The following is a 224,421-nucleotide window of genomic DNA, read 5'->3' as shown; positions in this document are numbered from 1 at the left end:
GTCGAACTTGTGCGGTGACTGCTGCGACTGCGGTGCCGCGTCCTCGGCGCCGCCCTCGATGGCCTGCTGCTGCCCGGCGGATCCGCCGGCCAGCTCGGCCTTCATGCGCTGCAGTTCCAGTTCTACATCCGTACCACCGGAGATCCGGTCCAGCTCGGCGGCGATGTCGTCCTTCGCCGTACCGGACGGGTCGTCGAGAGCACCGGAGGCCAGCAGCTCGTCGATGGCCCCCGCGCGGGCCTGCAGCTGCTGGGTCTTGTCCTCGGCCCGCTGGATGGCGAGGCCGACGTCGCCCATCTCCTCGGAGATGCCGGAGAACGCCTCACCGATCCGGGTCTGGGCCTGGGCCGCCGTGTAGGTGGCCTTGATGGTCTCCTTCTTCGTGCGGAAGGCGTCCACCTTGGCCTGCAGCCGCTGGGCCGCGAGGGTGAGCTTCTCCTCCTCGCCCTGCAGCGTCCGGTGCTGCGTCTCCAGGTCGCTGACCTGCTGCTGGAGGGCGGCACGCCTGGACAGCGCCTCACGGGCCAGGTCCTCACGGCCGAGGGCGAGCGCCTTGCGGCCCTGGTCCTCCAGCTTGGACGACTGCCCCTGCAGCTGGTTCAGCTGCAGCTCCAGCCGCTTGCGCGAGGTCGCCACATCGGCGACACCGCGGCGCACCTTCTGGAGCAGCTCGAGCTGCTTCTGGTACGAGTAATCGAGGGTCTCGCGCGGATCCTCGGCCCGGTCAAGGGCCTTGTTTGCCTTCGCGCGGAAGATCATCCCCATACGCTTCATGACACCGCTCATGGGCTTCGCGCGCCCCCTTCTGACTCAACTGAGCTCCAGCACTCCAACAGAACCCACAGTACGGGCCCTGTCTCCATTACCGCACTGTTCGAGCGCGGATGTGCTCCTCCGCAAGGACGACTGCCGTGGGCGACCGCTCCCGCCCAGGGAGTAGAGGAACCTCGGGGATCACGTCGGCAACGTCCGTTCTGCCCCTGTCGGGACACTTTTCAGGACGCAGGCCGTTGCCGGATCGTTCCCGGCCGGTCCCCGGTACTCCCGGGCGACCCCGTACCCTTGGGTTTTGTGTTCCGTAGCCGTTCCAAGGAAGAGAAGGCCCCCACCGGCAAGGTGACGGCGGACCTCTCCAAGCAGCCCCGCGACCCTCAGGCTCCCAAAGGTCGCCCCACCCCCAAGCGCAGCGATGCCCAGACGCAGCGCCGGCGAGCCTCCAGCGGCACGCCGACCGATCGCAAGGAGGCCGCGAAGCGCCAGCGCGAAGCCCGCCGGGCGGACATGGCCCGGCAGCGGGAGGCGCTCGCGTCGGGCGACGAGCGCTATCTGCCGGCACGTGACAAGGGGCCCGTACGGCGCTTCGTCCGTGACTTCGTGGACTCGCGCTTCTGCATCGCGGAGTACTTCCTTCCGCTCGCGGTGGTCATCCTGATCCTCAGCGTGATCCAGGTCCAGAACATCCAGAACATCTCGCTGCTGCTCTGGCTCGGGGTGATCGTGCTGATCGTCGTCGACTCCATCGGCCTCGCGTTCCGTCTCAAGAAGCAGCTGGCACAGCGCTTCCCGGACACCCCGAAGCGCGGCGCCGTGGCCTACGGCCTGATGCGTACGCTCCAGATGCGGCGTCTGCGTCTGCCCAAGCCTCAGGTCAAGCGGGGAGAGCGGCCCTGAGCACGGAGACCTCCGGCTTCACGGGGGTGTCCTCCCAGTGGCTGGGCGGGCTCGGCGGACTGCGCAACACGGTCCGCCAGGAGCTCGTCGCCCGGCAGCTCGACGAGCAGATAGCCGGGCGCTTCCCCGTGGGGCAGCGGCTGCGGGTCCTCGACGTCGGCATGGGCCAGGGCACGCAGGCACTGCGCCTGGCCCGGGCCGGCCACTCCGTGACGGGCCTGGAGTCCGACGCCGAGATGCTCCGGTCGGCCAGGGAGTCCCTGGCGGGCGAGCCCGAGGGCATCCGGGAGCGGGTGCGGCTCATCGAGGGCGACGGCCGTGACACCGGGGTGCACTTCCTGCCGGGCAGCTTCGACGTGGTCCTCTGCCACGGCGTGCTGATGTACGTCTCCGAGCCTGATCCCCTGCTGGCCGGCCTGGCCCGGATGCTGGCGCCGGGCGGGCTGCTCTCGCTGCTCGTGCGGAACGCGGACGCCCTGGCGATGCGCCCGGGAGCGGCGGGCGACTTCGCCGGCGCCCTCGCGGCCTTCGACACGGACACGTACACGAACAGGCTCGGCCTCGACGTCCGGGCGGACCGGCTCGAGGTACTGCGGGCCACCCTCGCCGGGATCGCCGCCCCGCTGCACGCCTGGTACGGCGTGCGGGTCTTCACGGACAACGTGGGCAACGAGGCGGAACTCCCCGGTCCCGAGGAGCTGGCGCGGGTGTTCGCCGCCGAGGACCGCGCGGGGCGGACCGATCCGTACCGCGGGGTGGCGGCGCTGCTGCACCTGTGCGGGGTACGCGGCTGACCGGGCCTGCGCCGTACGCCTGATCGGCCCAGCAGCACAGGCCGCCCACGGCGGGCCCTGGCGATACTCCGGGAATGGACGCAACCCCTTCCCGCAGCCGGGTACGACGCTCCCTCACGCCCCTGGCCGCCGGCGCCTGCGCGATCGCGCTGGCGGGCGGCTGCACCGGCCCCGGGCCGGCCCCCGCCGCCGCCCCGGCCCAGGAGGCCGCGGCGGTCCGGGACGTGGGCGATCTCGAGGATCAGTACCGGAGCGTCATCAAGGACGTCCTGCCCTCCGTCGTGCAGATCGGCGCCGGGGACGGGCTCGGCTCGGGCATCGTCTACGACGGCAAGGGCCACATCGTGACGAACGCCCACGTCGTGGGCGACACGAAGACCTTCGACGTCACCGTCGCCACCGGCGAGAAGGTGCTCAAGGCATCCCTGGTCTCCGCCTATCCGGAGCAGGACCTCGCCGTCATCAAGCTCGACGACGCCCCCGACGGGCTGCGGGCCGCGGAGTTCGGGGACACCGACGAGGTCGAGGTGGGGCAGATCGTCCTGGCCATGGGCTCCCCCCTCGGCCTGTCCAGCAGCGTCACCCAGGGCATCGTCTCGGCCGTGGGCAGGACCGTGAGCGAGAGCCGCTCGGGCGGCGGGACCGGGGCGACGCTCGCCGACATGGTGCAGACATCGGCGGCGATCAACCCCGGAAACAGCGGCGGTGCCCTGGTGAATCTCGACAGCGAGGTGATCGGCATCCCGACGCTCGCGGCGACGGACCCCCAGCTGGGGGACAGCGCGGCACCGGGGATCGGGTTCGCCATCCCCGTCTCGATGGTGCGGACGGTCGCCGACCAGATCATCGAGTCCGGGAAGGTCACCGACTCGGGCCGGGCGGCGCTGGACATCACGGGCCGCACCGTCGTCGACGACGCCTACAAGCCGGCCGGGGTCGCCGTCGTCACCACCCTGAAGGGCGGCGCCGCCGAGAAGGCGGGCCTGCGCGCCGGGGACATCATCACCCGCATCGGTGACACCCGGGTCACGACGATCACCTCGCTCTCGGAGGCACTGGCGGGCGACAGGCCGGGCGAGAAGGTCTCGGTGACGTACACACGGGGGAAGGCGTCGAGGACCGCCGAAGTCACCCTGGGCGAGATCTGAGAGCGGGCCGGCACCGCCGCCGCGCGGCCCGCCCGGACGCCTGGGTCCGGGCGGGCGCGCCGGCCTCAGTCGGCCTGGAGGCTCATCGGACCGTAGATCTTCGTCGCGTCCTCGAAGAGCGTCACCTGGTCCGCGCCGCCCTCGAGGAGCTCCTTCCAGAACTCACCGATCCAGGACTCAGCGTCGCCCTGAGTCGTGAACTCCTCCGGCTGCAGCGCCGGCTCCGTCTCCGTACCGTCGGACTTCTCGAACCGCCACGTCCACGCCATGTCCGCCTCCTGGGTCACGTTGCTCCCCGAAGACTAGTGGGTGTCCCGGGCGCGCAGGTGGTTCATGGACACGGGAGGATCGGCACGTGGAACTGACACTGCTCGGCACCGGAGCCCCCGACGGGCTGCCGCGGCCCGAATGCCCCTGCGCCGCCTGCGCGGCCTCCCGCGGTACGGGGGCCCGGGCGGCGACCGCGCTGCTCGTGGACGACGCCCTGCTCCTGGACCTGACCCCGGGCGCCGTGTTCGCCGCCGCCCGCGCGGGCCGCTCGCTCGCCGCCGTCCGGCAGGTGCTGCTGACCCATCCTCACGACGGGCCCGCCATGGAGCTGCCCGCCTCGCTCCCGGCGGCGAGCCGCGTCCCCGACGGCCAGGAGCTGACGCTGATCAGCGGACACCGGATCCGGGCCCTGGCCATGGACGCGCCGGGCACCGGCTACGAGGTGACCTCGCCGGAGGGCGAGCGCCTGCTCTACCTGCCGCCCGGGGCCTCCCCCGCGGGTCTCGCCGACCCGGTGGCGGAGCCGTACGACATGGTCGTGGGCGATGTCGTCGCGCGGCCGGACGCGGTGGCCAGACTGCGTGCGGCCGGGGCCGTAGGGCCCACCACCGAGGTGATCGCCGTCCATCTGGACCACGACGCCCCGACGGGCGCCGAGCTGGACCGCCGGCTCGCGGCCGGTGGCGCGCGGGCCGTGCCGGACGGGACGACCCTGCCGGTGGGCGCCTACCACGCCGTCCCGGAGGCGCCCCGGCGCACGCTGGTCACGGGCGGCGCGCGGTCGGGGAAGTCGGTGGAGGCCGAACGGCGTCTGGAGACCTTTCCCGAGGTGGTGTACGTGGCGACGGGCGGCCGCCGTGAGGGTGACGCGGAGTGGGACGCCCGGATCGGGGCGCACCGGGAGCGCAGACCTGCCGCCTGGCGCACCGAGGAGACCTGCGAGCTGGCGGGACTGCTGGAGCAGGACGGCCCGCCGCTGCTCATCGACTGCCTGTCCCTGTGGCTGACGGACGCGATGGACCGGGTCGACGCCTGGGACGACGGCCGGTGGGAGGACGGCGGGGAGGAGAAGCTGCGCGAACGGGTGTCCGAGCTGGTCCGAGCGGTGCGCGGGACACGGCGTACGGTCGTCGCCGTGACCAACGAGACGGGCTCGGGCGTGGTCCCGGCGACGGTGTCCGGGCGGCGCTTCCGGGACGAACTGGGACGTCTGAACGCGGCGTTCGCCGCCGAGTGCGAGCAGGTGCTGCTGGTGGTCGCGGGCCAGGCCCTGGTACTGCGGGGCTGAGGCCCGGTCACGTGCGGGGCCGGGGGTGCGGGAGGCGGTGCCGGGTACTGTTCCGCAGAGGAACCCCCCGGCGGGTTCCGGCCCACACAGCGCCGACCCGCGAGGCAGACCCCCGTGAATCTGGACGACTTCTCCGACCTGATCGAGCGCCCCGACGGGGGCGTACGGCGTGATGCCGAGGAACGCCGGGAGCGGCTCGCCGTCCCCGTCGGCGCGCTCGGCCGGCTCGACGAGCTGGGTGAATGGCTGTCGGCCGCCCAGCAGTCGGTCCCGGTCAAGGCGGTCGGCCAGCCGCGTGTGGTGCTGTTCGCGGGCGACCACGGGGTGGCGGAGCTGGAGGTCTCAGGCCGGGCCGCCGGGACCGCGCACGAGCTCGTCCGGGCGGTGCTGGACGGTGCGAGCCCCGTCGCCGTGCTGGCCCGCCGTTTCTCCGTCCCCGTACGGATCGTGGACGCCGGGCTGGACTGCGACCCCGGGCTGCTGCCCGAAGCGGTCGTACGCGACCGGGTGCGGCGCGGCAGCGGCCGGATCGACGTCGAGGACGCGCTGACGGCCGAGGAGGCCGAGCAGGCCGTGCGGCTCGGGATGCGCATCGCCGACGAGGAGGCCGACTCCGGCACGGACCTCGTGGTGCTGGGTGATCTGAGCGTCGGCGGCACGACGGCGGCCTCGACCCTGATCGCGGCCCTCTGCGGCACGGACGCCTCGGTGGTGACCGGGCGGGGCGGTGCCGGGATCGACGATCTGGCGTGGATGCGCAAGTGTGCGGCGATCCGGGACGCGCTGCGGCGGGCCCGGCCGGTCCTCGGCGACCAGCTGGAGCTGCTGGCCGCGGTGGGCGGTGCGGATCTGGCCGCGACGACCGGGTTCCTGCTGCAGAGCGCGGTGCGCCGGATGCCCGTGGTGCTGGACGGCGTGGTCTCGGCGGCGTGTGCGCTGGTGGCCCAGCGGGCGGCCTTCCGGGCGCCGGACTGGTGGCTGGCGGGACAGCTCAGCGGGGAGCCGGCACAGGTGAAGGCCCTGGACCGGATGGCACTGACGCCACTGCTGGACCACGGGGTGACGGTGGGTGAGGGAAGCGGCGCCCTGCTGGCGCTGCCGCTCGTCCAGGCCGCCGCGGCACTGGCGGCGGAGCTCCCGGAGCGTGTGCGGGAGCCGGCCGGCGAGGAGGCCGGAGAGGAGTCCTCGGGCACCGTGGAACCCGCGGAGTCGACCGCCTGAGCGTCTCAGGGCCCCCGGTCGGGCCCGGGCGGCAGCGGGGCCCTGTCAGGGGCCCCGCCGATCAGGTCCTGGAAGCGGCGCCGGGGCCCCACCCAGCGGACGTCGTGGTGATACGCCCTCAGCACCGCCCTGGCGCGGGCCCGGTGGCGCCGGCGGTAGAAGCGCCTCGCCCACAGCGACGCGGGACGGGCCAGCCGGACCGCGCCGATCAGCGCGACGAACGGGACGAGGGTCCCGAGGACCGCCATCCGGGCCTTGCCCTTGAACAGACTGATCAGCACCAGGCCGAAGTTGAAGACGTAGGTCAGCGTGACGCCCAGCCTGTTCTGCTGCTGCTCCCCGGTCAGCTCGTCCACGCCGAGCGGCGAGAAGCCCGCGAGCACGAGCAGGACGAGTGAGGCCGTGAGGACGACGACCTCGACGCTCTGGCGGCCCTCCTCCGTCCAGTACACGTCGTCGAGGTGGAGGATCAGCGCGAACTCGTCGAGGACCAGGCCGGCCCCCACCCCGAAGACCACCGCGAGGATCCCCGCGGCGACGCCCTGCTGGCCGCTCGCCACCGCACCGAACCCGCCGACCACCGAGAGCACGACGCCGGGCACGACGTGGTGGACGTGCACACCGCCCGGCGTGACGTTGCGGAACGGCCCCTTCCCCGCCCTGATCATCCGGGTGATCATCCGGGTGACGGCGAAGGTCAGCACGAAGGCGCTGAGGGCCAGCAGCAGCGGGAGCTTGCCCGGCTCGACGATGTTCTGCTGGAACCAGTGACCCATGCCACCTCCATCCGAGGACCCACCTATGCGGCTTTTGGGTAACTTTGCCCAATCTAGCGCGCCACCGCACCGGCTAGCGTGCGCGCGGTGACCTCCCTGAACAGCCACGGGCTGCGTTTCGCCTTCGGCACCCTGACCGCGCTCCCCGTTCGCGTCTCCCGCTGGGACCGCGGCGCCGCCCGCGCGGGCATGCTGTGCGCACCGGTCGCCGGACTGGCCGTGGGACTGCTCGCGGCCGTCCCCGGGGTGCTGCTCCTGCTGGCCGGGGCGGGTCCCCTGCTGTCCGCGGTGGCCTCCGCCGCGCTCCCCGCCGCACTGACCCGGGGGCTGCATCTGGACGGGCTCGCGGACACCGCCGACGGGCTCGGCAGCGCGAAGCCCGCCGAGGACGCGCTGCGGATCATGAAGCAGTCGGACATCGGCCCGTTCGGTGTGATCACCCTGGTGCTGGTCCTGCTGGCCCAGGTCGCGGCGCTCTTCGAGCTGTACGGCCAGGGCTGGGCCGAAGGGGCCCTGGGCACGGTCACCGCCGCCGTCACCGCCCGTCTCGCCCTCACCCTGGCCTCGCGCAGGGGCGTCCCGCCCGCCCGGCCGGAAGGGCTCGGCGCGGTGGTGGCGGGCACCGTCCCTCCCCTGGGAGCGGCGGCCACGGCCTGCGCGGCGGTCACGTGCTGCGCGGCGGCGGGCGCCCTGGCGGGCGGCCACGGCGCCGCCCTGCACCAGGCCGCCGCCGCGCTGGCAGGTGTCGTGGCCGCCCAGTTGATGCTCCGTCACTGCGTACGGCGCTTCGGCGGCGTCACCGGGGACGTCTTCGGGGCACTGGAGGAGACGGCGGCGACGGCGGCCCTGCTGGCCCTGTCGCTGGGCTGACTGCCCCGCCCCCGTGAGCGGGACGCATCGGCGCGCGTAGGCTCATTCCCGGCACAGAGCGGCGGGGCTACGATGCGCCGGGCGCGGTCGGCCCACCCCTCGACCGACACACAACTCAACGGAAGCGAGATTTCACCACCGTGACTGCTCTCACTCTCAGCACCTCAGGTGCGGCGACGCTGCGCGCCGACGCACTCGTCGTCGGCGTCGCCAAGGGCGCTGGGCCCAAGGCGGGGAACCTGGTCGTCGCACCGGGCGCCGAGGCCGTGGACAAGGCGTTCGACGGGAAGCTCGCCACCGTCCTGGAGACCCTGGGCGCCTCCGGTGCCGAGGGCGAAGTGACCAAGCTCCCCTCGCCGTCCGGCCTCAAGGCCCCGGTCGTCATCGCGGTCGGCCTCGGCCCGGTCCCGGCGAAGGACGACGCGTACGACGCCGAGGTGCTCCGCCGGGCCGCGGGCAGCGCCGCGCGTGCGCTGAAGGGTTCGAAGAAGGCCGGTTTCGCGCTGCCGACGGAGTCCGTCGAGGACGCCGGGGCCGTCGCGGAGGGCGCACTGCTCGGTGCGTACGCGTTCACCGCCTACCAGGGCGGCGAGAACAAGCTGGCCCCCAAGGGCGCCAAGAGCCCGGCGAAGCTTCCGCTCGGCGAGGTCGCCCTGCTCGGCGCCAAGCCGCGTGACAAGGCCTTCAAGGCGGCCGCCGAGCGCGCCGTCGCGGTCACCGAGGAGATCAACCGGGCCCGCGACCTGATCAACACCCCGCCGAACGACCTGTACCCCGAGTCCTTCGCCGCCGTGGCCACCGCCGCCGGCAAGGAGCACGGCATCAAGGTGCAGGTCCTGGACGAGAAGGCGCTCGTCAAGGGCGGCTTCGGCGGTCTGCTCGGTGTCGGCCAGGGCTCCACGCACGGCCCGCGCCTGGTCAAGCTCTCCTACACCCACCCCAAGGCGGAGAAGACGCTCGCCCTGGTCGGCAAGGGCATCACCTACGACTCGGGCGGCATCTCGCTCAAGCCGGCCGGGCACAACGAGACGATGAAGTGCGACATGAGCGGCGCCGCCGCCGTGTTCGCCGCCGTCGTCTCGGCCTCGCGCCTCGGCCTCCAGGTCAACGTGACCGGCTGGCTGGCCCTCGCCGAGAACATGCCGTCCGGCAACGCCACCCGCCCCGGCGACGTGCTGCGCATGTACAGCGGCAAGACCGTCGAGGTCCTCAACACCGACGCCGAGGGCCGTCTCGTCCTCGCCGACGCGCTGACCCGCGCCTCCGAGGAGAAGCCCGACGCGATCGTCGACGTGGCGACCCTGACGGGCGCCATGGTCCTCGCCCTCGGCAACCGCACCTTCGGTGTCATGGCCAACGACGACGCCTTCCGTACGTCGATCCACGAGATCGCCGAGGAGGTCGGTGAGGCGTCCTGGCCGATGCCGCTCCCCGCCGACCTGCGCAAGGGCATGGACTCCCCGACCGCCGACATCGCCAACATGGGCGAGCGGATGGGCGGCGGTCTGGTGGCCGGACTGTTCCTGCAGGAGTTCGTGGGCGAGGGCATCGCCTGGGCACACCTGGACATCGCGGGCCCGGCCTTCCACGAGGGCGCCCCGTACGGCTACACGCCCAAGGGCGGCACCGGATCCGCGGTCCGCACCCTGGTGCGGCTGGCGGAGCGCACCGCGGCGGGCGACCTCGGCTGAGTGCCGGAGCCGGCGTCCGCACACGGACCCCGCACACGGACCCGCGCGCGAGGTCCGCTCGCAGCGCCCACGGCCCCGGGCACGAGCCCGGGGCCGTGGGCGCTGCTCCGTGCGGCTCCGACCGGCATTTATCCTGAAATCTGCACGCATCGGTAACCGGCCGGTCCTGATCTTCGTCCGGCCCGGAGCAGGGGCCCGCGTCCCGCCCGCGCCCAACAAGTGCGAAGATGGGTTCTCGGCAGGACAGGGCCCCCACCACAGGGCCGAATAACGCAAGCGGCCGCACACCAGCCGACCGGCCGGTCACACCCCAGCGACGGGGCCCGGCATACGGCGCACATGCATGGAGGACGTGACGTGGCGAACGACGCCAGCACCGTTTTCGACCTAGTGATCCTCGGCGGTGGTAGCGGCGGTTACGCCGCGGCCCTGCGCGGAGCTCAGCTGGGCCTGGACGTCGCACTGATCGAGAAGGGCAAGGTCGGCGGCACCTGCCTGCACAACGGCTGCATCCCCACGAAGGCGCTGCTGCACGCCGGCGAGATCGCCGACCAGGCCCGCGAGGCCGGGCAGTTCGGCGTGAAGGCCACCTTCGAGGGCATCGACATGGCGGCCGTCCACAAGTACAAGGACGACGTGATCTCGGGGCTGTACAAGGGCCTGCAGGGTCTCATCGCCTCGCGCAAGGTGCACTACATCGAGGGTGAGGGCCGTCTCTCTTCGCCCACCTCGGTGGACGTGAACGGCCAGCGCGTCCAGGGCCGCCACGTGCTGCTGGCGACCGGCTCCGTGCCGAAGTCGCTGCCGGGCCTGGAGATCGACGGCAACCGCATCATCTCCTCGGACCACGCGCTGAAGCTGGACCGCGTGCCGACGTCCGCGATCGTCCTGGGCGGCGGCGTCATCGGCGTCGAGTTCGCCTCGGCGTGGAAGTCGTTCGGCACCGACGTCACCATCGTCGAGGGCCTGAAGCACCTGGTCCCGGTCGAGGACGAGAACAGCTCGAAGCTTCTTGAGCGCGCGTTCCGTAAGCGCGGCATCAAGTTCAACCTCGGCACCTTCTTCGACAAGGCCGAGTACACGCAGGACGGCGTGCGGGTGACCCTCGCCGACGGCAAGACCTTCGAGGCGGAGGTGCTGCTGGTCGCGATCGGCCGCGGCCCGGTCTCGCAGGGCCTGGGCTACGAGGAGGCCGGGGTCGCGATGGACCGCGGCTACGTCCTCGTCGACGAGTACATGCAGACCAACGTCCCGACCGTCTCGGCAGTCGGTGACCTGGTCCCGACGCTGCAGCTCGCGCACGTCGGCTTCGCCGAGGGCATCCTCGTGGCGGAGCGGCTCGCCGGCCTCAAGACCGTGCCGGTCGACTACGACGGTGTCCCGAAGGTGACGTACTGCCACCCCGAGGTCGCCTCCGTCGGCATCACCGAGGCCAAGGCCAAGGAGATCTACGGCGCGGACAAGGTCGTGGCCCTCAAGTACAACCTGGCGGGCAACGGCAAGAGCAAGATCCTCAAGACCGGCGGCGAGATCAAGCTCGTCCAGGTCAAGGACGGTGCCGTGGTCGGCGTCCACATGGTCGGTGACCGTATGGGCGAGCAGGTCGGCGAAGCCCAGCTGATCTACAACTGGGAGGCGCTGCCGGCCGAGGTCGCGCAGCTCGTCCACGCCCACCCGACGCAGAGCGAGGCGATGGGTGAGGCCCACATGGCCCTCGCCGGCAAGCCGCTCCACTCCCACGACTGATCCAGTCCCGGGGACGACCGACCACTTCCACGCACTTTCGTAAGGAGCAACTGAAACCATGTCGGTTTCCGTAACCCTTCCGGCGCTCGGCGAGAGCGTCACCGAGGGCACCGTCACCCGCTGGCTGAAGGCAGAGGGCGAGCACGTCGAGGCCGACGAGCCGCTGCTCGAGGTCTCGACCGACAAGGTCGACACCGAGATCCCCGCGCCCGCCTCGGGCGTACTCGCGTCCATCAAGGTCGCCGAGGACGAGACCGTCGAGGTCGGCGCCGAGCTGGCCGTCATCGACGACGGCTCGGGCGCGCCCGCCGAGGCCGCTCCGGCCGCCGAGCCGGAGGCCGCCCCGGCCGAGGAGGCCGCACCGGCCCCCGCAGCCGAGGCCCCCGCCGCCGAAGCCCCTGCCGCCGAGGCCCCCGCCGCCGCTCCGGCCGGTGGCGCCTCGGGCACCGACGTCACCCTCCCCGCGCTCGGCGAGAGCGTCACCGAGGGCACCGTCACCCGCTGGCTGAAGGAGGTCGGCGAGGAGGTCGCGGAGGACGAGCCCCTGCTCGAGGTCTCCACCGACAAGGTCGACACCGAGATCCCCGCCCCGGTCGCCGGTGTGCTGCTGGAGATCGTCGTCGGCGAGGACGAGACCGCCGAGGTGGGCGCCAAGCTCGCCGTCATCGGCGCTCCTGGCGCCGCTCCGGCCGCTGCTCCGGCCGAGGCCGCCCCGGCCCCCGCCGCCGCCCCGGCACCGGCCGCCCCCGCCGCTCCGGCTCCGGCACCGGCCGCCCCCGCGGCTCCGGCACCGGCTCCGGCCGCGCCCGCCGCTCCGGCACCGGCCCCCGCCGCCCAGGCTCCGGCCGCCCCGGCGCCGGCGCCCGCCGCCGCCGCTCCGGCTCCGGCCGCCCCCTCGGCGCCCTCCGGTGACGACGGCGCGTACGTCACACCGCTGGTCCGCAAGCTCGCCGCCGAGAACGGCGTCGACCTGGGCGCGGTCAAGGGCACCGGCGTCGGTGGCCGTATCCGCAAGCAGGACGTCGTCGCCGCCGCGGAGGCCGCCAAGGCCGCCGCGGCCGCTCCGGCTCCGGCCGCCGCCGCTCCCGCGGCCAAGGCCGCGCCGAAGGTGGAGGCGTCCCCGCTGCGCGGTCAGACGGTCAAGATGACCCGCATGCGCAAGGTCATCGGCGACAACATGATGAAGGCCCTGCACTCGCAGGCCCAGCTGACCTCGGTCCTCGAGGTCGACATCACCAAGCTGATGAAGCTGCGCAACCAGGCGAAGGAGTCCTTCGCCGCCCGTGAGGGCGTCAAGCTGTCCCCGATGCCGTTCTTCGTGAAGGCCGCGGCCCAGGCGCTGAAGGCCCACCCGGTCGTCAACGCCCGGATCAACGAGGACGAGGGCACCATCACGTACTTCGACTCGGAGAACATCGGCATCGCCGTGGACGCCGAGAAGGGTCTGATGACCCCGGTCATCAAGGGTGCGGGCGACCTGAACATCGCCGGTATCGCGAAGAAGACCGCCGAGCTGGCCGGCAAGGCCCGCGGTGGCGGCCTGACCCCGGACGACATGTCCGGTGCCACCTTCACGGTCAGCAACACCGGTTCGCGCGGTGCGCTGTTCGACACGGTCATCGTGCCGCCGAACCAGGCGGCCATCCTGGGCATCGGTGCCACGGTCAAGCGTCCGGCGGTCATCGAGACCGCCGAGGGCACCGTCATCGGCGTCCGTGACATGACCTACCTCTCGCTCTCCTACGACCACCGTCTGGTGGACGGCGCGGACGCCGCCCGTTACCTGACCACGGTCAAGGCGATCCTCGAGGCGGGCGAGTTCGAGGTCGAGCTCGGTCTCTGAGCCGCACAGCTGTAACGAGCCTCACCAGCGGCGCCCCCGTCCGGAACACATCCGGGCGGGGGCGCCGCCGTATTGTCTAGACACCACCGGTCGTCTCCGCCACCGTGTCGCGCAGGCAGCACCGGTTCGCCTCCGAAGGAGCTCCTCATGACCCCGCCCGTCGTCCACTCGCTGCGCGAACAGATCCGCGAGCACATCGTGGAGGGGATAGTCAGCGGGCGCTGGAAGCCGGGCGAACGGATCGTGGAGCGCCGTATCGCCACCGAGCTGGAGGTCAGCCAGACGCCGGTGCGCGAGGCGCTGCGGGAGCTGGAGACACTGCGGCTGATCGAGTCCGCGCCCAACAAGGGCGTCCGGGTACGGAATCTCACCGCGGCCGATCTGGAGGAGAGCTACCCGGTACGCGCCGGGCTCGAGCAGATCGCGGCGGAGCTGGCGGCGCCCGCGCTCGGCGAGGACTGCTCGGCACTCGCCCCGCACGTGGCGGCACTGTACGAGGCGGACCGGCTCGCCGACGGCGAGGGCCAGGTGCGGCACACGGTGGCCTTCCACCGGGAGATGGTGCGGGCCGCGGGGAACGCCGTCCTGCTCCACACCTGGGAAGGGCTGGGCATCGAGGTGTTCACGGCCCTGTCGATCCGCTGGCTGGGCACCGTGCAGAAGTCGTACGCCGAGGAGCACGAGGCGCTCATCGAGGCGTTCCTCCGGCGGGACCCCCGGATCGCCGTGCTGGTGAAGGAGCACGTCCTCGGGTGCGCGCCGCGCGCCTGAGGTCCGGCTGCGGACCAGCGCGCCCATCTGCGGCGCAGGGCGCTCCACCGTGCGGGTCGATGCCCGTTTCACCCCCTTGCTCCCGTCACTCCGTGCCCTGATTCGCGGCACCGCATGCCACTTTTCTTCATATCGAGAAGTTTTGCCCTTCACCCTTTGATCGATCATCGATCGGCGACTTACAGTTCATTCGCGGGCCCACCGGCCCGATCGCCCTGTCCTGCCAGTCAGGGCCTTCTCCACCCCCTCCCACTCCGGAAGGCGGCGATCATGACCGACCCCGTAGCAAAGCTTCCGAGCGAGCTCGACCAGCTCCCGGACCGCGACCCCGAGGAGACCGCCGAGTGGGCGGCCTCCCTGGACGCCGTCACCAAGGCCGCGGGCCCGCACCGCGCCGCGTACCTGATGCGGCGTTCGCTCCAGCACGCTGAGGGCGCCGGCATCGCGCTGCCCAAGCTGCTGGAGAGCGATTACGTCAACACCATCCCCACCTCCGCCGAGCCCGCGTTCGACGGCGACCTGGAGATGGAATCGAAGATCACCGCGTGGAACCGCTGGAACGCGGCCGCGATGGTCACCCGTGGCGCCCGGTACGGCGTCGGCGGTCACATCGCCACGTTCGCCTCGGCGGCCTGGCTGTACGAGACCGGCTTCAACCACTTCTTCCGCGGCAAGGAGGGTGACGGCTCCGGCGACCAGCTCTACATCCAGGGCCACGCCTCGCCCGGCATCTACGCCCGCGCCTTCCTCGACGGCCGCATCAGCGAGCAGCAGCTCGACAACTTCCGCCAGGAGTCGGGGGGCGACGGCCTGCCGTCCTACCCCCACCCGCGGCGGCTGCCCTGGCTGTGGGAGTTCCCCACCGTGTCGATGGGCCTCGGCCCGCTCTCGGCGATCTACCAGGCGCGCTTCAACCGCTACCTGACCAACCGCAAGATCAAGGACACGTCGAACTCGCACGTCTGGGCCTTCCTGGGCGACGGCGAGATGGACGAGCCCGAGTCGACCGCCGCCCTCGCCCTCGCGGCCCGCGAGCAGCTCGACAACCTGACCTTCGTCATCAACTGCAACCTGCAGCGCCTCGACGGCCCGGTCCGCGCCAACTTCCGCGTGGTCCAGGAGCTCGAGGGCGCGTTCCGCGGAGCCGGCTGGAACGTCATCAAGACGCTCTGGGGCAACGCCTGGGACGAGCTGTTCCAGCTGGACACCACGGGCGCGCTGATCCGCCGTCTCCGCGAGGTCCCGGACGCTCAGTTCCAGACGTACGCGACGCGCGACGTGGCCTACATCCGCGAGCACTTCTTCGGCGCCGAGCCCGCGCTCGCCGAGCTGGCGAAGCTGCTGAGCGACGCGAAGATCGCCGAGTGCTTCTACAGCTCCCGCGGTGGCCACGAGGCCCGCAAGGTGTACGCGGCCTACCGTGCGGCGGTCGAGCACAAGGGCGCGCCGACCGTGATCCTGGCCCAGACGGTCAAGGGCTACACGCTCGGCAAGGGCTTCGAGTCCAAGAACGCCAACCACCAGATGAAGAAGCTGTCGATCGACGAGTTCAAGGGCATGCGCGAGCTGCTCGGCCTCCCGATCCCGGACAGCGCCTTCGAGGACGGGCTGGTCCCCTACGGCCACCCGGGCGCCGACTCCCCCGAGGTCCGCTACCTCCAGGAGCGCCGTGCCGCCCTCGGTGGTCCGGCCCCCGCCCGCCGGGTGCACGCCGTCGCGCTGCCCCAGCCGGAGGAGCGCGCCTTCAAGGCCCTGTACAAGGGGTCCGGCAAGCAGGAGATGGCGACCACCATGGCGTTCGTCCGCCTGGTGAAGGACCTGATGCGGGACAAGGAGACCGGCAGGCGCTGGGTTCCGATCGTCCCGGACGAGGCCCGTACCTTCGGTATGGAGTCGCTGTTCCCGTCGGCCGGCATCTACTCGCCGCTGGGCCAGACGTACGAGCCGGTCGACCGCGACCAGCTGATGTACTACAAGGAAGCCAAGGACGGCCAGATCCTCAACGAGGGGATCACCGAGGCCGGTGCCATGGCCGACTTCATCGCCGCCGCCTCGTCGTACGCGACGCACGGCGAGACGATGATCCCGTTCTACATCTTCTACTCGATGTTCGGCTGGCAGCGGACCGGCGACCAGATGTGGCAGCTCGCCGACCAGCTCGGCAAGGGCTTCATCGTGGGCGCCACCGCCGGGCGTACGACCCTGACGGGTGAGGGTCTCCAGCACGCGGACGGCCACTCGCACCTGATCGCGTCCACGAACCCGGCGTCGCTCAACTACGACCCCGCGTTCGCGTACGAGATCGCGGTCATCGTCAAGGACGGTCTGCGGAGGATGTACGGCCCCGAGGCCGAGAACGTCTTCTACTACCTGACGGTCTACAACGAGCCGAAGCAGCAGCCCGCGATGCCCGAGGGCGTCGAGGAGGGCATCGTCAAGGGTCTGTACCGCTTCAAGGAGGGCACGCCCGCCGGAGCGGACGCCCCGCGCCTCCAGCTCATCGGCTCGGGCACGGCGATCCACTGGGCGCTGAAGGCCCAGGAGCTGCTCGCAGCCGACTGGGGTGTCACGGCCGACGTCTGGTCCGCCACCTCGTGGGGCGAGCTGCGCCGCGACGCGCTGGAGTCCGACGAGGCCCTGCTCCGCGGTGAGGAGCGCGTGCCGTACGTGACCCAGGCGCTCTCCGGCGCGCCGGGCCCGGTCCTCGCGGTGAGCGACTGGATGCGGGCGGTACCGGACTCGATCAGCCAGTGGGTGGAGCAGGACTGGTCCTCGCTGGGCACGGACGGCTTCGGCCTCTCCGACACCCGTGAGGGTGCCCGCCGCCACTTCGGTGTCGACGCCGAGTCGGTCACGGTCGCGGCGCTGGCCCAGCTGGCCCGCCGCGGCGAGATCCCGGTCTCCAAGGTCAAGGAGGCCCGGGAGAAGTACGGGATGTGAGTCCGCGCGGGGGCGGGTACCGGGTGTCCCCCGGTACCCGCCCCCGCCGTGCTCTCCGGGCCCGCCCCACAATGGGTCCATGCGTGCTGCCAGGCTGATCAAGATGGTGCTGCTCCTGCAGTCCCGGCCCTCCATGACCGGCGCCGAACTGGCCGGGGAGCTGGAGGTGTCGGAGCGCACCGTGACCCGGGACGCCCAGGCCCTCTCCGAGGCGGGTGTGCCCGTCTACGCCGACCGCGGCCGCGCCGGCGGCTATCGGCTCGTGGGCGGCTACCGGACCGGGCTCACCGGGCTGGCCCGCCATGAGGCCGAGGCGCTCTTCCTGTCCGGACTGCCCTCCGCACTGCGCGAGATGGGGCTCGGCGACGCCGCTTCGGTCGCCCGGCTGAAGGTCTCGGCCGCCCTGCTCCCCTCGCTCCGGGACGCCTCGCACAGCGCTGCCCGGCGCTTCCATCTGGATGCTCCCGGCTGGTACCACGATCCGGTCACCCCCGAACTGCTGCCCGACTTCGCGAAGGCCGTCTGGGACGACCGACTGGTCCTGGCCCGTTACCGGCGCCGGCCCTCGGGCGAGGTGGAGCGGGAACTGGCCCCGTACGGACTCGTCCTGAAGGCAGGTGTCTGGTACCTGTGCGCCCGGGCCGGTGACGACGTCCGGGTGTACCGGATCGACCGGTTCACCGCCGTCACCGTGTCCCCGGCCCGTTTCGTCCGGGACGAGGACTTCGACCTGCCGCGCTTCTGGGAGGAGCGGGCGGCGCAGTTCGCCCGGTCGCTCCTGCGTACGGAGGTGACCGTCCGGCTGCCCCAGGAGGGCCTGCGGCGGCTGCCGCACGCCGTGGACCGGGCCGCCGCCGACGAGGCGCTGGCCGGGGCGGCCGGTCCGGACGAGGACGGGCTGAGCACGGTGGTCCTGCCGGTGGAGTCCCTGGAGGTGGCGTACGGACAGCTGCTCGCCCTGGGACCGCTGGTGGAGGTCCTCGCACCCGCGGCCCTGCGCGAACGCATGGCCGATACCGCCGAACGACTGCGCGACCTCTACCACTGAAGTGGCCCGGAAGTGATGCCGAAGGCTTCATTTCGGTGTCTGGGCGTGCGTCGCCCGTCCTCGGGGCAGATGCTGGACCAGTGATGGACGAGACGGAGTTCTGGGAGATCATCGACAGCACCCGCGAGGCCGCCGAGGGCGACCCCGAGGAGCACGCCGACCTGCTCGTCGAACGGCTGGTGCGGCTCGACCCCGACTCCGTGCTCGACTTCGCCAGGCACTTCGAGGCCCGCTACAACCGCGCGTACCGCTGGGATCTCTGGGGCGCCGCCGCCGTTCTGCTGGGCGGGGCGAGCGACGACGCGTTCGACTACTTCCGCTGCTGGCTGATCGCGCAGGGCCGCGAGGTCTTCGAGGGCGCCGTGCACGACCCGGACGCCCTGGCCGAGTTGCTGGACGACTTCGACGAGGAGCTCGACGGGGACGGCGAGGACCTCGGCTACGCCGCCGACGAGGCCTACGAGCAGCTCACCGGCGTCGTCACCCCCGATCTGGGGCTGCCGCCGCAGGCCACGGAACCGGCCGGAACACCCTTCGGATTCGACGACGCCGCGGCCCTCGCGGAGCGCTACCCCGCACTCTGGGAACGCTTCGGCCCGGTCTGAGGCCCCGGCCCGAGGCCCGGCCCGGCACCGCGAGGCCCGCGGCGGGCCCCGGGCCCCAGCCCGGGCGCGCGGTCAGGCCGCCGTCGAACGCCCCATCAGGACGTCGTCGACGTACCGCCCGCCCAGGAAGAACTCCCCCGGCAGCACACCCTCCACGGTGAAGCCCTCCGCCTCGTACAGAGCCCGCGCGGCGGTGTTGTGCCCGAGCACGCGCAGGGTGAGCCGTCCGGCCCCCTGCCTCCGCGACTCGGCGTACGCGGCGCGGAGCAGCGCCCGTGCGACGCCCTGACGCCGTGCCCAGCCGGCGACGGCGAGGCCCTGGATCTGGCGCACGTGGGCGTTGCAGGCGAGCGGCGTCGGGTGGCCCAGCCGGAGGTAGCCGGCCGGACTCACCTCGCCCGCCTCACCGACCGCGTCGGCGACGAGGAACTCGCCGGGCGGGTGCCGGTCGTCGAAGAAGGGCGCGTACGGCGGCTGCGGCCTCGGCTGGACGGCGTGGAGGGGGGACCAGGCCGCCCGGTCGAGCTCCCCGAGCGCGGTCTCGTCCTCGGGCCGGGCGGGCCGAACGGAGCGGAGGGACCAGGTCTGTGACGCGGACATGTGCGCCACTGTGCCATGCCCTTCCCGTGTGACCGGAGGCACATGGGGCAGGATGGGCGTCATGCTGCGTTCCCGAATCGCCGTCACCGGATCGACCGGCCTCATCGGAGCGGCGCTCGTGCGCTCGCTGCGGGCAGACGGACACGAGGTGGTGCGCCTGGTGCGCCGCCCGGCCGCCACCGGCGACGAGGTGGAGTGGGACCCGAAGCGCCAGTACGTCGACGTGGCGGGCCTGGTCGGCTGCGACGCCGTGGTCCACCTCGCCGGTGCCGGGGTCGGGGACCACCGGTGGACCGAGGAGTACAAGCGGGAGATCCGCGACAGCCGGGTCCTGGGCACGGCGGCCGTCGCCGAGGCGGTGGCCTCCCTGGACACCCCGCCGAAGGTGCTGCTCTCCGGGTCCGCCATCGGCTTCTACGGCGACACCGGGGACCGCGCGGTCGACGAGGGCGCCCCGCCCGGCGAGGGCTTCCTGCCGTCCGTGTGCGTGGAGTGGGAAGAGGCCACGGCTCCCGCCGAGGAGGCGGGCGTGCGCACGGTCCACGCCAGGACCGGTCTGGTCGTCTCCCGGCGGGGCGGAGCCTGGGGGCGTCTCTTCCCGCTGTTCAAGGCGGGCCTCGGCGGCCGGATGGGCGACGGCCGCCAGTACTGGAGCTTCATCGCGCTCCACGACCACGTCGCGGCGATGCGGTACCTCCTGGACACGGAGACGCTCTCGGGCCCGGTGAATCTGACGAGCCCCTCCCCCGTCACCAACGGCGAGGTGACGGCCGCGATGGGGCGGGTACTGCACCGTCCGACCCTGTTCACCGCGCCGGCGCCCGCCCTGCGGATCGCGCTCGGGGACTTCGCCGGCGACGTCCTGGGCAGCCAGCGGGTACTGCCCGGCCAACTTCTGGACTCGGGATTCGCGTTCGCCTTCCCGGGGATCGACGACGCCGTGCGCGCCGCGCTGCGCTGACCACGGCCGGGCCGGCACCGGACCCCCCGGTCGGGCCGCCGTGCGACCCCGTGCACCGGTGCCCGGGGTGCGCGCGACTGCGCCTCTCTCGGCCATCCGCCTAGCCTCGATGCGAACTCGGGCTTTCCGAAGGCCTGTTGGGGGCAATAGCCCCCCACCAGTCGTATCGACTCGGGGAGGGGCACGTGCTCAGGGCACACACATCGGACCACGCGGATGTGGTCATCATCGGGGCCGGGATCGCCGGCCTTTCGGCGGCGCACCAGCTGATCGGCGCAGGGGTGGACGTCAGCGTCCTGGAGGCCGCACCGCAGGTGGGCGGCCGGATGGCCACCCATGACATGGACGGCTTCCGGCTCGACCATCTGAGTCCGCTGCTCAGTTCCGCGTATCCGGAGCTGAGCACCGCCCCGGGGCTCGAGGGGCTGGTCCTGCGGGACTTCGCCCCCGGGGTGCTCGTCCACAGCGGGGGGCGGCAGTACCGCGCCGGGGACGTACGGAGCGCGCGGGGCGCACTTCGCGCTGCGCGCTCCCGTTCGAGCGCCCCTCGCGCCCCCCTGGGCGGGGCGATCGAACAGGCGAGGCTGGGTGCCTGGCTGGCCCGGCTCGCCGCCACTCCGGAGTCCCGGCTCCTGACCCGGCCCGACCGGGCGGCGCGCGAGGCGCTGTCGGCGCGCGGCCTCTCGCCCCGCGTCGTGGGCGGATTCCTGCGTCCGCTGCTCTCGGCGCTGCTCGGCGACCCCGGGCTCACCACGTCGAGCCGGATGGCCGACCTCACCCTGCGGGAGTACGCCCGCGGCAGGCTCTGCGTCCCCTCGGGCGGTTCGGCGACGCTGCCCGAGTTGCTGGCGGCGGCCCTGCCGCCGGGGACCGTACGCACGGGCGTGCATGTGACGGCCGCCGACATCACCGCCGTGCGCACCAAGGATCACGGCGAGCTCAGCTGCCGGTCGCTCCTGCTGGCCACCGGGGCGGGTGCCGCGGCCGAGCTGCTGCCGGGCCTGCGGATGCCCCTGTTCCACCCGGTGACCGTGCTGCACCACACCGCCCCGGAGGCGCCGTCGACGGGCGCCGGGCTGCTGCTGGACGCGGACCGTTCGGGGCCGGTCGCGCACACCGCCGTGATGAGCGAGGTCGATCCCTCACGCGCTCCGGACGGCCGGGCCCTGATCACCTCCACGGTGCTCGGTCCCCCGCCGCCCGACCTCGACCGCTCGGTACGCGCGCATCTGGCCACGCTGTACGGCGTCCCCACCGACGGCTGGGAGCTGCTGGCCTCCCGTCACGACCCGGAGGCCGTGCCCGCCATGCCGCCACCCCACGATCCGCTCCGCCCGGTCCGGGTGCTCGCCGGGCTGTACGTCTGCGGCGACCACCGCGACACGAGCACGGTCCAGGGCGCCCTGCGCTCCGGCGTGCGCGCCGCCTCGGCGATCCTCGCGGACCTCGGGGTGGACAAGCGGCCCGCGGGCGGGACGGGTCTGCCCGCCGCCGCGTGAGCGGTCAGCCCAGCGCGGCGACGCGCTCGCGGTACCCGCGGACGGCGACGGCGTCCCGGTAAGGCTCCAGACGGCGTTCGAAGTCCCGCACGTACTCCGTGGCGCGCACGGACCGCATCTCCGCCGCCTGCTGGGCCGCCTCGGCGCCCAGCAGGCACGCCTGGTCCAGCTCGCCGAGGCCGAGTCGCGCGCAGGCGAGCACCACCCGGCAGAACAGCCTGCTCCGGGCGTACGCCGGCGCGCGCAGCTGAAGTGACCGCTCGGCGTGCTGGGCGGCCACGCGGTACTGCTGCAGATCGCGGTGGCAGTGGCCGAACTCGTCGGCGAGCTGCGCCTCGTCGAAGTAGCGGGCCCAGTGCGGCACGTCGTCCCCGGGCCGGGAACTCCCGAGGGCGCGCTCCGCCCGGACGAGCGCGGCGACACAGGCCCTGGACTCGCCGAGGACGCCGTGTCCCCGCGCCTCGACCGAGTGCAGCAGGGCCATGACGACGTGCGGCGCGGAGGAGCCGATGCCCTGCTGGGCGACGCGCGCCAGCTGGACGGCCTCTCTCCCGTGCCCGAGGTACACCGCCTGCCGGCTCATCGTGATCAGGACGAACGCGCCGTACGCCCGGTCCCCGGCGGCCTGGGCGAGCCGCAGCGCCTGGACGAAGTAGCGCTGGGCGAGTCCGTGCGCCGTGATGTCGTACGAGGTCCAGCCGGCCAGCCGGGTCAGATCGGCCGCGGCGGAGAACAGCCGGCGCCCCGTCGCCTCGCCGTAGCTCCCCCGGAGCATGGGCTCGGCCTCGTGTTCCAGATAGCGGACGAGGGCCTGCCTGGCGTGCCCGCCGCCGTAGGCGTTGTCCAGCGTCCGGAAGAGTTCTCCCACCGAGCGCAGGGCGGCGACGTCACCGCTGCCGACCCGCTGGCCGGTGCCGCGGTCGGTCTGCCGCTGGCGCGGGACTCCCAGGGCCGGCGGAGCCGGCGGACGGGAGGGGACGGGTCCACGGGTGCCGACGGGCCGGGTCCCGTGGTCACCCGGCCCGTGCGCCGGGCCGCCCGCACCGGGCACCTGCGGGGTGCCGGCCCCGTTGGCCTGGTGGAGCCCGTGCCCGTGCGGAGCCCGCGCCCCGTGGGCCTCGGCGGGCGTACGGGGCGCGGGCAGGCCGGCCGGTCCGGTCGCGCGGTCCGGCACGTCCCCCCGCCCGACCCATTCGTCGGCCCGTCCGATCAGCCAGTCCCGGCTGGGGACGACCAGCCCGGCGGGGGTGAACGCGATCTTGCGGAGTTCCGCGTGGCTGCCCGAGTCCTTGCGCCACAGCCCGCTGACGATGTCCACGGCCTCGGCGGGCGTGGCCGCGAACTCCAGACCGGCGTAGACGGGCGCACAGGCGTCCAGGCCCAGGTCCTGCGCGGAGAGCCGGCGTCCCAGCCGTCTGGTGAAGACCTCGGCGATCAGGGCGGGGGTGGTGCCACGGGGCTGCTGACCGCGCAGCCAGCGGGTCACCGAGGTCTTGTCGTATCGCAGGTCGAGCCCGTGTTCGAGGCCGAGCTGGTCCACCCGGCGGGCCAGGCCCGCATGGGAGAACCCGGCCTCCGCGATGAGGGCAGCGAGCCGCCGGTTCGGGGTGCGCTGCGGAGGTCGTTCCGACATCAGCTGTTAGGTCTCCTGCCTTCGGCTCCGGGGCGGGCAGCCCTCACGGGCCCCCACGACGGGGAGCGGGCGAGCCCGTTATGGAACGGCGCGAATTTAACCGCCCCGGCGGTGGCGCCGACGACCTTCGCTCCACGTTCATCCGATCGTGTGAGGATTTGCCCGATCGCTGACAGCGGCCTCCCTGCCCGCAACCTGCCGGACCCGGTGCTCCGGAGCAGTCGTACAGTGGCTGGGGGCGCACATCAGTGCATGGTGACGTGGCTCCGGGGATACCCCCCGGCCCTCCGGCACCGCTAGTAGGGAGGCACCCGAGTGAGTGAGCTGCGGTTCGTCCGTCTGGGATTCGGCGAGGAACGGGTCGAGTACCAGGAGGCCTGGCAGAAGCAGCGCGAGGTGCACGCCGCCCGGTTCGAGGACACCGTCCCCGACACCTGTCTGCTCCTCGAGCACCCGCCCGTCTACACGGCGGGGCGGCGTACCACGGAGAGCGAACGCCCGCTGGACGGCACCCCGGTCGTCGACGTCGACCGCGGCGGGAAGATCACCTGGCACGGTCCGGGGCAGCTCGTCGGCTATCCGATCCTGAAGCTTCCCCGCCCGGTGGACGTGGTCGCCCACGTGCGCCGCCTGGAGGACGCCCTGATCCTCACGGCCGCGGAGTTCGGCGTGGAGACCAGCCGGGTCGAGGGCCGCAGCGGCGTCTGGGTACTCGGCGACCCGGTCGAGGACCGTCCCGCGCTCGGGGGCCTGTCCCTGGACTTCGACCCCCGGCTGCACGACGAGGAGTTCGACCCCCGGCTGAACGGACCCGAGTACGCGCCGTCCAACGCGGGCCAGCGCCGCGAGGACCGCAAGCTGGCCGCGATCGGCATCCGGGTCGCCAAGGGCGTGACCATGCACGGCTTCGCCCTGAACGTGAACCCGGACAACACCTGGTTCGACCGGATCGTCCCCTGCGGGATCCGGGACGCCGGCGTGACGTCGCTCTCCGTCGAGGCGGGCCACGAGATCACGATCGCCGAGGTCCTCCCCGTCGTGGAGAAGCACCTGAGGGGCGTCCTCGAGAAGGCGGAGCCCGCACCCCGTGTCGTCGAGGCCGCACAGGCCTCCGCCTGAGGCGCCGGGCGGGTCCGCCGGAATAGGGCCTCTCGGCCACAGGTTGGCCATACGTAAGACCGTTCTAACCACGGGCGTACCCTGGTGTTCGCCGAAGAATCCAATGCAGCGAAAGCAAAGGGGTGCCGGAGTGTCCGGTGTCGCACCCGACGGGCGCAAGATGCTGCGCCTGGAGGTCCGAAACAGCCAGACCCCCATCGAGCGCAAGCCCGAGTGGATCAAAACCCGGGCGAAGATGGGCCCCGAGTACACGAAGATGCAGGCGCTCGTGAAGGGCGAAGGCCTGCACACCGTGTGCCAGGAGGCCGGCTGTCCGAACATCTACGAATGCTGGGAGGACCGCGAGGCGACCTTCCTCATCGGCGGCGACCAGTGCACCCGGCGCTGCGACTTCTGCCAGATCGACACGGGGAAGCCGCAGGCGCTGGACCGTGACGAGCCCCGCCGCGTGGGCGAGTCCGTCGTGACGATGGACCTGAACTACGCCACGATCACCGGCGTCGCACGCGACGACCTGGAGGACGGCGGCGCGTGGCTGTACGCGGAGACCGTGCGCCAGATCCACGCCCAGACCGCGGAGCGCGAGGCCGGCGCCACGAAGGTCGAGCTGCTCATCCCCGACTTCAACGCGGAGCCCGAGCAGCTGGCCGAGGTCTTCTCCTCACGCCCCCAGGTGCTCGCGCACAACGTCGAGACGGTCCCGCGCATCTTCAAGCGCATCCGCCCCGGCTTCCGCTACGAGCGCTCCCTCGAGGTCATCACGCGGGCCCGGGAAGCCGGCCTGGTGACGAAGTCCAACCTGATCCTCGGCATGGGCGAGACCCGCGAGGAAGTCAGTGAGGCGCTCCAGGACCTGCACGACGCGGGTTGCGAGCTCATCACGATCACGCAGTACCTCCGGCCGTCCGCACGGCACCACCCCGTCGAGCGCTGGGTGAAGCCGCACGAGTTCGTGGAGCTGAAGGACGAGGCCGACGCGATCGGTTACTCCGGCGTCATGTCGGGACCGCTGGTGCGTTCCTCGTACCGCGCGGGGCGTCTCTTCCAGCAGGCGATGGAGCGCCGCGGAGCGACCGCCGGGGCCCCGTCGGCCGTGTGAATCGGCGCACAAGGAATTACTGAACAGTAATAGCCGCGACGACGCGGCCCGTACGCCCCCGCAGGTGGGGAGCCCGTATGGGCCGCGTCGGCGTGCGCGGCGCCGAAATCAGAGTTTCATTGGTGTTTGACCGACCGGTCATGCACTGGTAACACCGAGCAGTGACCCTAGGTACACACGCGGCGGCTCCCGAAGCCCCCGTCGTCATTGCTGCCCGCTACCCAGTGCGCGCCGGGCGCGCGCATCCGTTCCGAAGGGGAACACCCACGATGCACGCAGCACCGGTACGAGCCAACGCCATCCCGACCGTCGCCACCGCGCTCCGCGCGGTCGAGTCGCTGCTGATGAGCGGCGGCCAGCGCACCGCCCGCCGGAACGCCTGGACGGCGGTCCTCGAAGACCGCCGCAGGGCCCAGGACCGGGTCGAGGCGGAGCATGTGCTGAAGGCTGTGGCCGACCACCGTTCCTAGGTCACCTCCGGGCCACGTAAACTTCTGTACATGGCGAGGAAGGCAAACACTGAAGGCGCGGACAGCGCCGAGAACGCGGGGCGGCTCAAGCAGATCGCCCTGACCTACAAGATGACCAGGCGGTCGGACCCCAAGGTGGGTCTTGTCGTCGCGGGTGTGGGAATCGTCACCTTCGGTGTCCTCCTCGCGATCGGTTTCCTGATCGGTCACCCGATCTACGCGGGCATCCTGGGCTTCGTACTGGCTCTCCTCGCAATGGCGATCATCTTCGGACGGCGTGCCGAGCGCGCGGCCTTCGGTCAGATGGAGGGGCAGCCGGGTGCTGCCGCGGCCGTGCTGGACCGGGTGGGCCGCGGATGGACCACGACCCCGGCCGTCGCGATGAACCGCAGCCAGGACGTCGTCCACCGCGCGGTCGGCAAGGCCGGCATCGTGCTGGTGGCCGAGGGCAACCCGAACCGGGTGAAGAGCCTCCTGGCGGCCGAGAAGAAGCGGATGGCGCGCATCGTCATCGACGTGCCGGTGCACGACATCATCGTCGGCGACGGCGAGGGCCAGGTGCCGTTGAAGAAGGTGCGCACCACGATGCTGAAGCTTCCGCGGGTCCTGACCGGCCCGCAGGTGACCACCGCCAACGACCGGCTCCGGGCGATGGGCGACCTGATGAGCAACATGCCGCTGCCCAAGGGCCCGATGCCTAAGGGCATGCGGATGCCGCGCGGCGGAAAGATGCGCTGACCGAGCACGTACGAGAAGAGCGGCCCCGGACGACGTCCGGGGCCGCTCTTCGCTGTGCTCACCGTTCCCTGGTCCCCGGGTCCCGTCCGGATCCGTCCGCCGGTCGGACGGCCTCAGACGCGGACCTGGACGGCGCGGGCCAGCCGGTCGTGGAGGCCGCGGCTGTCGCGGTCCCAGACGATGGCCGGGATCACCAGGAGGAGCAGCACGCTCCTCAGGACGACCCGGACGACGCCGAGCCGTCCACCGTCCTCGGCGATGACCCGCAGCCCCAGGATCCGCTTGCCCGGGGTGGAACCCACGGTTCCGACCGTCAGCAGGCTCATGACGAGGAAGACGCCGAGCGCCCAGTTGCCCGCCGCCTGCTGGTCACCGCCTGCGAGCAGCCCGTATGCGATCACCATGCACACGACCCAGTCGATGAAGAGGGCCCCGAAGCGTCGGCCGAGCGGGGCGATCGACCCCGGGCCTTCCTGGGGCAGACCGAGGCGCTCGCCCCGGTAACCGAAGTCGGCGCCCATCTCCTCGGCCGCCGCGCGCGGCCCCGAGAGCCACGATCCGATTGCTTGCCTGTTGTCCACCCGTCCACGGTACTGCGCCCACGTTTGCACCCGGCCGGGCGGGGCACGGAACACGTCGCTGAGGTCCGGCCCGCAACCGGGCTGGTTAACTTGTGCGAAACAAATGGGTCACGCCGGAGAAATCCCGTTTACCTAAGGTCGGGTCCAGCGTGTGCCACCGCACTGGCCACACAGACGAGCTGCAACCCCGCCCTTTCCCGGGTCGGGAGTAGGAGGAGTTGGATGTTCCAGAACGCCGACGAAGTCCAGAAGTACATCGCCGACAACGACGTCAAGTTCGTCGACGTCCGGTTCTGCGACCTGCCGGGTGTGATGCAGCACTTCACGATCCCCGCGGCGTCCTTCGACCCGGCCGAGGAACTGGCTTTCGACGGCTCGTCGATCCGCGGCTTCCAGGCGATCCACGAGTCGGACATGGCGCTCCGCGCGGACCTGTCCACGGCCCGTGTGGACCCCTTCCGCCGCGACAAGACGGTGAACGTCAACTTCTTCATCCACGACCCGATCACCGGCGAGCAGTACAGCCGTGACCCGCGGAACGTGGCCAAGAAGGCCGAGGCCTACCTCGCCTCGACCGGTATCGCCGACACCGCGTACTTCGGCCCGGAGGCCGAGTTCTACGTCTTCGACAACGTCCGCTTCCAGACGTCGGCGAACGAGAGCTTCTACCACATCGACTCCGAGGCAGGCGCCTGGAACACCGGTGCGGTCGAGAACAACCGTGGTTACAAGGTCCGCTACAAGGGCGGCTACTTCCCGACCCCTCCGGTCGACCACTTCGCCGACCTGCGCGCCGAGATCTCCATGGAGCTGGACAAGAACGGCCTCCAGGTCGAGCGTCAGCACCACGAGGTCGGCACCGCCGGCCAGGCCGAGATCAACTACAAGTTCAACACGCTGCTCGCCGCGGCCGACGACCTGATGCTCTTCAAGTACATCGTGAAGAACGTCGCCTGGCGCAACGGCAAGACCGCGACCTTCATGCCGAAGCCGATCTTCGGTGACAACGGCTCGGGCATGCACGTCCACCAGTCCCTGTGGTCCGGCGGCTCCCCGCTGTTCTACGACGAGCAGGGCTACGCGGGCCTCTCGGACATGGCGCGCTACTACATCGGCGGCATCCTGAAGCACGCCCCGTCGCTGCTGGCGTTCACCAACCCGACGGTGAACTCCTACCACCGCCTGGTCCCCGGCTTCGAGGCCCCGGTCAACATGGTGTACTCGCAGCGGAACCGTTCCGCCGCGATGCGCATCCCGATCACGGGCTCCAACCCGAAGGCCAAGCGCGTCGAGTTCCGCGCCCCGGACCCGTCCTCGAACCCGTACCTGGCGTTCTCGGCCCTCCTGATGGCCGGTCTGGACGGCGTCAAGAACAAGATCGAGCCCCCGGAGCCGATCGACAAGGACCTCTACGAGCTGGCCCCCGAGGAGCACGCGGGCGTCCAGCAGGTCCCGACCTCGCTCCCGGCGGTCCTCGACGCCCTCGAGGCCGACCACGAGTACCTCCAGGCCGGCGGCGTCTTCACGCCCGACCTGATCGAGACGTGGATCGACTACAAGCGCACCCACGAGATCGCCCCGATCCAGCTGCGCCCGCACCCGCACGAGTTCGAGCTGTACTTCGACCTCTAGAGATCAGGTCCGGGTGCCTTGGACGAAAAGCCCTGAACGCATGCGCTGACCCGCGGAACACCGCTCGACAGTGCTCGCCGTTCCTGCCGGCTCCCGTGCACCGCCCGACCCTCTGACGTAGCGTCAGCAACAGTGAGGCCGCCACTCCCGCCGAGTGGCGGCCTCACTCTCTGTGCACCGCTTCGACGTGTGAATCGCGGGGTCGGTGGAGCCCGGCGCCGCGTCAGCACGGACAGTGGGTCGTCCCCCGGATCGGGGAGGCGGCCCACTGTTCTGTCGGTACCGCGCCGACACCGACTAGTCTCCCTCTCGTCTCCCTGCCCCACGATCAATACCTGCCTAGGTGAGCACCCCACATGAGCGAAAAAGTGAGATTCCCGAGCGTCGTCGGCCCGGAGCTGGCCGGGGTGATCGACCTGCCGGAGGGCGAGATCCGAGGCTGGGGGCTCATCGCGCACGGATTCACCCTGGGCAAGGACTCACCGGCCGCCTCGCGCGTCAGCAAGCAGCTGGCACGCGAGGGAATCGGCATGCTGCGCTTCGACAATCTCGGGATCGGGGACTCCGAGGGCGACTGGGGGGACGGTTCCTTCACCGTCAAGGTGCAGGACACCGTCCGTGCCGCGGCCTTCATGGCGGAGCGGGGGACGCCGGTGGATCTGCTGGTGGGGCACTCGTGGGGAGGCGCGGCCGCGATCGCCGCCGCGCGCGAGATCGTCGGCCTCCGCGCGCTGGCCACGATCGCGGCACCCGTCGATCCCAGTCACGTCGAGCGGCAGTACGACTCGGTCCTGGATCGCGTCCTCAGTGACGGGGCGCACGAGTGGTTCGTCGGCGGGAGGACTCTGGTACTCAAGCGCGCCTTCGTCGAGGACGTGCGCCGGGCTCACCTGCGCGACCGGATCGGCGAGGTGGACCTTCCGCTCCTCGTGGCGCATTCGCCCACCGACTCCACCGTCGACATCTCCAATGCCGCGGAGATCTTCCAGGAGGCACGGCACCCGCGAAGCTTCATCTCGCTCGAAGGCGCGGACCATCTGTTGACCGCGCGAGGGCAGGCGCAGCGGGCCGCTCACATCATCAGCGCCTGGGCCGACCAGTACCTCGACGAACCACGGCCCCGATAGGCGGCCTCCCGGACGACCGAGAACTCGTCCGGCCAGGGTCCGTGTGCACGCCGGAGACACCGGCGGGGAGGGGCGGTACGTCGTCCCCTCCCCGCCGGCAGATCCGGTCAGTCCGCGAGCAGTTCGCGCAGTTCGGCGACCGCCTCGCGCAGGTGGTCCGCGAAGGCGTGCATCTGGTCGGCGACCGTGCGCGGGGTGCTGAGGTAGAGGTTGAAGCGGTCCGGCAGCAGGACGTAGGCGACTCCGATGCAGCGGCTGCTCGTGGAGCCGAAGCCGAAGTACTGGATGTTCTCCGACGGCGCCGAGCTCGTGCTCAGGTAGTCGTCGCGCATGACGGTCCAGCCCGGGGAGCGGTAGAGCGAGGGCTGTTCGTCCACGCCGAGCTCCTCGCCGCGGCGGCGCTGGATGAGCTCCAGTTCCCACAGGTGCTGCTCGGGGGCCTCCCCCGCCTGGCATTCCCTCGCCCGTGCGACGTGGGCCGCGGCGGCGGCCCGGAACGCGGCGCGGCGGGTGTCACGGCCGGCCGCCGGGTCGTCCATCGCGGCGACGAAGGCCGGCATCTCGGGGGTGACGACGCGCATCGCCTCGGTGCGGCCGTGGCGGAACTGCCGGGTGGCGATGGACTCGTACGTCGCTCCCAGGTGGCCCTTGGCCCGCTGGTGGGCGAGCTGGTAGGCGACCTGGACGAAGGCGTCCGGGGACACCTTGAGCGCCTTGGCGGCCGTGCTCCCGAAGTCGCCGAACGACACGGTGCGGGTGGCGGTGGCGCTGCCGTACGCCGCGAACGCCTCCGCCGCGGAGCGCACCTGCGAACGCAGGGACGCGTCCAGTTCGAAGGTGAGTGGGTGCGGGACCGGCTCGCCCTGGGCACGGGCCCCCGACCGGCGGGAGTGTTCGTCCGGCGAGGTGCCGAGCAGCGCGTCGGTGAAACCCAGGACGGTCGTCCCGTCCAGCTCGCAGTGCTCGACGTTGATGCCGGCCCGGCCGTCGGCGTAGACGACGAAGGAGACGGCCTTGTCGAACCAGCGGTTGCCTCGGTCTCCGTGCAGCAGTTCGTCGCAGGCGGCCTGGGTGCCGTCCGGCGCGAAGTCCTCCAGGCAGACGCAGAACAGCGCGGTCTCGATGTCTTCCAGCGTCCGGGCGTTGCCGGGGCGGCCGGCGACGAGGGCGGACCGGGTGGCCGCCCATTCCGCCCGGGCCATGGTGGTGAGGTGGCCGGCCCGGTCCTCCTCGGCGGTGTGCACGTCGGCCTTGGTGACGGCACGCAGACCGGCCTCGATCTCGTCGAGGGTGTGCGGGACGCCGTCGGGCCCGAGCACGTCCAGCCGGAACATGGTGCCCCGGAAGAACACCACGATGTGCCGGGCCGTGGACGGTCCGGGCTCCCGCTCGCTGTACGGGGCGCGCACGGTGTCCAGCGGCACGCCGGGGACGCGGGTCGTGGAGAAGAGGTACGAGTTCTGCACCATCGACTGGGGTACGCCGCGCTGTTCCGCCGGAGCGATCAGGCCCTCGTCGAGCTGCCGCTTGTAGTGCAGCGCACCCGCGACGAGCCCGGCCGCCCGGTCGAGCTGCCCCTGGCCGGTGTCCTGGAACAGGAAGAAGAAGTTGGCGTTGAGCGCGATCCGGTCGCGGCGGCCCAGGTAGCGGTACGGCCAGAAGGTGTCGAGCCAGCTGTGCACGCCCTCCGTGGCGTCGTACTCCTCCAGTGCCGCGTGCAGGGTCCGGCCGGGGCCGCCGGGCCTCAGGAAGGCGGTGACCTCGGCCTCGGTCTCCGCGCGCTCCTTCGCGGTCAGCAGTGGGGCGCACCAGGCGAGGAACCTCTCGCAGCTCGCCTCCAGTGTGGGCAGCGGCACGCGCGGAAGGGTGCCTTCACGGGTGAAGACCGCGTCCACTGCGGCTTCCTGACTGACGTTCAATGCGGCTCTCATCTCGTTGAGTGGGGTGTGTGGGCGGAACGGGGGCCAGGGTCCGCGAGGTGCGGTGCCGGGCGGGCCCGGCGTGATCCGAACGGGATGCCCTAGCGGTGCCTGGGTCTGGAGAGGTAGAGCTGAGCGTAGAGCCAGCCCTCGTCCTCCAGCCCGCTCGCGTCCACTCCGGCGGCGGCCATGCTGTCCAGGACGCCACGCTCTTCCTCCGGGCCGGCGAACCGCCGCTGCTTGAAGACCTCGTCGACCCGGACGGTCCGGTAGCCGAGCTCCGCCAGGGCGTCCTCGACGGGGCCGAAGGGGAACATCCGCAGCACGAAGTGCGCCATCCAGGGGAGACGGCCGTCCTGCGCCCGTACGACACGGGTGAGGGTGCGCTCGGTGACGTAGCCGATGCAGCCCGTCGAGATCACCAGGTCCGTCCCCCCGAGCAGGTCCCGCTGCCCGGGGGTGGGGTCGTTCGCCTCGAGGTCCGCGTGGACGGTGTCGTCGAGGAAGCCGGCTTCGTGCGCGTAGGCCAGGGCGCTGGTGGAGGCGTCCAGACCGGTGAAGCGGAGACCGTGCGCGGGTCTGCGGGAGCGGGCGAGGGCCCGGTCGCGTTCCAGGAGTTCGGCGCGGGACACCGGGCCGCTGCCGTCGTAGCGCGCGTAGAGCTCGTCCATGGTGGCGTCGTACTTGAGCAGGGCGGCGTTGATCCCGTACGAGCAGCCGATGTCCAGGACGCGGGGCACGGCCACCTGCTCCGTCTCCCGGTACTCCTTGATGAGCTTGTCGAAGTAGGGCTTGGCCAGCTGGGGGACGCAGTAGCCGAGCGGGCGCAGCTCCTGGAAGTAGGTGCGGGGGTCGGGTGCGGTGTAGATGTGGTCCAGCGAGACTTTTCCGGACGCGTCGAGACGCAAGGTGCTTCTCCTCGGTGGGGCGCGTGGGGTGCCTGGAACCGTTCACCGGTGACTAGTCCAGCAGTTGGTCGCCCCGCACGGCACGGCCTTCCGCGGCGAGGTGCCCGGGCAGTACGCGGCCGAAGAGCTGCCGGGTGCGGGCCACGCTCCCGATGACGCCGGGGCGCTCGCTGTAGGCGAAGATCGCGCTGTGGCGTGCGCGTCCGCCCCGGACGGGGCTGACGCGGTGCAGCGAGTAGCGGCCCTTGAACAGCTGGAGGTCGCCCGGCCTCAGGGGAAGGCGCTCGGGCGGCCGGGCGGCGCGGCCGTCCAGGACGTCCCGTACGTCGTCGAAGCGCTCGTCCTCGGCCGACCTGATGTTCGGGCAGTACTCGAAGGAGCCGCCCTCCTGCGCCTCCTGGGTCAGCATGCTGACCGTGTACTCGTTGGTGTCGAAGTGCCACGGGTGCTCCATGCCCGGCCGTACTACGTTGAGAACCAGCCCGGAGAGCGGGTCGGCGAGCTCGTACAGGCGGGGCAGGGCGAAGCAGTCGGCGACGAACCGCTGGAACGCCTCGTGGACGTAGAGCCTGCTGATCAGGGAGTCCCCGGGGATGCGGTCGCGGGCGACGAACGCGTTGCCGCGTTCGAAGGTGCGCCGGCCGGGGTGGTCCTCGGGCAGGTCCGCGTCCACGTCGATGTTGTAGACGTTGACCGTCTCGACGTCGAAGTACGCCTGCGGGGCGAGGGCGGCGCACTCCTGTCGCAGTACGCCGTGGAGCGAGGGCCGGACGAAGTCCGGCAGTACGGTGCAGCCGTCCTCGGCGAGTTCGCGCCTCGCCCGTGCCACCACGGCTCGGATCTCGGTGCCTTCGGGGTCCGACAGGGGGTAGCGGTCCGTGTCGACCACCTGGTCGAGCGTGATGGCTTGCAGAGTGCTCATTCGGCCCTTTCCACGCGCACGTCGTAACTCAACTGACGGGTAACAGAGTTGAAGTTCCCACAGCCCCGCTGTGTTGTCTGTGACACGTCGCACTTCCGGGCGGCGCGGGCAGGGGCGGCCGCCGTTCGAGCACGGGTGCGGGCCCGCACGCGGCGGACATGCCAGGGCCCGTGTCCCCGGAGATCCGGAGACACGGGCGGGCCGGATCAGCGGCCGTAGCGGATCAGGGCGCGGACCATGCGGCAGGTGGTGTCGGACGGCGGGTGCATGGCGAGGCGGTCGGCCGCCGCGCGGATGCGGTCGTTGGACGCGCTCGACGGCTGGTACACACCGGTGTCGAGCAGGGCGATGGTCAGGCGCATGGCCTTGAGCCGGCGGTTGTGGGAGACGTACCACTCGCGGGGGCGGCCCGCGGGGAGCCGCTTCTTCCTCGCCGGCGGGGTGAACGGTTCGGTTCCGGCGGTACGGGTCGTGACTGTGGCAACGGCCATCGGCAACCTCCTGAGCACGGTGGTGGAACCCTCACGAACTCCCTCCATTTTACTGCCTCCCACTGACAATCTCCCCTGGCCAGAGGCCTTTTCGAGGATCCCTCCCGTACCTTTGACCCCATGGAGATCTGGATCAATCCCGCCTGTTCCAAGTGCCGCGGCGCGCTGAGTCTGCTCGACGCGGAGGGGGCGGACTACACGGTCCGCCGCTATCTGGAGGACGTGCCGTCGCCCGAGGAGATCCGGGCGGTGCTGGGCCGTCTCGGGCTGGAGCCGTGGGACATCACCCGGACCCAGGAGGCGGAGGCCGTGGAGCTGGGGATCAAGGAGTGGGCGCGGGACGCCGGTGCGCGCGAGCGGTGGATCACGGCACTGTCCGAGCACCCGAAGCTGATCCAGCGCCCGATCATCACCGCGCAGGACGGCTCGGCGGTGGTGGCGCGGACGGACGCGGCGGTGCGGGACGCACTCGGCCGCTGAGGGGCGCGCTCGCTCGGAGCTCCTGCCGCCCTGCACTCAGGGGGTGCATCGCACGGCGCTTCAGGGTGCATCGCACAGCGCTTCAGGGGGCGCGCCGCGCCGCCTTCTTCTGGAGCGCCGTGCGCCGCTTGCGGAGACGGGCCTGGCGGTTGCGGCTCGCCTTGCCGGCGGCGGCTCGCTCCCGGGCCTCGGGGTCCTTCTTCCGCCGGGGGCCGATCCAGAGGAGCCCGCCGAAGAGGACGACCATCATCAGGATGCTGAGGATGCCCAGGACGAGTGCCGTGCCGTCCGGCAGTCCCGAGAAGTCGTAGGTGTCGTATCGCTGCGAGAGCACGCTGTACCCCTGGTTCGCCGGTTCGCTCTCAGGCGATGCTCCCACCCCGCGTCACCCGTGGACAGCCCGGGGGGCGAGGCGTCGCCGTTTCAGGCACGCACCAGCTGTGCCTCCGCCTCGGCGAGGACCTCGGTGAGGCGCAGCCCGAACCGTACGTCGCAGGGGTGCGGCACCCCCGTACGTGCCGCGTCGGTGAGCGCGTCCACGGCCGCCCGCAACGCGGTGATCGCCTCGCCGCCTCCCTCGGGCAGGCCCGACACCCCCTGCTCGCCCCGGAATTCGACCTCCGTGCCCGCGGCGCCCGGCGGTGCGTCCAGCGCGAGCGTCACCGTGCTCGACGCTCCGGAGGTGTGGCGCAGCAGCAGATGCGTGGCGTCGGCCGGGCCGCGGGCCGCGACCACCTCCGTGACCTCGCCGAGGACCGGGATCAGGACCGAGAGCGCGTGCGGCCCAACGTCCCACAGGGCGCCCTTCTCGCGGCGCCAGGGCGAGGCCGCGAACTCGTTGTCCGTGCCCGGTGCGAACAGCGCACCGATCCACTGGGCGCGCGCCGTGAACCAGCCGCCCTTCGCGCCCTGTTCGTCGATCCACCCTGCCGTGCCCTCGGCGAACCGCAGCGTGCAGAAGACCACGGAGGCGACCTGGGCGCGCTCGGCGGCGTCGGCGACCGCGCGGGCGCCCGCGACCGTGGTGGCGACCGGCTTGTCCAGCAGGAGATGGCATCCGGCGTCGGCGGCCCGGACGGCCAGGGGCGCCTGGACGTCCGGGGGCACGGCGAACGCCACCGCGTCGCTGGCGGCCAGCAGGGCGTCGATGCCCGCTCCGCCCGTGTACGCCTCGGTGCCGTGGGCGGCGGCCAGCGCCTCCGCCGCCTCGGGACGGCGGCCCCAGACGCCGCTCAGTACGGCGCCGGGGTGCGCGGCGAGAGCGGGGGCATGGGTCATGCGCGCCCAGGGGCCGGCCCCGACGAGGCCGATCCGGAGCGGACCGGCGGAGGCTGCGTGTGTCGTCATGCGGCCAGTCTGCCCTCACCGGCCGCCCGCCCGGACCGTATCCAGTGCGCCGCAGGGTGAGACGGCGCGGGGCGGCGGGGACCTGCCGTCCGACACCCTGGGGAAACGTCGGTAACACCGGGTTCACATTCGGGCAACGGTCGGGAAATCGCGCTTTGCGAAGCTGCGCACCATAGACCGCAGCACCCGCAAAGGATGGCGTCCGTGACGTTCAAGGCTGAGTACATCTGGATCGACGGCACCGAGCCGACCGCCAAGCTTCGCTCGAAGACGAAGATCATGGCCGGCAGCCCCTCGCAGGGCGTGGCGGACCTTCCCATCTGGGGCTTCGACGGTTCGAGCACCAACCAGGCCGAGGGCCACGCCTCCGACCGCGTCCTGAAGCCGGTCTTCGCGTGCCCGGACCCGATCCGCGGCGGGGACGACATCCTCGTCCTGTGCGAGGTCTTCAACATCGACATGACTCCGCACGAGTCCAACACCCGCGCCGAGCTGCGTCCGGTCGCCGAGCGGTTCGCGGGCCAGGAGCCGATCTTCGGCATCGAGCAGGAGTACACCTTCTTCGACGGTCACCGTCCGCTCGGCTTCCCCGAGGGCGGCTTCCCCGCCGCGCAGGGCGGCTACTACTGCGGTGTGGGCTCGGACGAGATCTTCGGCCGCGACATCGTCGAGAAGCACCTCGACAACTGCCTGAAGGCCGGCCTCGCGATCTCCGGCATCAACGCCGAGGTCATGCCCGGCCAGTGGGAGTTCCAGGTCGGACCGGTCTCCCCGCTGGACGTCTCGGACCACCTGTGGGTCGCGCGCTGGCTGCTGTACCGCACCGCCGAGGACTTCAACGTCTCCGCCACCCTCGACCCGAAGCCGGTCAAGGGCGACTGGAACGGCGCGGGCGCGCACACCAACTTCTCCACCAAGGCGATGCGCGAGGGCTACGAGGCGATCATCACGGCGGCCGAGTCGCTGGGTGAGGGCTCGAAGCCGATGGACCACGTCAAGAACTACGGCGCGGGCATCGACGACCGTCTGACGGGTCTGCACGAGACCGCCCCGTGGAACGAGTACAGCTACGGCGTCTCCAACCGCGGCGCCTCGGTGCGCATCCCGTGGCAGGTCGAGCAGGACCAGAAGGGCTACATCGAGGACCGTCGCCCGAACGCCAACGTCGACCCGTACGTCGTCACGCGGCTGATCGTCGACACCTGCTGCACCGCGCTGGAGAAGGCCGACCAGGTCTGATCCGCACGCGTACGTGACGAAGGGGCGCCCGTCCGACGGGCGCCCCTTCGCCGTACCCGAGCCGGGACGGCCGGTGAACGGACGGCGTGGAAGGGACTCGTGAGGAACGGGGCGCGAGAACCTGACACGGTTGTCCGTATCGACGGGTGAGAGGACCCTGCTGCGCAAGGGCGATGTCTGCTTCAATGGGGTCATGGCCAGCTTCCAGCACACCGCGTCGGGTCGCAGCGACCTCGAGCCGTTCTGGCCCTCCCGTCAGCACCATGACTTCGACCGGGTGTGTTGCCGCGCGTGGAACGCGCAGGCCCTCTAAAGCCGCCTCACCCCCGGCCTTCGGCCCGCGCGCACGACGTACGTCCTCGACGACTCCTCGCGCGAAAGAGCTGACTCCTCATGGCTGACACCCGTACCCTCTCCACCGCGTCCGCCGCCACCCCGGCAGGCGCGGTGTCCGCTGCGGCCACCACCGCCCGCAACACCCTGTCCCCCAACCGCCACCGGCTGCGCGCCGTCGACCGTGACGAGGTCGTCGAACTCCCCGACGTGGCCGGCTTCCTGCCGGCGGGTGCCACCTGGCTGCCCGCGCCCCAGCACACGCTGCCGGCCCTTCCGGGCCGGCCGCCGATGGTCGGCTACCTGGTGCTCGTCCCGGCCGATCAGCAGCCGGCCCTGGCCGGTGCCGTGGCCTCCGCCCGGCACCGGGAGTTCGCGCCGGTGCCGGAGGCCGGGGCCGCCCCGGCGGGCGGGCCGGTGCAGATCGACTCCACACGGCGCACGGCCTCCGTGGACGGCGCCGCTCTCGACCTCACGTATCTCGAATTCGAGCTGCTGGCCCACCTGGTGGCGCACCCGCACCGGGTGCACACCCGGGATCAGCTGGTGACGACGGTCTGGGGTTACGGGCATGTGGGCGACGGCCGTACCGTCGACGTCCATGTCGCCCGGCTGCGCCGCAAGCTGGGTGCGGAGCACCGCCGGTCGATCCAGACCGTGCGGCGTGTCGGCTACAAGTACGCGCCCTGACCGCGCACCGCTCGTACGGGAGGCCCCGGGTTCCGGCCCGGGGCCTCGCGCCGTTTCCAGGGTGGTGCCAGGTACACCCCCCGTCGGGTGGTGGAACGGCTGACGGCACCCCCCGCCGTCGGGCGAGACTGGGTGCCGAACGGGATCCGATGTGGGCCCGGCGAGGGGAGACACCATCATGGATGCGGCAAAGAGCCGGGTACGGACCGCGCTGCTGACCGGCCGGCGGGCGTTCGGCCTGTCCTTCGTGAGCATCGTGGGCTCCGCCACCCTCTTCGTCCTGTCGGTGCTCTCCCTCGCCTTCATCCTGCTGGGCGTCGGACTGGTCACCACGCCGCCGCTCATGGAGGCGGTGCGCAAGCACGCCAACCGGCGCCGGCTGCTCGCGGCGACCTGGTCGGACATCCGCATCCCGGTGCCCTACCGCCCGTTCCCCGAGGACCTGCGCACCGGCTTCACGGGACAGGTGGAGCGGACCACGCTGCTGCTGAAGGACCCGGCGACCTGGCGGGACCTGCGGTGGCTGCTGATCGACATGACGGCGGGCTACGTGCTGCTGGTCCTCGCCTTCGCCCTGCTGGTCTTCCCGGTGGAGGGGCTCGTCCTCGCGGCAGGGCTGTGGCGGGTTTTCGAGGACGACAGGTACTGGTACGGATTCGTGCCGGTCGACAGCCAGATGACGGGGCTGGCAGCGGCGGCGCTCGGCATCGCGGTCTTCCACGTCGGCCTGTGGGCGGCCGAGCCCCTGCTGCGGACCCACTTCGTGCTCGCCCGGTCCGCGCTGGCGCCCGCCCCCGGGGAGCTCGCGCAGCGCATCGACCGGCTCACCGAGACCCGGCACGAGGCGGTGGACACGGCGGCGTCCGAACTGCGGCGCATCGAGCGGGACCTGCACGACGGGGCTCAAGCCCGGCTGGTCGCCATGGGGATGAACCTCGGCACCATCGAGGCGCTGATCGAGAAGGATCCGGCTCAGGCGAAGAAGCTGCTGGCGATGGCCCGCACGTCTTCCGCCGAGGCCCTCACCGAGCTGCGCGACCTCGTACGGGGCATCCACCCGCCGGTCCTCGCCGAGCGCGGTCTCGGCGACGCGGTGCGGGCGCTGGCCCTGCGGATGCCGCTCGCCTCCGAGGTCACGGTGGAGCTCCCCGGCCGGGCCGGCGCACCGGTCGAGTCGGCGGCGTACTTCGCCGTCAGCGAGACCCTGACGAACGCGGTGAAGCACGCGGAGGCCGACCGCATATGGGTGGACGTGCACCACTCCGGCGGAATGCTGCGGATCTCCGTCACCGACAACGGGAGGGGCGGTGCGACCGTCGGAACGGGCTCGGGACTGAGCGGAATCGAACGCCGACTGGGTACATTCGACGGCGTACTGGCCGTCAGCAGCCCAGCGGGCGGCCCCACCATGGTGACCATGGAGATCCCTTGCGCGTTGTCCTAGCCGAAGATCTCTTCCTGCTCCGCGACGGCCTCGTGCGCATGCTCGAGGCCTATGACTTCGAGATCGCGGCAGCCGTGGAGACGGGACCCGAACTGGCCAGGGCCCTGGCCGAGCTGGAGCCGGACGTCGCCGTCGTCGACGTCCGGCTCCCGCCGTCCCACACGGACGAGGGCCTGCAGTGCGCGCTGGAGGCCCGGCGGCGAAGGCCGGGACTGCCGGTGCTCGTCCTGTCCCAGCACGTGGAGCAGTTGTACGCGCGTGAGTTGCTGGCCGACGGCAACGGCGGCATCGGCTATCTGCTGAAGGACCGGGTGTTCGACGCCGACCAGTTCATCGACGCGGTACGCCGGGTCGCCGCGGGCGGTACGGCGATGGACCCTCAGGTCATCTCGCAGCTGCTGTCCCGACGCTCGGCGGACGGGCCGATGGGCGGCCTGACACCGCGGGAGCGTGAGGTCATGGGGCTGATGGCACAGGGCCGTTCGAACGTGGCGATCGCCTCGCAGATGGTGGTCACGGAGCGGGCGGTGGCCAAGCACACCTCCAACATCTTCAGCAAGCTCGGCCTGCCGGTGTCGGACGACGACAACCGGCGCGTACTCGCGGTCCTCGCCTACCTCGACCACGGCTGACCGGGACGGCCGTGGCGGCGGGGACGACCGCCCGGCCCCCGGTGCTCAGCCCGTGAACCACCCCTCCGCGTCCAGCCGGTAGGCACTCGCGGGCGCCATCCGCCGCAGGTCCGCCTCCAGGGCCCGGACCCGCTCCGCGCCGAGCACCGCGACCCACTCGGCGCGGAGGCGGTCGAAGCCCTCGGCCGATCTGACCAGCACGTCGACGCCGCGTGCGGTGAGTCCGACCAGCTTGCGCCGGCCGTCGGCGGGGTCGTCGGTCCGTTCCACGTAACCGAGGCTCTCCAGCTTGTCGACCGTCTTGCCCGCCGCCTGCTTGGAGACTCCCAGCCGCCGGCCGATCTCGCTGGCGCTCGCCCCCTCCCGCCCGACCGCCTGGAGCGCGAACCCGTAGGCGGGGCGCATCTCCTGGTGGCCCTGGGCGACCAGGTCGTGGTGCAGGGCGTCGATGATCGACCGGAAGCCGGCGAACAGCAGCAGTGGCAGCTCGAAGCCCGCCTCTCCCCCACCGTCCCGCTCCTCACTCATTGCGCAACTCGACAACCTGGTTTACCTTTTCGACAATCATGTTGTCGAGTTTACCGCGAGGAGATCCGCTATGCCCATTCCGTACTTCCCCGATCACACCCTCGACTCCGCGCCGCCCGCCGCCCGCCGCACCATGGAGGCCATGGCCGCGAAGCAGGGCGGCCGTGTGCCGTCCGCCGTGGCACGGCTGGCCACGTCGCCGGAGACGCTCAACGGCTTCCTCGCGGCGAGCGCCGCCTTCGAGTCGAGCACCCTCGACCCACTGTCCCGCGAGGTCGTGATCATGACGATGGCCACCCGCAACGCATGCCACGTCTGCGTCGAGATGCACGCGGGGAGGCTGGTCTCGCTGGGCGCCGCACCGGAGCTGATCACCGCGCTGCGGACCCCCGGAGAGCAGCCCCTGCCGGACGAACGGCTCGAAGGGGTACGCCGGTTCACGCTCGCGGTGCTGGAGGCGTCAGGCGCGGTCGGGAGTGACTCCCTCCGGGACTTCGCCACTCTGGGCTACACCGCGCGCAACGCCCTGGAGGTCGTTCTCGGCATCGGCGCCTACACCGTCTCGACGCTGGCCAACCGGATGACGGGCGCTCCGGTGGGCACCGTCGCGGCGTAGTCCGCCTCCACGGATTCCGCCGCCGTCTGAACGGGCGGGTCTCCCGGTCCGTATGGGACGTCACGCTTCCGACTCGGAGCACTCGAAGCGGACTCGAAGCGGAGGAGTTTCATGGGACGCACATCGCGCAGGAAACGTTCGACCACGGCCAACCGGGCGATCGCCGCCGCGGCCGCGCTGATTCTGGGAGGAGGTGGGCTGGTCGCCGTCAACGTCTACGCGAGTGCCGGGGAAGGCAGGTCCGGACCGGTTCCCGGGCAGGACCGGGTCGCGGCTCGCCAGATGTCGACCATCGACTGCCCCGACGCGGGAATCGCCCTTCCCGACGTACCGGACCCGGCGCGGCCGGAGGTCGACCGTGAACTGGCCGCCATGGACACGCAGATCACCGACGCGTACCGGCAGTTCGCCGACCGCAGGGAGCGCATCGCCCGGGATCCGTCACTCGCCGAGAACTCGGTGCTCGGCCCGCTGCGGAGCAAGCGGTCGGCCAGTCTCGACCGGATCGGGATCGCCGTCGAACGGGCCGCGGGTGACCGGCCGCAGGGCTTGGAGGGACTCGCGGGGTGCAGCCTGCGCGCCGACGACGAGGACGGACAGGGCGGCGGATACGGGGGTGGCGGCGGCCAGGATCCCGCCGGGAGCGCGGACCCCGGCCAGGACGAGGGCGGCCAGGACGGCGGCGAGGGAGAGGGCGACGGCCAGGACGGCGGCCAGGGCCAGGGGGACGAGCCGGGTCAGGGGGACGAGCCGGGTCAGGGGGACGAGCCGGGTCAGGGGGACGAGCCGGGTCAGCAGGGCAACGGCCCCGAGGCCTCCGACTTCGTCGACATCCGGACCGTCCAGCCCGATACCGACCGGCCCCGCAACCGCCGGGGCGCCTCCCGCGGCACCTTCACCACCGACTGCGGACGCAACGAGAACGGGAAGTTCAACCCGGACAACGTCATCGCCGCTCCCGGAGTGAGCAACGGCGCCCACCACATGCACGACTACGTCGGCAATCAGGCGACCGACGCCTTCTCCAGTGACGACGACCTGGCAGGCGGCGAGTCGACCTGCCGCAACCAGGGCGACAGGTCGACGTACTACTGGCCCGTGCTGCGCCTGCAGAACGGGCAGGACGAGAACGACGTGGCAGCGGACGGCGGCGGCAAGGACCAGAACACCGGGGAGATCCAGACCCCCTCCCAGGTCACGCTGCGGTTCGTCGGCTCCCCCGCCGGGAAGGTCACCGCGATGCCGCGCTTCCTGCGGATCATCACCGGCGACGCGAAGTCCTTCACCAACGGTGACGCCAACGCCAACGCGTCCTGGAGCTGCACCGGATTCGAGGACAGGCAGCTCGCGGACAAGTACCCGATCTGCCCCGAAGGCAGCCAGGTGGTGCGGTCCTTCGCCTTCCAGAGCTGCTGGGACGGGCAGAACACCGACAGCGCGAACCACCGGACCCATGTGGCCTTCGCCCAGGACGACGGGCGTTGCCCGGCCGGCTTCCGGGCCGTCCCGCAGCTGGTCCAGCGCATCGTGTACGACGTCCCGCCGGGCCCCGGATTCGCCGTCGACTCCTTCCCGGAGCAGCTGCACAAGCCCGGCACCGATCACGGCGACTTCATCAACGTCTTCGACGACAAGCTGATGAGGAAGGTGGTGAGCTGCATCAACGGCGGCCGCAAGTGCCGCTGACGCGGCAGCCCCCGCGGTGACACCCGCCCCCCATACCTGCGCGGTCAGCTCCCGTGGTGACCGGAGTGCCCTGTCTCGTCCCCCCCACCACCACTGCCTCCCGAGTGGTGCGACGAGCCGGTCTCCACCGTCCCCCCGAGCCGGCCGCGCAGTGCCGCGACCACGTCCGCGTCACCGGCGGCGACCCACTTCCGGCCCACCAGGTACGAGCCGCCGTAGTCGTTGGCCTCGTTGAGCCACTCCCGCTGGCCGCGGTCGGTGGCGAAGGTGGCCAGGATCCAACGCCCTTCGTCGGTGGCGCAGTTGGCCTGGCGGATCTCCTCGGCATCGGTCTGCAGATTCGGCTCGCAGCGGGCCTTCGACGCGATCTGCTCCAGCGTGCCGCTCGCGGCCGGCGGGTCGGCGGGCTGGTCGTCGCCGTCCGCTCCCCCACCGCATGCGGTGAGCACGCCGCACATGGTGAGCAGGGCGGACCCCGCCAGCACGGCCGCTGATGCCCGGCGGGCCCGTCCTCGTCGCCACTCAAGCCGTTCCACCATGCGGCCATCGTGCCCGGTGCTCCCGGCTCGCGCGGGGAAACCGCACAACCCGCCCCGGAGCGCACGCGCCGGAGTGACCATCGCACCATTCGCTCGTTCAGCTGAACATGCCCCCACTGCGCGCAGTACCGCCGTCCGCCGGCCGCCCGTACGAGGAGCAGCCGGCCGGGGAGCGGGCCGAGGCCGCGGCGGCCGAGCACTACGCGCGCCTGGTGCGCATCGCGTATCTCGTGCTGGCGCCCTCGCTCGGCCGCAACCGGCGAGTCCTGTCGGCCCACTGGCTGACCCAGCGGGCTCTCGCCGGCGGGGAGGGCCCTGACCCGGGGGGCGCCTACGCGTACGTACGGCTCCGGGTGGTGCGGGCCGCGCTGGAGGCGGGGCTGCCGCTGCTCCGGTTCGCCCGGCCCCGGCGCGCGCAGTTCCCGCCTGTGGTGCCCCAGGTGTGGGGGCTGCGGCTGTTCCCGCACTCCTGCGGCGCCGACGAGCTGGCTCTGGAGCAGGCCCTGGCCTCGGTGTCGGGGCCCTGCCGGGCCGCCCACGTGCTGCGGGGGCTGGAAGGGCTCGACGACGCCGAGGTCTGCCGGGTCCTCGGCGCGGCGGGCGTCGCCGATCCCAGGGCCGCGCTGCTGGAGGCCGGCGTCCTCACGGCGCCCCACACCCTGCTGGCCTCACCGGAGTTCGACCCGTGCTCCCTGCAGGTCAGGCCGCCCGACCCGGTCCGCCGACGGCGGCGCACGCGTACGGTCCTGGCCGGCGTGGGCGCCCTGCTGGTCTGCGGGACGCTGCTGATGATGCCGGGGGACGGCCTGGGCGGTCCGCGTGCGGCCTCCGCACCTCTCTACGCACGCCACCGGACGGCGCAGCAGGCCCTGGACCCGGCCTCGCTGCACCGGGTGCCCGAGGGGCTCTGGCGGGGCTCGGAGCGCCGGGACTTCACGGTCTGGCCGACGCGCGGCGACCGGGCCGGGGACACCCGTCTGCTGGGCCGCGCCCTCGCCGCGTGGGCCAGGCCCGGCCCGGCGGTCGCCTCCTCGGTGACGCCCGGCACCCCGGACGGCCCGCCGATGGGGCCGCCCCAGCTGCTGTACGCGGGCGAGGTCGGCGAGGCCGCGGTGGTCCTGCTCCACGACGGCCTGCGCGTCGTGCGCTACGCCGAGCCGCGCAACGCCGATCCGTCCCGGGGCGCCGCGCTGGACTTCGCCCGGGTCGACGGTGCGGACGCGGTGGCGGCCGGCGCGCTGGTGGTCGAGCGCCGGGCCGGCCGGATCCGCTATCTGACCGCGCCCTGGGTGCGGGAGACCGGCGTACGGGACCTGCTCGCACCGCACTCCGCGGCCCGGCCGCTGCCCCGTGACCGCCACGGCGTGACGGCCCCGCTGGCGGGGCCGGAGACGGCGGCGGGGGGCCGGGCGGACTGCCGTTCCTGGCAGGCCCTGGAGGTGCGGGACGACGCCGCGGCACGGCTGATGACGGATCTCGGTGAGCTCACTCCCGTGCACCTCACCTCCGGCACGCCGTCCGCTCCCCACGATGTCGCCGGCCGTGCGGAGCGGGAGAGCTGGGCGCGCACCGCCTGTCTTCTGCCGGCGGTGCGGTCCAACGGCGTGCGGTCGGTGAACTCGTGGCCGTACGCGAGGCAGCGGCTGCCGGAGGGCGAGGGCGACGCGCTGTGGTTCTGCACCAGGGCCGACACCTGGCGGGGTTCGGGGAGCAGGGTCCTGGCGCAGTTCCAGGCGCCGCCGGAGCGGTCGGGGGGGACCGGTGCGCCGGGAGCGGTCGCCGCCCGCGCGGAGGACTCGCCGGACTGCGGGATACGCAGGCCCCGGGTACTGGCGGGCGTGCTGTGGAAGTCGGACGGCGGGCGGTGGTACGTACTGGCGGCGGGCTCACGGCAGTTCACGTCCCTGACCGCGACGGGCGGGGTGCGGGGGCGGGCGGACGGGCGGCTGCTGGCCCTGCCGACCAGAAAGGGTGACCGGCCCAGGCTCGACGGGCTGCTGGCGGACGGCAGCCGGGCTGGCTCCCTCCGCTGAGACCGGCGCCGGTGCCCCCTGGGCCGGCGGTCCCGTACAGGTGCGGCGGAGGGACGCGTTCCACACCCGGATAGGCTGTTCGGCATGACGACCGGGGTGCGGCGCAGGATGGGCGTCGACGAGCGCAGGGCCCAGTTGATCGGTGTCGCGCTGGAGTTGTTCAGCCACCGCTCGCCGGACGAGGTGTCGATCGACGAGATCGCGACGGCGGCCGGTATCTCGCGCCCGCTCGTCTATCACTACTTCCCGGGGAAGCGGAGCCTTTACGAGGCGGCGCTGAAGCGGGCCGCCGACGACCTGTCCGCCCGCTTCCTGGAGGCGCACGAAGGCCCTCTGGGTGCCCGGCTGATCCGGGTGATGCACCGGTTCTTCGACTTCGTCGAGGAGCACGGTCCGGGCTTCGCCGCACTGGTACGAGGTGGCCCGGTGGGCGGTTCGTCCACGGCCAACGCCCTGGTCGACGGGGTGCGGAGGACCGCGTACGACCAGATCGTCGCGCATCTCGGCGTCCCGTCCCCGCCCGCCCGGCTGGAGCTCGTCGTGCGGTCCTGGGTGTCGCTGGCTGAGTCGACGGCCCTGCTCTGGCTGGACGGGAAGCGCATCCCGCGCGCCGAGCTGGAGTTGCAGCTGGTGCACGACTTCGCGGCGCTCGCGTCGGTGAGCGCCGCGTACGACCAGGAGATGGCGGGCATCATGCTGCGCGTCTTCGCGCAGGAGCCGGCGGACGGCCCGTTCGGCGACCTGCTCGCCAGGCTCTCCGTCCTGGCACCCGCCGCACCGGCCGTCCCGCCTCAGCGCCTGCCTCAGTTCTTGCGGTAGGACGCGTCCAGGTCCCGGACCTCGGCCGACACATGGACGGCGAGGCCGTCGACGGGCTTCAGGTGCCCGGCCAGCAGCTCCAGCACGGCTTCCGTGAGCTGCGCCTTGATCTCGGGTGTACGGCCGGGCAGCATCGCGATCGAGACGTTCACGATGGAGTCGCCGGTCGCGGCGTCACCGACGACGGAGTCCTCGGCCCGCTGGAAGCGGGTCTTGCAGGCGGGGACCTTGGTGGACACCGTCTCGGCGACGAGCGGGTGCAGGGCCAGCGCGAAGCCGCGGCGGTCGAAGCTGTCGTCGAGCTCGGCGGAGTAGTCGACGGTGATCTGCGGCATCAAACGCTCCTGGTTGCGGGTCGGTGCTGTACGCATACGTGTACGGCGTGCATGGACGTGTACGCCTTCAGCTTCCCGCGATCGCACCGCCCGCACAAGGGAGTCACCCGGGAAAGGGAGCGGCCGGCCCCCCGCTCCGGCCCCGGAGGGGCACGGAGCCGGAGGCCGGCCGCGGAGGGACAGGGGGCGTCAGCGCTGGGAGAACACGGCGACCGTGCGTCCCGGCACGGTGAAGGTGCCCGACTTCCCTTCGTACGCGGACTTCTTGACCGCGGCGTCCGCGCCCGCGGACTGGACGGGGTGCAGGGCGTACGCCTTCCCGGCCAGCGCGGGGATGACCTGGCTCCGCGTGTCCGGGGTGGCGTTCATGACGACGACCAGGCCGCCCAGGCGCATCGTGATCACCCCCGGGGTCTCCTCCTTGCCGGAGAGCGGGAAGGACAGGGTGTCCTGGACCTGCCCCGTGGTCTTCAGTCCGAAGTCCTTCTCACTCGTGCGGATGGCCAGCAGGTCCTGGTACGCGGCGGACGCGCCCGTGATCTCCGCGCACCCGGGGGTGAGCCCGGCGGAGGCCAGCAGCGGCTTCCCGTAGGACCACTTGGCCTCGTTGTCGGTGGCGGGCGGCAGCCCCCGGCCGAAGCCGTTGCCCTTGCGGCAGTCCCAGTGCAGGGCGTTGAACCAGTCGCCGCTGTCGTAGGAGTTGCGGTCCAGCGACTTGGAGCGCAGCAGGTCGGTTCCGGCCTGGGAGAGCGCCGGCCCCTGCGAGAGCACGGCGGTCGCCATCGCCACGACCTGCATGCGGGCCCGCTCGGCGGCCGTGGTGTCCGCGGGGAGCTTGAACGCGAGGGCGTCGTAGAGGGTCTCGTTGTCGTGGGCGTCGGCGTAGGCGAGCGCGTCACCGGGCGCCGCCGCGTATCCGGCGGGGGCTCCGTTGTAGTCGACGGCCGAGCCCTTGACCGTGCGGCCCTGGGTGTCGGTGAAGGTGTAGTCGGCGAGGTTGCCGGTGAGACCGACCTTGATCAGGTCCTGGTAGTGGAGCAGCCGGGCCTTCTGCTCGGCCTCGGTGCCGTTGGCGGGCGAGGTGTTGGGGTCGGTGTAGAGACCGGAGGCGAAGCCCTGGACGCCGGGGTCCTCGTCGAAGGGGCCGCCGCCGCGCACGGCGTCGCGGGCCCGGTCGGAGAAGGTCGCGATGCCGGTGCCGGCCATGTTCTTCTGGGTGGCCTGCACGAACCGGGCGTCGTCGGCGATCTCGCCGAAGTTCCAGCCCTCGCCGTACAGGATGATCTTCTTGCCGTCGACACCGTCCCGGGCGACGGTCAGCTCGTCGAGCGCCTTGCGGACGGCCAGGATGTTCGCCTTGGGGTGGTGCCCCATGAGGTCGAAGCGGAAGCCGTCGACCTTGTACTCCTTGGCCCAGGTGACGACCGAGTCCACGACGAGCTTGCCCATCATGGTGTTCTCGGGCGCGGTGTTGGCGCAGCAGGTCGAGGTGGCGACGGTGCCGTCCTCCAGGAGCCGCTGGTAGTAGCCGGGCACGATCCTGTCGAGGACGGACTTGTCGTCCTGCCCGGAGGCGACGGTGTGGTTGTAGACGACGTCCATGACGGTCCGCAGGCCGGCGCCGTTGAGGCCCTGGACCATCTTCCGGAACTCGGCGGTGCGCTTCGTGCCGTCGGGGTCGGAGGCGTAGGAGCCCTCGGGGACCGTGTAGTGGAGCGGGTCGTAGCCCCAGTTGAAGGCGTCCTTCGCGGCGGCCTTCGTGACGCAGGCCTGCTGCTCCTCGGAGTCGGGGGCGTAGACGGACAGGTCGCAGGCGGGCTTCTGCTGGTCCTTCTTCTTCTCGGGGATCGTCCCGATGTCGAAGGCGGGCAGCAGGTGCACGTAGCCGGTGCCGGAGTCCGCGAGCTGCTTGAGGTGTTTCATCCCGTCGGAGCGGGTGTCGGTGAAGGCGAGGTACTCACCGGGGTGCTTCGAGGTCGGGTCCGTGACCGAGAAGTCGCGGATGTGCAGTTCCTGGATCTGCGCGTCCCGCAGCGGGACCGCCGCGGGCTTCTTCAGCGAGGACCAGCCGCGCGGGGCGAGCTCCGGGGCGTCGAGGTCGACGACGAGACTGCGGGCGGAGTCGGCGGTCAGGGCGGTGGAGTAGGGGTCGGTGACCTTGTTGGTGACCATCTTCCGGACGGTGGGCGCCCAGACGTTCACGGCGTACCGGTAGGGCTTGCCGTTCCAGGTCTTCTTCCCGGTCACGGACCAGACGCCGGTGCGGTCGTCGCGCCTCATCGGGACGGTCCTCCCGTCGAGTTCGAGCGCGACGGTCCGGGCGGTGGGTGCCCAGACGGAGAGCGTGGGGCGGCCCTCGCGGAAGACCGGGCCGAGGGAGGCGCCGCTCGCGGCCTTCCCGTACAGGCTGTCCAGGACACCCGCGGTCTGCACCCCGGTGGCGGCGAGCAGGGCGCCGTTGGCGGCGCGCTGGGTGGCGATCAGCTGGCCGCGCAGGGACTCACGGACGCGGTCCCGGTCCCGGGTGTCGACGGTGAACGCCGGATAGTCCTTGAGGTGCGGGTATTTCGCCTTCTGTGCGTCGGTGAGCTCCGTCGCGCCGAGCCGCAGCCACTGCCCCTCGTCGGAGAGCGCGCCGTCGACGACGGAGATCCCGCCGTCCTTCGCGTACACGAGCTGCTGGCTGGTCGCGTCGGTGGCCTTCACCTTCCAGACGACGGTGCCGGCGTCGATCCACTGGGCCTCGGCCTTGCCGAGGTCGGGCGTGGGCACCCCGCCGGCCTGCGGCAGCAGGTAGCCGGACTTCCCGCCGAGCATCCAGACCTCGTGCCCGTACGAGGCGATGTCCAGGGACTGGTCACTGGGGAGGTCCTTCTCGTCGCCCCTGTGGAGGATGTAACTGAGCGAGGTGGCGCCGTCGGTCAGCGGCACCTCGAAGGTCACGCCGTAGGCATCGGTCCTCACGGGCTCCAGCGGCTTGGCCCAGTCCGTGGGCGAGGCCGCCCCGGTCCAGGTGTGCAGGCCCCAGCCGTCGTAGTCGCCGTCGGCGCGGTGGTAGTGCAAGACGGCCTTGGTGGTGTCCCCGGGCGGGGTCTCGGGAGCCTCGGTGGCCTGGCCTTCCTTGCCCTGCTCGACCCAGACCTGGCCGGTCCTCGCGAGGTCGACGGTGCGCTCGGGGCCGTCGGCGGTGCCGGACTTCTCGACGGTGTACGGGACGGAGGAGGCGCCCTCGTCGAGGTCGATCCAGGCGAAGGCTCCGTAGGCGTCCCGGCCGATGAAGTCGGCCGTCTTCTCCCCGGACTTGAGCTGCCAGCCCTCGTAGTCGCCGTCCGCGCGCCTGTAGTGGACGATCGCCTGGTCCCGGTCCACCGCGACCGGCCTGGGCTTCGGCGGGGCCTGGCCCGCGGTCGTCGAGGCGGTGGCACCGGCGGTGCGCCCGGCCCGGTCGACGACGACGGCCTTGTAGCGCAGCGCGGTCCCGGCCTTCACCGAACCGTCCAGGTGCTGGGTGACCTTGTACGGCGCGTGGTCGGCGGAGCCGAGTGTGGTCCACTTCCCGTTGCCGGTCTGCGCGGCGAACACGACGCGGTTCAGGTCGCCGCCGTCCACGTCGGCGCTGATCTCGACGGTGCCGGTGGCTCCGGCGGCCGGGGCCTTCAGGGTGAGGGAGGGCTTGGCGGCGGGGCTGCCGAGCGGCTTGTCGGCGCGGAGCACGACGCTGGAGAGCGCGGGCACCGTCACCTTGACGGCCTTGTCCGCACCACTGCGGACGGTGCCGGAACCTCCGTACAGCGTACGGAAGTTCATTCCGGCCGATGCCGTGGGCAGCTCGACGGTCCTCGCCTCGGCGGAGTTGTTCGAGGCGACGACGTACTCGTACGGGCGCTTCACGTCGGTGCGCGAGAAGGCGTGGACCGAGTCCTTCGCGTAGCGCTCGGTCTGCGTGCCGTCGCGCAGGGCCGGGTGCTCCCGGGTGAGCTTCGACAGGGCCGCTATGAACCGGTAGAGCGGGTGGGCCGCGTCGTACGCGTCGGAGGCGTGCGTGCGGTCGGTGCCGATCTGGTCGTCGTCGAGGTAGTCCGCGGTCTTCGAGGCGAAGAGCGTCTGGCGGGCGTCCTTGTCGCCGCCCGCCCCGGTGTAGCCCTGCTCGTCGCCGTAGTAGACCACCGGGTTGCCGCGGCCGAGGAACATCAGCTCGTTGGCGAGGCGGGCCCGGTCCAGGAGCTCGGCGTCGGAGGCCTTCGGGTTGTCCTGCTTCAGGAAGGTGCCGATCCGGCCCATGTCGTGGTTGCCGAGGAAGGTCACCTGCTCGTAGGCGTTGGCCTTGTCGGTGGTGTAGCGGTAGTCGTCACCGTAGACCGCGGCGAGCTTCGAGGCCGGGGCTCCCTGGGAGGCGTACTGCCGGGCGGCCTCCTGGAAGGGGAAGTCGAGGGTGGCGTCGAGCCTGCCCCGGGTGACGTAGGGCGAGGTGATCGCGGTGTCGGCGGAGTAGACCTCGCCGAACATGAAGAAGTCGTCGCGGCCGCGCTTCGCCGCGTATCCGTCGAGCGCGGTCGCCCACCGGGTCCAGAAGTCGAGGTCGACGTGTTTGACGGTGTCGATGCGGAAGCCGTCGATGTCGAAGTCGCGGACCCACTTCTCGTAGATCTTCTCCATGCCGGAGACGACCTCGGGGCGCTCGGTCCACAGGTCGTCGAGACCGGAGAAGTCGCCGTACTCGGTGGACTCACCGGCATAGGTCGAGTCGCCCCGGTTGTGGTACATCGTGGTGTCGTTGAGCCAGGCGGGGACCTTCTTCCCGGTGTTCCGGGGGGTGTAGGGGAAGGAGTCCTCGTCCACCTCCCCGACGCCCTGGGTGTCGTCGAAGGGACGGCCGTCCTCGTCGAGGTAGGGGAAGGCGCCCTTGGGCTTGTAGCCGTACTTCTTCTCGGCGTAGTCGACGGTGTCGGCCGTGTGGTTGGTGATGACGTCGAAGAAGACCTTCATGCCCTTGCCGTGGGCCTTGTCGATCAGCTTCGTGAGGTCCGCGTTGGTCCCGAAGTGCGGGTCGACCTGGGTGAAGTCGGTGATCCAGTAGCCGTGGTATCCGGCCGAGGCGTTGTCGCCGGTGCCCTGCACGGGGCGGTTCTTGAAGATCGGGGCGAGCCAGATCGCGGTGGTGCCGAGGCCCTTGATGTAGTCGAGCCGCTGGGTGAGGCCCTTGAGGTCGCCGCCCTGGTAGAACCCCTTGTCCGTGGGGTCGTAGCCGGTCTCCAGCCGGGAGCCGGTCAGACCGCCCCGGTTGTTGGAGGTGTCGCCGTCGGCGAAGCGGTCGGGCAGCACGAAGTAGAACTGCTCGCGGGTCAGGTCGTGCCTGGCCGGCTCCTTGGCGAGGGACGCGTCCGAGGGCGGCGCGGGGGGTCTGGGCGCGGCGGACGCGGTGGCCGCCGGTACGACGGGCAGCAGCGCCGCGCACAGTGCGGCGACAGCCCCCCGCCGGAGGGTGGTTCGGGACACGGGCGGGTACTCCTCGGCTTTCGGGGATCGGGCGGGGTGGAGCGGTGCGGGCCGGGGACGCTCACCCTCGCGTCCCCGGCCCGCAGGGTGTGTGATCAGCTGCGCCAGGCGTCGGCGGTCAGCGTGACCTTGCCGGAGGCCGGCACGGTGGCGGTGCGGTTGGCACCGCTCTCCCAGGTGACGTTGCCGCTCGCGTCCTTGCGGAGGTACTTGTACTCGAACGAGGTGCCTGCGGGCAGGTCGACGTCGAGCTTCCACACGGGGTACGCCGCCGGGTCGAGCTTGAGGGCGCTCCCGGGGGCCCAGCTGCCGAGGGCCGACTGGTTGCCGGTGACGTAGATGTTCTGGCCGAGCTGGGTGGTGGCGTTGACGCCGAAGGAGGCGCCGGACCGGCCGGTGCCGGGGTCCGGGTCCGGGGTCGTGCCGCCGCCGGTGCAGGTGCGGGCGCCGACGTGCAGGGCGAGGGCGGTGTTCGCGCCGAGGGTGGCGGTGAACTGCCCTGAGCCGTTGACGGTGACGCCCTTGCCGGACTGGACGTCGCAGTAGTCACCGGCGGGCAGCGACGTCTGGAAGGTCCGGCTCAGCGAGGAGCCTTCGTGGTTGATGGCGACGTACGCCTTGGAGCCCCGGCCGAAGGCGATCTGGTCGCCGCCGTTGTCCCACCAGTTCGAGACGGCCTGGCCGCGGGCGGCGTTGCGGAAGCCGACCATGGAGGAGATCTCCCGCCAGGCGTGCTGGCACTTCCATCCGTCGCTGTAGCAGGCGTTCACCTGGCCGCCGTTGGGCGGGCCGGCGTCCTTGTCGGACCACTCGTAGCCGGAGTGGACGTCCGGGGAGCCGTAGGGGTAGGCCAGCATGAAGACGCTCGCGAGGGTGTACTTCGCGCCGTCCTTGTAGTTCAGGGTGTCGCCGCCGCGCTCGGTGTCGTGGTTGTCGACGAAGACCGCGGACTTCCCGGACTCCATGAAGCCCCAGCCCTCGCCGAAGTTCTTCAGGTTGGCGAGGTTCTCGTTGTTGAAGACCTGCTTGAGGCTGCGGCCGTAGCGGAACTCCTGGACGTCACCGCTGCCGAGGTACTCGGAGGGCGAGACGGCCTCGCCGCCCCCGTGGATCGCCTCGTGCTTCCAGTACACACCGGTGTTGCTCAGCCGGGACTTGATGTTCGCGAGGTCGGCGGCCGGCATGTGCTTGGCCGCGTCGATCCGGAAGCCGTCGACGCCGAGGGAGAGCAGGTCGTCGAGGTAGCCGGCGATCTTGCCGCGTACGTAGTCCTCACCGGTGTCGAGGTCGGCGAGGCCCACCAGTTCGCAGTTCTGGACGTTGGCCCGGTCGCCGTAGTTGCTGATCTGCGCCTGGCAGTCGTTCATGTCGCTGACCGAGTAGAGGCCCGGGTAGTCGTACTTGCTGTAGGCGGAGCCGCCCGTGCCGGTGCCGGACCCGGCCGACATGTGGTTGATGACCGAGTCGGCGACGACCTTGACGCCGGCCGTGTGACAGGTGCTGACCATGTTCGCGAAGGCCGTACGGTCACCGAGACGACCGGCGATCCTGTAGCTCACGGGCTGGTACGAGGTCCACCACTGGGCACCCTGGATGTGCTCCTGGGGCGGCGAGACCTGGACGAAGCCGTAACCGGCGGGGCCGAGGCTGTCCGTACAGGCCTTGGCCACGGACGCGAACTTCCACTCGAACATCACGGCGGTGACGTCCTTCTCGCCGGGTGGTGCGGCCTGGGCGGTCCCGGCGGCGCCGAGTCCTGCGGGGACGGCGAGGACAGCGGCGCCCAGGGAGAGGGCGAGCGCGCCGGACAAGGGTCTGCGTGCCATGACGTTCCTCCTGCGGTGGGGGAAGTGCGGGGACGGCGGAGCAGCCTCACCTGGCAACGCGCCGTGCCGTCAAGGCTCCTGAAGGTTCTTGCAGCAAGAATGCAAAAGCTGGGGTGCAGCAGACCGTACGAGCCTGACCTGCCCCGGTCAACCCCCTGGACACGTCACGATTACGCCCCGCTCACATCGACGAAATCTCGGAGATTTCTTCCTGCAAGGACTTACGCAAAATATTGCGGGCCTGTTAAGTTCATCCCGACTCCGGTCCGGCCGGCCGGGGGTCCGGTGCGCCGGACCCCACGCGCCCGGCCGGCCGGGCCGGTCACGCCAAGGAGAGGCCCCGACGTCGCTTCCCCGCCGGCCCAATCCCGGGCCGACCTCGGGGCCTCTTCTGCGCGTTGTGCCCGCTGGAATCACCGTCCCATGAGCACCGGACGGCCACTGCGCACCCGCGAGCGGGTGCTCGTCGGCCTGGGCGTCGCCTTCACCCTGCTCATCACCCTCGGCGGCGGACTGGGCCTGGCGGCGGAGGGATTCGAGGGCCGCACCGCACTGCGGGAGGGCCCCGTGGGAGCGCCGGCCCCGCCGATGGCAGTGCGGCAAGGAGTCCTGCGGCTGGATCGGCACCTTCAGCAGCACGGACGGCACAGTCATCGCGCGGGACGTCGAGCTGCGGGACGACGTCGAGGTCAGCCGCGACGAACCCCATGCCGGGTGCGATCGACGGCGTACGGCTCGCGCAGGACGCCGGAACCGCCTGCACCGCCGACTACGGCCGGCGCGCACCGGTCGCGAAGGGCGCGGCCCTCGGCGTCATGGGCCTGGCGGTCGCGGCCGGGCTGGTTCTGATGCCGGCGCGCCTCCGGGGCGCCGGGGTGTCGCCCCGGAGAACCGGACAGCCGCTCTCACAGCGTGGAAGGCCGTCAGGTCACCGGCCTGCGGGAGTGTCCGGCCTCTGAGCGTGGTCGTGTCGGTGAATCGTCGGCCCGACGTTGTGCTGGGCACGGATCCCAAGGGGGACCGGACCGAGTGGCGTGCGCCGCGCGAAGACCGTCATACGGGGACGCGCGGGTGGTTCTGGTCCCGCCAGGCACGGGGCGAGATGCCGTAGGCGTGTTTGAACACCTTGCTGAAGTGGGTCGCGTTCACGAAGCCCCAGCTACGTCCCGTGGCCGCGATCGTCCGAAGTCTCCCTCTCGGGCCGGCCAGCTCGCGCTTGCACGCGGCGAGGCGGAGTGCGCGGATCCAGTCGCCGAGGCTGATCCCCGACTCGGCCAGGACCACGTAGAGATGACGTACGGAGATGCCGTGCGCGAAGGCGATCTGCGCCGCCGAAAGGCCGGGATCGGCCAGGTGTTCCCGGATGTAGTGGGTGATGCGCAGGCTGAGCGTCGCCTCCAGCGGCGCCCTGGCCAGGCCGGAGTCGCCGTGCTGGGCGACCAGGACGGCGCGGAGCAGCTCCACGCCGGGTGCCACGACACCGCCGGCGTGCGCGCTCCGGTGCAGGTCCTTGCTGACCGCCAGCTGGGAGAAGTAGCTGTAGGCGAGAGGCGCGAGAGGATTGCCGGATCCCAGGGTGACTGTGGTGGTATCCCGTAGCAGCTGTTCAGGCAGTGCGAGTGCCCCGAGAGGCAGACGCAAGAAGTGGTGGTCGACCCCCTCGTCGAAGAGGAGCGTGTACGGGGCGTTCGACCGGAAGGCGGCGAACTCACCAGGCCGCAGAACGCATTCCCGGCCGCTCTGCGTCCCCATGCTGGTACCCGTCACCTGCAGGCTGAGGAAGAGAGAAGGCTCCTCGTCCTTCCTGACCAGCTGTTCCGTCCTCCGAAGGGTGGCCGCGGTCGCACGCGCCGAACTGATCCTGAGAGGACCGACGGTGCTGACCTCCATCTGGGCGGAGATCTCCGAGGCCGGCGGGCGGTGGTCGATGTCGACGACGACAATGGAATTCCAGACCGCGTGCCGGATCACCTCCTCCCGGTCCTTCGGCGGTACGAGCGCGGTGTCCAGAGCCGGACTCATGAGGCGTTCCTCGGTCCGGACCGGTCATGCGGATGGCTCGACGCCACCTCGGCTCGTTGTCCCACAGGCCCCCCCTAGGCACAGACGTCCCACCATTCGGCGGCGTCAGTCTGGGGGACGCCCACCCACGACGCAACCCCCTGAACTAGCGCTTGGAAGCGCGACGTTGAGGTCAGACAGAGCTTCTCGGTGGCGGTGCGCAACTGACAAGGATTCCTGCACGAACGACAAAGTTCCACGCTCACGATCACCCTAGATTCCCTCAACGAGGCCGCCACCGGCTTCGACCGCACAGGCGTGATCGACGACTTGCCGTCGGCGATCCGGCGCCTTCACACCGCACCGGGTCGCCGCCCGATGCGGGTTGGACGGGCCGGCGCAGCACAAGGCAAGCGTGGCGTCCCGGAACCCAACCTCTGCAGAAACGGAAGCTCAATGTCGCTGAAGACCAGACTCACCGCAACGCTGTTCGCCATGGGCGTCGCCGCTGCCGTGCTCCCCATGACCGCCACCCCGGCCCAGGCCGTCAGCAAGCACGGCTGTAGCTACCCGCACGTCTGTCTCTACCAGGGCTCCTACACCTCGGGCACCATCTGGGGCCGGTACAAGGACGCGGGCACCCAGTCCATGCCGGTTGCCTACCGCAACGTCACGGATGCCGTGGTCAACACGCGTAACGACGACTCCGTCTGGCTGATCGACTCGGGAGCGAACCCGGACCGGTACATCTGCATCCCGCGGAACACCTCCGTGAACCTGGGGAACTACGCCCACCCCAACGGTGGTACCTGGGCGAACGACGTCGATGTCATCAAGATCTGGCCGGCCTCCGACAACGGTCTGTGCAGTGGCACCACTCAGGTGCGGCAGGGGATTGTGTAAGGCGGTGCGGCGCGCTCCCCGGAGCTCTGACAGCAAGCCTGACGGCCGACGCCTCTGAGCTCGGCGGCGCGGGTGACTCGTGCTTCCGGAAGTCCCGGAGCGGCGAAGCGCCCGCGCCGCCGGCCCACCCTCGCCAGTCGCTGCGTCGGCTGCCGCCCGGCGCGCGAGGGTCGTCGATGAGGGCGGCGATGACCGCTCAACCGACAGCGGTCTCGTCGTCGTAGCCTTCGTCGAAGATCTCGTCGGCGGCGGCTACGGTCGCCGCGCGCACCAGCCACTGCAGGAGCACATCCGGGTCACCGCAGGTGATGATCCTCTCGCGGGTGGTGGGGGTGACCTCGATTCCACGTGCGGCGAGGACGATCAGGATGTTCTCGGCGCGGCCTTGGGTCCGACCCTCGGCGCGGCCTTGGGCGCGGCCTTGGGCGCGGCCCTCGGCGCGGCCTTGCTCCCGGATCTCCTCCGACAGGGGCGAGACGTAGAAGGAGAGATCGGCCACCGGGTTCCTCCTGGTTGTGCGGGTAACGCGAATGCCAGGGTGCACGCGCATCGGGACACGTGACCGACGGACGTCTCCTCAGTCGAAGATCTCGTCGGAGGCAGTGACGGACGCTGCGCGGATCAGCCACCGTAGGAGCACTTCCGGATCACCGCAGGCGGTGACCTTCTCGCGGGTGTCCTGGGTGATATCGATACCGCGCGCGCCCAGGACCACCAGGACGGCCTCGGCGTGCCCCCGTGCACGCCCCTCGTCCCGGATCTCTTCGGAGAGCGGCGAGGTGTAGAAGGAGAGATCCACGGCCACCAGGTTCCTCCACTGTTGGGCGGCTGGGCGATTGCCCAGGCCTTGTGCGATGAGCTCGACGAGGGGTTCGGCAAGTGCTTCCGGCGTCTCGCGCAGTGCGAGTGACATCGTCTTCAGTATCGCATCGACGTCCGGATTGTCAGCGTGTGTGATCGCCGCGAGCGTGGCGAGCGCGAGGTCCTTCCGGGCCTCGGCCACGTTCGTGATGACGGGCACGTTGTGGGGTCCTGCCACGAGGGGGCGGGCGGTCACCGCCGGCCACCGGGGCAGGCCGATGGTGATGGGCCGGGCGGCCCATGCGGCGGTCGCGTGGTCCTGGCAGATCACGAGGAGCAGGACGGGGAGCCGGTACTTGTTGTTGAGATACGTGACGTAGTAAGGCCAACTCGCCGTCTTGCCGGGGTCCTTCTTCCCCTGGGCCTCGACGATGAGGAGGAAGGGCCCGTCGTGCTGCGTCTCGATGCGCAGCAGGGTGTCGACGCGCCGTTCGAGCGGTTCGGTCTCGGTGAGATCGACGGTCACCGACTCCGCGGACGCGAGGGGCGGCAGGTCGATCCCGAGGACCTCGGAGAGCCTGAAGAAGAGGTCCGGGTGTTCCTGGAAGATGCGGTGCATCGCTTCGTGCGGTGCGCTGACCATGGGTTTCCGTTCGGGATCAGGCGGCTGTGGGCAGGTCGGTGCGGCAGTCGCCGCAGTGGCCGGGGTGGCGCGAGCGGAAGGCCCGGTCGCAGCGGTCGCAGTTCTGGAGCGGGATGACGATCACGCGCGGGCGAGTGGCCTCCAGCTCGCGCATGCCGGGCAGCGGGGGCGGCAGGAGCGTGGTGATCCGGTGCCGCAGGAGCTTGGCGGGGTGTCTCAGCGGTACGGGCAGGTCAGCGGTGAGAGCGTGTCGGAGGGCGTCCGGATGCGTATCGCGTTCGAGCCAGGCAGCGACGCCGGGCGTGAGGGTGCTGATGTCCGCCTTGGACAGACTGAGTTGGGGTGTGTGGCGGCGCAGGTCGGCGAGGATCGCGGCGGCGGCGCGCTGGAGCTCGGGGGTGAGCGCCTGAGGTTGCGGCAAAGGCGCAGGTGGTGCCGTACGGGCCGTGGGCGCCGGTACGAGGACTGCGGCGGGCTGCGGTGCGGGCACGGGCGTCGGTTGCGGAGGTGGCGGCGGCGGCGCGCAGTCCCGTGACGGAGGCGGCGGTACGGGCGATGGGGGCCTGGCCGTGGCGCGCGCGGGCCGAGGCGGCGGTGGCGTGGCAGTGGCGGCGTCCGCGCCCGGCTGGTTGCACGAGACCGTGCGTGTCACGATGCGCCCGTCGGCGAGGCGCATGCGACTGCGGTGCAGATAGCCCACCGCCTCCAGCTCCCGCAGGGCGGCGGCGATACGGGTCTCGCTCTCCGGGAAGCGTTCGGCGAGGCGTTTGATGCCGACCTTCGCTCCGGCCGGCAGCGACTGGATGTGCACGGCCAGGCCGACCGCGACGAGGGACAGGCCCCGGTGCTGGGCGAGGTGGTTGCCGATGACGGTGAAGCCTGCGGTGTGCCGGACGTTGTGGTGGATCACGCCGGATACAGCCGCCTGGGCGCACGGAGGCGCGGTAATCTGCTGGGTACCCATCGGGAAGGTCCTTGCTTCCTCGGTGGTCAGGCCCTCGATCGGGATTCCAGTCCCGTCGGGGGCCGTCGCATGTCTGCGGTGGTCGGGGCGAGCATATGCCCGACAACGCCTGCCAAATCCAGCTGAGTTGTCATTTGTCACCCGCGCGAGTGACGGAGCGTGCATGGGGGCGGGTTGGGTGGGGAAGGGTCATTTCCCTGGTTCTTTAAAGGCTTTCAGACGTCGCGGGGCACCGCGTCACGGCCCACCGGGTCGCGGGTGCCCGCGACCCGGTCGCGGTGGTCACGGGGCAAGATCGAGTTCGGCCCAGACCGTCTTGCGCGGGACCGGCCCGACATCGACACCCCAGCGGTCCGCGAACGCCCCGACGACCAGCAGGCCGCGCCCCGATTCCGCGTCACCGGCGGGCGGATCGACGGCCCCGGGCACGGGAGGCAGTCGTTCGCCCCGGGTATCCGTCACCTCGATCCGGAGGACCGCGTCACGGAGGACTGCGAGGCGCAGCCGGAAGTCCCGGCCCGGCACGCGACCGTGCAGGACGGCGTTCGCGGCCAGCTCGGCCACGATGTGCCCGGCCGGCCCCGTGGGCAGCCCCCAGTCCCCCAGGTGCGCGGCGGTGAGCAGGCGGGCGAGCCTGGCTCCACGGCGGGTGGACGAGAGCAGCACGGTGAACTGCCGGGTCAGAACGGAATGTTCGGTTCGGGTGATTTCTTGGGTCACGTCACTCAGCGTGGCCTTTTTTGCTTACCGTGAGGAGTGGCAGACCGGTTACGTACGGTGATTGTCCGGTCCTTGTCCAGTGCTGTCCCGGCTGTCCGGGGTGCCCCGGCGGGGACGACTGAGGTTGGTGCAGGAACGGCAGACGCGTCGGAAGTGGGGCACGGATGAGCGTGGATGAGGCCGGCGCGGTGCGCGGGCACGACGGTGCGGACGAGCCCGGCTGGGAGGTCGATCCGGACGACGAGTCGGGCGTCGCCATGGCCGCCGCGGTGGGCCGGCAGATCAAGGCCTGGCGGGAGGCGGCAGGCATGCGGGCCGGCGAGTTCGGAGCGGCGATCGGGTACGGGGAGGACCTGGTCTACAAGGTGGAGGGCGGTCGCCGCATCCCCCGGCCGGAGTTCCTGGACAGGGCGGACGAAGTCCTCGGGGCGGGCGGCAAGATCGCGATGCTGAAACGGGAGTTGGCCGAGGTCCGGTACCCGAAGAAGGTGCGGGATCTGGCGCGGATGGAAGCACGCGCCGTGGAGGTCAGCGTCTACTCCAGCCACGGCATTCACGGCCTTCTACAGACGGAGCAGCATGCACGCGTGTTGTTGGAGGCGCGCCAGCCTCCCTACTCACAAGACGAAGTGGAGCGAGGCGTGTCCGCGCGTATCGCTCGACGTTCGGTCTTCGAACGAGAGCCGTCGCCTTCGCTGAGTTTCATCCAGGAGGAGGCCTCGCTACGACGCCCCATCGGGGGCAGGATGGCGCTGCGGCACCAGCTTGAGCGCCTGCTGGACATCGGACGGTTGCGCACCATCTCGTTGCAGGTGATGCCGCTGGACTGTGAGACTCATCCGGGCATGGGGGGTGACATCGAGATTCTGAAATTCGACGACGGCACAGCTGTCGGCCGCTCCGGGGGAGCCTTCAACGGCCGCCCGGTATCCGACTCCAAGCAGCTCAGAATCCTTGAGCTTCGTTATGGGATGATCCGATCCCAGGCGCTCACGCCGCGAGAATCGCTCGCCTTCATCGAGCAACTGCTGGGAGAGACATGATCGACAAGCTCGCCGCCGAGGACTCCCGCGAACTGGAACTGGACTGGTTCAAGAGCAGCTACAGCGACAGCAGCAGCGGCAACGACTGCGTCGAAGTCGCGGCCGACCCCTGCGCGATCCGCGTCCGCGACTCCAAGCGCACCCCCGGCCCCCTCCTCGCCTTCGCTCCCGCCACATGGGCAGCCTTCGTGACGTACGCCTCCGGGAGCTGACCCGGCGCACGCCCCCCACAGTGGCTAAGGAGACGCCGCCTGCTCGCGGAGCGACTCGATGAACGTCGTCACGTGCGGGTGGTCGCGGCGGCCGAGCGTGGCGACGCCGATGTGCCGGGCGGGAGCCGGCGCTTCGACCGGGACGACGTGCAGGCCCGGCAGTGCCGGGACGAGCGCGATGGAAGGGATCAGCGAGATCCCGACTCCCGCGGCGACGAGTGACCGGGCGAAGAAGTAGTCGGTGGTGGTGCCGCGCACGTCCGGTGCGAAGCCCGCACGCTCGGCGTAACGGCGCAGGTACGCCTCGGTCTTGAGGCAGCCCAGCACCCAGGGCTCGGATGCCAGCTCGGCGATGTCGAGCGACCGGCGGTCGCCGAGCCGGTGGCCCTCCGGCATCACGACGTGCAGCGGATCTTCCACGATGGGGGTCCACCGCAGTTCGGCGCTCGTCCCCGGTCCCACCGGCAGCGGACCGTCGAAGTGGTAGGCGAGGGCGAGATCGACCGCACCTTGGCGTACGAGGGGCAGGGTGTCCTCCGGCTCGCCTTCCCTGACGTGGAGCTGCGTGTGCGGATGCCTGGCCATGAACCGTGGGAGGGCGCCGGGCAGCAGGTGCCTGCCCCCGCTGGTGAAGGTGGCGACGGTGAGTTGCGTGCGGCCCGTGCTGAGCCGCTCGACCTGCTGCTTCGCCTGTGCGAGCTCGGCGGCGACGGATTCGGCCGCCCCGACCATGATCTGGCCGGCCTGGGTGAGTGCGACCCCGCGCGTGCTGCGGGTCACGACCTGGGCGCCGAGGCTGCGTTCCAGCGCGGCCACATGCTGGGAGACGGCGGAAGGCGTGAGACGGAGGGCTACGGCCGCCTTACCGAAACTGCCGTGGTGCGCCACTGCCCGCAGGACACGGAGCCTCTGCACGTCTATCAACAGTTTTCCTTAACACGTCGTCAGTAAGTCATCACTTCTGCTGCTGACGATAGGTCTCCAGGATGGGGGCATGCAAAGCATCTGCGTCATCGGCGGAAGCCGGTACTTCGGAAAGCTCCTGGTCGAGCGCCTGCACGCTGCGGGCCATCAGGTCACCGTGATCAATCGGGGCTCCACTCTCCCGCCCGCCGGTGTCGAGCACCTCGTCGCCGACCGCGGTGACGAGGACGCTCTCGTCGCCGCGCTCGGCTCCCGCACCTTCGACGCGGTCGTCGATCAGGTCTGCTACACCCCGGTGCAGGCCGCGATCGCCGTCCGCGCCTTCGCAGGCCGTACCCGGCGATACGTCATGACGTCCACGATCGAGGTCTACGACCCGGCGACCGCGGCACTGGCGACTGTGCCGACGGGCACCCCGGTGCCGGAGGAGAACGTGGACCCGCGCGCCTGGCAGGTGGCCATGGACCTGCCCTGGCACGACGAGGGGTACCAGGAGGCGCACTACGCCGAGGGCAAGCGCCAGGCGGAGGCCGTCCTCATCCGGGACGGCGGCTTCCCGTTCGTCTCCGTGCGCAGCGCGCACGTGCTCGGCGGCGGCGCCCAGGAGTTCACCGGCCGGCTGGCGCACTACACCGAGCGCATCGGCCGGGGCGAAGAGATCACGGTCCACGCACAGGCCCTGCCGACGGTGTTCATCCACTACGAGGAGCTGGCGGACCTGCTGGTGTGGGCGACCACCGCCACCGGCTTCACAGGCCCGGTCAACGCCTGCTCCGACGGCCTGCTCGACGTGCGTGAGCTGGCCGCGGTCGTCGCCGCGCGGACCGGCCGCACGCCGGTCCACCGGACCGTCGCGGCAGGCGGACCTGCTTCGCCGTTCTCCTTCGACCGCCACTACGCCATGAGCAACACCCGGGCGAAGGAACTGGGCTTCGTCTTCTCCCACGTCACCGACTGGCTGCCCGGCGCCGTCGCCGAGACCGCGGCAGCCACCGCGTAAGGAGCCCCACCGCCATGGAGTACCGCAGCATCGCCGGGACCCCCGTCAGCGCCATCGGCCTGGGCGCCATGCCGCTGTCCATCGAGAACCGCCCGGACGAGACGCGAGCCGTCGCCACCGTCCACGCCGCCCTGGACGCGGGTGTCACGCTGATCGACACCGCGGACAGCTACCACTGGCACGCAGGCGAGGTGGGCCACAACGAGCTCCTCATCGCCCGCGCACTGAGCCGCTACGGCGGTGACACGTCCGGTGTCCTGATCGCCACCAAGGGCGGTCGCGGCCGGCCCGGCGACGGCAGCTGGACCGTCGACGCCGACCCGGCCCGCCTCAAGCGCGCCGCAGAGGCCTCCGCCAAGCGCCTGGGGGTCGAGGCCATCGGCCTCTACCAACTGCACAAGCCGGACGGGGCCATCCCCTGGGCGGAGTCCGTCGGCGCCCTGCGCGAGTTGCTCGACGCCGGCACGATCCGCGCCGCCGGCATCTCGAACGTCACCACCGGCCAGATCAGCCAGGCGCATCAGATCCTCGGCGAGGGACTCGTCTCGGTACAGAACGAGTACTCTCCGGCCGTCCGCGACAGCGAGCCGGCCCTGCGGCTGAGCACCCTGCTCGGACTGGCGTTCCTGCCGTGGAGCCCCCTGGGCGGAATCTCCCGCAGCTCCCTCGACGGGCCCTCGGGCCCGACCTCCGCCGGCACCGCCTTTCACCACATCGCGGCCGATCGCGAGGTGAGCCCGCAGCAGATCGCCCTGGCCTGGCTGCTGAGCCGCTCCCCCGCGGTGATCCCGGTGCCAGGAGCCAGCCGCCCGGCGTCCGTCCGGGACTCCGCCCGGGCTGCGGACCTTGAGCTGAGTCCGGCTGAGCTGGCGCGGCTCGACGACGTACCGCCGGGCTGAGAGACGGCGTGCGGCGGGTACGCGAGACGGGGCCGGGTCCCCCCTCCGGACCCGGCCCCGGTCACGCCCCGTTCAGATGCCGCGCACCGCCGCGGTCGACCCGCGTACCACCAGCTCCGGCTGGAACACGTACTCCGTGCGCTGCACGGGGCTGCCCGCGATCTCCTCCAGCAGGGCCCCCACCGCCGCCGAGGCCATGGCCTGCACCGGCTGGCGCACCGTGGTCAGGGGCGGGTCGGTGAAGGCGATGAGCTGGGAGTCGTCGAAGCCGACGACGGAGACGTCACGCGGGACGTCCAGGCCCCTCCCCCGTGCCGCCCGGACGACGCCGAGCGCCATCAGGTCGCTGCCGCAGACGATGCCGGTGCAGCCCGCGTCGAGCAGTGCACCGGCCGCGACCTGACCGCCCTCGACGCTGAACAGCGTGGAGCAGACCAGCAGTTCGGCTTCCTCACGGTCCATGTCCAGCAGCGAGACCGCGGCGTCGACGAAACCCTCGCGCTTGCGCCGGGAGGGCACGTAGCGCTGCGGCCCGATCGCCAGGCCTACTCGCCGGTGGCCCAGCTCCGCGAGGTGGCTGACGGCCATCCGTACGGCGGCCTGGTCGTCGGGCGAGACGAACGGGGCGCTGACGCGCTCGTTGTAGCCGTTGATCAGCACGAACGGCACGCCGCGCTCGGTGAGCGCGGCGTAGCGCGCCGGGTCCGCCGAGGTGTCGGCGTGCAGCCCGGAGAGGAAGACGATGCCGCCGACGCCGCGCTCGACGAGCTGTTCGACCAGCTCGTCCTCGGTGGCGCCGCCGGGCAGCTGGGTGCAGAGCACGGGCGTGTAGCCGTGTCCTGCGAGGACCTGCTCCACGGACTGCGCGAACGCCGGGAAGATCGGGTTGGTGAGCTCGGGAGTCACCAGTCCGATCAGTCCGGCGCTGCGCTGCCGCAGCCGTACGGGGCGTTCGTAGCCGAGGATGTCGAGCGCCGCGAGCACCCGCTGACGCGTGGTGTCCGCGACGCCCGGCTTCCCGTTCAGGACACGGCTGACGGTGGCCTCGCTGACCGCGGCCTGACCGGCGATGTCGGAGAGCCGCAGCGCCGGTCCGGTCCTGGGTGCGGGGACGGTCACACCGTCCACCACACCGTGGTGTCCGCGGGCAGCTCGACGGTGTCACCCTCGACGGTGACCGGGGCGCTGGCGAGCAGCAGGGCGCCGGGGACGGTGACGCGGACCGGTGCGCCCGTGGTGTTGACGGTGCAGACGAAGCCGGGGCGGCCGAGGGTGAGCACACCCTCGGGGGCGTCCAGCCACTCGACGTCCGTGCCGGCGCCGAGCCCCGGGTGCGCGCGCCGGGCCGCGATCGCGGCGCGGTACAGCTCCAGCGTGGAGCCCTCCGCCCCGGCCTGCGCCTCGACGGAGAGCGCGCCCCAGCTGTCCGGCTGCGGCAGCCAGCTGCCGCCACCGCCGAAGCCGTACGAGCTGCCGTCGCGGGTCCACGGGATCGGGACGCGGCAGCCGTCGCGGAAGCCGTCCTGGCCCTCGGCGCGGAAGAACGACGGGTCCTGGCGGGCCTCGTCGGGCAGGTCGGTGACGTCGGGCAGGCCGAGTTCCTCGCCCTGGTAGATGTAGGCGGAGCCGGGGAGTGCCAGCATCAGCAGGGTGGCCGCGCGTGCCCTGCGCAGGCCGAGCTCGCGGTCCCCGGGGGTGCGGATCTGGGTGCCCAGGCCCGGCGGGTTGGCGAAGCGGGTGGTGTGGCGGGTGACGTCGTGGTTGGAGAGCACCCAGGTGGTCGGGGCGCCGACCGGACGCATGGCGTCGAGCGAGGAGTCGACGACGGCGCGGAGCTCGGCGGCGTCCCAGGCGGTCGACAGGTACTGGAAGTTGAAGGCCTGGTGCATCTCGTCGGGGCGCACGTAGTTGGCGGTGCGCTCGACGGTCGGGGTCCACGCCTCGGCGACGAGAACGCGGTCGCCGGGGTACTCGTCGAGGATGGTGCGCCAGCTGCGGTAGATCTCGTGCACACCGTCCTGGTCGAAGAACGGCATGACATCGTTGCCCAGCAGCTTCAACTGGTCGTGCGACCCGAGGTCCGGCAGACCCTCCGCCTTGACGAGTCCGTGGGCGACGTCGACCCGGAAGCCGTCGACACCCATGTCGAGCCAGAAGCGCAGGATCGAGCGGAACTCGTCGGCGACGGCCGGGTGCTCCCAGTTGAAGTCGGGCTGCTCGGGTGCGAAGAGGTGCAGGTACCACTCGCCGGGGGTGCCGTCCGGGTCGGTGGTCCGGGTCCACGCGGGGCCGCCGAAGATGGACTCCCAGTCGTTGGGCGGGAGTTCGCCGTCGGTGCCCTTGCCGGGGCGGAAGTGGTAGCGCTCGCGCAGGGCGGATCCGGGGCCCTCGGCGAGGGCGCGCTTGAACCACTCGTGCTGGTCGGAGGAGTGGTTGGGCACCAGGTCGACGATGATGCGCAGACCCAGGCCGTGGGCCTCGCGGATCAGCTCGTCGGCGTCGAGGAGCGTGCCGAACATCGGGTCGATCGCCCGGTAGTCGGCGACGTCGTAGCCCGCGTCGGCCTGCGGGGAGGCGTAGAAGGGGCTGAGCCAGACGGCGTCGACGCCGAGGTCCCTGAGGTACGGGAGCCGGGCGGTGACGCCCGCGAGGTCGCCCATGCCGTCGCCGTTGCCGTCGGCGAAGCTTCGCGGATAGACCTGGTAGATCACCGCGTCCTGCCACCAGCCGGTGCGGTGGCCCGGGGCGCCGTCGGACGTGCCGGTGGAGGGGGCAGCGAGGTGCTGGGTCATGTCGTCCCTGGGGTGTCTGGGAGGGAGCGGCGCCGGTACCGGGTCGGGGTTCCGGCGCCGCCGTGATGGTGCGTGCGGGCGTAAGAGGTGAGGGGTGTCAGCCCTTGACGGCTCCGGCGGACATGCCGGTGACCAGGTGCTTCTGCGCGAAGAGGAAGACCAGTGCGGCCGGGATCGCGATGAGCACGGAGGCCGCGGTCATCGGGCCCCACTGGGCTCCGTACTGGTTGACGAACTTCTGCAGTCCGCCGGCGAGCGTGAGGTTCTCGTCGCCGACCATGAAGGCGGAGGCGTAGGCCACCTCGCCCCAGGCGGTGATGAAGGAGTAGAAGGCGGTGACGGCGAGGCCGGGCTTGGCCAGCGGCAGGATGAGCCGCCAGAACGTGCCGAAGGGTGTCAGCCCGTCGACCTGCCCCGACTCGTCGATCTCCATGGGGATCGTGTCGAAGAAGCCCTTCATCATCCAGGCGCAGAAGGGCACCGAGATGGTGAGGTAGGTGATGACGAGTCCGGCGGGCTGGTTGAGCAGCCCGATGCTCGACATGATGTTGTAGATCGGCACGATGAGGACGGCGACCGGGAACATCTGGGTGATCAGCAGCGTCCACATCAGCCCGCGCTTGCCGGGGAAGCGGAAGCGGCTGACGGCGTAGCCCGTGGTGGCGGAGACGAAGACGCCGATGACGGTGGAGAGTCCCGCGACGATCACGGAGTTGCCGAACCAGCTCAGGAACTCGGTGTCCTTGATGAGGTTCGTGTAGTTCTCGAACGTCGTCTCTTTGAAGAAGTCCGTCGTCGTCGCGAACTCGGCGGGCTTCAGCGAGGTCAGCAGGACCCACAGCACCGGGAAGACCGCGATCACCGACGCGATGATCAGGGTGAGGTGCAGGGCCGTGGAGGCCAGCGGCGAGCGGTCGCCGCGCTTGCGGGGCTTGCGGGTGCCGTGGCGGGCGTGGGTTGCGGTGGCGGTGGTCACCAGTTGTCTCCCTGCGTGCGGAGCACTCGCCGGTAGACCACGGCGAAGAGCATCAGGAGTACGAGGATCAGCACGCCCCAGGTGGACGACTGCGCGAAGTCGCGCGGGCTGATCTCGAAGGAGAATTTGTACGCCTGGGTGACCAGGATCTGGGTGGCCTCACCGGGTCCGCCGCGGGTCAGCAGGAAGATCACCGGGAACATGTTGAAGGTCCAGATGGTGGAGAGCAGGACCACCGTGGTGGACACCGGGCGCAGTCCGGGAAGCGTGATGTGGCGGAAGCGCTGCCAGGCGGTGGCGCCGTCCATCTCCGCCGCCTCGTACTGCTCCGAGGGGATCGACTGCAGTCCGCCGAGCAGGGCGACCATCATGAACGGGACGCCGAGCCAGACGTTGACGGCGATGACGGAGAACTTGGCCCAGGTGGGGTCGTTCAGCCAGGGTATGCCGTCGATCCCGGCACCGCCGAGGATCTTGTTGAGCAGCCCGCGGTCCTCGTTGTAGAGGAAGCGCCAGGCGAACACCGAGACGAAGCCGGGGATGGCCCAGGGCAGGATCAGGGCCATGCGGTAGGCGGAGCGTCCGGCGATGCGGCGGTTGAGGATGTTGGCCAGCCCCATGCCCAGGCAGAACGTGATGCCCACGCAGGAGACCGTCCACACCAGCGTCCAGCCGAGCGTGCCGAGGAACTGGGTACCCGTCAGCGCGTCGACGTAGTTGTCGACGCCCACGAACTCGTAGGTGGCGGGCAGTTCGTTGACACCGATGGACCGTGCGACGTTGCGCTCGTTGGCGTCGGTCAGCGACAGGTAGATGCCGCGGACCAGCGGATACCCGATGATCACGCCGATCACGATCACGACCGGGGCGACCATGGTCCAGGCGTACCAGTGGACCGACATGGCCCGCCGGAGCTTGCTCGGTGGTGCGGATTTGCCAGTACCGCGGCTCCGGCCGCGGGCGACGTCGTCGCCCGCGGCCTTCGCCACCGACTGGCTGGTGTGGACAGCCATCAGCCGGCCTGCCTTCCTGAGTTACTTCCAGCCCTCGAGGAGCTTGCGGTAGGAGTCGCCGGTCGCCGAGGCGGCCTTCTCCGGCGTGGTCTGGCCGGTGAGCACCTTGGTGTACTCCGTGACGAGCGGAGCGAAGAGGCTGCCGGTCTCGGGGATCCAGGGACGCTCGACGGCGGTCTCGACGACGGGCTTGAAGAACTGGACGATCTCGCTGTCCACGGCCTCCTGCTTGGCGTACGCCGAGGTGCGGGTCGGCAGGAGGTTCAGCTCACCGGCGGTCTGCGCCTGGGACTCCACCGAGGTCATGTACTCGACGAAGGCGTACGAGGCCTCCAGGTTCTTGGAGCCCGCGTAGACGGCGAGGTTGTGGCCGCCCTGCGGGGCGCCCTGGCCGGCCGTTCCGGCCGGCACCGGGGAGATGCCGAGGTTCGCCTTGTCGGTGAACTCCTTGCCGGTCAGGGTGTCGGCGACGGCCCAGGGGCCGTTGATCATCATCGCGACCTTGCCCTCCTTGAAGGCCGACTGCATGTTCTCCCAGCCGTCGGTGGCGTCGGTCTTGGCGGCGCCGGAGTCGACGAGGTCCTTGACCGTCTTGAAGGCCTTCACGCCCTCCGGCTTGTCCACCGTGACGGTCTTGGAGCCGGCGTCGACCAGGTCGCCGCCTTCGCCGTAGAGGAAGGAGAGGAACCAGTACGCGTCGTCGCCGCGGAGGTAGAGGCCGGTCTTGCCGGTCTTGTCCTTGATCGTCTTGGAGACGGTCTTCAGGTCGGCGATGTTCTCGGGGACCTCGACACCGGCCTCCTTGAAGATCTTCTTGTTGTAGAAGATGCCCATGGAGTCGATGACCTGCGGGACCGCGAAGGTCTTGTCCTTGTACTTGGTGGACGCGGCGGCCTGCTCCAGGAAGTCGCCCTGGTCCTTCAGCGCCGACGTGCCGTCCAGCGGGGCGAGGTAGCCGAGGTCGGCGAACTCGGGGGTCCAGGCCACCTCGGAACGGATGACGTCCGGGGCGCCGGAGCCGGCCTGCGCGGCGTTCTTGAACTTGTTCTGCGCCTCACCGAAGGGGACGTTGACGTACTTCACGTCGACCTTCGGGTGCTTCTTCTCGAAACCCTCGGCGATCTTCTTGAAGACCTTGTCCTCACTGCCGACCGTCGAGGTGTCCCACCACGTCACCGTGCCGGAGAGCTCGCCCGAGCTCTTGCTGCCGCCGGACTCGTCGTCGCTTCCGCAAGCGGTCGCCGCGAGCGCCAGGGTCGCGACCAGGGCGGTGGCCGTTATGCCACGTCGCATCTGAACTCCTTCAACTGCCGTACCGCTCCGTCGCGGCGCCGGGTCGACGTGAACGTAACAAGGATGAAAGACGACCGAAAGACTTTGCGGAAGATTTCTGCAAGCACCGCTGATCGTTACATTGGCGTGTCCTCAAGGTTGCCGTCAAGCCTCTTGACGGAAGCCCGTCCACCCTGCCCACGCCTGGCCAGAGCCGCTTTGACGGCGGTACGACGATCCGATCGCGAAGGCCTGACCGCCCTCGCAAGGCCTTGCAAGATGTTGCCGCGACCGGGCCGCCGGGCGCGGGCCACGGGGTCGGACTGCCCGAATCCCGTGCATGGTGGGCAATCCGACACGCGCCCGGTACAGTCCATTGCCATGACCGCACGGCTTGCCGATATCGCAACTCAGGCGGGGGTCAGCGAAGCGACGGTCAGCCGTGTACTGAACGGCAAGCCCGGTGTCGCGGCGGCCACCCGTGAATCCGTCCTCGCGGCGCTCGACGTCCTCGGCTACGAACGCCCCGTCCGGCTGCGCCGCCGCAGCGCCGGACTGGTCGGCCTGATCACGCCGGAGCTGGAGAACCCGATCTTCCCCGCGCTCGCCCAGGTCATCGGCCAGGCGCTCACCCGGCAGGGCTACACGCCGGTGCTGGCCACGCAGACGCCGGGCGGCTCCACCGAGGACGAGCTCACGGAGATGCTCGTCGACCGCGGGGTCTCGGGGATCATCTTCGTCTCCGGACTGCACGCCGACACCTCCGCCGACATGCAGCGTTACGAGCAACTGCGCGCCCAGGGCGTCCCCTTCGTCCTGGTGAACGGTTTCTCCCCCAAGGTGCAGGCCCCTTTCATCTCCCCCGACGACCGGGCCGCGATGCGGCTCGCGGTGACACACCTGGTGGCCCTCGGCCACCAGCGCATCGGCCTGGCGGTCGGGCCGAAGCGCTTCGTCCCGGTGCTCCGCAAGATCGAGGGCTTCCACGCCACGATGCGGGAGCAGCTGGACCTCACCGCCGACGAGGTGGAGGAGCTGATCCAGCACTCCCTGTACACGCTGGAGGGCGGTCAGGCGGCCGCCTCCGCACTGATGGACCGCGGCTGCACCGCCGTGGTGTGCGCGAGCGACATGATGGCGCTCGGCGCGATCCGGGCGGCCCGCCGGCTGTCGATGGACGTGCCGCGCGACCTCTCGGTGGTCGGGTACGACGACTCGCCCCTCATAGCGTTCACCGATCCCCCGCTGACCACGATCCGGCAGCCGGTGACGGCGATGGGCCAGGCGGCCGTCCGCACCCTGCTGGAGGAGATCGGCGGCACGCCCGCTCCGCACAGCGAATTCGTGTTCATGCCCGAACTGGTCGTACGCGGTTCAACGGCTTCGGGCCCCGGCCCCTCTCCGGCGGCCCGCGCACGGCGCTAGAGGACAGAATGTGCGACCGGAACCCGACCGGAGGATCATCGGGCTGAGGGGGACGTATCTGGCAGACTCTGCGCCTATGGGTGAATCGCACGTGACCACACAGGAAGACCGCACGGCGGCCACCCCGTCACCCGTCGCGGACGGATCGACGGTGTCCGGTTCGACGAGAGCGATCGTCTTGTCACGCATGCGCACCCACCGCTTCTCCCTCAGCTCGCTGCGCCGGCCGCGCCGGCCGCGTCTCTGGTTCGAGATCCTGCTCATCGCGGTCAGTTACTGGCTCTACTCGCTGGTGCGCAACGCCGTGCCCGAGCAGAAGGCCGCGGCCCTGCGCAACGCCGACTGGATCTGGTCCCTCGAGCACACCGTGGGGCTCGCCTTCGAGGAAACGGTCAACCAGGCCGTCAATTCGGTGACATGGCTGATCGTGTCGATGAACTACTACTACGCGACGCTGCACTTCATCGTGACCATCGGTGTGCTCGTCTGGCTGTTCCGCCGCCACCCGGGCCGCTACGCGGCCACCCGCCTGGTCCTCTTCGCCACCACGGCGGTGGCCCTGCTCGGCTACTACCTCTTCCCCCTGGCGCCGCCCCGGCTGATGAACGGCGGCGCCTTCATCGACACGGTGATGCTGCACCAGACGTGGGGGTCGATGGCCTCGGGCAACTTCAAGCACATGTCGAACCAGTACGCGGCGATGCCGTCCATGCACATCGGCTGGTCCCTGTGGTGCGGCCTGACCATCTGCGCCCTGGCCTCCGCCCCCTGGGCGCGGATCCTGGGGGCGCTGTACCCCGTGGCCACACTGGTCGTGATCGTGGCGACGGCGAACCACTTCTGGCTGGACGCGGTGGGCGGGATGGCCTGCCTGACGTTCGGCGTGGCGGTCTCCTACGCCTGGTACGGATCGCTGCCGCACCGCCTGCCGAAGCGGGTGCAGCTCCCCGGCGCGGGCCGTCTGCGTGCCCTTCGACGGCACCCCGCGAAGGTGCCCGGGCCGCCGGCTCGGGCAGGCAGCCCGAGCGCGTCCGGAGAGTGAGGGCGGGCCCGGGGAGTGAGGGCGTGCGGGGCCCGTCCCGGACGCCTCACGACCGCCGTCACCCCACCGCGCCGTAGAACCGCTCCTCCACGGCCGCCGTCACCCCACCGCGCCGTAGAACCGCTCCTCCACGGCCGCCGTCACCCCACCGCGCCGTAGAACCGCTCGTCCACGACCGCCCGGGCCCGCCGGGTGATCCGCCGGTAGTCGTCCAGCATGTCGCCCACGTGCCCCGGCTCGTAGCCCAGGTACCGCCCCACGGCCGTCAGCTCGCGCGGGTTCGAGGGGAACGTGTCGCCCGGCCGCCCCCGCACCAGCATGACCGCGTTACGCACCCGCGAGGCCAGCACCCACGCCTCGTCCAGCATCTGCGCCTCCTCCGCCGGGATCAGCCCCGCCGCGCACGCCGCCGCCAGCGCCTCCCGCGTGCGCGGGGTCCGAAGCCCGGGTTCGCACCAGCCGTGCTGCATCTGCATCAGCTGTACCGTCCACTCGACGTCGCTCAGCCCGCCGCGCCCCAGCTTGGTGTGGAGCGTGGGATCGGCGCCGCGCGGCATGCGTTCCGACTCCATCCGCGCCTTGAGCCGCCGGATCTCCCGCACCGCGTCGTCCCCCAGTCCCTCCACGGGGTACCGCAGCGGGTCGATCAGCTCGACGAAGGCGCGGCCGAGCTCCTCGTCCCCGGCCACCGGGTCGGCGCGCAGCAGGGCCTGGCTCTCCCAGACCAGCGACCAGCGCCGGTAGTACGCCTCGTACGACTTCAGGGTCCTGACCAGCGGCCCGGTCTTGCCCTCGGGCCGCAGGTCGACGTCGATGAGCAGGGGCGGATCCGCGGTCGGCAGCTCCAGCAGCCTGCGCATCTCCGTGACGACGGTGTTGGCGGCCCGGGCCGCCTCCTCGTCGCTGACCCCCTCGCGGGGCTCGTGCACGAACAGGACGTCGGCGTCGGAGCCGTAGCCCAGCTCGTGACCGCCGAACCGGCCCATGCCGATGACGGCGAACCGGGTGGGCAGGGTGGCGCCCCACCGCTCGCGGACGGCGGCGCGCAGCGCCCCGGAGAGCGTCGCGGCGTTCAGGTCGGTGACCGCGGAGCCGACCCGGTCGACGAGGGCGCCGGGGTCGGGATCGGCCGGGTTGTCCTCGGTGCCGTACGAGCCGATGATGTCGGCCGCGGTCGTCCGGAACAGCTCCCGCCGCCGCACCCCGCGCGCCACGGCGACCGCCGCTTCGGCGCCCGGCGCCCGGCCCACCGCGGCCAGGACCTCCTGCTCCAGATGGTCCCGGCTGCGCGGTGTCAGCCCTTCCGGGTCGCCGAGGATGGCGACGGCCTCGGGGGCCCGCATCAGCAGGTCCGGGGCGAGGCGTCCGGCGGACAGGACCCGGGCGAGGTTCTCGGCTGCGGCGCCCTCGTCGCGCAGGAGCCGGAGGTACCACGGGGTCTTGCCCAGGGCGTCGGACACCTGGCGGAAGCCGAGGAGCCCGGCGTCGGGATCGGCGGAGTCGGCGAACCAGCCGAGGAGGACCGGCAGGAGCGTGCGCTGGATCGCGGCCTTGCGGGAGACCCCCGACGACAGTGCCTCCAGGTGCCGCAGCGCGGCGGCGGGATCGGCGTATCCGAGGGCTTCCAGCCGGACGACGGCGGCCTTGGCGCTGAGCCTGCTCTCGCCGGGCGCGAGCTGGGCCACCGCGTCCAGGAGGGGCCGGTAGAAGAGCTTCTCGTGCAGCCGCCGCACCACGGAGGCGTGCCGCCGCCAGGCCCTGTTGAGCTCCGCCACCGGGTCCGTGCGCAGTCCCAGGGAGCGCCCGAGCCTGCGCAGGTCGGCCTCGTCCTCGGGGACCAGGTGCGTGCGGCGCAGCCGGTAGAGCTGGATGCGGTGCTCCATGGAGCGCAGGAAGCGGTAGGCCTCGTCCAGTTGCGCGGCGTCCGCCCGCCCGACGTAACCGCCGTCCGCGAGGGCGCGCAGGGCCTCCAGGGTGGAGCCGGAGTGCAGGCTGCTGTCGCTGCGGCCGTGGACGAGCTGGAGCAGCTGGACGGCGAACTCGACGTCCCGGAGGCCGCCGGGGCCGAGCTTGAGCTCACGGTCGACGCGGTCGACGGGGATGTTGTCCACGACGCGGCGGCGCATCTTCTGGACGTCGCCGACGAAGTTCTCCCGGTCGGCCGCCTGCCACACCAGCGGGGACACGGCCTCGACGTACTCCGCTCCGAGCTCGGGGTCGCCGGCGACGGGCCGCGCCTTGAGCAGGGCCTGGAACTCCCACGTCTTGGCCCAGCGCTGGTAGTAGGCGAGGTGGGAGGTGAGGGTGCGCACGAGCGGCCCGTTGCGGCCCTCGGGGCGGAGGTTGGCGTCGACGGGCCAGATGGTGCCCTCGACGGTGGTGTCGGAGCAGATCCGCATCATGTGGGCGGCGAGCCGGGTGGCGGCCTGCATCGCGCCGTTCTCCTCCGCGCCGTCGAGGGGCTCGCCCACGAAGATCACGTCGACGTCGGAGACGTAGTTCAGCTCGTGTCCACCGCACTTGCCCATCGCGATGACGGCGAGCCGGCACTGCGCGGCGTCGGAGGGCGCGTCGGCACGCGCTATGTCGAGCGCCGACCGCAGGGTGGCCGTGGCCAGGTCCGCCAGCTCGGCGGCGACCTGGGCGACGTCGGTCGTCCCGCACACGTCGCGGGCCGCTATCGACAGGAGTGACCTGCGGTAGGCGACCCGGAGCGAGTCCGGATCGTCCGCGTCGCCCAGCATGCGTTCGAACTCGGGGACACCGGGATGCAGGTCGGTGGCCTCGTACGTGACCAGGACCTGCCAGTCGTGCGGATGCCGGGCGAGATGGTCACCGAGGGCCTCGGAGGCGCCGAGGGCGCCCAGGAGCCGGTCCCGCAGCGGCTTGGCCGTGACGAGCGTGTCCAGCAGGCCCTGCCGCTCCTCGGCCTCCACCGCCTCCACGAGCCGTACGAGGCTGTGCAGGGCCAGGTCCGGGTCCGCGGTCCCGCCGAGGGCTTCCAGGAGGACGGGATCGGCGCGTACGGAGGTGAGCTCCGGCAGGTCCAGCAGTTGCTCGGCGGCGGACGGATCGGTGAAACCGTGCCGCAGCAGTCTCGTGAACGTACTGCTCCTGCGTCCCGGCACCGTCGTCATCCCGTGTCTCCTGCCCGCCGATCACACATGTCCGCCCTTCGAGCCTAGCCCCGTACCGATGAATCCGTGGCGGGAGCGGAGTCCACCCTGCAGAGGCACGATCGAGCAGAAGGCCATGGACACCGCCGAACCACCCGAGGAGACCCGCCATGCCCGCCGAGAACAGCACAGCCGCCGCCCCTGAGACCGCTCTCGACCCCCACTACAGCAGCGAGGACGCGACCGCCCGGCCGTGGGCGGAGGCGGTCGCCCTGCTGGAGGGCGCCGAACTGTACTGGCTGTCCACGGTCCGCCCGGACGGCCGCCCGCACGTCACCCCGCTGATCGGCCTCTGGTCGGCCGGCGCGCTGCACTTCTGCACGGGGCCTTCGGAACGCAAGGCGCGCAATCTGGCGGCCAACCCGGAGGTAGTCCTGACCACCGGCGCCAACACGCTGAACGAGGGGTTCGACGTGGTGGTCGAGGGCCGGGCGGCCCGGGTGACCCAGGAGCAGCGGCTGATCGCGCTGGCCGAGGCATGGGAGTCGAAGTACGGCGGCGACTGGCACTTCGGCGTCACGGACGGGATGTTCTCCAACGGAGCGGGAGGCCGTGCGGAGGTCTTCGCGGTGACCCCCCGCACGGTCTTCGGCTTCGCCAAGGGCGACCCGTTCGGCCAGACCCGTTGGCGCTTCGCCTGAGCCCCGCCGCACCCGGCCCCGCCGGCTACCGGGGCCGGGTGCCGATGACGACGGTGGCGTACAGCTCCTCGGAGACGACGACGCGCGCGGCCAGTCCGCCGCTCCCCACCACTCCTGCGGCCCGTGCGGCCTGCCGCTCGCTCGTCTCGACCAGCAGACTGCCGCCCGGTGCCAGCCAGTCGGCCGCCTCGGCGACGACGCGGCGCATCACGTCGAGTCCGTCGCCGCCCCCGTCGAGCGCGACGCGCGGCTCGTGGACGCGCGCCTCGGCGGGCAGCAGCCCGACGTCCCGGGTGGGCACGTACGGCACGTTGGCGAGCAGGACGTCGACGCGCCCGCGCAGGGAGCGGGGCAGGGGTGCGAAGAGGTCGCCCTGGTGGACCGTCCCGCGCTCCCCCACGTTGCGCCGGGCGCAGCGTACGGCGGCGGGCTCCACGTCGGCGGCGTGGAGTTCGGCCTCCCGCAGCGACGAGACCAGTGCCGTGCCGAGCGCCCCGGTACCGCAGCAGAGGTCGACCACGACCGCCCGGTCGGGCGCGAGCGCCGAGGCCTGGCGGACGAGGAACTCGGTACGCCGCCGGGGCACGAAGACCCCGGGGTCCACGGCGATCCGCAGCCCGCAGAACTCGGCCCAGCCGAGGACGTGTTCCAGTGGCAGACCGGCGACGCGGCGTTCGAGCATGGAGGCGAGTCCGGCGGGGTCCGGCGCTGTGGAGAGGAGGAGTTCCGCCTCGTCCTCGGCGAAGACGCAGCCGGCCGCGCGGAGCGCGGTGACGAGGGAGGCGAAGGTGAGCGGGGGAGCGGATTCCTGCATGGTGCGGAGCCTTTCGGGATGACCGATGGGCGCTCCGCGATCGCTCAGGCCCGGTCGGCCACGCGACGGCGAGGGGTGAGCGCCCAGCCTGCTGAAGCGGTAATGGGTCTCACCTCCTGGGTCCGTCCCGGTGTCGGGACGCGCCACACTACCGGAACCCGGCCGGACATGACGGCGCCCCGTACGGACGGCGTCAGGGGCTGCCGGTACGGGGCGGGTCTTCGGGCGCCCAGCTTGATCTTCGACCTAGAGATCGACGCTGTCGCGCAGCTTCGTCGGCGTCAGGAAGAGGGAGGCGACGACACCGATCACCGCGATCCCCGCGGAGATCAGGAAGATGTGACCGGTCGCGTCGCCGTACGCGGCACGCACCACTTCCTGGATCTCCGGCGGCATCGCGGCGATGTTCAGGGTCGAGCCGCCCGAGGCGGAGGCGGCCGGATCGATGCCCAGCTCCGCCAGGCCGTCGGCGATCCTCGTGGCGACCTGGTTGGCGAGAACGGCACCCAGGACGGAGACACCGACGGTGCCGCCGAGGGACCGGAAGAAGGTGATCGCCCCGCTGGCCGCGCCGAGTTCACTGAGCGGCACGGTGTTCTGGAGGACGAGCACGAGGTTCTGCATCGACATGCCGACACCGATCCCGACCGCGAGCATCCCCGCCGACACGATGACCAGGGAGGTCTCGTGGTCGATCGTGGACAGTCCCAGGAAACCGAGGGTGAGCACGACGACGCCGGTGATGATGTAGGGCTTGACCTTGCCGGACTTCGACACGAGCCGCCCCGCGACGGTGGACGAGACGAGCACGCCCAGCATCAGGGGGATGGTGAGCAGCCCGGCCTCGGTGGGCGAGTTGCCCCGGCCGATCTGGAAGTACTGGCCCAGGAAGACCGCTCCGCCGAACATCGCCATGCCGACCGCGAGGCTCGCGACGATGGCGAGAGCGGGGTCCCGGCGGCGTACGACGTGGAGCGGGACGACCGGCTCCTTGACGCGGGCCTCCACCAGGACGGCGGCACCGAGGATCAGGACGCTGCCGCCCACCATGGCGAGGCTCTGCCAGGACACCCAGGCGAAGTCGTTGTCGACGAAGGTGACCCAGAGGAGGAGCAGGCTGACGCCCGCGGCGATGAGGGCGGCTCCCAGGTAGTCCACCTTCACGCCCTCGCGGCGCACCTCGGCCAGGTGCAGGGTGCGGGTCAGCAGCACGAAGGCGACGAGGGTGAACGGGATGGCGATGAAGAAGCACCAGCGCCAGCCGAGCCAGGAGGTGTCGGTGATGAACCCGCCGAGCAGCGGTCCGCCGACGGTGGCGACCGCCATGACCCCGCCGAGGTAGCCGTTGTAGCGGCCACGCTCCTTGGGGCTGATCATCGCGGCGATGATCACCTGGACGAGCACCTGGAGCGCGCCCATGCCGAGGCCCTGGATGACGCGGAAGGCGATCAACTGCTCGGTGGACCGGGCGAATCCGCAGGCGATCGACGAGATGACGAAGAGCCCGATGGCTATCTGCAGGAGCAGCTTCTTGCTGAACAGGTCCGCGAGCTTGCCCCAGATCGGCGTGGAGGCCGTTGAGGCCAGCAGGGTCGCGGTGACGACCCAGGTGTACTGCGACTGGGTCCCGTCGAGCGAGCCGATGATCTGCGGGAGGGCCACCGAGACGATCGTGCTGCTGATCATCGCCACGAACAGCACGATGAGCAGGCCGCTCAGTGCTCGCAGCACGTGGCGGTGGTCCATCGGCGCGGCGTCGGCCGGCGCCGCCGTAACTGCGCTCACGCGCAACCTCCGAGAAGTTCAAGGTGAGGGGGAAACCTGGAGAAGCCTTCATCATACATGCACAATGAGCAATATTGCCCAATGCGCAAGTTTGCTGGGCGCGTTGATAATGGACCCATGGAGAGCCCAGTGGGACTGCGGGAACGCAAGAAGGCGGCCACCCGGCAGGCGGTGCACGAAGCGACGATGCGGCTGACCGTCGAGCACGGCTTCGACCATGTGACGGTCGAGGCGGTCGCCGACGCGGCCGGCATCTCCCGCAGAACGTTCTCCAACTACTTCACCAACAAGGAGGACGCCCTCCTCTACGGCGAGGAACAGCTGATCGGTTCGCTGGTCCGCACCGTGTGGGACCGCCCCGCCGAGGAGCCCGCCTGGCCGGCGCTGCGGGCAGCGGTGGCGGACTTCTCCGCGCGCGTGGTGACCCCGGAGCGCGAATGGGCCGTCCGCACGAGGCTGGCCATGCGCCACCCCTCCCTCCTCGCCCGCCAACTCGCCAACCACGCCGCGCTGGAGCGCGACCTGGCGGACGCGATAGCCGCACGCCGGGGCCCCGGGAGGGACCCGGTGCGCCCGGCGGTGCTGGCGGCGGCCTTCCTCTCCTCCTTGCGGATCGCGATGCGCATGTGGATCGAGGAGGACCTGACCCGGTCGCCCGGCGAAGTGATCGACGAGGTCCTCGACGAGATGGGCAGGAGCTTCGACTGACCGGCGGGGCCCGGGGGCGGCTGAGCGATAGATTGCCACCGTGTGCATATCAACAGACGAGGCGGCGTTCTCCGGCACGATCGTGTACCTCGGGCGGCAGCACCACCCCGCGCACGGACTCATCCACCTGATGGGGTACCAGAACACCGCCGTCAACATGGCCGACGGTCCGAACGCCATGCTGCTGCACATCCCGACCCGACGGCTCGACTCCCGGCAGTTCGTCTCCGCCGGACGGACCGGCGACCTCCTGCACCGCATGGTCGCCGCCGTCGGCCGGACCACGGCCGAGGACGCCGGCATCGCCTGGATGGGCGCGGAACCGGAGCCCGTCCAGGTCTTCGAGCACGATGTCTACACGGTGCTTCTCGCCACGGACCCCACACTCGTCCCGGCCGCGCTGGAGCGGGTGCCTCCGCACCGGCGCCCCGCTCTCGACGGAAGCCTCCTGCGCTTCTACGCCGAACACTTCCCCGACCACGCCATCGCCGTGTGCTGCTTCGCCAACGCCGACGCACAGCACGCGAAGCCCCTGCTGTGCTGGTACCAGCCCCTCGACCCGGACGTACTGGCCCTTCCCGCACTGGACAGCCACACCGGTGGGGCACCGGACCTCGACGCACCCGTGCCCGTGGACCACTGGGTCGTGTTCTCCACCGACCAGGCCCCCTCCGGCTGGGGGTCCCCCGTCGACTACCCGGGGCACATGCGCCACAGCCTGCGCGCGTTCCTCCCCGACCGCGTCATGGGCCGCCGGTACGACCGGGGAGAGACCCTGCCCAACGGGGACTTCGCCATCAGCCACCACGACCTCCTCGCGGGCCGCCTCGATCGCGTCACCCGCCTCCGGCCGGTCCGCCGCTGAGCCGCACGGCCCACCCACGGCAGGGGTCGGGATGCGTCCCGCGCGCCCCCTCCGTGGAACGGCTTCGGGCCGACGGTACGAGACCGCCGGCCCGAAGCCGGACGCGCACAGCGACCTGCGATTACAGCACCGGCAGCAGGTTCTTCAGCTCGAAGGCCGTGACCTCGCTGCGGTACTCCTCCCACTCCTGCTTCTTGTTGCGCAGGAAGAAGTCGAAGACGTGCTCGCCCAGCGTCTCGGCGACCAGCTCGCTCTTCTCCATCAGTGCGATCGCCTCGCCCAGGTTCTGCGGCAGCGGCTCGATGCCCATCGCGCGGCGCTCCGAGTCGGAGAGGGCCCAGACGTCGTCGTCGGCGCCGGCCGGGAGTTCGTAGCCCTCCTCGATGCCCTTGAGGCCCGCGGCGAGCAGCACCGCGTACGTCAGGTACGGGTTGGCGCCGGAGTCGATGGAGCGGACCTCGACGCGGGCCGAACCGGTCTTGCCGGGCTTGTACATGGGGACGCGGATCAGCGCGGAGCGGTTGTTGTGGCCCCAGCAGATGTACGAGGGGGCCTCGCCGCCGGCGCCCGCGGAGCGGCTGGAGCCGCCCCAGATGCGCTTGTACGAGTTGACCCACTGGTTCGTGACGGCGGAGATCTCCGCCGCGTGCTTGAGCAGGCCCGCGATGAAGGAGCGGCCCACCTTCGACAGCTGGTACTCGGCGCCCGACTCGTAGAAGGCGTTGCGGTCGCCCTCGAAGAGGGAGAGGTGGGTGTGCATGCCCGAGCCCGGGTACTCCGAGAACGGCTTCGGCATGAAGGTGGCCTGCACGCCCTGCTCCAGCGCGACCTGCTTCATGACCAGGCGGAAGGTCATGATGTTGTCGGCGGTGGACAGCGCGTCGGCGTAGCGGAGGTCGATCTCCTGCTGGCCGGGGGCGCCCTCGTGGTGGCTGAACTCGACCGAGATGCCCATCGATTCGAGCATGGTGATCGCCTGGCGGCGGAAGTCCATGCCGACGTTCTGCGGGGTGTGGTCGAAGTAGCCGGAGCTGTCGGCCGGGGTGGGCCGGCTGCCGTCGACCGGCTTGTTCTTCAGCAGGAAGAACTCGATCTCCGGGTGGGTGTAGAAGGTGAACCCGAGGTCGGAGGTCTTCGCGAGGATGCGCTTGAGGACGAAGCGCGGGTCCGCGAAGGAGGGCGAGCCGTCCGGCATCAGGATGTCGCAGAACATCCGCGCCGTCCCCGGGGCCTCCGCCCGCCACGGAAGGATCTGGAAGGTGCCGGGGTCCGGCTTGGCGATCATGTCCGATTCGTATACGCGGGCGAAGCCCTCGATGGCCGAGCCATCGAAGCCGATGCCCTCGTCAAAGGCCTGTTCGAGCTCGGCCGGGGCCACGGCGACGGACTTGAGGTAACCGAGAACATCGGTGAACCACAGCCGTACGAAGCGGATGTCTCGCTCCTCAAGCGTCCTGAGGACGAATTCCTGCTGCTTGTCCATAGCCACATCCTTGCAGTTCAGACGGTCCGTGCACCACCGCCCGGGGTAGGGGAGACACCTCAGTATCACGACCCGGGATTTCACCCACATTACGCACAGGGTGTGAGAGAGAGCACGTGGCCACCCACTACGATCGGCGCCCATGGTGTGCAAGGCCCGCGGCCGCTCCGCCGCGGCCCCTCGCACACGGGTTTCCCGCTCCGCTCCCGGCCCTCCCGACACCTGGCAGAAGGACCCGACGTCATGAGCTTCGACCGCAGGACCCGCATAGAGCAGATGCGCAGTGCCGACCGTGCGCGCGACCGCCGTACCCGGGTCGTCGCCATAGGCCTGAGTGCCGTGGTGGTCGCAGGCCTGCTGGGATTCGGCACCTTCATGCTCCTGGAGAAGTCCGAGGCGAAGGAGAAGAGCGAGGAGAGCCGGGCCCAGGACTCCAAGCAGACGGAGGCGGAGAAGGAGCAGCTCGCCACGGAGCCGATCGCCGGCGAGAAGACGTGGGACGCGAAGCAGCTGACCCGCGACCACGTGACGACCGCCGTGACGTATCCGATGAAGCCGCCCGTCGGCGGGAACCACAATCCGGCCTGGCTGAACTGCGACGGCGTCGTATACGAAAAGGCCGTCCCGGACGTCAACGCCGTGCACTCCCTGGAGCACGGCGCGGTCTGGGTGACGTACAACGGCAAGGCTGCGGACTCCGACGTCGGGACGCTCGCGTCCAGGGTGAAGAGCACCCCGTTCTCCCTGATGTCCCCGTACGAGGGGCAGGCGGGGGCGATCATGCTCAGCGCCTGGGGCAAGCAGGTCACGGTGGACAGCGCGGACGACCCCAGGGTGGCCCGGTTCTTCGCGAAGTACGTGCAGGGCGCGCAGACGCCCGAGCCCGGCGCGCCCTGCACGGGCGGGGTGGACGGGTGAGCCCGGTGCTCGACCGGCGTACGCGGTGGGTGACGGGCTCCGCCGTGGCGCTCGCCCTGCTGTTCGCGGGGGCGGCGACGGTCGCCTCGGCCCGGGGCGACGCTGCTCCGCCGGCTCCCCGCACGCCCTCCGCGGAGTCCGTGGACGCGGGCTTCGCCCGCGACATGGCCGTCCACCACCAGCAGGCCGTGGAGATGTCCTTCATCGTGCGGGACGTGACGCGGGACGAGGACGTGCGGCGTCTCGCGTACGACATCGCCAACACGCAGGCCAACCAGCGGGGCATGCTGCTCGGCTGGCTCGACCTGTGGGAGCTGCCGAAGACCGCCCCCGAGGGGCAGGGCCCGATGGCCTGGATGCCCGGCGCCCACGGCGGGCACGGCATGCGGGACATGGACGGCACGCAGGGCATGGATCACGACGGTGCGCTCATGCCGGGCATGGCGACGAGGGCCGAGCTCGACCGGCTCCGGAAGGCCCGCGGCAAGGACGCCGAGATCCTGTTCCTGCGGCTGATGACCCACCACCACAAGGCGGGCCTGGACATGGCCCATGGCTGCGCCCAGCAGTGCGCCGTGCCCGCCGAGAGGCGTCTGGCCGCTGGCATGGTCGCGGCCCAGCAGTCCGAGCTGGACCTGATGGCGGACATGCTCGCGGCGCGCGGCGCCCCGCCCCTCCCCTGAGCGCGGAACCTGCCCGGCGTACGCCCGAACGGGTGACAGCACTCGCGTACGCCGTGCAGGGCCCCGACGATGGAAGGACTCGGGGCCGTACAGCAGTGCCCACCGGCACGCAGGAGGCAACCCATGACGACGGCCAAGGACATCATGCACACCGGGGCCCAGTGGATCCCCGCGCACGAGACGCTCGACCGCGCCGCCCAGATGATGCGGGACCACAAGGTGGGGGCGCTCCCCGTCTCCGCCAACGGCGAGCAGGACCGGATGGTCGGGATCATCACCGACCGCGACATCGTGATCAGGTGCGTGGCGTCGGGGCACGATCCGTCGAAGGTGACGGCGGGCGAGCTCTGCGACGGCACTCCCCGCTGGATCGAGTCGACGGCGGACGTCGGCGCGGTGCTCGACGAGATGCAGAGCCACCGGATACGGCGGCTCCCCGTGGTCGAGGACAAGAAGCTGATCGGCATGATCAGCGAGGCCGACCTGGCCCGCCACCTCTCCGACGAGCAGGTCGCCGACTGGGCCGAGATGGTCTACGCCGGGACCTGACCGCCGCTCGCGCACCGGCCCGGCCTTCCCCGCCCCCGGGTGGTGTGCCGGGTCGGCCGGACGGACGCCGGGGCCGCGGCCCGCGCGGGTGTCGGGCCGCGGCGCGTATACCCGACAGGGGTACGGTGCGCAATATGTCTGAAATGCCCAGTCGTCGCACCGTGCTCTCCTCCGGCCTCGCCCTGGCGGGATCGGCGGCCCTGGCCTCCCGGGCCGACGCCGCACCGGCCCGCCCCGCCAACCCCTCCCCCTCCCGCGCACGGGCCGCCGACACCTACGTCGCGCCCGACGGTCCGGAGGTCATGGAGGCCGAGGCCGAGCGGGGCGCCGGACCCCTGCGGAAGGTCTCGCTCACCGCCGCCGCCTCCAGCCGGGAGCTGGGCGACGGACTCACCGTCCCCACCTGGACGTACGGCGACCACCTCCCCGGCCAGGCCGTGCGGGTCACGGCCGGCGACACTCTGGAGCTCGCGCTCACCAACAGCCTCACGCAGTCGACCTCCCTGCACTGGCACGGCCTCTCGCTGCGCAACGACATGGACGGCGTGCCAGGGCTCACGCAGCAGGCGGTCGCGCCGGGCGCCGCGTACACCTACCGCTTCGCGGTCTCGCACCCGGGGACGTACTGGATCCACCCGCACTCGGGCGTCCAGCTGGACCGCGGGCTGTACGCGCCGCTGATCGTCGACGACCCGAGGGAACCGCTCTCCTACGACAAGGAGTGGGTGGTCGTCCTCGACGACTGGCTCGACGGGGTGGAGGGCTCCACCCCCGACGCCGTCCTCGACGAACTCACCAAGGGCCGGGGCAGCAGCCACGACGCGGCCGGGCACAAGGCGGCCCGCCGCCGCGCGGCCCCGGCCGACGGAGACGCGCCCTCGCGTCTCCTGGCGGGCGCGAGCAGCGATCTGCTCGGTGGGCACGCCGGGGACGTCGCCTACCCGCACTACCTGGTCAACGGACGCCGGGCGAGCGACCCTTCGGTCTTCGAGGCGAGCCCGGGCGACCGCATCCGGCTGCGCGTCATCAACGCCGGCGGGGACACCGCCTTCCGGCTGGCGCTCGGCGGCCACCGCATGACCGTGACGCACACGGACGGCTTCCCCGTGCGGCACACCGAGACCGACACGCTGCTGCTGGCCATGGGCGAGCGGTACGACGTGCTGGTGACGGCCGGGGACGGGGTGTTCCCCCTGACCGCGCTCGCCGAGGGCAAGGAGGCGTCGGCGATGGCCGTCCTGCGGACGGCGTCGGGAGCGCTGCCGCCCGCCTCGGCGCGCCCCGGGGAGCTGGACGGCGAGCTGGTCACGGCCGACCGGCTGGCCCCGGACGAGTCGGTGGCACTGGCGGACCGCGAGCCCGACCGGACCGTGCGGATGACGCTCACGGGTTCCATGGACGCCTACGACTGGGCCTTCGACGGCAAGCGCTACGACCCGGCCGTGCGGCAGCCGGTCAGGGCCGGGGAGCGGGTGCGCCTGGCGTTCACCAACCGCACCTCGATGTGGCATCCGGTCCATCTGCACGGCCACACGTTCGCCCTGGCCGGCACGGCGCTCGGTGCCCGCAAGGACACCGCGGCGGTCCTGCCCGGGCGCTCACTGACCGTCGATCTGGACGCGGACAACCCGGGCCTGTGGATGCTGCACTGCCACAACGTCTACCACGCCGAGGCGGGCATGATGACGGTGCTCGGCTACCTCCGCTGAAGGAGGCGCCCGGCGGGTGCGCGGCCGGATCCGGGGCGCGGGAAGACGGCACGCCGGGACATCGCGTCAGTCAGACGATTACACTGGTTCCGTGCCTCAACTACGCCTCGCACTCAATCAGATCGACGCGACCGTCGGAGACCTCGCCGGCAACTCCGAGTCGATCGTCCACTGGACGCGGCACGCCGCCGAGCAGGGCGCCCATCTGGTGGCGTTCCCGGAGATGGTGCTGACCGGATACCCCGTCGAGGACCTGGCCCTGCGGTCGTCCTTCGTCGAGGCCTCACGGACGGCACTGCGCGCCCTCGCCTCGCGTCTCGCCGACGAGGGCTTCGGGGAACTGCCGGTCGTCGTGGGCTACCTCGACCGCTCGGAGCACGCGGCGGCACGCTACGGGCAGCCCGCGGGGTCCCCGCGCAACGCCGCCGCCGTGCTCCACCGCGGACAGGTCGCGCTGGACTTCGCCAAGCACCACCTGCCCAACTACGGCGTCTTCGACGAGTTCCGGTACTTCGTGCCGGGCGACTCGATGCCCGTCGTGCGGGTGCACGGCATCGACGTGGCGCTGGCGATCTGCGAGGACCTCTGGCAGGAGGGCGGCCGTGTCCCGGCCGCCCGCGCCGCCGGGGCCGGGCTGCTGCTCTCCATCAACGCCTCCCCGTACGAGCGCGACAAGGACGACACCCGCCTGGAGCTGGTCCGCAGGCGGGCGCGGGAGGCCGGCTGCACCACGGCGTACCTGGCGATGACGGGCGGCCAGGACGAGCTGGTCTTCGACGGGGACTCCATCGTCGTCGACAAGGCCGGAGAGGTCATCGCCCGCGCCCCCCAGTTCGCCGAGGGCAGCGTGATCCTGGACCTGGACCTGCCGGCCGCCGCGGCCGACGCACCCTCCGGGGTCGTCAACGACGGGCTCCGGATCGACCACGTGGTCCTGAGCCAGGAGCCGCTGCCCTCCTACGAGCCCGAGCTCGCAGGAGGGTACGCGGAGCGGCTCGACGACGACGAGGAGCTGTACTCGGCGCTGGTCGTGGGCCTGCGCGCGTACGTCGCGAAGAACGGTTTCAGCAGTGTGCTGATCGGGCTGTCGGGCGGCATCGACTCGGCGCTCGTCGCGGCGATCGCCTGTGACGCGCTGGGTGCCCGGCACGTCTACGGCGTCTCGATGCCGTCGAAGTACTCCTCGGACCACTCACGGGGCGACGCGGCCGAACTGGCCCGGCGTACCGGGCTGAACTTCCGCACCGTACCGATCGAGCCGATGTTCGACGCGTACATGGGCTCGCTGGGGCTCACCGGGCTGGCGGAGGAGAACCTCCAGTCGCGGCTTCGCGGCACGATGCTGATGGCCCTCTCCAACCAGGAGGGCCAGATCGTGCTCGCACCGGGCAACAAGTCGGAGCTGGCGGTGGGCTATTCCACGCTGTACGGGGACTCCGTCGGCGCGTACGGGCCGATCAAGGACGTGTACAAGACCTCGGTCTTCCGCCTCGCCAGGTGGCGTAACCGCGCCGCCGAGGAGCGCGGGCAGACCCCGCCGATCCCGGAGGCGTCCATCACCAAGCCGCCGAGCGCCGAACTCCGCCCGGGCCAGGTGGACACGGACTCCCTGCCGGACTACGACGTGCTGGACCGGATCCTGGAGATGTACGTCGACCGGGACCAGGGCCGGGACGCGATCGTGGCTGCCGGCTTCGACGACGCCCTGGTGACGAGGACGCTGCGGATGGTGGACACGGCCGAGTACAAGCGGCGGCAGTACCCGCCGGGCACGAAGATCTCACCGAAGGGATTCGGCAAGGACCGCCGGCTGCCGGTCACGAACCACTGGCGCGAGTCGAGCTGACACGGAGCCTCCGGCACGGCTCCCGTACGACCGGGCGCGGCTCCCGTACGACCGGCGCGGCTCCCGTACGACCGGGCATGGCTCCCGTACGTCCGGCACGGCTCCCGTACGACCGGGCATGGCTCCCGTACGACCGGGCGCGGCTCCCGTACGACCGGGCGCGGTCAGCGTGACAGTCCCAGCTCGCCCGCGCGCAGACCCGCCTGGAAACGGCTGTCGGCACCGAGCGCGGCCATCAGTTCGGCCACGCGCCGCCGGTAGGTGCGGAGCGAGAGCCCGAGGCGTCCGGCCGCCGTCGCGTCGGTGAGTCCCGAGCCGAGGGTCTCGAGGACGGCGCGGGCCTCGGTGTCCAGGTGAGGGGCGTCGCCGCGCAGACAGGTGTCGAGGCCGGGCGAGTCGTCCCAGACCGCCTGGCAGAGCGAGTGGACTCCGTCGACCAGGGTCCGCGACGTGGTCACGGTGTACTCGCGGCCCGCGGGGGTCTCCCGGCCCGCGAGGATCATGATCCGACGGTCGATGACGATCGTCTCGTGCGGCAGCGGTGAGCCGCTGATCCTGACGAGGGCGCCCTTGCCGCGCACCAGCCGAAGGTGCTCCCGGTCCTCCTCCTCGACGAGCGCGAGCGGGCTGAGCAGCTTGCGGACGGTCAGGCCGGGCGAATCCGGCGCCCGCATCCGGCGCAGGACCGCCGCCCTGGCCACCGGCTGCGACCACGTCCGCAGGTCACGGGCGACGCAGAGGAAGTCGGAGGACAGGGACGCGAAGAGGTGACCGGCGCGCGCGACCAGCTCCGCGTCCCCCTGGACCGAGAACACCTCTTCGTTCCGCATCCCGCCAGTCTGGCAGGGCGCCGCGGGCCTGGCAGCAAACTGCCACGCGCTCGCCGGGCGTCCCGGGGGCGGCCACGATGGGCCTCATGACGATCAAGACGTTCCCCCTCGGCGGGGACCTGACCATCAACCGGCTCGGCTTCGGCGCGATGCGCCTGGCGGCAGGGACGTTCACCGGCCCGCCGCGGGACCCGGAGACGGGCGTCGCCGTGCTCCGGCGGGCCGTGGAGCTGGGCGTGAACCACATCGACACCGCCGGCTTCTACGGCAGAGGAACGGTGTGGGCCAACGAACTGATCCGTACGGCGCTGGCCCCCTACCGCGACGGCCTGGTCATCGCCACGAAGGTCGGTCCGCTGCGCGACGCCACCGGTGTGCCGAGCGGAGAGGCGACAGCGGACCAGCTGCGCGGGCTGGTCGAGGAGGATCTGCGCGCGCTGGGGCTGGACCGGCTCGACCTGGTCTATCTGCGGGTGGGCGGGATGGACGAGCCGGGCGGCGCGTCGATCGCCGAACGGTTCGCGGTCCTGGCCGGACTCCGCGAGGAGGGCCTGATCCGTCATCTGGGCGTCAGCAATGTGGACGCCGCCCAGTTCGCCGAGGCCAGGGAGGTCGCGCCCGTCTCAGCCGTGCAGAACAAGCACACCGACGACATGGGCCTGCTCACCGCATGCGAGGAGTCGGGCATCGCCTACGTGCCCTACTTCCCGCTCGGCGGGGGCATCGGCCCGCTCGCCACGGAACGGCTCGGCGAGGTCTCGGCCCGCCTCGGCGCGGCCCCGGCGCAGGTCGCGCTCGCCGCGCTGCTGGCGGTGTCCCCGTCGGTGCTGGCGATTCCGGGCACCGGGTCCCTCGACCACCTGGAGGAGAACCTCGCGGCGGACACGCTCGTACTCGGCGACGAGGACCTGGCCGCCCTGCGCGGCTGACCGCCGGCACCGAACGAAGCCGGGCCGGCGGGGAGCGTGACGCCCCCGCCGGCCCGGCTCGGTGGTTCCCCGGCTCGCTCTACGAGCGGGCCTCCGCGTGCTCCCGGGTCTCCACGCGGGCGCCGGACGCCACCACACGCGAGGTGCCCGGGGTCCGGTCCAGCACACCGGCCGTGACCGCCACCGCGAGGCCGGCGACGGCCAGCACGGCACCGACCAGGGCCGGGGAGGTCCAGCCCCAGCCCGCCGAGATGGCCACCCCGCCGAGCCAGGCACCGCCCGCGTTGGCGAGGTTGAAGGCGGAGTGGTTGGAGGCGGACGCGAGGGTGGGGGCGTCCTTGGCCTTGTTCATCACGAGCATCTGCAGCGGCGTGGTGGTCATGAAGCCGATGCCGCCGAGCAGCACCACCATCACCAGGGCGGCCCACTGCACGTGGACGGTGAAGGGGAAGACGGCCAGGACGACGGCCAGGGCCGCAAGCGAGCCGTAGAGCGTGGGCCGCAGGGCGCGGTCGGTCAGGGGGCCGGCCGCCAGCGCGCCGAGCGTCATCCCGATGCCGAACAGCGCGAGGACGAGCGTCACCGAGGACTCGCCGAAGCCCATTGCCTCGGTCGTCATGGACGAGAGGTAGGAGTAGACGGCGAAGACACCGGCGAAGCCGAGGACGGCGGTGAGCAGGCCGAGCACCACCTGCCGGTTGCCGAGCGCGCTCAGCTCACGGCGTACGTTCTGGTGCGCCTCGACGGGGATCTGCGGCACGAGGCGGGCGAGCGCGGCCATCGCGCCCAGGCCGATCACGGCGACCACCATGAAGGTGGCGCGCCAGCCGAGGTGCTGCCCCAGCAGGGTGGCCGCGGGTACGCCGACGATGTTGGCCACGGTCAGGCCGAGGAACATCGTGGCGACCGCGCGGGCCTGGCGGCCCTCCGGCACGAGGCGGGCGGCGACGACCGCGCCGACGCCGAAGAAGGCCCCGTGCGGCAGTCCGGCCAGGACGCGGCCGGCCAGCAGCCAGCCGAAGTCGGGGGCGAAGGCGGAGGCGAGGTTGCCAACCGTGAAGACGGCCATCAGCAGCAGGAGCATCCGCTTGCGCGGGATCCTGGAGCCGAGACCGGTGAGCAGCGGGGCACCGAGGACGACGCCGATCGCGTACGCCGAGACGAGGTAACCGGCGGTGGGTACGGACGTTCCCAGATCGTCCGCGACGTTGGGCAGCAGTCCCATCATCACGAACTCGGTGGTGCCGATGCCGAAGGCGCTCACAGCGAGGGCGAGCAGGGCCAGGGGCATGGAAGTGACCTTTCGGGCGGGGGCCGCCCGGAACGTGGCGTCCGGGTGGCGGCGGTGTGTGTGCGGGAGCGTCGGCGTCGTTGCCGGGACGGGTTATGTATCCCGTCGGAACAAAGTCTCTCAGACGTTTTATGCCCGGACGTGAACAAGCCGTTGCGGCGGGGTGTGATGTCGGCGTCACTCTGCGGGTCCGCCTCCTCCCCGGGGCCCCGGCCGTGCGCCGCGGGCCCGGCCGGACCGGTCGGCCGGGCCCGCGCGGTCATCGCCCGGGCACCGGACTCCGTCGGGCGGTGAGCGTCCCGCGCACCCGCCCCGAGGACCCGGCCAGCACCCCCGCACCCGCGAGGGCCCCGCACATCAGCAGGGCGCTCACCCAGACCGGGGAGCGGAAGCCGAGACCCGCGCCGAGGGCCAGGCCGCCCAGCCAGGGGCCCGCCGCCGCGCCCACGTTGAACGCGGCCGTCGCGAAGGATCCGGCCATCGTGGGCGCGTCGGGGGCCTGGTGGAAGACCCGGGTGATCAGCGTCGTACCCGTACCGAAGGCGAGCGCACCCTGGAGCAGTACGAGGGCGAGCACGGCCACCGGGTGCGCGGCGGTCAGCGCGAGCGCCGCCCAGCCCGCCGCCAGTGCCACCATGCCGCACCCGACGACCGCGTCCGGGCGGGCGTCGGCCAGGCGTCCGGCCAGGGTGACACCCGCGAAGGAGCCGACACCGAACAGCGCGAGTACCAGGGGCATCCAGCCCGAGCCGAATCCGGTGACCCGGGTGGCCAGCGGTTCGAGGTAGGAGAAGGTGCAGAAGGTGGCCCCCTGCACGAGGGCCATCACCAGCAGGGTCAGCAGCAGCCGGGGCCGGGCCAGGGCCCGCAGTTCACCCCTCGCGCTTCCCGGCGCCACGCCGTCGGGCCGGCCGCCCGGCACGGCCGCCCACAGCGCGAGGGCCGCGGGTACGGAGACCAGGGCGACGGCCCAGAAGGCCGCACGCCAGCCCCAGACCTCACCGAGCGCCGCCCCCGCCGGAACGCCGACCACGCACGCCACGGTGACCCCGCCGACCACGACGGCGGTGGCGCGCGCCCTCTGGTGCGGGGCGACCATGGCCAGCGCGGTGACCAGCGCGACCGCCCAGAACCCGGCGTTGGCCAGCGCCCCGGCGACCCGGGTCACGAGCAGCACCGCGTAGCTGGAGGTCACCGCGCCGACGAGGTGCGCGGCGACGAAGACACCGAGGAAGAGCAGCAGCGCCCGGCGCCGGGGCCAGGTGCGGCCGGCCAGGGCGGTGATCGGCGCGCCGATCACCATCCCGATGGCGAAGGCGGTGGTCAGCAGCCCTGCGGCGCCGAGCGAGACGCGCAGGTCTTCGGCGATGCCCGAGAGCAGGCCGGAGAGCATGAATTCCGATGTGCCCTGGGCGAAGACCGCCAGCCCGAGCACGTATACGGCGAATGGCATGAGAGAGAAGCCCCTTGTACGGAACCGTCGGAGGAATCGAGCGGTGTGCAGGGGGTGCGGGCCGCGCCCGTCGTCAGGCGCCTGGGCGCGAGGACGGCAACGCGGTGGAATGTCCGGTTTTCCTACGGGACATGGAGGTCGGCCCACACCGCGCGGACGATCCGGCGGTGGTCGACGGCACGACGGGGAGAGTCCGCTGCCCGTCCGGGTCAGGGGCTTTCGGCGTCAGTGACAGGCCACCGGCGAACCGGCGGCCTGAGTCTGTCGGACTCGGGGCTGGACATGAGGGGAGCGTACAACGGCCCCGGGAACGGCGGGGCTCAGAGCTGCACGCGGGCCGCGATCGGGAGGTGGTCGCTGTCGGTGGCGGGAAGGGTCCAGGAGGCGAGGGGTTCGACGCCCCGGACCATGATCTGGTCGATCCGCGCCATCGGGAACGACGCGGGCCAGCTGAAGCCGAAGCCGTCGCCCGCGGCGCCCTGGGTGGAACGCATCTGGGCGGTGACCGCGTTCAGGGAGCGGTCGTTCATCGTGCCGTTGAGGTCGCCGAGCAGGACCACCCGCTCGATCGGCTCGTCGGCGATCGCCTCGCCCAGCGCGTCGGCGCTGTCGTCCCGCTGGTTGGCGGTGAAGCCCGCGTTCAGCTTGACCCGCACGGACGGGAGGTGGGCGACGTACACCTTGACCGGGCCCTCGGGGGTGGTGACGGTGGCACGCATCGCGCGGGTCCAGCCCAGCTTGATGTCGACGGGGCCGGAGTCCGTCACCGGGTACTTGCTCCACAGGCCGACGGTGCCCTGCACGGAGTGGTGCGGGTACGCGTCGGCCAGGGCGTCCTCGTACGCCGCGACCTTGCCGCCGGGCAGCTCCTGCAGGGCCACGATGTCGGCGCCGGAGCCCGCGACCTGCTGGGCGGTGCCCGCGGGGTCGGGGTTTCCCGCGTTGACGTTGTGCGTGGCGACGGTGAGGTCACCGCCGGTGCCCGACTTGTCGGCGAACAGCAGGCCGCCGAAGAGGTTGAGCCAGACCGCGACCGGCAGGATCAGGGCGATGAGCGCGGTCGCCGAGCGCCGGACCAGCCCGAGGAGCAGCAGCACGGGCACGAGGAGGCCGAACCAGGGCAGGAACGTCTCGATGAGGCTGCCCAGGTTGCCGATGGCGTTCGGGATGTCCGCGTGGAAGACCATCACGACGGTCAGGAGGACCGAGCAGAGCGCCAGGAGGATGCCGCGCCGCCAGATGCCCCGGTCCGAGGCCAGTCTGTGCCGCAGAGCCCTCAGACGGGAGCCGGGCTGCGGATCCGCGCCTGCGTCCTCGGTGTCCGTCCTGTACGCCTGCACCATTGCGCTCGTCCTCACTGCCTTGCCGTACACATCACCGCGCCTCCCGACCCTAGGCGATGGGTGACGCTGTTCCCGCCGTCGACGACGGCCGTACTGCCATCAGGACGACGGATGCGGTGCGACGGGTTCCGGCCGCCGTGGCCGTTTCGCGGCTTGTGACAGAACGATCACACGGGAGAGGCGGCCGGTTCCACGGGGTGCGGCCCGCGAGGTCGCCGAGCGTGGCGCGAGACGTCGGAGGAGGGTCCGGACGACGCGGTCGGCGAGATCCTCCGGCAGGGGGCGTCGGGACGGTGGACGGTGCGGGCGTGCACGGGCCCGGGAGGAGGCCGTCCACGGGCTCCGCTGCCGCCGCCCGGCCGCATACGTTCACCGGGCGCGGTGGGCCCACTTCCCGGGAACGGCCGGGAGATGCCACCATGGAAGGGATCCGGGGACGCCGTCAGGGCGCCTCGAGATGACGAAGGAGCCGTTGGCCATGTCGCTTCAGGCTGCGCAGAACCAGTCCGCCACACCCCCCGCGGGCCCCACCCCCGGTGCCGGCAAGGCCCTGTACGGGGGCAAGCACACCCGCCGCATCACCGTCCACGACATCGCCGCCGCCAGTGAGCGCGGCGAGAAGTGGCCCATGCTCACCGCCTACGACGCGATGACCGCGTCCGTCTTCGACGAGGCGGGGATCCCCGTCATGCTCGTCGGCGACTCGATGGGCAACTGCCACCTCGGCTACGAGACCACCGTGCCCGTCACGATGGACGAGATGACCATGCTCTCGGCCGCCGTCGTCCGGGGCACCGAGCGCGCCCTCATCGTGGCCGACCTGCCCTTCGGGGCGTACCAGGAGGGCCCCGTCCAGGCCCTGCGCAACGCCACCCGGCTGATCAAGGACGCCGGTGTCGGCGCGGTCAAGCTGGAGGGCGGCGAGCGCTCCCACGAGCAGATCCGGCTGCTGGTCGAGGCCGGGATCCCGGTCATGGGCCACATCGGTCTGACCCCGCAGTCCGTCAACGCCATGGGCTACCGCGTACAGGGCCGCGGCGAGGAAGCGGCGCAGCAGCTGCTGCGTGACGCGAAGGCGGTGCAGGACGCCGGCGCGTTCGCCGTCGTCCTGGAGCTCGTCCCGGCCGAGCTGGCCGCCGAGGTCACCCGCACCCTGCACATCCCCACGGTCGGCATCGGCGCCGGGCCCGACACGGACGCGCAGGTGCTGGTCTACACCGACATGGTCGGCCTCACCGGCGGCAAGGTGCCTCGCTTCACCAAGCAGTACGCGAATCTGCGCCAGGTGATGGGCGACGCCGCCAGGGCGTACGCCGAGGAAGTCGTCGGCGGCACCTTCCCGGCGGCGGAGCACACCTTCCACTGACACCCGGGGCCAGCGGCCCACCAAGACCACTGCCGCACCACCGACAGCCCGCCGACTTCCCCCATCGGCGGGCTGTCGCCCGTTCCCGCCCCGTATCGGAAAGCTGTCACCGACATGTCGGTGACTTGTCGGTGAGGGCTGGTCCGATGGTGTCCATGACGCGAAACGACAAGAACCTCAGGAGCGGCGGGAACGCCGTCGAGGTACGGGGGCTGGTCAAGCACTACGGCACGACCAAGGCACTCGACGGCGTGGACCTCGACGTGCGCGAGGGCACCGTCCTCGGTGTGCTCGGGCCCAACGGCGCCGGCAAGACCACCCTCGTACGCTGCCTGTCCACCCTGGTCCTTCCCGACGCCGGGCACGCGGTCGTGGCCGGCTACGACGTGGTGAAGCAGCCCCGGCAGCTCCGCCGCACCATAGGCCTCACCGGGCAGTACGCCTCGGTCGACGAGAAGCTGTCCGGCTGGGAGAACCTCTACATGATCGGGCGGCTGCTCGACCTGCCGCGCAGGAAGGCCCGGTCCCGCGCCGACGAGCTGCTGGAGCGCTTCTCGCTCACCGACGCCGCCAGGAAGGCCGCGATGGAGTACTCCGGCGGCATGCGGCGCCGGCTGGACCTCGCGGCATCCATGATCGGCAGCCCGGCCGTGCTCTACCTGGACGAGCCGACGACGGGGCTCGACCCCCGCACCCGCAACGAGGTCTGGGACGAGGTGCAGCGGATGGTCGCGGAAGGGGCGACCGTGCTGCTCACCACCCAGTACATGGAAGAGGCCGAGCAGCTCGCCAGCGAGCTCACGGTCATCGACCACGGCAGGATCATCGCCCGGGGCGGTGTCGACGAGCTGAAGGCCAAGGTCGGCGGACGCACCCTGCAGATCCGGCCCTCCGACCCGGCCGAACTGGCCGCGATGGCACAGGCGCTGCGGGAGGCCGGTCTCGACGGCGTCGCCGGCGCCCAGGCGGTCCCGGACGAGGGACTGCTCTACGTACCCATCCTCAGCGACGCGCAGCTGACCGCCGTGATCGGACTGCTCGGCACCCGGGGCTTCTCCCTTGCGCACGTCTCCACCGCCCTGCCCAGCCTGGACGAGGTGTTCCTGGCCATCACGGGCGACAAGGCCACCACCGTCACCGACACGATCCCCCAGGAGGTCGCGGCATGAGCACGACGACTCTGACGCCCGCCCCCACCGGCGCGGCCGCACCGGCCCCGGAACTCCAGGACGAGGGCCGGATCGGGCTGCGGAACAACCTGCGGCACATCGGGGCGCTGGTGAGGCGCAACCTGCTCCAGATCAAGAAGGATCCGGAGTCGATGTTCGACGCGCTCCTGATGCCGGTCATCTTCGTGCTGCTGTTCGTCTACGTCTTCGGCGGCTCGGTCGGCAGCAGCATGGGCGGCGACCGTCAGGACTACCTGAACTACCTGATCCCCGGGCTGATGGCGATGATGGGCATGAACATCGCCATGGCGGTCGGTTCCGGCGTCAACGACGACTTCCGCAAGGGGGTCATGGACCGCTTCCGCACCATGCCGATCGCCCGTTCCTCGGTGCTCATCGCCAAGATCGTGGTCGAGCTCGGCCGGATGACGGTCGCCACCCTGATCCTGCTGGGCATGGGCTTCGCGCTCGGCATGGAGCTCCACGGGTCCGTGCTCGGGCTGATCGGTTCGATCGCCCTGGCGGCCGCGTTCGGCGCCGCCATCATGTGGATCTTCATCCTGCTCGGGCTGACCCTGAAGACGGCCCAGGCCGTCCAGGGAATGGGGATGATCGTGATGATGCCGCTCCAGTTCGGTTCCTCGATCTTCGCCCCGACGCAGACGATGCCTGGCTGGCTCCAGACGTTCACCGACTACAACCCGCTGTCCAACCTGGCCGACGCGGCCCGTGGGCTGATGATGGGCGGTCCGCTCGGCAACTCGGTCTGGCTGACGCTCGGCTGGACCGTCGTCATCACCGTGGTGATGGCCCCGCTCGCGGTGTCCAAGTTCCGCAAGGCGTCCTGACGCCTACTCCGCCGCGTACTCCCGCACGAGGGCGGTGGCCTCCTCCGGAGTGAGGCCGCCGCCCTCGGCGTGGGCGGCCTCGTACAGCGCGGGATCCGCGACCGCAGCACGGGCCGCGTGCTCCGCCTCGGCCAGATTCTGACGCTCCACCGCGGTCAGCACGTGCCCCTTCGGCAACTGCTCCGTGTGGAGGCCGAGCAGCATCGCCGCGTCCCGGCCGCTCCGCTCACCGCCCAGTCCGACGACAGCCCGCGCGAGGGTGACCAGATGGATGGAGGTCATGTGCGGGGCCACCATCTGCGCCATCGCACTCCGGGACTTCTCCAGTGCGTACCGCGCCCCGCTCAGGGCCTCGGCGTACTTCCCCTCGGCGTTGTCCAGCCAGGCCAGCATGCCCACGACGAGCCCGTCGAAGACCGCAACCACCTCGGACCCGAACTCGGTGCGCAGTTCGAGGAGCTGCTCCCGGGCCTCCTCGGTGCGGCCGGTCCGGCCCAGCCACAGGGCGAGGAACATCCTGGCGGCCGGGCGCGCGTCGTTCCCCGCGGTCCGGTTCTCCGCCAGCACCCCGCGCAGGATCCGCTCGCCCTCCTCGCCCCGGTCCGTCTCGCAGAGCGCGGAGGCGTATCTCGACCGCAGCACGGCGACCTGTGACTGCGCCCCGAGCCGCTCCGCGTATCCGATCGCGGCGCGGAAGTCCTCGGCCGCCTCCGCGGTCCGCCCCGCTCGTTCGTTGGCCTCACCGCGTGAGGAGTAGGCCTCCGCGACGCCCCACGCGTCCCCGATCCGGAGGAAGATCTCCAGGCTCTCGTCCGCGTCCTCCCTGGCCTCGCCCACCCATTCGGCGCGGTTGGCCAGCACGTTGGCCCGCAGCTGCAGGCCCGCGGCGAGCTCCCAGCCGTAGCCGAGCTCCCGGCAGGTGCGCACCGTCTCGTTGGTGAGCTCACGCAGTTCGCCGGGCTCCCCGGTGAAGAGGACGGCGAACAGCCAGAGGGAACCCGGCATCCGGCAGGTCTGCGGCTGCCCCGCCCGGTAGGTGCGGGCGATCACCTCCATACGTGCCCGGCCGTCCTCGGTCATCCACTCGTCCGCGCCGTGGTCCATGTTGGCCATCTCGACCAGCCGCACTCCTCGGCGTGCCTCCTGGAGCTGTTCGGCGTCCATCGGAGGGGGCCGGTCGGTGCAGCGTTCCAGCAGGGACGGGGCCTGCCGGACGGGTTCGGCGAACGGGTCGGGGCCGAGGGCGCCCGCCGCCCCGGCCCAGTGCCGGGCATCGGCCCGGAGGTCGCGCATCTGCCAGTACCAGGCGAGGCACAGCACGAGGCAGAGCGCCTCGTGCTCGTCTCGGGCGGCCACCGCCCGGCGCAGTGCGGTGCGCAGATTCTCGTACTCGCGCTCGAACCGCTGGATGGCGGCCAGCTGTCCGGGGCCGCGGAGTTCGGGGTCGGTGGTGCGGGCCAGTTCCCTGTAGTGGACGAGATGGCGCCGTTCGGCGGCGGTCCGCTCCCCCGCCTCGTCGAGGCGGTCGGCGGCGTATTCGGCGACGGTCTCCAGGAGCCGGTAGCGCATGTCGCCGTCGTCGTCCGGGGCCGCGACCACCAGGGACTTGTCGACGAGGGAGCCGAGGAGGAGCGGGACGTCACCCGCGTCGGCCGGCGCCGCCCCAGGCGCGGAGCAGACCTCCTCGGCCGCGAGGAGGTCGCATCCGCCGGCGAAGACCGACAGCCTGCGCAGCGCGGCGCGTTCGTCCTCGTCGAGGAGATCCCACGACCAGTCGACGACCGCGCGCAGGGTCTGCTGGCGCGGCAGCACCGTGCGGCTCCCGCTGGTCAGCAGCCGGAAGCGGTCGTCGAGCCGGTCAGCGATCTGGCGCGGGCCGAGCATCCGCAGCCGGGCCGCGGCCAGTTCGATGGCGAGGGGGAGCCCGTCCAGGCGCCGGCAGATCTCGGCACAGGCCGCCGCGGTCTCCTCGTCGGCGTCGGCCCTGAAGCTGGGCCGGGCGGCGGCCCCCCGGTCGGCGAACAGGCGCAGGGCCATGGGGTCGGGCAACGGGTCCACGGGGCGCAGCTGTTCACCGGGGACACCGAGGGGCTCGCGGCTCGTCGCCAGCACGGTGAGGCCGGGGCAGTGGGCGAGCAGATGGTCGGCGAGCCGGGCCGCCGCCTCGATCACGTGCTCGCAGTTGTCGAGCAGCAGGAGCATGTGCCGCCCCGAGCAGTGCTCGGTCAGGCGGGCGGTGGCATCCCCCGAGCCACCGTCGGATCCCCTCTCGACAGCGCGGAGCCCTTCGGCGCCGGCGCCCCGCAGCACGGTCTCACGGGCACCGAGCGCGCTGAGCACGGCTTCGGGGACCGCGTCCGGGTCGTCGACCGGGGCGAGTTCCGCCAGCCAGACCCCGTCCGGCCAGGTCCCGGCGACCGACTCGGCGGTCTCCTGGGACAGCCTGGTCTTGCCCGCGCCGCCCGGACCGAGCAGGGTGGTCAGCCGGGAGCGTGTCAGATCGCCGCGCAGCGCGGCGATGTCCGCCTCGCGCCCGACGAAGCTCGTGAGCCGGGCCCTGAGGTTTCCCCGGCGCACGGGAGGGGCGGCGGGAGCGGGCTCCGGGGCGGGCGCGTCCTGCCGCAGCAACTCCGCGTGCAGCGCGCGCAGTGCCGGGCCGGGGTCGGTTCCGAGCCGGTCGGCGAGCAGGGTGCGCACCTCGTCGTAGGCCGAGAGGGCCTGCGCGGTGCGTCCGGCGTCCCGCAGCGCCCTGATGCGGAGGGCCTGGAGGGGCTCGTCCAGCGGGTGGTCGGCGCAGAGCCCGGCGAGTTCCGGCAGGATCTCGCCGGCGCGGCCCTGCGCGAGGACGGCCTCGGTCCGGGTCCGTCGGGCTTCCAGGCGTCTGGCCTCCCAGCGGGCCGCCGCCACGGCACGGTCCGGCAGGTCTGCGAGTGCGGGCCCGCGCCACAGGGCGAGCGCCTCGTCGAGGACGGCCGACGCCTTCACCGCGTCGCCGGACTCCAGGGCCCGCGTCCCCTCCCCCACCAGCCGGTCGAAGCGGTGCAGGTCCACGGCGTCCGGAACGGCGGCGAGACGGTAGCCGTCAGCCGCCGACTCGACGGCGTCCCGGCCCAGGGCACGCCTCAAGCGGCCCACGAGGGCCTGGAGGGCGCCCGGGGCGTCGGCGGGCGGATCGCCGTCCCACACCTCGTCGACGAGCACCCCTGCCGGGACCGTGCGCCCGGGGCGGAGGGCGAGCACGGTGAGCAGGGCACGCAGCCGCGCCCCGCCGAGGGCGACGGCCGTGCCGTCTGCGCGGAGGGCGCGGGTGGTACCGAGGATGCCGTAGTGCACGCGCCCATTCTCCGTGACGGCTCGGCCTGCCGGGGAACCACCACCCGGCTGTGAGACGTTCTCGCCGTGCCACCCTTACGCTCGGGGGCTCCAGCCGCCGTCCAGCCCCTCAGGAGTGCCGCCGATGACCACCGCGTTCCGCCGTCCCAGCGACCGGCGGGTGAGCCCGATCTTCCTCGGGATCGCCGCCGTCATGGCCGTCTCCGGCTGGGCGGTGTGGACGGACTTCGCCGAGCAGACCGGCTTCGCGGTCTTCCTCTTCGTCACCGCGGCGTGGATCGTCTCGCTCTGCCTCCACGAGTACGCGCACGCGCGCACCGCGCTGCACAGCGGCGACATCTCGATCGGGGCGAAGGGGTACCTGACGCTCAACCCGCTGAAGTACACCCATGCCCTGCTCAGCATCGTGCTGCCCGTGCTGTTCGTGATCATGGGCGGCATCGGCCTGCCGGGCGGCGCGGTCTACATCGAGCGCGGCCGCATCACCGGGCGCTGGAAGCACAGCCTGATCTCGGCGGCCGGTCCCCTGACGAACGTCCTGTTCGCCGTCGTGTGCACGGCCCCGTTCTGGCTGGGCGCCCTGGACGGCGTCCCGCTGACCTTCCGGCTCGCGCTGGCGTTCCTGGCGCTGCTCCAGGTGACGGCCGCCATCCTGAACTTCCTGCCGGTCCCCGGGCTCGACGGCTACGGCGTGATCGAGCCGTGGCTCTCGTACAAGGTCCGGCGCCAGGTGGAGCCGTTCGCGCCGTTCGGGCTGATCGCGGTCTTCGCGCTCCTGTGGATCCCGGAGGTCAACGGGGTCTTCTTCGACGCGGTGGACGCGCTGCTGCGGGGGCTGGGCGTCAGTGAGGTCGAGACGTACTGCGGGCTCGACACCTACCGCTTCTGGCAGGAGTGGTTCGGCGACCAGGACCCGGGCTGCGCGATGATCCGCTGAGCGGCGTCTCAGGCGGCCCCGGCGCGGGACTCCATGCGGTGCCTGCGCACGTAGAACCACGCCATGTTCGAGGAGAGGCCGACCAGCAGGACCCATACGACACCCAGCAGGATGCTGCCCTGGACGAAGGAGATCACGGCTGCGGCCACGGCAAGGACGCAGACGCCGATGGCGTAGAGAGCGAGGCGGGGCATGAGGGCTGGTGCTCCTGTTCCGGGGATGGTGCGCGGTCCCGTCCAGTGTCCCTCATGCCCGATTCGGCTCCGGGCACGGGCTCACACGTCGGTGGTGCGCAGCCCCGCGTGTGCCTTGTAACGGCGGTTGACGGAGATCAGGTTCGCCACCAGCGACTCGACCTGGTGGGCGTTGCGGAGCCGGCCGGCAAAAATGCCGCGCATGCCGGGGATACGGCTCGCGAGTGCCTGCACGGTGTCGGTGTCGGCGCGGGCCTCGCCCAGCACGAGGACATCGGTGTCGATCTCCTCGATCGCCTCGTCCTGGAGCAGCACCGCCGAGAGGTGGTGGAAGGCGGCGGTCACCCGGGAGTCGGGCAGCAGGGCGGCGGCCTGCTCGGCGGCGCTGCCCTCCTCGGGCTTCAGGGCGTAGGCGCCCTTCTTGTCGAATCCGAGCGGGTTGACGCAGTCGACGACGAGCTTTCCGGCGAGCTCCTCGCGCAGGGACTCCAGTGTCTTGGCATGGCCGTCCCACGGCACGGCGACGATCACGACGTCGCTGCGGCGCGCGCACTCGGCGTTGTCCGCGCCCTCGACGCCGTGGCCCAGCTCGGCGGCGGCGGCCTCGGCGCGGTCGGCGGCGCGCGAGCCGATGACGACCTTCTGTCCGGCGCGGGCGAAGCGGTAGGCGAGGCCGCGGCCCTGGGGACCTGTCCCGCCGAGTACGCCCACGGTCAGTCCGGACACGTCGGGGAGGTCCCAGGGGTCCTTGGCGGGGGGCTTGGGGGCGCTTCCACTGTCATTCGTAGTCATGGCGCCGACCCTAGTGCCAGTCCGGGAGGCGGGTCCCTCACCTCTCCGCTGTGGGACGCGCATCACGGGTGGGGCGCCGCACTGTTCCCGTTCGGGTGGATATCCGCGGTCCGGCAGCCAGGGGGCCGGGCGGACGGCATGATGCCGGGCCATGGATGCCGTACGTGTCGCGCTGCTGCGCGAGGTGCTCGCCGGTACCGAGTGGCCCGCGGCCGCCCGGGGGTTCGCCCGGACCCTGCGGTCGTCGGTCGTCCCGCGGGGCGGCGGGCTGCTGCTGGTGGGGACGGAGGTCTACGAGCCGTGGCACATGGCCGCGCACCTGGTGGACGAGTCGACCTGGTCGGGTCTGCCGCAACTGCGGCCCACGCTCGTACGCCACCGGGTCGAGCCGGACGACCCGGTGCACCTGGCCGTCGGCCTGGGCCGGATCGAGGCGGCGGGGCGCGGCGAGACGCTGCTCGTGGTGGCGCCGGAGCGGCCGGACGCCGGCCTGCTGGAACGGGTGTGCGACGCGCGCCGCGCGGGGGCGACGGTCCTCTCGCTGGACGGCGGCGATCCCGAGGTGCGGGGCCTCGCCCACGAGGCGCTGACCGTCTCCGACGAGGACGAGGTCGACCTGGACACGGTGCAGCACCTGGTCAGCGCGGCGGCCGGGGAGAACGGCGCACCCTCGCCGCGGGGGCGCCGCTCGTTCCGGGACCGGCTGTCACGGCTGGCCGACCAGCTGACCGCCCCGCCACCGGCCCGGTGGTGACGCCCTGGACGCGATCCACACGGGCTGACCAGGGAGGCGCCGGAGCCGGGGCGGTCGCCGGCCACCGGAGCGGGCGGCAGGCACCCGTCCCCCTCCGGCGCGACCCGCCGGACACCCCGGCCCGGGTCAGCCCGGGCCCGGCGTCCCGTCCTCCGGGCCCTCCGTGCGGTCGTGCCACTTCGGGTCGTTCTCCCACTCCAGGTTCCGCTCACGCGCCGTGTCCATCGCGCGCTGCGCCTCCCCCGGCGTGGTGTAGGGGCCGAAGCGGTCCTTCCCCGGGCACTCGGGGCCTTCCTCGACCTTCTTGTGTTCCAGGCAGTAGTACCATTCGCCCGGTTTGCCCACCGTGCGCTTCTTGAACAGGGCCATCGCGGGATCCTTTCCTCGTTGCCATGGTGCCCCGAGCACGCTGGTTAGACTCGCTGACATGTCTGGCCAGTCGCTTCTCGTACCAGGGGAGATCACTCCCGTCCGCTCCGTCCCCGGAAGGATCCGGCGCCCCGAGTACGTGGGGAAGCCCGCCCCGGCCCCGTACACCGGACCGGAGGTCCAGGACTCCGACACCCTGGAGCGCATGCGGATCGCGGGCCGTATCGCGGCGCAGGCGATGGAGGAGGCCGCCAAGCACATCACCCCGGGGGTCACGACCGACGAACTCGACCGGGTCGCGCACGAGTTCATGGTGGACCACGGGGCCTACCCGTCGACCCTGGGCTACCGGGGCTTCCCGAAGTCCCTCTGCACCTCGCTGAACGAGGTCATCTGCCACGGCATCCCGGACTCGACCGTGCTGCGCGACGGCGACATCGTGAACCTCGACGTCACGGCGTACATCGGCGGCGTGCACGGCGACAACAACGCCACCTACCTCTGCGGCGACGTCGACGAGGAGTCACGCCTGCTCGTGGAGCGCACCCGGGAGTCGCTGAACCGCGCCATCAAGGCGGTGCGCCCCGGGCGGCAGGTCAACGTGATCGGGCGCGTCATCGAGTCGCACGCGAAGCGGTTCGGTTACGGGGTGGTGCGGGACTTCACCGGGCACGGGATCAATTCCTCGTTCCACTCCGGCCTGATCATCCCGCACTACGACAGCCCGCACGCGACGACCGTGATGCAGCCCGGGATGACCTTCACCATCGAGCCGATGCTGACGCTCGGGACCCACGACTACGACATGTGGGACGACGGCTGGACCGTGGTGACGAAGGACCGGAAGCGGACCGCGCAGTTCGAGCACACACTGGTGGTGACCGAGACCGGGGCGGAGATCCTGACTCTTCCGTAGGACTCCCACGGGACGGCCACCGTTACCGACAGACAGTCGGGAACATGTTGACTTAGGTAAGCCTAAGCAGGAGGATCAGCATATCGGTGCGCGGCGGCGTGCACAGCTGCTGCCGGTATGCACGTTTCTGTCCGGACTTCCCGTCCCCCTCGGTCCCCGGAGGCCCGCCTTGGACTCGACCGCCACCACCACGCCCTTCTCGACTCTCATCCGCACCGCGTCGCACGAGCAGCACATGGAGGCGGAGTCCTCGTCCTTCATGAGCGACATGCTCGGCGGCCGGCTCGGAGTGGACGCGTACGCGCGCTACACCGAGCAGCTGTGGTTCGTCTACCGGGCGCTGGAGGACGGCGCGGAGGCCCTTGGCGAGGACCCGGTCGCCGGGCCCTTCATCCAGCCGGAGCTGATGCGCGCGGCCGAGCTGGAACGCGACCTCACCCACCTGCGGGGTGAGGGGTGGCGCGAAGGCCTGGAGCCGCTCCCCGCCACCGCCGCCTACGCCGCGCGGGTCGCCGAGTGCGCCCGCGAGTGGCCCGCCGGATACATCGCACACCACTACACCCGCTACCTCGGGGACCTCTCGGGCGGCCAGATCATCCGCGGCACCGCGGAGAAGACCTGGGGCTTCGAGCGCAAGGGTGACGGGGTCCGCTTCTACGTGTTCGAGCAGATCTCCAACCCGGCCGCCTTCAAGCGGGGGTACCGGGAACTGCTGGACGCGGTGAACGCCGACGATCTGGAGAAGCAGCGCGTCGTCGACGAGTGCAAGCGCGCCTTCGCGCTGAACACCGCCGTCTTCCGCGAGCTCGGCGAGGCCTTCCCGCTCAGCGCGTAGGCCCGCCCGTCCGGTTCAGGACGTGACCACCAGAAGGACGCGGCCCCCGACCTCCATCGTGCCGTCCGGCGCGGGTGCGGTGAGGATCTGGGAGCCGCGTCCTTGTCTGATGTTCAGGGCCCGGCCGAGCTCGGCGCTCAGCAGCATGGCCGCGGCGCCCGTGGCCTCGTCCTCGTCGATGCCGTCGTCGCGGCGCGGGAAGGCCCGCGCCCGCACCCGCCCCGCGGCCTCGTCCTCCCAGGCCCAGACGTAGAGCCAGCCCTCGCCGGGCGGCGGCCCGGTCAGCGCCTCGACCTCCGCGACCGACGCGTACCGCTTCAGCGTCCTCGGCGGCGCCCACTCCGGGCGGGCCGTGATCCAGGTGAACTCACCGTCCTGGCGGGCGGTCACGTCCCCGACGGGCAGCTCCAGGACCTCCAGGTCGAGCAGCCACGCGGTGCCCACGAGCGGGTGCCCGGCGAAGGGCAGCCGCAGTGTGGGCGTACGGATGTCGACCGTGCCGCGCTCCGGATCGTCGACGAAGACCGTCTCGCTGAAGCCGAGCTTGCGCGCGAGCGCCTGCCGGGACCCGTCGTCGGGGTACTCGCGCCCGTCGCGCACGACGCCGAGGGCGTTGCCGTGGCGGCCGTCCGGGCCGCAGAACACGTGCAGTACATCGATTCCGGCGGGTACGTCGTAGTCGTTCACCGGGTCATTGAAGCACTGCGGCGCCCGGTCACCCCGAAGGGCCGCACCGGCGAGGATCGCGCCGGTGCGGCCCGGTTTCCCGCGGGGACGGGGATCAGACGGTACGGCGGCGGCGCGCCACGGCCACCACTCCGGCACCCGCCGCGACGACGACCCCGGAGGCGGCGATCAGCGCACCGGCCGGGAGGCCCGCGCCGGTGGAGGCGAGGGAGCCGGCCCCGCCCACGGTGCCGCCGCCACCGACCGTGCCGCCGCCGGTCGTGGAGCCGGTGCCGGTCGTGGAGCCGGTGCCGCCCGTCCCGCCCGCGGTGCCCGATCCGCCGGTGGCACCCGGGAGTTCGGCGTCCTCGTCGAGCGCGACGGAGACGGTCAGGGCGTCGAGCGCGGTGCCTTCGGCGTACATGCCCCCGAAGGCCTTGGTGCCGTCGGCGGTCAGGGTGGCCGGTACGGCGGCGAGGCTCACCACGCCGTCCTTCGCGGAGAGTTCACCGCCGGGGAGCTTCAGCTGGGCGACGGCGAGATCGGTGTAGGTGGTGACCTTCCCGGTCTCGCGGTCCTTGCTGGAGACATCGGCGACGAGGGTTCCGGCACCGTCCTCCACCCGGACCTCCAGGCCGGCGAGGGAGAGGTCGAGCGTGTAGGCGTCGCCCTCCTTGTGGCCCAGGAAGCGGACCGTGCCGTCGAACTCGGCGTCCAGCGTCTGCTCGTCGGCGTCGAAGGTGCCCGTCGCGTCGGGGAAGCGGTAGCCGGAGGCCGCGGTGGTGGCGCCTCCCGACGTCTCGACCCTGCCGTTCGCTATCGGTCCGGTGACGTACGAGCGGAAGGACTCCTTGACGCCCCAGTCCAGGGTGCCGTCGACGAGTGCGCCCTGCTCGGCCGCGGGGGTGCCGGCCGACGCGGAAGGGTTCGGGGAGGCGGGGGTCGTGGGCTTGTCCGTCGGGGTGGCCGTCGGCTTCTCGGTGGGTTCCTTCGTCGGCTCCTCGGTGGGCTCCTCGGTGGGCTCCTTCGTCGGCTCCTCGGTCGGGGGCGCCGTGACCGCCTTGACCGACAGGGTCGCCGGGTCGAGTGCCTCGCCTTCCGCGTACATGCCGTTGAAGGCGGCCGAGCCGGCCTTCGTCAGCTTCGAGGGGATGTCCTTGAAGACCATCGCGCCGCCCTCGCCCTGGCCGGGCCGGACGGCCGACAGGTCGAGCTCGGCGAACGCCACGTCGTTCTCGGTGCCCTGCGGGGTCTTCAGGTCGACGGTGATCGCACCGCCCGTGCCGCTCGTGGTGACCTTCACGTCGGAGAGGGTGATGTCGAGGACGCCGCCGTGGGCGCTGAAGTTGACGCTTCCGTCGAAGGCGGTGTCGGTGCCGTGGGTGGTCGTGTCGTAGGAGCCCTTGCCGTTGCCGAAGGTGAAGACCCCGTTGCCGGCCGCCTGGGTGGCGCCGTCCTTGACGGTGATCGTGCCGGCTCCGCCGATGTATCTGCGGAAGGACTCCTTGAAGCCCCAGTCGAGGGTTCCGTCCGTCAGTTCCACGGCGGCGGAGGGTGCCGCCCCGTCCGCGGCGAGAGCGGGGAGGGCGAACGTGGCGCCGAGGGCGGCCGCGGTGGCGACGGCTGCGGCGAGGGCTACGGGGCGGCGGTTGGCTGCCATTGCGGTGACTCCTGGTGAACGTGTGGGAGAGGGAGAAGGGAGAGGTGGTCAGGTGTTCCGTGGCGCACGGCGGCGACGGGCCGCGTACAGCACGGCGGCGAGCGCCGCGATCAACGCGGCCCCACCCCCGACGAGGAGGGAGGTACGGGGGCCGGACTCCGCAGCCGCGGGCTGGGCGGCAGGAGTCCCGGCGGGCTGTGTCGCGGGCGCGTCGGACGGTTCCGCCTCGCTGCCCAGGTCGGGCAGCGGGGGCAGTTCCGCCTTCGGGTCGACGGCGACGGCGAGGGAGACGGGGTCCATCACGGTGCCGGCCTTGTAGAGGGAGCCGAAGGCCCTGGCTCCGTCGGCGGTCAGGGTCGCGGGGGCCTCGGTGAGGACGGCGAGCCCGTCCTCGGGGGTGAGGTCCCCGGCCGCGAACGTGACGAGGGGGACGGCCCTGTCGGTGGTGCCGTCACTGGTGACGTCCGCCAGGAGCGTGCCCCTGCCCGAGGCGACCCGTGCCGTGAACGCGGCGAGTTCGAGGTCGAGGCCGTCGGCCCCGGTGAAGCGGACGCTGCCGGTGAAGTCGGCGTCCAGCGTGTGCTTCACGGTGTCGTAGGTGCCTTCACCCTTCGGGAAGCGGAAGACCGCCCCGCCGTCCTGGGCCCCGTCGGCGAGAGCCCATTTCCCCCGGCTGATGGAGCCGGTGACGTACTCGCGGAAGGTGCGGCGCACACCCCAGTCGACAGCCGCGTCCTCGAAACGGCCCGCGGTCTCCTTCTTCTTCGGGGCGGAGGGCGAGGGGGAGGACGCGGGGGGCTTCGACGGCTCGGCGGCGGCAGGAACCTTCGCGTCGACGGAGAGGCTGACCGGGTCCAGCGGCGTCCCGGCCGCGTAGTAGCCGGCGAACGCGCTCGCGCCCTGCGAAGTGAGGGTCGCCGGGACACCGTTGAGGGCGATGGGCGTGGAGCCGCCCTTCATGTCGATCCCGGAGAGGCCGAGGGTGGCCAGGGGGACCTGGGCCGAGGTGGTGACCCTGCCGCTCCCCCGCGCCTTGCTGACCATGTCGGCGTAGAGGGTCCCGGTGCCGCCGGAGATCCTGACGGTGGGCCGGCTGATGGTGAGGTCGAGTTCGTTGCCGCCGCCCGCCTGCTTGTGCCCCACGAAGCGGACACCGCCGGAGAATCCCGCTCGGAGGTCGCCGCTCGCCGGATCGTAGGAGCCGGTGGCCGAGTGGAAGCGGAACTCGCTTCGGCCGACCGTCGCGGCTCCGCCGGTCAGACTCCAGCTGCCGCCCGCGACGGGCCCGGTGACGTAGCTCTGGAAGGAGGACTTGATACCCCAGTCCAGCCGGCCGCCCTGCACCGTGCGGCTCGCCGCCTGCGCGGCGGTGGCCGGGAGCAGCGCTCCGAGCAGCACCGCGAGAAGCGCGGCGGCGAGCGCGCGGGCGGATACGGACGACGTCATGGGACCCCCCGGGATCGGATTGAGTAAGGCCAGCCTAAGCTTAGTGAGGTGAGGCTAACCTAATATCACCTCGGCGCGCGCCGGAACCCCTCCGGCACCTCGCGTCCGTAAGACCCCAGGACGGTGCACCCGTGCGATCTCCCCAGTACTCCGCCGCGGCGGACCCGAGAGCCGTGCGGCGGCGCACGGGCCGGCTCGGGATCCTGGCCGCCGCCGTGACGCTCGCCGCGGCCGTGACCGGATGCGGCACGGGAACGCCCGCCGGGCGGACGGCCGCCACGCCGGCCGCCTCCGCCGCGGCGGACACCGTGGAGCCGCTGGCCGGATCTCCCGAGCCGCGACTGCCCGTCACCGTTCCCTCGGCGGACGGCAAGGACGTCACCGTCACCTCCACGGACCGGATCGTCCCGCTCACCGGCTCGCTCAGCGAGATCGTGTTCACGCTCGGCCTCGGCGAGCAGGTGGTGGCTCGCGACATCACCGCCACCTTCGAACAGGCCGGGAATCTGCCGGTGGTGACCCGCGCTCATGACGTGTCCGCCGAGAGCGTGCTCTCCCTGCGGCCGACGGTCGTCCTCGCGGACACCACGACCGGCCCCGCCGAGGCGATCTCACAGATCCGCGACGCGGGGATCCCGCTCCTCGTCATCGAACCCGCGAAGGAACTCGCCGACGTGGGCCGCCGGATCGACGCCGTGGCGGCCGCGCTGGGCGTGCCGTCCGCGGGCGACGAACTCCGGGCGCGCACGGAATCCCGTATCGCCGCCGTGCAGAAGGACGTTCCCGCACGGCGCGAGGGCGGCGGACCACGCGTCGCCTTCCTCTACCTGCGCGGCTCGGCCTCCGTCTACCTGCTGGGCGGCCAGGAGTCCGGGGCGAGTTCCCTGCTCGAAGCGGCCGGAGCGGTCGACGCGGGCAAGGCCTCCGGGCTGACGAAGGACTTCACGGCCATCACCAGCGAGGCACTCGCCGAGGCGGCCCCCGACGCGATCCTCGTCATGACCAAGGGCCTGGACTCGGTGGGCGGCGTAGAAGGTCTGGTGAAGATCCCCGGCGTCGCGGAGACGCCCGCGGGGATGGACCGCCGGATCGTCTCGATCGACGACGGGGTCCTGCTGAACTACGGACCGCGCACCGACCGGGTACTGGCCGGACTCGTGGAGCAGCTCTATCCGGAAGGCGGGGAGAGCAGGTGACGACCGCCTCGTACGACGGACCCGCCGCGAAGCCCGAGGCCGCCACCGGACGGCGCGGCAGGGCCTTCCCCCTGACCGTCGCCCTGTCCGCCGCGCTGCTCCTCGGCTGTCTGCTCTCCGCCGGGCTCGGCGCCTACGGCATCCCGCTCGGCGACGTCCTCTCCTCCGTCCAGCACCGTGCCGGCCTCGGCGGGCAGGCCCTGGACCGGGTCGGCGAGAGCGTCCTGTGGAACGTACGCCTGCCGAGGGTCGCGCTCGCCCTGCTCGTCGGCTCCTCCCTCGGCTGCGCGGGCGCGCTGATGCAGGGGGTGTTCGGCAATCCGCTGGCGGAGCCCGGCGTCATCGGGATCTCCTCGGGCGCGGCGGTCGGTGCCGTCGCCTCGATCGCGCTCGGGCTGACCTTCCTCGGCAACTGGACGATCACCGTCTGCGCGTTCGTCTCCGGTCTCGTCACGGTCCTGCTCGTGTACGCGCTCTCCCGCTCGGGCGGCCGGACCGAGGTGGTGACGCTGATCCTCACCGGGATCGCCGTCAACGCCTTCGCGGGCGCCCTGATCGGCCTGTTCATCTTCTTCGCCGACAACGCGCAGATCACCCAGATCACGTTCTGGCAGCTGGGTTCGCTCTCCCAGGCGACCTGGCCGAAGGTGCTCGCCGTGCTGCCGTGCGCGGCGCTGGGTCTGCTGGTCGCCCCGTTCTACGCCAGGAAGCTGGATCTGCTCGCACTCGGCGAGCGGCCCGCCCGGCACCTCGGCGTCGACGTCGAACGGCTGCGGATCGCGCTCGTCCTCGTCGTGGCGCTGCTGACCGCCGCCGCGGTCGCCGTCGCCGGGATCATCTCCTTCGTGGGGCTCCTCGTCCCGCACCTGCTGCGGATGGCCAACGGCCCCGGCCACCGCTTCCTCGTCCCGGGAAGCGCTCTGGGCGGTGCGCTGGTGCTGGTGGCGGGCGATCTCGCCGCGCGCACCGTCGCCGCTCCGGCCGAGCTCCCGCTCGGAGTGCTGACCGCACTGCTCGGCAGCCCGTTCTTCTTCTGGCTCCTCCGCAGGACCCGTCGCAGGCAAGGTGGTTGGGCATGAAGGCGTTCACCGGGCTCTTCGCCTCCCGCGCGAGGGAGCTGCCCTCCCCCGTGCCCCGTGGCTCCGCCGCCGCCGAGGCGGCCGGGGCGGGCGTCCGGCTGGGCGGACGGCGGGTCCTCGACTCCGTGGAGCTGACCGTCCGGGCGGGCGAGGTGCTCGCCCTCGTCGGACCGAACGGCGCCGGGAAGTCGACGCTGCTGGCGGCGCTGGCCGCCGACCTGCCCGTGGACGACGGTGGGATACGCGTCGACGGCAGGCCGGTCACGGCCTGGTCCGCCGCCGAACTGGCCCTGCGCCGGGCCGTCCTGCCGCAGTCCGCCTCGCTCGCCTTCCCGTTCCCGGTCGAGGACGTCGTACGGATGGGACGGGCGCCCTGGGCGGGGACGGCCCGTGAGGACGAGGTCGAGGAGGCGGTCGCGGCGGCGATGGCCGCGACGGAGGTCGCCGGGTTCGCCGACCGCCCCTTCTCCGCGCTGTCCGGAGGCGAGCGCGCCCGCGTCGCCCTGGCCCGGGTGCTGGCGCAGCGCGCCCCGCTGCTGCTCCTGGACGAACCCACGGCCGCGCTGGACCTGCGCCATCAGGAGCTGGTCCTGCGGATCTGCCGCGAACGGGCCGCCGCCGGGGACGCGGTCGTCGTGGTCCTGCACGACCTGGGCCTCGCGGCGGCGTACGCGGACCGCGCCGTGGTGCTGCACGGCGGACGCGTCGCGGCGGCCGGGCCGCCCGCCGAGGTGTTCACGGACGCGCTGCTCGGCGAGGTGTACCGGCAGCCCGTCGAGGTGTTCCCCCACCCGCGGACCGGAGTGCCGCTCGTCGTACCGAGAAGGCTTCCCTGACGCCCTTCCGGCCATCCTGCGGGAGGGCCGTGATCAGACCGCCTCCGAGGTCGCCCGATGAGACCGGATCCAGCGGTGAGCGCCGGCCCGGCCGCCCTTCAGGTCACGGTGTGGGCGCTGTATCTCATCCCCACGCTCACGCTGTTCCTCACCCCGGTAGGGTTCAGGCGGTCAGTGCGGACGACGGATCAGAAGGCGCAGAAGGCAACGGATGAGAAGGCTGGGTCGACTGGCGGCGGGGCTCGCGACGGCGACGGTACTGGTCGTGACGGCGAGCGGCTGCGTGACGGTACACGGTGAACTGGAAGTCGTTCCGGGAGCTACGGAGTCCGAGGCGGCGAAGGCCCTGGAGGACTTCACCGTCGCGTACAACAAGGCGGACAAGGCGTACGATCCGGACCTCGACGCCGACCGGGTGACCGGTTCGCTCGGCGCGATCAACCAGGCCGGTCTGGTCGCGCGGCGCAAGAACAGCCCGGAGGGCAACGCGGCCCACAAGCCGCTGGAGCTGACCGACGCCTCGTACACCATTCCCCGGAAGGCGGGCTGGCCGCGCTGGTTCCTCGCGGACACCGACTCCAACCGCGACCAGGACGACGGGAAGCTGGACACCCGCTGGCTGCTGACGTTCGTCCGGACCGGGCCGGACGCCCCGTGGAAGGTCTCCTACCTGGCGGTCGCCTCCCCGTCCGAGATCCCGAAGTTCCGCAAGGACGCCGACGGCTGGGCCCAGCCCGTGCCTTCGGCGGACACCGACGCGGTCCTGGCCACTCCGCCGGCGAAGCTGAGCACCACGTACACGGACTACCTCAGGGACGGCGCACCGGACGTGTTCGCCCCGGGGTCGATGACCTCGGGCTGGCGGGACGCACGGAAGAACACCCGCAGGGCGGGGTTCTCCTACCAGTACGACGACCAGGCGCTGGCCTCCGGGACGTTCGCGCCGCTGGGCCTGACGACGGAGGACGGCGGGGCGCTGGTCTTCTTCAGCAGCAAGCACTTCGAGCGGCAGACCGCGGCGCAGGGGCTGCGCCCGACGGTCACGGCCGACGTACGGGCGCTGCTGACCGGCGAGGTGAAGAGCACCCTCACCAAGGAGCGGGTCTCCAGCCAGCTGGTCTACGTGCCCAAGAAGGGCGCGGGCGACACCGACGGCAAGGTCCGTGTGCTGAACCGGCTGCCCGGTCTGGTCGCGGCACAGGGCTCCTGACCGCCGCGGGCGACAGGACCCTGCCGCCCTGGGGACCGGCAGCCGCGCCCGCTCAGCGGCTGAGGGGCCAGGCCACCGAGTCGTGGTCGAGGTCGCTCTGCTCGGCGGTGTCCGCGTACTGCGCGCAGGCGTCGGTGAGCGTCTCGAGGAGCGTCAGGGGGTCGGGCAGGGGATTCTCCGGACCGCGGATCCAGTGCACGTCCAGCTCACCGGGGAGGCGTGCGGGCGGCAGGAGGACGTAACTGCCGCGGCAGTGCCAGCGCATCCCCGGGTGCTCGTCCATGGTCTCGGGGTGGCAGTCCAGCTCGCACGGCCACCACTCGTCCTCGTCGTCGGGTGTGCCGCGGGTGGCGGTGAAGAAGAGCATCCGGTCGGCGCCGGAGCGGGCCACGGGGCCGACGTCGATCCCGGCGTCGATGAGCCGGTCGAGGGCCGCACGCCCTGCGGTGAAGGGGACGTCCAGGACGTCGTGGACCATGCCCGTCGCGGTGATGAAGTTGGCCAGGGGCTGGTCGGCCGCCCAGCGCTCGATCTGCGCGCGGTCCGTCGTCGACTGCGTCTGCCAGGCGAAGGAGACCGGGTGCCGTGCCGGGGTGGGACAGCCGATGCGTTCGCACGAACATCGGTATCCGGAGGGGTACGCGGCGGGCGAGATAGGCATTCCCGCCTCGGCGACGGCCAGGAGCAGCGCCAGCCGGGCCGCGTCGTCGGCCTCCGGCTGTGGTTTCGGCCGCCTGCGCAGCCACTGGGAAATCCTGCCCTCTGTGCCGCGATAGCGGCCGGAATCGGCGCCCATCTATCCCCTCACCTCAGCGGTTTCCTCTCCATGGTCCCACCATCCTGCTCCTCGGGTGGCCAGAGTCCCCAAGCGGGGTGCCCGATCTGTCACGCCGAGGCAGGCACACTCGTACGGAATGTCATGGATTGCGTGGCCGGGCTCACGGCCTGGCGGAGAGCCCTCGCAGGGCGTGGTCGACGACGGAGTCGGCGTACGCATGGGTCAGCGGAAGGGTTCTCAGCAGCCAGCGGTGGGCGAGCGGGGCGATCAGGAGCTCCAGGGCGACCCGGGGATCGATGTCCTCACGCACCTCTCCGGACTCCTGGGCCGCGCGCAGCCGTGTGACGTACAACGTGAGCTGGGGTTCGAGCAGATTCTCGACGAACTGCGCTCCGAGGGCCGGATCGATGACGCCCTCGGCGGTCAGCGCCCGGGTGGGCGCCTCGATCGCGGGGTCGTTCAGCTCGTCGACCGTGGCCCTCAGGACGGCCCTGAGGTCGGCCGCCAGGTCACCGGAGTCCGGGACGCCGCCCCCTTCGGCACCGTCCGCCTGCCGGGCTCCCATGTCGATGAACGCTTCCATGAGCACGGCCGCCTTCGACGGCCACCAGCGGTAGATCGTCTGCTTGCCGACGCCGGCCCGGGCGGCGATCCCCTCGATCGTCGTCCTCGCGTAGCCCACCTCGCCGACCAGGGAGAGCGCCGCGTCACAGATCGCGCGCCGGGAGCGGTCGCTGCGGCGGCTGGCGTCGGGGGCTCTGTGAGGAGGCATCGGGTCAGCGTAGAGGGTCACGGCCCGATACGTCTCGTCTTGCCGCCCGTCCCGCCACCGCGCGAGAACCACCCGAACGGATCACAGCGCGGCGGCCCGGCTCGGCGCACCATGAACACACGCACACACCCCGTGCGCATCCCACCGTTCCGCGGCACCGCCCGCCGTTCGTGAGGAGCCTGCATTGACCCGTGACGCCACCCCTCGTCGCTACCTGATGTGTGCCCCGGCCCACTTCGAGGTCACGTACTCCATCAACCCCTGGATGGACCCGTCCAAACCCGTCGACCTGGCCCTCGCCACCACCCAGTGGGAGGACTTGCGCGACCGCTACCGGGCCCTGGGCCACACCGTGGAGCTCCTCACCCCACGCCCCGACCTGCCCGACATGGTGTTCGCCGCCAACGGGGCCACCGTGGTCGACGGCCGTGTGCTCGGCGCCCTGTTCGCCTACCGGGAGCGGTACGCGGAGGCCGAGGCCCACCGGGAGTGGTTCCGGGCCAACGGCTTCACCGAGATCCACGAGCCGGCCCACGTCAACGAGGGCGAGGGCGACTTCGCCGTGACGTCCTCGTACCTGCTGGCCGGTCGCGGCTTCCGGTCCAGTCCGCTCTCCCACGACGAGGCCCAGGAGTTCTTCGGGCGCCCCGTCATCGGCCTCGATCTGATCGACCCGCGCTACTACCACCTGGACACGGCCCTGTGCGTGCTCGACGACGCGGCCGACGAGATCATGTACTACCCGGGGGCCTTCTCCCCGGGCAGCCGGTCCGTGCTGGCCCGGCTCTTCCCGGACGCACTGATCGCCGAGGAGGCGGACGCCGCGTCCCTGGGCCTCAACGCGGTCAGCGACGGGCGCCATGTGCTGCTCCCGCAGGCCGCCACGGGACTCTTCGACCCGCTGCGGGACCGGGGCTTCGAGCCGGTCCCGATGGACCTGGGCGAGCTGCTCAAGGGCGGCGGCAGCGTGAAGTGCTGCACCCAGGAGCTGCGGGCCGGCGCCTAGGGACCTTCGTCCGGAACAGGCCGGATCGGAAGCCCGGCAGGATCCGGACGAGAGGCCCTGATCAAGGCCCTAGTCCTCCTCCGCCGGCGGCCAGGCGTCGCCCCACGCGGTGTCCCGGGCGGCACGGTAGAGCGTGCCGTGCCGCTTGGTGACCGTGGCGCGCTTCAGGCCCTCGTCGCGGGTGCAGAGCTCCAGCAGCACCTGGCCCTTGCGGATCTGCGGCCTGCGGACGACCCGCTCACGCGCCGGTCCGGTGGGGAAGCGGGTCGCCACGACATAGCTGAACTTCTCGTCCTCGTGGCTGAGCGAGCCGCCCTTGACCTGGCGGTGCAGGGAGGAACGGCTGACCCGCGCCGAGAAGTGGCACCAGTCCGTGCCGCGCTCGATGGGGCACGCGTCGTCGTGCGGGCAGGGCGCGGCGACGGACAGACCGGCGGCGATCAGCCGCTCGCGGGCCTCGATGATCCGGTCGTAGCCGTCCGGGGTGCCGGGTTCCACGATCACCACGGCCTGCGCCGCCGCAGCGGCGTCCACGACCGCGGCCCGGTCCTTCGGCGTGAGCTCCTTGAGCACGTACGAGACGGTCACCAGGTCCGTGGGCGCGGGCGCCGGAGAGACGCCGATCCGCGCCCGTTCCCAGGTGGCGGCCCGCAGCCCGGGGAGGCCGGAGGACTCGGCCAGCTCACGTCCGAGCGCCAGAGCGGGCTCCGACCAGTCCAGGACCGCCGTCCGCGGTTCCTGCCCCTCCCAGGCACCGGCGACCGCCCAGCTCGCCGCGCCCGTGCCGCCCCCGATGTCGGTGTGGGTGGCGGGGCACCAGTCCGGCGCGGCCTCGCGGAGTGCGTCGAGGCAGGACCGTACGGCCTCGAACGTCGCGGGCATCCGGTACGCGGCGTACGCGGCGACGTCCGAGCGGTCCCGCAGGATCGGGGCGTCGGTGGGGGTGGTCCCGCGGTAGCTGGCGATCAGCCGGTCGACGGCCTGCGCGGCCTGCGTCGGGGGCAGCCCGTCGAGCAGGGCGGCCAGCGCCGCACGCAGGGCTTCCGCGGTGGGGAGGGAGGCGTTCACCGCCGAATTGTAGGCGCTGTGGTCCCTCCCCCCGCAGCCCACCGGTCGGCCGCGGAACGCGGACAGAGCTTCGCCGGGGCCCGGTCCGGTCCGGCCCGCCGGGGCGCTTCAGCCCTTGGCGGGCGACCGCGGCGCGCCGCCCGCGTTCTGCCAGGGCCGGCAGAGCAGCAGGAAGCAGGCCACCGAGGACAGGGCGCAGACCACCTGGACCACGGCCATCGGCACGGCGGTGTGTTCCCCCGCGATCCCGACCAGCGGTGACGCGATGGCGCCGATGAGGAACTGGGTGGTCCCCAGCAGCGCGGACGCGGAGCCCGCCGCGTGCTTCGTGCGCATCAGGGCCTGGGTGTTGGTGTTGGGCATCGCCAGGCCCATGGCGGACATGAGCACGAACAGTCCGGCGGCCACCGGCAGCAGGCCGACCTCGCCGAAGACGCCGGACGTCATCAGCAGCAGGGCGATCGCCGCGACGGAGATGACGGTGAGGCCGAAGCCGAGCGCCTTGTCCAGGCTGACCCGCCCGACGAGCAGCTTGCCGTTGATCTGGCCGACGGCGATCAGCCCGATGGAGTTGATTCCGAAGAGCAGGCTGAAGGTCTGCGGCGAGGCCCCGTAGATCTCCTGGACGACGAAGGGGGACGCGCTCACGTAGGCGAAGAGCGCGGCGAAGGCGAGGCTGCCCGCGATCATGTAGCCGGTGAACACCCGGTCGGCCAGCAGCCCGCGCATGGTGCGCAGCGCGTCACCCACCCCGCCGGTGTGGCGCTGTTCCGGGGGAAGCGTCTCGTGGAGCCACTTCCAGACGACGAGGGTCAGCAGCACGCCGACGAGGGTCAGGACGACGAAGATCCCACGCCAGTCGGTGAACTGCAGTACCTGGCCGCCGATCACGGGCGCGATGACGGGGGCGACGCCTGAGATCAGCATCAGCGTGGAGAAGAACCGGGCCATCTCGTCGCCGTCGTAGAGGTCACGGACGACGGCCCTGGAGATCACGATGCCGGCCGCGCCGGCCAGGCCCTGGAGGAGGCGGAAGCCGATGAGGAGTTCCGCGGTGGGGGCCACGGCGCAGATCGCGGTGGCGAGCACGTAGACGATCATGCCGAGGAGCAGCGGCGTGCGCCGGCCCCAGCGGTCGCTCATGGGTCCGACGACGAGCTGGCCGAGCGCCATGCCGGTGAGGCAGGCGGTCAGGGTGAGCTGGACCGTCGCGGCCGGCGCGTGCAGCGCGTCGGTGACCTCCGGAAGCGCCGGGAGGTACATGTCCATCGAGAGGGGCGGCAGTGCGGTGAGCCCGCCCAGCACCAGCGTGACCAGGATCCCGGCCCGCCGTGCGGTGGTCGTGGAGGCGGCCGGGAGGCCCGGCGCCATGGTGGTGGAAATGGCCGGGACACCCGCTGCGGTGGGGGTGGCGGTGGCCTGAGCGCTCGGTTCGGCGCTCCTGCTGCTCGTCGGTATGTGTGCGTCTTCTTGCTGGGCCCGGCTCACGCCGCTGTCCGGCATCCTCGTCTCCGCTTCGTTGAAACCACATCTATGCTCTCAGGTCAGCTGTAGTGGTCGATACCTTTTTGCGTGGGAGCGGGCTGGCATGAGCGGGACTGTGCGTTGGGGTGTACTGGCGACGGGCGGCATAGCCGCGACCTTCACGGGGGACCTCCTGGCGATGAAGGACTCCGGTGCGGAGGTCGTGGCGGTCGCCTCACGCACGGAGGCCTCCGCGAAGGCGTTCGCCGACCGGTTCGGGATCGAGCGGGCGTACGGCAGTTGGGCGGAGCTCGTCGCGGACGAGAGCGTCGACGTGGTCTACGTCGCCACCCCGCACTCCGCGCACCGGGAGGCGGCCGGGCTCGCGCTGGAGGCCGGCAAGCACGTGCTGTGCGAGAAGGCGTTCACGCTCAACGAGCGCGAGGCGCGGGAGCTGGTGGGACTGGCCCGGGAGCGCGGGCTGTTCCTGATGGAAGCCATGTGGACGTACTGCAACCCCGTCATCCGCCGGATGACCGAGCTGGTGCGGGACGGCGCGATCGGTGAGATCCGCACGGTGCAGGCCGACTTCGGCTTCGCGGGCAGCTTCGGGGCTGATCACCGGCTGCGCGACCCCGCGCTGGGCGGCGGCGCGCTGCTGGACCTCGGGGTCTACCCGGTGTCGTTCGCCCAGCTGCTGCTGGGCGAGCCGGACCGGGTGCAGGCGGACGCGCTGCTGTCCCCGGAGGGCGTCGACCTGAACACCGGGATGCTGCTGGGCTGGGAGTCCGGTGCCACGGCGCTGCTGAGCTGCTCGATCGTCGGCGATCTGCCGACCGTCGCCTCCGTCACCGGCACGGCCGGGCGGATCGACTTCCCGCAGGGCTTCTTCCACCCGGAGAGCCTCGTCCTGCACCGGCCGGGCCGCGAGCCCGAGAAGGTCGTGACGGGCCCGGGGCCGCAGGGCCTCTCGGGCATGCAGTACGAGGCCGCCGAGGTGACGCGAGCCCTGCTGGCGGGCGAGAAGGAGTCCCCGCTGGTGCCGCTGGAGGGCTCGCTCGCCGTGATGCGGACGCTCGACGCGGTCCGTGACCGCATCGGCGTCCGCTATCCGGCGGACGCCCGCGCCTGACCTCGCGAGGGGGGGGCCGGGTCACGCGGGGGTGAGCCCCGGGTTCCCGGCCTCCGTCACGAAGGACCCGGCCGTGGAGACGGGCGCACCGGGCGTGGTGACGCCGGAGACCGTACGGAAGTCGGCGCGGGCCTCGTCCCTGCCGAGGGTGACGAGCGCGTAGCCGCGGCGGCCGTTGTAGAACTTCATGTGCGGATTGGCCTGGGTCAGGTTGTCCCAGTTGGCGGGCTTCTCGGCACCGTCCTTGCCGCTGGTGACCGAGGTGGCGACGATCTCGGTGCCGACGGTCCGGGAGGCCGGGTCGTCGAAGTCCTTCTTGAGGTCGAAGCCGTAGCCGACGTGCACGTCGCCGGTGAGGACCATCAGGTTCCCGATGCCGGCGGCCTCCGCGCCGTCCATGATCCGCTGCCGGGAGGCGGGGTAGCCGTCCCACGAGTCCATGGACAGCTTGTAGGCGTCGGACGGCACGTCGCGGCGCTGGGCGAAGGTGACCTGCTGCGGCAGGACGTTCCACCGGGCGTCCGAGCTCTTCCAGCCGTCGAGCAGCCAGCGCTCCTGGGCGGCGCCCGTCATGGTGCGCGACGGGTCCTCGGACTCCGGTCCGGGGACCTTCCAGCCGTCGCCGTACGCCTGGTTGCTGCGGTACTGGCGGGTGTCGAGGATGTCGAACTGGGCGAGCCGGCCGAACTCCAGGCGGCGGTAGAGCCGCATGTCGGGGCCGGTGGGGCGCTGCGGGGTGCGCAGCGGCTGGTTCTCCCAGTACGCGCGGTAGGCGGCGGCCCTGCGCAGCAGGAACTCCTCCGGCGGGACGCTGTTCTCCGGGGTGTCGCCCGCGTAGTTGTTCTCGGTCTCGTGGTCGTCCCAGGTGACGACGAAGGGGTGCGCGGCGTGGGCGGCGCGCAGGTCGGGGTCGGACTTGTAGAGGCCGTACCGCATGCGGTAGTCCTCCAGCGTGAGCGTCTCCCGGTTGTAGTGGTCCGGCAGGACCCGGTCGGTGTAGTTGCGGGCGCCGCCGACGGCGGTGACCGCGTACTCGTAGAGGTAGTCGCCGAGGTGGAAGACCACGTCGACGTCCTCGTCCGCGAGGTGCCGGTAGGCCGTGAAGTAGCCGTCGTGGTACGCCTGGCAGGAGACGGCGGCCAGGGTCAGCGCGCTGTTGCGGGCACCGCGGGAGGGTGCGGTGCGGGTGCGTCCGGTGGGGCTGGTCCAGTTGCCGGCGCGGAAGCGGTAGTAGAAGCCGCGGTCGGAGTCGAGGCCGCCGACGTCCACGTGGACACTGTGGCCGAATTCGGGGTGGGCCGTGGTGGATCCGCGCCGGACGATGCGCCGGAAGCGCTCGTCGCGGGCGATCTCCCAGCGGACCTCGACACGCTCGGCGGGCAGCCCGCCGTCGGCCTCGTAGGGGCGGGGCGCGAGTCTCGTCCACAGCAGCACGGATTCCGGCAGCGGGTCCCCGGACGCGACACCGAGGGTGAAGGGGTCCTCGGTGATCTTGCGCGCGTCGAGCTCGGCGGCGGCCGCCGTGCCCGCGCCGGGCAGGCCGGCGCTGAAGGCCAGTGCGGCCGCGGCGCCGGTGACCGTGAGGAACCGGCGGCGCCCCACACCGGACCCGAACCGGCGCGCGGCGGCGCGCAGCTCCTCGGAATGGCCGCCCTGGCCGGGCGTCCTGCTGATCTGTGCGGGTGTCATATGCCCCTCCCCTGCCGGATGTTGTCAGAGGCATTGGAGTGCGGGGCCACGACCAACCGTTGGCGGGTACACAACATCCTTATGGCGGTGCGATGAGCACCGGGTGCCGGCCGCCCCGAAACCTCCCGTACGCTGCCGGGCCATGAACGCTGAGCAGAGAATCGCTGTCGTCACGGGTGCGGGATCGGGGATCGGCAGGGCGGTCGCTCTCACTCTCACGGGTGCGGGCTGGACGGTGGCCCTGGCGGGCCGCCGGGCCGCCGCCCTGGAGGAGACGGCCGCCGCGGCCGGTCCGGGCTCCGCGGTGTGCCTGCCCACCGATGTGAGCGACCCGGACGGGGTGGCCGCGCTCTTCGCCGCCGTACGGGACCGGTTCGGCCGGCTGGACCTGCTCTTCAACAACGCGGGGACGTTCGGGCCGGGCTCCACCCCCGTCGAGGACCTCGCGTACGAGGACTGGCGGAGGGTGGTCGACGTCAACCTCACGGGGACGTTCCTGTGCGCGCAGGCGGCGTACCGTCTGATGAAGGAGCAGGACCCGCAGGGCGGCCGGATCATCAACAACGGCTCGATCTCGGCCCACGCGCCCCGCCCGCACTCCCTCGCCTACACGGCGACGAAGCACGCGGTGACCGGCCTGACGAAGTCGCTGTCGCTGGACGGCCGGCCGTACCGGATCGCCTGCGGGCAGATCGACATCGGCAACGCGGCGACCGACATGACGGAGCGGATGAGCACGGGGATCCTCCAGGCCAACGGCGAGGTCGCCGTCGAGCCGGTGATGGCGGCGGCCGACGTGGCGCGGACGGTCCTGCACATGGCGGAGCTGCCGCTGGAGGCCAATGTCCAGTTCGCGACGGTGCTGGCCACGGCCATGCCGTACGTCGGCCGGGGCTGACCGTTCCGCGCTCGTCCATGACCCGCCCCGGCCGCCGCCACCGCCCTGGCCTGCCCGTCGGGCCGGGCGGTGCGTTCCTGGACTCCTGCGTCCTGGAGCCGTGGGGCCGGGGAGCGGCCAGGGGGTGGCCCGGGGAGCCAGGCCCCGGACCCACCCCGCGGGGGATGCGGCTGACGACCCCCTGGGAATGCCCGCCCGCCCGCCTCGGTTGACCGCGACATGAGTTCACGTCCCCGCCCCCAGGTCCTGCGCTACACCGCCTTCTCCGCCGACCCCGACGGGGGCAACCCGGCGGGAGTGGTCCTGGACGCCTCCGGGCTCGACGACGCGGCGATGCTCGCCGTCGCGGCGGAGCTCGGTTACAGCGAGTCCGTGTTCCTCACCGCGCCCGACGGCCACGGCGGGCACACCGTCCGCTACTTCAGCCCTGAGGCCGAGGTCCCCTTCTGCGGCCATGCCACGGTGGCCGCCGCCATCGCGCTCGCCGAGCGGGAGGGGCCGGGCGACCTGGTGTTCTCCACCCCCGCCGGTACGGTCCCGGTCACCGTCACCCGCGAGGGCGGTGAGCTCCGCGCCACCCTCACCAGCGTCGAGCCCCACACCACGGACGCGGCCCCGGAGACCGTGGCGGAGGCACTCGCCGCACTGGACTGGCCGTCCGCCGACCTGGACCCCGCGCTGCCTCCGCGCGTGGCCTACGCCGGGGCCCGCCACCTGGTGCTGGCCGCCGCGACGCGCGAACGGCTGGCGGACCTCTCGTACGACTTCGCCCGTCTGAAGGCCCTCATGCACGAGGTGGACCTCACGACGGTCCAGCTGGTCTGGCGGGAGTCCCCCACGGTCTTCCACGTCCGCGACCCGTTCCCGGTCGGCGGCGTGGTGGAGGATCCGGCGACGGGCGCCGCGGCGGCCGCCTTCGGTGCGTACGCGCGCGAGCAGGGCCTCGTCCCGCAGGACGCGGTCCTCACCCTGCACCAGGGCGCCGACATGGGCCGACCCGGCACGCTCACCGTCGAGCTGCGGCCCGGTGACGTGCGGGTCCGGGTGAGCGGGACGGGGACCCGGATCGGCTGACGGGCGAGGCGGGCAGCTGCCCCGGGCCGGCCGAGGCCGTCGCTCCGGCCCCCGCCCTCCCCGCCCGTGCCCCGAAGCCGGGCTCCGGGCTCCGGGTCACCGCCCGGCACGAGTCCGCGAGCCCTGACCCCGCTCACGCGAGCAGGCGAGCGATCTCCGTCATCTGCTCCGGCTTCAGCGGCCCGTGGGCGAGGGCTCCGGCGTTCTCCTCGGCCTGGGCCACCGTCCGGAAGCCGGGGATCGGCACGGTCCGCCCGCTGCGCGCCCACAGCCAGCCGATGGCGCCCTGGGCGAGGGTGCGGCCGTCCGCGGTGAGCACCTCGCGGAGCGCCTCGACGCGCGGTGCCCAGTGCGCCGAGGGCACCCCGCCCGCCTCGAACCAGTGCAGCCAGGCGGGCGGGGTGGACCGGATGTCGCCTGCCGCCGCCCGCCGGCCGGGATCACGCGCCCCGGTGAGGAGGCCCATGGCCAGCGGGCTCCGGATGACGCTGAGAAGGCCCCGCTCCTCGCTGAGGGCCAGCATCCCGGGGGCGTCCTCCAGCACGTTGCAGGCGTGCTGGACGGCCGCGCAGTGCTCACCTCCGGCGAACAGTGCCGCGCGCTCCGGGTCGTCGGTGCTCCAGCCGTAGGCCCGGATCAGCCCTTCGGCCACGAACCCCTCGCAGGCCTCGCGCAGTTCGGCCGCCTCCTCGAACGGGGTGTCGCCCAGGTGCAGCTGGTAGAGGTCGATCCGGTCGGTGCCCAGCCTGCGCAGCGAGGCGATCAGCGCCTGACGCGCGTACGCCGGCGACCTGTCGGCTCCGTCCATCGTGCGCGCCCGCTCGTCGAACAGGTTGCCCCACTTGGTGGCGATCACGGCCTCGTCCCGCCGGCCCGCGAGCGCCCTGCCCAGCACGCGTTCGCTGTGCCCGGCTCCGTACACGTCCGCCGTGTCGAAGAATCCCACCCCGAGGTCGAGCGCCCTGCGGATCGCCGCCACCGACTCCTCGTCGTCGACCGCGCCCCAGCCGAGCGGGCTGCCGTCGGGCGTCGACCACTCGCCTCCGATCGCCCAGCATCCGAAGCCGAGCGCGCCGACCTCGATCCCGGTGCGGCCCTGTGTCCTCTGCTGCCAGTCCGTCTGTGTCTGCATGCCGACGGACGCTACGAGTTGGAGTGCACGAGAGGTCAAGCGCCGGCCACCCCGATCACGCACGGACCGCGGCGCCGTGCCGGGGCCGCCCGTCCTTGCGTGCGCGTACGGGCCGCCGGGCGACGGGGAGCCCGGCCACGTCGATCCGTCCCGTCCCTCCGCGCGTACGGGCCTGCGTCAGCCCGCGTACACGCCCGCCCTCGCCGCCACGGCCGCCGCTTCGGCCGCCCGGTCGGCGACCTCCTCGTCGAGGGGGTCGCCACTGGCCAGGAAGCGGTAGTAGAGGGGCGCCGACACGGCCCTGATCACCTCGCGGGCATCGGTGCCCTGAGGCAGCTCGCCCCGCCCGACCGCCGCCTCGACGCAGCCGGCCCACTCCTCGATGCGGACCGCGTAGAAGCGGTGCAGGGCCTCGGCAGTGCGGGCGTCGCACGTCGCCGCCGCGACGACGGCGGAGAAGAGCGGGCCCTGGCGCACATCGGTCAGCGTCCGTACCACCAGCCGCGCGTTGGCCCTGAGGTCGTCGTCCAGGGAGCCCGTGTCCGTGCGCGGGACGGACTGCTCCGCCATGTCCGTCAGCAGGTCGGCGACCAGCCCCGCCGTGGTGGACCACCGCCGGTAGACCGTCGTCTTGCCGACCTCGGCGCGGCGGGCGACATCGGCGAGATCGAGCCGGTCGAAGCCCTGCTCGACCAGCGCCTCACCGGCTGCGCGCAGCACGGACTCGCGCACCCGGGCCGTACGCCCGCCGGGCCGGACCGTGCCCGGCTCCACATCCTCAGCACCCATAACGGTCCTCCAGTTCCATTAAAGCCTCATCCCCTGCTACGGTGACACCACTCTAACGGAACCGCAGGACCGTTAGAGATCCCGAGGCTCCAGGAAGGGGCACCCATGTCCACATCCAGCAGCACGGCACCCGCCACCACGCCTTCCCGGGCAGCCCCGTCCACCCGCATGACCGCCCGTCAGAAGCTCGTGCTCGTCCTGCTCCTCGGCGCACAGTTCATGATCGCCGTGGACTTCTCGATCCTCAACGTCGCCCTGCCCGCCGTCGGCGACGGTCTCGGATTCTCCCTCGCCGACCTGCAGTGGATCGCCACATCCTTCGCCCTCGCCGCCGCCGGGTTCACCCTGCTGTTCGGGCGCGTCGCCGACCTCGTCGGCCGCAAGCGGCTGTTCACCGGCGGGATGGCCGTGCTCGGCCTCTCCTCGGCGCTCGGCGGGTTCGCCACCTCGCCCGAGGTCCTTCTCACCGCTCGCGTCCTGCAGGGTCTGGCCACCGCGGCCGTCACCCCGGCCGGACTCGCGCTGCTCACCACGGCGTTCAGGGAGGGCCCGCTGCGCGAGCGCGCCCTCGGCCTCAACGGCGCCCTGATGTCCGCCGGGTTCACGGCCGGAGCGGTGCTCGGCGGGCTGCTCACCGACCTGCTCTCCTGGCGCTGGGCCTTCTTCGTCAACGTCCCCGTCGCCGCGCTGGTGGTCGCCCTCGCCCCGTCCGTGATCACCGACTCGCGGCCGGCCGGGCGCCCGAAGCTCGACCTGCCGGGCGCCGCGACCGTCACCGGCGGCCTGTTGCTGCTCGTGTACGGACTGACGCGGGCGGGCGAGTCCGGCTGGACCACGCCCACCACTCTGACCGCACTGCTCGTGGGCGCCGCGCTCCTCACCGCATTCTGGTTCGTCGAGAAGCGGGCCGTCGCGCCCCTGGTCCCCGTGCGCATCCTGCGGCGGCGCAGCGTCGTCTGGGGCAACGCCACCGGGCTGATCGCCTTCGTCACCGAGACGTCCCTGGTCTTCCTGCTCACCCTCTACCTCCAGGAGGTCCTCGGCTACTCCCCTCTCGCCACCGGTCTCGCCTTCGGCGTCCTGGGCATCGGCACCGTGATCGGCGGCATGGCCGGCGGGCGCGCGGTGGGCCGGTTCGGCAGCCGGCGCACCATCGTCACCGGCGGTGCCGTCCAGGCCGCGGCCACCCTCTCCCTCGTGGCGCTCGGCACCTCCGGCGGCTGGATCACACTCCTGCTGGCCGCGACCTTCGTCGGCGGGGTCGGCAACATGCTGATGATCGTGGGCTTCATGGTGACCGCCACCTCCGGACTCCCCGACGAGGAGCAGGGCCTGGCCACCGGCCTGGCCACGATGACCCAGCAGGTCGGGATCACCCTGGGGATCCCCGTGATGAGTGCGGTCGTCACCGCACGGTCGGGGACGGACACCGGTCCTGGCGCGGTCCTGTCCGGCGTCTCGGCGGCGGTCCTCGTCAACGCGGCACTGGTCCTCGCGGGCGCCCTGCTCGCCGGGGCGTTCCTCGGCCGGACCGGCAGCCGGACATCCTCCGGGTGAGTCGGGCCGGGCGGCGGGACACGGGCGCGGCAGGATGGCGGGCATGGCACAACCGCTGACCGTCCCCAGCATGACCGCCGGAGCCGATTTCGTCCTGCGCCCCTGGGAGATGAGCGACCTGCCCCTCATCCGCGAGGCGGCGGGGGACGACTACATCCCGCTCATCACCACGATCCCCTCGCCCTACTCCGACGAGGCGGCCGAGGCCTACGTCAGACGCCAGTGGCACCGGGCGGCCGCCGGGACCGGGTACCCGTTCACGATCGCCCGCACCCGGGACCGGCGGCCGGTCGGCTCCATCGGACTCTGGCTCGCGGACGCGGCCGAGGGCAGGGCGTCGCTCGGATACTGGATGACGGCGCCGGCCCGCCGCCAGGGGGTCACGGGGGCGGCACTGCGCTCGGTCACCACCTGGGCCCTGCACGAGCTGCGCATCCCCCGGGTCCAACTGCTCGTCGAGCCCTGGAACACGGCCTCCGTACGGACCGCCGAGAGCGCGGGCTACCGGCGCGAGGGACTGCTGCGCGGCTGGCAGGAGATCGGGGGGAGCCGCCGGGACATGCTCATGTACGCCCGGCTGAACAGCGACCGTCCTTCCGGTGACCGGGTGCCCACCGGAAGCTGAACACGGGACGTTACGATCGCGGGCACCGCGGCAGGACCGCGGTGCCGCAGCCGCCGAGAACCCGGGAGAGCCGAACCTTGTCCGTACCCCGCGTCGGTGTGTCCATCGTGACCATGGGGGACCGCCCGCAGCAGGTCGAAGCGCTCCTGGCGTCGGTGGCCATGCAGGAGGCGCGGCCCTTCCGCGTGGTCGTCGTGGGCAACGGCTCCCCCCTTCCGGACTACGGCGCGTTCCCCGGCCTGGAGGACCTCGGCGGCGGCGTGACGGTGCTCGAACTGGACGAGAACCTCGGCTGTCCCGGCGGCCGCAACGAGGCGCTGGACGTCCTCGCCCGCTTCGGCGACGTGGACGTGGTGATCGAACTGGACGACGACGGTCTCCTGGTGGACAAGGACGTGTTCGGTACCGTCCAGGAGCTGTACGCCGCCGACCCGCGCCTCGGCATCGTGGGCTTCCGCATCGCCGACGAACAGGGCGAGACCCAGCGCCGTCACGTCCCGCGGCTGCGGGCCGGGGATCCCATGCGCGGCGGGCAGGTCACGGCATTCCTCGGCGGCGGCCACGCGCTCTCCATGGAGATGCTCGCCACCACCGGCCCCTGGCCGGCCGAGTTCTTCTTCACCCACGAGGAGACCGACCTGTCCTGGCGGGCGCTCGACGCGGGCTGGACGATCCTCTACGAGCCGGGCCTCCTGCTCCAGCACCCCAGGACGTCCCCGGCGCGGCACGCGGTCTACTACCGCATGACGGCCCGCAACCGTGTCTGGCTGGCCCGCCGCAACCTGCCCCTCCCCCTGGTCCCCGCCTACCTGGGCACCTGGATCCTGCTCACCCTCGCGCGCACCCGCTCGGCCTCCGGCCTGCGCGCCTGGGCGGCGGGCTTCGCCGAGGGGGTGCGCACCGGGTGCGGAGAGCGCAGGCCGATGCGCTGGCGCACGGTGTGGCGGATGACGCGCCTGGGCCGGCCGCCGGTCGTCTGACCGCCCAGCGGCCCCCTCCGGTCACCTCGGGCCGGCGGGCGCGGTCCACCGGTAGAGCACGTCCGGCTCCCCCTCCTCGTTGCGGCTGCCGTCGTCCCAGGCCGCGGCGACGAAGCCGTGACGCTCGTAGAAGGCGCGCGCACCGGTGTTGCGCTGGAAGGTGTACAGGCTCAGCTCGCCGCGCGAGGCCTCCTTCACACGCTCCAGCAGCCGCGTCCCGATGCCCCTCCGCAGGGCGTCCGGGCGCAGATAGAGCTGATCGAGCTCGTCCCCGTCCAGGGCGGCGAAGCCCATCAGCTCCCCCGCCTCCCCCTCGGCCACCCACACCTCGGTGCCGGGCAGCAGGACATGGGTGATCCAGGCGAGTGTGTCCTCGTCGCTGTGCACCCGCGCCAGACCGGGCAGCGCCGCGGCCCGTGAGGCGAGGAAGACACGGGTGATCTCCCCCGCGTCCTCGGTGGTCGCCGCCCGCAGCCGAACGGACATGTCCTGAGCCATCCTGTTCGCTCCCCCTCGCCGGTGAACGCACAGGTATACCAGGGGCACCCCCGGGCGTGTCAGCGGTCCGCCGGGAGCGGCGTCCGGTGCGCCGGAGGGCCCTCGGCGCCGCGCTCCGGGCGCCCGCTCGCGGGTACGCCCGGCCGCCCCGGAACTCGTGGACCGGGATGGTGTGTGACTCCGCTTCCGGGCCGGGAGGGGCGTTGCATAATGCGGCCTGAGGCAATGCCGACCGCCAACTCGAGGAGTACAGCTGTGGCACTGACCCGCAACGAACGAGAGCAGTTTCTGGCCGAACCGCACGTCGCAGCGCTGGCCGTGACCGCGACGGAGGAGGGACGGGCCCCGATCACCGTGCCCATCTGGTACCAGTACGAGCCCGGTGGCGACCTGTGGATCATGACGGGCCGCGACTCCCGCAAGGGGACCTCCATCGCCGCGGCGGGACGCTTCAGCATCATGGTCGAGCGCGTCGCGCCCACCGTCCGCTACGTCTCCGTCGAGGGGCCCGTCGTCGCCACGCTCCCCGCCACCCGGGAACAGCTGGTGGAGATGTCGTCGCGCTACCTCCCGGCCGAGAAGGTCGAGGGCTACGTCGACTTCGCCTGGAGGGAGCACGGCGAGCAGGTCGTCATCCACATGCGTCCTCAGCGCTGGCTCAGCTCCGACCTGGGCGCGGTCTGAAAGCACCGGAGTCGCGTGCTCGCAGTTCTGACGGCCCGTCACTCCCCCGCGTCAGGGAGGGAGTGACGGGCCGGTCTTCCGGCCGCACACAGCCGGCCGGCGACGGCCGGAACCCGCTGGAACCCGCTGGAACCCGAGAGCCTTCGACGACCCGGAACAGACCAAGGCAAACCTGGCCCAATAGCGGCATCTCATACGCCCCGGCACCCGGGGAAGCGCTGATTCCGCTGTGAGATTCTTCGTACCGATCTTGTGGCATAGATCGTTTAGGCTCTGGGCAGCCTCAGGGCGCCCATGATGAGCCATCAAATTGCGTCTCAAAATGGGCACTTCGAGTCAATGGGCGTCAATTCCGATCGCCCTGTCGCAGGGCGGGGGGCCTGTGAATCGTCTCAAGAGAGGATGCCAATGCCGCAGGACGTCACATTCGACCTCCCCTTCAAGGCCCCGGTGAGCGAGCACCTCGCTCACGCCCGCGAGCGCCACCTGCGCTGGGTCTGGGAGATGGGCCTGGTGCGCAGCCAGGCGGGGTTCGAGGAGTACCAGTCCTGGGACCTCCCCCAGGCGGCGGCCCGGACGTACCCGTACGCGTCCGCCGACGACATGGTCGTCCTGATGAACTGGTTCTCCCTGGCCTTCCTCTTCGACGACCAGTTCGACTCCGGAAGCCCTGACCGCGCGGACCGCATAGCGGAGGTCGCACGGGAGCTGATCGCCACCCCGCTGCGGCCGGCCGGGACCCCACCGCGCGTGATCTGCCCGATCACCACCGCCTGGACCGAGGTGTGGGCCAAGCTCTCGGATGGCATGTCCCTGACATGGCGGACGCGGTTCGCCGCTTCCTGGGGCCGCTTCCTGGTGGCGCACACCGAGGAGGTGGACCTCGCGGCCAGGGGCCGTGCCGGGACACTCGGCATCGAGGAGTACGCGGAGTTCCGCCGCCGTACCGTGGGCATCCACCACAGCATCGACGCCGGCGAGCGCAGCCGGGGCTTCGAGGTGCCGGCGCAGGTCCAGGCGCACGACCTGATGGTCAGGATGCGGGACCTGGCCGCGGACACGATCGGGTTCATGAACGACATCCACTCCTTCGAGCGCGAGAAGCGCCGGGGTGACGGCCACAACCTCATAGCCGTACTGCACCGGGAGCGCGGCGGCACCTGGGAGCAGGCCGCGGACGAGGCGTACCGGATGACCACGGAATGCCTCGACGAGTACCTCCGGCTCGAGGCGCACGTACCGGTGATGTGCGAGGAGCTCGGCCTCGGCTCCGAGCAGCGCGACCAGGTGCGGATGGGCGTGGAGGCCATCCAGCACTGGATCAGCGGCAACTACGAGTGGGCGCTGACCTCGGGCCGTTACGCCGCCGCCAAGGAGGGCCCGGCAGCGACGGCGGAGCTGGCGGGACGCGGGTCGCTGGACGACCTGCTCGCCGTCTGACGCGCCCCCTCCCGCCCGGCCTGGGGACGCGGCCGGGCGGGAGGGGGCACGGCCGGACTCAGCCGGGCTGCGGGGCGAACACGACCGGGAGGGTGTCCAGACGCGCTTCCCAGGTGGAGGCGGTCGAGGTGAGCTCCTCTGCGGGCACGGCGAGCCGGAGTCCGGGCAGCCGGTGCAGCAGGACGTCGACGGCCGTCTCGATGATGGCCTGGCCGATGTTCTGTCCGGGACACTCGTGCGGTCCGCCGCTGAACGCCAGGTGCGACTGGTTGCCGTGCACGGATACCCCGGAGTCGGGCCGGATGTCCGGGTCGAGGTTGCCCGCCGCGAGCCCGAGCACCAGCAGGTCGCCCTCCTTGATCTGTGTACCGCCGAGCTCGAGGTCCGCCGTGGCGAAGCGGCCCGGGAGGACCGCCAGCGGCGGGGTGTTCCACATGACCTCCTCGACGACCTCGGAGACGGCCCGCTGCCCGCTGACGAGTCCCGCGAGGCGGGAGGAGTCGGTGAGGACCAGCTCCAGCACCCGGGCCAGCAGATTGCTGGTCGTGGTGTGCGCGGTGATCAGCACCAGCCGCAGATGGCTGAGGATCTCGCCCTCGTCGAGTCCCGCGTCGTGGCCGAGCAGCCCGGTGGTGAAGTCGGGGCCGGGCTCGGCGCGCTTGCGCTCGGCGAGCTCACCGAGGATCTCCATGATGCGGTCGTTGTGGGCCATGGCGTCCGGCCCGCCCTTGATGACCTGGGCACAGGAGACGGCGAGGCTGCGGCCCTCGGCGGCCGGGAGCCCGAAGAGCCGCGTCAGCACGAGCATCGGCAGGTACTCGGCGTACTCGCCCACCAGGTCCGCGCCGCCCTTCTCCGCGAACGCGTCGATCTGCTTGTTCGCGAAGTGCGTGACGTGGCGCCGGATGCCGCGCCCCGCGAGGGTGTCCAGGTTGTCGGTGACGGCCCTGCGCAGCCTGCGGTGCGGCTCACCGTCCTGGGACACGCAGTCGGGGCGCCAGCCGAGCATCTGGATCAGCGGAGAGGTCTCCTCGACGCCCCCTTCGTTCCAGTCCCGCCAGATGCGCGAGTCACGGCTGAACTGGAGGGGGTTGTCGAGCACCCGCCGGCTCTCGCGGTAGCCGAGGACCATCCAGGCGCGGACGTCCCCCTCGAGGAGGACGGGCGCCACGGCTCCGTGTTCCTTGCGCAGCCGCCCGTAGATGCCCTGCGGGTCGACCGCCGCGTCCGGGCCGTACAGCCGGGTGGGGCCGCCGGCGCCGCCGTGCATGACGGGGCAGCCGCGGGTGGTGTCCGCGTCGTTCGCCGGGTGGTCGTCGGTCATCGGGGCTCCAGTGCGACGGCCGAGCGTTCCTTGAGGTGGCGTATCAGTGCGATCAGCACGTCCCGGCTCGAGGTCCGGTCACGGGCGTCGCAGGTCACGACCGGGGTGTGCTCGGGAATGTCCAGGGCGTCACGGATCTCCTCGACCGGGTGCTCCTTGGAGTCGGGGAACACGTTCAGGGCGATGACGAACGGGACGTCCTGCCGCTCCATCTCCTCGATGGCCCGGAAGCTGGAGGCCAGCCGCCGGGTGTCCACCAGGACCACGGCCCCCAGGGCCCCCTTGAAGAGGCCGTTCCACAGGAACCAGAACCGCTCCTGCCCGGGTGTCCCGAACAGGTACAGCACCAGCTCCTCGTTGATGCCGATCTTGCCGAAGTCGAGGCTGACGGTGGTCTGCTGCTTGTCCGCCACCCCGATCAGGTCGTCGACGTCCACGCTGGCCTGGGTCAGCGTCTCCTCGGTGGTGAGGGGCTTGATGTCGCTCACCGAGCGCACCAGGGTGGTCTTCCCGGTGCCGAACCCTCCGGCGATCATCACCTTCACCGAGCGGGTGCCGCCGCCCGCCGCGTGCCGGCCGGGATGGTCAAAGCCTTTGAAGTCCACTGAGTACCTCCTCAAGGAGCGCGAGGTCGGGCGCGCGGCCGGCTCCTGACGCCGGGATGGGATCGCGGGCCTCGACCCGGCCCGCGTCCAGCAGGTCGGCCAGGAGCACCGCGAGAATGTTGAAGGGCAATCCGAGGTGGGCGCCCAGTTCGGCCACCGACAGCGGATCGCGGCAGCGCCGGAGGATCTCCTCGTGCTCATGCTGCAGGCCGGGCTCGGCTGCGGCACGGGAGATGATGAGGGTCGCCACGTCCAGGGTCGACGCCGAACCGCCCGGTCCGCTGCGCCCCCCGGTGAGGACGTAGTAGCGCTCGAGACCGGGCGGGTCCGTGGGCCGGCGGGGACCACTCATCCAGAGTGCTCCTCCAGGCGCGGGCTGGTGCCGAGGAGCTCACCCATCCTTCGCGCCAGGTCCCTCATCTGATGGCCGAGCAGGCCTTGGTCGAGCCCTTCCCTGGCGAGCACCCCGAGGTACGTCTCCACACCGGCCCGCACGACGAAGAGGTGACCGCCGTCGACCTCGATCATCGCCAGCCGGAGCTGCCCCGCGTACGTGGGGAACTGCTCGGCGACGGGCTGGGCGAGCGCCTGCAGCCCCGCGACCACGGCGGCGAAGCGGTCCACGTCGTCCGGGTCCTCGGCTCCGTAGGACGTGATGGCCTTTCCGTCGCTGGAGGCCACGAGGGCGAAACGGATCTCGCGGATGCTCTCCGTCAGATCCCGGAGCGCCCAGCTCACGTCGGTTGCCTGTTGCGTCATGTGGACTAGTCGCTCTCTTCAGTGCGGTGGTACGCGCGGCCGGCGGTCGTCTCGCGTGCGCCCGGGCCGGCGTCGGCGGTCGTCGCCTCCGGCGGGGCGCTCTCGCGTCCGGCCGTGGCGAAGGCGGCGAGGCCGGCGAACGACGCGTCCGGCGGCACGGGGGCCATGGACTGCGTGGTCCGGCCGGCGTCGGCCGGCCGGGCCGCCGGAGTGTCGGTCCGCCTGCTCCTGCGTCGCGGCAGGCCGCCGGGCGTGGTGTCCATGGAATCGCCGGCTTCGGTGCTGTCCGCCGGTACGGCGGTCACAGCCGGCGCGGGGGCGGGCTCCGCCCTCTCCACGACGGGCCGGACCGGTTCGGTGACGGGGGCGGGCAGGTGGCTGAAGTACTTGTGGGGAACCACCACGACCACGGACGTACCGAGCCACGGCGAATCGGCGAAGGTGACGCGGATGCCGTAGCGGCGGGCCAGGGCCCCCACCACGCGCAGTCCGAGGTTGGCGTCCTCGGAGATGCCGCCGAGACCGGGGCCCTTCGAGGTGCCGGCGATGGACTGCGCCGCCTCACGCTTCCGCTCGTCGCTGAGCCCCTTCCCCGCGTCCTGGATCTCGATGCCGACACCGTTGGGCACCTCCTTGCCGGAGACGACCACGGGCTCGGTGGGCGGCGAGTAGCGGGCCGCGTTGTCCAGGAGGTGGGCGAAGATCAGGGTGAGGTGGTCGACCAGGCCGCCGTCGACGCCGAGTTCGGGCAGGTGGCGCACCTGGACGCGGTTGAAGTCCTTGATGCGGCCGATGCCGCCCCGGACCACGCTGAGCAGCCGCTGCGGCTCCTGCCACTGGCGTCCGGGCCGGTCCGAACCTCCGAGTACGCCGATGCTGGCGGCGAGGCAGTCGGCGGGGCCGATCTCCTGGTCCAGCTCCATGAGGCCCTGGGCGACCGCGGGCAGCCGCCCGTGCTCGCCCTGCATCTCGTGCAGCCGCCCGCGGAGCCGACCGGTCAGGACATGGATCCGGCTGCCGATGCCGACCACGGCCTGTTCGGCCGAGGTGGAGCGGTTCAGCTCCTCTTCCACTCCGAGCAGCGCGGTCCTCAGGACCTTGCGCAGCGCGGCGCGCAGTTCCGGACTCGCGTCGGGCTCCTGGCCGACCTCCGCCAGGATGTCGTCGATGGCCTCGCCGTCCCGCAGTCTTGCGACCGCTTCGGGGAGGTGGCTCTCACCGAGCCTGGCGACGACCGCCTGCTGGAGTCCGAGCCGCTCCTCCGCCTCGCGGGACCGTGCGGCGATGCCCGTCTCGTAGGACCGGGCGTGTTCGGCCAGCTGGGCCTCGAAGTGGGCCGCCTGCTCGCCGAGTCGCGCTTCGAGCGCCGAGCGCTCGGCCGCGAATCTCTGTTCCCGGCCCCGCCCGTCCGCGTAGCGCTGCTGGGAGTGCTCCGCCTGGGCGGACTGGAAGGCGGCGTTCGCACGGCGGAGTTGGGACCGGCTCCGGATGAGGAGCCGCACACAGACCGAGCCGGCGACGGTGACCGCCGCTCCCGCGAACGTGGCGGGTATCTGGACCTCGTCAGGTCCCGCCACCGCGGTGACGACGGTTCCCGCTCCTAAGGCCAGCGGCATCAGCCACCAGCCGAACCAAGCGACCGGAGCGCGTGCCGCCGGGGGTGGAGTGGCAAGTTCCATCTGCATCCTTCGAAAGCAACACTGTCGAACTGGGGGGAGCGATGCAGCCGCCGCTTGTGGGGAGCGCGCGCAGCAACGCAGCGACCGAGTGACATCGCGTCAACTCGCCGCGCCGCAGAGGAGCCTATCGGGTCAATGATCGAATTGATCAACCGTCCTCCGCGGACCGGAAGATATTCGATCAAGCTCTGGCCAGATCCTTGCGGCCGCGGCGGTGTGCGCCCTTGCGCGGCACAGGTCCACGGCGCCCCCGGCCGCCACGGGCCGGACACACCTGGCCGGAAGGGGCGGAAGCAGGCGCTCCGCGAAGGCCGGACGCCTGCTCCCGCGCTCGTCCCCCTTCAGCTGCCGTCGAGTTCCGCGCCCGTCCCCCCTTCAGCTGCCGTCGAGTTCCGCGCCCGTCCCCCCTTCAGCTGCCGCCGAGTTCCGTGCCCGTCCCCCTCAGCTGCCGTCGGGCCGGGGAACGAGACCGTCCGCGACCAGACCGGCGAGCACCGACTCGCCCAGGGCGTGCACCGCGGACTGCGGGCGGACCATCACGGTGAACTCCTTGATCAGGCCCGCCTCGTCGAACTGGAGCAGGTCGATGCCGTGGATCTGCTTGCCGTTCACGGTCGCCCGGAAGACGAGGATCGCCGACGGGAGGTCCCCGCCGCCTGCGCCGGCCTCGGCCGTGCCCTCGAAGTTCCCGACGTAGCGGAAGTCCTCGAAGGTGCGCAGCAGGACCCCGAAGAGCCCCAGGACCATGGGCCTGCCCTCGAAGGGGGTGAACTTCACCGGGCTGTGGAGGCGGATGTCCTCGGTGAACAGCTCCTCCAGCGACGCGAGATCCCGCTTCTCCACTGCGGCGCGGAAGCGTTCGACGGTCTCCATGACCCCTCCATGTACTCAAGAATGTGACTACTCAGATTCATGAGTATGATGAGGGGGCGGACAAGAAAAGGGAAGGGGCCCCTTCGATGGCCTTGCGACATGCCGTGCTGGCGGCACTGCTGGACGGCGAGTACAGCGGCTACCAACTGGCCAAGGTGTTCGACATCGGGGTCGCGAACTTCTGGCACGCCCTGCCCCAGCAGCTCTACGCCGAGCTGGCCAGGCTGGAGAAGGACGGGCTGGTCGCCGGGCGGCAGGTGATCCAGGAGAACCGGCCCAACAAGCGGCTGTTCCAGGTCACCGACGCCGGCCTCGCCGAGCTGGAGACGTTCGCCGCCGCCCTGTCGAAGCCCTCCTTCATCCGCGACGACCTGCTCGTCAAGGTCCAGGCCTGCGACCACATCGACATCGCCCCGGTCATCGAACAGATCGAGGAACGGGCGTCCGCGGCCGCGGCCAGGATCGAGCTGTTCGACACCCTGCTGCGGCAGATGCGGGGCGATGCGGACGAAGAGGAGTTCCTGGTCAGGGGCGAGCGGATCGGGCCGTACCTGACCTGCCTGCGGGGCCTCTCACTCGAGCGGGACACCCGGGACTGGTGCCTGCGGATCTCAGCCGTACTCCGCGAAAGGCGGACCGTTCATGAGCAGCGGTGAATACCTGCGCTACGTCGCCCTGGGCGACAGCCAGACCGAGGGGGTCGGCGACGGGGACGACCTCATCGGCCTGCGGGGCTGGGCCGACCGGCTCGCCGAGCACCTCTCGGCCATCGACCCCTCGCTGGAGTACGCCAACCTGGCCGTACGAGGACGTGTCGCCCGCCAGGTCCGCTCCGAGCAGCTGGGGGCGGCCCTGGCCCTGCGCCCCGACCTGGCCACCGTCGTCGCCGGGGTCAACGACCTGCTGCGGCCGCGGTTCGACGCGGAGGAGACGGTCGGCCACCTGGAGGAGATGTTCTCGGCGCTCACCGGGGCCGGGGCCCACGTGCTGACCCTGACGTTCCCCGACGTCGGGAAGATCGCGCCCATCGCCCGGCCGGTCAGGGGCCGGGTGTTCGAGCTCAACGCCGGCATCCGCGCCGCTGCCGCCCGGCACGGGGTCACGGTCGCCGAGGGGGCCGGGCACGCCGTCACCACCGATCCACGCCTCTGGAGCACCGACCGGCTCCACTCGAGCCCGTTGGGCCACGAGCGGATCGCCGCGGCCGCCGCCCACGCCCTTGGGCTGCCCGGAAGCGACGACGCCTGGGCACGTCCGCTGCCGCCGCAGGCGGTACCCTCCGGCCTGCGGGCCGCGGCGGCCGAACTGCGCTGGACGGCCGCGTTCCTCGGCCCCTGGCTGGGACGCCGCCTGCGCGGCCGCTCCTCCGGCGACGGCCGTACCGCGAAGCGGCCCCTGCTGCTGCCCATGGGCGGCGCTCCCGCCCCTCCTTCACCGGCGGACACAGGCCCGTAGGAACCGCCGCCGCCGGCCGGGGTGTTGTCAGTGCGCCCTCGTAGGGTGATCACATGACGCCGACGACCTCGCCGACCGCCCCGCTGCCGTCCGTGGCGGACTCCTGGGCCCGCATCGACGCCTGGCTCTCGGAGCACGCCCCCCTGAGCCGGGCACGGTTGATGCCGCCCGCGTCCCCGGAGGCGATAGCCGAGGCCGAGGAGCGCCTCGATCTCAGGTTCCATCCCGAACTCGTGGCCTCGCTCCGCTGTCACGACGGGGTCGAGCTGGAAGACGGCGCGCCGGTGTTCGGGCACTTCGGCCCGCTCGCCGGAGTGTCGGGAATCGTGGAGAACACACTGTTCCTCCGGTCCGTCGGCGAGGACGTCGAGGACGAGTACGACAACGGGGACGAGCACGACGCCGAGGACAGGCATGAACTCGACGCGTACTGGCGCCATGAGTGGCTGCTGATCACCCATGGCATCTGCTGGGACGCCCAGGACGGCCTGTTCCTCACCTGCCGCGGTGGTGACGACCAGGGTCGCGTGGGCCGCTACTTCAACGAGGACGTCCCGTCGTTCAGCGCGTGGCCCTCGCTGCGCGCCGTGCTGTCGGCGTTCGCCGACTCACTGGAACGGCGGCTGCCCGTGGGCGGCCAGGTCCCGCTGGCCGTCGACGGGGCGCTGATCTGGGAGGACGCCACGCGCACGGTGAAGGCGGCACCCACCTCGCCCCTCACCCTCGCGGACGCCGAACCCGAGCCGGAGCCGGAGCCCGCACGCCCGCAGCCGGAGCCGCCCCGGAGCGGGTCGTACGTGACGATCACCTTCGGGTCCTCCCCGACGCCCGAGCCGCCCCAGCCCGACCTGGTCTTCGCCGAGGGCATGACGGCGGAGGAACTCCTGCGGCGGGCAGGCGTGGTGCGGTGGGAAACCGTCCGCGACCGCTCGCACGCGCACGCCGAGCGATCGGCGGCGAGCCCTTGGGCGGCGTCCCGGCCGTTGGTGCGCGCGGGACGGAGTGGGGACTGGGGGTTCCTGGCACAGAGCACCGGGTCCCCGCAGCTGACCCGCCCGGAGGTACTGCGCAGGCTGGCCCGGGACACCCGGGTCGTCGCCGTGACCAAGAAGGGCCCCGAGGTCCGCCTCACCGTGTACGACCACGGCCTTCCGCATGCCGAAGGCGCGCAGGACCGCCTGGTGTCGTCCCCGCGGGAGGACTATGTGAGGCTCCCCGACGGCACGGAGGCGCAGTCGCTCGGCGTCGACCCCTGGCCGGGCTCGACCGCCGCGTACAAGGACTTCCTGGCCGGTCTGCGGGACGGGTTCGGCATCGAGTTCGACCTCGACCGCGCGCTCACCGACCCCCTGCCCAGTGGCCTGGTCCTCCCTGTCCTGGACGACTTCCCCGAGTGGTCGTGCCGGCCCCACACGGAGATCCGGAACTTCCCCCTGGGCGAACTGGTCGAAGGCACCCCCGCGCCTCGGCTGCGCGCGGCGATCACCGCGCAACTGCGCAGACTGGCCGCCGAGACGGGGCTCGACGCCTTCCCGGAGGTCGCGACGGTCCTGGCGGCCCTCGGCCGCGGCGAGACCCCCGAGCCGGCGGAGGACAGTGCCCTGGACGTGCGTATGCGGACGATCGTCGCCGAGGCCGCAGCGGCCCGTCCCGCGACGGAACCGGCCTGGCGAAGGCCCCGGGGCGCCCCCGAACTGCCCTTCACCGAGGAGGACTTCCGGGCCTGGCAGCTCCGTGCGGACGCGTCGGACACGCTGCGCCGCTTCCTCGCACTGCCGCTGCCGATCGCCACGGCTTCGGTCCTGCACCGCAGGCTCAGCGAGGACTGGCGCAGCGAGCTGGCCGAGGATCTGGCGGCGCGGTGACCACCGCGTCCCCCTGAAGCCCCTTCCGGGGAAGAGCCGGAGGGGGCAGACGAGTCGGGCTGTACGCCGGGTTCTGTCGCCCGGTCGCCTCGCGGCGGCCGGGGAGACGGCCATCCATCTAGGACCGGCATTGCTGCCGGTCTCGTGCGGTCTACCCGCGAACTCGGGCGGGCAGCCCTCGGACGTTCGCGCAGGAGCACCGGGGTGCTCCCTCTTGACCTTGCTCCGGGTGGGGTTTACCTAGCCGCCTGAGTCGCCTCAGGCGCTGGTGGTCTCTTACACCACCGTTTCACCCTTACCGGGAATCGAGATCCCCGGCGGTCTGTTTTCTGTGGCACTGTCCCGCGGGTCACCCCGGGTGGCCGTTAGCCATCACCCTGCCCTGTGGAGCCCGGACGTTCCTCGGGAGGATCCGGGGATCCTCACGCGGCCGTCCGCCCGGCTCGTCTGCCGTGGTGACCATGCTACCCGTCGGGGCGGGCCGTTCCGTGCGCCCGCCGCCCGCCGCCCCGCACGCGGGTGAGGCCGTCAGGCCGTGAAGGCGGTGATGCCCGCTTCCCAGGCCGCCGAGAGGTCGGCACCAGGGGGGAACCGGCCGTTGAGTTCCAGGACCACCATGCCGTGGGCGAAGGCCCAGGCCGCCCGGGCCCGGTCCTCGTCGCCCCCTGCCGCCCGGACCAGCGGGGCGGCGGCCGCGTCCGCGGCCGCCCCGTCGGGGAGGGTGCGTCCCATGGTGAGGAGGTACAGATGCGGGTGCGCCAGGGCGTAGGCGCGATACGCGGTGGCGAGCGCGGAGAAGGACCCCGGTGCCGCCGCCTCGGCTGCCGCCAGGACCCCGGCCGTCTCCCCGAGCATCTCGGCGGCCAGCGCCGCCACCACGGACGACTTGTCCGGGAAGTGCTTGTAGAGGGACGGCGCCTTGACGCCCACCCGGTCGGCGAGCCGTCGCATGGTGAGCGCTTCGGGGCCTTCGGCCTCCAGCAGGGCGCGCGCGGCGGCGATGATCTGCCGGGGGCGGCCGGGGGCGGAGGCTGTGGCGAGGTCAGTCACGCATAGGACCTTCCCTGGTACGGAGTCGCTACGCGGTCCGTAGCCGAGGACGCGATCGTACGAGAAGGGGACAAGACGGCCGTCAGGGACCATGCGAAGGCCAGGCCTCCCGCGACGGTCCGGCTGGCGGTACCGAGCAGGCCGGACAGGAACGAGGGGTCGGGAGGGCACGCAGGAGGTGGTGGCGACTCCAGGGGCGGGGACCACAGCGGCACCCAGGAGAAGCGGCGCGGCCGGGTCCGCGTGGACGACCCCATCGCCCGGTTCTCCGACTGCTCGGCCCGGTCGTCGCCCGGGACCCGCACCCCGGAAGCGCGCCCCCGGCCCGGCGCCCCCGGCCCGTACCCTTACCCGGGGGCCTCGCATGCGCGGAGCCCTGTGCCGCGTGTGAAGGAGAACCCCCGTGCTCGTGCTGTTGCCGCCCTCCGAAGGTAAGGCCGCCTCGGGGCGCGGGGCACCGCTGAAGCCGGAGTCGCTCTCCCTGCCGGGTCTCTCCGACGCGCGGGCCGCGATCCTCGACGAACTGGTCGAGCTCTGCCTGGCGGACGAGGAGAAGGCCCGCGGGGTGCTCGGCCTGAGCGAGGGACTGCGCGGCGAGATCGCGAAGAACGCGGAGCTGCGCACGGCCGGGACCCGGCCGGCCGGGGAGATCTACACCGGGGTGCTCTACGACGCACTCGGCCTGGCCACGCTGGACGCGGCGGCCAAGCGGCGGGCGGCGAAGTCCCTGCTGGTCTTCTCCGGACTGTGGGGCGCGGTGCGGGTGGGCGACCGGATCCCGTCGTACCGCTGCTCGATGGGGGTCAAGCTGCCGGGGCTGGGCGCGCTGAACGCGTACTGGCGCACCCCGATGGCGTCGGTCATGCCCGAGGCGGCCGGGGAGGGGCTCGTGCTGGACCTGCGCTCGTCCGCCTACGCCGGGGCGTGGAAGCCCGCGGGTGAGGTCGCGGAGCGTACGGCGAGCGTGCGGGTGCTCCAGTCCCAGGTGGTGGACGGGGTGGAGAAGCGGTCCGTGGTCAGCCACTTCAACAAGGCGACGAAGGGCCGGATGGTCCGCGACCTGCTGCTGGCCGGGGTCCGCCCGAAGGGCCCGGCGGAGCTGGTGGAGGCGCTGCGCGACCTCGGCCACACGGTCGAGGCACAGGCACCGGGGCGGGCCGGGCGACCGTGGGCCCTCGACGTGGTCGTCACCGAGATCCACTGAACCACTCCCACATTGCAACATGCGCAACGCGCGTTGCGCAGTGTGCGGTCCACGCGGCAGGATGGGCACCATGACCTCCTCCGCGCCCGCCGCCGTGTCCTCCTCCGTACTGGACCTCGCCCCCGTCGTCCCCGTCGTCGTCCTGGAGGACGCGGCGGACGCGGTGCCGCTGGCCCGCGCGCTCGTCGCGGGCGGGCTGCCCGCGATCGAGGTCACGCTGCGGACGGCCGCCGCCCTCGACGCGATCCGCGCGATCGCCTCGGAGGTCCCCGACGCCGTGGTCGGCGCGGGCACGGTGATCTCTCCGGCACACGTGAGGGAGACCGTCACGGCCGGGGCACGCTTCCTGGTCAGCCCCGGCTGGACGGACGCCCTCCTGGAGGCGATGAAGGCCTCGGGCGTGCCCTTCCTGCCGGGTGTCTCGACGACCTCCGAAGTGGTCGCGCTGCTGGAGCGCGGGATCACGGAGATGAAGTTCTTCCCGGCCGAGGCCGCGGGCGGCACCGCCTATCTGAAGGCGCTGTCCTCGCCCCTCCCCCAGGCGCGGTTCTGCCCGACGGGCGGCATCTCGCTCGCCTCGGCACCGTCGTACCTGGCCCTGCCCAACGTCGGCTGCGTGGGCGGGAGCTGGATGGTGCCCGGTGACGCGGTGGCGGCCAAGGACTGGGCGCGGGTGGAGCGGCTGGCCGCCGAGGCGTCGGCCCTGGGCCGCGGCTGATCCCCGCGGGCACTCCCAAGCACCCCCGGGCCCCCCGCGCACCTGTGGGCCGCGCGGGGGCCGGCCGCGCTACCGCAGGTGCGAGGTGTCGTTGAGGACCCTCAGCGACGGGTTCCCGTCCGCGTAGTACGCCACCGTCGACACGGAGGCGGGCGAGAGCTCCATGCGGAAGAGCGACTCCGGCGGGGCACCCAGCGCGAGACGGACCAGCGTCTTGATCGGGGTGACGTGCGTGACCAGGAGCGCCGTGCGGCCCGCGCAGCGGGCGATCAGCCGGTCGCGGGCCACCGAGACCCGCTCGGCCACCTCGGCGAAGCTCTCACCACCGCCCGTGGGAGCCGCGTCGGGGGACGTCAGCCACGTGGTCAGGTCGGAGCCGTACCGCTCCCTCACCTCGGCGAAGGTGAGCCCCTCCCAGACGCCGAAGTCCGTCTCCCGCAGGCCGTCCTCGATGCGGACCTCCAGGCCGAGCCGGTCGGCCACGGCCTGTGCCGTCTCACGGCATCGGCGCAGCGGGGAACTGACGATCTCCTGGACCGTGCCCCGCGCGGCGAACGCCTCCGCCGCGCAGGCGGCCTGGTGACGCCCGGTCTCCGACAGCTCGGGGTCGCTTCCGCCGCTCCCCGAGAAGCGCTTCTCGGGGGTGAGGGCCGTCTCCCCGTGCCTGAGCAGGATGAACGTCGCCGGCTCGCCCAGATCGGGCGCGATCCCCCAGCCCACCTGTGGGGCCGCGGCCGGGTCCGCCCGCGGGGCGGCCGTCGCCGGGCGGGCGGCGGCCATCGCGGCGCGGACCTTCGCCGCGCCCGCCACCGCGTCGCCGGGCGGGCCGGCCGGAGGCGGCTCCGGGAGGGCCGGGGTGCGCGTCGTGTCCGTGTCGGCCGTCGAGGCCGACGGGTCCCACTGCTCGCCCCGCCTGCCCGCGTCCATCGCCTCGTTGGCGAGCCGGTCGGCGTGCTTGTTCTGCGCGCGCGGGATCCACTCGTACGTGACCGCCGAGGCAGGCAGGATCCCCGCGGCCTCAGCGGCGAGGGGCTTCATGTCGGGGTGCTTGATCTTCCAGCGGCCCGACATCTGCTCGACCACCAGCTTGGAGTCCATCCGGACACGCACCTCCACGGGTGTGTCCGGGAACAGCTCCTTCACCGCCTTGAGGCCGGCGATCAGACCCCTGTACTCCGCGACGTTGTTCGTCGCGACCCCGATGTACTCGGCGGCCTCGGCGAGCGTCCCCCCGTCGAGGGGGTCGATGACGCACGCGCCGTAGCCGGCGGGCCCCGGGTTGCCCCGGGAACCACCGTCGGCCTCGACGACCAGGCGGCGGGGACCGGTCATTACAGGCCCGACTCCGAGGTGCGGACCAGGATGCGGTGGCAGTTCTCGCAGCGCAGCACGGTGTCGGGGGACGCGGACTTCACGTCGTTGACCTCGGTGATGTTCAGCTCCAGGCGGCAGCCCTCGCAGCGACGCTGGTAGAGCCGGGCCGCGCCGACCCCGCCCTGCTGGGTGCGCAGCTTGTCGTACAGCTTGAGCAGATCGGCGGGAACGGCGCCCGCCACGACCTCGCGGTCCTTCTCCACGGTGGCGGACTCGGCCTCGAGCTCCTGGGTGGCGGCGTCGCGACGGGCCGTCGCGTCGTCGACCTTGGCCTGTACGGCGGCGACGCGCTCGGTCAGCTCGGCGACGCGCTCCTGCGCGGACTCACGGCGCTCCATGATCTCGAGGACGACGTCCTCCAGGTCTCCCTGGCGCTTGGCGAGCGAGGCGATCTCGCGCTGCAGGCTCTCCAGGTCCTTCGGCGAGGAGACCGCGCCGGAGTCGAGACGCTGCTGGTCGCGGACGGCGCGCTGGCGCACCTGGTCGACGTCCTGCTCCGCCTTGGTCTGCTCGCGGGTGGTGTCGCTCTCCTCGGTCTGCGAGGCGACGAGCAGGTCGCGCAGCTGCGCGAGGTCGCTGCCCAGCGCTTCGAGCTCGGCGTGCTCGGGGAGCGAGGTGCGCTTGTGGGAGAGCTGCGACAGACGTACGTCGAGTGCCTGGACTTCGAGGAGTCGGATCTGGTCGGCGGGCGCGGCGTTCAGTTGGGGGCTCCAGAAGAGTGGTGGGTGGTCCAGGGGTCGGTGACCTGCTTCGAGACATGGACCCGCAGGTCCCATCCGTGGCGGTCGGAAATCGTGTCGAGCTGCGCGGCGGCCTGCTCGCACCAGGGCCACTCGGTGGCCCAGTGTGCGGCATCGACGAGGCCGAGCGGCGAGTGCTGGACGGCCTCGGAGGCCGGGTGGTGGCGCAGGTCCGCGGTGAGGAAGGCGTCCACACCGGCGGCGCGTACGGCGTCGAAGAGGCCGTCGCCGGAGCCGCCGCTCACCGCGACCCTGCGCACGACCGCGTCCGGGTCGCCGGCCAGCCGGATGCCCTGCACGGTGGCGGGCAGCCGGGCGGCGGCGCGGGCGGCGAAGTCGCGGAGGGACTCGGGGTGGTCGAGCTCGCAGATCCGGCCGAGCCCCCGGCTGCCCCCGGCGTCGGTGGGATCCGGCACCAGCGGGCCGGTGACCCGCAGGTCCAGGGTGGCGGCCAGGGCGTCGGAGACGCCGGGGTCGGCGGTGTCGGCGTTGGTGTGCGCGACGTGCAGGGCGATGTCGTGCTTGATGAGCTCGTGCACGACCCGGCCCTTGAAGGTGGAGGCCGCGACCGTCGTCGTACCGCGCAGATAGAGCGGGTGGTGGGTGACGATCAGCTGGGCGCCGAGGGCCCGTGCCTCGTCGGCGACCGGCCGGACGGGGTCGACGGCGAAGAGGACCCGGTCGACCTCGGCTCCGGGGTCGCCGCAGACCGTGCCGACGGCGTCCCATCCTTCGGCCCGCTCGGGGGGCCAGAGCGCGTCGAGCTCGGCGATGACTTCAGACAGACGGGGCACGGGGAAAGGCTACCTGTCCCCCGGGCCCCTACGCCCCTGGCCGCCGGACCCCGTACAGCGGGAACGGAGGCCGGGGCCAATCGTTACGTCACGAGGCCCGTGCGGGGCCGTCCGGTTCGGCTCGCCGAGACGCCCCGGAGGCCGCTTCCGCGCCCCGCCTCCCCGGCAGGGGCGGCCGGCCCGCCCCTCGACACACCGGGGAAGGGCGACAGCACAGTCCTCCCTGCCTCCGCAGGCGAATCAGGACATCGGCACCCTTATGTGTGAAGTGCCGTGGCTCGTGTTGTCCGGTGGCGTGTCCGATACCTAGCTTCGGTTGCCGGAGGTGACCGGACCATGACCGCCTGTGCCATCGAGGACAAGACCCCCGGAGTCGCGAGGGCCGCGGCGACGCCCGAACCCGTGCCCGATCCTTCGGATCCGGACGGGACGGCCGAGCCCGGGAAACCCCGCACCGCGCGTGCGTCGGACGAGGGGGCGGATCCGGTCAGAGCCGGGGCGTCCGACCTGGGCGCCGGTCCGGCGGCGGAACCTGCGCACGGCGCGGAGGCGCCGGACGGCGCCGGCGATCCCGGTGGACGACCCGCGCCCGAAGGGACCGCCGCGCCCGGCCCGTACGACTCGTACGACGGGTCCGGCTCGCACGCCGCGCCCGGCCCGTACGACGGGTCCGGCTCGCACGACTGGGCCCGAGGAGCTGTGCCTCCCCTCCCCTCCGTCCCTCCGCGCCCGTCCTCACCCCCCGCCCCGGCCGTCCCGTCGGAGCCGCCCGCACCGCCCGTGTCCGGCTCGCAGCCGGACGACGCCCTCCCGGCGGAAGGGGCGGCCGGCTCCGGCGCACCGTCGCGTCGCGTGCCGCCCCCGCTGACCATCGCCGCCGGCCACGCGTACGCGGCACGGCTCACCGCGACCGGGGAGGACGCCGGTCCGGCCTGGTCCACCGAGCGCTGGACGCTGGACGGCCCCGAGCCCTACACCGTGCTCCTCCCCCTCGACCAGCCGGAGGAGGCCGGCTCCGACGTACTGCCTCTCTCGGACGGGCGGGTCCTGATCCGGCGGGCGGTGACGGCCGGCCGGCACACCTTCTCGCTGCTCTATCCGACCGGACCCGGCACGGGCGAACTCCCGCTCGGCTCCCTCGACTGCGCGGAGCTCACCCTCCTGCCCCCGTCCCCGGACGGCATGAGCGCCTACGCCCTGCTCCCCGGGGCCCGCTCCACCGGCGTCTGGCTGGTGGCGGGCGGCGCGTTCGGCCCCGAACACGTCGCCGATGTTCCCGGCCGCTGCTCGGGGGGCGCCTGGCTGGACCGCGAGGGCCGGCTGCTCGCCGTGGACCGGCAGATGCCGGGCGGCGGCCCCGTGAAGGCGGTCGTCGTGGACCTGGGACGCGGCGGCGAGGTGACACCTCTGCTGCAGATCTCGCCGGAGAGCAACGACCGCCTGCTGCTGGCCGACGCCGACAGCGGCCTGCTGCTGGTCCGCTCGGACGCGCCCGGCCAGGACCGGCTCGGCTGGGGCGTGCTCGGCAGCTGCCTCCCGGTGCGGTTCCCGGAGTGCCTGCGCGCACCGGACGAGACGTTGACGCCGTTCGCCGTGCAGCCGGGCCAGATGCTGATGCCGGAGAGCTGTGCTGTGGCCCTGCGGATCGACGGTGCGGCGGGCAGCTGGGTGGGGCTGTGGCGTCCGGCGGGGCGCCGGCTGCACCAGTTCGCGGCGCCCGACGGCTGGGCGGCCGGAGCCGGGTTCTGGAGCCGGGACGGAGTGCTGCACCTGCCGTACGCGCAGGAGGGCGCTCCCTGTGCCGTGGCGTTGCTCGAGACTCCCGCCGACGAGCCGCACCCGGCCGTCGCGAACGGAACGGACGCCTCCGGGGCCGCCCCGGCTCCTGCCGTGTGCAGACCCGTCCCACTGGGGCAGGCGCCCCTCACCGGGCGCCCGGCACCTGGATAAACTCGGGCCAGGGCTACGCAGCCGTTCCGCGCGGAAGCCGACGGTGACCGCGCCGGAGGGCGGCGGGGCTGCGACACACACGTAAGCGATTGCAACGGGGAGACTTCCCACATGTCTGAAGCCCGAACCGACACGACCCAGACGCGCCCGCCCCAGGCGGACACGGAACGGGCCGAAGCCGGCGGCTACGGAAAGCACCGAGGAGGCGCATCCACGGAGAGCGCGGCCGCGCAGCCGCACGGCCGTCACCGGCGCCCCTCCGAAGGGGGTGGCAGCGCGGCGGCCTGAACCGCTCCGCACGAACACGAGGGCCGTCGCAGCCACGGGCTGCGGCGGCCCTCCGCGTGCGGCACCCCGGGCGATGCGTCGGACGGCTTCCCCGGACTCGGCCCCGGGGCGGACGGCGGCCTCTTCGTCGCGGGGCGGACGGCGGCCTCTTCGTGGCGGCGCGGCCGCCGGCCGAGGCGTGGGGCGCTCCCCCGGCGCGAGACCGCGGCTGACGTGGGCGCGACCGGGTGAGACCGCGGCGTCGGGCCCTTCGCGACGGCCCCTGGCGACCTACGCTGAGCCGGTGAACGAGATGCCGCAGGATCATCGCCCCACGGCTTCGGTACGCATCCTGCTCGCCGAGGACCAGGGCACGGCGCACGGCGCGCTCGCCCTGCTGCTCGGCATGGAGCCCGACTTCGAGGTGGTCGCCCAGGTGGCCGCCGGCGAGGGGGTCGTGGACGAGGCGCTCCTCGCCGGCCCGGACGTGGCTCTGCTGGACATCGAACTCCCGGACCGCAGCGGCCTGGACGTGGCGGCCGATCTGCGCAGGGAGGTGCCGGACTGCCGGGTGCTGATCCTGACGACCTCGGGCAGGCCGGGCTATCTGCGCCGTGCCATGGAGGCCGGGGCCTCGGGCTTCCTGGTGAAGGACGGTCCGGTCGGGGAGCTGGCGAAGGCGATCCGGCAGGTGCTGGGCGGCGAGACCGTGATCGACCCGGCGCTCGCCGCCGTCGCGCTGGGCGCGGGCCCCAGCCCGCTGACCCCCCGGGAGCGGGACGCGCTGAACGCCTCCGCGCACGGGGCGACCGTCGCCGACGTCGCCGCGAAGCTGGGCCTGCCGGAGTCCACGGTCCGCGACTGCCTCTCCTCGGCGATCGGCAGGACGGGCACCCGCAACCGCATGGAGGCGATGCGCGCGGCCCGTCAGCAGGGCTGGCTCTGAGGTCCTCCCGCCGCCGAGGGAGCCGACCGCTCAGGCCTCCGGTGAGTGCAGCGCCGGCGCGGGCTCACCGGCGGACCGTCCGGCCCGGCCCCCCGCGCGGGCGGCGGGGCGTCCGCCCGTGCCCTTGGCACGGCTGCCCGGCAGCCAGAACAGCATCATCAGCGCTCCGGCCACCAGCACCACGGCGGACGTGCGGAAGGCGAGGGCGTATCCGGCCGTGATCTCCGCGGCCCCCGTGGAGCCCGCGGTGCGGGCCGCGGCGACCGTGGAGAGCACGGCGAGGCCCAGCGCGCCGCCCATCGTGCGGGAGGTGTTGACCAGTCCGGAGACGAGTCCGGCGTCGCCGGGCGCCGCACCGGAGGTGGCGAGCGTGGCCAGCGGGGTGGAGGCCAGTCCGGCCCCGGCCATCATCAGGACGCCGGGGAGGCAGACGGAGGTCAGGTAGGAGCCGTGGGCGCCCATGGTGGACTGCCAGCCGAAGCCCGCGGCGGCGACCAGGGCACCGGCGACCGCGAGGGGCTTGGCGCCGGTGCGCGCCATGATGGAGGGCGCGGCCTTCGCTCCGACGAACACGGCGGCGGAGCTCGGTACGAGCGCGAACCCGGCCTCCAGCGGCGTGTAGCCCAGCACGTTCTGGGCGTAGACGGTCATGAAGTACCACATGCAGAAGGTCGCCGAACCGAGCAGCAGCATCGACACGTTCGCCGCCGAGACGGCGCGCACGCCGAGCACCCGCAGCGGCATCAGCGGTGCGGCCGCCCGGGATTCCACCAGGACGAAGACGCCGAGCAGGGCCGGACCGCCCAGCAGGGGCACCAGGGTCGCGGCGGCGGTCCAGCCGGAGGCCTCGGTCTGGACGATTCCGTACGCCGTCGTCGCCAGGCCCGCCGTGACGAGCACCGCGCCCAGCAGGTCCACGCGGCGCCGGTCGCCCGCCCGGCCCTCGGCCAGCCACGCCGCGGCGCCGGCGAGGACGAGGACGCCGACCGGCACGTTGACGAGCAGGACCCACCGCCAGGAGAGGGTGTCGGTGAGCACTCCGCCGACGAGACCGCCGGCCGCGCCGCCGCCCGCGCCGACCGCCATCCAGGTGCCGATCGCCCTGGTCCGCGCGGCTCCCTCGGGGACGGCGGCGGTGAGGATGGTGAGCGTCGCCGGGGAGAGCACGGCGGCGCCGAGCCCCTGCCCGGCGCGGGCGGCGAGGAGCTGCCACCCCTCCTGGGCGAAGCCGCCGGCCAGCGAGGCGGCGGTGAAGAGGCCCAGACCCGTCAGGAACATGCGCTTGCGGCCGTATATGTCCGCGGCCCGCCCGCCGAGCAGCATGAAACCGGCGAAGGTGATCGAGTAGGCGTTGACGACCCACTGCAGTCCGGGGGCGCTCAGCCCCAGGTCGGTGCGCATGGACGGCAGCGCCACATTGACGACGGACACGTCGAGGACGACCAGGAACTGGCCGGTGCAGGCGGCGGCGACCACGGCCCAGGTGCGGGTCCGGGGCCGGACGGGGAGCTGTCCGGGCGGGGAGGCGTCAACCATGGGCGTCATCCTCGCAGCCCACCCGTGCCCCGTACATCGGTTTCCGGTCCTGCCGGCTCCGCACCCCATGGCGTAGGTCCTCCGCCGACTTCCCCGTTGTTACGCCGCGTTCACCGGAATATCGCGGGCGTACGGAAGCGTTCAGCATGCACACACTTGGCGGTCGGCGCTGCCCGCCGGCGTGCTGCCGCACGCTCCACCCCACACTTCGCGAACTTTCCCCTGCCCGGAGGCCACACGTATGCGACGGACGACGAACGAACAGCGAGCCGGGAAGCTCCCCGGCCCCCGCGGGGGCCGGGGAGGTGGCGTCGTTCCCGTACTCGCCTTCGCGGGGATCACCGTCGCGGTGATGCAGACCCTGCTCGTCCCCGTCATCAAGGACCTGCCGACGCTGCTCGGCACCGACCCCGCGAACGCGACCTGGGTGATGACGGCGACCCTGCTCGCCGGGGCCGTGGCGACCCCGATCATGGGGCGGCTGGGCGATCTGTACGGCAAGCGGCGGATGCTGCTGGCCAGCCTCGCCGTGATGGTGGTGGGCTCTCTGGTCTGCGCCTCCACCGACGACCTCGTGGTGATGATCGCCGGCCGGGCGCTCCAGGGCTTCGCCATGGGCGCGATCCCGCTGGGCATCGGGATCATGCGTGACGTGCTGCCGCGCGAGAAGCTCGGCTCGGCGATGGCCCTGATGAGCTCGTCCATAGGCGTGGGCGGCGGACTGGCGCTGCCCGCCGCCGCGCTCGTCGCGCAGCACGCCGACTGGCACGCGCTCTTCCTCGGTTCGGCCGCGCTGGGCGTGCTGGCCATGACACTGACCGTCCTCGTCGTGCCGGAGCCCCCGCTGCGCGCTCCGGGGCGTTTCGACCTCGTCGGGGCGCTGGGGCTCTCCCTCGGGCTGGTCTGCCTGCTGCTGCCCGTCACCAAGGGCGGCGACTGGGGCTGGACCTCTCCCCTGACGCTCGGTCTGATCGCCGCTTCCCTGGTGGTCCTGGTGCTGTGGGGCCTGTTCGAGCTGCGTTCCCCGGCGCCGCTGGTCGACCTGCGCACCAGCGCCCGGCGTGAGGTGCTGCTCACCAACCTCGTCTCGATCATGGTCGGGGTCGCCTTCTACGCCGTCTCGCTGGTCCTGCCGCAGCTGCTCCAGCTGCCCGCCGCGACGGGTTACGGCCTGGGGCAGTCGATGGTGGTGGCGGGGCTCTGCGTGGCGCCGCTGGGCCTGACCATGATGTTCGTGGCCCCGCTGTACGCGAGGATCTCCGCCCGCCGCGGCCCCAAGGTCTCCCTGATGCTCGGCATGTCGATCATCGCCGTCGGGTACGGCGCGGGCCTCGGCCTGATGAGCGCCGCCTGGCAGACCGTGGTGATCGCGGTGGTGCTCGGGGCGGGGATCGGGCTCGCGTACTCCTCGCTCCCCGCCCTGATCATCGGGGCGGTCGACGCCTCCGAGACCGGTGCGGCCAACGGCCTGAACACGCTGATGCGGTCGATCGGCACCTCGCTGTCGAGCGCGGTCATCGGCATGGTGCTGGCGAACACCTCGGTGCGGGCGGGCGCCGTGGACGTCCCCACCATGGAGGGCTTCCGGACCTCGTTCATGATCGCCACCGGAGCGGTGCTGATCGGCCTGGTGCTGGCCGCCTTCCTGCCCGCACAGCGGCCCGCGCGCCCGGTACTGCTGGCCAGCAGTGCGGGCGACGCGCGCGATGCCGCCGGGTCCGCCCCGGTGGAGGTACCGGTCAGCGCCGCCGGGCGTCGAACTCCGGCTCCGTAGCGAGCAGCCACGACACGTCGGACCCCGCCGCGAGCTCCCGCGGCGGGACACCGCGGCCGAACAGCCGGGCGGGGCGGGCTCCCTGGACGCTCGCCCCGCCGTCCCGCACCCGGAGCCAGGAGCCCTCGCGCAGCCCGAGCACGGGGACGTCGTTCTCCTCGAGGAATTCGGTGAGCCGCTCCTCACGGGTCTCACCCTTGTGGGTGCTGGCCGGGTCCGGGTCCAGGTAGTGCGGATTGATCTGGAACGGGACGAGGCCCAGCGCGTCGAAGGACGGGGGCTGCACGATGGGCATGTCGTTGGAGGTCCGGAGGGTCGGAGCGGCCATGTTGGTGCCCGCGCTGGCGCCCATGTACGGCAGTCCGTTTCGCGCGGCGTCGCCCACCGCCTCGCGCAGGCCGGTGCGGTAGAGGGCGTCCAACAGCCGGAAGGAGTTGCCCCCACCGATGAACACGGCGTTCGAGGCGGCGAGTTCGGCGACCGGGTCGGCGTTCTCGTGGACGCCGCGCACCCGGATCCCGGCCGGCTCCAGGGCGCCCCGGACCCGCGCGGTGTACGCGTCGTGGTCGGCCAGCGCGTACGGCACGAAGGCGAGCCGGGCGTCCGCCGGGAGGAAAGCGGTGACGGTGTCCAGGGCGTGCTCCAGGTAACCGCGGCCGAACTGGGTGGAGTTGGACAGAAGCAGCAGATTCACGGTGTTCCTCACGAGGTGGTGGCGGTGCGGGGGCGTCCCGCACGGGACTTCGGCCGCTGGGGCGGGTGGGTGAGCCGCTGCTCCAGCAGGCGCGCGGCGTCGCGCAGCACGTCGAGCCGTTCCCCGAGCTCTCCCCGGAAGCGGTCCTCGCCGCCGCCGAGGCTGAGACTGCCGTAGGGCTCACGCCCGAGGAAGACCGGCACGGCGACGGTCGCGATGCCGGTGTCGTACTCGCCGACGGTCCACGCGTACCCCTGGGCGCGGATCTTCAGGAACTCCTGCTCCAGCAGGTCCGGGTCGGTGACGGTCCGGTCGGTGAAGCGCGCCATGGGGCGGCCTCTGAAGAGCCGGTGCCGCTGGTCGTCGGGCAGGTACGCGTAGAACGACTTGCTGGTCGCCCCGGCGTGCGCGGGATAGAGCTCTCCGACCAGCGGGTAGTAGCGCAGCGGTCCGGTCTCGCCCTCCTCGGCCGCCACGCACCGCATGTGGAAGCTGTCCGGCAGGCAGAACAGGACGGTGTCGCCGGTGGTCCTGCGCAGTTCCTCCAGCACCGGTGCGGCGAGCAGCTCCAAGGACCCGGAGCGCTCCCAGAGCCTGCCCAGCCGCAGCACGGCGGGGCCGATGCGGTAGCGGCGGGTGACGGGGTCGGAGACCAGGAAGCCGCGGCCGGCGAGCGTGGCCAGCAGGCGCTGGGCGACGGAGGTGTCCCAGCCGAACTCCTCGGCGACCTCGGTGACGCCCCAGTCGGGACGGGTGCGCTCGAAGGCGAGCAGCACCAGGAGCGCCCGGTCGACGGTCTGCAGGGCACCGGTGGGGGTGCGGCGGTCCAGAGGGAACTCAGCCATCAGCATCTCACCATTCAGACCTGAATTGCAGATAACGGGAAACAGTTGCGTTCCACGGTAGCCGATCCCGAATGTTGCTCCAGCACCCCGCCCCGCGCTTCCCCGCAGGAGCGCCGGGCGGGTGTCCCGCTCCGAGAAAGGCCCCCCATGCTCAAGTACGTACTGGACATCGTCGAACTGCTGGACGACCCGCAGGTCAGCGGGAAGACGGTCGCCGAACACCTCGACTCCGTCGCCGGGGCCGAGGGCTCGTCCGCCCAGGTCACGACGGTCACCGGCGACCGGGGGTCGACCGACTTCGTACGCGTCCTCGTCCCGGGCTCCCGGGGACGCACGTCGGGTGGCAGCGCGCGGACCCTCGGCGTGGTCGGCCGGCTCGGCGGCGTCGGCGCCCGCCCCGAGGTGACCGGCCTGGTGTCCGACGCCGACGGCGCGGCAGCCGCGCTCGCCACGGCCGCCAAGCTGCTCGACATGCGCCGCCGGGGGGACACGCTGCCCGGTGACGTGATCATCGCCACGCACGTCTGCCCGAGCGCCCCGACCGAGCCGCACGACCCGGTCCCCTTCATGGGGTCCCCGGTGGACATCGCCACGATGAACCGGCACGAGGTCACGGGCGAGATGGAGGCCGTGCTCTCCATCGACACCACCAAGGGCAACCGGATCATCAACCACAAGGGTCTGGCCCTCTCGCCCACCGTCAGGGAGGGCTGGGTGCTCCGGGTCTCCGAGCAGCTCGGCGAACTGCTCGCGGTGGTGACCGGTGAGCCGTTGGTCACGTACCCGGTGACCACACAGGACATCACCCCGTACGGTAATGGTGCACACCACATCAATTCGATCCTGCAGCCCTCCACCGCGACCGCCGCCCCGGTCGTCGGTCTCGCGGTCACCTCGGCCTCCGCGGTGCCGGGCTGCCAGACGGGCGCGAGTCACGAGAGCGACATCGCGTCCGCCGCCCGGTACGCCGTCGAGGTCGCCAAGGCCTTCGGCGCCGGAACCCTGGACTTCCACGACGCGGTGGAGTTCGACAACCTCGTCAACCGCTACGGGTCGCTGGCTCACCTGCAGACCTTCGGCCGCACCACCCAGGAGTCCTGATGGCATCCGACAGCCGGGGCGCCGCCACGGCCCCCGAGGCCAAGAGCATCGGCAGCGACGACTACTCGCTCTCCCGGGTGCCGCGCGACAAGCGCTTCGGCTTCTGGTCGATGCTCCTGCAGTGGCTGGCCCAGTCCGGGTCGATCTCGCAGTTCACGCTCGGCGCCACCATCGGCGTCGGAATGACCTTCGGGGACGCGTTCCTCGCCTTCACGCTCGGCGCGGTGATCCTGGAGATCGTGATCTTCGCGATCGGTCTGGCGGGGATGCGCGAGGGCCTGGCCACTCCGATGCTGACCCGCTGGGTGGGCTTCGGCCGCAACGGTTCGGCACTGGTCAGCTTCGTGATCGCGGTCAGCCTGGTCGGCTGGTTCGGCGTCCAGAACACGATCTTCGGCGACAGCGTCTCGGCGCTCGTGGGCGGCCCGTCCTGGATGTGGTGCGTCGCCGCGGGCATCGCCATCACCGCCCTGGTGATCTTCGGCTTCCGGTACATGGCGCTCTTCGCGAAGATCGTCACCCCGCTCTTCTTCGCCATGGTCGCCTGGTCGGTGATCACCACGCTGAACGACCACTCGCTCAGCGACCTGATGAGCTCGCCGCCACCCGGTGAGACCATCCCGCTGGCGGTGGCCGCCACCGCGATCGCGGGCGGCTACATGACGGGCGCGATCGTCTCCCCGGAGATGACGCGCTACAACCGGAAGAGCTCGCACGTCTTCGTGCAGAGCGCGTCCTCGATGATCCTCTCCGAGTACATCGTCGGCATGGTCGGCGTGCTCCTCGGCCATCTGGTGAAGTCCAGCGAGGTCTCGCACATCGTGCTCTCCACCTCGGGCGCGTTCGGCGTGATCGTGGTCCTGATGTCCACCGCCAAGATCAACGACTGGAACCTGTACGGCTCCTCGCTCGGCGTCGTCAACTTCTTCCAGGTCGTCTTCGGCAAGCGGCTGCACCGCGGGGTGGTCACGGTCGCCCTCGGCGTCGCCGGCACGCTCCTCTCCGCGGTCGGCATCATGACCCACTTCACGGAGTTCCTCTCCCTGCTGGGTGTGATGATCCCGCCCATCGGCGGCATCATCGTCGCGGAGTACTGGGTCGTGAAGCGCATGCGCGGGCCCCTGGACGAGACCCGCGAGGCGCAGACGCTGCCGGCGACCTCGCCCACCTGGGTGCCGATGTCCCTGGTCATCTGGCTGGCCGCCTTCTGCGTCGGCAAGTTCTACGACGGCGGCATCCCGGCACTCAACTCCCTCGCCACCGCCTTCCTCCTGTACTGCGTGCTCGGCCTGCTGGGCTGGGTCCGGCCGTACGGCACCTCCGCCCTGGACGACGACGCGCACACCCCCGCTCCCGCCGCCCAGGTCACGACCCCGGCAGGAGCAGCATGAGCATCGTCCCCGCCTCCGAGCAGGCCCAGGAAGAGGTCGTCGGCCTCTGTGCCGAACTGATCCGCTTCGACACTTCCAACCCCACCAGCGACGAGCGCGCCGCGGCGGACTGGGTGGTCGCCCGGCTCGCCGAGGCCGGCATCGACTCCGTGCTGGTGGAGTCCGCCCCCGGCCGGGCCAACGTCATCGCGCGCATCGCGGGTTCCGCCCCGGACCGGGGCGCCCTGCTGGTCCACGGCCACCTCGACGTCGTACCCGCCGACGCCTCCGACTGGCAGGTACCGCCGTTCTCCGGCGAGATCCGCGACGGCTACCTCTGGGGGCGCGGCGCGATCGACATGAAGGACACGGTCGCGGTCATGCTGGCCACCGCCCGGCACTTCGCCCGGACCGGCACCCGGCCGGCCCGGGACCTGGTCCTCGCCTTCCTCGCGGACGAGGAGGCCGGCGGAAGGTTCGGCGCGCACTGGCTGGTCGAGCACCGCCCCGAACTGTTCGCCGGAGTCACCGAGGCGATCGGCGAGGGCGGCGGCTTCTCCTTCGCGATCGACGAGACGCGCCGCCTCTACCCGATCGAGAACGCCCAGCGCGGCATGGCCTGGATGGAGCTCACCGCCACCGGACGGGCCGGCCACGGCTCGTCCCCCAACGACGAGAACGCGGTCACCGACCTCGCCGAGTCCCTCACCCGCATCGGGCGCGAGACCTTCCCGATCCGTCTGATCGAACCGGTCCGCGCCCTGCTCCAGGAGGCCGCGCGCCTGTACGGCGTCGAGTTCGACGAGGACGACATCGAGGGCACCCTCTCCCGGCTGGGACCGGTCGCGGACTTCATGCAGGTGGTCCTGCGCAACTCGGCCAACCCCACCATGTTCTCGGCGGGTTACCAGACCAACGTGATCCCGGGAAAGGCCACCGCACGGGTCGACGGCCGCTTCCTGCCCGGCCACGAGCAGGAGCTGATCGACACCGTCGACCGGCTGCTGCTGCCCTCCGTCAGCCGCGAGTGGGTCAACCACGACATCGCGATGGAGACGTCGTTCGACGGACCCCTGGTCGACGCGATGTGCGACGCCGTGCGCGCCGAGGACCCGGACGGCCATCCCGTCCCGTACTGCAACCCCGGCGGCACCGACGCCAAGGCCTTCACCCACCTGGGCATCCGCTGCTTCGGCTTCAAGGGGCTCAAGCTCCCGCACGACCTGGACTACGGCAGGCTCTTCCACGGCGTGGACGAACGCGTCCCGCTGGAGGGCCTGCGCTTCGGCGTCCGCGTCATGACACGACTCTGGCAGAGCTGCTGACCTGACCACGGCAGCCCTGTCAGGGGCCTCGCCCCGACCCGGGCCCACCCCTCCGTACGCCCCCGCCGCTCCCCGTGGCAGGGGCGTACGGCACGATGGGACGCCGTCCGACACACCGCCCCACCAGGAGGAACCCGTGGCCGCCGAGCCCAAGCCGGAGATTCTCGCCGCGTTCCAGGCCGCCAAGGGCTTCATGCCGCTCCGTGAAGGGCTCGCGCTGCACGCCGCCGCGACCGAGGCCGCCGCGCTGGGACTGCCCCTCCTGGAGGTCGGCACCTACTGCGGGCGCTCCACGATCCTGCTGGCCGCCGCCGCCCGCGACGCGGGGGTCACGGCCCTCACCGTCGACCACCACCGGGGCAGCGAGGAGCAGCAGCCGGGCTGGGAGTACCACGACCCCTCGGTCGTGGACCCGGAGACCGGCCTGATGGACACGCTCCCGGCCTTCCGGCGCACCCTGCACAAGGCGGGTCTGGAGGAGCACGTGGTGGCGCTCGTCGGGCGCTCCCCCCAGGTCGCGTCCGTGTGGGGCGGCCGGCTCGGCTTCGTGTTCATCGACGGCGGGCACACCGACGAGCACGCGAACGGCGACTACGAGGGATGGGCGCCGAAGGTCGCCGACGGCGGTCTCCTCGTGATCCACGACGTGTTCCCCGACCCGGCCGACGGCGGCCAGGCCCCGTACCGCGTCCACCAGCGGGCCCTGAGGTCGGGGGCGTTCACCGAGATCTCGGTGACGGACTCGCTGCGCGTGCTGCGGCGTACCGGGACGGGGATCTGAGGGTCACGGATAGCATCGCGACGTGCGCCACGACGACTTCACCCCCTCCGCCCCACGCCCGGGCCGGCGCCGCGGGCCCGGACTGGCCGCCGCAGCGCTGGCCGGCGTCTGCCTGACCGCCTCCGGGTGCGCGGGCGACGGCGGGAGCGGACCCGGCGCCGGGCCGGCGACCGCGTCCCGGTCCGCGCCGTCGACGCCGTCGTCCTCCCCCTCGGCCGCTCCGGACCCGAGCCCGTCTACGGGGCCCACATCCTCGAAGCCCCTGCCCAGGGGCCCGCTCACGGGCCGCACCGTGGTGATCGACCCCGGTCACAACCCGGGGAACCGGGACCACACCCGGGAGATCGGCGCCCAGGTCGACATCGGCACCGGGCGCAAGGAGTGCGACACCACGGGTACCGCCACCGACGCGGGTTACGCGGAGGCCCGCTTCACCCTCGACGTCTCCCGCCGGCTGCGCACGCTGCTGGAGGAGCAGGGCGCGAGGGTCGTCCTCACCCAGGACGGCGACCGCCCCTTCGGCCCGTGCGTCGACGAGCGGGCGCGGATCGGCAACAACGAGCGGGCCGACGCGGTCGTCTCGGTCCACGCGGACGGGTCCGCGGCGGGGAACAGGGGATTCCACGTCATTCTCCCCGCCGCGGTGAAGGGCGGCGGCGCGGACACCGCGAAGATCGTCGCCCCTTCGCGTGAACTGGGAGAACGGATTGCCGGGAATTTCGTGCGCGCCACCGGAAGCGCCCCTTCCAATTACCTCGGCGACGGCACCGGGCTGGACACCCGTGATGATCTCGGCGGCCTGAATCTGTCGACCGTGCCCAAAGTGTTCGTCGAATGCGGCAATATGCGTGACCCGGAGGATGCGGCACTGCTCACCCGCGGGGGCTGGCGCCAGAAGGCGGCTCTCGGTATCGCCGAGGGTATCGGCAGCTATCTGAAGAGGTAGTTCTGCGGTATTGGTGGCGACATCGGGGAGATGGCCGGTCCGGCTGCCGGGCGGCATCACAACCCGCCCGGGCAAAGGATAGATTCATCCGTACGATGGGGAGCCGCCCCCGAGCTTCGCGCCGTACCCGCCGTTCAGGCGGCATCGACGACCGCCCCGACGATACGACCGACTAAGGACCTTCACGTGAATATCCGCTCCCTCACTCGAGGCGACGGCGTGGTGATCGGAGCAGCGGTCGTGCTGTTCATCGCCTCTTTCCTCGACCTCTCCGGCTACGACTGCCCCTCGAGCGTGGACTGTTCGGGCTTCAGCGCGAACGCCTGGGACTCGCTCTCCGCCCTCATGGGCATCTATCTGGCGGGCATCATCGGCGCGGCGCTGCTGATCGTCAGCCGCGCGATGCCGGGCCGCAAGGTGGTCGGCTTCGAACTCGGCCAGTTCGGGGCCGCGTTGACCGTGTACGCCCTGTGGACCATGTTCTGGACGATCATCGAGGCGGGTGACGCGGGCGCCGGCCTGATCCTGGGCCTGCTGGCCACCCTCGTGCTGGCGGGCGGCGCTGTCGCCACTCCGCTGGTTCCCGCGCTCAAGGCCCCGCTGATGGGCGCGCCGCGCCCGCAGGCCGTGCAGCCGGCCTACGGCCAGCAGCCCGGTCAGGGCTACGGCTACCCCGGCGCCCAGCAGTCCTTCGGCGGGCAGACCGGTCAGCCCCAGCAGTACGGCGCGCAGCCGGGCCAGCCCGGTCAGCCGGAGCACCAGCAGGCCGCGCAGCAGGCCCCGCAGGGCGGTGGGGCACCGGCCGGTGACTTCACGCCGTTCTGGTTCGCGGTGCCGGTCGCACGCCCGCTGTACGGCGAGGACGGCGCTCCCAACCCGATCGCCGAGCTCGCACCCGGTACGTGGTATCTCGCGGTCGAGCAGCGTGGCCCCGGGCTCATCGCCCAGACGCAGGACGGCCGTCGCGGCGTCCTCCAGGACACCACGGGCATCCAGCGCGGCTGATCCGCCGCCCGCCGACGGCCCCCGCCCCTGAGGGCGGGGGCCGTCGGCGTACTGGAGGAGCGGATCTCAGCCGAAGGACGACCGCTCCAGCCAGAAGTCCAGCAGCCCCCGGTCCCCGAGGACTTCGAGCCCGCCCTCGTCGGGCTTCTGCCGCCGGTTGAACGCCAGCATCAGCGCGGTCAGCGGGCCACGCAGGGCGACGGTCGCCTTCTCGTGGGCGTGGCGCCAGGTGAATCCGTCCTCGCCGAACTCGATCAGCCACTCCGCTCCTGGCACGTCGGTGGCGTGCAGGTGCAAGGACCGCCCGCCGCCGCGCAGTTCGGCCGCTTCCGGGTCGCCCTCCGCCTGGGCGAAGGCGACGATCTGCAGCCACTCGGTGATCGTGTCGGCGGCCAGGCCGGGGTCCACCTCGAAGGCCGTTCCCGTGGCGAGGGCCGCGTCCGCCCGGTGGACGGCGGTCTCATGAGCCATCCGGCGGGCCCAGAAGGCGGTCCGGCGTTCCCATGCCCAGGTCCAGACCTCGGTGTCGGGCCCCGCCTCGCGCAGGGCGTCCACGGTCGCGGCGGCGCCCGCCACCAGCCAGGCACGGAGAGCGGCGGCGTCGTCGCCGTCCGGGCCCGCGGTGTCCGGCACCTGGTCGTCGGGGATCTCGTCGGCCGCCCTGCGGCGGACCAGTTCACCGGCCCAGCGGTGCGCGCCGCCGACGTGCAGGACGAGTTCGCGCAGATTCCAGTCGGGGCACGTGGGGACCCGCCGGGAAAGGGCGGCGTCCTCGACCAGAGACCCCAACAGGGCGGTCTGGGCGAGGATCTCGTCGCAGTAGCGCTCATGCGCAAGGTGGGTCATCCTCGCACCCTATGCGGCGGACGGCCGCTCTCCCAGCCTGTCGTCCGGTCAGCCGCGAGGTGGACGGGACCTCGTTCCGCACCCCGGCGCCCGCGCTCTTCCCCGCGTCCCCGATGCTGTCGATGACGCTCTCGAAGGCCCCCACGTCCCGGCACCCGTCTCACCGTGCGGGGGCGGGCCGCCCGCCCGGTGCACGCCGGACGGTGCGCGCCGGACCAGTGCGCGCCGGACGGGTTTCACTCACGGTAAAGCGGCAATCCGGAGAGCATGTCTCCCAGATCAGGTTCAGGAAGCAGCACCGCCGCACGCGTCATAGCCGTCGTCGCGGACATCATGGCATTCATCATCATTCTGTGGATCCTGATGTACCTGCTCGACGCCAACCGGGGCAACGACCTGGTCCAGTGGGTCCAGGACTCGGCCCACTGGCTGGCCGGCTGGTCGTACGACCTGTTCACCTTCGACGAAGCGTGGGCTCGCGTCGTCACCGGCTACGGTCTCGCCGCAGTCGTCTATCTCTTCATCGGTCACGCCATCGCGGGCCGGGTCCGCCGCCACTAGCCTGCCCGCGCCGGCGGGCCGGGTCCGCCGCCCCCAGGGCCTGCCCGCGCTAGCGGGCCGGTTCCTCGCGGCAGCAGTCCGGCTCCAGGCCCGTCGGCAGCCGTTCGCCGCTGAAGACCGCGGTGGTCGCCTCGTCCCCCCCGAGGGCGGCCACCGCGAGCAGCAGGGACCCCGCCGTCCAGGTGGTGAGCTCCTCGGGCCATATGGCCCGTTCGCCCTCGAAGACGTATCCAGTCCAGTACAGGCCGCCCTCGGCCCGCAGGTGCTGGACGGACTGCAGGATCTCCAGGGCCCGGTCCGACTCCCCCGTCACCCAGAGCGCCAGGGCCAGTTCGCAGCTCTCGCCGCCGGTGACCCAGGGGTTGGGGAGGACGCAGCGCACTCCGAGGCCGGGCACCACGAAGGCGTCCCAGCCGTCCTGGATCCGCCGTGTCGCGGCGGTGCCGGTGACCGCGCCGCCGAGGACCGGGTAGTACCAGTCCATCGAGTAGCGGCTCTTGTCCAGGAAGCGTTCGGGGTGGCTGCGGATCGCGTGGCCGAGCGCTCCGGCCGCCAGCTCCCAGTCCGGCTGGGCCTCCTCGCGCTGTTCCGCCAGCGCCAGCGCGCAGCGCAGCGCCTGGTGGACGGAGGAGGAGCCTGTCAGCAGGGCGTCGGTGACGGGCGTGCCGTCGGGTTCGCGCTTCCAGCCGATCTCTCCGCCGGGCTGCTGGAGACCCAGGACGAACTCGACCGCGGCGTAGACCGTCGGCCACATCCGGTCGACGAACGCGTCGTCACCGGTGGCGAGGTAGTGGTGCCAGACGCCGACGGCGACGTAGGCGCAGAAGTTGGTCTCACGCCCGAGATCGGTCGGCCGGTCCGGGTCGCCGTCGTGGTAGGCGGCGTACCAGGAGCCGTCGTCGTTCTGGTGGCGGGCCAGCCACGCGTAGGCGCGGGCGGCGGCCTCGTGTTCACCGGCGGCGTCGAGCGCCATCGCGGCCTCGGTGTGGTCCCACGGGTCGAGGTGGTGGCCGCGGAACCAGGGCAGCGCCCCGTCCTCGCGCTGCACGGCGAGCAGGGCGGCCACGGTCTCGGCGGCCTGTTCCGCGGTCAGTACGCCCGGCAGGACCAGGTGTTCGGTCTGCTCGGGTGTGCTCACGCCTCGGCCTTCGGCAGGTGGGGCTTGGTCGCGTACGCCACGAAGCTCTTGCCGACGACCGGGTTGAGCAGCTGCTCGGCGACCCGGGTGGCCAGGGGCTTCTTCATGATGTCCCAGACCAGCAGCTTGTGGTACGCCCGCACCGGCAGCGCCTTCTCGTTGTCCACACCGAAGGCGCACTTCAGCCACCAGTAGGGACTGTGCAGTGCGTGCGCGTGGTGGGTGCCGTAGGGCTTGAGGCCCGCTTCCCGGATCCTGCCGAGGAGTTCGTCCGCCTTGTAGATGCGGATGTGGCCGCCCTCGACCTCGTGGTACGCGTCGGACAGCGTCCAGCAGACCTTCTCGGGGCCGTAGCGCGGCACGGTGATCGCGATCCGGCCGCCGGGCTTCAGCACGCGGACCATCTCGGCGAGGACGCCCTTGTCGTCCGGGATGTGCTCCATGACCTCGGAGATGATCACGACGTCGAAGGAGGCGTCGGGGAAGGGCAGGTTGAGCGCGTCGCCCTCCATCGCGGTGGCGGTCGCGCCCGCGGGCGCCTCACCGGCCTCCTTCATCGCGGCGAACCACTTCGCGACCTCGCGGATCTCCTCGGCGTTCTGGTCGAGGGCGACCACCTGGGCGCCGCGCCGGTAGCACTCGAAGGCGTGCCGGCCGGCGCCGCAGCCCAGATCGAGCACCCGTTCGCCTGCGGCGAGCGGGAAGCGGGTGAAGTCGACGGTCAGCACGGGGGCCTGCCTTCGATGTCGGAGGTACGGATTCCGGGAGTCACGCGGGCGCTCACCTGCGGGCGGTCCGGGCGGCGATCGACTGACGGTACAGCTCGACGGTACCGAGAGCGGCCCTGGCCCAGGTGAAGTTGGCCAGCACCCTGGCCCGGCCGGCCTCGCCGAGGCGGGCGCGCAGCGCGCGGTCGCCGAGCAGCCGGGAGAGCGCGGCGGCCAGAGCGCCCGCGTCGCCGGGCGGCACGGCCAGACAGGTCTCCCCGTCGGGCCCCGCGACCTCGGGGATCGCGCCGCCGGTGGTGGCCACCAGCGGGGTGCCGGTGGCCATGGCCTCGGCGGCGGGCAGCGAGAAGCCCTCGTACAGCGAGGGGACGCAGGAGACCTGGGCGCTGCGGACCAGGTCGACGAGCTCGGCGTCGCTGATGCCCTTGACGAACTCGACGGCGTCCTGGAGCCCGTAGCGCTCGATGGCCTGGGCCACGGGGCCGTCCTCGGCCCGCTTGCCGACGACCACGAGGTGCGCCGCCGGGTTCTCGGCGCGGAGCTCGGCGAGCGCCTCCACGAGGTGGACGAGGCCCTTGAGCGGGACGTCGGCGCTGGAGGTGGTGACGATCCGGCCGGGAACCTCCGCGACCGAGGGGTCGGGCGACCAGAGGTCGGTGTCGGCCCCGATGTGCACGACCTGGATACGGTCCCGGGGCACCCCGAGGTGCTCGGTGATCTCCTGCTGGGAGGAGCCGGACACGGTGAGGACCGACGGCAGACGGCGCGCGACGCGCTTCTGCATGCGGGTGAAGGCGTACCAGCGGCGCACGGACAGCTTGCGGCGCCTCGACCCCGCGGCGTCCAGGTCCAGTCGGCGGTCGACGGTGATCGGGTGGTGGATCGTGGTGACGAGAGGTGCGCCGAGGTCCCCGAGCAGGCCGTAACCGAGCGTCTGGTTGTCGTGCACGACGTCGAAGTCGCCGCGTCTGGCGAGGAGATGGCGCCGGGCACGCAGGCTGAAGGTGAGGGGCTCGGGGAAGCCGCCGGTCCACATGGTGGCGACCTCGGCGAGATCGATCCAGTCGCGGTACTCGCCGCGTCCGGGGGTGCGGAACGGGTCGGGCTGGCGGTACAGGTCGAGGCTCGGCAGCTCGGTGAGCGGGACGCCCTCGTCGAGCACGGGGTAGGGCTGGGCGCCGATCACTTCGACGCTGTGGCCCAGCCGGGCCAGCTCGCGGCCGAGGTGGCGGACGTAGACGCCCTGGCCGCCGCAGAAGGGATTGCCCTTGTAGGTGAGGAGTGCGATGCGCAACGGCCGGTCACCCTCGGTGCCCGAAGCGCCGCCGCCCGCGAAGGGGCCCGTCTCTATGGCCTCAGCGGTCACACTCGGCCCCCTTCTCACTGCGTTTTCGCCGGAGCGTAACCGGTCGCGCTAATCTAGAACAAGTTTCAGACTCGTTCGTTCAACCCGCACCGAATCTACCGGCAGGTAGCGTCGGCATGACGGCCGGATCAGGTGATTCGCGCCACGGCGGTCACCCTGGCCGGTTGTGTGCGCCCGGAAGCGGGAGCCCGGCCGTACGGGGAACCGGTTCTCCCTTCGTGGATGGGGACAGATGACAGCGGAAGCCAGGTCGGCGGCGCCGCCCCTGACGGAACGCCAGGAGGCGCGCCGCCGCGGCATCCTCCAGGCCGGCGCGCAACTGGCCGGTCGGGGCGGTTTCGAGGCGGTGCAGATGCGCGAGGTGGCGGACGCCGCCGGGGTCGCGCTGGGCACGCTCTACCGCTATTTCCCCTCCAAGGTCCATCTGCTGGTCGCGATCATGCAGGACCAGCTCCAGCGTCTGCAGATCACCCTCCGCCGTCAGCCGCCCGCCGGGGACGACGCCGCCCAGCGGGTCGCCGAGACCCTGATGCGGGCCTTCCGGGCGCTCCAGCGTGACCCCCACCTGGCGGACGCCATGGTGCGGGCGCTGACCTTCGCCGACCGCGGTGTGAGCCCCGAGGTGGACGCCGTCTCCCGGCTGACGACGGCCATCGTCCTGGACGCGATGGGGCTGGAGGAGCCCACGCAGGAGCAGCTGTCCGTGGTCCGCGTCATCGAGCACACCTGGCACTCCGCGCTCATCACCTGGCTCTCGGGGCGGGAGTCGATCGCACAGGTGAAGCGGGACATCGAGACGGTGTGCGGACTGATCGACCTGCCGGCCGCCGCGGGCTGACCGGCCCCCGGCGGGCACGCTCCGCGGCCTGCCCATGTGCGGCGCCCACACCGGCGCCCGGCCAGGTGGGGTGCCCTGCACCATATCGACGGCGCCACGGTGTTCGTACGGTTCGGCCCACATCACCCGAACCCTGCCGAGGAGCCGGTCACCATGCGTCGCAGAGCCGTAGCCACCGTCCACAGAAGAACCCTGACCGCGGCCGTGCTCGGCGCCACCGGTCTGCTCCTGGCGGGATGCACCGCCGCCGGGCAGGCGGGCGGCGAATCCGGTCCGGACAGCGGCCCGCGCGGCGACGGGACGGTGAAGGTGGGGCTCGTCTACTCCCGCACGGGACTGCTCGCCGCGTACGGGAAGCAGTACCGCGACGGATTCATGGCCGGCCTCGACCACGCGACGAAGGGCACCGGCAAGGCGGGCGGCCACCGCATCGAGGTCACCGAGCAGGACGATGCGGGCGACCCCGGCAAGGCCGTCTCCGCCGCGAAGAACCTGATCGGCAAGGGCTACAAGGTGCTGGCCGGCACCACCGACTCGGGGGTCGCCCTCCAGATGGCCCCGCTGGCCGCCCAGAACAAGGTGCTGTACGTCAACGGCCCGGCCGCCACGGACGCGGTGACCGGGGTCAACACCTACACCTTCCGCTCCGGCCGGCAGTCCTACCAGGACATCCTCACGGCGGGCACCATGCTCGGGGACCCGAAGGGCAAGAAGGTCACGGTCCTCGCGCAGGACTCGACCTTCGGCCAGGCCAACGTCGCAGCCGTCAAGGCGATCCTGGGCGCCGAGGGGGCGACGGTGGGATCCGTGCTGGCCCCGCCCAGCGCCACCGACCTCACGCCCTTCGCCCGGCAGGTCAAGGCGGGCGCTCCCGATCTGGTCTTCGTCGCCTGGGCCGGCGCGACCGCGCCCGCCCTGTGGACCGCGCTGGACCAGCAAGGGGTGCTGAACGCCGGCAAGGTCGTCACCGGACTGGCCGGGACGGCCTCGTACCCGGTCTTCGGGGCGGCCGGCGCGAAGGTCTCCTTCCTCGCGCACTACTTCCCGGGCGCCGGCGGCGGCAACCCCGTGGAGAAGGCCATGCTCGACGGCGTCGAGAAGGCGGGAGGCACACCCGACCTGTTCAGCACCGACGGATTCACCGCCGCCCAGATGATCGTGCGGGCCGTCGAGGAGGGCAGCGCCACGGACACGGCCGCCATGGTGAAGGCCCTGGAGGGCTGGAGCTTCGACGGGGTGAAGGGCCGGCAGCAGATCCGCGCCGACGACCACGCCCTGGTGCAGCCGATGTTCACCGCGAAGCTGAAGGGCACGGGCGCCTCGGCCGAGCCCGAGCTGGTGAGCACGCAGCCGGGCGACGCGGTGGCACCGCCCGCGAAGCCCTCGGCGGGCTGACCGGTGACCGCACCCGGCACCGCGACCGTGCGGGAAGAGGGGGCGCGCGCGGGCGCCCCGGTGCTCCGGTCCGACGGACTGGGCTGGCGCGTCGGCGGGGCGACCATCGTCGAGGACGTCACCTTCACCGTCCGCGAGGGCGAGTTCCTCGCCTTCATCGGACCCAACGGGGCAGGCAAGACCTCCCTGTTCAACCTGATCAGCGGAATCGTCCGGCCCACCGCGGGCACCCTCGCGCTGGACGGCGCGGACCTGACGGACCTGCCCGTGCACACCCGTGCGCGGCGCGGGATCGGCCGGACGTTCCAGACGTCCAGCCTCTGGCCGCGGATGACCGTGGCCGAACACGTCCGGCTCGCCGCACAGGCCACCCGCGGCGGGTCGCACCGGCTGTGGCGGCGCGCTTCCCCGTTCACCGCCGAGGTGGACGGCGTACTGGAGCGCACCGGCCTCGGCCCCCGCTCCGGGGCGACGGCGGACGAGCTCTCCCACGGCGAGAAGCGCAAGCTGGAGCTCGCGGTGCTCCTGGTGGGCGAGCCCCGGCTCATGCTCCTGGACGAGCCGATGGCGGGGGTGAGTGCCGAGGAGGTTCCCGCCCTCACCGAGCTGATCCGCACGCTGCACCGCGAGGAGGGCCGCACCGTCCTCATGGTCGAGCACCACATGGACGTCCTGCTGGACCTCGCCGACCGGCTGGCCGTGATGCACCACGGCCGCCTCCTCGCCCTGGACACCCCCGCCGCCGTGACCGCCGACCCGGTCGTCCAGCGGGCCTACCTCGGGGAGGGGCTGTGACCGTGTCCCCCCTGCTCACCGTGCGGGATCTGCGCGTCCTCATCGGCGGCCGGCACATCCTGCACGGAGTCGACCTGGACGTGGCACGCCACGGTGTGACCGCGCTGCTCGGCCGCAACGGGGCCGGCAAGACCACGACCGTGCGCGGCGTCCTCGGGCTGGTGCCGCGCGCCGGCAGCGTGCTCCTCGACGGCGAGGAGACCGTCGGACTGCCCACCCACACCCTGGTCCGCAGGGGCATCGGTTACGCCCCCGAGGACCGGGGGATCTTCGCCGGGCTCACCGTCGGTGAGAACCTGCGGCTGGCGGAACGCCGGGGCGCCGACGGGCCCGCGTACGACCTGGTCCACGAGCTCTTCCCCGAACTGAAGGCGCGCAAAGGGCAGTTGGCCGGGACGCTGTCCGGCGGCCAGCAGCAGATGGTGGCCATCGGGCGCACCCTGCTGAACGGCAACCGGCTGATCATCGCGGACGAGCCGACCAAGGGCCTGGCTCCCAAGGTCGTCACCGAGGTCGCCCAGGTCCTGGAGCGCGCCGCCGAGGCGGTACCCGTCCTGCTCGTCGAGCAGAATCTCGCCGTCGTACGCCGCCTGGCCGAGCACTGCGTGGTGCTCGCCGACGGACGGACGGCCCACCGGGGCGAGGCGGCCGGCCTGCTGGGCGACGCGGAGGCCACCCGCCGGCTGCTCGGCGTGGGCCACGGCCCGCTCGCCCCCCACACCGCGGAGGCGGATTCCTGATGTCCACCATCGTGCTGCTCACCATGACCGGACTCGGTCTGGGGGCGCTCTACTTCCTCGTCGCGTCGGGGCTCTCCCTGATCTTCGGCCTGATGGACGTGCTCAACTTCGCCCACGGGGCACTGCTGTCCATCGGCGCGTACGGCACCTGGTGGGCGGCCTCCGGCCACCTGCCGGGCGCGGGACCCGGCGGCTGGGGCTTCGTGCTGGCCGTCCTGTTCGGGACGGCGGTGGGCACCCTGTCCGCCGTGCTGCTGGAACTGGCCGTCGTACGGCCCCTGTACACCCGGCCGCGCGAGCAGGTGCTCGCCACGGTCGGTGTGGGGCTGGCCGTGCCCGCCCTGCTGTCGGGCGTCTGGGGTTCGGACGCCCGGACCTTCCCGGGTCCCGAGGCACTGTCCGGCACCGTCGGGCTGCTGGGTGCCGAAGTGCCGGTCAACCGGCTGGTCCTCGTCGCGGCGGCGGTCGTCGTGCTGGTCGCCCTGCGGCTGTTCCTCGGCCGGACCCGGCACGGCCTGGTCGTGCGGGCCGGGGTCGAGGACCGGGCGATGGTGACCGCGCTCGGCATCGACGTCCGCAGGGCCTTCACCCTGGTCTTCGCCATCGGCGGCTGCGCGGCCGCGCTGGGCGGGGCGCTCGGCGGGCTGTACTTCGGCTCGGTCGACCCCCGGCAGGGCACCTCGCTGCTGATCTTCGCGTTCGTCGTCGTGGTCACGGGCGGCATGGGGTCGGTGACCGGCGCCGCCGTGGCGGCCGTCGTCATCGGCCTGGTCCAGCAGTTCGCCAACTACTACACCGCAGCGGGCCTCGGCGACCTGGCCGTCGTCGTCCTGCTCGCCGCGCTGCTGCTCGTCCGGCCGCGCGGACTGACCGGGAGGCTCGCGTGAGCACCGCCACCAGACCCGCACCCACCGCCGCGAAGACGGCGCCCGGGCGCGAGGGCCCCCGGCCGCTGCGCTGGTGGCCGGCCGCCGTCCTCGCGCTCCTCGTCGTCGCGCCCTTCAGCGCACTGCCCGTCCCCGGGCTGCTGGACGGTCCGGTAGGCAGCCCGGGGAGCCTGCAACTCCTGGCGACCTGCCTGCTGTTCGGGGCACTCGCCACCGGCTACGACCTGTTGCTGGGCCGGACGGGGCTGCTGTCCTTCGGCCACGCGCTGTACTTCGCGGCGGGGAGCTACGCCACGAACATGTTCCTGTTGGAGGCGGGCCTGCCGTTCGCCGCGGCAGCGGTCCTCGGACTGCTCTTCGGCGCCGCGCTCGCGCTGGTGCTGGGCTCGGTGAGCCTGCGGGTCACCGGCATCGGCTTCTCCATGGTGACGCTCGCCTTCGCGCAGGCCGGATCGATCCTCGTCTCCCGCGACCCGGGCGGATTCACCGGTGGCGAGGAGGGCAGGGCCGCTCCAGCGGAGCTGCTGCCGTCCTGGCTGGTCGGCATCGACCACACCGCGAACCTGTACTGGATCGCGCTCGCCTATCTGGTCCTCACGCTCGGGGTCGTCCACTGGGCGGTGCGCTCCCCCACCGGCCGCGTCTGGGAGGGCATCAAGGAGAACGAACGCCGGGTGGAGGTGCTGGGCCTGAAGCCGTACGGCTTCAAGCTGACGGCCTTCGTCCTCGCGGGGGCGCTGGCCGCGGCCGGCGGCCTCGTCCACCTGCTGCTGACCGGCGGCTCCACGCCCCTGACGACGACCTCGGACTTCACCCTGTCGCTGCTCGTGATGGTGGTGCTGGGCGGATCCGGCACCCGGTGGGGCCCGATGGTCGGCGGCATCCTCTACACCTGGGCGGACCACCGGCTCGGTGATCTCGCCGGGTCGGGCGCCGTCGCCGATCTGCCCGCGGTCCTGCGCGTGCCGCTCTCCCAGCCCCTGTTCCTTCTCGGGGTGCTGTTCGTGGCCGTGGTACACCTGCTGCCGGGCGGCCTGGTCCGGCTGCCGTCCCGACTGCGCAGGACCCGCGAGGAGCACCGATGATCCCGTACGAGGAGATACGCGTCCCCGTCACCGGCGGCGAACTGGCCGCGCTGCGCTGGCCCGCCGGGGAGCCCGGCGCGCCGGTGGCCGTGGCCCTGCACGGCATCACGGCCAACGCGCTGTCCTGGGGCGCGGTGGCCCGCGAGCTCGCCGGCCGCGTCACCCTGGTCGCCCCGGACCTGCGCGGCCGGGCCGCGAGCGCGGGGCTGCCCGGCCCGTACGGGATCGCCGCCCACGCGGCCGACGCCGCCGCCCTGGCCGGAGCGCTCGGCGTGGGCCGGGTGGCGCTGGCCGGCCACTCGATGGGGGCCTTCGTGGCCGCGCTGGCGGCGGTGCGCCACCCGGAGCGATTCGGCGAACTGGTGCTGGTGGACGGCGGGTTCGGCTTCCCCGCGCCGACGCACCTGTCGGCGGACGAGCTGATGACGGCCGTGATCGGCCCGGCCATGGACCGGCTGTCGATGACGTTCGCCGACCGGGACGCCTACCGCTCGTTCTGGCGGGCCCACCCCGCGTTCGGCGGCGACGCCTGGTCGCCGGAGGTCGACGCGTACATCCAGCGCGACCTGACGGGCGAGGAGCCCTCGATGCGCTCGGGCTGCCTGCTGGAGGCGGTCCGCACGGACGGGGTGGGCCTGTTCCAGGACGAGGTGCTGGCAGCGGCACGCGAACTCGCCGTGCCCGCGACCCTGTTGTGGGCACGGCGGGGCCTGATGAACGAGGAGCAGGGGCTGTACGACGAGTCCCGGCTGGCGGCCGCGGGCCAGCCCGGCACGAAGGTCCGCGCGGTGTGCGTGGAGGACGTCAACCACTACACGGTGCTGACGGGCGACAAGGGGGCCGCCGAGGTCGCCGGCGCCCTGCTGCGGGCGGCGGCCCTCCCGCGCTGAGCGCTCCGGGCGGCCGGGATCCCTACCGGGTGTCCCGGCCGCCCGACAGCAGATGCAGCCGCAGGGCGAGCTGGAGCTCGAGCGCGCGGTCGGGCTCGTTCCAGTCGCGGCCCAGCAGCACCTGGATCCGGTCGAGGCGCTGCACCACGGTGTTCACGTGCACGTGCAGCTCGTCCTTGGCCCGGATCAGGCTGCCTCCCGCGCCGAAGTACGCCCGCAGGGTGCGTACGAGGTGGGTGCCGCGCCGCTCGTCGTAGCTCAGCAGCGGGCCCAGCACGGCCGTCACGAAACCGTCCACGTCCTTGGCGTTGCCCAGCACGACCCCCAGGAATCCGAGTTCGTCGACACAGGCGCCTTCGCCCTCGCGCCCCAGTACCCGCATGGCGCGCAGGCACCGCGCGGCTTCCGTGTAGGCGGCGGCCAGTTCACGGACGCCGCCCGCGGGGCCCGTGCCGGCCACGGTGACGGGTGCCTGGACGAGGTGGCCGAGCTGGGCAGCGGCGGCGCGCGCGGCGTCCCCCGCGGGCATCCTCCTGCCGTCGCAGTCGATCAGCAGCACGATGGTGCCGGCGTGTTCGGCGCTCACCCCGTGGATGTCGCCGCCGAACAGATACCGCATCGCGGCGCCGCCGAGCTTCTCCCTGGCCCCCGCCTCCGCGACCAGCAGCAGACGCGGCCGGTCCAGGTCGATGCCCAGTCTCCGGCCCCGCTCGGCCAGCCCGGCGGGATCGCGCTCCGGGTCGCCGAGCAGGTCGCTGATCAGCTCGCCCCGTATCCGGTTCTCCGTCTCGGCGACCGTGCGGCGCAGGAGCAGGAGCAGACCGGTGACGACGGCGGCGCGTTCGAACAGCCGCCGGTCGGAGTCGTCGAGCCGGCCGGGCCGGTGCAGCACCAGGCCGGCGAGGAGCTCCTGTCCGGCGAGCACCGCGCAGATCCACCGGCCGTCCCGGTGCACGGCGCGCGCCCCGTGGCGGGACTCCGCGGCGGTCGCGGCGAGCCATCCGGCGTCCAGGCTGTCGACGGCCAGGCCCGAGCCGTCGGGCCGTACGGCCGCCAGCGGGCGCCCTCCGGGGTCGTGGATGGTCAGAGGACTGTCGAGGAGTCCGGCGACGGACGCGGCGACGTCCCTCACGTCGCCGCCGCGCAGCACCAGGTCGGTCAGCCGGTCGTGGGCCTCCTCGGCACGCCGCATGGCCGCCGAGTGCGCGCGGACGGCGGCGTTGGCCTCGGCCAGTTCCGCGTTGGCCCCTGCGAGTTCCGCGAGGGCGGTCCGGGTGTCGTCCAGGGCCCGGGCGGTGTCGATGGCGATGGCGGCGTGCGCGGCGAGCGAGCAGAGCAGGGCCACCTCGTCGGGGCTGAAGACCCGTGCGGCCCGGTCGGCCGCGAAGAGCACGCCGATGACCTTTCCCGTCCCGCCCCGGCTGGAACCGAGCAGCAGGGGTACGCCGAGGATGGCGACGAGCCCCTCGTCCAGCACACCGGCGTTGATGTTGCGGGTGTGGCGGAAGCGTTCGTCGGTGCGGTAGTCGGGGGTCGCGTACGGGCTGGCGGTCTGCGCGACGAGCCCGCCGAGCCCTTCGCCCAGTTCGAGCCTCAGCCGCTGGAACAGCAAGGACACCGACCCGTCGGTCACCCGCATGTAGGTGTCCCCGGCCTCCTCGTCGGGGAGCGTCAGATAGGCGGTGTCGGTGCCGAGCAGCATCCTGGCCCGGCGCACGATCGCCTTCAGCACGTCGCCCAGGTCCCGGGAGGCCGCCAGGTCGCCCGCCGTGTCGAAGAGCGCGGTGAGCTGGAGCTCCCTGCGCCGGTGCTGGCGCAGGGCTCCCCTGATCCGCAGGGCGGTGGCGGTCGCCCGCTCCACCTCGGCCAGTTCGGCCGGGGGCACACCCGCGGCCCTGGCCTCCGAGGTGACGGCGCCCAGTTCCTCGGCGGGGGCGTCGTCGGCCAGCAGGTCGAGGAGGCGCGCCAGGAGGGCCGCCGCGGCGGGGGACGGTTCAGACATGTGCGGCCATCGTTCTTCCGGCTTCCATCGTTCTCCGGGCTTCCTGGGTCGGGCGGGGTCAGTTGGCGGTCCAGCCGCCGTCCATCGTGAGGGAACTTCCGGTGATGTGGCCGGTGCCGGGCCCGCAGAGCCACAGGACTGCCCCGGCCACGTCGCGCGGCTCGATCAGCGACTTGAGGGCACTGCGTTCCAGGAGCACCCGTCCCACCACCTCCCGCTCGGAGATGCCGTGGCTGCGGGCCTGGTCCGCGATCTGGTCCTCGACCAGGGGCGTGCGGACGTAGCCGGGGCTGACGCAGTTGCTCGTCACCCCGTGCGGCGCCGCTTCGAGTGCGACCACCTTGCTGAGCCCCTCCAGTGCGTGCTTGGCCGAGACGTAGGCCGACTTGTAGGGGCTGGCGCGCAGTCCGTGAACGGACGAGATGTTGACCACGCGGCCCCAGCCGCGTTCGTACATGCCGGGGAGCGTGCGGCGCAAGATGCGGAACGGTGCTTCCACCATCACGCGGTGGATCAGCGTGAAGCGGTCCGGCGGGAACTCGTGCACGGGAGCCACGTGCTGCAGCCCCGCGTTGTTGACCACGATGTCCGCGTCGGCGGGCAGTCCGTCCACCGCCTCGGCCACGGAGAGGTCGGCCACCCAGGCCGTTCCGCCGATCCGTCCGGCCAGGTCCTTGGCGGCGTCGCCCTGTCTGTCGACCACGTGCACATGGGCTCCCGCCGCGGCGAGTGCCTCGGCGCAGGCCAGTCCGATGCCGCTCGCCGCCCCGGTGACCAGGGCGGTGCGTCCGGCGAGGGCCGAGGGGGCGAGGGGGTCGTGCTCGGAGGTCCGGGAAGTCTGCATGGGCGTCACCGTAAGGACGTCGCCGTCCGCATCACACGGGGCCGGTGCACACACCCGGGGGCAGGCGCATGGTGGCGGCGCACATGGTGCGGGCCGCCGGGCCCGGCGCGCGTCCGGCGGGGCCCGAGCGGGTGCGGGAGCGGCCCCGGGGCGGGCGCAAGAGGAGCGCCGCACACAGCGGTGGACGGCGGATGTCCTTCTGCCACATGGGCGGCGGGGCCTCCGGCTCATAGGTTCCGGCAGCAGTCGCCACGCCCGCCCGCACGTCCGATGAGGAGGCCCCACCGTGCGCCCACCGATCCTGCGACGCCTGTTCCGCCGCGTCGCCGCCGCCGCCGTCTGCGCCGTGCTCCCCCTGCTCACCACTCAGGCCGTCCCCGCCTCGGCGGCCGCCCCGGCCCCCGCGGCCGCCGGTCTCCAGCAGGTCACCGGCTTCGGCTCCAACCCCGGCAATCTGCAGATGTTCGCCTACACCCCCGACTCCGTGTCCGCGGGTGCCCCGCTCGTCGTCGCCCTGCACGGCTGCACCCAGTCGGCGAACGCCTACTACACCAATTCGGGCTGGCCGAAGTACGCCGACCTGTGGGGCTTCGACGTGGTCTTCCCGCAGACCACCTCGGCGAACAACGCGCTCTCCTGCTTCGGCTGGTTCGACCAGGCGGAGAGCACACGGGGCAGGGGCGAGGCGGCGTCCATCGTCCAGATGGTCGAGTACGCGAAGCAGACGTACGGTTCGGACGGCCGCCGGGTGTACGTCACCGGCCTCTCGGCGGGCGGCGGGATGACCGCCGATCTGCTGGCCGCCTACCCGGACGTCTTCGCCGGCGGTTCCGTGGCCTCCGGGCTCCCCGCGCAGTGCGCCACCAGCCAGGCCGCCGCCTCGGGCTGCCAGACCGGGCCGCAGAAGCTCAGCCCCGCGCAGTGGGGCGACAAGGTCCGCGGCTCCCACCCGGGCTGGAACGGCCCCTGGCCCCGGGTCGCGATCTGGCAGGGCACCTCGGACTACACGGTCTACCCGGCCAACGCCACGGCGCTGCGCGACCAGTGGACCGACGTCTGGGGCATCGGCCAGACCCCCGCCCGCACCGAGTCCCTGCCGGGCGGCACCACCCGGAGCGTCTACGAGGACGCGTCCGGACAGCCGGCCGTGGAGACGTTCTCGGTGTCCGGCATGGGGCACGGGCTGCCGGTGAGCCCGGGGTCGGGAGCGGACAGCTGCGGTTCGACGGCCGCGTACTTCCTGAACACCATCTGCTCGGCGTACCACACGGGCGTGTTCTGGGGCCTGGACACGGGCACCCCGGGCGGCGGGGACGGGCTGCCGGCCCCGGCCGGCCTGAAGGTCACCGGGGTCACGGGCAGCACCGCCTCACTGACGTGGAACGCGGTCGGGGGCGCCGCCTCGTACGCCGTGTTCCGGAACGGGGCGAAGGTGGCCACGACGGCCTCGACGTCCTTCACGGACACCGGGCTGACCGCCGGCACCGCCTACCGCTACACGGTGGCGGCCACCGACTCCTCGGGTGCCGCCGGGGCCGCCTCGCCCGCCGTGACCGCGACGACCTCGGGCGGTACGGCCCCCGCGAAGTGCTTCACGGCGACCAACTACGCCCATGTGACGGCCGGCCGGGCGCACACCTCGGGAGGTCATGCCCGGGCGAACGGTTCGGAACAGGACATGGGGCTGTACAACGTCTTCGTCACCCACACCCTCAGGGAGTCACCGGCGGGCTACTTCGTGATCGCCGACTCCGGCTGTCAGGCCGGGTCCTCGTAGGCGCGCCGGATCTTCCCGGGGAGCTCGCAGCCGTCCTCCACCGCGGTGAGTGACAGCGCCCGTGGGGCTCCGGGGTCCGCCTCGGCGCGGTAGCGGGCGTAGAGCTTCCAGCCCCGCTTGGCGAGGGTGCGGTAGGTGACGTCCCGCTCGGCGTGGCTGGAGACGATCTCCCAGTCGTGCTGCCGAAACCTCAGCACCGTCGCCTCGAAGGCGCCGGCGGCCCCGGCCGTCGGCGCCTCGCCGTCCCAGGGCGCCACACACGTGCGCCAGGCCCCCTTCGGCTCTCCCGCACCGGAGGTGTCACCCGCCGGGAGCCCTCCGGCGCGCGCGAGTCCGGCTATCTCGTCGGCGACCGCCCCCGCGGTGAGCGGGGGAAGGGGCTCCCGGGTGGCCTTCGCAGGCAGGACCTCTTCGTCCCCCACGAGGCCGCAGCCCGCCGTCACCGTCATGAATCCGGCCGCCACCGCGGCGACGGCCGCCGTCCTTCGTCTGCGCACTGCTGATTCCCACCCAGGTCGTTCCTCCCCACGGGCACGCGCCCGTGTGACCCCCGCGGGATCCTCGCATGGGCTCTGACCTGCTGGGAAGGCCCTTGACCGACGAGGTGCGGCTGTCCGCCCCGAAGGCGTCGGACGTGCCCCGGTAGAGTGGGCGGGTCGTCATCCTGCCCGTACAGGGGGAAGCCGGTGCGAATCCGGCACCGCCCCTTCCCCGAGCGCTCGGCCCGGCTCGAGCAGGGCACACCCCGTTCGAGAGGCCCAGCCCGCCATGTCCGTACGCCGCCGCGCGGCAGCGCTCGCGATCACCGCCGTGCTCTGTGGAGCCGCCGCCCCGGTGGCGGTCGCCGCGCCGAGTCCTTCCCCGTCCCCCTCCGCGCCGGACCTTCCGGACGGGCTGTACGGCACCAAGGACCCGACGTACGACGGGGTGTGGCGCCAGTCGCTGGCGTTCCTCGCCCAGAAGGTCGAGCTGGTCACCCCCGCGACGCGGTCGGTGGACTGGCTCGTGGGCCAGCAGTGCGCGAGCGGGGCCTTCGCCTCGTACCGCGACGCCTCCCGGCCCTGCGACGCGAAGACCGTCGCGGACACGAACGCCACGGCGGCGGCGGTCCAGGCGATGGTCGAGCTGGGCGTGCACCGCGAGGTCGTGGACAACGGCGTCAGCTGGCTGAAGTCCGTCCAGAACAAGGACGGCGGCTGGGGATACAACCCGGGAAGCCCGAGCGACGCCAACTCCACCGCCGTGGTGACGGGCGCGCTGGGGCGGGCCGGCGTGCCGCTCGCCGATGTCACCAAGGCGGACGGGAAGACCCCGTACACCGCGCTGCAGAGCTTCGCTCTGCCCTGCGGGGGCGAGGACGGCGGGGCGTTCGCCTACCAGCCGGACAAGGACGGCAAGCTCACGGCCAACGCGGACGCCACGGCGGCCGCGGTGATCGGCGCGATGGGCAAGGGCATGGCCGCGGGGAACGCCAACGCGGTGAAGGCCCCCGCCTGTCACGAGGGCACGGGCCTCACCGTCGAGCAGACCGCGCAGAACGGCGCCTACTACCTGGCGAAGACGCTCGCCGGGTCCGGGCACCTGGACCTCCCGCCCATGCCGGGCGCCGAGGAGTCCGACCCGCAGCCCGACTTCGGCAACACCGCTGACGCCGTCGTGGCACTGGCCGCCTCCGGCCACAAGGACAAGGCGGCCGGAGCGGTCGCCTACCTGAAGAAGCACGCGCAGGGATGGGCCAAGGAGGGCGGCCCCGCCGCCACCGCCCAGCTGGTGCTCGCCGCCCACGCGACCGGCGGCGACGCCCGCGACTTCGGCGGCGTCGACCTCGTCAGGCAGCTCAACGCGACGGGCCCTGCACCCGCCGCCACCGCCGTGCCCTCGCCGGCCGCCACGGCGCCCTCGACTCCCGAGGACGACGGCAGCGACGACGAGAGCCTCGGCATCTGGTGGATCGTCGGGATCGGTCTCGCCTTCGGCGCGGGTATCGGCTTCCTGCTCAGCGGACGCCGGAAGAACCAGCAGCTGTGAGGCGCCCGCTGGGCAAGGCGGCGCTCCTTCTCCTCGTCGGCACCGTCCTCGCCGTGCTGGGCGCGGGAAACGCACAGGCCGCCGGGTACCGCTACTGGTCGTTCTGGGAGAGCGACGGCGGCAAGGGGTGGACGTACGCCACGCAGGGTCCCTCCGTGGTCCGGCCGGACGACGGCGCGGTGCAGGGGTTCCGCTTCTCGGTGAGCGCGGACTCCCAGGACTCCGCGCGGCCGCGCCGCGCCCCGGACTTCGGGGCCGTCTGCGCGGACACCCCGGCGAAGGACGGCCGCAAGCGGATCGCGCTGGTCATCGACCCGGGTACGGCGGCGGACGCGCCGGACGGTGAGAAGCCGCCCGCACCGCGCACCGCCTGTGCCCAGGTGGCTCCGGACGCGAGTACGGCGGAGGCACTCGCCTCGGTGGCGAAACCGCTGCGGTACGACAGCTCGGCGATGCTCTGCGCGATCTCGGGCTATCCGCGCACGGGCTGCGGTGAGCGGACCGGGGACGACGGGCCGGAGAAGGCCGGCGGCACGGCCGAGGTCTCCCCCTCCGACGACGACGCCGCCGCCGGCGACGACGACGGCGGCTCCGGCGGCAGCGGCTCCGGCGGCGGCCCGTCGGCCGGTGTGCTCACCGGCGTGGGCGCGGTGCTCGTGCTCGGTGTCGCCGCAGTGCTCCAGGCCCGCCGCCGCCGATGACCCGCTCCACCGGCCCGGCCCGGCTCCGCCCTGCCCTGCGCGCCCCGGGGGCCACCCGTGCCAACGCGGTTCCGGCCGGGGCCTGGTGGCTGTGGGCACTCGGGCTGGCGACCGCCGCGTCCCGAACGACCAACCCGCTGCTGCTCGGGCTGCTGGTGGGGGTGGCGGGCTACGTGGTGGCGGCCCGGCGCACGGACGCCCCGTGGGCCCGTTCGTACGGCGCGTTCATCAAGCTCGGGCTGGCCGTCGTCGCCGTGAGGCTGGTGTTCTCCGTCGTCCTCGGCTCCTCCGTCCCCGGTGCGCACACCCTGTTCACGCTGCCCGAGGTGCCGTTGCCCGGCTGGGCTCAGGGCGTCAGGATCGGCGGCCGGGTCACCTCGGAGCAGCTGGTCTTCGCGCTGTACCAGGGTGCGAAGCTGGCCGCGCTGCTGATCTGCGTCGGCGCGGCGAATTCGCTGGCCAACCCCGCCAGGTTGCTGAAGTCCCTGCCCGGCGCGCTGTACGAGGTGGGGGTCGCCGTCGTCGTCGCGATGACGTTCGCGCCGAACATGGTCGCCGACGTGGCGCGGCTGCGGACGGCGCGCCGGCTGCGCGGCCGCCCGACCGGCGGGATCCGGGCCGTGCTCCAGATCGGGCTGCCCGTGCTGGAGGGCGCCCTGGAGCGTTCGGTGGCCGTGGCGGCGTCGATGGACGCCCGGGGCTACGGCCGGACCGCGCAGGTCCCGCCCGCCGTCCGCCGTACCACCCATGTCCTCACCCTCGGCGGACTGCTGGGCGTGTGCGCGGGGACGTACGGGCTGCTGGCCGCGGAGGGTGCCGTCCACGGGCTGCCGTTGCTGCTTGCCGGGCTGGCGGCGGCGATGGCCGGGCTCAGGCTCGGCGGGCGCCGCTCGGTCCGTACCCGCTACCGGCCCGACCGCTGGGGCGTACGCGCCTGGCTCGTCGCGGCCTCGGGAGCGGCCGTCGCGGCGGCGATGATCTGGGCCGGCGCGGCCGCCCCGGACGCCCTGCGCCCCGGTGTCGTGCCGCTCACCGCTCCCGTCCTTCCGCTGTGGCCCGCCGCCGCCGTACTGATCGGACTGCTGCCCGCCGTGGTGGCACCCCTGCCCGCTTCCCCCTCGGACTCCAAGGAGCGCTCATGATCCGGTTCGAGCACGTCTCGGTGCGGTACGAAGGCGCCGGGCACCCCGTCCTGTCGGGCGTCGACCTCACGGTCCCCGAGGGCGAGCTGGTGCTGGTCGTCGGCCCCTCCGGTGTCGGCAAGTCGACTCTGCTGGGCGCCGTGTCCGGCCTCGTGCCGCACTTCACCGGCGGGACCCTGACCGGCCGGGTGACGGTCGGCGGCCGGGACACCCGCACGCACAAGCCGCGTGAACTCGCCGATCTGGTCGGCACGGTCGGTCAGGATCCGCTCGCCCACTTCGTGACGGACACCGTCGAGGACGAACTGGCGTACGGCATGGAATCGCTGGGCCTCGCCCCGGACGTCATGCGGCGCAGGGTCGAGGAGACGCTGGACCTGCTGGGTCTCGCCGAGCTGCGGGACCGGCCGATCGCCACGCTCTCCGGGGGCCAGCGGCAGCGGGTCGCGATCGGCTCGGTCCTGACCCCGCACCCGAAGGTCCTGGTCCTGGACGAACCGACGTCCGCCCTGGACCCGGCGGCGGCCGAGGACGTCCTGGCGGTGCTCCAGCGCCTGGTGCACGACCTGGGGACGACGGTGCTGATGGCCGAGCACCGGCTGGAGCGTGTCGTGCAGTACGCCGACCAGGTCCTGCTGCTGCCCGCGCCGGGCGGTGCCCCGGTGATGGGCCCGCCCGCCGGCATCATGGCGCTCTCGCCGGTCCGGCCCCCGGTGGTGGCCCTGGGCCGGCTGGTGGGCTGGGACCCGCTGCCGCTCTCGGTGCGCGACGCACGGCGCCGGGCGGTGGAGCTGCGGGAGCGGCTGGACGGGGTGGAGCCGCCCCCGCGCCAGGCCCCGGCGGGTGCCTCGGTGGCCCCGCCGCCCGCTCCGGCCGCGGCCCGCCCCGGCTTCCTGGACCGGCTGCTGGGCCGTCGCCCGCGCACCGCTCCCGCCGAGCCCCCGCAGGGCGGCGGCGGCGCCACCCGGATCGAGGGGCTCGGGGTGCGTCACGGGCGGGTCGAGGCGCTGCGCGGGGTGACGCTGTCCTTCGCGCCGGGCGAGACCGTGGCCCTGATGGGCCGCAACGGCGCGGGCAAGTCCACCCTGCTGACCACGCTCGTCGGGATGACCGCGCCGACCACGGGCTCCGTCCTCGTCGGCGGTCTGCAGCCGTCCCGCACCCCGCCGCAGGACATGGTGCGCCGGGTCGGGCTCGTCCCGCAGGAACCGCGCGACCTTCTCTACGCCGACACGGTGGCGGCCGAGTGCGCGGCGGCGGACTCCGACGCGGGCGCGCCCGCGGGCAGTTGCCGGGCGCTGGTCTCGGAGCTGCTGCCCGGGGTGCCGGACGACGTCCACCCCCGTGATCTCTCCGAGGGCCAGCGGCTCGCGCTGGCCCTCGCCCTGGTGCTCACCGCCCGGCCCCCGCTCCTCCTCCTGGACGAGCCGACGCGCGGTCTCGACTACGCGGCGAAGGCCCGGCTGGTCGGTGTGCTGCGGCGGCTGGCGGAGCAGGGCCACACCATCGTCCTGGCCACGCACGACGTGGAGCTGGCGGCGGAAGTGGCGGACCGGGTGGTGATCCTCGCCGACGGTGAGGTCGTGGCGGACGGGCCGACCCGGCAGGTCGTGGTCTCCTCCCCCGCGTTCGCCCCGCAGACCTCGAAGATCCTCGCGCCGCGGGAGTGGCTGACCGTGTCCCAGGTCCGGACGGCCCTGGAGGGCCTCGCATGAGCTCCGGCACCGTCCGTCCGGTCCGGCTCGGCCCCCGTGCCGTGGCCGCGCTGGTCCTGGTCAGCGCGGTCGGACTGGTCGCGTTCGGCTGGCCGCTGCTGGCCGGGGCGGACTCCGGACTCGCTCATGCCGAGGACGCGCCGTGGCTGTTCGCCGCTCTGCTCGTGCTGCTCGTGGCGGTCGTCGTCGCGACGATCGCGGACTCCGGTCTGGACGCGAAGGCCGTCGCGATGCTGGGGGTGCTGGCCGCCGTCGGGGCGGCGCTGCGTCCGCTGGGCGCGGGGACGGCCGGTCTGGAGCCGATGTTCTTCCTCATGGTGCTGAGCGGCCGGGTGCTGGGCCCCGGCTTCGGCTTCGTGCTCGGCTCGGTCACCATGTTCGCCTCGGCGCTCCTCACCGGCGGGGTCGGGCCGTGGATGCCGTTCCAGATGCTGTCGATGGGCTGGTTCACCATGGGCGCGGGCCTGCTGCCGGCCCCGGACCGGCTGCGCGGCCGGGGTGAGCTGCTGATGCTGGCGGCGTACGGCTTCGCGGCGGCGTTCGCGTACGGCACGGTGATGAACCTGTACGGCTGGACGATCGTGCCGGGGCTCGGTTCGGGGATCTCCTTCGTCGCGGGCGACCCGCTCACCGAGAACCTGGTCCGCTTCCTGGCGTACTGCACCGCGACCTCGCTCGGCTGGGACCTGGGCCGTGCCGTCCTCACGGTGGCCCTGACCCTGGCCGTCGGTCCCACCCTGCTGCGGGCCCTGCGCCGGGCCACCCGCCGCGCCGCCTTCGACGCGCGGGCCGGCTTCGAGGCCCGCGCGGACTGATCATTCGGCCAGCGCGTGCTGGGCGGCGAGCCTGACGGGGGCGTTCCTGGCCCCGTATCCGTCGTATCCGCCGGTGCGCTCGACCAGTTCGAAGAAGACCCGGCCGGTCGTCACGGTGTAGCAGTGCCGGAACTCCCCCTTCTCGTCACGGTCGTAGAGAATGCCCAGTTCGCGGTAGGTGTCCAGCTCGCCCGGGGCGAACGCGTAGCGCGCGTCCAGGTCGTCGTAGTAGTTGGCGGGAACCGGCAGCAGCCGGGCACCGGCCGCGAGGGCGCGGCGGACGGTGGTGACGAGGTCGTCGGTGACCAGTGCGACGTGCTGGGGCCTCCCTCCGCGGGCCGGATCCTGCGTGGGGGAGGCCCCGACGCCGAGCGCGATGCGCACGGTGCCGTCCTCGTTGCTGACGGCGCGGCTGCGGAGCAGTCCGTACGGGTCGGCGAGGTCGACGCTCGCGTGCGGGCGCAGGCCGAGCACCCCCCGGTGGAAGAGGGTCGCCTCGTCGTAGTGGTGCCAGGGCTGGGTGAGCGCGATGTGGTCGACACGGGTGATCCCGATGGGGTCGGGGGTGTGCGGGGCGGGCGCGAAGTCACCGGTCCAGCCGGAGGCGCCGGAGCGGTCGGTGGCGCAGAAGAAGAACGCGGTGCCGTCGGGTGCGGCCACCGCGTCCAGCGGGGCGTCCTGCGGGGCGCGGCGCCGGGGCAGGACGGGGGCGAGGAGCGACTCGGCCCGCGCGGAGGCTCCCGCCGGGTCGGGGCTCTCCAGGCCCACAGCGGTGAGCGAGGGCTCCGGACTGCTGCTGCCGGTGTCGGTGTTGACCAGGACGCGGGCCTCTCCCTGCTCCCAGAGGTCCACCGGCTTCCCGGCGTGCCTGGCCGTACGGGAGAAGCCGAGCGAGGTCAGGAGGGGAGCGATCCTCGCGGTGTCGGCCGTGGCGATCTCGACGAAGGCGAAGCCGGTGGGGACGACCGGCGCCGGGGGCTCGGCCAGGCCCGCCGACTCCTGGAGCAGCGTCAGCGAGCGCCGCGCGTCCACCGCGGTGCGGCCCGCGTCCGCCTGCCGGAACACGTCGTTGAACACCTCCAGGGAGAGGGGTCCCCGGTACCCCGCGCGGACGGCGGCGCGCACCGTTCCCGTGACGTCGAGATCGCCCTGGCCCGGGAAGCAGCGGTGGTGACGGCTCCACTGGAGGACGTCCAGGGCCATCTGCGGGGCGTCGGCGAGCTGGAGGAAGAAGATCCTGTCGCCGGGGATGTCCTCGATGCCCGTGACGTCGGAGCCCCGGGCGAGGATGTGGAAGCTGTCCAGGCAGACCCCGAGGGCGGGGTGGCCGGCCGCCTCGACGATGCGCCAGGCGTGGTCGTACGTGCTGACGTGGCGGCCCCAGGCCAGCGCCTCGTACGCGACGCGGATGCCGTACTCCTGCGCGAGGTCCGCCAGCCGGCGCAGCTGCTCCGCGGCGAGGGCGTCGTCGTCGACGGCGTACGGCGACACGCTGGAGCAGACCAGGACCGTGTCGGCGCCGAGCCGCCGCATCAGCCGGAACTTGTGCTCGGCACGCCGCAGGTTGCGGGCGAACTCGTCGGCGGGGACCGCCTCGATGTCGCGCATCGGCTGGAACAGGTCGATCGTCAGGCCGAGATCGGCGACCCGGTCCCGGATCTCCTCGGGGCCGAGGGGACTTCCGATCAGGTCGTTCTCGAAGATCTCGACACCGTCGAAGCCGGCGCGTGCCGCCGCGGTGAGCTTCTCGGTGAGGGTTCCGCTGAGCGAGACGGTGGCGATGGACGTGCGCATGTCGGTCCTCCTGCGGGGCTTCAGCGCGCGGATGTGAGGGCGGCGATGTCGGCGAGCATGCGGGCGGTGTCGGGTTCGCGGCCGGTGAAGAGCCGGAAGGAGTCGGCGGCCTGGTAGGCGGCCATGCCTCCCCCGTCGAGGGTGGGGCAGCCCAGGGAGCGGGCGGTGCGCACGAGGCCGGTCTCCAGCGGGCGGTAGACGATCTCGGCGACCCAGAGCCCGGGGTGCAGCACATCGGCGGGGAGCGGAAGCCCGGGATGCGCGGCCATGCCGATGGGCGTGGCGTTGACCAGGCCGTCGGCTCCGGCCGTCCGTGCCGCGATGTCCAGGAGGTCCGCGGAGGCGGCCCGGCCTTGTCCGAAGTGGCGGTTGAGGGAGGCCGCGAGGTCGGCGGCCCGCTCGGGGAGGGCGTCCAGCACGGTGATCCGCCCGGCACCGAGTCCGAGGAGGGCGTGGGCGACGGCGGCGCCGGCGCCCCCCGCCCCCAGCTGCACCACCCGCTCCAGCGGCGCGTCGGGCAGACCGCGCGCGAAGGAGGCGGCGAAGCCGGTCACGTCGGTGTTGTGGCCGGTCGCGAGGTCGCCGTCGAACACCACGGTGTTGACCGCGCCGAGCGCCTCGGCCTGCGGGGAGAGCGCGTCGAGGTGGGCGAGGACCTGCTGTTTGCAGGGATGGGTGACGTTGAGGCCGTCGTAGCCCATGGTGCGTGCGGAGCGGACGAGTTCTCCGGTCCGCTCCGGCGGGACACCGAGCGCGCCGATGTCGATGAGGCGGTAGAGGTAGCGCAGCCCCTGCCGGTCCGCCTCCCGTTCGTGGAGGGCGGGGCTGAGCGAGGGGCCGATGCCGGAGCCGATGAGGCCGACGAGATACGAGTCCGGACTCACCGGTTGTCCTCCAGGAGCTGGGCGGGGTGGGTGAGCGCCAGGGCGTGTCCATGGGCACCCGCCCCGCAGATGACGGTGCCGGCGACGGCCGGGACGTGGCTGTGGCCGCGGGAGGCCTCCCCACGGTGGATGTCCGAGAGGTGGACCTCCATCACGGGCAGGTCCACGGCGGCGAGCGCGTCACGGACGGCGACCGAGGTGTGGCCGTGTCCGGCGGGATTGATCACGATGCCCCGGTGCGCGGTGCGGGCCTCGTGGACGGCGTCGATCAGCACCGCCTCATGGTTGCCCCGTCCGCGGTCCGCGCGCAGCCCGAGGGCTGCCGCGGTGCCGCGGCCGAGTCCGTCGATGCCGGCGAGCGTGTCCGTGCCGTGCACATCGGGCTCGCGCAGTCCGGGCAGGCCGAGACCGGGGCCGTTCAGCACGAGGACGGGGACGCCTGGAGGCGGGACCGGGGCGTTCGGCATCGTTCACCTCCCGTGGATCCATCGGCTTAATGTACGGACTGGTTAGTTAGTCATACCGAAAGACGGCCCTCCAGGGAAGACCCCGGGCCCGATCAGCCGCCCAGGGCACCGGCCCTACAATCGCGAGCACGCACCGCCTGCCGCGAAGGATCCGGATGACCAGCACCGAAGGCCCCGCCCAGCCCGCCGTGCGGACCCGTGACGCGGCGCGCACCCGGGCCGAGATCCTCACCGTGGCGACGCGCGAGTTCGCCCGCCTCGGTTACGCGGGCGCCCGGGTCGACGAGATCGCCGCCCGCACCCGCACCACGAAGCGCATGATCTATTACTACTTCGGCGGCAAGGAGCAGCTGTTCACCGCGGTGCTGGAGCGGGCGTACAGCCGCATCCGGGAGGCCGAACAGCTGCTGGACGTCGACCACCTCGACCCCGTGGCCGCGGTCCGCCGGCTGGCCGAGGTGACCTTCGACCACCACGAGGCACACCCCGACTTCATCCGCCTGGTCAGCATCGAGAACATCCACGAGGCCGAACACATCGCCGCCTCCGCCGAGTTGAGCCGCATCGGTTCACCGGCGATCGAGGTGCTGCGGCGCATCCTCGACACGGGGCGCGAGTCCGGGCTGTTCACCGCGGACGTCGACGCCGTGGACCTGCACGCGATGATCAGCTCCTTCTGTTTCTTCCGCATCGCGAACAGACACACCTTCGGGGCGCTCTTCGGCCGCGACCTGGTGGACACCGGCAGGCGCGAGCACTACCGGACCATGCTGGGCGACATGATCATCGCGTACCTCACGGCCGACCGGGCCGCCTAGAAACCCGGCTCCTCCCGGGGGCGGGGGAACGGCGGAGGACCGGGCCCGGCACGGGCCGCCCGGCCCGGATCCTGTGCGGCCTCTTGACAGGCACGTCAACTCCTCACACCATCCGTAGCCATCCGCAACTAACTAACTGGTGCGTTAATTAGCCGGTTCCGCTCCCCTCCCCGCACGGAACGTCCCCCGAAGGAGCCCGACGTGACCGCTCACGACCCTTCCGCCGGTCCCCCGCCCGAGCCGCGGGCCCAGCCCCGCAAGGCCGCGCTCGCCGCGTGGATCGGCAGCGCGCTGGAGTACTACGACTTCTTCATCTACGGCAGTGCGGCGGCGCTGATCTTCCCCGAGGTCTTCTTCGACGAGTCCGATCCGGCCAACGCGACCCTGATGTCGCTGGCCACGTTCGGAGTCGCCTACGCCGCCCGCCCGGTCGGGGCGCTCTTCCTCGGACACTTCGGGGACCGGCTCGGCCGCAAGAAGATCATGGTCTTCACGCTGGTGCTGATGGGTCTCTCGACCTTCCTCATCGGCTGTCTGCCCACCCGCGACCAGATCGGCGGAGCCGCACCCGTCCTGCTCGTCCTCCTGCGGATCATGCAGGGCATCTCGGCGGCGGGCGAACAGGCCAGCGCCAACTCCATGAGCCTGGAACACGCGCCGCCTCACCGGCGCGGCTACTTCACCAGCTTCACCATCAACGGGACCCAGGCCGGCCAGCTCATCGCGACCCTCGCCTTCATCCCGGTCGCCGCCCTGCCCGAGGAACAGCTCCTGTCCTGGGGCTGGCGCATCCCGTTCTGGCTGAGCGTCGCCGTCGCGGTCACCGGGTGGGTCATCCGCCGCACCCTGGAGGAGACCCCGGTCTTCGCCAGGCAGGCGGCGTCCGAGGGTGTGGCGAAGATGCCGCTGGCCGTGCTGTTGCGCGACCACTGGGCCGATGTGCTGCGGGTCGTCGCGGCCGCGGTGATCGCCACGGTCAGCACGGTCTTCACCGTGTGGGCGCTGTCCTACGCGACCAGCGACGCGGTCGGTCTGAGCCGCACCGGCATGCTGTGGGTCGGCGCTCTGGCCAATGTGGTCGCCCTGGGCGCCATCCCGCTGTGGGCCCGGCTCTCGGACCGCGTCGGCCGCCGGCCGGTCTTCCTGGTCGGGGCCGCCGGCAGCGCGGTGGCGATGCCGCTGTACCTCTGGGCGATATCCACCGGCAGCTTCCCGCTGGTGCTGGTCACGGGCCTGCTGGTCTTCGGCATCGTCTACAGCGCGGCCAACGGCATCTGGCCCGCCTTCTACGCCGAGATGTTCCCCACCCGGGTCAGGCTCTCGGGCATGGCGATCGGCACCCAGACCGGCTTCGCCATCGCCGGCTTCGCCGTGGCCTTCGCCTCGCAGATCGCGGGCCCCGACGGCGACAACTGGGCAGGCGTCGCGCTCTTCGCCGCCGCGCTCTGCCTGCCGCCGGTCGTCGCCGCGCTCTCCGCCCGCGAGACGGCCCATGTGGCGACGGAGCACCTCGGCGAGCGGAACAGCGGGAGCGCCGTGGAGGCCGGGGTGTCGGTCAAGGCCTGACCGGCGGTCCCTGCCGGAAGGGGTGCTGGGAGAACCCTCCCCCGGCCCCCTTCCGGCCCGTCCGCGGGCGTCACGCCTTGCTGCCCGCCGGTTCGGGTACGGCCTGCCCGGCGGCGGCCCCGGCCTCACGCTCCGGCGGCCCTGCCTCTCCGGTGCCGGCCAGGAGCCTGCGCGGACCCGCCAGGGCGTACGTCAGGCCGAAGCCCGCCGCCACGACCGCGGCACCGCCGACCGCGTCCAGCACCCAGTGGTTGCCCGTGGCGACGATGGCGGAGACCGTGAACAGCGGGTGCAGCAGGCCCAGGACCTTCATCCACGCCTTCGGCGCGAGCAGGGCGATCACCACGCCGCACCAGAGGGACCAGCCGAAGTGCAGCGAGGGCATCGCCGCGTACTGGTTGGTCATCGCGGTCAGCGCCCCGAAGTCGGGGCTGTCGAGGTCCTGCACCCCGTGGACCGTGTCGATGAAGCCGAGCCCGGGCATCAGACGCGGCGGCGCCAGCGGGTAGAGCCAGAAGCCGAGCAGGGCGAGGACCGTGGCGAAGCCGATGGAGCTGCGGGCCCAGCGGTAGTCCGAGGGACGGCGGACGTAGAGCACCCCGAGGATCGCGAGGGGCACGATGAAGTGGAACGTCGAGTAGTAGTAGTCGAAGAAGTCGCGCAGCCAGGGGACGGTGACGACCGCGTGGTTGGCCCAGTGCTCGATGTCGATGTGCAGCCACTGCTCGGCGGCGTGGATCTGCCGGCCGTGCTCCTCGGCGGTGCCGCGCCCGGCGGTCGCCGCGAGCCGGACCTGCGCGTACGCGGAGTAGACGACCCGGATGAGCAGGAGTTCCAGCAGCAGGTTGGGGCGGCTGAGCACCCGCCGCCAGAACGGCAGCAGCGGCACCCACGCGAAGCGCGCCGGCACCGGCCTCGCGTACTCCGTGGGGATCGCCCGCTGCCAGTGGGGCGAGGTGCGGGACAGGAAGGGCACGGCACAGGCCGCGCCGAGCGCGGCGACGAGCAGCACGTTGTCACGCAGAGGAAGGACCACGCCGACGTTCGGCAGCAGCATCTTCCCCGGCAGGGTGAGGACGAGCACCACGACCGCCGGCCACACGAGCCGGTCCGCAGCCCGGGTGCCGACGCGGCCGACGACGGCCAGCAGCACCCACAGCAGCTGGTGCTGCCAGGCGGTGGGTGAGACGGCGACGGCGACGCAGCCGGTGACGGCGACGGCCAGGAGCAGCTGCCCGTCCCGCGCGTAGCGGACCGCGCGGCGCAGCCCCAGGACGACGACGGCGGCGGCCAGGGCCAGGAACAGCACGATCTCCAGGGGGCCTTCGAGCCCGAACCGCAGCAGCGCGCCGTGCAGGGACTGGTTGGCGAGGCTGTCCGGGCGGTCGCCGAGTCCGGCACCCGCGAGGTGGTGCACCCAGTAGGCCCAGGAGTCACGCGGCATCACGACCCAGGCCAGGGCCGTGCAGACGGCGAAGGTGACGCCCCCGCTCACGGCGGCCCGGCGTCTGCCGGTGAGCCAGAACAGGACGGCGAAGAGCAGGACGGCCGGCTGGAAGGCCGCGGCGACACCGGTCAGCACACCCGGGAGGCGTTCACCCCGCAGCGCGAAACAGGCGAGGAGCACCAGCAGAACGGGCAGGATGCTGGTCTGGCCCAGGAACAGGGTGTTGCGGACGGGCAGCGAGACCATCAGCAGGGTGATCGCGACGGGCGCCGCGAGGAACGCGGTGCGCCGGCTCACCGGTGCGGGCAGGGCCCGGACGGCGACGTAGCCGAGCAGGGCGACGAGCAGCAGGGACCCGAAGGTCCACACGACACCCAGGGCCTCCTCGGCCGAGACCGTCAGCGGCTTCAGCACCAGCCCGGCGAACGGCGTCCCGGTGAACCGGCCGGGGTCGTACAGGGATCCCGCCATGTGCAGGACGCCTGTCGCGCCGGTCCAGGTCTCCAGATCGGTGAGGCGTTCCCCGGGCGGTGTCCGCAGCACCACCGCCACCTGCCGCACCGCCAGGACCCCGACGAGCAGCCAGAGGACTGCTCTGGCCACCGCTGCCCTCGCCCCCGGATCCGCCGCCGCGTCCCCCCGCACACTGCGCTCCACATCAGTCACGCTGCGCCGACCCTCCCGTTCGCATGCACTGTCCCCTCGGCCCGGGTATGTGCGGATGAAGCCTCGCATTGCCCTATGAGGTAGACACAATCAACCCCCTCTTCGCCTGACTGTCACCACTGATTTGCCGAAAGAATGCCCGAATACCGCTGGGTGGCACGCCGGTCGGCTCGGGTCGGCACCCGTCCCGGTCCGGGTTCACTCCTCCTCGTACCGGGGTACGTCCGCCTGCCAGCCGGCGAAGAGCGGCACGTCCGACGAGCCGTCCAGGACGACCACGCCGAAGGGCCGGTCGAACGCGATGTGCCGCACGGCCTGCGGCCTCGGTGCGGCGGCCCGCGTGGCCACGACCGTGACGGCCGCGGCCTCCACCCCCTGCTCGGCGATCTTCACCACCGCTTCCTGGACCACCTCGGAGATGTGGAGACGGACGGGCGAAAGGCCGGAGAAGTCCGCGGCGGCGGCGTCGGTCGCGAGCCGCACCCCGAGCGCCGCCAGCTGTCCGTGGACCCGCACACGCGTCCGCAGGGTGAAGCGCGGCAAGCCGAAGGTCACGGAATCGGCGTCGACCGGAACCCGCGATTCCTCGGGCGCCCACGCGGCGGGCAGGACCTGTGAGGCGCCCTCACCCGGCGCCCCCAGGACGAATCTGACCCGTGCCGGTGGAGCGCCGTCCGCCGCCCGCCGGCAGCGCAGCTCGACGACCTGCGCGCCCGAGGCCGTCCACACGTCCCCCGTGGGGACGGAGGCGTGCATCGTCGCCACCGGCGAGGCGGCGCCCGCCGCGTCGGTGAAAGGGACTTCCCGGGTGCGGGCCGGGGCGAACGGCAGCTCCCAGTACGCCTTCAGCGCCAGGGCGTTGACCAGGGCGAGCGCGACGTCGCTGCCGACGTCCAGCGGCAGCCGCCCGATCAGGCCCTGGGTCCGCTCGCGCACCCACGCGTCCATCTCCGCGGCGTCGGCCGGGCCGAACGGGATGTCCGGCAGCGAGCGTTCGTACTCCGGGTGGAGCGGCGCCGTGTTCCACACCCTGGTCGCCACGTGCAGCGCCTCGGTGCGCCCCCAGTCCCGCGCCGCCTGCGTCACCGCGGGCGCGGCCTCCCGGCCGGCCAGGCCGAGCAGGGCCCGCAGCTCCTCGGCCGTCTCCGCACGGGCCCCCGCCGCCACGGCCGTCATGGCCAGCCACAGCCCGGCGGGCGAGCACACGAAGCCGCCGCCGGGCCGCTCCAGTTCCCGTACCCACCGTGCTCCGAGCCGCCGGACGGCCTCCTCCACGAACGGGTCCCTCATCATCGCTGCCCCCTGCACCTGATTGGTTCGTCCTACGGTCGTGTGACAGCAAGAATGACCCGATGACCTGGACCGTGGACCCCGAACACTTCGCCACCCCGGACGCGGCCCTGTTGCTGCGGGACTACTACGCCGAGGTGGCCGGCCGCTACTGGGGCCGGCCGGCGACCACACGGGAGATCGACGACGGCCTGAGGGACGACGGCGTCGACCTGCTCGCCGCGCCCACCGGCGAGTTCCTGGTGGGCCGGTACGCGGGCAAGCCGGCGAGCTGCGCGGGCCTGCGGCTGGTGGACACGGCGACGGCCGAGCTGACCCGGGTCTACGTCCGCCCGGCGTTCCGCTCGACGGGGGGCGGCGGCCTGCTGCTCGCCGGCGTCGAGGCGGCCGCGCGGGCCTACGGGGTGCGGTGGATCCGGCTCGACACCCGGAACGACCTGGTGGAGGCGCGGGGACTGTACGCGAAGCACGGCTACCGGGAGGTGCCGGCGTTCAACCAGGGCCCCTACGCCGAGCACTGGTTCGCCAAGGAGCTGTGAGCGCGCCCGGCGGCCGGGCGGTTCGCAACCCGCAGCGGTCAGCCCACCGGGGTACGTCAGCCCACCGGGGTCAGCCAGCCGGGGTACGTCAGCCCACCGGGGTCAGCCCACCGGGTGCGTCAGCCCACCGGGGTCAGCCCACCGGGTACGTCAGCCCGCCGAGTGGTCGCGGCGCGGTTCGGGCATGTGCGGCCGCTCCTTGCTCGACCCGCTCACCTCGGCGGACAGCTCCGACACCAGGCGGACCAGGTCGGTCGGCCGGTCCGGGCCCCACCAGTCGCCCAGCAGCTCGGCGAGCGACTCCTCACGCGCCGCGGAGAGCCGGACCACGGCCTCCGCGCCCTTCTCGGTGAGCACCAGCTGCATCCCCTCACGCCGGGCATAGCCCTGCCCCTCCACCTGACGGGCGGCCGACGTGATCACCCGCAGCGGCACGGGGGCGACCTCGGCCAGCCGGCCGGGCTCGACGGTGCCGTGCCGTCTGATGCGCAGCAGCAGCCAGCTGGCGGCGGGCTGCAGGTCGTATCCGGCCTTCGTGGTGATCTTCTCGTAGATCTCCCGGCGCCCCTCGCGGGTGGCGAGCACGGACAGGGCGCGGGCGCACTCGTCGTACGAGGAGCGGTGTACCGGGTTCGAGGCCAGCGTCTCGCTGCTGTCGGGTGCCGTCACGGAGCCGCGCAGGGGTTCCTCCTTGAGGAACCAGGCGAAGACGAACGCCACGAGCACGACGGGTGCCGCGTAGAGGAAGACGTCGGTGATCGAGGTCGAGTACGCGCTGAGGACCGAGGGCCGCAGATCCGCCGGGAGCCGGCCGATGCCCCGGGGATCGGCGGCCAGGGCGCCCGCGTCGAGGCCGGGCGGCAGGGACCGGCCGCTGAGCGCGTCCTCGAGTTCGCCGGTCAGCCGGTTGGTGAAGAGGGTGCCGAAGACGGCCACGCCGAACGATGCGCCGATGGACCGGAAGAAGGTCGCCCCGGACGTGGCGACGCCGAGGTCCTCGTAGCCGACGGAGTTCTGCACGATGAGGACGAGCACCTGCATCACCAGGCCGAGTCCGGCACCGAAGACGAAGAAGCAGAGGCTCATCGTCCAGGTGGAGCTGTTCTCGGAGAGCGTGTGGAGCAGCAGCAGGCCCACCACGGTGAGCGCGGTGCCGGCGATCGGGAAGACCTTCCAGCGGCCCGTCCGGCTGACGATCTGGCCGGAGCCGGTCGAGGTGATCAGCAGGCCGAGGACCATCGGCAGCATGTGCACGCCGGACATGGTCGGGGTGATGCCGTGCACGACCTGGAGGAAGGTCGGCAGGTAGGTCATGGCGCCGAACATCGCGAAGCCGATGACGAAGCTGATGACGGCGACGAGGCTGAAGGTCCTCCTGCGGAACAGCTTCAGCGGCAGCACCGGCTCGGAGGCCCGGCGTTCGACCGCGACGAACGCCACGAGCAGGACGACGGCGAGGACCGCGAGCACGATGATCTGCACGGAGCCCCAGGCCCAGGTGGTCCCGCCGAGCGAGGCGACGAGGATCAGGCAGGTGGCGACGGAGGCGATGAGGAAGGTGCCCAGGTAGTCGATGGTGTGCTTGGTGCGGCGGACCGGGATGTGCAGGGCCGCGGCGATGACGAGCAGGGCGACGACACCGATGGGCAGGTTGACGTAGAAGACCCAGCGCCAGCTGAGGTGCTCGGTGAAGAGGCCGCCCAGCAGTGGCCCCAGGACACTGGTCACACCGAACACCGCACCGAAGAGCCCCTGGTACTTGCCCCGTTCGCGCGGGGTGACGAGGTCTCCGACGATGGCCATCGACAGCACCATCAGCCCGCCGCCACCGAGCCCCTGGAGGGCCCGGAAGGCGATCAGCTGCGGCATGTTCTGGGCCATGCCGCAGAGCGCGGAGCCGATGAGGAAGATGACGATGGCCGTCTGGAAGAGCTTCTTGCGCCCGTACTGGTCGCCGAGCTTGCCCCAGAGGGGGGTGGCGGCGGTCGCCGCCAGCAGGTAGGCGGTCACCACCCAGGACAGGTGGTCCAGGCCGCCCAGTTCGCTGACGATCGTGGGCAGGGCGGTGGACACGATGGTCTGATCGAGTGCGGCGAGCAGCATGCCGAGGAGCAGCGCGCCGATGGACACCAGGACATTCCGCCGGGACCGCCCCTCGCCGGAGTCCAGGGGGGGCGGGCTCAACTGCTGGGCCATGGGGCATCTCCTCGGGTCCGCTTCACCCCATCCTGGCCGCTATGCGGCGGTATGGCCTGCCGAGCAGCGGTACGGGCGTTGGGCCAGGCCGCGGCGGGCTGCATAATCGCAGGCAGTTCACAGGGGAGGGGAACCCACGATGGCCGGACAAGAGTGCCCGGAGTGCGGCGGCGAGCAGGGCGCGAGACCCGGGGCGAGGTGCGCCTGCGGAGCCGGCGCGGCCGAGCGGACCGGGCGGGACGCCCGCGCGGCGGAGATCACGGCGGCAGGGCGGGACGCCCGCTCCGCGGAGATCGCCGCGGCCGAGGACTTCGACCCGCTGCGCATCAGGCCGTACGTGAGGCTGGACAGCGACGCGGAGGACCGGGGCGCCCCCGCGGCGGCCACGACGATGCCGCTGTTCCTGGACGGCCCGCCGGACGGGGGGCCGGGGGGCACGCCCGGCGCACTGCCCGATGCCGTCGTCGCGGACGGGACCCGCAGGCGTACCGCCTCGGCCTACGCGGGCAGCGGGCCGGACCCCGTGCAACCGCGCCGCCGGCGTCCGTTCGCCGCGCTCGCCGTGGGGGCGGCCGTGGCCGCGGTGGTGGGCACGGCCGCTTTCGCGGGCGGCCTGTTCGACCAGGGGGACAGCCGGGACGCGGCGCTGCCCGAGGCCACGACGAGCACGCCGGACACGAGCGGGGAGCCGGCCGCGTCGGTGTCGCAGTCCCCGCCCGGGTCCCCGTCGGCCACACCGTCCCGGTCGGCTTCGGCTTCGGCGTCACCCTCCGCTTCCCCCACTCCCACGGCGAGCCCGTCGGCCTCGCGTTCGGCCGTCGCTCCCGCGTCGCCGTCGCCCTCGGCGTCCGCGACGAAGGCACCCACCACGGCGGCGGCACCCCCGCCCGTCGAGGAGGCGTCGGGGGACACGCTGCGGCGCGGGGACCGCGGCGAGGAGGTCGCCGAGCTCCAGCGCAGGCTGCAGGAGATCTGGGTCTACCGCGGGCCGGAGGACGGCACGTACTCGGAGCAGGTGGAACGGGCCGTCGCCGACTACCAGCGGTGGGTGTCGGTCACGGACGACCCTTCGGGTGTCTACGGGCCGGAGACCCGCCGCGCCCTGGAGTCGCAGACGGACGGCAGGGGGCGCCGTTCCTGACCCCGCGGACGCGTGCCCCGTGACGCCCACGGCCGTCGGATTGGCGTTCCGGCGCATGTTTTTGTATCGTGGAGGAACAAAGTAGCCTCCGCCCGTTCTCCCTGACCGGCGGGCGGGGCTACTTGTTTTTTCTTCACGCAGCCACGAGCTGCCCCCGCGTTCTGGAGCATGCCGATGCCGGCCACCGTCCTCGAAGCCCGCGCCCTCCTGTTGGACATGGACGGCACCCTCGTGAACTCCGACGCCGTGGTGGAACGCTGCTGGCACCGCTGGGCCCTCGCACAGGGCCTCGACCCCGTGGCGGCGCTCAAGGTGGTCCACGGACGCCAGGGCTACGCCACGATGGCCGCCCTGCTGCCGGACCGCCCCATGGAGCAGAACTACGCGGAGAACCGGATCATGCTCGCCGAGGAGACCGCCGACACGGACGGCGTGGTGCCCATCGGCGGCGCCCCCGCCTTCATGGCGTCCATCGCCGGCCTCCCGCACGCGCTGGTGACGTCGGCCGACGAGGCGCTCGCCCAGGCCCGGATGACGGCCGCGGCCCTGCCGATGCCGGAGACGCGCGTCACCGCCGAGATGGTCGCCGCGAGCAAGCCCGACCCCGAGGGCTTCCTCAAGGGCGCGGCCGAGCTGGGCTTCGCCCCGGCGGACTGCATCGTGTTCGAGGACTCCGAGGCGGGCATCGCGGCGGGCCGCGCTGCCGGCATGCGGGTCGTGGGCGTCGGCCCGCGCGCGGCAGCCCTCTCCCCCGACGCCCATGTCGAGGACCTGACGCGGCTCCGCGTGGAAGCGTGTGCGGACGGTTCGATCCGGCTGCACGTCGAAGCGGTCTGAGCGGACCGGCCACGGCCCGGGTGAGGCCCGCCCCGGGATCAGTCCCGGTGCAGCAGCCCCCGGGCGATCAGCTCCAGCACCAGCGCGACGGCGACCGCCTGCACCGCCATCAGTGCCACCAGGACGAAGAGCTGCACGGCGCCGGCCTCCACGGGTGACGCGCCACCCAGCAGCATGCCGACGAAGGCCCCGGGCAGGGTGACGAGCCCCACGGTCCGGGTCTGGTCCAGCCCCGGCAGCAGCGCGTCCGACGCCGCGGGACGGGCGACCTCGAGCCGGGCGTCCCGGTCGAGCAGGCCCAGCGCCATCCCGGCCTCCACCTCACCCCGTCGCGTCCCGAGTTCGTCGAGCGCGCGCCGCCCGCCGAGCACCGTCGCGGTGAGCGCTCCCCCGATCAGGATCCCCGTGACCGGGACGATCGCGATGCCGCGCACCGGGAGAAGCCCCGTGAGCAGCAGCGCCACGACCACAGGCGCGACGCCCGCGCCGATCGGCAGCGCGGCCCACCACCAGGTGCGGTTACGGGTGATCCGCCGGCCCGCGGTCCGTACGGCGACCGCGAACATCAGGGTCAGGAAACCGAGCAGGGGCCCCGTGGAGCGCACCACCCAGCCGATGAGCAGGGAGACGGCGGTCAGCTGGACCGCGGCCCGCACCCCGGCGACGGCGATCTCGCGGGACCGGCCGAGCGAGGCCCACGCGGCGACGACGACGGCGGACACCAGGAGCACGGCGAGCACGACGCCGAGCGTGGGACTGACCGGAAGCAGCACGCGGCCACCCTAGAGGGTGCGCCCTGGCCGGCCCCGAACCGTCGATCCGTCAACTCCGCTCCTCGAACAACCTTCGGACGGGACGTCAGAGCTATTGTCCTACCCCTTGATGTGACGTGCGCATGTCGCCACTCTGTTACCTGGCGACCACCCCACCGAAACCCGGCGCCGTCACGATGGCCTGGCCGCGCAGGTCGCTGCTCAACGCCCCCCCACATCAAGGGAGTTCACATGTCCGGTATCTACGCGCGTCGCATAGCCGTCGTCGCCGCCTCGGCCGCGCTCGCCGCAACCACCGGGCTCCTCACGGCCCCCACCGCCCAGGCCGCGATGCCCACCCCGGTCAGCGCCTCGACCGCCCGTTCGTATCTGAGTCAGCTCACCGTCTCCACCGAAGGCTCCTCGTCCGGCTACAGCCGCGACAAGTTCCCGCACTGGATCACCCAGTCGGGAGCCTGCAACACCCGCGAAGTGGTGCTGAAGCGCGACGGCACCGGCGTCGTCCAGGACTCCTCCTGCGCCGCGACCAGCGGCCGTTGGTACTCGGAGTACGACGGCGCCACCTGGACCGCCTCCGGGGACCTGGACATCGATCACATGGTGCCGCTCGCCGAGGCGTGGCGTTCCGGGGCCAGCGGCTGGACCACCGCCCAGCGCCAGTCCTTCGCGAACGACCTGACCCGCCCCCAGCTCATCGCGGTCACCGACAACGTCAACCAGTCCAAGAGCGACCAGGACCCGGGCGAGTGGCTCCCGTCGCGCACCGCGTACCGCTGCACCTACGCCCGCGCCTGGGTGCACGTGAAGCACTACTACGGCCTCAGCGTCGACTCCACCGAGAAGAGCAGCCTGCAGTCCGTCCTGAACGGCTGCTGACCGGCCCTCCCGCCCGGCGGACCTATCCGCCCTCCTCCGTCGTTCCGTACCCTTCGGAGCCACCGGTGACGGCGACGCGAGGAGGGCACACATGGCCGGGCTACGCCTGGGACCGCTGCTGAGGTACGTCGACTGGGAGTCCGGCTCCCGGGCGACGGTATGGGTGGAGGCGAGCAGGCCCTGCACGGCGGAGGTCCGCTGCGCGGACGGAGCGTCCGGCACCTCCCCCACCTTCGCCGTCGAGGGGCACCACTACGCCCTGGTGGTGGTGACGGGCCTGACGGCCGGCTCGACCACGCCCTACGAGGTGCTGCTCGACGGCCGCCGCGTCTGGCCGCCCGAGGACTCCTCCTTCCCGCCCAGCACCATCACCACCCCCGCCGTACCCCGGCCGGACGAGGCGGATCCGGTCCGGATCGCCTTCGGCTCCTGCCGCTGGGCCGCCCCGCCCGCCCACGGGCACGACCCCATCGGCCCGGACGCGCTCGACACGCTGGCGGTCCGTCTGGCCGCCGACCCCGACGCCGTACGCCCCGACGTCCTCCTGCTCCTCGGCGACCAGGTGTACGCGGACGAGACGTCGGGGGCCACCCGGAAGCGGCTCGCGGCGCGCCGCGACCTGACGGAGGCACCGGGCGCCGAGGTCGCGGACTACGAGGAGTACACCCACCTCTACGACGAGTCCTGGCGTGACCCGGACGTGCGGTGGCTGCTCTCCACGGTCCCCACCTGCATGATCTTCGACGATCCGAACGCATCTAACTGGAGGTTCTAGCGTACAGGCGTCCGTGACCAGCGCAAATGGCTGTAGCCATGGGGCAGTTGGGTAGCCACAGCGGACCGGGGCCTACTCCTCGCGGGTCACCCGCGCATGGTCGGTGAACACGCGCCGGAACAGGTCGTGCCCCGTCTTCCCCGTATGTCGCAGACACCAGTCTTGCGCGGCTTCCTGGTCATCCAGCGGGCCGGACTCCGCGCCGCATTGGTGCGCCACACAGAACGCCTCATATGTCACCCCGCCTTCCGGCGCACGACGAATCGTGTGATTGACGAAACGCACTACCGCTCTCACGCTCACTGGTGCCCTTCCGGGTGTCTGCGAAGAAAGATGTTGCAGTCGGTCACGGTCGTCCAGTCGCCACCCTTTCGGGCACGATCACGAACGTTCGCCAGCTCCACGCAACCCGCGCATCCCTCAACGGGCGTGGGCTCCAGGTCGGCTAACCGCAAGGGCAGTTCAACGGTCCCCGTGCTGTACCGCGTCGGCTCGGTCATGCTGGCATGTTCCGATAGGCAGACGTCACGCGGGAGTTGACCGGCGTTGACTATCCTGGACCCACCACCAGTCAACCCCCAGAGGTTCCACCATGAGTGACGATTTCGCCGACGTTGCGCGCCGGTCACTGCGGGACAGCGGATACAGCATGAAAGCCGCCGCGCGGGCAATGAACTATGACCCGTCGTATCTCTCGCGCGTCCTCAATGGGAAACAGCACCCGTCCGAGAATCTGGCATTGGCGCTGGATTCCCTGGTTGGTGCCGGTGGCGCACTTGCCGCAACACTTCTGGATGACGACGAAACGTCTCGGGTGGCACATAGCGCGGAGAATCCTTCCCGCCTTGACGCCGGAACCGTGGACGCATTGGCCGGAGTCCTAGCCGCTTATCGTCGCCTTGACGATAAAGCGCAACCGAGCAGCGTCATTCCCGCAACCATGGTGCAAATGCGGGAAGTTACCCGAATGCTGCGCGCCGCACGGGGACCGCATCGGGACCGCCTAGCTGACGTGGCGTCGGAATGGGTGCAGTTCGCCGGGTGGCTGTATGCCCAAACGAGCGAGCACAGCGAAGGTGTCCGGCTGCTCAATGACGCCGTGGACCTTGCCGACGAAACGGGAAATGGAACCCTTGCGGCACAAGCGCTGAACTTCAAGGGCTACATTGCCCGACAGCAAGGGCGACCGCATGGCATTGCCCGCTGGTTCGGTGCGGCAGCGAATACGCCGGGCGCGCATCCTGCACAGCGAATCGGTGACTATCTCCAGGCTGCGGCAGGGCTGGCCGAGATGAATGAATTGGATGCAGCGCTGCGCATGGTCGATGACGCCGAAAGGCTCATGGATGCAGCCGCCGCACTCCCCCCGCCCGAGACTGCCTATTGGCTGACCCCGGCTTTTAACCGGCTCAATATGGGAATCTGCACTCTCGCGCTGGGAAGGCACAGCGAGGCGGCCGACCATTTGCGAACCGGTCTCGATGGCCTGCCCGAGGAACTGCGTGATGCCCCTTGGTCCTGGGAGCACAAAGAGGCTCTGCGGCGGGCGACCGAGGCAGCGTGATCCGCCAATGCCCCCGACAGTAAGAGCCATCGGGGGCAGATAGGAACGTTCCTAGGTGATCAGCCGAAGAACATGCGGCCGTCGCGCTGCTCCATCTCCAGTTTGCCAGCCTCGACCAGCCGGGTGCGAGCGAGATCAGCGAGCAGCAAAGCGGCGTAACCGTCAACCTTCTTGCGGGAGTTGGGGTTCTCCTTACGGAAGCTGACGCCGTATCGGTTCGGCCACCGCTTAGCGTTCATCACATGGCGTCGCAGCGTTTCGTTTCCGATGTGCCGAACGTGGCCGTTCTCAATGGCAGCCACAAGGCGCGCATTGGCGTCTGTGAGCTCTCGGAGCTGACCGCCCGAGCCATCCATCCGGCGCGCCACTGCTGAGCCCGTAGACGCCCGCACAGCGAATCGGTCCCGGTACTCCTCGGACCATCGGGCAACGTGGCCATCCCACTGCACAGGATCAGCGAAGAATGCCGCCACATCGAACCGCTCGAATGCGTGGTGCACGGCACCCTCTACAGCCTCGCGGTCTACCTCCCAATTTTCGCCGGCTGGACCGTCCGGCTTTTCCCAAATACCCAGGGGTTCAATGAGTCGATCGGAGACGCGCATAGCGATTAGCGCTGTCGCATCATTCGTCTTGCCGCCATCGAACCCGAGCGTGATTCGGTCACCATCGGCCAGTCGGTCCGAGACGGTGAGTGCATCCCAATCCTGCGGATCAATCAGCGAATCCTCATCAACCACTAGCTGATTTAGGAACATTCGGCGCGACTGATATGCGGGATACGTGCCGCTGTAGATGGTGGAGATAATCCAATCCACGTCCAGCCAATCGGCATCCCCTCGGGCGGCGATGATGCCAGCGCGGAGAGAATCCCGATCACCGAGGACCACGGAAGCCGGAGCCTCGATCGAGTCGTAATAGAACCCAGCGAGGCGGGGGGTATCCGGGCTAATGTCGCGCAACTTAGACCACGCGTGATAAGTGCGCTCGGCCACGCTGTCCTCACCCGGCAAGGGGGCGTTCGTAATCTCAAGAGTTCGAGCACCACCGCCACGAGACTTGGCCACATTTCCCGCAATGGTCATTGCCATGTGATGACCACCGTTGGACTTGACCCAATGCTGAGTCTCATTCATCAGGGTAAAGGTTGCTCGGCGTCCTTCCAGCGCACGGGCCGACGCTGTCACGGCTTCAATCCGGCCGCCCACGCCGCTGTAAATGATCTCCTTACCGAGGTCAATTCCATACGCGGAAAGAGCATCGTTCGAGAACATGCCAGGAAACAGAGCCATGGTGTTCTGTGCCTGATCCTTGGACGTGGCCGCGACCTGAACCCATGCGGCAGGGTGCGAGATTCCCACAGGGTTTCCGCTGGCATCCCAATGAGAGAACCGGCAGGGTCCGACGAATTCGAAAGCACACAGCGCGGCAGCGAACGGGTCCTTACCGGCACCCTTGATCCGCCGTACTGTTCCCTGTCGGTAGACAAAAGAGCCGTTGTCGTCAAGCTCATAAAAGCGCATCACGGTGCGCGCTTGCTCACGAGTGAATCGCCACGGATCACCGGCGTCCGGGCCGTCCGGCTGACGCAGGTAACGAGTGCACCAGCGGATAGCGATATCACCTAGGGTGCGATTCGGTGCGGGGACCGTATCGGGAATCGTTCGTATCGGCTCCATCAGCCATCCCGATACGAATCAAGTAGTTCATCTAGGCCGGTGTCGATGTCATCCGGGCCGGACTTGGTTAGCTCCACATTCAGGCGACGACGAGCGCCCTCGGTCGTGAGCAGTTCACCGGCAGCGCTGATGACCGACGCGAATAGCTGACCGCTGATCCGCTGACCCTGGCTGAGATTCCGGGACATAGCCTCGGCTACGTATCGAGCCTGCGCGATATCCGAGCGCTCATAGAAGAAAGACTGCCCGGACTCAAACAGCGACTCGAACCACTCGATAGCGATTGGGTGCCAATTCGGGTCGGCTTCGGGATGCTGTGGCCGGTCGCCAGCGGGAGCGCGAGTAATCGGAGCGGCAGGCTCATTGGTGCGCCGACGCATATCGGAACGCTTTGGAATAGGGCCGTGAGCGCCCATGGGGAACCCCCAAATGGAATAGGTAGCGAAAGCACCTAGGAACGTTCCTAGGTGGTGGACACGCTGTGTGATGACCCCGATGGGGATTCCGTGGAATCCAAGGCAAGCGGGCAGCTTGGGCGACCCCTGGACCCGTAGAGCCCGAGCGCCTACACGGTTACGGTTAAGAAGAGACCTCAAGAGGAGGGGGTGCCCAGGGCGCGCCTTGGATTCCACGGAAGCACCCCGAGCCGGCCGTGACTCAACGTGAAATGTGTGCGGGAGCCAGCGGCGAATGCGGCGAGGATCACCAAGGGAATGGCGGCGGTTCTCTGTCCTGCCTAGCCACCTGTGTTGTCGGCCGGGGCGTTGCTGCTCTCGCTGCTGCTGACTCAGCCTGTGTCTTCTGCTTGTGGTGCCATCGGCACAGCAATTGCAGGTTGTCCAGGGCGTGGTTATCGCCACTGACTACGTGGTCCACGTCGCTGCCATACGCCCCGCATCGCTGGCCGGTATCGAGTAGCACCGCCCGACAGGCACCCCCGTCACGCTGAATTACCAGCCTGCGAATGTGCGCCCAATTGGCGGGAAGACGGGAGCGCCGGTCACTGCTGGCCCACGACACGACCGGCCTCCCGCTCATCATTGAACGCGCGCATAAAGTTGCGCATCTGTGCTTCGCCTGAACCCTCGGTCTCGTTCCAGCGCCGGAGATATTCAGTGCGCTTGCGTTCATCCTCGGCAGGCAATGAGACGCCACGGAATAGCGGCAGTGTCTGGCAATGGCAATCCGGGTGGTACTGATCCGGGTTGTCCTCGGCCACATAGGACCGGGTGGAGCGGGACGCATTACGGCTCTCGCTGTATGCAGCGCCACGACTGGCCAGCATTGCGCAGAATCCGCAAGGGTCGGCATCCGTCTTGCGGTAGTAGCCGATTACCTCGGGGTCGTTCTCGCGGGCATCTGCCAGCGCATCCCGTCCGCCTTGCTCGGCCAGTCGGCCACCATCACGCGCAAGGTTCGTGCCAGCGCGAGACATAACGTCGTCAAGCTCTGCGAGGAATTCGGGATCGTCTAGGCGTCCCCGCTGAGTCTCCCGAGTAACCGGGGCAGCGTGGACGAAATACGATGCCGCCGCTTGACGTGCTTCCGAGACAGTGTCTCGCTGGCCACCTGGGAACGTTCCTAGGTGCTCGCCTATGGCTAGCTCACGAACTCGGTTGTGATACCGGGTGCCAGCCTCGTAAGACTGGTCCCGGCTCTCACTCACCATGTCGCGGTAGGTCTTCCACAGCGCGTCAGGGTCGGAATCAACCGCACGCCAACTAAGCGTTGCCCACCACTCCATAAGCCGCTGTGCGAGGCTCCCGGAGATGGCTAGCTGCTCGTTGTAGTAGGCCCGAGACGCGCGGTCGATGTCCGCTTGCGTCATGCTGCCACCGGCTCAACTTCGGGCGGTAGCACGGACTTTGCCATCGCGTTAGCCATCTTGGTTAGCGGGTCCATCTGCTCGGCGAGTAGACGCCATTCCGCAAGCTGCGCCGGGGTCATTCCGGGGACCATTGCCCACGCCGCCTCGGCCGGGACAGCCATTGCCGACACCATCTTGCCGAGAGCATCCACGGTCGCCGCAAAGCTACGGGGAGCAGTGTCACGCCATACAAGCTCAGCATCAGCGGGCAGGATCTCGCCCATTAGCTCGGCCACCGTCTGGAATACACGCTGCCACGCGCCACCGAATGCGCGCTTACGGTCATCGACCTTGCGCTGTAGCGATTCCTGAGCAGCCGCTAGAGCCTCGGCGGATAGGTTGATCATGTCGCCGGATAGGTAATGCGGTGGGAGCGCACCAATAGCGGCCAGGTGCTTAACGGTGTTGTTGTACGCGTCGAGATACGGACCGATATCCGTTGCATCGAACTGGCCGGTCTTGGTGTCCTTGTCGGGGAAGATCAGCAGCCGAGCGGCCGAGAACATAACGGCGCTCTTCTTCTTGATCCGGCCGAATAGGTCTACGTCGTACTGGCCATCCTTTGGAGCATTGACGCCAGCTACCCACTTCTGCCGGTGCGCGCCGTACTGGATCGCGATAGCCGTCGATAGCTCGATGTTGTTCAGGTTGTCCTGAATCGGAATCAGCGGCTCAACCTCCCCGAGGGAGGGGACATTGGGAGACGTGGACGCCATATTGCGGAAACGGATGATAGGGCAATGCGAAAGCCCGTGCTTTAGCTGTTCCACAACCACGAAATCGGACGCGCCGGACGCGTCGCCCTCTTCCTTGCTGACCAGACGGAACACATAGGCGTCATCGTAAAGGTCAATGGTCGCAAATCGCTTGCCCTCGGAAAAGGTGGTTCCGTGGACGGCCGCAGCGATCGGATAAGGGTCGTTGGTGCGCTTGAACAGCGCCGTGACGGACAGCGGGGAGAGTGGTTCAATCTCGGGCCCGCCGTTGCCAGGAAGAACCCGCACGTAGGCTTCGCCGTAGGCCAGCGCGTCACGGTGTACGGCCGTCTGAGCCTCCACCATGCCGTTTAGGTCCCAGGACTCCCAGACAGGGAAGTTGTCGCCTCCACCGGCCGCACGGAGCCCGTCAACGTAGAGATTCGACGCGACGGCATCAACTACCAGCGGAAGGAAGTTCTTCACGCTGCGCTCTCGGAATACGCCGAACTCGGTAGCCGCTTCCTCGGGCATGTACGCCGGTGCGTGGTGGCCATGTAGGTACTGCTCGACGCGCACTAGTCGCGGGTTGGTCGCACGGTACTTTTCCAGGATGGTTCCGAGGACCGGGCCCATGGTGGGCGAGTCGATCCCCTCGGGGCCGTCGGGGCGAGAATGGCGCGCGTCAGGGGATAGCCAAACGTCCATTACTCACCACCGAGAGTCATCGGGTTACGGCCCGTACGGGTCTGCTCGTAAAGCCGCTCAACTAGTGCGGGATCGTAATTGACCGCATCGGCACCCCGACGGTTACGCGAGTTGGCGCGATTGGTGAACCAGTCGTCAATTTCGCGCGTGACCTTCGGCATGAACTTGTCACCCATGAGTGCGTGAGTTTCAATGCCAGTGCCAGCGATACCGCCGCTGTCCTTGCGACTCATTGGGAGCTTTCCATCTCGGGCCCGTTCCCGGTAAGTCCGCTGCCATTCCTTGACGTGTGAATCAAGAATTCGCTTGATTCCAGCCGGCATCGGGTCATCGTCATCATCGAAGAGATTCATTTCGTCCATGAACTCGGCACGAATCTGAGCGCGGGACGGGCCTGCCTCGGTGCGACGCTTTGAGATATCAGCGCGCTTACCGTCGATCTCTTCAAGCTGCGTTCGTAGCTGCTCGGCCAGGCTGACTAGCTCGGTGTCCTCGGCGTCAAAGGCGGCCGGGTCAATGTCCGGCTGATCCTCGGTCTCTGCGCTGGGATCTAGGAAGCTCATGGATTACCCCCAATAGGTTCGGGAACGGAATGCGGGAACGATCTGCGCCCGCTCGCAAAGGTCGAAATCAGCGCCAGCGGCAACCGACGTAATGCCGTCCTGACCGAGGTAGCGCGCGATCTGCTGCTTTTCCTCACGGGTTAGGGACGGCTTCCCGAGCGAGGAGGCCCCGCCGTACTGGTACTGATATTCACCGGCCATCTCCGACCGGTAGCCCTCGGGGTTCCGAAACCAACGAATGACGACCTGAGCGGAAATCATGGAGAACAGATAGGGCAGCGGATCGGGGCGAACGTCCCACGCTGCCTCTAGGTCGATCAGCGCTGATGTATCGAGAATTCCCGTGCTGATCATGAGCCGATCGGCGTCATTGAACGTGGTTCCCATTCGGGCCTCTACGTCTTCAACGGTGCACATCGGCACGGGCTCAATTGGTGTCGTCACGCGTGAGCCTCCGGAGATCAGCGAGCAATTCGGCAAGGGGGGTCGGGCGACCGGCGATTACGTCCGCTGCCTGGCCACGGATAAAGGCCGTGGCGATGGTCCACGCGGCCGGGTCGTCGGCGAGTAGCGAAATGGCTACGTCGTGATCAATTCGTAGGGTGATTACGTGCACTTGGTCACGCCCCCCGATCGGTGCCGACGCTGGCGAATGCGTGCGGCAATGCGCTTGCATTCCTGGGAACAGTGCTCGGACGGGATGCCGCCGTGGCGGATGTCCAGGAACCGTGAGCCGCAGATGCGACAGCGGGAGCGGGAGAGAGAAATGGCAGTCACGCAGCAACCCCCTTTCTGGTCTGTGACAAAAGGGGAAAAGAATGACCCTCTCGATTGCCGGGCGAACGGATCAACCGAGAGGGTCACGCCACACATGCGCAGACTCAACCGCCAAGAGAGGGGACGGGAGCCGGTAGCGCACGGGCGAGAATGTGGGTCACCTGGGAACGTTCCTAGGTGATCGAGCGGGACACGCGCTCGTATGCCCACACCTATAGAGAGCGAGTTCGTTAAGGGGGTTGCGTGGATTTCACCGCAATATCGAGGCCGGCTGGACTACCGTTACCGTTTCGTTACATTGAATGGAAAGGTGGGCAATTCGACCGGGCCGGAATCGCCATTCAGCGGGAGGGGTTCGGCACTGCCCGAGAGAAAACGACACACCTCTAAACCCTCTCTGACCTGGGGTTATTGTGCTTGGGGTGGTGTTGAGTGTTGATTCTGAACTAAAAGTTTCTTCCCAATGGGGTTTTCCACGGGCCGAAAGATTTCTCTCTCAGGAACAGCACTCGACACACTCACCCCCTCCCCGCTGTGTAACCGCCCTTTTCGCTGCCGCTTCACTCAAAGGCTCTGTGCGCCCACCTAACGGCCTCGCAGGGCATCGCCGGTACTCGGTCCCACCTTGTGGCTGTAAGGCGCTCACGGGGCCGTACAGGGCTTCCTAGGGCATAGCAAAGGGCCCCGCCCGGATCTCTCCGAACGGGGCCCGCTGTTGTTCAGGTGTGGCTAGAGGGCGTCAGCGTGAGCCGCGCCTAGGTAGTCGGCAGCATCGGCAAGCCTGCTGTCCCTAAGCGTCAGGTCCACCCGCGACCTATCGAGACTCCGCCACCCACCGGCACGGCCGGGCTTCACAGCGAGGAACGCCCCGGCGTCCGTGAGCATTGCGCGCCTGCCCGCTGTGTCCTCAGCCTGCCACTCGTCGGCGAACCTGCGGCCGGTATCGATCCGTTCGACGTAAGCCGGTACGGCGGGAGTCTCTTCAAGCTCGGCGAGTCGGGCGTCAAGGGCGTCTGCCCGCTTCTGCCACGCTGCCTTTGCGGACGAACTCCGCTGCTGCCCCTGCTGCTCCTGGTGCGCCTCATACTCGGCCAGCGTCGCCGCGATTTCGGGGGCCGGGTCGTATCCAGGGTGATGGATAGTCCGAGTGATTTCGAGACCGCCGGTCAGCCGCAGGAACTCTTGTTCCACGTATTCATCGATCCAGTCCGCCCGGATATTGACAGTGTTTTCGCAGACCTCGCCACGGGCCGAAGCGCCACAGCGATAGGTCGGACGCTGCCCCGGCTTGGATTCCTGCGAGTTGAGATACAGCCGTCCGCCGCAGGATGAACAGTGGGCAATACCGAACAGCAGCGCGTTTGTGTCTCGCCGGGCGGTGTTGTTCACGCTGCGCTCATCCAATAGCGCTTGGACGCTGTCGTATTCGGCGCGGGTCAGGATCGGTTCCCGTGTCGCCATGACCGGCCGTCCCTCGCCGTCGCGCACCGGCTTTCCGTTACTCAGCTTCCAGCCGATCAGAGTCTCACTCCGCAGAATGCGCGCGAGTGTGACGGAATTCCAGCGGGTCGCCCTCTTGATTTCCCGCCCCTTGTGCTCCGACCATCGGTCGGTCGGTGACGAAACCCCAGCCTTGTTCAGCGCGTACACAATGCTGTTCACGGTCGATCCGCTAACCAGTGCTGCTATCGCGCGCTCAATGACCTTGACGGCTTCCGGGTCAGGAATGAGAGTCCACCCGCCACCTTCCAGCGGGGTGGGCAGATAGCCGTACGGGGCACGTGAGCCGCGCCACCTGAGCGGCATTGTGCGAAGTGCAGCCTGTGCACCCTCGACGCGCTCCCGGATGCTCTCGGCTTCCATCTGCGCGGCGAAAGCCATAAGCGTTGCGATGAGTTCACCAACGACGCTGGCCATGTCCAATTCGAGTCGCGCACCGCCGGGGCCCTCGGCGAACAGGAGACGCTTTCCGTGCTTGCGCGCCCACGAGATCAGCGCGGACATGTCGGCCATGGAACGGACCGCGCGGTCAAGCCTCCAAAACACGATGACGTCGAATTCGTCCGGACGCCCCAACCAGGAACCAAGTTCCGGACGTTCAAAGGGAGTTGTCTTGGACGCGCTGACTCCGAGGTCCACGGCTTCACCAACGATGCGTGCGCCGATGGCTGCGGCGGCGGCATGGTTGGCGGTGCGCTGGCGTTCGGGTGAGGTGGTTTCGTCCGTCAGAACGCTAAGACGGATAGCTGACAGGGCACGGGGGGCGGCGTTGTTCATGCCATCCCCGAGCGAGTTGGTGAAGTTACCCGCGCTGACCTGCGGTTTTGCTGCCATGTGGCTTGCTCCGTAGAACCACTAGAACGGAGCGTTCGGAGACCACGACGTCGTGGACGACTGGAACACCAGCGAGGCCTGGGTGCGGGACATGCGGCGCACCCCGTGGTGGCACGAGCGGATCGTCAGCGGGCTCATGTCGTACTGGGTCTATCAGCACCTCGGCAACCTCTCGCCCGACGCCCTGGAGGCCGACCCCGTGTACGCGGCCGTACGCGCCGCCCCGGACGGAACCGAGACCCTGCGGGCCCACGCCGCCGCGGCCGACGCCGACCCCACCCGGACCAGGTGGAGCTACCGGCGTGTTTTCGGCCGAGTCCGGGTGCTGATGGTGGACACCCGGGCGGCCCGGGTCCTGGAGGAGCAGCAGCGGTCGATGCTCCACGCCGAGGAGGCCCGGTGGCTGCGCGACGAGATGCTGACGGACCCCGGCGCCTACGACCACCTGCTGATCGGAACCTCGCTCCCGTGGCTGCTGCCGCCCCTCATACACGACACGGAGACCTGGAACGCGGCTCTGTGCCGCGGGGAGCGGGGCGAGCGCTGGGCACGCCGCGGGGAGAAGGTGCGCCGTGCCGGTGACCTGGAGCATTGGGCCGCGTTCCCGGACTCCTTCCGCCGCCTGACGGAGCTGCTGAGGGAGGCGGGGCGCATCCGTGACGCACCGGCGACGATATGCGTGCTGTCGGGCGATGTGCACCATGCGTACGTCGCCCAGCCCCAGTGGTCCGATTCCACCCCGGACGGCACTCCCGCCGCGCACGTCCTGCAGCTGACCTGCTCCCCCGTCCACAACTCCGTCCCCGGATACATGCGAACCGGATTCCGGTTCGGCTGGAGCCGGGCGGGCCGGTGGCTCGGGCGCGCCCTGGCACTCCACGGCCGGACGGGTCGCCCACCGATGCGCTGGCGCAAGACGGGCGGGCCGTGGTTCGGCAATCAGCTCATGACCCTCACCCTGCGCGGCCGGAAAGCTGCGCTGACATTGGTTCAGGCCAGGGCCACACCCACGGGGGCACGGTTCGAGACCGTCCTGGAGCGTTCGCTGACCCCTGACGACTGATCCGTTTTCAGCCAGTCGACAGAATGTTGAACTTGCAAGTAATAATGAGGTCACCCTAACCTGAGGGGCCCCGATCGGTTTCACGTCCCCAAACCGAAGGAGCCCCACCTCCCATGTCCATACGTCTCAACCGGGCACAGCCCTACGCACTCGGTCTCTTCCGAGTCGTCATCGGCTTCCTCTTCGCCTGCCACGGCGCCGCCTCCCTCTTCGGGGTCCTCGGCGGCTCCATGGGCGGCGGCACCGTGCCCACCGGCACCTGGCCGGGCTGGTACGCCGCGGTGATCCAGCTCGTCGGCGGCACCCTGGTCGCACTCGGACTCGGCACCCGGATCGCCGCTCTGGTCTCCTCCGGTTCGATGGCCTACGCGTACTTCAAGGTGCACCAGCCCGAGTCGCTGTTCCCCCTGCAGAACGGCGGCGAGGCATCGGCGGTCTTCTGCTGGGCCTTCCTGCTGCTTGTCTTCACCGGCCCCGGCGCCGTGGCCGTCGACCGGCTGTTCTCCTCGCGCGGCGGCTCCGCGCGTGGGAGCGCGCCCACGCACGAGAAGGCCCAGGCCGTCTCGGTCTGACCGCACACTCCCCACGCCCCGGCCCCCCTCCTCCCGAGGGGGGCCGGGGTCGTACGTGACCTGCGCAACATCAGCCGCCCACCCGGCGAATACCAGGTGAACCGGGTGCACGGCAGGCGTACGCTGTACAGCTGACCCTGCCGCTCCTGCCGCTCCCCTGCGACGTCGCGGCGTTGACACGGAAACACGGGATCGGGGAGTAGAAAAGTGCTCGAGAGTGTGGGCGCGCTGACCGGCAGCCCATGGATCTACGCAGTGGTCGCCCTCTCGGTACTCCTGGACGTCTTCCTGCCCGTCCTCCCCAGCGGCGTGCTGGTGATCACCGCTGCCACGGCAGCGGCCGCGAGCACGACCACCGTCACCGCCGCGGCCGGCGAGGCCACCCGGCAGGTGCCCTCGCTCCTGGCGCTGATCCTCTGCGCGGCCACCGCCTCGGTGCTCGGCGACCTCGTGGCCTACCGCGTCGCCTGGCGCGGCGGCGACCGGCTCGACCGGGCCATCGCCCGGTCCCGCCGTCTCACCTCCGCACAGGAACGCCTGGGCGCCGCGCTGAGCCGTGGCGGAGGGGCGCTCGTGGTCATCGCCCGTTTCGCCCCGGCCGGACGCTCCGTCGTCTCCCTGGGCGCGGGCGCCGCGCACCGCAAGGTGAAGGAGTTCCTGCCCTGGTCAGCCGTCGCCGGGGTGGCCTGGGCGGTCTACAGCGTGGGCCTCGGTTACTTCGGCGGCCAGTGGCTGGGCGCGGGCTGGCTGGGCACGGCCGTCTCGGTCCTCGCCCTGTTCCTCGCGGGAGCGCTGGCGGCGCTGGTCGTCCGGCGTCCCGCGCACGCCGCCACCGCCCCGGCCGCCGGAGCCACGGCCGGGACCTGAGCACCCGGTCGCTCAGACCCGGGCGGCGGCGCCCCGTATCTCCAGGCCGTCCAGCAGCCGCTGGGTCGCCTCGGCGATCTCGGCCACGGCGCGGTCGAAGACCTCCTGGTTGTGCGCGGCGGGCGCACGGAAGCCCGAGACCTTGCGGACGTACTGCAGGGCGGCGGCTCTCATCTCCTCCTCGGTGGCCTCTTCGGGGATGGCGGGCGGACGAAGCGTCTTGATGCTGCGGCACATACCTCCAGTGTGCGACGCACCACTGACAACGCCCCCTCAGGACCCACGGCGCGTCCGCGGAGCCCGGCCGCCCCCGGCCCTTTCGACCGGCGGGAGGACGTAGTTCCCGTCGAGAACGGCCTGGCCGGGCAGGTGCAGGCGCATCAGCGGCCGGAAGGCGCCGGCCGGCACCGGCAGCCAGTTCGCGGCCGCACCGGGGTCCTCGGGCCGTTCCGCGGACAGGTGCAGCGTCAGCGAGCCGTCGGCGCCGTACACGAGCCCCGGCGTCCGGTCTCCGATCACGTAGCGGTCCGCCGCGTTCGCGACCAGGTGGCCGCCCGGGCTGTCGTACACGGTCAGCGACCAGAACGCCCGGACCGGTGGCGGCGGTGCGAGGCGTACGACGTAGCGATGGGAGCCGGTCAGCGAGTGGCCCCGGGAGTCACGGGACGTGTGCGCGTACACCGCCTCGTACCCATGGGGCAGCCACCGCCCGCGCCGCGCGGCCACCGCCCTCACCAGGTACGACGCCTCCCGGTCGGGAATCCTCCACTCCGGCGACCCGAGCGTCCCGACACCGAGGTGGTCCAGGTTGTGGTCGCGCAGGTGCGGAACCGTCTGCCAGGCGCCCGGCGGGCCGTCGGCTGCGGTCGCCGGCCGCCGGGCCGCCTCCTCCACCCGCAGCCTGCCCAGCGCGAGCCCCCGCCCCAGAGCGCGTACGAGACCGGGTCCCGCCGACACGTACGGCGAGATGCCCTCCTCCAGGAGCCCCAGCGGCTGGAAGCGGTCCTGGTACGCACGGTCGGGGGCGGCGGGCGGGAAGTCCGCCATCCACACCCGGAGCTCCTCGAAGAACCTCAGTTCCCCCGGAACCCCGGACTCGGTCGCGGGGAGCCCGGTCCGGTGGGCACGGTCGCCCAGGTGCGTGAGGGTGAGCTCCTGCTGCAGCGCCCTGACCCGGGGCATGTCCTCCGGGCCGTCGCACGCCAGGCGGCCGACGACGGAGACGACCGAGGTGGGCGCGTCGATCACCCCCGACACCACGTCCGGCACGGTGCCGGACCAGCCGGGCGGCACGATCAGCCAGTCCCCCTCGCCCGTACCGGTCGCCCGGGGGCCGAGATAGGCGAAGGCGTTGCCCCACGCGTCCACGAACTGCAGGACGTAGTACGCACCGGCGGTGTCCGGGACGTGCAGCCTGACCGGCCCCCCGGACAGGTCGAGCTGGGCGAGCGCGTCGACGAGGTCGGCCGGGGCGAACGGGACGTGGGTGCCGGGCGTGGCCGGCCCGTCGGCATGGGCGAAGTCGTTGAACGGCGCGGGTGCAAGCGCGCCGCACCCCTCCTGGAGGCACGCCTGGACCGCCGACAGCTGCCGGACGAGCGGCGACCCGTAGACGTACGCCTCGGCTGCCAGCCCCGTGATCGCGTCCGGTTCCATGCCACCTCGCCCGCGGTTCACGTCAGATGACCGGCTTCGCCCGGTGGGAACACAGGGCCCAGATCACGAAGGTGTCGAGCGCCACGGAGATGATCGCCCACACCGGCTGGTACGGCAGCCAGACGAAATTGGCGATCAGGTTCAGCGCGGCCAGCACGATGCCCACGCCCCAGGCCCAGGCCGAACCCTTGAGAATGCCCCATCCGACGAACACGAGGAGCACCCCGAGGACCAAGTGGATCCAGCCCCAGGCGGTCACGTCGAATGCGAACGTGTAGTTGCTGACGCGCGTGTACACCTCGTCGGACGCGATGCCCGCGATCCCCTTGACGATGGCGAGGATGCCGTCGACGAGGAGCACGACCCCCGCGAACATCACCCCGCCCGCCGCCCAGGGGCTCCCGGGGCCGGCGGAGGAGGGGCGCGGGGTGCCGGGTTCGGATGCTGACTGGGCCATGGGAGTCCTCCGCTCGACGAACCGTCCCGCACCGCTGCGGGCAGATCCGACCCTGTGCGCCGGTCGCCCGCGCCACGACCCCGACGCGCCCGTTCGGGTGACGGCCCGCCCCGCTCAGGCCGCTCCCACGGTGACGACCTGCCCGAGCGCGTCGACGGTGACCGCCACGCGCTCGACCTTGTTCGTCAGCGCCAGGCCCGCCCACACCGGACCCCACAGACCGCACGAGAAGACGGTCAGGAAGGCGTGCAGGACGTGGTCGACCGGCTCACCGCGCACCAGGACCGCCTGGCTCCCGGAACGGGACTCCACCCGCCACCCGGCCGCGACGCGCCGGGTCACCACCCAGTCCAGGACCAGTCCCCGCCGCACGGCGTCGGGGGCCTCTCCACCGGCCCCGTAGTAACCGGGGGGCGGCTCCAGTGACGCTTCGGGCCGGCGTGCTCCACGACGTCTCACGGGGCTCACCTCCAGGTGTCGAGATCTCCGCCTCGCCACTCGATCAGCTCCGGCTGGTCCAGGTCGATCTCGTCGGCCCCCTGCGCGAGCCCGGCACGCCGCAGGAACGAGGCGACGTCCCCGCGCCCGTGCGCCAGCCCGACGATCTGCCCACGCACGGTCACCCGCCGCCCTCCGGTCGGCGAGGGCGGATACACGATCACAGGCGGAAGTGCGGACATGCCTCCACCGTCCCCCGCCGCCTGCCCACGCGCATCCCGGGGGCGGTGGGGGGCGGCCGGGGCGCCAGGCATCGGCCGGGGCGCGCGTGCCGCGCAGCCGGCCGCTTCGGCTTCGCGGGACGCGGCGACACGGTGCCGCGGGGCCGCGGTGCCGCAGGGCCCGCGGAAGGTCCGGCTCCCCGGCGGTACGCGTCGGGCCGGGCTCCGCGACTCGACGCGTACCGCCCTCGCACGGCCGGCCCCCACCTGGTGGCATCGCCGCACCGGCGTCTTCCGGCCTGACAGGCCCCTGTTGGCCCCCTGGGCCACCGGACTCGCTAGGGTCGCCGGCATGACTGCCGCCATAGCCGCCATGATCACCGCGGTCTTCGGAGTGCTCGGCACACTGTTCGCACCGGTGCTCACGAGCCGGGTGACGAGTCGCCAGCGTGCGGCGGAGCGGCAGGTGGAGGAGGAGCGGCGGCTCTTCGAGGAGCGGCGCGCTGCCTACATCTCGATGAACCGGGCGACCGGCCACTTCCACACGCTCCTCAAGGACGCCCTGCACCGCACCCGCGACGGGGTCCTCACCGACGACGACCGGGCACGCCTCGAGGAGGGCCGGCGTGACTACCGCGACCGGTACGCCGAGGCCCAGATGATCGTTCCCGAATCCGTCCTCGACGCGTCCCGCGAGCTCAACGTGGTCCTCGCCGGGACGGACGCCGCGCTCAAGCGCATCGACCGCGGGCTGCCCCGCGACGGCGAAACGGCCGGGCAACTGCTCCTGGACATCAAAGCCGCAGATCCGAAGCTCGCCGCCATGCACCGCATCATGCGCCGGGATCTCGGCGTCCCCGACTGAACCGCCGCGGTCGCGGTGGGTCTCTGCTGTACTGCTGGCCCGGAAGGCGTACGACACATGGTGGAGGAACGGTGAGTGTGGGAAGGCGCGGCGTGCTGGGAGTCGTGGGCACGGCGACCGACGGCGTCCAGGGGCTGCGCAGCGGCCTGGTGGAGCCGGCGATCGCCCTGGGCTGGCAGGTGGCCGTCACGCTCACCCCGAACGCCGGCCGGTGGCTGAGGGCCGACGGTGAGCTCGGACGGCTGGAGTCCCTGACCGGCCTGCCGGTACGCGACACCCCCCGCCTGCCGTCCGAACCCCGCCCGCACCCCGTCGCCGACTGCTACGTCGTCGCACCGGCGAGCGCGAACTACGTGGCCAAGCTGGCCACGGGCATCGCCGACAACCAGGCGCTCACGCAGGTGGGCGAAGCTCTGGGCACGATCGGCGTCCCAGTGGTGGTGTTCCCGAGGATCAACGCGGCACACGCCCGCCACCCTGCGTGGGAGTGCCACGTCGAGGCACTGCGGAGGGCAGGCGTGGACCTGGTGTACGGGGCGGACGTCTGGCCACTGCACGAACCACGCCAGGAGCCGGCGGACCGGGAGCCTCCGTGGGCCACGATCCTCGGCCGCCTGGGCCCCGGGACCCGTTGATGCGGAACACGGCAGGCGTGATCACGGCTGTGAGCAGCAACGCGACGTACTCGTTCAGCAAGCCCACGCGCGAGTCCGTCACCCTGCTCGCCGGGCTGGGTGTCGAAGGGGACGTCCACGCGGGCGGCACGATCCGCCACCAGTTCCGCATGACGTACGAACCCGACCTGCCCAACCTGCGCCAGGTGCACCTGATGCACGAGGAGCTCTTCGACGAACTCGCCCTCAAGGGCTACGCCGTCGCCGCGGGCGACCTCGGCGAGAACATCACCACCCGGCACATCGATCTGCTCGCCCTCCCCACCGGCACCCTCCTGCACCTGGGCTCGCAGGCGGTGGTGGAGGTGACGGGCCTGCGCAACCCGTGCGCGAAGATCAACGACTTCCGTCAGGGCCTGCTCGGCGAGGTCTTCGCCATCGACCCGGCCTCGGGGGACTTCACGTTCAAGTCCGGCATCATGGCCGTGGTCCTCCACGGCGGCCCGGTACGCCCCCACGACACCATCGAGGCCGAACTCCCGCCGGGCCCCCACCGCCCGCTGGAGCGGGTCTGAGCGAGCGGACCCACCGGCGTAGGCTCCGCTCGTCCGCATGAAGAGCGTGCACGACCGAGGGGGCGTTCATGGGTGGTTCGGGGAGAGCAGACACGCAGACGGAGGACGCGGCACCCGGCAGCAGACCCCGGCCGCGACGACGCCTGCTCCGACGTCTGGGAGTCGTCGCGCTCGTCCTGGCGGTCCCGGTCGGGGGACTCGTCTGGCTGTTCCAGGACGACCTCTTCCACCCGTTCGGCGACGCCAGGGCCTGCGAGGGGAGCGACGCTCCGCTGTCGGACTTCCCCGGCGTCGGCAACGCGCCGCTCCCCGACGACGCCTCGGACGTTCACTACTTCACCCAGGACGGCACCGCCCAAGTCTCCTTCCGGAGCAGCCGGATACCGGAGTTCCTCCACCGGTCGGGCCTCCTCGCCGAGGGCGCGCCCCCGTTCGACAAGCAGGACGGCGGTGCGTACGGGCTGGGAGACGGCGAACCCGATCGTCCCCAAGGCCTGTGCGGCCCCGCCCTCCGGGGCCCCGCGTGGATGTACGGCGGCACCTTCGTCAGCGTCCTGGTGGAACGCTCGGACATCAACCCGGACGCCTTCCGTGGCCCGGCGGCCCGCGCGGTGGTGACGTACAGGTCCCCCTGACCACGGCCACCGTCCGAACTCCCTCTCTTTTACGCGGATCAGGCTGATCGAGCCGCCTTCCGACGGGTCCCTCCACCGCGTGGCTTCGAACCGACAGGGATTTCGGACGATGAGCCGTACGGCCCCGGGCAAAGGTGTCAGCGGACCTGCCCGCCCTTCTCCGGTACAACGGTCTGCATGAGCTGGGTGGCGAACGTGATGATCTCGGTCGACATGGCCGACGGCGCGAACGTGGAGGGGCTGAGCGAGTGGTTGCGGACGGAAGCGCCCCGGGACGTCCGGCCGGAGTCCCGTGGGGTGGGCTTCCTGAATCTGATGACCGCCCCCCGGACCAACCAGTGGGGCGGTTGGAAACAGCCCGAGTGCGAGGTGTGGGCGGGCGTTCTGAACCACGCCGACCTCGATGCCCTCAGGCGTCGAGTGTTCGAGGCGCCATGGCGCGAGCCCCATCTGGTCCAGCTGATGGTGATGGACCAGGAGGAGGGTTTCTTCCGCCTGTGGATGCTACGAGGCGGTGAACTGCGGCAGTTCGCACCGCTCCAGCCGAACGAGGAGGGCGGTGGCTTCTATCAGCACCTGTGAGCGTGCGGCACTCGCGCCCGCGCCCGCGCGCCGCACGGGCGCGGATCTCCCCGGAAGGAAGCCCCGTGGTCGACCCCGCGCTCAAGCGCGCCCTGCGCGTTCTCCGCTCGGTGAAGTCGCAGAAGCCACCGGACGCGGACTCCGTCGAGTTCGCCGACTGGCGAGCGAGGATCGCTGAGGCCTTGGACGCGTTGGTCCCTGTGCTGGACTTCGAGGAGGACCGGGACAGAGCCAGGGCGGAGGCGGCAGCAGCACGGCAACAGGCCGCAGACGTGCGACGCCGCGGAGACAACACAGGGGCCGGCGAGCGCTGATGCTGCGGGCGGCCCGATCGTGTTCGCGGCGGACGACCTCGTAGCCGCCTTCGTCCAGGACCGCGACCGAGGTGAACCGGGGGGTGGTCGATGTGGTCGCCGCTCTCACTCTCGGCCCGGTAGCAGGCAGCTCCCGTCGGCCCCGCCTCCGCCCGGCCCACGGACCTGATCTGGCTCCACACGCCTTGGGCCGGCCGGCCTGGCCCTCTCGTCGCGACCACGCCCTACCGACCGCGCGTAGTGAACCACCAGACAGCGGCAGCGGCGATCCCGGCGATGACAGCGCACGCGAACAGGGCGCCGAACACGCCGCCTGGGCCCACTATGCCGATCAAGTTCTGCTCCCCAGCTACCCATCGCACCCGGTGCGCGATACCCGCGACCGGTCCGGCCACGCGCGGAGATCAGCATCGCACCCACGCCTCCTCTCGTGGACTCGAAGAGGAGAAGCCTGAGGGACTGATCTGAGCTGCTGCCGTGCGGATCAGGCGCGGCGACCTCTACGGGCGAGGCAGGGCGAGGCATGACCAGCTCGCCCGACCAACGGCCGACCGCGGCTCCACCAGACGGCCGCCCTCCCGCCGGTACGCCTGCTGCGCGTCGCGAGGCCCGGGGCACGGGCAGGACTCACCGGGCGGGGACGCTGCTCGATATGGTCAGATCCGATCGTGCCGCCTCGTGCAGCAGGTTGAGCACCTCCACCAAGGGAATCGGCCGGAGTTCAGCCAGGCCGCTGGAGGGGACCCGGGCCACCGTGAGGAGCTCCCACGTCCGTTGATTGACCGCGTGAGCGGCGGTGGCAGCCTTCTCGTGGCTCAGCAGGACGAAGGTTTCGAAGAAGATCGACCTTCGGTTCTCGCTCGCCTCCATCTCACTCAACGCGTCAGCCGAGTCCTCCCCTTGATCGCGGGCCCGCCCGGCGGCCATGGCGGCCCTCTGAATCTCCTTGATGCACGTCACGTACTCGATGTACGTGTCGAGCTTCCGCTCGTCCCATCGCGTGGCCATCTCCCGCCGGAACTTCGCTCGTTCAGCCATGGACGTCGCGAAGTACGAAGTCAGAGCGCCGACGAGGACGCCGACCAAGGTGAGGATCTGGGTGGCCATGGTCGACAACGTACCGTCGCGGGGAGTCTTCGGTCCCGGGCATCGGAGAGGCGGACCTCACGCCCAGCGGCCAAGCCCACGGCGTCGGACGGGCAGCGGTCGGACCACGATGACGACAGCTCCGCCTGGACGGTCCGGTGAACGGTCGTGGCACAGCCACCGTGGTGTCCGGCGCCTGCTCGCTGCGTGACGTCACAGGCGTCATGCCGGAATGAGGTCCGGCCACCAGGGCGGGATGTTTCCTGGGCACAACGGGGCGGGATAGGAGTCCGGCATGCCAAGCCATGTGACAAGGAACCAGGTGAACCACAGGGTGAAAACGAGCCCAGCGGCAAGGGCGCTCCTGCGATGACGTCTTCCGAGGGTTCTGAACAGGATCACCCACGAAAGCGCGGCGGCAATCCATATGAGAGGCGCGAGAAACAGCAAAGTCATGCCATTGGCCACGCCGTTGCCGATGCCACAGGCAGCCCATGCCTTCCCCATCGCAGCAGTGGACACCACCGCGGTCAGTCCGCCGAAGAGGACTCCGAACCCAATTCCTCCTGGCCAGCGGCTCGGAGAGCTCGACGGTACTGTTCCCACGACCCATCTCCCCCTCGCCGTAGCAGGTGCGGAGAGTACCAACGCCCCGCAGCGCGTCCTGAAGCAGCCCGCTGGTGTCCTGGCCCGCCGTGACGACTGTCAGCCGTTCCCCGGGCTGTCGACGCCGTCGGCGGCGGATGAGGCTTCGGAGGTCTGCTCGACGACGTGGAGAAGCTCGCCCCGGCCCCTCCGCTGATCCGGTCAGCGCTTGCCTGTACCGCCTTCCACCGGTGTGCCGCCGCCCGGCACGGGCCAGCCGGGGGCAGAGACAGCCCGCGGCTGGGGGTGCGGCACCCGCGGCGGCTGCGCGGCGCCTGGACCCGTGGAGAAGGTGTCTGCGGACGCCCGATGCGACGCAGCCGAGGGCTGCCGTCACCTACTACCGTCAACGCCCCCGCAGCGGCTTGCTGCGGGGGCGTTCTGGCTGCTGGGCGCGGACGGTTTCGAACCGCGGACATCTGCTTTGCACGTTCGCTCGGCTCAGCTGTATGAGGCCTGCTACCAGGTACTGCCATGCCGCTCGTGACCGCGTAACGCTGCCCTCGACCACCGGTGTTGACGTCAGCCATTGATGTCAGATGCGCCGCATGAGTAGCCCTGCAAGGCCAGTCAGTACTTCTTTACGCCTACGTGGTCAACGATGAAGCGACGATTTTCGGGGTCTAGGGCGAAGTGAATGCGTCCGCAATCACTGTGTGAAACCCCGTCCCGCACCTTCACATGCGGCAGGGTGTCATGCTGCTTACCCCCGTAGGAGGCCCACCGCATCTTCGGATCCTTCTTAATGGTCAGATCGCTCGTTGCCACTCTCAGCCCATGCTGGGTGGAGAACCACTCGTCAAGGCGCGGCATAGACGGCTGCGGCTGCTCATAGAGGTCTGCTGCCGCCTTGGCAAGCAAGATCAACTGTTCAGTCATTTCTTCATGGAAGCGGTACTGATCTGACTTCCAGCTCCGCTCACCGTTGGGCGTGAACACGATCCGGCCCTCCGACGCCGCCTCCAGCGCTCGGTATGTGGGAGCCGCGACCCCCTTCTGCAAGTCAGGGATAGTCGCCCACGGGTCCACCGGTGCTGAAGGGGCACCAATGGAGACGCGTTCCTGCTCATAGAGCTTGCGCCACCGCGTCGCATCCTCTTCAAACTTGGCCGCGTCAGCAGCCTTGGCCACGTGCTCATCCGCCCGGGCCGCCTCCGATATGGCCAGCCCTTCCCAGTCGCTGACGCTTTCTTCCAGCTCACGTACGCGCTGCTCCAGTGCCGCCCGCTCTGCCACCGCATCACCAAGGCGACGGGCCTCCCCGACTTGGGCAGCCGCCCTTCGGGCAGCAGTCGCGCGCGCCGACTGCCGCGCCGCGTCCCACCCCCGGTCGGAGCCGCGCGCAAGCACGGACAGCTCCGCCAGAGTCCGCATCCAGTGCTCGACCATTCCTTCGACGGCGATCTCGGGCCGGGAATAGCGCGGATGGGACAGCCGGAGGTCGGGCCAGACCAGAACAGCCCCGCCATCGGGGACCTGCAGTTCAGGGAGTTCCCGCGAAAGCGCACGGCTGGTTGCGTAGTTGAGAGTGACGACCTGAGCCAGGCCGGCAAGCTGGGACGACGCCCGCCTGGCGAGCTGCCACGCTGACTCGTCCCGTGGCTGAATAACCAGAGCGGGCAGCCGGGTGGGGGCCGCCAGCGACTCAGAAAGCACCGATACCTCCTCGCTCTGGCGGATCGGTTCGAACCGACCGGTCACCACCTGGCTCAGAGTGCGCAGACTAAGCGCTTCGTCCCCGCATACCCTGCCCAACACATTCGGCCGGTACAACGACGGGTCTTGGATCGGAGCTAGCCAACCACTCGGGATCTCCTGTCCCATCATGACCCGCAACGACACCTGATCGGAGACCTTGGCCAGCGTCACCTGCGTGACGAACCGCGCACCACTGTCGACCGAATGCGACAGACGTACCCGCAGCGCCTGAGCAACGTCGCCTGTTTCAACCCACCAGTGCACTTGCCTCTGCTCACGGCCTGGCGGCTTGGCAGCCAGCAGCGCCTCTCCTGTGACGATCAGGTCCGCTGCCGTAGGCCCGCCGCTAGGAGGGCTGTTCAGCCACGAAGCAAGATGCTCACGCAGTTGCCCAAGCACGTCAAAGGAAACTCCGCGCGTCGACGACACGTCAAAATCGACCGCATACAGAGGCTGCATCCACACTCCTGTGCACAGCGCGCACTGATCACAACGCCTTTGGCGCAACCGTAGTGCGTGGCCGACCGCAACTGAACAGATCGCTACCCATCAGCATGACCTGGCTTAAAGAGATGGATGGTTCAGCGTCCCTCCGCGCGCCCCAGCACTGCTGGCCGTGCTCCCCTGTGCGGTGGAGGCGGATCATCATGCAGGTTGACGTGCCGGGCCCGGCGGTGCGAGAGACTCGCATCATGACGCCGCCGGATCCCGCCCCGCCCGAATCCCGCGTGCTGCCGGTCCCGCCGCCTCCGCGCTGGGCCGTGCGTGCCGCGCGTGGGGCTGCCTGGTCAACCGTCCCCTCCGGGGTGTGGCGCGTCGCGCTCGTGCTCGGGGTGCCGGTCGGGGTGATGGAGCAAGAAGAGTTTCTCGCCGCCTTCCCGCACAACTCCCCTCTGATCGGCCTGGCTTACGTACTGCTGATCGGTGCGGTCGCGGAAGTCGCCTCCTACCTCACGCTGGGCCTGGTACGGCCTTGGGGGGAAGTGATGCCCCGCTGGATTCCGTTTCTCGGAGGCCGCCCAGTCGACCACAGGATCGCGGTCCTCGCAGCTTCGCTGGGAGCTTTCGCGGTCACCTTCCTGTGGTGGGTCCTCTTCTTCGGAGGACTGCTGACCTCCCCCAGTCCGGATCCTGGCATCTCGGCCGGCGAAGCCCTCTTCGTCGCCGCCTACGCACCACTCCTGCTGTGGGGCCCGCTCCTGGCAGCGGTGGCCTGGTCCTACCACCGACGACACAGGACTTCTCTGTGATGGTGGTCGAATTCGGGATCCGATCCTGATTCGGGGGATGGAACCCGCCGGTAGTCCTGGGGCTCAAGGGGGCAGCACATGGCCAACGTTGTGAATCTGATCTTCTATCCCGTCAAGGGGTGCGCCGGCACGTCCATGAGCGATGCGCTCCTGACGCCGGCGGGCCTCGCGCACGACCGCAGCTTCATGGTCATCAGCGAGGACGGAATCTTCCGCACGCAGCGCCGGCACCCTCGCCTCGCGCTGATCCGGCCCGCCGTCAGCGCCGACGGCACCCGGCTCACACTCGAGTCTGACGACAGCGTGGAAGGTCACGGCACAGTCCGTCTCGACGTGACGACGTCCGCGCCACGCCGTGACGTCGATCTGTTCGGCACCGCCTTCCAGGGGATCGATCAGGGTGACGACGTCGCCGCCTGGCTCTCGGAGGTCCTCGGTACCCCCAGTCGTCTGGTCCGTGTGCCGCCGGAACATGACCGGATCGCCGATGGCCTGATCCCTGGCCCGTCCGGCTATGCCGACAGCAGTGCCGTGCACCTGCTGTCCCGCGCCTCCCTCGCCCTCCTCAACCGGCGGATGGCCGAGCGAGGTGCCCCACCCGTGTCGATGAACCGCTTCCGCCCGAACATCGTCGTCGACAGCCACGAGAGCGAGGGGGAGGGCGACTGGACGGCACTGCCGCACGCCGAGGACCACGCACGCCGCATCACCATCGGCGGTGCCGAGTTGGGCTATGCCAAGCTCGCGGTGCGCTGTGCCGTCACCCTGGTTGCGCAGGGGGCTGGGGCGCGGCAGGGGCCGGAGCCCTTGCGCACGCTCGCTGGCTACCGGCGAGCGGCGAGCGGGGGCGTAGTGTTCGGCGCGAAGTTCTCCGTGATCACGCCGGGGAAGCTGTCAGTCGGTGACGAGGTGGTCGTCAAGGAGTGGGGCGACGCCGAACTATGAGGAGAGCTGGTGCGATGACATCAGGCAACGCCCCACAGATCGGCGCACCACCGCTGGCTTGTCCTCAGTAGCCGTGTCTCAACCGAACATGATCGCTGAACTCCGCTGGTCAGGCATGGTTTCGCTCGGAGGAGGGAGAGATCCCGCGTCTTGATTCCGCCTGATCGTCGAGGGGTGCGCGATGACGTCGATGTTGGGGTTGCTGGAAGGGAGCCCGTTCTTTCATGCCCGAGACCGCACCCGAACCTCCGTCCAGACGATCACCCGCCGCCGGAAACCTCGAACGAGATCCGGATTGCCACAACGCACTGAAACGGTCCAGCCGCTGTCGGCATCAGCGTCGGCTGCTGCCAGAACTGCGGCGAGGATGCGTTCCCAGGTGCCGTCCATAGCCCACCTGATCAGGCGTTTGTGAGCGGTCCGGAACGAGCCGAGCTCGTCCAGCAGGTCCCGCCAGGGAGAGCAGGTGCGGTATTTCCACGCGATGGCTTCTAAGGTTCGGCGGTGATCGGCCCATCGTCAACCGCGGACCGGATCGGCCGGCATCAGCGGCTCGATCCGGTCCCGCATCGCATCAGTGATCACTAATCGGACAGACACGTCCGATCAACTGACCAGCCGATCAAAGAGACACGCTCTAGCCCTGCTGTCGGCTGAGAGGCACCGGCCGTCCGATCGAGCCGCCCAACCTGGACCGCATGCTGAAGCGGCAGCGTCCCGACCGTGGATGACCACGCCCGTTGATGTCAGAAGTAGATGTCAAAGGCCCCCAACCATGATCGGTTGGGGGCCTTTGCACTGGTGGGCGCGGACGGTTTCGAACCGCCGACATCTGCTTTGTAAGAGCAGCGCTCTACCCCTGAGCTACGCACCCGTGGATGAGGCAACAGGTTACATGGCCCACGGCCCCCCGCGGCAATCCGGTTGCCCGCCCGGCCGGCTCCCCGACCGGGAAGGATGCGGGGGATATCCCCACCCTGGAGACGGTAGCCGTCCGGATCGTCCCGGGGGCGGGTGCGTACGTACGGTGGTGCCACATCGGCAACGCTGCTCTCAGGGGGACTCGAACCATGGCCATCCGCACACGACGCACCGACGCCCTCGTGGCCGTCGCAGGGACCGCGCTTCTCGTTGCCGCGC

Annotated in this window: 205 protein-coding genes, 1 tRNA gene, 1 other RNA gene and 5 pseudogenes (2 of these 212 only partly in view); 116 read left to right on the top strand and 96 right to left on the bottom strand. The window is 71.7% G+C overall.

All coding sequences use genetic code 11. From position 1 onward, the window contains the following. Positions 1-774 carry the 5' portion of a PspA/IM30 family protein gene (locus tag ACIRJR_RS13475; protein WP_403778514.1) on the bottom strand. Its footprint begins 9 nt before the window's first position, so the window shows 774 of its 783 coding nt (coding positions 1-774); the start codon lies at positions 772-774; its stop codon lies beyond the left edge, outside the window. Positions 775-1,071: 297 nt separating this feature from the next. Here ACIRJR_RS13475 and ACIRJR_RS13470 point away from each other — a divergent pair, with 297 nt between their 5' ends. The 3 genes from ACIRJR_RS13470 (at position 1,072) to ACIRJR_RS13460 (ending at position 3,613) form a co-directional block, all read left to right on the top strand. Next, positions 1,072-1,671 (top strand): DUF3043 domain-containing protein, encoded by a 600-nt coding sequence (locus tag ACIRJR_RS13470; RefSeq protein ID WP_403778511.1) that lies wholly within the window; start codon positions 1,072-1,074, stop codon positions 1,669-1,671. A 26-nt stretch (positions 1,672-1,697) separates the two neighbouring features. After that, positions 1,698-2,465, top strand: coding sequence for a class I SAM-dependent methyltransferase (locus ACIRJR_RS13465; protein WP_403778508.1), 768 nt, complete (start codon positions 1,698-1,700; stop codon positions 2,463-2,465). 74 nt (positions 2,466-2,539) lie between these two features. Then, positions 2,540-3,613, top strand: coding sequence for a S1C family serine protease (locus ACIRJR_RS13460; protein WP_403778505.1), 1,074 nt, complete (start codon positions 2,540-2,542; stop codon positions 3,611-3,613). A gap of 65 nt (positions 3,614-3,678) precedes the next feature. Here ACIRJR_RS13460 and ACIRJR_RS13455 read toward each other — a convergent pair whose 3' ends face one another. After that, a complete protein-coding gene (locus ACIRJR_RS13455; RefSeq protein WP_099176312.1) occupies positions 3,679-3,882 on the bottom strand; it encodes a hypothetical protein in 204 nt (67 codons plus the stop codon). 86 nt (positions 3,883-3,968) lie between these two features. Between ACIRJR_RS13455 and ACIRJR_RS13450 the strand changes: the two genes are divergently transcribed. Together ACIRJR_RS13450 and cobT are read left to right on the top strand one after the other, a co-directional pair. Continuing rightward, positions 3,969-5,171, top strand: coding sequence for a bifunctional adenosylcobinamide kinase/adenosylcobinamide-phosphate guanylyltransferase (locus ACIRJR_RS13450; RefSeq protein ID WP_403778502.1), 1,203 nt, complete (start codon positions 3,969-3,971; stop codon positions 5,169-5,171). 114 nt (positions 5,172-5,285) lie between these two features. Further along, positions 5,286-6,392 (top strand): nicotinate-nucleotide--dimethylbenzimidazole phosphoribosyltransferase, encoded by a 1,107-nt coding sequence (cobT, locus tag ACIRJR_RS13445; RefSeq protein WP_403778499.1) that lies wholly within the window; start codon positions 5,286-5,288, stop codon positions 6,390-6,392. Positions 6,393-6,397: 5 nt separating this feature from the next. Here cobT and ACIRJR_RS13440 read toward each other — a convergent pair whose 3' ends face one another. After that, entirely contained in the window at positions 6,398-7,168 is a 771-nt protein-coding gene (locus ACIRJR_RS13440) for a hypothetical protein (RefSeq protein ID WP_403778496.1), read from the bottom strand. Positions 7,169-7,255: 87 nt separating this feature from the next. Here ACIRJR_RS13440 and ACIRJR_RS13435 point away from each other — a divergent pair, with 87 nt between their 5' ends. The 8 genes from ACIRJR_RS13435 to ACIRJR_RS13400 all read left to right on the top strand — a co-directional run bounded on the left by ACIRJR_RS13435 (position 7,256) and on the right by ACIRJR_RS13400 (position 18,682). Continuing rightward, the gene (locus ACIRJR_RS13435) at positions 7,256-8,038 is read left to right on the top strand and encodes an adenosylcobinamide-GDP ribazoletransferase (RefSeq protein WP_403778493.1); all 783 of its coding nucleotides are present in this window, start codon (positions 7,256-7,258) and stop codon (positions 8,036-8,038) included. A gap of 140 nt (positions 8,039-8,178) precedes the next feature. After that, a complete protein-coding gene (locus ACIRJR_RS13430) occupies positions 8,179-9,729 on the top strand; it encodes a leucyl aminopeptidase (RefSeq protein ID WP_403778489.1) in 1,551 nt (516 codons plus the stop codon). 357 nt (positions 9,730-10,086) lie between these two features. Next, positions 10,087-11,475 (top strand): dihydrolipoyl dehydrogenase, encoded by a 1,389-nt coding sequence (lpdA, locus tag ACIRJR_RS13425; protein ID WP_403778485.1) that lies wholly within the window; start codon positions 10,087-10,089, stop codon positions 11,473-11,475. Positions 11,476-11,533: 58 nt separating this feature from the next. After that, on the top strand, positions 11,534-13,318 hold the full coding sequence (gene sucB, locus ACIRJR_RS13420) for a 2-oxoglutarate dehydrogenase, E2 component, dihydrolipoamide succinyltransferase (RefSeq protein WP_403778482.1): 1,785 nt from the start codon (positions 11,534-11,536) through the stop codon (positions 13,316-13,318). A 147-nt stretch (positions 13,319-13,465) separates the two neighbouring features. Continuing rightward, positions 13,466-14,089, top strand: a complete 624-nt coding sequence (locus ACIRJR_RS13415) for a GntR family transcriptional regulator (RefSeq protein WP_403778480.1) — start codon at positions 13,466-13,468, stop codon at positions 14,087-14,089. 270 nt (positions 14,090-14,359) lie between these two features. Further along, positions 14,360-17,029: a pyruvate dehydrogenase (acetyl-transferring), homodimeric type gene (gene aceE / locus ACIRJR_RS13410; RefSeq protein WP_403778477.1), complete on the top strand. Its 2,670-nt coding sequence runs from the start codon at positions 14,360-14,362 to the stop codon at positions 17,027-17,029. Between the two features lie 79 nt (positions 17,030-17,108). After that, positions 17,109-18,077: a helix-turn-helix transcriptional regulator gene (locus ACIRJR_RS13405; protein WP_403778474.1), complete on the top strand. Its 969-nt coding sequence runs from the start codon at positions 17,109-17,111 to the stop codon at positions 18,075-18,077. A gap of 83 nt (positions 18,078-18,160) precedes the next feature. Beyond that, the gene (locus tag ACIRJR_RS13400; RefSeq protein ID WP_403778471.1) at positions 18,161-18,682 is read left to right on the top strand and encodes a DUF4240 domain-containing protein; all 522 of its coding nucleotides are present in this window, start codon (positions 18,161-18,163) and stop codon (positions 18,680-18,682) included. Positions 18,683-18,754: 72 nt separating this feature from the next. On the opposite strand, the gene ACIRJR_RS13395 is transcribed toward ACIRJR_RS13400, so the two are convergent. Continuing rightward, the gene (locus tag ACIRJR_RS13395) at positions 18,755-19,282 is read right to left on the bottom strand and encodes a GNAT family N-acetyltransferase (RefSeq protein ID WP_403778468.1); all 528 of its coding nucleotides are present in this window, start codon (positions 19,280-19,282) and stop codon (positions 18,755-18,757) included. 61 nt (positions 19,283-19,343) lie between these two features. On the opposite strand from ACIRJR_RS13395, the gene ACIRJR_RS13390 reads away from it, so the two are divergent. Beyond that, positions 19,344-20,243 (top strand): TIGR01777 family oxidoreductase, encoded by a 900-nt coding sequence (locus ACIRJR_RS13390; protein ID WP_403778465.1) that lies wholly within the window; start codon positions 19,344-19,346, stop codon positions 20,241-20,243. Positions 20,244-20,428: 185 nt separating this feature from the next. Then, positions 20,429-21,742, top strand: a complete 1,314-nt coding sequence (locus ACIRJR_RS13385; RefSeq protein WP_403778462.1) for an NAD(P)/FAD-dependent oxidoreductase — start codon at positions 20,429-20,431, stop codon at positions 21,740-21,742. Between the two features lie 4 nt (positions 21,743-21,746). Here ACIRJR_RS13385 and ACIRJR_RS13380 read toward each other — a convergent pair whose 3' ends face one another. Next, positions 21,747-23,375 (bottom strand): regulator, encoded by a 1,629-nt coding sequence (locus ACIRJR_RS13380; RefSeq protein WP_403778459.1) that lies wholly within the window; start codon positions 23,373-23,375, stop codon positions 21,747-21,749. Between the two features lie 315 nt (positions 23,376-23,690). On the opposite strand from ACIRJR_RS13380, the gene lipB reads away from it, so the two are divergent. The 4 genes from lipB (at position 23,691) to ACIRJR_RS13360 (ending at position 26,801) form a co-directional block, all read left to right on the top strand. Beyond that, the gene (gene lipB, locus ACIRJR_RS13375; RefSeq protein WP_403778456.1) at positions 23,691-24,494 is read left to right on the top strand and encodes a lipoyl(octanoyl) transferase LipB; all 804 of its coding nucleotides are present in this window, start codon (positions 23,691-23,693) and stop codon (positions 24,492-24,494) included. Between the two features lie 130 nt (positions 24,495-24,624). After that, on the top strand, positions 24,625-25,593 hold the full coding sequence (gene lipA, locus ACIRJR_RS13370) for a lipoyl synthase (protein WP_403778453.1): 969 nt from the start codon (positions 24,625-24,627) through the stop codon (positions 25,591-25,593). Positions 25,594-25,862: 269 nt separating this feature from the next. Continuing rightward, a complete protein-coding gene (locus tag ACIRJR_RS13365) occupies positions 25,863-26,063 on the top strand; it encodes a hypothetical protein (RefSeq protein WP_104784928.1) in 201 nt (66 codons plus the stop codon). A 30-nt stretch (positions 26,064-26,093) separates the two neighbouring features. After that, positions 26,094-26,801 carry a DUF4191 domain-containing protein gene (locus ACIRJR_RS13360; protein WP_403778450.1) on the top strand — a complete coding sequence of 236 codons (708 nt, stop codon included), beginning with the start codon at positions 26,094-26,096 and terminating at the stop codon, positions 26,799-26,801. A 113-nt stretch (positions 26,802-26,914) separates the two neighbouring features. Here the strand turns inward: ACIRJR_RS13360 and ACIRJR_RS13355 are convergent, their stop codons facing one another. Next, the gene (locus ACIRJR_RS13355) at positions 26,915-27,382 is read right to left on the bottom strand and encodes an RDD family protein (RefSeq protein ID WP_403778447.1); all 468 of its coding nucleotides are present in this window, start codon (positions 27,380-27,382) and stop codon (positions 26,915-26,917) included. Between the two features lie 222 nt (positions 27,383-27,604). Between ACIRJR_RS13355 and glnA (ACIRJR_RS13350) the strand changes: the two genes are divergently transcribed. Further along, a complete protein-coding gene (gene glnA / locus ACIRJR_RS13350; RefSeq protein WP_104784933.1) occupies positions 27,605-29,014 on the top strand; it encodes a type I glutamate--ammonia ligase in 1,410 nt (469 codons plus the stop codon). Positions 29,015-29,370: 356 nt separating this feature from the next. Continuing rightward, on the top strand, positions 29,371-30,141 hold the full coding sequence (locus ACIRJR_RS13345; RefSeq protein WP_403778444.1) for an alpha/beta hydrolase family protein: 771 nt from the start codon (positions 29,371-29,373) through the stop codon (positions 30,139-30,141). A 107-nt stretch (positions 30,142-30,248) separates the two neighbouring features. Here ACIRJR_RS13345 and ACIRJR_RS13340 read toward each other — a convergent pair whose 3' ends face one another. From ACIRJR_RS13340 to ACIRJR_RS13325, 4 genes are all read right to left on the bottom strand, one after another. Beyond that, positions 30,249-32,072, bottom strand: coding sequence for a choline/carnitine O-acyltransferase (locus ACIRJR_RS13340; protein ID WP_403778441.1), 1,824 nt, complete (start codon positions 32,070-32,072; stop codon positions 30,249-30,251). A gap of 89 nt (positions 32,073-32,161) precedes the next feature. Further along, a complete protein-coding gene (locus ACIRJR_RS13335; RefSeq protein WP_403778439.1) occupies positions 32,162-32,968 on the bottom strand; it encodes a class I SAM-dependent methyltransferase in 807 nt (268 codons plus the stop codon). 52 nt (positions 32,969-33,020) lie between these two features. Then, a complete protein-coding gene (locus tag ACIRJR_RS13330; protein ID WP_403778436.1) occupies positions 33,021-33,890 on the bottom strand; it encodes an arpA protein in 870 nt (289 codons plus the stop codon). Between the two features lie 206 nt (positions 33,891-34,096). Then, a complete protein-coding gene (locus ACIRJR_RS13325; RefSeq protein ID WP_403778433.1) occupies positions 34,097-34,381 on the bottom strand; it encodes a hypothetical protein in 285 nt (94 codons plus the stop codon). Between the two features lie 120 nt (positions 34,382-34,501). Here ACIRJR_RS13325 and ACIRJR_RS13320 point away from each other — a divergent pair, with 120 nt between their 5' ends. Continuing rightward, positions 34,502-34,861 (top strand): ArsC/Spx/MgsR family protein, encoded by a 360-nt coding sequence (locus tag ACIRJR_RS13320; protein ID WP_403778430.1) that lies wholly within the window; start codon positions 34,502-34,504, stop codon positions 34,859-34,861. A gap of 82 nt (positions 34,862-34,943) precedes the next feature. Here ACIRJR_RS13320 and ACIRJR_RS13315 read toward each other — a convergent pair whose 3' ends face one another. Both ACIRJR_RS13315 and ACIRJR_RS13310 read right to left on the bottom strand, forming a co-directional pair. After that, positions 34,944-35,195, bottom strand: a complete 252-nt coding sequence (locus ACIRJR_RS13315; RefSeq protein WP_403778428.1) for a hypothetical protein — start codon at positions 35,193-35,195, stop codon at positions 34,944-34,946. Between the two features lie 89 nt (positions 35,196-35,284). Continuing rightward, positions 35,285-36,208: a Gfo/Idh/MocA family protein gene (locus ACIRJR_RS13310; protein WP_403778425.1), complete on the bottom strand. Its 924-nt coding sequence runs from the start codon at positions 36,206-36,208 to the stop codon at positions 35,285-35,287. Between the two features lie 204 nt (positions 36,209-36,412). On the opposite strand from ACIRJR_RS13310, the gene glnII reads away from it, so the two are divergent. From glnII to ACIRJR_RS13285, 5 genes are all read left to right on the top strand, one after another. Next, positions 36,413-37,447, top strand: a complete 1,035-nt coding sequence (gene glnII / locus ACIRJR_RS13305) for a glutamine synthetase (protein WP_403778422.1) — start codon at positions 36,413-36,415, stop codon at positions 37,445-37,447. Between the two features lie 130 nt (positions 37,448-37,577). Then, the gene (locus ACIRJR_RS13300; RefSeq protein WP_403778419.1) at positions 37,578-37,760 is read left to right on the top strand and encodes a hypothetical protein; all 183 of its coding nucleotides are present in this window, start codon (positions 37,578-37,580) and stop codon (positions 37,758-37,760) included. Positions 37,761-37,840: 80 nt separating this feature from the next. Continuing rightward, positions 37,841-38,470 carry a winged helix-turn-helix domain-containing protein gene (locus tag ACIRJR_RS13295; protein WP_403778416.1) on the top strand — a complete coding sequence of 210 codons (630 nt, stop codon included), beginning with the start codon at positions 37,841-37,843 and terminating at the stop codon, positions 38,468-38,470. Between the two features lie 178 nt (positions 38,471-38,648). Continuing rightward, positions 38,649-39,914: a sensor domain-containing protein gene (locus tag ACIRJR_RS13290; protein WP_403778413.1), complete on the top strand. Its 1,266-nt coding sequence runs from the start codon at positions 38,649-38,651 to the stop codon at positions 39,912-39,914. Further along, positions 39,899-40,546, top strand: a complete 648-nt coding sequence (locus ACIRJR_RS13285) for a LuxR C-terminal-related transcriptional regulator (protein ID WP_403778410.1) — start codon at positions 39,899-39,901, stop codon at positions 40,544-40,546. The genes ACIRJR_RS13290 and ACIRJR_RS13285 overlap by 16 nt, the downstream gene beginning before the upstream one ends. Positions 40,547-40,591: 45 nt before the next feature. Here ACIRJR_RS13285 and ACIRJR_RS13280 read toward each other — a convergent pair whose 3' ends face one another. After that, positions 40,592-41,074 carry a MarR family winged helix-turn-helix transcriptional regulator gene (locus tag ACIRJR_RS13280; RefSeq protein ID WP_403778407.1) on the bottom strand — a complete coding sequence of 161 codons (483 nt, stop codon included), beginning with the start codon at positions 41,072-41,074 and terminating at the stop codon, positions 40,592-40,594. Positions 41,075-41,144: 70 nt separating this feature from the next. On the opposite strand from ACIRJR_RS13280, the gene ACIRJR_RS13275 reads away from it, so the two are divergent. Together ACIRJR_RS13275 and ACIRJR_RS13270 are read left to right on the top strand one after the other, a co-directional pair. Further along, positions 41,145-41,690, top strand: coding sequence for a carboxymuconolactone decarboxylase family protein (locus ACIRJR_RS13275; protein ID WP_403778404.1), 546 nt, complete (start codon positions 41,145-41,147; stop codon positions 41,688-41,690). A 111-nt stretch (positions 41,691-41,801) separates the two neighbouring features. Next, entirely contained in the window at positions 41,802-43,376 is a 1,575-nt protein-coding gene (locus ACIRJR_RS13270) for a DUF1996 domain-containing protein (protein ID WP_403778401.1), read from the top strand. A gap of 44 nt (positions 43,377-43,420) precedes the next feature. Here the strand turns inward: ACIRJR_RS13270 and ACIRJR_RS13265 are convergent, their stop codons facing one another. Then, entirely contained in the window at positions 43,421-43,915 is a 495-nt protein-coding gene (locus ACIRJR_RS13265) for a hypothetical protein (RefSeq protein WP_403778398.1), read from the bottom strand. Positions 43,916-44,022: 107 nt separating this feature from the next. Between ACIRJR_RS13265 and ACIRJR_RS13260 the strand changes: the two genes are divergently transcribed. Together ACIRJR_RS13260 and ACIRJR_RS13255 are read left to right on the top strand one after the other, a co-directional pair. Beyond that, complete coding sequence (locus ACIRJR_RS13260; protein WP_403778395.1) at positions 44,023-45,948, top strand: hypothetical protein; 1,926 nt, start codon at positions 44,023-44,025, stop codon at positions 45,946-45,948. Between the two features lie 84 nt (positions 45,949-46,032). Further along, entirely contained in the window at positions 46,033-46,767 is a 735-nt protein-coding gene (locus ACIRJR_RS13255) for a TetR/AcrR family transcriptional regulator (RefSeq protein ID WP_403778393.1), read from the top strand. Here the strand turns inward: ACIRJR_RS13255 and ACIRJR_RS13250 are convergent. The 4 genes from ACIRJR_RS13250 to ACIRJR_RS13235 all read right to left on the bottom strand — a co-directional run bounded on the left by ACIRJR_RS13250 (position 46,752) and on the right by ACIRJR_RS13235 (position 56,446). After that, positions 46,752-47,102 carry a 5-carboxymethyl-2-hydroxymuconate Delta-isomerase gene (locus ACIRJR_RS13250; protein WP_403778390.1) on the bottom strand — a complete coding sequence of 117 codons (351 nt, stop codon included), beginning with the start codon at positions 47,100-47,102 and terminating at the stop codon, positions 46,752-46,754. The genes ACIRJR_RS13255 and ACIRJR_RS13250 overlap by 16 nt on opposite strands. A 189-nt stretch (positions 47,103-47,291) precedes the next feature. Next, positions 47,292-52,598, bottom strand: coding sequence for a pullulanase-type alpha-1,6-glucosidase (pulA, locus tag ACIRJR_RS13245; RefSeq protein WP_403778387.1), 5,307 nt, complete (start codon positions 52,596-52,598; stop codon positions 47,292-47,294). Between the two features lie 95 nt (positions 52,599-52,693). Beyond that, the gene (locus ACIRJR_RS13240) at positions 52,694-54,424 is read right to left on the bottom strand and encodes a carbohydrate-binding module family 20 domain-containing protein (protein WP_403778384.1); all 1,731 of its coding nucleotides are present in this window, start codon (positions 54,422-54,424) and stop codon (positions 52,694-52,696) included. A gap of 1,053 nt (positions 54,425-55,477) precedes the next feature. Next, positions 55,478-56,446 (bottom strand): helix-turn-helix domain-containing protein, encoded by a 969-nt coding sequence (locus ACIRJR_RS13235; RefSeq protein WP_403778381.1) that lies wholly within the window; start codon positions 56,444-56,446, stop codon positions 55,478-55,480. A gap of 435 nt (positions 56,447-56,881) precedes the next feature. Between ACIRJR_RS13235 and ACIRJR_RS13230 the strand changes: the two genes are divergently transcribed. Next, positions 56,882-57,328 (top strand): hypothetical protein, encoded by a 447-nt coding sequence (locus ACIRJR_RS13230; protein ID WP_403778378.1) that lies wholly within the window; start codon positions 56,882-56,884, stop codon positions 57,326-57,328. 196 nt (positions 57,329-57,524) lie between these two features. Here ACIRJR_RS13230 and ACIRJR_RS13225 read toward each other — a convergent pair whose 3' ends face one another. The 4 genes from ACIRJR_RS13225 to ACIRJR_RS13210 form a co-directional block, all read right to left on the bottom strand. Further along, positions 57,525-57,827 (bottom strand): hypothetical protein, encoded by a 303-nt coding sequence (locus ACIRJR_RS13225; protein WP_403778376.1) that lies wholly within the window; start codon positions 57,825-57,827, stop codon positions 57,525-57,527. Positions 57,828-57,905: 78 nt separating this feature from the next. Further along, positions 57,906-58,772: a hypothetical protein gene (locus tag ACIRJR_RS13220; protein ID WP_403778373.1), complete on the bottom strand. Its 867-nt coding sequence runs from the start codon at positions 58,770-58,772 to the stop codon at positions 57,906-57,908. 16 nt (positions 58,773-58,788) lie between these two features. After that, entirely contained in the window at positions 58,789-59,736 is a 948-nt protein-coding gene (locus ACIRJR_RS13215) for a helix-turn-helix domain-containing protein (protein ID WP_403778370.1), read from the bottom strand. Positions 59,737-60,018: 282 nt separating this feature from the next. Next, the gene (locus tag ACIRJR_RS13210; RefSeq protein ID WP_403778368.1) at positions 60,019-60,456 is read right to left on the bottom strand and encodes an ATP-binding protein; all 438 of its coding nucleotides are present in this window, start codon (positions 60,454-60,456) and stop codon (positions 60,019-60,021) included. 164 nt (positions 60,457-60,620) lie between these two features. Here ACIRJR_RS13210 and ACIRJR_RS13205 point away from each other — a divergent pair, with 164 nt between their 5' ends. Beyond that, positions 60,621-61,499: a helix-turn-helix domain-containing protein gene (locus tag ACIRJR_RS13205; RefSeq protein WP_403778365.1), complete on the top strand. Its 879-nt coding sequence runs from the start codon at positions 60,621-60,623 to the stop codon at positions 61,497-61,499. After that, entirely contained in the window at positions 61,496-61,711 is a 216-nt protein-coding gene (locus tag ACIRJR_RS13200; RefSeq protein ID WP_403778362.1) for a DUF397 domain-containing protein, read from the top strand. Before ACIRJR_RS13205 ends, ACIRJR_RS13200 begins: the two co-directional genes overlap by 4 nt. Before the next feature lie 24 nt (positions 61,712-61,735). Here ACIRJR_RS13200 and ACIRJR_RS13195 read toward each other — a convergent pair whose 3' ends face one another. Continuing rightward, positions 61,736-62,635: a LysR family transcriptional regulator gene (locus ACIRJR_RS13195; protein ID WP_403778359.1), complete on the bottom strand. Its 900-nt coding sequence runs from the start codon at positions 62,633-62,635 to the stop codon at positions 61,736-61,738. A 70-nt stretch (positions 62,636-62,705) separates the two neighbouring features. Between ACIRJR_RS13195 and ACIRJR_RS13190 the strand changes: the two genes are divergently transcribed. Together ACIRJR_RS13190 and ACIRJR_RS13185 are read left to right on the top strand one after the other, a co-directional pair. Beyond that, positions 62,706-63,635, top strand: coding sequence for an NAD-dependent epimerase/dehydratase family protein (locus ACIRJR_RS13190; RefSeq protein WP_403778356.1), 930 nt, complete (start codon positions 62,706-62,708; stop codon positions 63,633-63,635). A gap of 14 nt (positions 63,636-63,649) precedes the next feature. Further along, positions 63,650-64,534: an aldo/keto reductase gene (locus ACIRJR_RS13185; RefSeq protein ID WP_403778353.1), complete on the top strand. Its 885-nt coding sequence runs from the start codon at positions 63,650-63,652 to the stop codon at positions 64,532-64,534. 72 nt (positions 64,535-64,606) lie between these two features. Here the strand turns inward: ACIRJR_RS13185 and ACIRJR_RS13180 are convergent, their stop codons facing one another. From ACIRJR_RS13180 to ACIRJR_RS13160, 5 genes are all read right to left on the bottom strand, one after another. Beyond that, positions 64,607-65,665, bottom strand: a complete 1,059-nt coding sequence (locus ACIRJR_RS13180; protein ID WP_403778350.1) for a LacI family DNA-binding transcriptional regulator — start codon at positions 65,663-65,665, stop codon at positions 64,607-64,609. Further along, positions 65,650-67,326: a glycoside hydrolase family 13 protein gene (locus ACIRJR_RS13175; RefSeq protein ID WP_403778347.1), complete on the bottom strand. Its 1,677-nt coding sequence runs from the start codon at positions 67,324-67,326 to the stop codon at positions 65,650-65,652. The genes ACIRJR_RS13180 and ACIRJR_RS13175 overlap by 16 nt, the downstream gene beginning before the upstream one ends. 97 nt (positions 67,327-67,423) lie before the next feature. Next, positions 67,424-68,302: a sugar ABC transporter permease gene (locus ACIRJR_RS13170; protein ID WP_403778344.1), complete on the bottom strand. Its 879-nt coding sequence runs from the start codon at positions 68,300-68,302 to the stop codon at positions 67,424-67,426. Further along, positions 68,299-69,315 carry a carbohydrate ABC transporter permease gene (locus tag ACIRJR_RS13165; RefSeq protein WP_403778341.1) on the bottom strand — a complete coding sequence of 339 codons (1,017 nt, stop codon included), beginning with the start codon at positions 69,313-69,315 and terminating at the stop codon, positions 68,299-68,301. Before ACIRJR_RS13165 ends, ACIRJR_RS13170 begins: the two co-directional genes overlap by 4 nt. 21 nt (positions 69,316-69,336) lie before the next feature. After that, a complete protein-coding gene (locus ACIRJR_RS13160; protein WP_403778338.1) occupies positions 69,337-70,608 on the bottom strand; it encodes an extracellular solute-binding protein in 1,272 nt (423 codons plus the stop codon). Between the two features lie 360 nt (positions 70,609-70,968). Here ACIRJR_RS13160 and ACIRJR_RS13155 point away from each other — a divergent pair, with 360 nt between their 5' ends. Next, entirely contained in the window at positions 70,969-72,012 is a 1,044-nt protein-coding gene (locus ACIRJR_RS13155) for a LacI family DNA-binding transcriptional regulator (protein ID WP_403778335.1), read from the top strand. Positions 72,013-72,088: 76 nt separating this feature from the next. Continuing rightward, on the top strand, positions 72,089-73,054 hold the full coding sequence (locus ACIRJR_RS13150; RefSeq protein WP_403778332.1) for a phosphatase PAP2 family protein: 966 nt from the start codon (positions 72,089-72,091) through the stop codon (positions 73,052-73,054). Between the two features lie 140 nt (positions 73,055-73,194). Here ACIRJR_RS13150 and ACIRJR_RS13145 read toward each other — a convergent pair whose 3' ends face one another. Then, a complete protein-coding gene (locus ACIRJR_RS13145) occupies positions 73,195-76,191 on the bottom strand; it encodes a bifunctional [glutamine synthetase] adenylyltransferase/[glutamine synthetase]-adenylyl-L-tyrosine phosphorylase (RefSeq protein WP_403778329.1) in 2,997 nt (998 codons plus the stop codon). A 149-nt stretch (positions 76,192-76,340) separates the two neighbouring features. Between ACIRJR_RS13145 and ACIRJR_RS13140 the strand changes: the two genes are divergently transcribed. Next, a complete protein-coding gene (locus ACIRJR_RS13140) occupies positions 76,341-76,871 on the top strand; it encodes a pyridoxamine 5'-phosphate oxidase family protein (protein WP_403778326.1) in 531 nt (176 codons plus the stop codon). A gap of 25 nt (positions 76,872-76,896) precedes the next feature. Here ACIRJR_RS13140 and ACIRJR_RS13135 read toward each other — a convergent pair whose 3' ends face one another. Further along, positions 76,897-77,685 (bottom strand): putative protein N(5)-glutamine methyltransferase, encoded by a 789-nt coding sequence (locus ACIRJR_RS13135; protein ID WP_403778323.1) that lies wholly within the window; start codon positions 77,683-77,685, stop codon positions 76,897-76,899. Positions 77,686-77,931: 246 nt separating this feature from the next. Next, positions 77,932-79,431: an MDR family MFS transporter gene (locus ACIRJR_RS13130; protein ID WP_403778731.1), complete on the bottom strand. Its 1,500-nt coding sequence runs from the start codon at positions 79,429-79,431 to the stop codon at positions 77,932-77,934. A 156-nt stretch (positions 79,432-79,587) separates the two neighbouring features. On the opposite strand from ACIRJR_RS13130, the gene ACIRJR_RS13125 reads away from it, so the two are divergent. Both ACIRJR_RS13125 and ACIRJR_RS13120 read left to right on the top strand, forming a co-directional pair. Beyond that, on the top strand, positions 79,588-80,178 hold the full coding sequence (locus tag ACIRJR_RS13125; RefSeq protein WP_403778320.1) for a TetR/AcrR family transcriptional regulator: 591 nt from the start codon (positions 79,588-79,590) through the stop codon (positions 80,176-80,178). 40 nt (positions 80,179-80,218) lie between these two features. After that, positions 80,219-81,043, top strand: coding sequence for a hypothetical protein (locus ACIRJR_RS13120; protein WP_403778317.1), 825 nt, complete (start codon positions 80,219-80,221; stop codon positions 81,041-81,043). Between the two features lie 121 nt (positions 81,044-81,164). Here ACIRJR_RS13120 and glnA (ACIRJR_RS13115) read toward each other — a convergent pair whose 3' ends face one another. Further along, positions 81,165-82,526, bottom strand: coding sequence for a type I glutamate--ammonia ligase (glnA, locus tag ACIRJR_RS13115; RefSeq protein WP_329228065.1), 1,362 nt, complete (start codon positions 82,524-82,526; stop codon positions 81,165-81,167). A 243-nt stretch (positions 82,527-82,769) separates the two neighbouring features. Here glnA (ACIRJR_RS13115) and ACIRJR_RS13110 point away from each other — a divergent pair, with 243 nt between their 5' ends. From ACIRJR_RS13110 to ACIRJR_RS13090, 5 genes are all read left to right on the top strand, one after another. After that, positions 82,770-83,444 (top strand): DUF3105 domain-containing protein, encoded by a 675-nt coding sequence (locus tag ACIRJR_RS13110; protein ID WP_403778314.1) that lies wholly within the window; start codon positions 82,770-82,772, stop codon positions 83,442-83,444. Then, positions 83,441-84,127, top strand: coding sequence for a DUF305 domain-containing protein (locus tag ACIRJR_RS13105; RefSeq protein ID WP_403778311.1), 687 nt, complete (start codon positions 83,441-83,443; stop codon positions 84,125-84,127). Before ACIRJR_RS13110 ends, ACIRJR_RS13105 begins: the two co-directional genes overlap by 4 nt. Before the next feature lie 123 nt (positions 84,128-84,250). Beyond that, positions 84,251-84,676 (top strand): CBS domain-containing protein, encoded by a 426-nt coding sequence (locus ACIRJR_RS13100; protein ID WP_403778309.1) that lies wholly within the window; start codon positions 84,251-84,253, stop codon positions 84,674-84,676. Between the two features lie 134 nt (positions 84,677-84,810). Beyond that, on the top strand, positions 84,811-86,385 hold the full coding sequence (locus ACIRJR_RS13095) for a multicopper oxidase family protein (protein WP_403778306.1): 1,575 nt from the start codon (positions 84,811-84,813) through the stop codon (positions 86,383-86,385). A 91-nt stretch (positions 86,386-86,476) separates the two neighbouring features. Beyond that, positions 86,477-88,231 carry an NAD+ synthase gene (locus ACIRJR_RS13090; protein WP_403778303.1) on the top strand — a complete coding sequence of 585 codons (1,755 nt, stop codon included), beginning with the start codon at positions 86,477-86,479 and terminating at the stop codon, positions 88,229-88,231. 164 nt (positions 88,232-88,395) lie between these two features. Here the strand turns inward: ACIRJR_RS13090 and ACIRJR_RS13085 are convergent, their stop codons facing one another. Beyond that, positions 88,396-89,061, bottom strand: coding sequence for a DNA-binding response regulator (locus ACIRJR_RS13085; protein ID WP_403778300.1), 666 nt, complete (start codon positions 89,059-89,061; stop codon positions 88,396-88,398). 86 nt (positions 89,062-89,147) lie between these two features. Here ACIRJR_RS13085 and ACIRJR_RS13080 point away from each other — a divergent pair, with 86 nt between their 5' ends. Continuing rightward, complete coding sequence (locus ACIRJR_RS13080) at positions 89,148-89,990, top strand: oxidoreductase (RefSeq protein WP_403778297.1); 843 nt, start codon at positions 89,148-89,150, stop codon at positions 89,988-89,990. A 79-nt stretch (positions 89,991-90,069) separates the two neighbouring features. Here the strand turns inward: ACIRJR_RS13080 and ACIRJR_RS13075 are convergent, their stop codons facing one another. The 3 genes from ACIRJR_RS13075 to ACIRJR_RS13065 all read right to left on the bottom strand — a co-directional run bounded on the left by ACIRJR_RS13075 (position 90,070) and on the right by ACIRJR_RS13065 (position 94,077). After that, the gene (locus ACIRJR_RS13075; protein WP_403778294.1) at positions 90,070-91,281 is read right to left on the bottom strand and encodes an MFS transporter; all 1,212 of its coding nucleotides are present in this window, start codon (positions 91,279-91,281) and stop codon (positions 90,070-90,072) included. A 259-nt stretch (positions 91,282-91,540) separates the two neighbouring features. Next, entirely contained in the window at positions 91,541-92,734 is a 1,194-nt protein-coding gene (locus ACIRJR_RS13070; RefSeq protein WP_403778291.1) for a Cmx/CmrA family chloramphenicol efflux MFS transporter, read from the bottom strand. A 320-nt stretch (positions 92,735-93,054) separates the two neighbouring features. After that, positions 93,055-94,077 carry an endonuclease/exonuclease/phosphatase family protein gene (locus ACIRJR_RS13065; RefSeq protein WP_403778288.1) on the bottom strand — a complete coding sequence of 341 codons (1,023 nt, stop codon included), beginning with the start codon at positions 94,075-94,077 and terminating at the stop codon, positions 93,055-93,057. Positions 94,078-94,555: 478 nt separating this feature from the next. On the opposite strand from ACIRJR_RS13065, the gene panB reads away from it, so the two are divergent. The 3 genes from panB (at position 94,556) to ACIRJR_RS13050 (ending at position 97,460) form a co-directional block, all read left to right on the top strand. Then, positions 94,556-95,443, top strand: a complete 888-nt coding sequence (panB, locus tag ACIRJR_RS13060; protein WP_403778285.1) for a 3-methyl-2-oxobutanoate hydroxymethyltransferase — start codon at positions 94,556-94,558, stop codon at positions 95,441-95,443. A gap of 146 nt (positions 95,444-95,589) precedes the next feature. Beyond that, entirely contained in the window at positions 95,590-96,612 is a 1,023-nt protein-coding gene (locus ACIRJR_RS13055) for an ATP-binding cassette domain-containing protein (RefSeq protein ID WP_403778282.1), read from the top strand. Further along, a complete protein-coding gene (locus tag ACIRJR_RS13050; protein ID WP_403778279.1) occupies positions 96,609-97,460 on the top strand; it encodes an ABC transporter permease in 852 nt (283 codons plus the stop codon). The genes ACIRJR_RS13055 and ACIRJR_RS13050 overlap by 4 nt, the downstream gene beginning before the upstream one ends. A 3-nt stretch (positions 97,461-97,463) precedes the next feature. Here ACIRJR_RS13050 and ACIRJR_RS13045 read toward each other — a convergent pair whose 3' ends face one another. Next, positions 97,464-100,793 carry a BTAD domain-containing putative transcriptional regulator gene (locus ACIRJR_RS13045; protein WP_403778276.1) on the bottom strand — a complete coding sequence of 1,110 codons (3,330 nt, stop codon included), beginning with the start codon at positions 100,791-100,793 and terminating at the stop codon, positions 97,464-97,466. A 124-nt stretch (positions 100,794-100,917) separates the two neighbouring features. Between ACIRJR_RS13045 and ACIRJR_RS13040 the strand changes: the two genes are divergently transcribed. Beyond that, entirely contained in the window at positions 100,918-101,730 is an 813-nt protein-coding gene (locus tag ACIRJR_RS13040; RefSeq protein ID WP_403778273.1) for a site-2 protease family protein, read from the top strand. An 8-nt stretch (positions 101,731-101,738) separates the two neighbouring features. Here ACIRJR_RS13040 and ACIRJR_RS13035 read toward each other — a convergent pair whose 3' ends face one another. Both ACIRJR_RS13035 and npdG read right to left on the bottom strand, forming a co-directional pair. Continuing rightward, positions 101,739-101,924, bottom strand: a complete 186-nt coding sequence (locus ACIRJR_RS13035; protein WP_403778270.1) for a hypothetical protein — start codon at positions 101,922-101,924, stop codon at positions 101,739-101,741. A gap of 81 nt (positions 101,925-102,005) precedes the next feature. Then, complete coding sequence (npdG, locus tag ACIRJR_RS13030) at positions 102,006-102,716, bottom strand: NADPH-dependent F420 reductase (protein ID WP_250289459.1); 711 nt, start codon at positions 102,714-102,716, stop codon at positions 102,006-102,008. A gap of 151 nt (positions 102,717-102,867) precedes the next feature. Between npdG and ACIRJR_RS13025 the strand changes: the two genes are divergently transcribed. Beyond that, positions 102,868-103,470: a hypothetical protein gene (locus tag ACIRJR_RS13025; protein ID WP_403778267.1), complete on the top strand. Its 603-nt coding sequence runs from the start codon at positions 102,868-102,870 to the stop codon at positions 103,468-103,470. A 126-nt stretch (positions 103,471-103,596) separates the two neighbouring features. Here the strand turns inward: ACIRJR_RS13025 and ACIRJR_RS13020 are convergent, their stop codons facing one another. Further along, positions 103,597-103,839, bottom strand: coding sequence for a hypothetical protein (locus ACIRJR_RS13020; protein ID WP_403778264.1), 243 nt, complete (start codon positions 103,837-103,839; stop codon positions 103,597-103,599). Positions 103,840-103,897: 58 nt separating this feature from the next. Here ACIRJR_RS13020 and map point away from each other — a divergent pair, with 58 nt between their 5' ends. Next, entirely contained in the window at positions 103,898-104,755 is an 858-nt protein-coding gene (gene map, locus ACIRJR_RS13015; RefSeq protein WP_403778261.1) for a type I methionyl aminopeptidase, read from the top strand. 169 nt (positions 104,756-104,924) lie between these two features. Beyond that, positions 104,925-105,590 carry a heme oxygenase (biliverdin-producing) gene (locus tag ACIRJR_RS13010; protein WP_403778258.1) on the top strand — a complete coding sequence of 222 codons (666 nt, stop codon included), beginning with the start codon at positions 104,925-104,927 and terminating at the stop codon, positions 105,588-105,590. Positions 105,591-105,605: 15 nt separating this feature from the next. Here ACIRJR_RS13010 and ACIRJR_RS13005 read toward each other — a convergent pair whose 3' ends face one another. The 3 genes from ACIRJR_RS13005 to ACIRJR_RS12995 all read right to left on the bottom strand — a co-directional run bounded on the left by ACIRJR_RS13005 (position 105,606) and on the right by ACIRJR_RS12995 (position 109,362). Then, a complete protein-coding gene (locus ACIRJR_RS13005; protein WP_403778255.1) occupies positions 105,606-106,277 on the bottom strand; it encodes a PhzF family phenazine biosynthesis protein in 672 nt (223 codons plus the stop codon). A gap of 94 nt (positions 106,278-106,371) precedes the next feature. After that, positions 106,372-107,916: an HtaA domain-containing protein gene (locus ACIRJR_RS13000; protein ID WP_403778252.1), complete on the bottom strand. Its 1,545-nt coding sequence runs from the start codon at positions 107,914-107,916 to the stop codon at positions 106,372-106,374. Between the two features lie 48 nt (positions 107,917-107,964). After that, positions 107,965-109,362 (bottom strand): HtaA domain-containing protein, encoded by a 1,398-nt coding sequence (locus ACIRJR_RS12995; RefSeq protein WP_403778249.1) that lies wholly within the window; start codon positions 109,360-109,362, stop codon positions 107,965-107,967. Positions 109,363-109,493: 131 nt separating this feature from the next. Here ACIRJR_RS12995 and ACIRJR_RS12990 point away from each other — a divergent pair, with 131 nt between their 5' ends. From ACIRJR_RS12990 to ACIRJR_RS12970, 5 genes and pseudogenes are all read left to right on the top strand, one after another. Continuing rightward, on the top strand, positions 109,494-110,558 hold the full coding sequence (locus tag ACIRJR_RS12990) for a hemin ABC transporter substrate-binding protein (protein WP_403778246.1): 1,065 nt from the start codon (positions 109,494-109,496) through the stop codon (positions 110,556-110,558). Beyond that, positions 110,555-111,637, top strand: a complete 1,083-nt coding sequence (locus tag ACIRJR_RS12985; protein WP_403778243.1) for a FecCD family ABC transporter permease — start codon at positions 110,555-110,557, stop codon at positions 111,635-111,637. Before ACIRJR_RS12990 ends, ACIRJR_RS12985 begins: the two co-directional genes overlap by 4 nt. Continuing rightward, positions 111,634-112,473 (top strand): heme ABC transporter ATP-binding protein, encoded by an 840-nt coding sequence (locus tag ACIRJR_RS12980; RefSeq protein WP_403778240.1) that lies wholly within the window; start codon positions 111,634-111,636, stop codon positions 112,471-112,473. The genes ACIRJR_RS12985 and ACIRJR_RS12980 overlap by 4 nt, the downstream gene beginning before the upstream one ends. 96 nt (positions 112,474-112,569) lie before the next feature. Next, positions 112,570-112,773: pseudogene (locus tag ACIRJR_RS12975) on the top strand (iron transporter); the annotation flags it as partial. Further along, positions 112,685-113,683 carry a hypothetical protein gene (locus ACIRJR_RS12970; RefSeq protein WP_403778237.1) on the top strand — a complete coding sequence of 333 codons (999 nt, stop codon included), beginning with the start codon at positions 112,685-112,687 and terminating at the stop codon, positions 113,681-113,683. The pseudogene ACIRJR_RS12975 and the gene ACIRJR_RS12970, both read left to right, overlap by 89 nt. A gap of 52 nt (positions 113,684-113,735) precedes the next feature. Here ACIRJR_RS12970 and ACIRJR_RS12965 read toward each other — a convergent pair whose 3' ends face one another. Beyond that, positions 113,736-114,479 carry a bifunctional DNA primase/polymerase gene (locus ACIRJR_RS12965; RefSeq protein ID WP_403778234.1) on the bottom strand — a complete coding sequence of 248 codons (744 nt, stop codon included), beginning with the start codon at positions 114,477-114,479 and terminating at the stop codon, positions 113,736-113,738. Positions 114,480-114,621: 142 nt separating this feature from the next. Beyond that, positions 114,622-115,233 (bottom strand): TetR/AcrR family transcriptional regulator, encoded by a 612-nt coding sequence (locus ACIRJR_RS12960; RefSeq protein ID WP_403778231.1) that lies wholly within the window; start codon positions 115,231-115,233, stop codon positions 114,622-114,624. Positions 115,234-115,393: 160 nt separating this feature from the next. Between ACIRJR_RS12960 and ddaH the strand changes: the two are divergent. Next, positions 115,394-116,239: pseudogene (ddaH, locus tag ACIRJR_RS12955) on the top strand (dimethylargininase); the annotation flags it as partial. Between the two features lie 69 nt (positions 116,240-116,308). Here the strand turns inward: ddaH and ACIRJR_RS12950 are convergent. Both ACIRJR_RS12950 and ACIRJR_RS12945 read right to left on the bottom strand, forming a co-directional pair. After that, complete coding sequence (locus tag ACIRJR_RS12950; protein ID WP_403778228.1) at positions 116,309-117,307, bottom strand: small ribosomal subunit Rsm22 family protein; 999 nt, start codon at positions 117,305-117,307, stop codon at positions 116,309-116,311. 108 nt (positions 117,308-117,415) lie between these two features. After that, positions 117,416-118,810: a Bcr/CflA family multidrug efflux MFS transporter gene (locus ACIRJR_RS12945; protein WP_403778225.1), complete on the bottom strand. Its 1,395-nt coding sequence runs from the start codon at positions 118,808-118,810 to the stop codon at positions 117,416-117,418. Between the two features lie 85 nt (positions 118,811-118,895). Between ACIRJR_RS12945 and ACIRJR_RS12940 the strand changes: the two genes are divergently transcribed. Then, on the top strand, positions 118,896-119,903 hold the full coding sequence (locus tag ACIRJR_RS12940) for a Gfo/Idh/MocA family protein (RefSeq protein WP_403778222.1): 1,008 nt from the start codon (positions 118,896-118,898) through the stop codon (positions 119,901-119,903). A gap of 21 nt (positions 119,904-119,924) precedes the next feature. Here ACIRJR_RS12940 and ACIRJR_RS12935 read toward each other — a convergent pair whose 3' ends face one another. Beyond that, positions 119,925-121,592: an alkaline phosphatase D family protein gene (locus ACIRJR_RS12935; protein WP_403778219.1), complete on the bottom strand. Its 1,668-nt coding sequence runs from the start codon at positions 121,590-121,592 to the stop codon at positions 119,925-119,927. 142 nt (positions 121,593-121,734) lie between these two features. On the opposite strand from ACIRJR_RS12935, the gene ACIRJR_RS12930 reads away from it, so the two are divergent. Continuing rightward, positions 121,735-122,490, top strand: a complete 756-nt coding sequence (locus tag ACIRJR_RS12930) for an SDR family oxidoreductase (RefSeq protein WP_403778216.1) — start codon at positions 121,735-121,737, stop codon at positions 122,488-122,490. Positions 122,491-122,709: 219 nt separating this feature from the next. Beyond that, on the top strand, positions 122,710-123,564 hold the full coding sequence (locus ACIRJR_RS12925; protein ID WP_403778213.1) for a PhzF family phenazine biosynthesis protein: 855 nt from the start codon (positions 122,710-122,712) through the stop codon (positions 123,562-123,564). A 133-nt stretch (positions 123,565-123,697) separates the two neighbouring features. Here ACIRJR_RS12925 and ACIRJR_RS12920 read toward each other — a convergent pair whose 3' ends face one another. Both ACIRJR_RS12920 and ACIRJR_RS12915 read right to left on the bottom strand, forming a co-directional pair. Continuing rightward, on the bottom strand, positions 123,698-124,696 hold the full coding sequence (locus tag ACIRJR_RS12920) for an aldo/keto reductase (protein ID WP_403778210.1): 999 nt from the start codon (positions 124,694-124,696) through the stop codon (positions 123,698-123,700). A 177-nt stretch (positions 124,697-124,873) separates the two neighbouring features. Further along, on the bottom strand, positions 124,874-125,485 hold the full coding sequence (locus ACIRJR_RS12915) for a TetR/AcrR family transcriptional regulator (protein WP_403778207.1): 612 nt from the start codon (positions 125,483-125,485) through the stop codon (positions 124,874-124,876). A 105-nt stretch (positions 125,486-125,590) separates the two neighbouring features. Between ACIRJR_RS12915 and ACIRJR_RS12910 the strand changes: the two genes are divergently transcribed. From ACIRJR_RS12910 to ACIRJR_RS12900, 3 genes are all read left to right on the top strand, one after another. After that, positions 125,591-127,042 (top strand): MFS transporter, encoded by a 1,452-nt coding sequence (locus ACIRJR_RS12910; RefSeq protein WP_403778204.1) that lies wholly within the window; start codon positions 125,591-125,593, stop codon positions 127,040-127,042. Between the two features lie 43 nt (positions 127,043-127,085). Next, a complete protein-coding gene (locus tag ACIRJR_RS12905; RefSeq protein ID WP_403778201.1) occupies positions 127,086-127,667 on the top strand; it encodes a GNAT family N-acetyltransferase in 582 nt (193 codons plus the stop codon). Positions 127,668-127,744: 77 nt separating this feature from the next. After that, positions 127,745-128,647 carry a glycosyltransferase family 2 protein gene (locus ACIRJR_RS12900; RefSeq protein ID WP_403778198.1) on the top strand — a complete coding sequence of 301 codons (903 nt, stop codon included), beginning with the start codon at positions 127,745-127,747 and terminating at the stop codon, positions 128,645-128,647. Positions 128,648-128,668: 21 nt separating this feature from the next. Here the strand turns inward: ACIRJR_RS12900 and ACIRJR_RS12895 are convergent, their stop codons facing one another. Beyond that, entirely contained in the window at positions 128,669-129,145 is a 477-nt protein-coding gene (locus ACIRJR_RS12895) for a GNAT family N-acetyltransferase (protein WP_403778195.1), read from the bottom strand. A 255-nt stretch (positions 129,146-129,400) separates the two neighbouring features. On the opposite strand from ACIRJR_RS12895, the gene ACIRJR_RS12890 reads away from it, so the two are divergent. Next, a complete protein-coding gene (locus tag ACIRJR_RS12890; protein WP_403778192.1) occupies positions 129,401-129,829 on the top strand; it encodes a pyridoxamine 5'-phosphate oxidase family protein in 429 nt (142 codons plus the stop codon). Positions 129,830-130,237: 408 nt separating this feature from the next. Then, positions 130,238-131,269 carry a 7-epi-alpha-eudesmol synthase gene (locus tag ACIRJR_RS12885; RefSeq protein WP_403778189.1) on the top strand — a complete coding sequence of 344 codons (1,032 nt, stop codon included), beginning with the start codon at positions 130,238-130,240 and terminating at the stop codon, positions 131,267-131,269. Between the two features lie 58 nt (positions 131,270-131,327). On the opposite strand, the gene ACIRJR_RS12880 is transcribed toward ACIRJR_RS12885, so the two are convergent. From ACIRJR_RS12880 to ACIRJR_RS12855, 6 genes are all read right to left on the bottom strand, one after another. Continuing rightward, positions 131,328-132,593: a cytochrome P450 gene (locus ACIRJR_RS12880; RefSeq protein WP_403778186.1), complete on the bottom strand. Its 1,266-nt coding sequence runs from the start codon at positions 132,591-132,593 to the stop codon at positions 131,328-131,330. Continuing rightward, complete coding sequence (locus tag ACIRJR_RS12875; RefSeq protein WP_403778183.1) at positions 132,590-133,198, bottom strand: GTP-binding protein; 609 nt, start codon at positions 133,196-133,198, stop codon at positions 132,590-132,592. The genes ACIRJR_RS12880 and ACIRJR_RS12875 overlap by 4 nt, the downstream gene beginning before the upstream one ends. Next, positions 133,179-133,550 carry a DUF742 domain-containing protein gene (locus ACIRJR_RS12870; RefSeq protein ID WP_403778180.1) on the bottom strand — a complete coding sequence of 124 codons (372 nt, stop codon included), beginning with the start codon at positions 133,548-133,550 and terminating at the stop codon, positions 133,179-133,181. Before ACIRJR_RS12870 ends, ACIRJR_RS12875 begins: the two co-directional genes overlap by 20 nt. Further along, positions 133,547-133,957, bottom strand: coding sequence for a roadblock/LC7 domain-containing protein (locus tag ACIRJR_RS12865; RefSeq protein ID WP_403778177.1), 411 nt, complete (start codon positions 133,955-133,957; stop codon positions 133,547-133,549). Before ACIRJR_RS12865 ends, ACIRJR_RS12870 begins: the two co-directional genes overlap by 4 nt. A gap of 5 nt (positions 133,958-133,962) precedes the next feature. Next, positions 133,963-135,636, bottom strand: coding sequence for an ATP-binding protein (locus tag ACIRJR_RS12860; RefSeq protein WP_403778174.1), 1,674 nt, complete (start codon positions 135,634-135,636; stop codon positions 133,963-133,965). A 441-nt stretch (positions 135,637-136,077) separates the two neighbouring features. Continuing rightward, the gene (locus ACIRJR_RS12855) at positions 136,078-136,509 is read right to left on the bottom strand and encodes a nuclear transport factor 2 family protein (protein WP_403778171.1); all 432 of its coding nucleotides are present in this window, start codon (positions 136,507-136,509) and stop codon (positions 136,078-136,080) included. Between the two features lie 86 nt (positions 136,510-136,595). Between ACIRJR_RS12855 and ACIRJR_RS12850 the strand changes: the two genes are divergently transcribed. From ACIRJR_RS12850 to ACIRJR_RS12840, 3 genes are read left to right on the top strand one after another with little or no spacing between them, the layout of a single operon-like run. Next, complete coding sequence (locus ACIRJR_RS12850) at positions 136,596-137,165, top strand: PadR family transcriptional regulator (RefSeq protein WP_403778168.1); 570 nt, start codon at positions 136,596-136,598, stop codon at positions 137,163-137,165. Then, positions 137,152-137,964, top strand: coding sequence for an SGNH/GDSL hydrolase family protein (locus tag ACIRJR_RS12845; protein ID WP_403778165.1), 813 nt, complete (start codon positions 137,152-137,154; stop codon positions 137,962-137,964). The genes ACIRJR_RS12850 and ACIRJR_RS12845 overlap by 14 nt, the downstream gene beginning before the upstream one ends. Positions 137,965-138,017: 53 nt before the next feature. Next, positions 138,018-139,829 carry an SMI1/KNR4 family protein gene (locus ACIRJR_RS12840; protein WP_403778162.1) on the top strand — a complete coding sequence of 604 codons (1,812 nt, stop codon included), beginning with the start codon at positions 138,018-138,020 and terminating at the stop codon, positions 139,827-139,829. Between the two features lie 46 nt (positions 139,830-139,875). Here the strand turns inward: ACIRJR_RS12840 and rnpB are convergent. Both rnpB and ACIRJR_RS12830 read right to left on the bottom strand, forming a co-directional pair. Next, positions 139,876-140,275: RNase P RNA component class A (gene rnpB / locus ACIRJR_RS12835), an RNA gene on the bottom strand. A gap of 82 nt (positions 140,276-140,357) precedes the next feature. Beyond that, on the bottom strand, positions 140,358-140,879 hold the full coding sequence (locus ACIRJR_RS12830) for a TetR/AcrR family transcriptional regulator (protein ID WP_403778159.1): 522 nt from the start codon (positions 140,877-140,879) through the stop codon (positions 140,358-140,360). A gap of 403 nt (positions 140,880-141,282) precedes the next feature. Between ACIRJR_RS12830 and yaaA the strand changes: the two genes are divergently transcribed. Next, complete coding sequence (yaaA, locus tag ACIRJR_RS12825; protein ID WP_403778156.1) at positions 141,283-142,083, top strand: peroxide stress protein YaaA; 801 nt, start codon at positions 141,283-141,285, stop codon at positions 142,081-142,083. A gap of 70 nt (positions 142,084-142,153) precedes the next feature. After that, complete coding sequence (gene eda, locus ACIRJR_RS12820) at positions 142,154-142,801, top strand: bifunctional 4-hydroxy-2-oxoglutarate aldolase/2-dehydro-3-deoxy-phosphogluconate aldolase (protein WP_403778153.1); 648 nt, start codon at positions 142,154-142,156, stop codon at positions 142,799-142,801. Positions 142,802-142,870: 69 nt separating this feature from the next. Here eda and ACIRJR_RS12815 read toward each other — a convergent pair whose 3' ends face one another. Genes ACIRJR_RS12815 through ACIRJR_RS12805 form a run of 3 tightly spaced genes read right to left on the bottom strand, consistent with a single transcriptional unit; the run spans position 142,871 to position 145,709 of the window. Next, on the bottom strand, positions 142,871-144,133 hold the full coding sequence (locus ACIRJR_RS12815; RefSeq protein ID WP_403778150.1) for a bifunctional RNase H/acid phosphatase: 1,263 nt from the start codon (positions 144,131-144,133) through the stop codon (positions 142,871-142,873). After that, the gene (locus ACIRJR_RS12810; protein ID WP_403778728.1) at positions 144,133-144,876 is read right to left on the bottom strand and encodes a zinc ribbon domain-containing protein; all 744 of its coding nucleotides are present in this window, start codon (positions 144,874-144,876) and stop codon (positions 144,133-144,135) included. The genes ACIRJR_RS12815 and ACIRJR_RS12810 overlap by 1 nt, the downstream gene beginning before the upstream one ends. After that, positions 144,873-145,709, bottom strand: a complete 837-nt coding sequence (locus tag ACIRJR_RS12805) for a Nif3-like dinuclear metal center hexameric protein (protein ID WP_403778147.1) — start codon at positions 145,707-145,709, stop codon at positions 144,873-144,875. The genes ACIRJR_RS12810 and ACIRJR_RS12805 overlap by 4 nt, the downstream gene beginning before the upstream one ends. A 336-nt stretch (positions 145,710-146,045) precedes the next feature. Between ACIRJR_RS12805 and ACIRJR_RS12800 the strand changes: the two genes are divergently transcribed. Beyond that, a complete protein-coding gene (locus tag ACIRJR_RS12800) occupies positions 146,046-147,659 on the top strand; it encodes a hypothetical protein (protein WP_403778144.1) in 1,614 nt (537 codons plus the stop codon). A gap of 580 nt (positions 147,660-148,239) precedes the next feature. Beyond that, positions 148,240-148,872, top strand: coding sequence for a response regulator (locus ACIRJR_RS12795; RefSeq protein WP_403778725.1), 633 nt, complete (start codon positions 148,240-148,242; stop codon positions 148,870-148,872). 30 nt (positions 148,873-148,902) lie between these two features. On the opposite strand, the gene ACIRJR_RS12790 is transcribed toward ACIRJR_RS12795, so the two are convergent. After that, on the bottom strand, positions 148,903-150,408 hold the full coding sequence (locus ACIRJR_RS12790) for an MFS transporter (protein ID WP_403778141.1): 1,506 nt from the start codon (positions 150,406-150,408) through the stop codon (positions 148,903-148,905). Positions 150,409-150,649: 241 nt separating this feature from the next. Here ACIRJR_RS12790 and ACIRJR_RS12785 point away from each other — a divergent pair, with 241 nt between their 5' ends. After that, positions 150,650-152,182 carry an MFS transporter gene (locus tag ACIRJR_RS12785; protein WP_403778138.1) on the top strand — a complete coding sequence of 511 codons (1,533 nt, stop codon included), beginning with the start codon at positions 150,650-150,652 and terminating at the stop codon, positions 152,180-152,182. Here ACIRJR_RS12785 and pepE read toward each other — a convergent pair. Both pepE and ACIRJR_RS12775 read right to left on the bottom strand, forming a co-directional pair. After that, complete coding sequence (pepE, locus tag ACIRJR_RS12780; RefSeq protein ID WP_403778135.1) at positions 152,148-152,876, bottom strand: dipeptidase PepE; 729 nt, start codon at positions 152,874-152,876, stop codon at positions 152,148-152,150. The two genes, ACIRJR_RS12785 and pepE, sit on opposite strands and share 35 nt — an antisense overlap. Positions 152,877-152,884: 8 nt before the next feature. Next, entirely contained in the window at positions 152,885-153,721 is an 837-nt protein-coding gene (locus tag ACIRJR_RS12775) for an IclR family transcriptional regulator (RefSeq protein WP_403778132.1), read from the bottom strand. A 147-nt stretch (positions 153,722-153,868) separates the two neighbouring features. Here ACIRJR_RS12775 and ACIRJR_RS12770 point away from each other — a divergent pair, with 147 nt between their 5' ends. The 6 genes from ACIRJR_RS12770 to ACIRJR_RS12745 all read left to right on the top strand — a co-directional run bounded on the left by ACIRJR_RS12770 (position 153,869) and on the right by ACIRJR_RS12745 (position 160,249). Continuing rightward, positions 153,869-154,822, top strand: coding sequence for a DUF1177 domain-containing protein (locus ACIRJR_RS12770; RefSeq protein WP_403778129.1), 954 nt, complete (start codon positions 153,869-153,871; stop codon positions 154,820-154,822). Then, positions 154,822-156,213 (top strand): cytosine permease, encoded by a 1,392-nt coding sequence (locus tag ACIRJR_RS12765; protein ID WP_403778126.1) that lies wholly within the window; start codon positions 154,822-154,824, stop codon positions 156,211-156,213. Before ACIRJR_RS12770 ends, ACIRJR_RS12765 begins: the two co-directional genes overlap by 1 nt. Next, on the top strand, positions 156,210-157,517 hold the full coding sequence (locus ACIRJR_RS12760) for a M20/M25/M40 family metallo-hydrolase (protein WP_403778123.1): 1,308 nt from the start codon (positions 156,210-156,212) through the stop codon (positions 157,515-157,517). Before ACIRJR_RS12765 ends, ACIRJR_RS12760 begins: the two co-directional genes overlap by 4 nt. Before the next feature lie 193 nt (positions 157,518-157,710). Beyond that, on the top strand, positions 157,711-158,298 hold the full coding sequence (locus ACIRJR_RS12755; protein ID WP_403778722.1) for a class I SAM-dependent methyltransferase: 588 nt from the start codon (positions 157,711-157,713) through the stop codon (positions 158,296-158,298). A 22-nt stretch (positions 158,299-158,320) separates the two neighbouring features. Further along, positions 158,321-159,244 carry an N-acetylmuramoyl-L-alanine amidase gene (locus tag ACIRJR_RS12750; RefSeq protein WP_403778120.1) on the top strand — a complete coding sequence of 308 codons (924 nt, stop codon included), beginning with the start codon at positions 158,321-158,323 and terminating at the stop codon, positions 159,242-159,244. A gap of 186 nt (positions 159,245-159,430) precedes the next feature. Continuing rightward, positions 159,431-160,249 carry a DUF5336 domain-containing protein gene (locus ACIRJR_RS12745; RefSeq protein WP_403778117.1) on the top strand — a complete coding sequence of 273 codons (819 nt, stop codon included), beginning with the start codon at positions 159,431-159,433 and terminating at the stop codon, positions 160,247-160,249. 66 nt (positions 160,250-160,315) lie between these two features. On the opposite strand, the gene ACIRJR_RS12740 is transcribed toward ACIRJR_RS12745, so the two are convergent. Then, positions 160,316-161,095 (bottom strand): maleylpyruvate isomerase family mycothiol-dependent enzyme, encoded by a 780-nt coding sequence (locus ACIRJR_RS12740; protein ID WP_403778114.1) that lies wholly within the window; start codon positions 161,093-161,095, stop codon positions 160,316-160,318. 267 nt (positions 161,096-161,362) lie between these two features. Here ACIRJR_RS12740 and ACIRJR_RS12735 point away from each other — a divergent pair, with 267 nt between their 5' ends. Beyond that, positions 161,363-161,656: a hypothetical protein gene (locus tag ACIRJR_RS12735; protein ID WP_329228298.1), complete on the top strand. Its 294-nt coding sequence runs from the start codon at positions 161,363-161,365 to the stop codon at positions 161,654-161,656. 49 nt (positions 161,657-161,705) lie between these two features. Here ACIRJR_RS12735 and ACIRJR_RS12730 read toward each other — a convergent pair whose 3' ends face one another. From ACIRJR_RS12730 to ACIRJR_RS12720, 3 genes are read right to left on the bottom strand one after another with little or no spacing between them, the layout of a single operon-like run. Then, complete coding sequence (locus ACIRJR_RS12730) at positions 161,706-162,794, bottom strand: prenyltransferase (RefSeq protein ID WP_403778111.1); 1,089 nt, start codon at positions 162,792-162,794, stop codon at positions 161,706-161,708. Next, positions 162,791-163,522, bottom strand: coding sequence for a class I SAM-dependent methyltransferase (locus ACIRJR_RS12725; protein ID WP_403778108.1), 732 nt, complete (start codon positions 163,520-163,522; stop codon positions 162,791-162,793). The genes ACIRJR_RS12730 and ACIRJR_RS12725 overlap by 4 nt, the downstream gene beginning before the upstream one ends. 52 nt (positions 163,523-163,574) lie before the next feature. Then, the gene (locus ACIRJR_RS12720; protein WP_403778104.1) at positions 163,575-164,888 is read right to left on the bottom strand and encodes a glycosyltransferase family 4 protein; all 1,314 of its coding nucleotides are present in this window, start codon (positions 164,886-164,888) and stop codon (positions 163,575-163,577) included. A gap of 232 nt (positions 164,889-165,120) precedes the next feature. Between ACIRJR_RS12720 and ACIRJR_RS12715 the strand changes: the two genes are divergently transcribed. The 7 genes from ACIRJR_RS12715 to ACIRJR_RS12685 all read left to right on the top strand — a co-directional run bounded on the left by ACIRJR_RS12715 (position 165,121) and on the right by ACIRJR_RS12685 (position 171,518). After that, the gene (locus tag ACIRJR_RS12715; protein ID WP_403778101.1) at positions 165,121-165,726 is read left to right on the top strand and encodes a TetR family transcriptional regulator; all 606 of its coding nucleotides are present in this window, start codon (positions 165,121-165,123) and stop codon (positions 165,724-165,726) included. A gap of 153 nt (positions 165,727-165,879) precedes the next feature. After that, positions 165,880-167,121, top strand: a complete 1,242-nt coding sequence (locus ACIRJR_RS12710) for a substrate-binding domain-containing protein (protein WP_403778098.1) — start codon at positions 165,880-165,882, stop codon at positions 167,119-167,121. A 3-nt stretch (positions 167,122-167,124) separates the two neighbouring features. Beyond that, the gene (locus tag ACIRJR_RS12705) at positions 167,125-167,916 is read left to right on the top strand and encodes an ABC transporter ATP-binding protein (protein ID WP_403778095.1); all 792 of its coding nucleotides are present in this window, start codon (positions 167,125-167,127) and stop codon (positions 167,914-167,916) included. Next, positions 167,913-168,656, top strand: coding sequence for an ABC transporter ATP-binding protein (locus ACIRJR_RS12700; RefSeq protein WP_403778092.1), 744 nt, complete (start codon positions 167,913-167,915; stop codon positions 168,654-168,656). Before ACIRJR_RS12705 ends, ACIRJR_RS12700 begins: the two co-directional genes overlap by 4 nt. Then, entirely contained in the window at positions 168,656-169,543 is an 888-nt protein-coding gene (locus tag ACIRJR_RS12695; RefSeq protein WP_403778089.1) for a branched-chain amino acid ABC transporter permease, read from the top strand. The genes ACIRJR_RS12700 and ACIRJR_RS12695 overlap by 1 nt, the downstream gene beginning before the upstream one ends. Then, positions 169,540-170,628, top strand: coding sequence for a branched-chain amino acid ABC transporter permease (locus ACIRJR_RS12690; protein WP_403778086.1), 1,089 nt, complete (start codon positions 169,540-169,542; stop codon positions 170,626-170,628). Before ACIRJR_RS12695 ends, ACIRJR_RS12690 begins: the two co-directional genes overlap by 4 nt. Then, entirely contained in the window at positions 170,625-171,518 is an 894-nt protein-coding gene (locus tag ACIRJR_RS12685) for an alpha/beta fold hydrolase (protein WP_403778083.1), read from the top strand. The genes ACIRJR_RS12690 and ACIRJR_RS12685 overlap by 4 nt, the downstream gene beginning before the upstream one ends. 22 nt (positions 171,519-171,540) lie before the next feature. Here ACIRJR_RS12685 and ACIRJR_RS12680 read toward each other — a convergent pair whose 3' ends face one another. Both ACIRJR_RS12680 and ACIRJR_RS12675 read right to left on the bottom strand, forming a co-directional pair. Further along, positions 171,541-173,520 (bottom strand): helix-turn-helix domain-containing protein, encoded by a 1,980-nt coding sequence (locus ACIRJR_RS12680; RefSeq protein ID WP_403778079.1) that lies wholly within the window; start codon positions 173,518-173,520, stop codon positions 171,541-171,543. A gap of 58 nt (positions 173,521-173,578) precedes the next feature. Continuing rightward, positions 173,579-174,364 (bottom strand): 3-hydroxybutyrate dehydrogenase, encoded by a 786-nt coding sequence (locus ACIRJR_RS12675; RefSeq protein WP_403778076.1) that lies wholly within the window; start codon positions 174,362-174,364, stop codon positions 173,579-173,581. A gap of 286 nt (positions 174,365-174,650) precedes the next feature. Here ACIRJR_RS12675 and ACIRJR_RS12670 point away from each other — a divergent pair, with 286 nt between their 5' ends. Beyond that, on the top strand, positions 174,651-176,141 hold the full coding sequence (locus tag ACIRJR_RS12670) for a PHB depolymerase family esterase (RefSeq protein ID WP_403778073.1): 1,491 nt from the start codon (positions 174,651-174,653) through the stop codon (positions 176,139-176,141). Here ACIRJR_RS12670 and ACIRJR_RS12665 read toward each other — a convergent pair. After that, a complete protein-coding gene (locus ACIRJR_RS12665; protein WP_403778070.1) occupies positions 176,123-176,638 on the bottom strand; it encodes a hypothetical protein in 516 nt (171 codons plus the stop codon). The two genes, ACIRJR_RS12670 and ACIRJR_RS12665, sit on opposite strands and share 19 nt — an antisense overlap. Before the next feature lie 271 nt (positions 176,639-176,909). Here ACIRJR_RS12665 and ACIRJR_RS12660 point away from each other — a divergent pair, with 271 nt between their 5' ends. The 5 genes from ACIRJR_RS12660 to ACIRJR_RS12640 are packed head-to-tail and all read left to right on the top strand — an operon-like array spanning position 176,910 to position 182,542. Beyond that, positions 176,910-178,169, top strand: coding sequence for a prenyltransferase/squalene oxidase repeat-containing protein (locus ACIRJR_RS12660; RefSeq protein WP_403778067.1), 1,260 nt, complete (start codon positions 176,910-176,912; stop codon positions 178,167-178,169). Beyond that, positions 178,166-178,870 (top strand): SCO2322 family protein, encoded by a 705-nt coding sequence (locus tag ACIRJR_RS12655; protein WP_403778064.1) that lies wholly within the window; start codon positions 178,166-178,168, stop codon positions 178,868-178,870. Before ACIRJR_RS12660 ends, ACIRJR_RS12655 begins: the two co-directional genes overlap by 4 nt. Next, the gene (locus tag ACIRJR_RS12650) at positions 178,867-180,012 is read left to right on the top strand and encodes an energy-coupling factor transporter transmembrane protein EcfT (protein WP_403778061.1); all 1,146 of its coding nucleotides are present in this window, start codon (positions 178,867-178,869) and stop codon (positions 180,010-180,012) included. The genes ACIRJR_RS12655 and ACIRJR_RS12650 overlap by 4 nt, the downstream gene beginning before the upstream one ends. After that, on the top strand, positions 180,009-181,727 hold the full coding sequence (locus tag ACIRJR_RS12645; RefSeq protein ID WP_403778058.1) for an ABC transporter ATP-binding protein: 1,719 nt from the start codon (positions 180,009-180,011) through the stop codon (positions 181,725-181,727). The genes ACIRJR_RS12650 and ACIRJR_RS12645 overlap by 4 nt, the downstream gene beginning before the upstream one ends. After that, positions 181,724-182,542 (top strand): ECF transporter S component, encoded by an 819-nt coding sequence (locus ACIRJR_RS12640; RefSeq protein WP_403778055.1) that lies wholly within the window; start codon positions 181,724-181,726, stop codon positions 182,540-182,542. The genes ACIRJR_RS12645 and ACIRJR_RS12640 overlap by 4 nt, the downstream gene beginning before the upstream one ends. Here ACIRJR_RS12640 and ACIRJR_RS12635 read toward each other — a convergent pair whose 3' ends face one another. Genes ACIRJR_RS12635 through ACIRJR_RS12625 form a run of 3 tightly spaced genes read right to left on the bottom strand, consistent with a single transcriptional unit; the run spans position 182,543 to position 185,687 of the window. Then, positions 182,543-184,336, bottom strand: a complete 1,794-nt coding sequence (locus ACIRJR_RS12635; RefSeq protein ID WP_403778052.1) for a bifunctional sugar phosphate isomerase/epimerase/4-hydroxyphenylpyruvate dioxygenase family protein — start codon at positions 184,334-184,336, stop codon at positions 182,543-182,545. A 20-nt stretch (positions 184,337-184,356) separates the two neighbouring features. After that, the gene (locus ACIRJR_RS12630) at positions 184,357-185,220 is read right to left on the bottom strand and encodes a shikimate dehydrogenase (RefSeq protein ID WP_403778049.1); all 864 of its coding nucleotides are present in this window, start codon (positions 185,218-185,220) and stop codon (positions 184,357-184,359) included. Next, positions 185,217-185,687, bottom strand: coding sequence for a type II 3-dehydroquinate dehydratase (locus ACIRJR_RS12625; RefSeq protein WP_403778046.1), 471 nt, complete (start codon positions 185,685-185,687; stop codon positions 185,217-185,219). The genes ACIRJR_RS12630 and ACIRJR_RS12625 overlap by 4 nt, the downstream gene beginning before the upstream one ends. Positions 185,688-185,842: 155 nt before the next feature. On the opposite strand from ACIRJR_RS12625, the gene ACIRJR_RS12620 reads away from it, so the two are divergent. Both ACIRJR_RS12620 and ACIRJR_RS12615 read left to right on the top strand, forming a co-directional pair. Beyond that, positions 185,843-186,505 (top strand): TetR/AcrR family transcriptional regulator, encoded by a 663-nt coding sequence (locus ACIRJR_RS12620; RefSeq protein WP_403778043.1) that lies wholly within the window; start codon positions 185,843-185,845, stop codon positions 186,503-186,505. 201 nt (positions 186,506-186,706) lie between these two features. Further along, the gene (locus ACIRJR_RS12615; RefSeq protein WP_403778040.1) at positions 186,707-188,071 is read left to right on the top strand and encodes an MFS transporter; all 1,365 of its coding nucleotides are present in this window, start codon (positions 186,707-186,709) and stop codon (positions 188,069-188,071) included. A 70-nt stretch (positions 188,072-188,141) separates the two neighbouring features. Here ACIRJR_RS12615 and ACIRJR_RS12610 read toward each other — a convergent pair whose 3' ends face one another. Both ACIRJR_RS12610 and ACIRJR_RS12605 read right to left on the bottom strand, forming a co-directional pair. Then, a complete protein-coding gene (locus tag ACIRJR_RS12610) occupies positions 188,142-190,253 on the bottom strand; it encodes a bifunctional glycosyltransferase 87/phosphatase PAP2 family protein (protein ID WP_403778037.1) in 2,112 nt (703 codons plus the stop codon). Positions 190,254-190,382: 129 nt separating this feature from the next. Continuing rightward, a complete protein-coding gene (locus ACIRJR_RS12605) occupies positions 190,383-191,477 on the bottom strand; it encodes a serpin family protein (RefSeq protein WP_403778034.1) in 1,095 nt (364 codons plus the stop codon). 59 nt (positions 191,478-191,536) lie between these two features. On the opposite strand from ACIRJR_RS12605, the gene ACIRJR_RS12600 reads away from it, so the two are divergent. Next, complete coding sequence (locus ACIRJR_RS12600; protein WP_403778031.1) at positions 191,537-192,013, top strand: GNAT family N-acetyltransferase; 477 nt, start codon at positions 191,537-191,539, stop codon at positions 192,011-192,013. Positions 192,014-192,163: 150 nt separating this feature from the next. On the opposite strand, the gene ACIRJR_RS12595 is transcribed toward ACIRJR_RS12600, so the two are convergent. Further along, complete coding sequence (locus ACIRJR_RS12595; RefSeq protein WP_403778028.1) at positions 192,164-194,209, bottom strand: MFS transporter; 2,046 nt, start codon at positions 194,207-194,209, stop codon at positions 192,164-192,166. A gap of 139 nt (positions 194,210-194,348) precedes the next feature. Here ACIRJR_RS12595 and ACIRJR_RS12590 point away from each other — a divergent pair, with 139 nt between their 5' ends. Continuing rightward, a complete protein-coding gene (locus ACIRJR_RS12590) occupies positions 194,349-195,350 on the top strand; it encodes a peptidoglycan-binding protein (RefSeq protein WP_403778025.1) in 1,002 nt (333 codons plus the stop codon). 174 nt (positions 195,351-195,524) lie between these two features. Continuing rightward, positions 195,525-196,187 carry an HAD-IA family hydrolase gene (locus tag ACIRJR_RS12585; protein ID WP_403778022.1) on the top strand — a complete coding sequence of 221 codons (663 nt, stop codon included), beginning with the start codon at positions 195,525-195,527 and terminating at the stop codon, positions 196,185-196,187. A 38-nt stretch (positions 196,188-196,225) separates the two neighbouring features. Here the strand turns inward: ACIRJR_RS12585 and ACIRJR_RS12580 are convergent, their stop codons facing one another. Continuing rightward, entirely contained in the window at positions 196,226-196,960 is a 735-nt protein-coding gene (locus tag ACIRJR_RS12580) for an ABC transporter permease (protein ID WP_403778019.1), read from the bottom strand. A gap of 231 nt (positions 196,961-197,191) precedes the next feature. On the opposite strand from ACIRJR_RS12580, the gene ACIRJR_RS12575 reads away from it, so the two are divergent. Continuing rightward, positions 197,192-197,836, top strand: a complete 645-nt coding sequence (locus tag ACIRJR_RS12575; protein ID WP_403778016.1) for an HNH endonuclease family protein — start codon at positions 197,192-197,194, stop codon at positions 197,834-197,836. 91 nt (positions 197,837-197,927) lie between these two features. After that, positions 197,928-198,584: pseudogene (locus ACIRJR_RS12570) on the top strand (alkaline phosphatase D family protein); the annotation flags it as partial. Between the two features lie 326 nt (positions 198,585-198,910). On the opposite strand, the gene ACIRJR_RS12565 reads toward ACIRJR_RS12570, so the two are convergent. Further along, positions 198,911-199,111 carry a hypothetical protein gene (locus ACIRJR_RS12565; RefSeq protein ID WP_403778014.1) on the bottom strand — a complete coding sequence of 67 codons (201 nt, stop codon included), beginning with the start codon at positions 199,109-199,111 and terminating at the stop codon, positions 198,911-198,913. Positions 199,112-199,203: 92 nt separating this feature from the next. Between ACIRJR_RS12565 and ACIRJR_RS12560 the strand changes: the two genes are divergently transcribed. Next, entirely contained in the window at positions 199,204-200,175 is a 972-nt protein-coding gene (locus ACIRJR_RS12560; RefSeq protein ID WP_403778011.1) for a helix-turn-helix domain-containing protein, read from the top strand. Between the two features lie 59 nt (positions 200,176-200,234). Here the strand turns inward: ACIRJR_RS12560 and ACIRJR_RS12555 are convergent, their stop codons facing one another. The 7 genes from ACIRJR_RS12555 to ACIRJR_RS12525 all read right to left on the bottom strand — a co-directional run bounded on the left by ACIRJR_RS12555 (position 200,235) and on the right by ACIRJR_RS12525 (position 208,798). Beyond that, on the bottom strand, positions 200,235-201,854 hold the full coding sequence (locus tag ACIRJR_RS12555; RefSeq protein WP_403778008.1) for a terminase: 1,620 nt from the start codon (positions 201,852-201,854) through the stop codon (positions 200,235-200,237). Next, a complete protein-coding gene (locus tag ACIRJR_RS12550) occupies positions 201,854-202,234 on the bottom strand; it encodes a hypothetical protein (protein ID WP_403778005.1) in 381 nt (126 codons plus the stop codon). The genes ACIRJR_RS12555 and ACIRJR_RS12550 overlap by 1 nt, the downstream gene beginning before the upstream one ends. 620 nt (positions 202,235-202,854) lie before the next feature. Beyond that, positions 202,855-203,682, bottom strand: coding sequence for a hypothetical protein (locus tag ACIRJR_RS12545; RefSeq protein WP_403778002.1), 828 nt, complete (start codon positions 203,680-203,682; stop codon positions 202,855-202,857). Then, positions 203,679-205,052: a phage portal protein gene (locus ACIRJR_RS12540; protein WP_403777999.1), complete on the bottom strand. Its 1,374-nt coding sequence runs from the start codon at positions 205,050-205,052 to the stop codon at positions 203,679-203,681. The genes ACIRJR_RS12545 and ACIRJR_RS12540 overlap by 4 nt, the downstream gene beginning before the upstream one ends. A gap of 71 nt (positions 205,053-205,123) precedes the next feature. Then, positions 205,124-205,687, bottom strand: a complete 564-nt coding sequence (locus tag ACIRJR_RS12535) for a hypothetical protein (protein WP_403777996.1) — start codon at positions 205,685-205,687, stop codon at positions 205,124-205,126. Between the two features lie 3 nt (positions 205,688-205,690). Further along, a complete protein-coding gene (locus ACIRJR_RS12530) occupies positions 205,691-206,131 on the bottom strand; it encodes a hypothetical protein (RefSeq protein WP_403777993.1) in 441 nt (146 codons plus the stop codon). 1,062 nt (positions 206,132-207,193) lie between these two features. Further along, positions 207,194-208,798 carry a recombinase family protein gene (locus tag ACIRJR_RS12525; RefSeq protein ID WP_403777990.1) on the bottom strand — a complete coding sequence of 535 codons (1,605 nt, stop codon included), beginning with the start codon at positions 208,796-208,798 and terminating at the stop codon, positions 207,194-207,196. A 34-nt stretch (positions 208,799-208,832) separates the two neighbouring features. On the opposite strand from ACIRJR_RS12525, the pseudogene ACIRJR_RS12520 reads away from it, so the two are divergent. The 3 genes and pseudogenes from ACIRJR_RS12520 to ACIRJR_RS12510 form a co-directional block, all read left to right on the top strand. Beyond that, positions 208,833-209,861 (top strand): annotated as a pseudogene (locus tag ACIRJR_RS12520) (alkaline phosphatase family protein); the annotation flags it as partial. A gap of 113 nt (positions 209,862-209,974) precedes the next feature. Continuing rightward, positions 209,975-210,433, top strand: coding sequence for a DoxX family protein (locus tag ACIRJR_RS12515; RefSeq protein WP_403777987.1), 459 nt, complete (start codon positions 209,975-209,977; stop codon positions 210,431-210,433). 207 nt (positions 210,434-210,640) lie between these two features. Next, positions 210,641-211,300, top strand: a complete 660-nt coding sequence (locus ACIRJR_RS12510; RefSeq protein WP_403777985.1) for a DedA family protein — start codon at positions 210,641-210,643, stop codon at positions 211,298-211,300. A 12-nt stretch (positions 211,301-211,312) separates the two neighbouring features. Here ACIRJR_RS12510 and ACIRJR_RS12505 read toward each other — a convergent pair whose 3' ends face one another. The 5 genes from ACIRJR_RS12505 to ACIRJR_RS12485 form a co-directional block, all read right to left on the bottom strand. Continuing rightward, positions 211,313-211,537, bottom strand: a complete 225-nt coding sequence (locus ACIRJR_RS12505) for a DUF2277 domain-containing protein (RefSeq protein WP_403777982.1) — start codon at positions 211,535-211,537, stop codon at positions 211,313-211,315. A 36-nt stretch (positions 211,538-211,573) separates the two neighbouring features. After that, positions 211,574-212,956 carry a DUF1254 domain-containing protein gene (locus ACIRJR_RS12500; protein ID WP_403777979.1) on the bottom strand — a complete coding sequence of 461 codons (1,383 nt, stop codon included), beginning with the start codon at positions 212,954-212,956 and terminating at the stop codon, positions 211,574-211,576. Positions 212,957-212,978: 22 nt separating this feature from the next. After that, a complete protein-coding gene (locus tag ACIRJR_RS12495) occupies positions 212,979-213,413 on the bottom strand; it encodes a hypothetical protein (protein WP_403777975.1) in 435 nt (144 codons plus the stop codon). A 114-nt stretch (positions 213,414-213,527) separates the two neighbouring features. After that, a complete protein-coding gene (locus tag ACIRJR_RS12490) occupies positions 213,528-213,872 on the bottom strand; it encodes a hypothetical protein (protein ID WP_403777972.1) in 345 nt (114 codons plus the stop codon). 5 nt (positions 213,873-213,877) lie between these two features. Then, positions 213,878-214,093, bottom strand: coding sequence for a hypothetical protein (locus ACIRJR_RS12485; RefSeq protein WP_403777969.1), 216 nt, complete (start codon positions 214,091-214,093; stop codon positions 213,878-213,880). A 331-nt stretch (positions 214,094-214,424) separates the two neighbouring features. Between ACIRJR_RS12485 and ACIRJR_RS12480 the strand changes: the two genes are divergently transcribed. The 6 genes from ACIRJR_RS12480 (at position 214,425) to ACIRJR_RS12455 (ending at position 217,657) form a co-directional block, all read left to right on the top strand. Next, positions 214,425-214,937, top strand: coding sequence for a hypothetical protein (locus tag ACIRJR_RS12480; protein WP_403777966.1), 513 nt, complete (start codon positions 214,425-214,427; stop codon positions 214,935-214,937). A 71-nt stretch (positions 214,938-215,008) separates the two neighbouring features. After that, positions 215,009-215,572 (top strand): flavoprotein, encoded by a 564-nt coding sequence (locus ACIRJR_RS12475; RefSeq protein WP_403777963.1) that lies wholly within the window; start codon positions 215,009-215,011, stop codon positions 215,570-215,572. Further along, positions 215,572-216,126, top strand: coding sequence for an MOSC domain-containing protein (locus ACIRJR_RS12470; protein ID WP_403777960.1), 555 nt, complete (start codon positions 215,572-215,574; stop codon positions 216,124-216,126). The genes ACIRJR_RS12475 and ACIRJR_RS12470 overlap by 1 nt, the downstream gene beginning before the upstream one ends. Before the next feature lie 68 nt (positions 216,127-216,194). Further along, a complete protein-coding gene (locus ACIRJR_RS12465; RefSeq protein WP_403777957.1) occupies positions 216,195-216,761 on the top strand; it encodes a hypothetical protein in 567 nt (188 codons plus the stop codon). Positions 216,762-216,938: 177 nt separating this feature from the next. Next, positions 216,939-217,343, top strand: a complete 405-nt coding sequence (locus tag ACIRJR_RS12460) for a squamosa promoter-binding protein 15 (RefSeq protein WP_403777954.1) — start codon at positions 216,939-216,941, stop codon at positions 217,341-217,343. Positions 217,344-217,408: 65 nt separating this feature from the next. Further along, positions 217,409-217,657: a hypothetical protein gene (locus tag ACIRJR_RS12455; RefSeq protein WP_403777951.1), complete on the top strand. Its 249-nt coding sequence runs from the start codon at positions 217,409-217,411 to the stop codon at positions 217,655-217,657. A gap of 627 nt (positions 217,658-218,284) precedes the next feature. Here ACIRJR_RS12455 and ACIRJR_RS12450 read toward each other — a convergent pair. Further along, on the bottom strand, positions 218,285-218,764 hold the full coding sequence (locus ACIRJR_RS12450; RefSeq protein WP_403777948.1) for a hypothetical protein: 480 nt from the start codon (positions 218,762-218,764) through the stop codon (positions 218,285-218,287). Between the two features lie 1,194 nt (positions 218,765-219,958). Beyond that, positions 219,959-221,545: a PspA/IM30 family protein gene (locus tag ACIRJR_RS12445; RefSeq protein ID WP_403777945.1), complete on the bottom strand. Its 1,587-nt coding sequence runs from the start codon at positions 221,543-221,545 to the stop codon at positions 219,959-219,961. Positions 221,546-221,778: 233 nt separating this feature from the next. Here ACIRJR_RS12445 and ACIRJR_RS12440 point away from each other — a divergent pair, with 233 nt between their 5' ends. Both ACIRJR_RS12440 and ACIRJR_RS12435 read left to right on the top strand, forming a co-directional pair. Continuing rightward, on the top strand, positions 221,779-222,336 hold the full coding sequence (locus ACIRJR_RS12440; protein WP_403777942.1) for a hypothetical protein: 558 nt from the start codon (positions 221,779-221,781) through the stop codon (positions 222,334-222,336). 78 nt (positions 222,337-222,414) lie between these two features. After that, complete coding sequence (locus ACIRJR_RS12435) at positions 222,415-223,281, top strand: MOSC domain-containing protein (protein ID WP_403777939.1); 867 nt, start codon at positions 222,415-222,417, stop codon at positions 223,279-223,281. Between the two features lie 306 nt (positions 223,282-223,587). Here ACIRJR_RS12435 and ACIRJR_RS12430 read toward each other — a convergent pair. Further along, positions 223,588-223,881: pseudogene (locus ACIRJR_RS12430) on the bottom strand (transposase); the annotation flags it as partial. A gap of 199 nt (positions 223,882-224,080) precedes the next feature. Beyond that, positions 224,081-224,155: transfer RNA gene (locus ACIRJR_RS12425), tRNA-Val, on the bottom strand. A gap of 196 nt (positions 224,156-224,351) precedes the next feature. Between ACIRJR_RS12425 and ACIRJR_RS12420 the strand changes: the two genes are divergently transcribed. Further along, on the top strand, positions 224,352-224,421 hold the 5' portion of the coding sequence (locus ACIRJR_RS12420; protein WP_403777936.1) for a DUF4097 family beta strand repeat-containing protein. Its footprint extends 704 nt past the window's final position; 70 of the gene's 774 nt are visible here — the first part of the coding sequence; its start codon is at positions 224,352-224,354; the stop codon falls past the right edge of the window.

Source organism: Streptomyces sp. NPDC102402, from assembly GCF_044765765.1.
Taxonomy (GTDB): domain Bacteria; phylum Actinomycetota; class Actinomycetes; order Streptomycetales; family Streptomycetaceae; genus Streptomyces.
This window is presented reverse-complemented; position numbering and strand designations above follow the sequence as displayed.

Bases quoted from the DNA above. Each gene is read 5' to 3' on its own strand.
- ACIRJR_RS13110 (WP_403778314.1), top strand. From the start codon at position 82,770: ATGAGCTTCGACCGCAGGACCCGCATAGAGCAGATGCGCAGTGCCGAC.
- ACIRJR_RS13155 (WP_403778335.1), top strand. From the start codon at position 70,969: ATGACCGCACGGCTTGCCGATATCGCAACTCAGGCGGGGGTCAGCGAA.
- ACIRJR_RS12960 (WP_403778231.1), bottom strand. From the start codon at position 115,233: ATGCCTCCTCACAGAGCCCCCGACGCCAGCCGCCGCAGCGACCGCTCC.
- ACIRJR_RS13325 (WP_403778433.1), bottom strand. From the start codon at position 34,381: ATGGCCGTTGCCACAGTCACGACCCGTACCGCCGGAACCGAACCGTTC.
- ACIRJR_RS13000 (WP_403778252.1), bottom strand. From the start codon at position 107,916: ATGGCAGCCAACCGCCGCCCCGTAGCCCTCGCCGCAGCCGTCGCCACC.
- ACIRJR_RS12930 (WP_403778216.1), top strand. From the start codon at position 121,735: ATGAACGCTGAGCAGAGAATCGCTGTCGTCACGGGTGCGGGATCGGGG.
- ACIRJR_RS12760 (WP_403778123.1), top strand. From the start codon at position 156,210: ATGAGCATCGTCCCCGCCTCCGAGCAGGCCCAGGAAGAGGTCGTCGGC.
- ACIRJR_RS12550 (WP_403778005.1), bottom strand. From the start codon at position 202,234: ATGCGTCGGCGCACCAATGAGCCTGCCGCTCCGATTACTCGCGCTCCC.
- ACIRJR_RS13260 (WP_403778395.1), top strand. From the start codon at position 44,023: ATGCCCCCACTGCGCGCAGTACCGCCGTCCGCCGGCCGCCCGTACGAG.
- ACIRJR_RS13400 (WP_403778471.1), top strand. From the start codon at position 18,161: ATGGACGAGACGGAGTTCTGGGAGATCATCGACAGCACCCGCGAGGCC.
- ACIRJR_RS12545 (WP_403778002.1), bottom strand. From the start codon at position 203,682: ATGACGCAAGCGGACATCGACCGCGCGTCTCGGGCCTACTACAACGAG.
- sucB (WP_403778482.1), top strand. From the start codon at position 11,534: ATGTCGGTTTCCGTAACCCTTCCGGCGCTCGGCGAGAGCGTCACCGAG.
- eda (WP_403778153.1), top strand. From the start codon at position 142,154: ATGACCTCCTCCGCGCCCGCCGCCGTGTCCTCCTCCGTACTGGACCTC.
- ACIRJR_RS13345 (WP_403778444.1), top strand. From the start codon at position 29,371: ATGAGCGAAAAAGTGAGATTCCCGAGCGTCGTCGGCCCGGAGCTGGCC.
- ACIRJR_RS13455 (WP_099176312.1), bottom strand. From the start codon at position 3,882: ATGGCGTGGACGTGGCGGTTCGAGAAGTCCGACGGTACGGAGACGGAG.
- ACIRJR_RS12540 (WP_403777999.1), bottom strand. From the start codon at position 205,052: ATGGGCCCGGTCCTCGGAACCATCCTGGAAAAGTACCGTGCGACCAAC.
- ACIRJR_RS12635 (WP_403778052.1), bottom strand. From the start codon at position 184,336: ATGCGCACGTCCATCGCCACCGTCTCGCTCAGCGGAACCCTCACCGAG.
- ACIRJR_RS13130 (WP_403778731.1), bottom strand. From the start codon at position 79,431: ATGGACCACCGCCACGTGCTGCGAGCACTGAGCGGCCTGCTCATCGTG.
- ACIRJR_RS12770 (WP_403778129.1), top strand. From the start codon at position 153,869: ATGCTCAAGTACGTACTGGACATCGTCGAACTGCTGGACGACCCGCAG.
- ACIRJR_RS13200 (WP_403778362.1), top strand. From the start codon at position 61,496: ATGATCGACAAGCTCGCCGCCGAGGACTCCCGCGAACTGGAACTGGAC.
- ACIRJR_RS13205 (WP_403778365.1), top strand. From the start codon at position 60,621: ATGAGCGTGGATGAGGCCGGCGCGGTGCGCGGGCACGACGGTGCGGAC.
- ACIRJR_RS12910 (WP_403778204.1), top strand. From the start codon at position 125,591: ATGTCCACATCCAGCAGCACGGCACCCGCCACCACGCCTTCCCGGGCA.
- ACIRJR_RS12660 (WP_403778067.1), top strand. From the start codon at position 176,910: ATGTCCGTACGCCGCCGCGCGGCAGCGCTCGCGATCACCGCCGTGCTC.
- ACIRJR_RS13220 (WP_403778373.1), bottom strand. From the start codon at position 58,772: ATGGTCAGCGCACCGCACGAAGCGATGCACCGCATCTTCCAGGAACAC.
- ACIRJR_RS13215 (WP_403778370.1), bottom strand. From the start codon at position 59,736: ATGGGTACCCAGCAGATTACCGCGCCTCCGTGCGCCCAGGCGGCTGTA.
- ACIRJR_RS13145 (WP_403778329.1), bottom strand. From the start codon at position 76,191: ATGACGACGGTGCCGGGACGCAGGAGCAGTACGTTCACGAGACTGCTG.
- ACIRJR_RS12450 (WP_403777948.1), bottom strand. From the start codon at position 218,764: ATGGCCACCCAGATCCTCACCTTGGTCGGCGTCCTCGTCGGCGCTCTG.
- ACIRJR_RS13460 (WP_403778505.1), top strand. From the start codon at position 2,540: ATGGACGCAACCCCTTCCCGCAGCCGGGTACGACGCTCCCTCACGCCC.
- ACIRJR_RS13080 (WP_403778297.1), top strand. From the start codon at position 89,148: ATGACGATCAAGACGTTCCCCCTCGGCGGGGACCTGACCATCAACCGG.
- ACIRJR_RS13085 (WP_403778300.1), bottom strand. From the start codon at position 89,061: ATGCGGAACGAAGAGGTGTTCTCGGTCCAGGGGGACGCGGAGCTGGTC.
- ACIRJR_RS12980 (WP_403778240.1), top strand. From the start codon at position 111,634: ATGAAGGCGTTCACCGGGCTCTTCGCCTCCCGCGCGAGGGAGCTGCCC.
- ACIRJR_RS12515 (WP_403777987.1), top strand. From the start codon at position 209,975: ATGTCCATACGTCTCAACCGGGCACAGCCCTACGCACTCGGTCTCTTC.
- ACIRJR_RS13135 (WP_403778323.1), bottom strand. From the start codon at position 77,685: ATGCAGGAATCCGCTCCCCCGCTCACCTTCGCCTCCCTCGTCACCGCG.
- ACIRJR_RS12795 (WP_403778725.1), top strand. From the start codon at position 148,240: ATGCCGCAGGATCATCGCCCCACGGCTTCGGTACGCATCCTGCTCGCC.
- ACIRJR_RS12620 (WP_403778043.1), top strand. From the start codon at position 185,843: ATGACCAGCACCGAAGGCCCCGCCCAGCCCGCCGTGCGGACCCGTGAC.
- ACIRJR_RS13390 (WP_403778465.1), top strand. From the start codon at position 19,344: ATGCTGCGTTCCCGAATCGCCGTCACCGGATCGACCGGCCTCATCGGA.
- ACIRJR_RS13310 (WP_403778425.1), bottom strand. From the start codon at position 36,208: ATGACGACACACGCAGCCTCCGCCGGTCCGCTCCGGATCGGCCTCGTC.
- ACIRJR_RS12790 (WP_403778141.1), bottom strand. From the start codon at position 150,408: ATGGTTGACGCCTCCCCGCCCGGACAGCTCCCCGTCCGGCCCCGGACC.
- ACIRJR_RS12785 (WP_403778138.1), top strand. From the start codon at position 150,650: ATGCGACGGACGACGAACGAACAGCGAGCCGGGAAGCTCCCCGGCCCC.
- ACIRJR_RS13405 (WP_403778474.1), top strand. From the start codon at position 17,109: ATGCGTGCTGCCAGGCTGATCAAGATGGTGCTGCTCCTGCAGTCCCGG.
- ACIRJR_RS12880 (WP_403778186.1), bottom strand. From the start codon at position 132,593: ATGACCGACGACCACCCGGCGAACGACGCGGACACCACCCGCGGCTGC.
- ACIRJR_RS12495 (WP_403777975.1), bottom strand. From the start codon at position 213,413: ATGGCCCAGTCAGCATCCGAACCCGGCACCCCGCGCCCCTCCTCCGCC.
- ACIRJR_RS13190 (WP_403778356.1), top strand. From the start codon at position 62,706: ATGCAAAGCATCTGCGTCATCGGCGGAAGCCGGTACTTCGGAAAGCTC.
- ACIRJR_RS13440 (WP_403778496.1), bottom strand. From the start codon at position 7,168: ATGGGTCACTGGTTCCAGCAGAACATCGTCGAGCCGGGCAAGCTCCCG.
- ACIRJR_RS12970 (WP_403778237.1), top strand. From the start codon at position 112,685: ATGAGAAGGCTGGGTCGACTGGCGGCGGGGCTCGCGACGGCGACGGTA.
- ACIRJR_RS13275 (WP_403778404.1), top strand. From the start codon at position 41,145: ATGCCCATTCCGTACTTCCCCGATCACACCCTCGACTCCGCGCCGCCC.
- ACIRJR_RS13235 (WP_403778381.1), bottom strand. From the start codon at position 56,446: ATGAGTCCGGCTCTGGACACCGCGCTCGTACCGCCGAAGGACCGGGAG.
- ACIRJR_RS12600 (WP_403778031.1), top strand. From the start codon at position 191,537: ATGACCTGGACCGTGGACCCCGAACACTTCGCCACCCCGGACGCGGCC.
- ACIRJR_RS13380 (WP_403778459.1), bottom strand. From the start codon at position 23,375: ATGTCGGAACGACCTCCGCAGCGCACCCCGAACCGGCGGCTCGCTGCC.
- ACIRJR_RS12445 (WP_403777945.1), bottom strand. From the start codon at position 221,545: ATGCAGCCTCTGTATGCGGTCGATTTTGACGTGTCGTCGACGCGCGGA.
- ACIRJR_RS12585 (WP_403778022.1), top strand. From the start codon at position 195,525: ATGCCGGCCACCGTCCTCGAAGCCCGCGCCCTCCTGTTGGACATGGAC.
- ACIRJR_RS13070 (WP_403778291.1), bottom strand. From the start codon at position 92,734: ATGCCATTCGCCGTATACGTGCTCGGGCTGGCGGTCTTCGCCCAGGGC.
- ACIRJR_RS12590 (WP_403778025.1), top strand. From the start codon at position 194,349: ATGGCCGGACAAGAGTGCCCGGAGTGCGGCGGCGAGCAGGGCGCGAGA.
- ACIRJR_RS12815 (WP_403778150.1), bottom strand. From the start codon at position 144,133: ATGACCGGTCCCCGCCGCCTGGTCGTCGAGGCCGACGGTGGTTCCCGG.
- glnA (WP_329228065.1), bottom strand. From the start codon at position 82,526: ATGGACAAGCAGCAGGAATTCGTCCTCAGGACGCTTGAGGAGCGAGAC.
- ACIRJR_RS12480 (WP_403777966.1), top strand. From the start codon at position 214,425: ATGACTGCCGCCATAGCCGCCATGATCACCGCGGTCTTCGGAGTGCTC.
- ACIRJR_RS12905 (WP_403778201.1), top strand. From the start codon at position 127,086: ATGGCACAACCGCTGACCGTCCCCAGCATGACCGCCGGAGCCGATTTC.
- ACIRJR_RS13230 (WP_403778378.1), top strand. From the start codon at position 56,882: ATGTCGCTGAAGACCAGACTCACCGCAACGCTGTTCGCCATGGGCGTC.
- ACIRJR_RS13160 (WP_403778338.1), bottom strand. From the start codon at position 70,608: ATGCGACGTGGCATAACGGCCACCGCCCTGGTCGCGACCCTGGCGCTC.
- ACIRJR_RS12625 (WP_403778046.1), bottom strand. From the start codon at position 185,687: ATGCCGAACGCCCCGGTCCCGCCTCCAGGCGTCCCCGTCCTCGTGCTG.
- ACIRJR_RS12560 (WP_403778011.1), top strand. From the start codon at position 199,204: ATGAGTGACGATTTCGCCGACGTTGCGCGCCGGTCACTGCGGGACAGC.
- ACIRJR_RS13365 (WP_104784928.1), top strand. From the start codon at position 25,863: ATGCACGCAGCACCGGTACGAGCCAACGCCATCCCGACCGTCGCCACC.
- ACIRJR_RS12505 (WP_403777982.1), bottom strand. From the start codon at position 211,537: ATGTGCCGCAGCATCAAGACGCTTCGTCCGCCCGCCATCCCCGAAGAG.
- ACIRJR_RS13280 (WP_403778407.1), bottom strand. From the start codon at position 41,074: ATGAGTGAGGAGCGGGACGGTGGGGGAGAGGCGGGCTTCGAGCTGCCA.
- ACIRJR_RS12565 (WP_403778014.1), bottom strand. From the start codon at position 199,111: ATGACCGAGCCGACGCGGTACAGCACGGGGACCGTTGAACTGCCCTTG.
- ACIRJR_RS13270 (WP_403778401.1), top strand. From the start codon at position 41,802: ATGGGACGCACATCGCGCAGGAAACGTTCGACCACGGCCAACCGGGCG.
- ACIRJR_RS12595 (WP_403778028.1), bottom strand. From the start codon at position 194,209: ATGGCCCAGCAGTTGAGCCCGCCCCCCCTGGACTCCGGCGAGGGGCGG.
- ACIRJR_RS13035 (WP_403778270.1), bottom strand. From the start codon at position 101,924: ATGCCCCGCCTCGCTCTCTACGCCATCGGCGTCTGCGTCCTTGCCGTG.
- ACIRJR_RS12920 (WP_403778210.1), bottom strand. From the start codon at position 124,696: ATGCAGACACAGACGGACTGGCAGCAGAGGACACAGGGCCGCACCGGG.
- ACIRJR_RS13265 (WP_403778398.1), bottom strand. From the start codon at position 43,915: ATGGTGGAACGGCTTGAGTGGCGACGAGGACGGGCCCGCCGGGCATCA.
- ACIRJR_RS13055 (WP_403778282.1), top strand. From the start codon at position 95,590: ATGGTGTCCATGACGCGAAACGACAAGAACCTCAGGAGCGGCGGGAAC.
- ACIRJR_RS12715 (WP_403778101.1), top strand. From the start codon at position 165,121: ATGACAGCGGAAGCCAGGTCGGCGGCGCCGCCCCTGACGGAACGCCAG.
- ACIRJR_RS12860 (WP_403778174.1), bottom strand. From the start codon at position 135,636: ATGGAACTTGCCACTCCACCCCCGGCGGCACGCGCTCCGGTCGCTTGG.
- ACIRJR_RS12775 (WP_403778132.1), bottom strand. From the start codon at position 153,721: ATGGCTGAGTTCCCTCTGGACCGCCGCACCCCCACCGGTGCCCTGCAG.
- ACIRJR_RS13360 (WP_403778450.1), top strand. From the start codon at position 26,094: ATGGCGAGGAAGGCAAACACTGAAGGCGCGGACAGCGCCGAGAACGCG.
- ACIRJR_RS12575 (WP_403778016.1), top strand. From the start codon at position 197,192: ATGTCCGGTATCTACGCGCGTCGCATAGCCGTCGTCGCCGCCTCGGCC.
- ACIRJR_RS13395 (WP_403778468.1), bottom strand. From the start codon at position 19,282: ATGTCCGCGTCACAGACCTGGTCCCTCCGCTCCGTTCGGCCCGCCCGG.
- ACIRJR_RS12850 (WP_403778168.1), top strand. From the start codon at position 136,596: ATGGCCTTGCGACATGCCGTGCTGGCGGCACTGCTGGACGGCGAGTAC.
- ACIRJR_RS12535 (WP_403777996.1), bottom strand. From the start codon at position 205,687: ATGAGCTTCCTAGATCCCAGCGCAGAGACCGAGGATCAGCCGGACATT.
- ACIRJR_RS12895 (WP_403778195.1), bottom strand. From the start codon at position 129,145: ATGGCTCAGGACATGTCCGTTCGGCTGCGGGCGGCGACCACCGAGGAC.
- ACIRJR_RS12945 (WP_403778225.1), bottom strand. From the start codon at position 118,810: ATGCCGGACAGCGGCGTGAGCCGGGCCCAGCAAGAAGACGCACACATA.
- ACIRJR_RS12885 (WP_403778189.1), top strand. From the start codon at position 130,238: ATGCCGCAGGACGTCACATTCGACCTCCCCTTCAAGGCCCCGGTGAGC.
- ACIRJR_RS13240 (WP_403778384.1), bottom strand. From the start codon at position 54,424: ATGGCACGCAGACCCTTGTCCGGCGCGCTCGCCCTCTCCCTGGGCGCC.
- ACIRJR_RS12740 (WP_403778114.1), bottom strand. From the start codon at position 161,095: ATGACCCACCTTGCGCATGAGCGCTACTGCGACGAGATCCTCGCCCAG.
- ACIRJR_RS13290 (WP_403778413.1), top strand. From the start codon at position 38,649: ATGGATGCGGCAAAGAGCCGGGTACGGACCGCGCTGCTGACCGGCCGG.
- ACIRJR_RS12500 (WP_403777979.1), bottom strand. From the start codon at position 212,956: ATGGAACCGGACGCGATCACGGGGCTGGCAGCCGAGGCGTACGTCTAC.
- ACIRJR_RS12915 (WP_403778207.1), bottom strand. From the start codon at position 125,485: ATGGGTGCTGAGGATGTGGAGCCGGGCACGGTCCGGCCCGGCGGGCGT.
- ACIRJR_RS13100 (WP_403778309.1), top strand. From the start codon at position 84,251: ATGACGACGGCCAAGGACATCATGCACACCGGGGCCCAGTGGATCCCC.
- aceE (WP_403778477.1), top strand. From the start codon at position 14,360: ATGACCGACCCCGTAGCAAAGCTTCCGAGCGAGCTCGACCAGCTCCCG.
- ACIRJR_RS12800 (WP_403778144.1), top strand. From the start codon at position 146,046: ATGACCGCCTGTGCCATCGAGGACAAGACCCCCGGAGTCGCGAGGGCC.
- ACIRJR_RS13295 (WP_403778416.1), top strand. From the start codon at position 37,841: ATGGCTGACACCCGTACCCTCTCCACCGCGTCCGCCGCCACCCCGGCA.
- ACIRJR_RS12935 (WP_403778219.1), bottom strand. From the start codon at position 121,592: ATGACACCCGCACAGATCAGCAGGACGCCCGGCCAGGGCGGCCATTCC.
- ACIRJR_RS13020 (WP_403778264.1), bottom strand. From the start codon at position 103,839: ATGGCCCTGTTCAAGAAGCGCACGGTGGGCAAACCGGGCGAATGGTAC.
- ACIRJR_RS13095 (WP_403778306.1), top strand. From the start codon at position 84,811: ATGTCTGAAATGCCCAGTCGTCGCACCGTGCTCTCCTCCGGCCTCGCC.
- ACIRJR_RS12925 (WP_403778213.1), top strand. From the start codon at position 122,710: ATGAGTTCACGTCCCCGCCCCCAGGTCCTGCGCTACACCGCCTTCTCC.
- ACIRJR_RS12965 (WP_403778234.1), bottom strand. From the start codon at position 114,479: ATGGGCGCCGATTCCGGCCGCTATCGCGGCACAGAGGGCAGGATTTCC.
- ACIRJR_RS12685 (WP_403778083.1), top strand. From the start codon at position 170,625: ATGATCCCGTACGAGGAGATACGCGTCCCCGTCACCGGCGGCGAACTG.
- ACIRJR_RS13165 (WP_403778341.1), bottom strand. From the start codon at position 69,315: ATGGCTGTCCACACCAGCCAGTCGGTGGCGAAGGCCGCGGGCGACGAC.
- ACIRJR_RS12555 (WP_403778008.1), bottom strand. From the start codon at position 201,854: ATGGAGCCGATACGAACGATTCCCGATACGGTCCCCGCACCGAATCGC.
- map (WP_403778261.1), top strand. From the start codon at position 103,898: ATGTCTGGCCAGTCGCTTCTCGTACCAGGGGAGATCACTCCCGTCCGC.
- ACIRJR_RS13140 (WP_403778326.1), top strand. From the start codon at position 76,341: ATGCCCGCCGAGAACAGCACAGCCGCCGCCCCTGAGACCGCTCTCGAC.
- ACIRJR_RS12710 (WP_403778098.1), top strand. From the start codon at position 165,880: ATGCGTCGCAGAGCCGTAGCCACCGTCCACAGAAGAACCCTGACCGCG.
- ACIRJR_RS13175 (WP_403778347.1), bottom strand. From the start codon at position 67,326: ATGACCCAGCACCTCGCTGCCCCCTCCACCGGCACGTCCGACGGCGCC.
- ACIRJR_RS13050 (WP_403778279.1), top strand. From the start codon at position 96,609: ATGAGCACGACGACTCTGACGCCCGCCCCCACCGGCGCGGCCGCACCG.
- ACIRJR_RS12465 (WP_403777957.1), top strand. From the start codon at position 216,195: ATGGGTGGTTCGGGGAGAGCAGACACGCAGACGGAGGACGCGGCACCC.
- ACIRJR_RS12995 (WP_403778249.1), bottom strand. From the start codon at position 109,362: ATGACGTCGTCCGTATCCGCCCGCGCGCTCGCCGCCGCGCTTCTCGCG.
- ACIRJR_RS13255 (WP_403778393.1), top strand. From the start codon at position 46,033: ATGACGACCGGGGTGCGGCGCAGGATGGGCGTCGACGAGCGCAGGGCC.
- ACIRJR_RS12645 (WP_403778058.1), top strand. From the start codon at position 180,009: ATGATCCGGTTCGAGCACGTCTCGGTGCGGTACGAAGGCGCCGGGCAC.
- npdG (WP_250289459.1), bottom strand. From the start codon at position 102,716: ATGACTACGAATGACAGTGGAAGCGCCCCCAAGCCCCCCGCCAAGGAC.
- ACIRJR_RS13250 (WP_403778390.1), bottom strand. From the start codon at position 47,102: ATGCCGCAGATCACCGTCGACTACTCCGCCGAGCTCGACGACAGCTTC.
- ACIRJR_RS12610 (WP_403778037.1), bottom strand. From the start codon at position 190,253: ATGCGAGGCTTCATCCGCACATACCCGGGCCGAGGGGACAGTGCATGC.
- ACIRJR_RS13320 (WP_403778430.1), top strand. From the start codon at position 34,502: ATGGAGATCTGGATCAATCCCGCCTGTTCCAAGTGCCGCGGCGCGCTG.
- ACIRJR_RS12460 (WP_403777954.1), top strand. From the start codon at position 216,939: ATGAGCTGGGTGGCGAACGTGATGATCTCGGTCGACATGGCCGACGGC.
- ACIRJR_RS12735 (WP_329228298.1), top strand. From the start codon at position 161,363: ATGTCTCCCAGATCAGGTTCAGGAAGCAGCACCGCCGCACGCGTCATA.
- ACIRJR_RS13040 (WP_403778273.1), top strand. From the start codon at position 100,918: ATGACCACCGCGTTCCGCCGTCCCAGCGACCGGCGGGTGAGCCCGATC.
- ACIRJR_RS13075 (WP_403778294.1), bottom strand. From the start codon at position 91,281: ATGCCCCTGGCCCTGCTCGCCCTCGCTGTGAGCGCCTTCGGCATCGGC.
- ACIRJR_RS12765 (WP_403778126.1), top strand. From the start codon at position 154,822: ATGGCATCCGACAGCCGGGGCGCCGCCACGGCCCCCGAGGCCAAGAGC.
- ACIRJR_RS12650 (WP_403778061.1), top strand. From the start codon at position 178,867: ATGACCCGCTCCACCGGCCCGGCCCGGCTCCGCCCTGCCCTGCGCGCC.
- panB (WP_403778285.1), top strand. From the start codon at position 94,556: ATGTCGCTTCAGGCTGCGCAGAACCAGTCCGCCACACCCCCCGCGGGC.
- ACIRJR_RS12675 (WP_403778076.1), bottom strand. From the start codon at position 174,364: ATGCAGACTTCCCGGACCTCCGAGCACGACCCCCTCGCCCCCTCGGCC.
- ACIRJR_RS13025 (WP_403778267.1), top strand. From the start codon at position 102,868: ATGGATGCCGTACGTGTCGCGCTGCTGCGCGAGGTGCTCGCCGGTACC.
- ACIRJR_RS12640 (WP_403778055.1), top strand. From the start codon at position 181,724: ATGAGCTCCGGCACCGTCCGTCCGGTCCGGCTCGGCCCCCGTGCCGTG.
- ACIRJR_RS12940 (WP_403778222.1), top strand. From the start codon at position 118,896: ATGAGCGGGACTGTGCGTTGGGGTGTACTGGCGACGGGCGGCATAGCC.
- ACIRJR_RS12440 (WP_403777942.1), top strand. From the start codon at position 221,779: ATGACGCCGCCGGATCCCGCCCCGCCCGAATCCCGCGTGCTGCCGGTC.
- ACIRJR_RS13150 (WP_403778332.1), top strand. From the start codon at position 72,089: ATGGGTGAATCGCACGTGACCACACAGGAAGACCGCACGGCGGCCACC.
- glnA (WP_104784933.1), top strand. From the start codon at position 27,605: ATGTTCCAGAACGCCGACGAAGTCCAGAAGTACATCGCCGACAACGAC.
- ACIRJR_RS12470 (WP_403777960.1), top strand. From the start codon at position 215,572: ATGCGGAACACGGCAGGCGTGATCACGGCTGTGAGCAGCAACGCGACG.
- ACIRJR_RS12435 (WP_403777939.1), top strand. From the start codon at position 222,415: ATGGCCAACGTTGTGAATCTGATCTTCTATCCCGTCAAGGGGTGCGCC.
- ACIRJR_RS12840 (WP_403778162.1), top strand. From the start codon at position 138,018: ATGACGCCGACGACCTCGCCGACCGCCCCGCTGCCGTCCGTGGCGGAC.
- ACIRJR_RS12485 (WP_403777969.1), bottom strand. From the start codon at position 214,093: ATGTCCGCACTTCCGCCTGTGATCGTGTATCCGCCCTCGCCGACCGGA.
- ACIRJR_RS12870 (WP_403778180.1), bottom strand. From the start codon at position 133,550: ATGAGTGGTCCCCGCCGGCCCACGGACCCGCCCGGTCTCGAGCGCTAC.
- ACIRJR_RS12845 (WP_403778165.1), top strand. From the start codon at position 137,152: ATGAGCAGCGGTGAATACCTGCGCTACGTCGCCCTGGGCGACAGCCAG.
- ACIRJR_RS12680 (WP_403778079.1), bottom strand. From the start codon at position 173,520: ATGTCTGAACCGTCCCCCGCCGCGGCGGCCCTCCTGGCGCGCCTCCTC.
- ACIRJR_RS12605 (WP_403778034.1), bottom strand. From the start codon at position 191,477: ATGATGAGGGACCCGTTCGTGGAGGAGGCCGTCCGGCGGCTCGGAGCA.
- ACIRJR_RS13125 (WP_403778320.1), top strand. From the start codon at position 79,588: ATGGAGAGCCCAGTGGGACTGCGGGAACGCAAGAAGGCGGCCACCCGG.
- ACIRJR_RS13330 (WP_403778436.1), bottom strand. From the start codon at position 33,890: ATGAGCACTCTGCAAGCCATCACGCTCGACCAGGTGGTCGACACGGAC.
- ACIRJR_RS12865 (WP_403778177.1), bottom strand. From the start codon at position 133,957: ATGACGCAACAGGCAACCGACGTGAGCTGGGCGCTCCGGGATCTGACG.
- ACIRJR_RS12525 (WP_403777990.1), bottom strand. From the start codon at position 208,798: ATGGCAGCAAAACCGCAGGTCAGCGCGGGTAACTTCACCAACTCGCTC.
- ACIRJR_RS12695 (WP_403778089.1), top strand. From the start codon at position 168,656: ATGTCCACCATCGTGCTGCTCACCATGACCGGACTCGGTCTGGGGGCG.
- ACIRJR_RS12855 (WP_403778171.1), bottom strand. From the start codon at position 136,509: ATGGAGACCGTCGAACGCTTCCGCGCCGCAGTGGAGAAGCGGGATCTC.
- ACIRJR_RS13065 (WP_403778288.1), bottom strand. From the start codon at position 94,077: ATGGTGCAGGCGTACAGGACGGACACCGAGGACGCAGGCGCGGATCCG.
- ACIRJR_RS13415 (WP_403778480.1), top strand. From the start codon at position 13,466: ATGACCCCGCCCGTCGTCCACTCGCTGCGCGAACAGATCCGCGAGCAC.
- ACIRJR_RS12755 (WP_403778722.1), top strand. From the start codon at position 157,711: ATGCCGCTCCGTGAAGGGCTCGCGCTGCACGCCGCCGCGACCGAGGCC.
- ACIRJR_RS13340 (WP_403778441.1), bottom strand. From the start codon at position 32,072: ATGAGAGCCGCATTGAACGTCAGTCAGGAAGCCGCAGTGGACGCGGTC.
- ACIRJR_RS13185 (WP_403778353.1), top strand. From the start codon at position 63,650: ATGGAGTACCGCAGCATCGCCGGGACCCCCGTCAGCGCCATCGGCCTG.